Below are 230,686 nucleotides of genomic sequence, written 5' to 3'. Positions count from 1 at the left end.
TTGGTTAAGGATGTTTGCTCCGCCCTCGATAATCACGGATTGAATGTCCATCAGGTACAGTTGGAAGGCAATCTTCTGCGGGAGGTAGAAAGTCATGTCTTCCATCTGCACGAAATGATTGTTGCCAATGACATCCGTTTTAACTTCATTAAGGAAGATTGTCTTCACCTGATCATTGTATACATGACTGGTTTCCGGTATTTCCAACTGTTTGTCGATCACAATACGTACAGGATTCGAGCCTGGCCACTCCCTTGTATTAAGTTCTGGATTGTCTGTCATCACCGTTTTCTTCCCAACCAGAAGGGCATCTTCTTCAGCGCGCCATTTATGCACCAGCTTTTTTGACAAAGCGTTGCTGATCCACTTCTTCTGATTAATCAGGGGTGTAAAGTAGCCGTTGGCGGTTTGCGCCCATTTCAGAATGATGTAAGGTCGTTGCTTTTCCACTCTGGTGAAAAAACGTTTATTTAAAGCCCGCCCTTCAGCTGCCAGCATGCCATGAGAAACTTTAATGCCTGCCGAACGCAACTTCTCTATTCCTTGACCATTTACGACTGGAAATGGATCTGTATTACCAATGATAACCTCTTTTACCTGATGCTTGACCAGGAGGTCGGCACATGGTGGCGTTTTCCCGAAGTGGGCGCAGGGTTCAAGACTCACATAGACGGTAGCCTTTTTTAGCAGTTCATGCCCGAGGTCGCCGTGTTTCTGGAAAACGTCGTTAATTGCATTCACTTCTGCGTGAGCAGTTCCATATTGTCTATGGTAGCCTTCTCCGATGATCTTTCCATCAGCAACAATCACACAGCCAACCATCGGATTTGGACTTACATTGTCAAGACCTATTTCCGCAAGCTCAAGGCAGCGGCGCATGTAAAGTTCATCAACCATCGTGGCAAAAATAGGTATATTGTTCGATTTAGTTACTTTTACGGGCAATGAAATACAAGGCCCTCAAGCAGCATTTTAGTCAATCCCTGATCTCCCTATACGAAGAACAGGAATCCTCAAGCCTATTCTTTATTGCACTTCAGAAAGTTGAAAGCTGCACCAGGATGCAGTTTCTGGAGAAACAACAAACGGAAGTGCCAGATGGCACCGCAGCTACGTTGATGCATATCCTTGAAGACCTTAAATCTGGCAAGCCGATACAATACATTCTTCAGGAGGCCTGGTTTTACAGGCTGAAGTTTAGGGTTAATCCGGCTGTGCTAATCCCGCGTGATGAAACCGAAGAACTTGTCGACCTGATCATCCGGCAGGAGAAAAGCACCGCCAATTCGAGTCGTGAGTTACTGGATATTGGTACCGGAAGTGGCTGTATCGCCATCACGCTGAAGAAAAATCTGCCTTGGATAGAGGTCTCTGCCCTGGACGTTTTTGAGGCCGCATTGGAGGTCGCAAAGCAGAACGCCCAGGATCATGACGTATCCATTCAGTTCATTCATGCTGATGCGCTAAGTTATACCAGCACTGTGTTATATGACGTCATTGTCTCCAATCCGCCCTATGTAAAAGAAGATGAACGTGCAGATATGCATGGACACGTGCTAAACCACGAACCGCATCAGGCATTGTTTGTCAGCAATGATGATCCCTTGATATTCTACCGGTCCATCGCCACTTTGGCATTAAAGAACTTAAAGCAGGGTGGACGGTTATATTTTGAGATTAATGAATTCCTGGGTGCAGAAATGCTGGAATTGATGGAGCGCCTGGGATTTAAAGAGATTCAATTGCATAAAGATCTGCAGGCCAAAGATCGAATGCTGTCCTGCACCCGTTAGCTCCGGGGGTGAAAAGAACGGATCACCTCGTGTAGGTATTCACGGTCCAGATGCGTGTAAATCTCTGTCGTGGTAATGCTCACATGCCCGAGCATGGCCTGTACGGCTCGGAGATCTGCGCCACCTTCAATAAGATGTGTCGCAAAGGAATGCCGGAAGGTATGCGGACTGATGGTTTTTTTAATGCCGGTTTGCTGCGCCAGTGCCTTGATCATGGTAAATACCGAAACACGGGAGAGACTTGCTCCAAATTTATTTAGGAATACAAAGTCTTCCATATGTGGCTTAATCTTTTGTTTGTTCCGGATTTCCGACAGGTAGATGTCCAGGTGTTTCAATGCAACCTGCCCGATGGGTACAATCCGCTGTTTGCTGCCCTTCCCATCAATAAGGACATATGCTGCATCAGCATGGATGTTGGAGATCTTTAAACCAATCAACTCTGATACGCGAAGGCCGCAGCCATACAGCACTTCAATGATGGCCCTGCTTCTAACACCTTCAGGTTTGGATAGATCGATGCCAGCCATCAGCTGATCAATTTCAACCACGCTCAAGACGTCCGGTAGTTTTCGGCTGAGTTTAGGCAATTCTAGTAATGCTGTGGGATCATCTGCAATGAGCTCTTCCAGGGCGAGAAAGCTGAAGTAGGACTTCAAGCCAGAAATCACCCGTGCCTGAGAATTGGGCAACATCCCGAGTTCATTCAACCAGGTGATAAAGCGAACCAAATCTTCATGACCAACCTCGGCAAGGGCCTGACCGCTTCCTGTTATAAATTGCAAGAGCTTTTGAACATCATTCAGGTATGCCTTTATGGAATTCGAAGATAGTCCCCGTTCCAGGCGCAGGTACGTGCTGTATTCTTTGAGATAAGTAGTCGTAATCACTTAAATATTTTCTACTGTTGGTTTTAACTTTTAAGTTTGGTTGATGAAGATACAAATAATTAATGGGCCGAACTTAAACCTACTTGGGTTACGGGAACCCTCCATCTACGGCAATCAGGGGTTTGAAAGCTATTTGGAGCAACTGCGCCAAACATTTGGCGACATTTCGATCGACTACTATCAGAGTAACGTAGAAGGCGAACTGATTAATAAGATTCATGAAGTTGGCTTCAGCTATGATGGCATCATTCTAAATGCTGGTGGTTACACACATACATCTGTGGCACTTTCCGATGCCATTGCAGCAGTAAAGACCCCAGTAGTTGAAGTACACATCTCCAACATTTATGCAAGAGAGGAGTATAGGCATACTTCCCTTACAGGAAAGAATTGCAAGGGGGTGCTAACCGGCTTTGGAATGGATGGGTACCGTATGGCCATTACTTCATTTTTACAGGATCAGTCCGGAAGTTAAGCTTCTTAAACAGCCTTATCTTTTGTGCAAAGAATGCCCAGACAATGCTGCTGTGGTAAACGCCGGTTAACGCGGCAAAGGGAATCTGCTGCTTGCTGCGTTTTCTAGCGGTCGTACGGTAATTCTGAAAGAAGTTGAAGTGGGCTTTATTGATTGCCCAGGCAAACTTGAATTCTCCGGAGAGCAGGAAATGGATCCAGGCAACAAAGTCGATCCAGATTCTGGCAAACAGCATCAGGTACATTTCCTGAGCAGGCAAGTTCTTCTGGAGTAAGTACAGGTTATTCCTGAAGTTTAAGTAGGTTTTGAAAGGATTGGTGGAGTTCAATGTGCCGCCACCTACGTGATAAACTTCCGATGCGGGACAAAACACGATCTTGTAACCGAGGTTTTTCAGCCGCCAGCATACATCAATCTCTTCCATGTGTGCAAAGAAATCAGGATCGAGGCCGCCAACTTCCACCCAGCACGAGCGCTTTACAAATAATGCTGCGCCACTGGCCCAAAAAATCTCTATGGCGTCATCATACTGCGCGGTATCCGTTTCAATCACGTCAAAGATGCGACCACGACAAAAGGGAAAGCCGAAACGGTCTAAAAACCCGCCTGCAGCACCAGCATATTCAAACTTCAAGGGCTCGGTGAAACTTTTGATTTTCGGCTGTGCCGCCGCAATCATAGGATCTTTTTCCATCATCGCTACAACCGGTCTGATCCAGTTTGCTGGCACTTGAACGTCGGAATTCAACAGCACAAAATAATCGGCCTGTACTTGAGCTAAGACTCGGTTATAGCCTTCAGCAAAGCCGTAGTTTCGCTCGTTCCGAATAATGCGAACCTGCGGAAATGTCTCTTCTATGAAATGTAATGAATCGTCAGTAGAGGCATTGTCGCCTACGATTACCTGCAAGCTTGAATAATCAGACTGTAGCACCTGGGGTAAAAACGACTTCAGAAATGAAAGGCCATTCCAGTTTAAAATGACGACGGCGACACTCGGTTCCATTTTAAAATAAGAATTGGGTTTCAATTAAAGAATACGCTTTTTTTATCATTAATTTGCGGTTTGAGAGTGCAAACATAATTTATCAGATGCAAAGTATCGCAACATTTCCCCTTTTTTATCTACCCCCGGTAAGCTACTTTTCTGCGCTAAAGGCCGTGAATTTCGAGTTCGAAATTGAAAAATGGGAGCATTTTCCGAAGCAGACATTTAGAAACCGGACAACTGTAGCATCGCCAAATGGCGCATTGAACCTGTTTATACCGGTCATAAAAGGATCCAAATACCATACGAAGATTAAAGATGTAAAGATAAGCTATGATTTCAAGTGGCAACGACTGCACTGGATGAGTCTTCAAACCTGTTACCGCAACTCTGCATACTTTGAATATTATGAAGATGAGATTGCTGCTTTCTATCATCAGGAAACAAAATACCTGTTTGATTACAATCTGGCACTCACCAGCTGGTTGTTTAAGCAGATAAAACAAGCACCGGATGTTAATTTTACAACAAGCTATATCAAAGAATTACCGGAGGCGGTTGATTATAGAAATGCAAGTCGCTTTAAAGCTGATAATAATCAAAACCTGAAGCCCTATTTTCAGGTTTTTGATGACCGGAACGGCTTCCTTCCCAACATGAGCTTCGTTGATCTGTTGTTTAGCCAGGGTCCCCAAGCTAAATTGTATTTGTAATGAGCAAACGCCATAAAAAACTAGAGGTCAATCAACGCTGTCTGCCGGATACTGGCTCAAGTCCCGGTGTAATCTATCTGGATGACAGTTCCCTGGAACCCAAGCTTACACTGCATCGTATCTCGGGTGCACAGTATACAAGCGAAAACATTGATAGTTTTGCTGGCGTTTACGAGTCCATTAAAACCACTAAGCAGACCTTCTGGCTGGAGATCAAAGGTTTTAAATCTCTGCCCATGTTCGACCTGTTGCAAAATGAGTTTGGCATCAATAAACTCACCCTTGAGGACATTACCAGAACACATGAGCGACCAAAGTTTGAAGAGTTCGAAACTTACGCTTTTGCAGTAAGCAGGATGCTGATGTTAAATGAGGAAAAGGAACTTGAGAATACGCAGGTGTCGTTTATTCTAATGGATAATGCGCTGATCACTTTCCAGGAGCATTATGTAGATTGTATACAGCCGGTCCGCGACCGGTTAACTGCTGGCAAAGGAACCATCAGGATCGGTGGAGCCAGCTACATTATGTATGCGGTAATGGATGTTATTATCGATACTTACATAGAGATCCTTGGTGGCTGGGGTGATGAACTGGAGGAAATTGAAGACCGGCTGATGGACAAGCCTGAACGATCGATCATGTACGACACCCAGCTCATTAAACGTCACCTGATTAGCATTCGGCGGGTAGCCTGGCCGGAAAAGGACAAGATCAATGACATCATGCGCTCTGATAGTCCCTTCATTCAAAAACAGACGAAGATATACCTGAAAGATGCATACGATCACTGCATTCAGGCGATTGACCTGATAGATTCGTTGAAGGAAATTTCCGTCAGCAATATAGACATGTACCTCAGCATGATCAGCATCAGAATGAACGAAATCATGAAGGTGCTCACCATCATTTCCTCTATTTTCATCCCTTTGACTTTCATTGCCGGCATCTACGGCATGAATTTCTCCAGGGAGGATCCTGTGACTGGAAAATTGATGCCCATGAACATGCCAGAGTTGTATTCACCACATGGTTACCTGTATACGGTAATTATTATGGTGATTATGGCCGTGTTACAGTTGGTGTATTTCCAGAAAAAAGGTTGGTTCAAGTAGTGGAGCTCAGGTTTCGAGCTATTTTACTACCTTAGCGCGCCATGCAGTCTTTCGAGCTCGATAAAACAGACTTTTCCAGGATTAAAAACGCGTTAAACAGTGATAATGCTTCACTGCAGGCCGTCTTGTCTGAATATCATGCCTCAGAAATCGCAATCCTGTTTGAACGACTCAGCGACGAAGATCGTCAGCGCATCATCAATTTGCTTTCTGTAGAAATTGCTTCCGAGGTTATCTCGGAAATGCATGAGGAGACGCACCCAGAGGAGCTGTTGCTCATGTTACATCCGGACAAGCGCACGGAGATTGTTGAAGAGCTTGATTATGATGATGCTGCGGATATTATTGCCCAGCTTGAAGTTGAGGAACAACAGGAGCTGCTGGACGATTTAAGTGAAGACGACGCTTCCAACATCCGTAATCTATTAAGCTACCAGGAAGATACTGCCGGTGGACTTATGAATACGGAGTTCATCCGCATCAATCTGAATCTCACCAAAAAGGACGCTATTGATGAAATCATTCGCCAGAGTGAGGAGATGGAGGAGTTTTATACCATCTACGTTATAGATGACGCCAATATCTTCCAGGGCATCGTTTCCTTAAAGGATTTACTTAAAGCTAAAGGAAACGTTAACATTTCCGAGCTTGTTAAAGCTGAAGTTGCCTGGGTAAGTCCTGACACAGATCAGGAGGAAGTGGCGCGTCTGATCTCACAGTATAACATTACCAGTATTCCAGTGTTGGCTGAGGATATGAGACTTCTTGGCCGTGTTACTTTCGATGACGTGATCGATGTCCTTGAAGATGAAAACACGGAAGACATTCTGAAAATATCAGGTGTAAGTGAGGACGAAGAGTTAAGCGGTAACTGGCGGGAAGCCGTTAAGTCGAGGCTGCCATGGCTGATTATTAACTTGGCGACAGCCTTCCTGGCCTCTGCGGTTGTACGCTTTTATGAGCCTACATTAGCCAAAATCGCGGTACTTACCGCATATATGACCATTATTGCAGGTATGGGTGGGAATGCAGCAACGCAAGCCTTGGCCGTTACCGTACGGAGAATTTCCTTATACGACCTTACAGACCATCAGGCTTACCGGACCGTGCTCAAAGAGTTTACGGTGGGGATGATCAATGGTGCTGCGACGGGTCTTATTGTACTTGTTTTCTCATTGATCTTTGACAGCAATCCTTTGATGGGGCTCGTCATCTTTCTAGCAATGACGGGGAACCTGGTTGTTGCAGGTATTGCGGGTGCTGCAATACCACTTTTACTAAAACGTGTGGGCATTGATCCTGCTATTGCTTCTTCCATCATCATTACCACATTTACCGATATTTTCGGTTTTTTCCTGCTTCTAGGTCTGGCGAGCAGGCTTCTCCTCTAAACATTCCATGGTTTGCTGAAAAACCTACATAGGAGCACTATGAATGGGGAATTTTTTCTATACTAAAAATCAGCAACTTACAAAAATCAGGGAATTTTGGCCCCAAATTCTAAACTAAATGTTGTCTGCTTTGTTGTGTTGCAAATTCAATATCATGAAAACGCTAGTTAATCAACCGGAAACATCAAGCAGTAAAAAGGCGATTCTTCAGCATGAGCATCACCTTGGCTTGAATGAAAAACAAACCAATCAAACGAAAACAACTTACATCAAAAGCACCGCACCTCTTTTTGCAAAAAGAAAAGGTAATCCGAAGTTGTATATCCTATAAGGAAATGGGGTCCATATAGAGATATGCGGACCAAAGAAAAACAGGGGTGAGGGATTAATTTAAAATCCGCTTCACCCTTGTTAAAAAGTTATCTAAATCAAAAGGCTTATTGATGAAATCATCAGCACAAGCCTCTTCTAATACGGATTGTGAGCCTGCATGGGCAGACATGATTATTACTGGGACGTTGATCGTCTTTTCATCTATTTTAAGGTTCCTGCACAGGTCAATCCCGTTTCCATCAGGAAGCATCACGTCGAGAATAATTAGATCTACATTTTCAACACGCGCTCGATTAATGAATGACGTTGCATTTTCAAATGACTCTACTACGTAGTTTGCATCTTCAAGTATATATTCAACAATAAATCTGATGTCACCATCATCTTCAACAATTTGTATATGTTTATTCATTTAAATCGATTTATAACTAACCTTTCTTTAAACCAAAAATAGCGGAAAATAGTTTTAAACTCCGCCAAATAATAAAATAAAGGCGCTTTTTACCTTTTCTTGCAAGAAGTATGTTTCCGAATATTATATATTTGAGACCTAATTAAATATAAATCATATGGAGAGGTTTACAAAAGTGAAAGAATTATTAGCTTCAGTTGAAGCAGATGCAGAAAAGTTTTACAACTCTGGCAACAATGCTGCGGGTACCAGACTTCGTAAGGCAATGCAGGATTTAAAGGTCCTTGCGCAGGATATCCGTACGGAAGTGACTGAAAAGAAGAATTCGGCAAAGTAGTTTCATAAATACTTAACGTCTTACAGCCTGTATTTACAGGCTGTTTTTGTTTACGGACATTTCATGTTCTGGTTTCAGGTCTTGTATATTTGTGCTCGGATAATTCACCTTCAAAAGTACATTATGATCGAGCCACTATTAAAGACCCATTTCCCAAATGCGAAGACTGGTGCTGAAATTACAGAAACCTACCTCAACTTCATCTCCGGAGAATATGGATCGGAAATGGACAAAATTCTATTCGCAACCTCGTTGTGCTGCGATGATATAAATGTATCCACTGACTTCAGGCGGGTTCTGACACGACCATTTACATTGGGTGGCTTGGGAGGACTTCCGTATGCTGGAATCACCGGTATGGTGGCATTTGCACACCATGTACCTGATGGTGGTGACGCTTTTATCTTTTATGGTCCACACATCGGTATTACGGATGATGGTGTGCTAGGGCAAATGCGCAGACCAGGGCAGCAACATCTTACCAATAGCTGCGGTGCGCTGGTATTGGCTTTAGAAAGACTTAACAACGGTCATAAAGCCGTTCCAGAGCAATACGACCTTGATGCGCAGGAATTAATGCTAGAGCGTTCCCTTGCACCTTTAAAGACGGAGGGAGCCGGAGAAATTGACATTAAGAACGCCGTGGAGTTTACTTACTATAACGTCCGTACCCGTTTGCTGCGCCTGATTAAGGCAAGTCGCTCTGAATTTTGCTGCAAGCGGATATTCTTACTCGGTGGGATTATCATCAATACCAGTCCGGAGTTTCATGACTATGTTGACATTCGCGACTTCGAAGTGCTAGATCCAAAACAGATCGAAGATCCGGAGCTTGTTTCCATTTTAGCATCGAAGGCTTTCAAAGACCTGTAATCTGTACGCTTTCTGTTTCTGCTATATTCTTGATTTACTTCTTAGATGCTCCTGGAGCGTTTAAGAAGTAAAGTTGGTGCGTACTATAAGGCATACTTCAGGTGATTGAACGTGTTTTGAGGATTGGGTAAAAATCATTATATTTTGATCTTAACTTCTTAAGAACCATTCCGATCCAAATGATGAAAACCTTACAGCGAAACCTCTATGCATTATTGTGCCTTCTTTTTATTTCAATAAACGTCTCTGCTCGACATGCGGCTTCAGATGAGATTAACATCAAGGCAGGGAAGGCTAGTCTAAAAGGAAAAATAGCCTCTGCTAATCAGGCTGACCCTAGTGGCATCACCATAAACCTGATGGTTCCACACCCGATCTCAGGGGAATACGCGAAATACGAAGCTACTGCCGACAAGTATGGACAATTTTCCATCGACGTTGATGTAGAAATAACCGAGACTTTAATTGCCCTAACCACCAGTATCAATCCGGAACATGCCCTTGTCGTTAAACTGGCAAGTGGTGGTACCACAAACCTCAAGCTGTCCTATGGGCTTGACAATGGTCTTAATGTACTTACGGTAGATCCGGCGATGGATGAGAATGACATGAGGTATGGCTTTGGTGCCATGAATAAGATGCTCGTTCAATCCCCGAGAGCACCTGAGCCTCTATATGATAAGACCGCGGCATATTTTCTGGATTATGCTGACAAGATCTTAGAAGAAAGACTGGCATCCTTACGGAACGACAATCGTTTGTCTCCAGGAATGAAGGGCGTGTTCGAACGTGACTTTAGAATGTTCATGTATATGACCCATGTTTTCGACTATGATGGAGAAATGTTGTTGAATTATAGAAACGTGACTCGTGATGAAAATAACACACCTGTGCTTACTAAGATCGACCGTAGCTATTTTCAGTTTCTGAAGAACTTTGATCTCGATAATTCAATGTATCTCCAGTGTTTTACATTTCTAGATTTTCAAAAAGATCTGCTTCAGAACGAAACATTAGCGCTACCCGCTATCGGAGACATGTCCGTGAGTGCCTGGATCAAGTCCGTGAAGACCATACTAGCCGACCAGTTGGGCTTTGACAAAGGCCAGTACTATGACATCCTTGCTGCGAATGCATATGCAAGACAGTTAACAGAAAAGGTCGAGCCACTTACGGCCAGGCAAAAAGAACACATTTCAGCTTATTGGAAGGGGAATGATATTGGGAAAATACTACTTCGTAAAAACGAGAAGGTGGTTGAGGTTGCGAAGGCTAAGACACCTGTAGTGGTCAATGATGTTTCTAAAGTGCCGGTAGACGAGGTCATGGAAGCCATAACGGCTAAGTATAAGGGTAAGGTCGTGTTCGTTGATCTTTGGGCCACCTGGTGTGCACCATGCATTGATGCCATGCAGCAGTTTAGGGCAACAAAGGATGAGCTGCGGGGGCAGGACGTGGCTTTTGTGTACCTAACCAATGGGTCTTCTCCCAAGAAGCAATGGGAGGATAAAATCCAGGGCATTGGTAGTGAACATTATTATCTCACGGCTGCCCAATGGGCATACGTTATGGAAAAGTTTGATTTCGAAGCGATCCCATCTTATCTCTTATTCGATAAGCAAGGCAAGCTGATTAATCAGTTTACCGGTTTTCCGGGAAGTGAGAATGTAGGGGCACAGATCAAGAATTTGCTATAGAAACAGAAAAGCCTGCATTCGGATGAATGCAGGCTTTTTACATTGGTGTGATCCCGCTGGGATTCGAACCCAGGACCACTACATTAAAAGTGTAATGCTCTACCAGCTGAGCTACGGAATCATTCTCTTTTGTGTTTCTTTTTGTTTCTGAAGAGGCTGCAAAGGTAGAATTAAAAATGATACTTGCTAAATAAATTTTAAAATAATTTACTCGGCCGCTGTCACTGCTGGTGCCCATTGTATTGCTTTACAGTTCGGACAAGCTGATCTTAAGGTAGATATCATTGTTTTGGCTACCGTGCCGCAGTGGCAACAAACAAATTGATCGGTCTTATTTAATTTTTTTTTTGCAAAATCCGGGTCAATATCCGGCAGCACGCTCAGTCCTGGTCTTGGTTCCTTTTCTTTGACGAGCGTAAACATACCGTTTGCTTCGATGTAGAGGCGATTTACCATACCCAGGTGCAGGATGCCTAAACTCCGGAGTTGAGAAGATATACGCTCCTTTGTAATCCGCGTAAGTTCCATTTTTGGTAGATTCAAAACACCATCTACAACCAACACATCCAGATCATCCTGGGTGATGGATTCAAAATGTTCGTTTCTGGAGGTCCGACGGGAGACAAAATTGGTAAAGATGATGATTACGATGGTAATCACTACCGGAGGAAGGATGCCCCGATCCGGATTCATTAAAGGGATACCAACTGCCGCAGCAAGGGACACTACGGCTGCCATTTCGTTGCGGCTGATTTGAGCAGACATCCGCTTACCCATGAGTCTCATGGAAACGATGAGCAGCGCGTAGATTAGAAATGCACGAAATATAAGTTCTATAAAAAAGAATGGAGGTATTTCGCCGATGAGTATTCTATTAAAATCGCTTAAACTTAGTTCTTCTGGTTTCATATTAACATATTATAGCTTCTTCCCAATTTTCACACCCGCAATTTTCGCAGTGCCCATTTCTTTCGTTTTCATTATCAGCAGTACGTCCGCACATCCGGCATACATAGGACGTTTCTGCAGGCTTCTCCTGTCCATTCAAAATATCGCCATCCCGAGAAGGGAAGATGGACAAACCAGGTTTAGGCTTGTCATACCGAAAGACAGAGAAGAGCCCGCTGGCCTCAATATAAACCCGTTCTACCGCTCCAAGATTGAAGATGTTTTGCGATCGGAGTACGCCATAAAGCTGTTGCCTGGAGATGTTGGAAGATTCGAGTTGTTTAACTTCAATGACGCCGTCTTTAAGCAACACGGCTTCCTTGCCCTGAATCATATTCTCCATCTTACTGCTTCGAATGCCGAGGAGTGTAAAACCCCGTTGAAAGGCCCATGCACACAGCAATACAAAGATGCCTTGTACAATTCCTTTGTCTGGTACTTGCATCGGTACACAGATAATCGCCCCGAGGGTAACCATGACGGCAAGTTCGGCAATGGTTAATTGTCCGCCCATGCGTTTACCCATAAGCCGCAATATCACCAACAATACGAGGTACATGATAACGGTCCGGATTAATACTTCCAGTAAAAAGCTCGTCGGCGCAGAGCCGATCAGAATTCGGTGCCAGTCATCCCAATGGATATCTTCTTTTTTCATGAAAAAACTTTTTACTCGTTCTGAGCAAAATTTATTCCCATGTGGTACACAGATTACTTTCTTTACTGCTTCAGGTATTTTTACTAAAGGACTGGGAATTAATTGCTAAGCAAATAGGTATATGCCATTCAAACATTTTATAGGCATTGTGGTTTTATATGCAAAACTTACAAGCCGTAATAAAAAAACCAAGCGTTGATTGCCGGTTGAGACGTGCTGGGTTAATTCAAATATTTACATCTTAACTTATTTTTTATGAAACAGTCCCTAGAAATGCCGACCAAAAATTTGATTTGCTTCTCTCACCTGAGGTGGGATTTTGTATTTCAAAGACCACAACATCTTCTAACCAGGTTTTCGGCTCATGCAAACGTGTTTTACATGGAAGAACCAATCTTTGATGTTACCGATGATGCCTATCTACATTTATCTAGACGGGATCAGGGATTAACGGTGGTTGTTCCTCACCTTAAAGCAGGCTTAAGTGCATCTGAAGTGCACAATACACTCATTGCATTATTAGATAAGTTTTTCCAGGGATCTGATCTTCAAGACTGGACGTTCTGGTACTATACGCCGATGGCATTATCGTTTTCAGATAAGTATAAACCGAAATTCATCGTTTTTGATTGCATGGATGAACTATCTGCATTCAAGTTTGCACCTGAGGAGTTGATTAGCCTTGAAAGAAGATTGTTAGCTAAAGCCGACCTTGTATTCACAGGTGGTCATTCTTTATATGAATCAAAGAAACAACAACATTCAAACATACATCCATTCCCAAGCAGTATTGACAAGTCACACTTCGCTCAGGCCAGGAAAATTAAAGAGCAACCAGCCGATCAGCAGCATATTGTCGGAAAGAAACTGGGCTTCTATGGTGTAATTGACGAGCGTTTCGATATTGAACTTATCGGTAACATGGCAACGTTAAGGCCAGATTGGCAATTTGTTCTGATTGGCCCTGTTGTGAAGATTGATGAGGCTACACTACCTCGCAACAAGAACATTCATTATCTGGGACAGAAATCATACAAAGAGCTTCCAGGGTATTTATCAGGTTGGGACATGGCGCTAATTCCATTTCAGTTAAATGAGTCCACCAGGTTTATAAGTCCGACGAAGACCCCTGAGTATCTAGCGGCTGGAATTCCAGTGGTTTCTACCCCAATCAGAGATGTTGTTAAGCCCTACGGTATTAAGAAATTGGTACATATTGCTTCCTCATGTGATGAATTCATTAATGCAATTGAATCAGAGTTCAGCAGAACAAATACATCAGAATGGTTAGTGGAAGTTGATGATTTCTTGAAAGATATCAGCTGGGATCAAACTTTTGAGACGATGGTTAAGCATATGAATACCACCCTAAGTAGTAACAAGAAAATTTCTATTGCGAGCTAGATGCAGGTTAATACTTGCCTTTAAGATCTGGGTATATTAAACGATTTATCATCTTATTTATAAACCATGGAAATTTGGGGAGGAATAGAATGTACCATTAACCGGGTAGGGGATCAGTATTTTGATCAGCTTACCTATCAGGGTCATTACGCCCGATCCGGCGATTTGAAACTACTGGCTGATCTAGGGATAAAAAAGCTTCGCTATCCGATCCTGTGGGAAAAGCATTTGCCGCAGGCGGATGTAGCGATAAAATGGGATTTCGTCTCGGAGCAGGTGAATTTCCTGCAGCATAACAACATTGATGTTATTGCCGGTCTGGTCCATCATGGCAGCGGACCGGCTTACGTTAATATTCTTGAAGAAAGCTTTGCTGAAGGATTGGCAGCGTATGCGAGTAAGGTTGCCGAGCGGTTTCCCGAAATCATGTATTACACTCCGGTAAATGAACCGCTTACTACAGCCCGTTTTTGCGGGCTTTATGGCTTATGGTACCCCCATAAGCATGATGATCAGCACTTCTTCAGGATTTTGTATAATGAGTGCAAAGCTACAGCACTGACCATGGCGGCAGTCCGGAAGATAAATCCGAAAGCGCAACTTGTGCATACGGAGGATATCGGCATGACGCACTCGACGCCATTGCTTCAATACCAGGCTGACTTTGAGAATAAACGCCGGTGGATTGGGCTAGACCTATTGTGTGGCCGGGTAAATTCATCACATGCACTATACAATTATTTGATTGAGCATGGCATTTCAGCCGATGAACTGCAGTACTTTATTGAGAACCCTTGTGAACCGAATATTTTAGGCTTCAACCATTACATTACCTCAGAACGTTACCTGGATGAACGGCTAGAGCTTTATCCGCCACACACGCATGGTCAGAATGGCTTGCACCGATATGCGGATGTGGAAGCCGTAAGATCCGCTGATGCTGTACTTGCAGGACCGAAGGCACTGCTTAAGGAAGCCTGGGAACGATATAAATTGCCGATTGCAATTACAGAGGCGCATTTGCATTGTGGTCGCGAGGATCAGCTTCGCTGGCTTAAACACATTCACCAGGCAGCAACGGACCTTTCAGCTGAGGGCGTCGACTTCAGAGGGTTAACCGTATGGTCGCTTTTCGGGGCTTATGGCTGGGACAAGCTGTTGACAACCGAGGCGCGAAATTATGAATCTGGCGCTTTTGATGTGCGAACTGGAGCAGCGCGCCCAACGCAGATTGCCAGAATGGTGGAAGCACTTGCAAAGCATGGTAAATTTACGCACCCCGTCTTAGAACAGGAAGGTTGGTGGACACGTCCTGATCGAATCCTGTATCCCTCCAAATTTAGTGGGCAAATTGCAACAAGGGCCATTACACGTCCTATGCTCATCATCGGGGGCGACACCACACTCGGAAGATCGCTTGTTAAAGGCTGTAATGAGCGGAACATCAGTTATGTTTCACTGAATCGTCGACAGCTGAACTTTGCCGTTATGCACGACGTGGAAGCTGCAATCAACAAGTATAAACCATGGGCTATTGTTAATGCCGCAGGTTATTTTCAAGTTGAGGATGCGGAGATGGATGCTGAAAATTGTTTCCTAATGAATTCGGTAGGACCGGCAAACCTCGCTGTCTGCGCCAATAAACATGGAATTCAGTTGTTGATCTTCTCCTCCGATCAGGTATTTGACGGAAAGAAAAATAGTGAGTATACAGAGGCGGATGACGTGAATCCATTGAATCTGCTGGGTGTAAGTAAAGTCCGAGCAGAAGATGAGGTGCTAAGCGCTTGTCCTGAAGCCCTGATCATCAGAAGCAGTGAGTTCTTTTCCGATCTGTCGGACGACAGCGCAATGAGCCGCCTGGTGGCTGCACTTAGTCGAAAGGAGCAGGTTGATGTGGCTGATGACGTGTTTATATCACCTACACTGGCTAGTGACCTCATCAATGGTAGTCTTGACCTGCTTATCGATGGCGAGCACCACATCTGGCATGTTGCAAATCAGGGGACTGTAAGTTGGGCAGATCTGGCGCTTGATCTGGCGAATCGCAGCGGGTATAACGCTGCATTGCTGGTTCGAAAGCCTTATGCAGAATTTAACTTCAACGCCACAAGACCAAGCTATAGCGGCTTGACAAGCAGTCGTGGTATATTCTTACCCACACTAGACGATGCACTTGATCGCTTCATCAAGCGAGCCGGTTAGGTGTAGCACGAAATACAGAAATTGTAAACCTAAATCACCAAAATATGTTCATACCTATAATTGTTGGGATAATATTCCTGGTGGGGATATTCATCGCCTATAATGCTTATAAAAACAAGAAATAAAATTGAAATGTAAGTAGATAATTATGAGTTCATCCAATCAAACACATGATCACAACACCATCAAGAAGTGGGTTGAGGCAAGAAAAGGCGTGCCGGCAAGGGTAAAAGGCACAGAGAAAAATGGAGACGAAGGCGTACTAAGAATCCATTTTCCCTCGCATAGCGATAGTACAAATCTGGAAGAGATTGAATGGGAAGATTTCTTCACTGATTTCGACAAAGACAAGCTGGATTTCCTTTATCAGGACAAGAAAGCAGATGGTGAGACCAGTACTTTCCATAAGTTTGTGTCCAGAGCAAAATAATGAAAAAGCCTCCTTTCGGAGGCTTTTTGCTTTGAAACTATTCTTCTTTGTCCACGGGTTTCTGTTGTTTATACATGGATGCTGCCGCCATACTATCTGGTTGCAGGTTCGCCATGCCAACCTGAACTTTGTTTCTGAAACCTGATATTACCTTATCATCTCCAGACATCAGTGCATCGTAGCCGTCTTTCGCGACCGCCGCAGGATCTGATAAAGGCATTTCCTGCACCATGCGAGATGAATTCATATCTGCCTTGTTAAAGAAGTCTGTGTCGGTTGCCCCAGGTAGGAGCAGGCTAACGTGGATGTTTTTATCCTTCAACTCATACCATATACTGGAGGACCAGGTATTGACGAATGCTTTCGTCCCGTGGTATACTGCCTGAAGCGGGCCGGGCGCTTCACCTGCTATGGACCCTACATTCAGGATCTTGCCTGATCCGCGCTGAAGCATATCCTGCAAGAAACAGGAGGTTAAAGTGATGTAACTTCCAATATTTAGCTGTACAATATCCAATTCCCGATCGATATCAAGATCTTTAAACTCCCCGTAAGCACCCTGCCCGGCGTTATTCACCAGAACATCAACCTGCAGGCCACGCTGCTTTACTTCATCATAGATCTCGAAGGGACTTTCCCTAAGGGAAAGGTCTTTTGCGATGGTCTCCACTATAATTCCGTGCGCCGCACTGAAGGACCGTGCAACTTCATCAAGGGCTTCCTGATGACGAGCGACAAGAATAAGGTTGTACTTGTCTTGTGCAAATAGTCTGGCCAGTTCTATACCGATGCCGTCGGTACCACCGGTTACTAATGCATACTTTTCATTGTTTTCCATAGTTGTAGATTTAGTAGGTAAGATTGTTTGCTTATAACAATCGAGGCATGCATGGGTTTACAAGAATAAATATTGGATCAACCTGGCCAAATAGCTAGTTTTGTCCAGCTAAATCGAACTCAATTTGTATTCAAAAGAACAGGCATCCAGCATTAAACAGGCATTTTGGACTGCATTTGGGCAGTACATGACACTCCAGCCAACAGCGGAAGGTGGGAAGGTAAACTGGATCAACTATAAGACTGGTATAAAGCATCTGTATTTCCGCATGAATGCTGATCAGCGCTCCGCAAGGATTGCGATAGAAATTGCCCATCCCGATACAGGCATTCAGGCGTTGATGTTTGAGCAATTTGAGGCTTACCGGCAAATATTACATGCACAGTTAGATGAAGAATGGACCTGGTCGCTGCATACGCAGGATGATTATGGGAAAACAATCAGCACCATCAGCAAGACCATCGGGGATGTAAGTATCTTCAAGCAGGAAGACTGGCCAACACTGATCACGTTTTTCAAGCCCCGCATTATGGCACTGGATGAATTCTGGTCAGATGCCAAGTATGGCTTCGAGGTATTCAGATAAAAAAAAACGTCAGCATTTGTGCTGACGTCTTACCATGGCCATTAAGGTCCATTATTTAATTTCTATCTGGCGAACGATCTGTTTTGCCTCGTCTTTTTTAGCGACATGAATGTTCAACATACCGTTGGTATATGAAGCCTCTATTTGTGCATCATCTGCGCTATCTGGCAATGCAAATGAGCGAACAAATGAACTGTAGCAAAATTCCCGCTTGTTGTACTGCCTGTCCTGGGTGTTACTTTCCTTTTTCTGTTCGACAGAAACAGTCAACAGGTTTTTATCCAACTTGATGTTGAAGTCTTCCTTGTTTAAGCCTGGCGCAGCCATTTCAATTAGGTAATGATCTTGCGTTTCACAGATATTTACTGCTGGTACTCTTGAAATCATCCGGTCCGACAAGAAAGAATCGTTAAACATCGTTTCAAAGATGTCGTTAAAGCCTGGGCTTAAGCTTTTACTGTTGTTTCCGTTGTTGAATTTAATAAGTGACATAATAAAATCCTCCTTTTAAATTTTTTAAATCATTTTATTAAAGAACTTGTGCTTAGACATATACAAGGCTTATGCCATCGCTAAATAGGCTTGGAATCGATGAAAAAGTGTCATTTTAGGCTGAAATATTTTCTTAAAGACTGAATCAATGACATCTACGATTCCTTCTCCTAACGATTCCTAAGTTTTTCAAACCCATTCCCTTCGCACTTGTTTTCAAGCAAAATCTGCAGAGCTAAACAGAGCATTCGTTGCTGCATTAAAACAAACATACGATGAGCGAAGTCAAAATAATTAGTACCAATACATTATCAGATAAGAAGTATCCACTGAAAGAAATTAATTTCCAAAAGCCAGGGCATGGTGGCCGTCCCGTAGAACACCTTCACGAAATTTACTACCGTCCGGATGCTGTGGCTGTCTTGCTGGTTGATTATGAGGAAAGCAAATTGTTGCTTACAACGCAGTTCAGAGTCGCGTCCTACATGAATGGTAATCCATCGGGCGATCTGATTGAGGCCTGCGCTGGGCTCATTGATAAAGGGGAGACGCCTGAGGAAGCAGCGAAAAGAGAAGCTTTGGAGGAAACTGGCTTCGAGGTTCATGATATGAAGAAGGTAGGTGCCGTCTATCCATCCGCAGGTGGCGTTACCGAGTACCTGCACCTGTTTATCGGCAGGTATGATAGCAAAGGTGAACATGCAGAAGGCGGGGGACTGGAGTCAGAAGGGGAGTACATTGAATTACTGGAAATGCCTTTTGAAGAAGCACGAGAGAAGGTCTTACACGGCGGTTTTAACGACGCAAAAACACTGATTCTGCTACAGCACTTTTTCCTTCAGCACAAAGATTAAGTCGAAAGTAGCGATAACGTGCTACCTACATAGCTGAAATCTTTATATTTGCCACCGATTAAATCTATAACCTTGAATATTCATCAGTTAGAACACATTATAGCCTTAGACCGCTTCAAAAACCTAAGCAAAGCCGCTGAGTACTGTTATGTAGCGGAGGCAACGCTGAATACAACCATTAAGAAATTAGAGGTTCAGCTTGGGATTGTACTGTTTACCCGCGTTCAAAAGCATGTTTACACAACGGATGCAGGTGCTGAAATCATTGTGGAAGCAAAGAAGATTGTAGAGCAAAGCGAGGTGCTAGTCGCTACAGCAAAAAAGATTAAAAGCAATTTAACAGCACAGGCAAAGGTTCTGGCGGATCAAACCTTAGTTTAGCGCTTAAAGACTTAACAACAGCATAAAAGCTACAACAGCAAAAAAAACAATAGCATAAAAAGAAAGCGGCTGATCATCATGATTAGCCGCTTTCTTTTTAATATTAAGGTGCTTAGTTATGTAATCCACCCCGGCGTGTAGCCTTATTTTGTACTGGCCATTTTACACCCTCAGCTTTTACGGTTGAAGATTTCTCAGGATCTTCACTCGCCATATAGGCCATGATGGCTGCAAGCATTGCATTGCTTTTCACATCATCAAAAACAACCTTGTCATACGTGTCGCGATTGGTGTGCCAGGTATATGATCCATAAGACCAGCTCAGTGAGCTCAAAGAGAATCCAGGGGCTCCGGCAGCAACAAATGACGCAAAGTCGGAACCACCAGCACCAGGTTTACCCGGGAAGTCTAGCTTAATTCTGTTCTTTAAGGTGTCTGGTACTGCTGCCAACCATCTGCCCAGGTAGTCTTTTGAATTCGCAAAACCTTGTCCGGCCAAGTTAACAACACGGCCAGTACCATTATCCTGATTGAATAAAGCCTGAAGGTTCTTAACGATCTCCGGATGATCTTCCACGAAAGCACGGGAGCCATTTAAGCCCTGCTCTTCACTTCCCCAATGTCCAACAAGGATCGTACGCTTCGGATTTGGATAGTATTTCTTTAACAGACGCATTGCCTCCATCATTGTTATGGTTCCAGTACCATTATCTGTAGCACCGGTTCCACCATCCCAGGAGTCAAAATGCGCAGACAACATCACGTACTCATCTGGCTTTTCTGTGCCCTTGATTTCCGCAATGGTATTAAAAGTAGGTACTGCACCAAGCTCTTTTGACTCTGTGTGCATACTGATCGAAGGCTTCTTGCCCGATTCTGCCAGTCGGTATAACAAGCCGTAATCTTCAAGCGCGATGTCAACTGTAGGCACCTTTTTCGTGTAAGCGCTAAAGATCTTGCTTACGCCGAAGCCTGCAGACCAGTTATTCGTGATTATACCCACAGCACCAGCATTTTCCAGTGCAACAGGAAGCGTACGCGCGGTAAAGCCAGTTTTAGCAATACGGTTGCGCCAAGCAGCTGTTTGTGCCGTACGTTGTGCTTTCATCTTCTCGAAAGACTCTTTTAACGCAAATTCCTGCCAGTTATAATCCGGACGGCCTGTCGGCTGTGCCATAGAGATCATTACAAACTTTCCTTTAGCACTTGGCAACCATTTCTGGAATGCAATAGAGTCTGCAAGATCCGGTAGAATAATGACTTCCGCTACGCTGGTCTTTTTACCCATTCCAGGGCTCCAGGCAAGTTGCGTGCCTTCCAGGGATCTTACCCAAGGGCTTACCATATCAATGTGTGAGATGCCGCGTTCCCAGCCACGCCATTCACCCCATTTCTCATTTCGTGCAGCAATGCCCCAACTTTTGTATTTGGCCACCGCCCAATCGTTCGCCTGCTTCATTTGCGGAGTGCCTACGAGACGTGGTCCAATGCCGTCAAGCAACTCGTGAGCGAGTTTTTCAACCTGTGAATTGTTCGTTCCTTCCGACATGATGTTGTCGATAACGGCTTTGTTGGTTTGTGCAAACGTAGTACTGCTGCACAGCAAAAGGCCCAAGACAAAGGGCTTGGTAAGCTGCCTTAAGTCAAAGTTGATGTTCTGGTAAGTTTTTTTCATGTTTCTAATCTAATAAAATTCATTGTGCTTAATACTTCCTTTATATATCAAGTTAGCATAGAATATTCATTTACTGTGGGTTACTTGTAGACTGTCGCTAAATCATTACAATCAACTCGTTCAGGCCGGTATATCCGAAATCTCGATCCATACGGGCGCATGATCACTGGTTTTCTCCCATCCACGTACATGGTGGTCTACCTGTGCTGCTTTCAAATGGTTCTTTAGTTGGGGACTTAGCAGGAAGTGATCTATCCGAAGGCCGGCATTTCGGCCATAAGCATTTCGGAAGTAGTCGAAAAAGGTGTAGATCACTTCATCAGGATGCATCGTTCTGAGCGCGTCCGTCCAGCCCTGGCCAACTAAGTTGTGAAAGGCTTCGCGTACTTCCTGCCTGAACAGCGCATCATCAACCCAGCGTTCGGGTTTGTAAACATCGAGTTCGGTAGGCATGACGTTGAAGTCACCTGCCAGGATTACGGGCAGTTCGAAACTCAGCAGCTGTTCGGCATGTTTATGCAATCGCTCAAACCAGGCCAGTTTATACTCAAGCTTCGGACCCGGTGCAGGGTTTCCATTGGGGAGATATAGACAGCCAATGACAACATTATCAACCATCGCTTCGAGGTAGCGGCTTTGCAGATCATCAGTGTCGCCAGGCAAACCACGGCGTAGTTCCTTTATCTCCATATTCCGTGCAAGAATCGCCACGCCGTTCCAGCTTTTCTGGCCGTGCCAGATTGCATTGTAGCCGGCATCTTTAATCGCCTGCTCAGGAAATTTTTCATCCGGCGCTTTCAACTCCTGCAGGCAAACAACATCTGGCTGGCTTTCCGCCAACCATCGTAGTAGTACCGGAAGGCGACCATTTACACCATTCACATTATATGTTGCAACTTTCATCTTTTTTAAATTTAGTTGAAGTTAGAAAAAAGGACCTATTGGAACAAATACGGCAGATTTAAGCCTTGCTTTAACAACATGGAGCGCCGGTCTAGATGAATTCATTTGCTACACACGTACTTAGTGGCATGAAATTTAGGCTAAGGGGGGAGGTACAACTGGTTGATAACTAAAGAACTGCGTAATTAATGTGAAAATTTTAGGGCAGGGGCTATGCTAGACGTAAGAAACCAATATATTAGTCCCAATCAGGGCTAGGTTAGATGAACCCTATTACACACAAAAATAAATGAATCAGGAGGCAAAGCGATTAGGAATTCCAAATTGGAAGAAATGGGGTCCATATGTGTCTAATAGACAATGGGGAACGGTTAGAGAAGATTATAGTGCCAACGGCGATGTCTGGCAGTCTGTAACACATGAAATGGCCAGGAGTAAGGCCTGGCGCTGGGGAGAAGAAGGAATTGGTGGCATTTCAGATGAAAAACAATACCTATGCTTCGCACCATCATTCTGGAACGGCAAAGACCGCATCGTAAAGGAGAATCTGTTTGGCTTATCCAATAACGAAGGTAATCACGGGGAAGATGTAAAAGAGCAATACTACTACCTGGATTCATCTCCCACGCATTCCTATATGAAGATGCTGTATAAGTATCCTCAAAATGCTTTCCCTTATGAGCAACTAAGAACCGAAAACCGCTTTAGAAGCAGGAAAGAACCTGAGTATGATCTGCTTGATACAGGCATATTCAATGACAACGCATACTTTGATATCTTCATAGAGTACGCGAAATCTGCTCAGGAAGACATCCTCATCAAAATTACCGCGCATAATCGGCACCACGAAACTGCGCCCTTAACAGTGCTGCCCACGGTATGGTTTCGCAACCGCTGGTCATGGGGTTACCATGAGAAAGAAGCACAGATCAGTAAAAAAAGTGGGACAACCCTGTCGATTAAAGAGAAGCATCTCGGCCAGTATTTTCTGTATGCAGATCGGCCTGCAACCTGGTTGTTTACCGAAAACGAGAGCAATCCACATAAACTTTACCATGGGGCAGACAATGGCGGGTATTATAAAGATGGTATAAATGACTACGTTGTTGATCAACAACTTGACGCCATTAATCCTGGCCAAACAGGCACTAAAGCAGCAGCCTTGTATGAACTTGAAATTGAAGGCGGTCAATCTGCTACCGTTCAGCTTCGCTTGAGTAAAGATCTACTTGAACTGCCTTTTATCGACTTCGACGAAATTTTCGAGGAACGTTTAGCAGACACAAATGCCTTCTATAATGATTTACAGGCAGATCTTGAGGATGAAGACGAACGTAACATTCAACGTCAGGCGCTTGCGGGATTGCTCTGGAACAAACAATTTTATGATTATAACGTAAGAAAGTGGCTTAAGGGGGATCCGACGAGTCCGGAACCGCCGTATGAGCATTCCAATTCCCGAAATGTGAATTGGAAACACCTGAACAGCGCAGACGTCATCTCCATGCCCGACAAATGGGAGTTTCCATGGTTTGCCGCATGGGACCTGGCTTTCCATTGTGTAAGTTTCGCATTGGTGGATGCTGAGTTTGCGAAGAGCCAGCTGTTGCTGCTGACCAAGGAATGGTATATGCACCCGAATGGGCAGCTTCCCGCATACGAATTCAATTTCGATGATACCAATCCACCTGTACATGCCTGGGCAGCATGGGAGGTCTATAAAATTGATATGCGGAATAAAGACGGAAAAGGCGATCTTCCATTTCTGGAGTCTATATTCCAGAAATTGGTGATCAACTTTACCTGGTGGGTAAACCGTAAAGATCATGCAGGCACAAACGTCTTTGGCGGTGGTTTCCTGGGGCTGGACAACATCGGTATATTCGACCGGAGTATGAAGCTACCTTCAGGCATGACCATCGAGCAAGCGGATGGAACCAGCTGGATGGCGATGTACGCGCTAAACATGATGCACATTTCCCTTGAGCTGGCGCTAAACAACCGGGTTTATGAAGACATGGCCACTAAGTTTTTCGAGCATTTCCTTTATATCGCCGGTGCCATCATGAACATCATGGGACCAGATGATACGGGTCTTTGGGACGAAGAAGACGAGTTCTTTTATGACGAGTTGCAGATGGATAATGGCACCGCCATTAAGCTTAAACTGGTGAGTATGGTTGGACTGGTACCTTTGTTTGCTGTAGAAGTGATCAAGGAAGAAACCCTGAAGCGCCTGCCACTTTTTGCGGAACGCATGCAGTGGTTCTTAGAACATCGGCCTGACCTTGCATCTTTGGTATCCAGGTGGACGGAGCCCGGCTCTGAGAATAAGCACCTGCTAAGCTTACTTCGTGGACACCGGATGAAGCGCATTTTGCATCGTATGCTGAATGAAACAGAATTCTTAAGTGACTATGGCATACGTAGTTTGTCTAAGCAGTATGAAGATACACCTTACGTGTATAATGGTCATGGTGAAGAGTTTGTGGTTAAATATCTCCCCGGAGAAAGCGACAGCAGTATGTTCGGTGGGAACAGCAACTGGCGCGGCCCGATCTGGATGCCAATGAACTACCTGCTTGTGCAGAGCTTAAAAACATTCAATGATTATTTTAGTGAAGACTTTACGGTTGAATATCCGACAGGATCGGGTAATATGTTGCCTCTTGATGAAATTGCGGACGCCATTAGTGAAAGGCTGATCAATTTGTTTAAGCTAGACAAGAATGGCCGCAGGGCGTGTTTCGGAGACGATGAGTTACTGCAATCGGATCCCAATTTCAAAGATCATTTGTTGTTCAACGAGTACTTCCATGGAGACAGCGGTCGTGGTCTTGGTGCAGCCCATCAGACCGGATGGACGGCATTGGTTGCCAATCTGATCTACGAAAAGAGCAATGCAGGAAAAGAGAAGATACTTACCGCAGAAGAGATGGTCGGATAGAACTGGCAGCGGTCACTACACCTTCAGCTTCTCAGCAAGCTTGTAGATGTCGTAAGCGACCTTCTGGATGGTAATGAATTGTTGAAATACAGATTCTTCATTCTGACTAAGGATCAGCTGATCATCTTTTTTAATTTTTATTAGCGGCACAGGGTTCTGCTCAGCCTTAGGGTTGTTCAGGTTATCCTGTGCCTGCGTTAAAAGATATGACGTGTTCTTCGACAAAGGTTTGATCAGGTTTATTCTTGTAAGTTCGAAGTCGTGCTCTTTGTAATATAATGCCAGTGTGGCAATATAAGAGGAGAGCAGGTGATTCAGTGCCGTAAATTGATGCAGCTCTTTTATAAGGAATTGTTTGCTTTTCGGCTCTGAAAACATCCGTTGGAATAAAGAAGAAAGGTTGGCTGTTGCAACGTAAACCTGCTTTCTGGCGACTTTATAATTCGTGAAGTCATTTACATTCTCAAAGAATAGTAAGCTAACTTGATTGAAATATGCACAATTCGCCTCCAGCATGCTCAACATGTCTGCCTTAAGCTTTTCATGCTCCCAAATAGGAAAGAGGAAGTAACTCGCAAGAAATGCAATTCCTGAACCGATGAGCGTGTCGTAGATACGTTCTGTCGCTACAGAAATGCCCCCCATACCTAGAAACTGGAATAAGATGATCACATAAGGCGTCATAAACACAACACTTACGACATAGTTCTTACGCTGAAAACTGTAAGAACCAATCATGCAGAATAGCAATATGAAGAACAATACATTCTTGTCTTCTACAAAGGCCAGGGCGACAATACCGATGCCAGCGCCAACTATGGTACCGATAATCCGCTGATAATTTCGCTCTTTAGTAAGTGAAAAGCCTGGCTTCGAAATCACCAATATGGTTAGCAGTATCCAGTAGCTATGTGAAAAGTCCAAGGTCCTGGAGATTAGGTATCCAACCAGCATGACGATGGAAACGCGTAGTGCATGGCGGAACGTAGAAGATTTGAAGGTAAGGTTTTCTAATATTAACGTCTGGTCAATGCTTTGGCGGGTTACAAAACGCTCAGTGTCTATTTTGCCTTCTTTTATTTTCTTCTTTTCGCCCTTGTCGAAGTAGCGGTTCACCGTTACAACACGGTTCAGGATGTTCTCTATGTTGACTTCAATGTTTTTCAGTGCAATAATGCCAAGGGTATTGAACTTGCCCGTGGTATTGGCGCTCTCCAGTTCCCCAATTTCCTGCTTCAGTGCTTTTACATCCTCCATAAGCTGCAAGGGCTTTTCGGGTGTACTTCCAGCTTTCAATGCAAATGCCTGTTCATCCAGCTCGTCCGCAATTTTCAGGATTACCGCCTCATATTTGGCAAGAATACCAGTGGAATCGAATTGATCATGAAGCTCTTTGTAGTTGTAATAGGTAGACATGACCTGCTCAAAAAGATCCACCATATCTACGAAAACAAGCATGAGAAAACGACCTTCAGGTGTAGAGTCCCGCACAATCTCTCTTGTCTTAAAAAGCACATCCCGCACGGCATCCTGCTTCTCGTGAACCTGTATTTGTAAGGTCAGTAACTCCGCATAATTATCGTCAAAGTTCGTATTCTGCTTATAGAATTTAGCTTTTGCCCTGAGGAAGGAGCTGATTTCCATGATGCAGTCACTTAAGGTCTGCTGCACAATACGGTACGGTCGAAGCCGGTAAAAAACAAAGCTCAAAGCGGAATACCATAGGCTGCCGGCAAGCACCAGGCCGGAATGAATAGCAACTTCATTCCATGGCCGCACGTCATCTATACTCAGTACAAAGATTAGTAGACAGGCGGTTCCAACGGCGCCGGCACGCATCCCGTAAACGGAGATCATCGTGAAAATGAAGCAGAAGAGGGTCAGGATTATACCGGTGAGATAATAATTCCTGTTAATGAGTCCGATGATTAGACTAATGACTGTGATCAATGCTGTGGTGATCAGCATGGCGTTTCTTCGGTGTACAATTGGTCCCGGCGTATCGACAACGCTAACACACAGCGCGCCCAGGGAAAGTGTCATGCCATACTTTAGAAGCCCGAATTGTGCCAGGATCAGCGATGGTAACAACACCCCAATTGTTATTCGAAGGCCATCTGCGAAATATGTACTTAATAAAAAATCCTGTGTGCTTCTTATTGGTTTATTAAGCATATAGCGGTATTAGATAAGAGGTCCCGTCAAATAACAAGGGCAAATTTATAAACATTTACCGGATCAGCTATTGCATCCGGTACAAATGTAACGGGCATAAAGGAACATTGTTTTTAGGTGTGCGTGATGTATGCTACCTTTACATGCATATGCCGAAAATAGGACTTGCCGAAGATGATCTGAAGATCTCTGGATTGATAAAGAATGGCCTGGAAGAGCAGGGGTATGATGTGGCCGCATTTAACAACGGTGAAGCCGCGCTCCAAGCCTTCCGGAGCGAGCCGTTTGATCTCCTGATCTTGGATGTTATGCTTCCTGGAATCTCCGGTACCCTGCTGTGCAAGTCCCTTCGCGAGCAAGGTTTGGCATTACCCATACTCATGTTAACCGCCCTCGGCACCCTGGATGATAAGTTAACGGGTTTTAATAGCGGAGCGGACGATTACCTCGTCAAACCGTTCCACTTTAAAGAGCTCCTCGCCCGTATTGAAGCATTGCTGAGACGCAGCAAAGACCAGGAACAGCCGTCTGATAAAGTGCTTAGCTTCGATGATTTGACCCTAAATACCTTGAGTAAAGAAGTGCAGCGTGCCGGCGTGCAAATTGTACTTACCGCAAAAGAATATGCATTGCTGGAAGTGTTTCTTCGTCATCCAAATCAGTTGCTGTCCCGACAGTATATTGCAGAACAAGCATGGGATGTGAACTTCGATACCGGGACCAATGTGGTTGATGTTTATGTCAACTTCCTGCGGAATAAGATAGAGAAAGGCTTTGATAAAAAGCTGATCCACACCCGTATTAACATGGGTTATATACTTAAATAAAGCAGATGAAAATCAAGGACAGACTGGCGCTGTATTTTACGCTCGCAAGTACTTTGACGCTCTTGATCGTCCTTTCCGGAACCTACTTTACGTTTTCAAAATTCCTGGAGGCTGATTTCTTTGACCGGCTAACCGACCGGACGATGGTAACTGCAAACCTCTATCTGGAAGCCGACGAGATGTCGGAAGCTGCGCTGCAAAGAAACAGAGACCAGTACCTCGAAAAACTAAACAGTGAAGTGATCCGGATTTATGACGCCAATAATGAGCCTGTATTTATCGATGCAAATTCAAGTAGCTGGAGCCACGAGGTGCTTGAAAGCATCCGCAAACAGAAAAAGCTGAAGTTTAAAGATGGAAAGAACCAAGTTGTTGGCATTTTTTACAAAGACAATCAGGGCGACTTCGTGATCATCGCTTCTGCGTCAGACCAGAGTACATACTACCGCCTGGAGAAGCTCAAAACAGTGATGTTCTTCATTTTTGTTGCAATCTTTGTTGGATTGTTACTATCCGCGCGGTGGATTGCAAATCACATCCTGAAACCGCTGAATCTGTTTATCGAAGAGGTTGAACAAATCAGTTCAAACAATATGGACTTTAGGGTACAGCAGGGAAGCAGTAAGGATGAAATCAGCCAGCTGGCTGGCCGCTTCAATAAACTGATGGAACACCTGGAACAGGCATTTGTACTGCAGAGAACCTTCATCGCCAATGCTTCTCATGAGCTGCGCACACCTATAACGAGTATGATGATCGGGGCGGAGATCGTGCTTTCCAAAGATCGGCCAGCTGAAGACTATAAGCAAGCGCTGACTTCTGTGCTGGAGGATGCAGATCGGATGGACAAGATTATTACAGCTTTGTTGGGACTGGCGCAATCTGATCTTGAATATGGCGCTGCAAAGCTCGAAGAGGTGTCTCTCAGGAGATTGCTCCATGACATTGCAGAAAGCTCAAAGATGTCTGCTGTAAATGGCTCCCTGTCTTTGCACATCATTCCTAATGACAATGCCGATCATGTGCTGCTCGCAAATCCAACGCTCCTGACGATAGCCATAAACAACATCATCTCCAATGCTTTCAAATTTTCTGACGGCGGCGATGTAAAATGCACTTTGCATATCGACAATGCAGGTGCTGTAATAGAGATTCAGGACCATGGCCCTGGCATAGCTGATGAAGATCGTCCATTTGTCTTTGATCCGTTCTACCGATCTGCTTGCGGAAGCAGTAAGGCAGGTACAGGAATGGGTTTATATATGACGCAAAAAATACTTCATCTCTTCAAGGCTACCGTAATTGTAAAATCATCCGGAGCCACAGGGACGGTGTTTGAGATTCGGTTTGCCTGATTTTAATTCCGCTTTAATTTCCCTTTAATTCGTCTTTAATGCGCCCGGAATACCTTTGGCGCAAATGAAAGTACGTATTACAATCGTCTGGCTACTGGCAATCTTGCCATTTAAAGCTGCCTTTTCGCAGCACGCAACAACACTCACCTTAAAGGATGCTGAGCAACTGTTCCTGCGGAACAATGCAAGTTTACTCGCGCAGCGCTTCATGGTAGAAAAGTCCAAAGCCGAGATCATCACTGCCCGATTGTTTGACAATCCGGAGCTGAGTTATGAAAATCTGTTGTATAATCATGAAACGCGTAGGCTTCTGGAGACCTCTAATGCCAGTGGCCAATACACGGCCGCGATCACGCAGTTGTTTAAACTTGCAGGCAAGCGAAACAAAGACATCCGCGTAGCAGAAACGGCGTCAAAGATGGAAGGGATCGTTTACGCTGATTTGATAAGGAGCCTGCGATTTGAGCTAAGAAGTACTTTTTACCAGGCCTATTATGCCGAGCAGGACCTTACTTTATATGAACAACTGATTTCGTCACTTAAACAGTTGCTCATGGCGTCTGAACAGCAGCTTCAGCTGGGTAACATTGCCGGCAAGGATGTGATCCGTATAAAATCAAGACTATACGGACTGCAGCTTGAACAAGTAAATCATCAGAATGAACTGGATGAATTGAAAGGGCAGCTCAAGCTACTTACCGGGCTTGAGGCTGCTGAAAATATCCAGCTTAATGCGCCAGAGAAAACATCGGGAGCGCTTACCGTTAAAAAGATTCCCTTTCCGGTCCTCCTTGATTCTGCTAAGCAGAACCGCGCAGATCTCTATCTGGCAAAAACAGGCTTAACTTATGCGCAGAACGTGCTGGATGTACAAAAAGCAAATGCAATACCCGATATCGCCGTTTCCCTGACTTACGACCTCAAAGGAAACTATCCCGAAAAGTACACTGGAATAGGTGTGAGTGTCCCCCTGCCGTTATTCAACAGGAACCAGGGTGAGCTAAAGAAAGCGAGGATATCCATCGACGCCGCCAGGGCCGAGATCAGTAGAAAAGAAGCTGAGGTTACATCCGAGCTATTTAACAGCTATCAAGCAGCCTTGAAAATTGAAGCACTGTTCAGCCAGGTGGACACTCAGTTTAAGGGGAGCTTCGATCAGCTCATGGACGGCGTTTTCAAGAACTATAGCACGCGGCACATCAGCCTTTTGGAATTCCTGGATATTTATGACGCCTATAAAGATAGCATCACACAGCTAAATGAACTATCAGCGCGCTTAATGACAGCTAGGGAGACGCTTAATTACCAAACCGGTACAAACATTTTCAAATAGAACTTATGCACAAACACATTACATACCTTATCGTAGTCATTGTCACTACAATGGGCTGCAGCCCGGCCGTTGAGCCATCCGAACCCGCGAAATTCAGCGTTACCGACTCCTTGATTAGAAAATTACAAATCGACACGGTACAGGAGGCAAACGCACATGCGGAGCTGAGTTTTTCAGCAAAAATCATTGCAGATGAAGAACGACAGGCACTAATCTATCCGATGGTAAGCGGCACGGTAAAGCAGGTGTCTGTAAAAATTGGTGACTATATTAGAAAAGGGCAGCTGCTTGCGAGTATCTCCAGCGCTGAGATGGTCGGCTTTGAAAAGGATGTGATCGCGGCAACGGCAGAACTGACGGTAGCCAAACGGAACGTAGCTAACGTTCGCCAATTATTTAATTCAGGGCTTGCTTCATCCAAAGAGCTGGAAGAAGCGCAGCAGGACAGACAAGTGAAAGAAGCCGAGCTGAAACGAACAGCCGCTGTGCTTAGACTCAATGGCGGGAGTCGTTCCGGTAGTTACGCCATCAACTCGCCAATTGCAGGTTACATCGTAGACAAGCAGATTAACTCAAATATGCAGCTGCGTCCCGACAATGATAACCCGATTTTTTCTGTTGCCGATCTCTCAACGGTATCCGCTTTAATAAACATCTATGAGTCTGACATACCAAAAATCCAGGCAGGTGATGAAGTTCAGGTGACCTTGCTATCATACCCGGACCGTGCATTTACCGGAAAAATTAACAAGATCTATAATCTGCTTGATGCAGACAGCAAAGTTATCCATGCCAGGGTAAGCATCGCAAATCCAGACCTGACGCTTAAGCCCGGCATGCTTGCAACTGCTAAAATTCAATCCAGGTCGAACATCAATCTGCCGGTCGTAAAATCCCGGGGAATCATCTTCGATGAGAATCACCACTATGTGATCACGGTAGATGCTGGCAGTAAAGTAAAAATCAAGCAAGTCGAAATTAGCAGGAAGACTGCAGGTCTTGCCTATATCAGCAAAGGACTTGAAGCCGGCGAGCGCATCATCGCTTCAAAGCAGGTCTTTATCTACGAAAGTTTAAAAAATTAAGAAATCCGCTCGACCTATAACAAATGAATAAAGCTATTAAGAACATTATTGGGTTCTCTTTAAAAAACAAGTACTTCATTTTCATCGCGACGTTCATCATGATTCTTGCGGGCTACCTGAGCTTCAAACAGACTACCATAGAGGCTTTCCCGGACGTTACAAACACGAACATTACAATCATCACGCAATGGCCTGGAAGAAGTGCAGAGGAGGTAGAGAAATTTGTGAGCAGGCCGCTGGAAATCGCGATGAACCCAACAGAAAAACGCACAAGCATCAGATCCTCATCTTTGTTCGGACTTTCGATCGTTAAGATCACCTTCGAAGATGATGTAGACTATGCTTTCGCAAGGGTGCAGGTGAATAATCACCTGGAAGAAGCAGATCTCCCCGACGGACTAAAGCCGGAGGTGCAGCCGCCATATGGTCCTACAGGGGAGATTTTTCGTTATACGCTAACGAGCGATACCAAGTCGGTGCGGGAACTAAAGACCCTGCAGGACTGGGTCATCCAGCGTGAACTACTCTCTGTTTCGGGCATTGCCGATGTGGTGAGCTTTGGTGGAGAAGTGAAAACCTATCAGGTCACCGTTGATCCGCAGAAAGCCATTCAATATGGTGTAAGTGCAACGGAGCTCTTCGACGCGGTATCAAAGAGTAATGTCAATGTTGGCGGGGATGTTATTGTACAGAGTGGCCAGGCCTATGTTGTACGGGGTATCGGGATCTTGAATAACATTGAAGAAATCAGAAATGTCGTAGTCGATAATTTCAATGGAACACCAATCTATGTAAAAACAATTGCAGATGTTACGGAATCTGCTTTGCCAAGGCTGGGCCAGGTTGGGCGGGATTACGACCCTGATGTGGTGGAAGGGATCGTAGTCATGCGCAAAGGTGGTAATCCGAGTGATGTCATTGCACGCCTGAAGGAAAAGATTGAAGTCATAAACAGTTCCATTTTACCGGATGATGTCAAGATCAGCACCTTTTACGACCGTGAAGATCTGGTAAACTATGCGACACATACAGTTATGGGGAACATGCTCGAGGGCATCATCTTTGTCACGTTGATCGTGTTTCTATTCATGGCCGACTGGCGAACGACGCTTATCGTTTCCATCATTATTCCCCTGGCTTTACTGTTTGCTTTTATCTGTTTGAAATTAAAGGGCATGTCAGCAAACCTGCTCTCCATGGGGGCAATTGACTTCGGGATTATCATAGATGGTGCAGTGGTTATGGTTGAAGGTATTTTCGTAGCCCTGGATCATAAAGCTAAGCTAGTCGGCATGGCAAGGTTCAACAAGATGAGCAAGGTGGGCCTGATTAAACGTGCTTGCCTGGAGAACGGCAAAGGGATCTTTTTTGCCAAGTTGATCATCATCACAGGGCTACTGCCGATTTTTACTTTTGAGAAGGTAGAAGGGAAGATGTTCTCGCCACTGGCCTGGACCTTAAGCTTTGCGCTACTTGGGGCATTGCTGCTCACCTTTACGCTTGTACCAGCGATGGCAAGCGTGCTCTTGAAGAAGGATGTAAGGGAAAAACACAACCGCTTTCTTGAATTCCTGAACAGACACACCATGCGTATTTTCGATAGATGCTTCCGGGCTAGAAAGCTGGTGTTTAGCGTCTCCCTGATTTGCCTGGTCCTGGGTATCTTCAGCTTCCAATTTCTAGGCAGCGAATTTCTCCCGAATCTGGATGAAGGATCCATATACGTCCGTGCTACAGGCCCGCTGAGCATCTCGCTTGATGAAACTAAAACACGTTCCAATGAGATGCGTAAGGTTTTCCTGAAGTTTGATGAAGTAAAGCAGGTATTGTCGCAAACCGGGCGCCCGAATGATGGGACGGATGCGACCGGCTTCTATAACATGGAATTCCATGTAGATATTTATCCTCGAAAGGAATGGAAGATCAAGCAAACCAAAGAACAGCTGATCGAACGTATGCAGGACAGCTTGAAAACTTTCCCGGGCATCAGCCTGAACTTTTCCCAACCCATCTCGGATAACGTTGAAGAAGCGGTTTCTGGTGTTAAAGGCTCCATTGTGGTCAAGATGTTTGGCGAGGACTTTCAAATCATTGAGCGGGAAGAAGAAAAGATATACAACATCTTAAATGAAGTGGAAGGGATTGAAGATCTCGGGATACTTCGAAATCTTGGTCAGCCGGAACTACAGATCAACCTTGATCAAAATAAGATGGCATTATACGGCATTACCACTGCCGACGCGAATGCCGTAATCGAAATGGCTATAGGAGGGAAGGCCGCCACAGAAATCTACGAGGGTGAACGCAAATTTGATCTGATCATCAGGTACCCGGAGGACTTCAGAGATGATGAACAGTCGATAGGCAGGCTCATGATTCCAAGTATTGCCGGTGGAAAAATCCCTTTGGCAGAAATCTCGACAATCCGCAAGATTACTGGGCCCAGCATGATATACAGGGATAAACATCAACGCTACGGGGCGATTAAATTCTCCATCAGAGGTCGTGATATGGGTAGCGTGATTGCCGAAGCACAGGAGAAGGTCAAAGCGCACATTACCCTGCCAAAAGGCTATACTATGGAGTGGGCCGGAGATTTTGAGAATCAGCAGCGTGCTGCAAAACGACTTTCCCAGGCAGTTCCAATTAGTTTGCTGCTCATATTCCTAATTCTTTTCGTGCTCTTCGGGAACATCAAGGATTCATTATTGGTGCTCAACAATGTTCCATTTGCAATGGTTGGCGGCATTCTGGCGCTACTGGCAACAGGCATTAACTTCAACATCTCGGCCGGAATCGGTTTTATAGCACTATTCGGGATCTGCGTGCAAAATGGCGTAATCCTCTTAACACGGTTCAAGACCAACTTCGCTGAGCTTAAACACAAGCCTGAATGGACGTTTGAGGAAGCTTTAAAAGACGGTCTTCATGCACGGATCAGGCCAGTCGTGATGACGGCTATGATGGCTGCTATAGGTTTATTGCCTGCAGCACTGTCTACCGGCATTGGCTCAGAGGCATCAAAGCCGCTTGCGGTTGTCGTTATCGGCGGATTAATCACCAATACCATTTTTAATCTGTTTGTATATCCCTTAGTTGTGTTCTGGGTTTACAATCGCAACGCCAACAAAACAAATCTTACAACAAATTAGCAGGTACAAAGCAATAACAATCAACATAAAACCATTAGAACATCACATATGACAACTTCAATTTTCTTAGCAGCATTGGGTACGCAGGAGATCGTAATCATACTACTGGCAATCTTACTATTGTTTGGTGGTAAGAAAATACCTGAACTGATGAAAGGCCTTGGTCAAGGCATCCGCGAGTTTAAGGATGGTAAAGATGGAAATACACCATAAGGACTAGCGCAGAAGCGCCCGGATTACTTTGTTTTTTTAGTATCTTTAAAGCTCCAGGCCAGGCGCTAAATCCCCACGCAATCTTCTCGATTATTAAAGTCCTATAATTAATATTATGTTAAGTAGCCTGTTTATGCGCAGCTCCTAGTATAGCTTTATATCAAAAAACATTACATAAAAAAACCAGTAGTAGTGCTACTGGTTTTTCACCTTGACTAGAATTCCTGAAGTCTTTCCTTCAGTTCATCTACCTTATCATACCGCTGCTTTCTTGTATTGATCTCAATAAGCAACTGAATGGTTTGCCTGTCGTTCGGTGCAATCTCGTATGCATGTGTTAAAATATTCTCAGACTTGTTGATGTGTTCTTCATACAACTGCATCCGGTTCGCTTTGTCAGACTTTAGCACATCATTTCCCATGTTGATGTAAACGGTTCCGAGTTGATACAAGGCCGGAAAGAAATTTGGATCCATTGACAATGCCGTATTATATGCCGTCTCTGCCTGCGTATGCTGCCTTTTAAGCTGCTTTAAATATCCGTAGAGATAATACAATTCTTTATTCTGTCCCTCCAGTTTAATGGCTTCTTCCAGCGTTTTTTCAGCTTTGTCAAATCTTTCGTTGTCCAGCAACAGATTAACCAGGTCATTCACGATGAAGATATTGCTTGGATTTCTTTTCTGACCAGTCTCCAACACCTTTATGGCATTTTCAATGTCGAATTTTGAAGCATAGATTTCAGCAAGATGCTGGTAGATCACCGGATTAGAAGCACCGGTTTCAATCGCGCGATTGTAATAGGTCAATGCCTGATTGTAGTTTCGCAGATTCCTGCAGGCAATTGCTGTATTTAGTGCCAGCGTACTGTCCTGCGGGAAATAGTCACTAAGCTCCTTCAGATAGCCCAAAGCTGTTGAATAATCGTAACTGCTGAAAGCACGGTTGCCCTTCTCCTGCTTGATTACAAATGTGTTTAGTACAGCGGCTTCTAATAACTTCTCATTCTCATGAAATCTGTCCAGCTGTTTTGCCGTATCGATCAAGGCTAAGGCATCCTGGTAATACTTCTCAGGATCTTTCTCGTCGATGATGGCCAGATACGAATTCAGGTACGCCGCAATGGCCCAGGTTTCAGGGTACTTCTTGGTTTTTCGATCCACCTGCGCAGATTGTGTTGCTTTAAGCCCCTCTCCTATAATGTTCATCTGCTTATTCACGTCAGCTTTGGCCACAATCGCCGCCTGAAGCTTGCCAATGGTGTTCCGTGCAATCCTCAGCTGACTTTTCTGTGCGACTGCACTGAAAGTAATTGATAACAGAATAATCGATAATAAGGCCTTTCTATTCATAATCTTCGTTATCTAACAAATTTATAAAAAAAGAGTGATATCACTACCCTTCTTTCGTTTACTCCGGTCCCACGCCCGTTAACACCTGATGTTTAAAGTACATTGTGAATCTCTACCCCTTCGTTAACGATACAAGTCATATTTAAGTTGACGCTGTCAACTTCACACAAGCAACATTCCAAACGCTATTGTCCACAGAAAAGATTGAACGAATGAACCGCGATTCTATAAATGGTTAAGCATAAAAAAAGAGGGATATCGCTATCCCTCCTCTTTTATCCGCAATCCGGTATGTTATTTTTGGATTGCATCAAGACGTGCTTTTACGTCATTGTAGTTTTTAGTGTCGTTTTTGAACGTGTAGATGGTTTTTAAGTTTTCTAGTGCACCTACGTTCTTTGGATCGATTTCAAGTGCTTTATTGAAGAAAGGTACTGACTTCTCTACCAATGCATCTCTCTTATCTTTCGCAGCATTCAGTTCCTTAACTTTCTTAGCGTCAATCTTGTTCATGTCGCCTTGAATTTTCAGTGCCTGCTGTAAGTAAACGTTTCCTAGTGCAGCCTGGAAAGTTGCGTTTCCTGGTTGTTTAGCCACTAGCGTTTGTAAAGTGCTTTCTGCTTTTACGACATCACCGGTTTGCAGATAAATCTGAGTCTCGCTGGTGATGAAGTTGATGTTCTCCGGGTATTTAGCTTTTGCTTCAGTGATTGTAGCCATTGCAGCAGCCGTATCTTTCTGTGCGGTCAATTGCGTAGATACAATCTCTTCGTACAAAGTAGCCGCTTCTGGGTGATTTAAAGAAATTACTTTCTTGTATGAATCAATCATCTTAGGATAATCTTCCAATCCACGTGCAGCGATACCAGCATTCAAATACATTGAAGTATCTGTTGGGTTCAACACAGTCGCCTGGTTGAATTTCTCGTAAGCTGTTTTATAATCCTTTTTTTGATAAGCCAATACACCAATGTTTCTTACCGCATTGTTGATGTTTAACTGTGCTTGTTCAATGTTCTCTTTCTCAGAACCTTTAGCATCCAGGCTTTTTGATTTCTCAACAGCCTCCTGAGCAACCTTCAGGTATGCATCTGCGTTTTGCAGGTTAGCTGTATCAGCCATTGCAGCTGCAGAAGATAGCAATGCACGGTAAGACCATGCCTCGGGTAAGTTTTTGGACTTTTCATGAGCAATTGCAGCGTCAGTACGCTTAATTGCAGCATTAAGTGTTTCTAGTTTCTTGGAAACATCAGTACCGGAAGCACCCGTGATCTGATATAATCCCCAGGCTTTCTTTGCTTCCGCAATTTCACTTTTCTGCGCAAACGTAGCAGTTCCTACTCCCGCCAACAATATACTTAAAAGTACTTTTTTCATTTTTGTTACAGTTTTAATTTATTTCTAGTTTATTGGTTCCTCATCTTCAGATTCTGCCTCCTCGTCATCATCAGATTCCGCTTCATCTTCATCAAGCTCTTCTACTTCTGCTTCATCAGCCTCGTCAGCCTCGTCGTCAGTTGCTGGTAAAACCTCAGTACCATCCGCTAACACGCTTTCTGTACCTTCGGCAGCATCAAGTTGCTCCAGAACCGCTTCCAGCGCTTCTTCCTCTTCGTGCTCAATCTTGGCAACAGATGCAATGGCATCATTACCCTTTAGATTGATCAGCTTCACACCCTGCGTAGCCCTACCCATAACCCTTAAGTCACGGACAGCGATACGAATCACAATACCTGATCTGTTGATGATCATTAAGTCATCCAGATCCGTAACGTTCTTGATCGAGATCAAGTCGCCCGTTTTCTCGGTAATGCTAATGGTCTTAACACCTTTACCACCACGGTTCGTTACGCGGTAATCTTCGATATCGGTACGTTTACCGTAACCTTTCTCAGATACCACAAGTACCGTTGCAGAAGAATCTTCAACAGCAATCATGCCAACCACCTCATCCTGGTCGTGAGCAAGGGTTACACCCCTTACACCTGTGGCAGTTCTCCCCATTGGGCGTACTGTCGACTCGTTAAAGCGGATCGCTCTACCCGAACGTAAGGCCATCACGATCTCACTTGATCCGGTGGTTAAAGTAGCTTCCAGCAGCTGATCACCCTCGTTAATGTTAATGGCATTGATACCGTTAACCCTTGGTCTTGAATAAGCCTCCAGCGAAGTTTTCTTGATGGTACCTTTCTTGGTACACATGATGATAAAGTTGTTTTCCAGGTAATCCTGATCTTTAAGGTTCTTCACCTTAATGTATGCCTTTATCTTCTCTTCCTTAGGAATGTTAATGATGTTTTGTATTGCACGACCCTTACTCAAACGTGAACCTTCAGGGATTTCGTATACGCGCAACCAGAAACAACGTCCGCTCTCCGTAAAGAACAGCATATAATTGTGGTTGGAAGCAACAAGTAAATGCTCTATGAAATCTTCATTTCTGGAGTCAGAACCCTTGGAACCTTTACCACCTCTGGCTTGCGTACGGTATTCTGTTGCTGGTGTACGTTTGATGTAGCCTTCATGAGAAATCGTGATCACCACGTCTTCATCTTCAATGAAGTCTTCCATGCTCATGTCATCAGCAGAGTGAACGATCGTTGTTCTACGCTCATCGCCGTATTTCTCCATCATCTCTGCAAGCTCATCTTTGATGATCTGCATTCTCAAGCCTTCATCTGCAAGAATCGACTGTAAGTATTCGATGGTTTTCATCAACTCATTGTACTCTTCTTTAATCTTATCACGCTCAAGGCCAGTTAACCTACGAAGGGTCATATCAAGAATTGCACGCGCCTGGATGTCACTCAAACCAAACTGCTCCATCAAGCCAACTCTGGCTTCTTCTGGGGTGTTTGATGAACGGATTAAACGAATAACCTCATCCAGGTGATCCAATGCAATCAGCAAACCTTCCAGGATGTGGGCACGTTTCTGTGCTTCAGCAAGCTCGAATTTGGTTCTGCGGACAACAACCTCATGTCTGTGATCAACGAAGTGTCTGATCAGGTCTTTAAGGTTCAACAACTGCGGGCGACCGTTTACCAGTGCAATGTTATTTACACTAAATGAAGTCTGTAAAGCAGTTTGTTTAAATAAGTTATTTAAAACAATGCTGGCATTCGCATCACGTTTAATTTCATAAACGATACGGATACCATCCTTGTTGGATTCATCTTTAATGTTGGAAATACCTTCGATCTTTTTCTCACCAACCAGCTCAGCGGTACGCTCAATCATGATCGCTTTGTTCACCTGGTAAGGAATCTCGGTTACAATGATGCTTTCGCGATCTTTGTTGGTTTCAATTTCCGCCTTTGCACGCATCACGATACGGCCACGGCCGGTCTCGAACGCTTCCTGCACACCTGCATAGCCATAGATGATTGCCCCTGTCGGGAAATCTGGCGCTTTAATGTGTTTCATCAGGTCCTGAACGGTAATCTCTTTATCATCAATGTACGCTACGGTCGCATTGATTACCTCCGTAATGTTGTGCGGCGGCATGTTCGTTGCCATACCTACTGCGATACCAGAAGCACCGTTGATCAGCAAGTTTGGAACTTTTGAAGGCAATACTGAAGGTTCCTGCAGGGAATCATCAAAGTTCAGCTGGAAATCAACCGTATCTTTATTGATGTCGGCAAGCATTTCCTCTGCAATCTTCGCGAATCTCGCCTCTGTATAACGCATTGCTGCCGGCGAGTCACCATCCACAGAACCAAAGTTACCCTGTCCATCAACCATCATGTAGCGTAAGCTCCATTCCTGAGCCATACGAACCATGGTATAATAAACAGAGGAGTCCCCATGCGGGTGATATTTACCCAGAACTTCACCCACAATACGGGCGGATTTCTTAAAAGGTTTATTGTTTGCAAGCCCAAGATCGAGCATGCCATATAAAACACGACGGTGCACGGGTTTTAATCCGTCGCGTACATCAGGTAAGGCACGAGATACAATTACTGACATCGAATAATCGATGTATGCAGAACGCATCTGCTCATCGATATTGATTTTAATAATCTTATCGTTTTCCTGATTTTCCAAGTCTTCAGCCATATTTTCTGTATTCGTTTAAAACGATTTTAAAAAGGTATTGTATTAACCCTGCGAATTTAACAAAATAATAACGTTTAAGGGCAGTAAAGCGAAAATTTAAACCCAATCAATACCTTTTCTCAAACGCGTTGAAGTAAAGGCCTCTGGGCTGTTTTCTGTGGGTTTAAAATTGTAGGTCCATTTCGTAACCGGCGGCAGGCTCATCAGGATCGACTCAATCCTTCCGTTTGTTTCCAGACCAAACTTTGTCCCGGAATCATAGACCAGGTTAAACTCCGCATAGCGGCTTCGTCTCAGGTACTGCCACTCCTTTTCCGCTTCTGTAAATTCCGTATTCCGGTTTCTGTCAATCACTTCCGTATACACAGGTGCAAAACTTTCTCCAACGGCTTTCGAGAACTCGAAAATATCCTCATAGCTCATCCCTGTACTTGCAGGTTGTAAGCGGTCATAGAAAATGCCTCCCACGCCGCGGGTTTCTTCCCGGTGTTTGATGTAGAAGTAATCATCTGCCTGCTGCTTGAATTTCGGATAGAAGTCCGGGTGAAAGCGATCGCAGGTTTCTTTCATCTTATGGTGGAAGAACCGCGCATCCGTGTCGATCACGTAATGTGGCGTCAGGTCTATCCCACCGCCGAACCACCTGGTCTGTTCATCAAGCTCAAAATACCGGATGTTCATGTGTATAATCGGCACGAAAGGATTCGAAGGGTGCATCACGATGGATACGCCAGTCGCAAAGAACTCATCGCTTTCCACCTTAAACGATCTTTTTACGGCCTCCGGAAGTTTTCCGTGCACCGCTGAAAAGTTTACGCCACCTTTCTCAATCACATTTCCGTTCTGCATGATCCTGGTCCGGCCGCCACCGCCACCTTCCCTTTCCCAAATCTCTTCTTCAAACTGACTCAAACCATCTGCCTGTTCGATTGCCTGGCAAATATCATCCTGTATCTTCTGATAAGCGGTTACTATGTTTTCTCTGAACATCATATTTATTGCAAAACCAAAGGTACCAATTAAACCTGTTGTAAATTTTTGTATTCCGATAAAGTACACTGTTTTGACACTGATAAATCAAGTCTTAGTAACGCCGAATCAGCTGCCCTACCGCCAAACTTTGAGGCACAAAAAAACCGGAAACAAGTTCCGGTTTTCTTTAAAAAGGTCTTCCTACATTGGAGGCAGCGTTTTTGTGCTGTCTGGCGGAGTTGTGGTTCTGGTTGTGTCCGCTGTAGTTTGTGACGTATCCATCGTGGTTGTCGATGTTGTGTTCGTCATCGTTGAATCCGTACTCGTGCTATCTGAAGATCCAGACAGGTTTTTGGTCGAATTGCATGCTGAAGTGGCTAATATCATTGAACCCGCAACAGCAAGACTTAAAATCATTTTTTTCATAGAATAGTTTTAATTGCATATAAAACATCTTTCAAATTCAAAAGGTTTTAAAATTCTCATGCTAGACCGCTAACTCGTTCATCTGTCCCCCATTATTACACGGCCTTTACCCCACAATTGCTTCCCTGAAAAACAAAAATTTCCTACAGCACGAAATCTTTTAGATATTTATTGCTCATGATTGTATCAGAAAGAACCCTTAAATGGGCCTTAAGTTTATACCCCCCGATGTTGTGCCAGCGCATATGGGTAAAGAAATTCCACAAGGGTTTCCGGGGTGTAGACGTGAAGATCGCTAAGAGTGTCATCAATACCAATTACAATGGTTCCATCTTCGGGGGCACAATTTATGCCGCTACAGATCCGTTCTATGCATTGTTGTTCGACCAGCTCCTGCGGCGTAAAGGTTTTAAAACGAGGGTATGGCTCAAAAGTGCCTCCATTCAATACCTCAAACCCGGCCGTACACATTTGTACTTCAGCCTGATCATCACAGATGAGATGCTGGAGGAAGCGACACATGCTTTAACGACGGTCGGCAAGTTCATCAAGGCCTACCCGATGGAAATCACCAATAAAGACGGTGAAGTATGTGCAACCGTAATGAACGAGGTGTACATCCGGAACCTGCACCACGGCGAAAAGCAAGTTGTTGCCTATTGATATAAACAGAAATTAAGCATGAACATCAGGGAACTCATTTTACAAGGCGAAGGCACCACACTTGATTTCAAGAAAACCATCACCAGCGCAGAAAAGATTGCCAAAAGTCTTGTCGCTTTTGCGAACAACCAGGGTGGCGTGCTGCTCATCGGCGTTGCCGATGATGGCAATATTGTCGGCGTAAAATCGGAAGATGAAGAGCGCTACATGATTAACAAAGCCGCTCACCAGTTCTGTAAACCCGCCATCGAACCGGAATTCGAAGAGATTTACATCAACCACAAAATTGTATTAGCAGTTAAGATCGCCCAGAGCGACATCAAACCGCATTATGCACTCGACGCGAACAAGGAATGGTGGGCCTACTACCGGGTGAAAGACAAAACCGTGCTGGCCAGTAAAATTGTGCTCGACATGCTGAAGGAAGAGCAAAGCGCCACCGGCAAGATGATTATCTATTCCGAGACGGAAAGAAAGCTTTTCAGTTACCTGGAAGCCCAGGAGCGCATCACCCTAAAGCAATTCACCAAGCTCACGCGGCTGTCCAACAAGAAAGCACAGAAACTGCTGGTCAGCCTGCTGACCTCCGGCATTTTGCAGCTGCACCTCTCTGAAAAAGAGGAGTACTTTACTTTTATTAACTTGAAATAGCGCTACCTTTGCAGATCAATCTGATCATGTTAAGTTCCTTTTACGCCCGCTACAAGCCATTCTATAAAGATAATCTTATTCTTGCACTGCCCATCGTGGTCTCCCAGCTCGGGCATACCATGGTTAACATGGCAGACAGCATCATCGTCGGTCATTTTGCCGGCACGGTTCAGCTTGCGGCCGTATCTCTGGTCAATAGTATTTTCATGCTTATTCTCGTGCTGGGCCTCGGCATTTCGTACGGCCTTACGCCGCTGATCGCTAAAATGAACGGTGCCAGGAATTACGACGAGTGTGGTAAGCTGTTATCCAGCAGCCTCATCATCAACGTGATCACGGGTACCCTGTTATACATCTTCATACACTACGGCACACTGTCCATCATCGATCACATGGGCCAGTCGCCAGACGTGGTTGCCTATGCCAAGCCGTACCTGGGCTACCTGGGCTTCTCCATTATCCCGCTGATGATCTTTCAAACCTTCAAGCAATTTGCCGAAGGTTTAGGATTCACCAAGCAGGCCATGTTTGTCTCCATCTGGGGAAACATCCTGAACGTTGTGCTGGGGATCATCTTCGTTAAGGGGATGTTTGGCATTGAGCCCATGGGCGTTAAAGGGGTTGGTTTAAGCACACTGATCGACCGGTCGCTGATGGCGGTTGTGATGTCTGTTTACGTCATGCGTTCTGAGAACTTTAAAAAATACCTGCACAAGTTTAAGTTGTTTTTCATTGACCTGGACCGCTTCAAACGCATAGTGAAAATCGGTGCACCCGTAGCGCTTCAGTATTCCTTTGAAATCAGCGCATTCAGTGGCGCCGCAATCCTGATTGGCACCATCGGTAGTGTTCCGCAAGCAGCCCATCAGGTGGCGATCAACCTAGCTGCTGTAACTTATATGATGGCGAGTGGTGTTGCTTCCGCGGCAACGATCAAAACTGGCAATAACCTTGGTCGTGCAGCCTTTGGCGACCTCCGCAAGTCCGCCATTGCCAGCTACCATGTCGTGATTGCCTTCATGAGCGTGACCGCCCTGTTGTTTGTGTTTGCAAATAACCTGTTGCCATACATCTACACCGAAGACACTGCAGTGATCCAGATCGCGGCACAACTGCTAATCATTGCCGGGTTTTTCCAGCTGTTCGATGGGACGCAAGTTGTGGGTCTAGGTGTGCTCAGGGGTATAGGTGATGTAAACATACCTACCCTTATTACCTTTGTCGCTTATTGGGTTATTGGAATACCGCTAGGCTACTTCCTGGGGATCACGCTCGGTATGGGCGTAAATGGCATCTGGTACGGCCTGACCTTCGGTTTGCTTACCGCTTCCATCCTCCTATTTCTCCGTTTCCAAAACAAAACCCGAGCCTTGATCCTTACCACTTAGTCTGCATTCGCAGGCTAACCCTGTTGTAAAGAATGGCGACTACCCACAAATCCATATACAGCGCGCTTGCGGCAAACTTATTAATCTCCATAACTAAATTCGTTGCAGGCGCCTTCAGCAACAGCGCCGCCATGATTTCTGAGGGTATTCACTCCCTTGTTGACACGGTGAACCAGATTCTTCTGCTCTACGGATTAAAGCAAAGTAAGAAGCCTGCAGATGCCCTACGCCCCTTTGGCTACGGCAAGGAGCTATATTTCTATTCTTTCATCGTCTCCATTCTCATCTTCGGACTGGGTGGTGGTATTTCCATTTACCAGGGCATCTCACATGTACTTCATCCGGAACCGCTGGAGGACCCCACCTGGAACTATGTGGTGCTGGGCTTATCCATCCTCTTCGAGGGTGCCTCTCTGGTCGTTGCAGCGAAAGAGTTCAACAAGGCGCGCGGAGAACTAAGCTGGTGGAATGCCATCGTAAGCAGTAAGGATCCAAGTAATTTCCTGGTCCTCTTTGAGGATGGTGCTGCCGTATGTGGCCTATTGGTGGTGATGGCTTGTATCTTCCTGGGTCATCGGTATGACCTCCCGGAACTCGACGGGGTGGGCTCCATCCTGGTCGGATTGATCCTGGTATTTGTCTCCATTATCCTCGCCCGGGAAAGTCGTAGCTTACTAATGGGCGAAGGCATCATGCCCGAAAATCAAACCAAAATCATCAGGATTGCGGAACAAGATGAGGCGGTCATCAAAGTGCAGCATTTACTATCAACTTATCAGTCGCCGGAAGTTATCGTCCTCATGCTGATCATCACCTTCAAGGATGGTCTGGAAACCGCTGACATAAATGCGGCTATTGACCGTATACGGGCATCCATAAAGCAGGTATTTCCACTCGTTCGTTTCGTTATTATTCAGCCAGAGTCCATTGAGGAGCATTCTGGAGAATACGACAATCTCACTTAGATCAGGAACTTAGGAAATATCATTTTAAATTCTATTTTTGTTATGCAAACATAATGAGGAATTTAAAAGAATTTATTAGGAAACTGTACCATACCCCAGCGCTCGACAAGCTCATCATTGAAAAAGAGGTCAGGAAAGTAAATCTCGTCAGGTCCTTAATGCTCAGCGGCATCTGTGTGCCGGTCGCGCTGGTTTTATCGGTCACCTATGCCCACGGCATAGATGCGGATACCGTTTCTTTTATCGACTGGAAAAAGCACATTCTCATTCTCAATTTCATTGTCGGTTCCACCTGCAGTATTCTTTTCGTACTAAGCCTTATCGCCTACTACCGGCCGCAATATAAAAGATCATTCCGCCATTTGCCGCACGTACTTTTACTTGTCGTTGCGCTTTGGGGTACCATTTGTACCATCTATGATCAGGCGGTCACCACCTCGATCATTGGGTTCCTGATCATCTGTGTCGTCTGTTCGCTGATCCTGCTCATCAAACCCCTCCAGCTTGTCGTTTACCTGCTCATCATCTACCTGGTATTTGGTATCGGGATGAGTCAGACGCAGCAGGATCCAGCCATCCTGCTGTCCAATCTTTCGGTAGGATTTATTACGCTCATCATCTGTTTAGCATTATCGACCATCCAATGGCGCGGCAATCTCCGGGCCTTTAAGCAAAGGCGCGTTATAAAGGCGCAGAAGCGGGAACTTGAAGAAAATTATAAAGCTTTGCTGGAATCTTCAGCGCAGCTGCAGGAAGTGAATCAAACGAAAGATAAATTCTTCTCCATATTGGCCCATGATTTACGTGGTCCCATATCTTCTACCCTTGCACTTACCGAACTACTGCAAGAAGGTATGTTTGAGGAAGATGAACTGGAACGGAAGCGGATGTACAAGCTGCTTCAAACCAGTCTTTTCACCACAGGTAAACTGCTGGAGAACGTGCTGCTTTGGTCCAGAAGTCAGACCGGCAACATCACATTCCAGCCTAAAAAGATCGACATCTACGAAACGCTGGAAGCCAACATCAGTCTGCTGAAGATTATGGCTGCCCAGAAAGACATTCAGATCATCAACCTCGCATCAACAGACCTCAGCATTTGCGGTGATGAAGACATGATCAACACGGTATTCCGGAACCTGATCTCCAATGCTATTAAGTTCACGCCCAACTTCGGTAAGATCGAGATTGTATCCGGCAAGAAAGTAGATGACATCGGACAGGAACACATCACGATCGCTGTCGTCGACTACGGCGTGGGCATGAGCGACAAGACCTTACAGGGCCTCTTTCGTACGGATAGCAGGACAGCCACCCCGGGTACAAACAATGAAACCGGTACCGGCCTCGGACTGGTGCTATGCAAGGAATTCGTGCAGAAACATGCGGGCGACATCCTCGTCGAAAGCAAGGTGGCAGAAGGTAGTACCTTCACCATTATCTTGCCTGCAAGCCGGAAATCTTAACGTTAATTGTTCCCTAGCGAACCAATCCAATCAATTTGCGCCTTCGGTTTGTTACATAATTGTATCTTAGCTAAAAATGATTTTCAATGAGAGAAGCGCTAGTCCAACAGTTTACTGAACTATACCAAAAAGCTCCAGCAGCAACCTATTTCACCCCAGGAAGGGTAAACCTGATCGGAGAACATATCGATTATAATGGCGGGCTTGTCCTGCCGGCAGCGGTCACCTTAGGCACAACGCTGTGTATGGCACCAAATGATGACCAGGTATTTCGCTTTAAAAGCTTAAACTTTCCAGACACCAAAGAAGTTGCGGTAAGCACATCTTATCAGAAAGAAGGCAATTGCTGGTTCAACTATCCGATCGGCATCATCAACCAGCTGGAGGCAGAAGGAAAAACCATCACCGGCTTCGACTTCCTCTTCCATGGCAATATTCCAGTAAGTTCAGGGCTTTCCTCCTCCGCCTCTATTGAAGTGCTGACCGCATACGCATTAAACGATTTCCTGAATCTTGGCTATAGCCGCCTGGAGCTTGCCTTAATGGGGCAAAAGGTGGAGAACGAGTTCATCGGCGTAAACTGCGGCATCATGGATCAGTTCGCGGTTGCCTTCGGTGAAAAGGACCAGGCCATATTGCTGAACTGCGATACGCTGAAGCACATTATGGTCGACTGCCAGTTGGGGGACTACAACCTGGCGATCATCAATACGAATAAATCCAGGAAGCTGGAAGAATCCAAATACAATGAGCGCGTAGCGGAATGCAATGAAGCTTTGGTCGCCTTAAACCAGGAGATTAAGCTGAACAACCTCTGCGAGCTGACTGCAGAGAAATTTGCACTACATAAACACCTGATTACCGACCCTAAGATTCTGGACCGGGCAACGCATGTGGTTACCGAAAACGATCGTGTGCACCTGGCTGCTAAAGCCCTGGGTTCACAGGATCTGGAGACCTTCGGCCGACTGATGTATGCCTCACACGAATCTTTAAAGGAATTGTATGAAGTGTCTGGTAAAGAGCTGGATACCATTGTAGAATTCTGCCAGCAGTACCCGAAAGTAATTGGTGCAAGGATGACTGGTGCTGGTTTCGGCGGCTGTGCAATTGCTTTACTGGAGAAAGGTGCTGAAGAAGATTTCGAAAAGCAGCTGAATGCCTATTATGAAGCTCAGGTAGGTTACCCTGCGGGCGTGTACATCTCCGAGATCGGCGATGGTGCAAGGAAGATTTAATTACCTTTGCCCCCATGCAAAAACTAAAATTAGATGATCTGAACCGCGTAAGCGTAGAAGCTTTCAAGGAGCAGGACAAATTGCCTGTGGTTGTGGTGCTAGATAACGTACGCAGCATGCATAACGTCGGTTCGGTATTCCGCACCGGCGATGGCTTTTCTATTGAGAAGTTATACCTATGCGGTATTACAGCTCGCCCGCCACACCGGGAGATTGAGAAAACCGCTTTGGGTGCTACCGAATCGGTAGACTGGGTGCATGCAGAAAACACCCTGGATGCTGTTGCCATCTTGAGAAGCGAAGGTTATAAGATCATCGCCATTGAACAGGCAAAAGGCAGCACGATGCTGAACACCTTTCAACCCGCACAAGCGGAAAAATATGCATTGATCTTCGGAAACGAGGTAAATGGCGTAAGTGATGAAGTGATGGCGACAATTGATGCCTGCATTGAAATCCCGCAATTCGGTACGAAACACTCTTTCAATATTGTCATTTCAGCTGGAATTGTCCTTTGGGACTTCTTCGCTAAACTGCGATTAAATAACAACACAGCACAGGGTTAACCCTGTGCTGTGTTCATTCAATCAGGCATAGGGAATGCCATCTTTGGTGGGTAATTTACTGTAGTCCATTAAATATTCATCAACCTTTCTAGCAGCTTCACGGCCTTCTGAAATCGCCCAGACCACTAAGGACTGGCCTCTTCTCATGTCGCCCGCGCTGAAGATTTTTGGAATGCTGGTCTGATATTTACCTTCAGCAGCTTTCACATTACCGCGACTATCCAGATCAACGCCTAACTTCTCAAGTAATCCTTCTTTCTGCGGGTGCATAAAGCCCATGGCAAGCAATACCAGCTGGCAAGGTAACTCACGTTCCGTACCTGGTACTTCTTTAAAGTTCAGCGCTCTTCCATTGGCGTCCATCTCCCATTCTACTTCAACGATTTTAAGGCCTTTCAAAGCCCCGGCTTCATCCATGATGAACTCCTTGCTGTTGATGCCCCATGCACGATTACAGCCTTCCTCATGAGACGAAGTCACCTTAAGCAACATCGGGAAAGTCGGCCATGGCATATTGGCTGTGCGCTGCTCAGGCGGCATCGGCATGATCTCAAACTGCATGACCGATTTCGCACCCTGGCGGTTGGAAGTACCGATACAATCTGATCCGGTATCCCCGCCACCGATCACAATCACGTCCTTGCCCATGGCAGAAATCTGCTCATCCAGAATCTGGAAGTTACGCACCTTCTTGTTGGATTGCTTCAGGAAGTCCATCGCGAAATGTACCCCTTTTGCCTCACGCCCTTTGATGGGCAGGTCGCGCGGGATGGTTGACCCACCGGCAAGCACGATCGACTGATACTCGCGAAGTAAGGTGCTGATCTCGACATTCTGACCAACATTGGCATTACACTTAAATACAACGCCTTCTTTCTCCATCAGGTTGATCCTGCGGCGCACCACATCTTTCTGCAGTTTGAAATCAGGAATGCCGTAGTTCAACAGGCCGCCTGGGGTATCATCACGTTCAAAGACCGTCACTTCGTGGCCCGCTTTATTCAGCTGTGCCGCCGCTGCCAGTCCTGCCGGACCGGAGCCAATCACAGCCACTTTTTTTCCTGTTCTGATCAATGGCGGCTCCGCTTTGATGTAGCCTTTGGCGAAAGCTATCTCAATGATGTGCTTCTCAATTTCTTCAATCGACACCGGCGATTTGTTGATACCCAACACACAGGCGGATTCACATGGTGCCGGACAAATCCTGCCGGTGAATTCAGGAAAGTTGTTGGTACTTAATAAGATGTTGGAGGCCAGCTCCCATTCTCCTTTATATACCGCGTCGTTAAATTCGGGGATGACGTTGCCCAATGGGCAGCCCGACATACAGAAGGGAACGCCGCAGTCCATGCAACGTGCCGCTTCATGATTCAGGTTTTCGGTTTCACGCTGCTGTACAAATTCATTATAGTGTTCGATACGGGATCTTGGATCCTGCTTCTCTGGAGCCGTACGCTCATATTCTAAAAATCCGGTTACTTTGCCCATATCAGGAAACTTTAACTTTAGTCTTGTTCAATAAAATAGCTTTGTATTCTTTCGGGAATACCTTGATGAAGTGCGCCGATTGTGTTGGCCAATCGTTTAAGATGAATTCAGCTAAACGGCTACCAGTTAAGCGGATATGTTTGTTCAATAGCTCCGTAATTCTCAGTTCATCTAGCTGGTCAAGCGGATCCAGATCCACCATTTCCTGGTTGCATTTACTTCTGAAATCACCTTTGGTGTCGTACACCCAGGCTACACCACCACTCATGCCTGCAGCGAAATTGCTGCCCGTTTGCCCGATGATCAGCACCTCACCACCAGTCATGTACTCACAACCGTGGTCGCCTACACCTTCTACGACCGCCGTAGCGCCGGAGTTGCGGACCGCAAAGCGTTCACCCGCTTGTCCACGTGCAAAGAGCTCACCGGAGGTGGCGCCATAAAGCGCGACGTTGCCCAGGATGATGTTCTGTTCTGGCACGTACTGCACTTCCTTGAAAGGATAGATCACCAGTTTGGCGCCGGATAAACCTTTACCCACGTAGTCGTTTGCTTCACCTTCCAGTTCCAGGGATAGTCCTCTGGTGGCAAAAGCGCCGTAACTCTGACCCGCAGAGCCGGTGAATTTGAAGTTGATTGTGTCGGCAGGCAGGCCTTGCGACTGGTACTTTTTGGAGATCTCATTGGATAACATGGTGCCCAAAGCACGATCCGTATTTTTAATTTCAAAAGAACGGAATACCGGTTCTTTATGCAGGATTGCCGGTTGTGCTGATTCAATCAGTTCATGATCCAATACATTGGTTAAGCCATGATCCTGCGTTTCTGAGTTGTATAATGTTAAACCGTTATCTGGTGCTTTAAACAAGATGCCGGACAGGTCCAGGTTTCTCAGCTTCCACTCTGTTTCCGGGATCTGACGTACACTCAGGCAGTCGGCCTGCCCAACCATTTCGTTGACTGTTCTGAACCCAAGTTCCGCCATGGTTTCCCTTAACTCTTCCGCAAGGAAGTGGAACAGGTTAACCACATGATCCGGTTCACCGGTAAAGAGCTTACGCAAATCTGGATCTTGTGTGGCAACGCCGACTGGACAAGTATTTAGATGGCACTTACGCATCATGATACAGCCCGATGTTACCAGGGCAGCGGTAGCTACACCCCATTCTTCAGCCCCAAGCAAAGTCGCAATGGCGATGTCACGACCAGTCTTTAACTGTCCATCCGTCTGAAGCACCACGCGGCTTCTCAGGCGGTTTTTAACCAGGGTCTGGTGTGCTTCTGCGAGTCCAAGTTCCCAAGGCAAGCCAGCATGTTGTATGGAGGTCAGCGGTGATGCACCGGTACCGCCATCAAAGCCGGAAACCAGGATCACATCTGCATGTGCTTTTGCAACACCTGCGGCGATTGTTCCAACGCCAGCTTTAGAAACCAGCTTCACGTTGATCCTTGCCGCACGGTTGGCATTTTTAAGGTCAAAGATCAGCTGCGCAAGATCCTCAATAGAGTAAATATCATGGTGTGGTGGCGGCGAAATTAAACCTACACCCGGTGTGGCGTGACGAACCTTCGCGATCCAGTCATCCACCTTGTGGCCCGGCAGCTGTCCGCCTTCTCCAGGTTTAGCACCTTGCGCCATTTTAATCTGCAGTTCATCTGCATTCGTCAGGTAATTGCTCGTTACCCCAAAGCGTGCGGAAGCAATCTGTTTGATGGCTGAACGCATGGAATCTCCGTTTGGAAGCAGCTCATAACGAAGCTCATCTTCCCCACCCTCGCCGGTATTGCTTTTTCCGCCGATGCGGTTCATGGCAATGGCCAGGGTTGAGTGTGCCTCATGTGAAATGGACCCGAAAGACATGGCACCCGTCGCAAAGCGCTTCATGATGCTTTCTATTGGCTCCACCTCTTCCAATGGTACAGCAGGACGTTTATAGTTAAATTCAAACAAGCCGCGGATGGTAAATGCCTGCGACATTTGCTCATTCACCAGCTTCGCATATTGCTTATACAGGCTGTAATCTTTTCTTCGGGTAGAATTCTGTAACAGGTGGATCGTTTGCGGATTGAACAAATGCTGCTCACCCTTTCTGCGCCATTTGTAGTTACCACCAGTTGGAAGAATGGTATCCGGCCTGGTCGCTTTTCCAAAGATGCGGATGTGTTTGATCAGCGATTCACGCGCGATTTCATCCATGCCTAATCCGCCAATTCTGGATACTGCGCCTGTGAAATAGCGGTCCACAACTTTATTGTTCAAGCCCAGAATCTCGAAGATCTGCGCACCGTGGTACGATTGCAGTGTGGAGATCCCCATTTTCGAGAAGATCTTCAGCAAGCCACTATTTACGGCATAGATGTAGTTTTCGATCAGCTTTTCGGCTTTTATGCTTGATTCTTTTTCGAAGCCACGGATGGTCTCAAGAGCCAGGTAAGGATTTACGGCGGTAGCACCGAAACCGATCAGGCAAGAGAAATGATGCACTTCCCAAACATCGCCAGCTTCCACAACCAGTCCCACTGCACCACGGTAACCCTTACGGATCAGGTGGTGGTGCACCGCAGAGACAGCAAGCAGCGAAGGAATGGCCGCATGTTCCGAGTCTAACGCACGGTCAGACAGCACGATTACCCGGAAGCCATCTTCAACGGCATCCACCGCGTAACGGCAAAGGCGTTCGATCGCTTTCTCCAGCGCACCAGGTTCAGCACTTGCACGGAAATAGGTCTGCAAGGTCTTAGACTGGAATACACCAGTATCTATACTTCTAAGCTTTTCAAGCTCGACATTGGTTAAAATTGGATGTTTAATGCCCACACAGTGGCATTGCATGGCACTTTCTTCCAGCAGGTTCCCGTTGTTACCCATGAAACCAGCAAGGCTCATCACTACCTTCTCGCGAATAGGGTCAATTGGTGGATTGGTTACCTGTGCAAAGAGTTGCTTGAAATAGGAAGATAGATGCTGAGGTTTTTGCGAAAGCACAGCAAGCGGGATATCGGTCCCCATGGATCCAATTGGCTCCTTCGCTTCCAACGCCATTGGTTTTAGGATCAGGTCGACATCTTCACGGCTATAGCCAAAAACCTGCTGGTAGCGGAAGATGGACTCGTCTGAAAGCCCTGTAAACACTACACGTGGTTCAGGAAGCTCTTCCAGTCGGATCTGGTATTGGTTCAGCCAGTCGGCATAAGGCCTGCGGCTGCAAACTTGTGTTTTGATTTCGGTATCGCTGATGATGCGTCCCTGCTCCATATCCACGACGAACATTTTACCTGGGGTAAGTCGCCCTTTCTCAATGACCTTGCTTTGATCTAATGCCAGTGCACCAGCTTCAGAGGCCATGATCACCATATCGTCGCTGGTAATCGCATATCTTGATGGACGAAGGCCGTTACGGTCTAATGTTGCACCGATGAGGTTGCCATCTGTGAACGCAATCGCCGCCGGACCGTCCCATGGTTCCATTAAGGTCGCGTGGAACTTGTAGAAAGCCTGTTTAAGCTCGTCCATGTCTTTGTTGCCATCCCAGGCTTCTGGAATCAGCATCATCAATACATGTGGTAGTGACCTGCCGGAATGCAAAAGCAGTTCTACGATATTATCCAGGCAGCCTGAATCGGATTGTGTTTCATCAATTACCGGCAGCAGGATGTTCAGCTCTTCTGCTGTAAAATAACTGGAAGCAAAGGATTTTACACTTGCACGAAGCCAGTTCAGGTTTCCCTGCAGCGTGTTGATTTCCCCATTATGGGCGATATAGCGGAAAGGTTGTGCCAGGCGCCATGAAGGAAAGGTGTTGGTTGCAAAACGCGAGTGGATCAAGCCGAAGGCCGATACCACACGTTTATCGCTCAGCTCGGTAAAATAAGAGCGGAGTTGCAGGGAGGTCAGCTGACCTTTATATACGATGGTTCTCGAGGAAAAGGAGGCAATGTAAAAGTCGGAGCCGATGCCCAGTACCGTATTGTTAATGGTTTTGGTGAGGTAGTTTTTAAAGACGTATAGTTTACGTTCGAAATCAGCACCCGGTTTAATGGCGTAAGGACGGGCAACGAATACCTGCTCCATTTCCGGTTCAACGGAGAGCGCCATTTCACCGATGCCGGTGGTATCTGTAAGTACTTTGCGGAAGCCAAGGACTTCAAGGTTCAGTTTTTCTGCAGCACGGTAAATGACTTCGCGGCATTCTTCACGGGCTTTAATGTCTTTAGGGAGGAACAGCATGCCGACGCCATAATCGCCGGAGGCGTTCAGGCTAAAGCCACTTTTAAGGCATTCGTCGTAAAGGAATTCATGAGGAATCTGGATCATAATTCCTGCGCCATCTCCGGTATTGATCTCTGCGCCGCATGCACCTCTGTGGTCCAGGTTTTCAAGGATGGTAATGGCATCGGATACGATCTTCTGCGACTTCCTTCCTTTCACATGCGCGACAAAGCCAATACCACAGGCATCGTGCTCAAATCGCTGGTCGTATAGGCCGGTGGTTTCTTTCTGCATTTCTATAAGGATTAGTGTATTAGGAACACTAAGTTAATAAAATGAAGGTGCAATTACCATTAATGTAGCAGTTTTGCGAAGTGCTTAATAAGAAGAAAATTTAAAGGTCTAAAATTATGAATCTGTTAATAATGTAAGTTGAATATTAACAATCTTGTATTCAGATGTTCGTTGAAGCCTTGTTTTTAACTACATTTTCCAAGGCCGGTTGGTTTTCTTTAAAAATATTTCAAATTCAAGGGGCTTACAATCAATACATTACTAAAAATATGTCGTAAATCCATGAACATTCGTAAAAATAATTTTCGGGAAATGAATTCTGTTCTTACATTTGCAGTGGGCAAGTCTTCTACGATCAGCTCCTTTTGAACTCCCCCAGGGCGGGAACGAAGCAAGGGTAGAAAGTTGTAGCGGTGCGATAGAAGTTGCTTGCCCATTTTTTACTTTTTAGAAGTAGGAATTCAGACAAGCAGATTAACATCAAAAATATAAAACCTCCTTTGATCATTCAAAGGAGGTTTTTTGCTTTTAGGCTGTTTTCGATTTAGCTGCATTGGCTAAGTTCCAGCTCAGGCTTGAAAATACTTTCCAGATGTTTCTCGTAAGCCAGCATGTCTGTTTGTAAATCCGCATTCTTCTCGACATCATGGAAGTGGAAGCCGTCGAGTTTCTCCATGGATGCGAAAGCATTCATGCGGTGAAAGCCGAAAAGCGGACCATCATCAACAGATGTTTCCTTAAAGAACTCACCAGGTAATGTAAATGCTGTTTTGGGTGCATTCCAGCTTGTGGTAACCATGTACTTTGTGCCTTGCAGCATCCCTCCTGTTCCATAATTGATTTCAGGATTTTTACTTGAACGCCCATCGCTATGATAAATGCCGTTCTTGTGCCCTTCTGTAAATACCTCGTCTATGTACTTTTTAAAGCCATTCGGTACCTGGAACCACCACATGGGCGTGTGATAGATGATGTAGTCTGCCCAGACGAACTTCGCTACTTCTTCTTTCGCGTCATACCCTTTGTCGATGTGCGTCACCTTTACAATTACATCATCCTGTTTTTCAAAAAAGGCTTTGGTGTGTGCGGTAACGGTCTCGTTATATCTGCCACCGGAATGTGCGAAGCGTTGACCGGCGTTGATGATTAATACATGTTTCATATTGCTTTGAATTTGTATTACAAAAGTCCCACTCTAGGAATGATTATAAAAATAAGTTAAGTCATAGCTTTGTATCAGAATTATGATACTTGTACATACACGTACTTAGCAAATTGGATATGGTAAATCTTGAGTGGTATCGCACATTTAAAGCGATTTATAAGACTGGCACCTTGACTGGCGCAGCAAAGGCATTGTACATTTCACAACCTGGAGTAAGCTTACACCTTAGTTCTTTGGAATCTTACGTTGGCCACAAGCTGTTCGATCGCACTGGTCGGAAGATGATTCCCACGGAACGTGCAAAGGTGCTGTTTAATGCACTGACCGAGCCTTTGGCGAAGCTGGAGGAGATTGAGCAGAACCAGCAGCGTTCTACGCAGAAACATACGCCGACAATCAGCGTGGGTATGTGCTTTGAAACTTTCCAGATCACGCTGGAACAGTATGTCTCTACCCTGCCCTTCAACCTCATCATCAGCTTTGGCGAGTACCCGGAGATGCTGGACAAGTTGGACAAGGGGATCTTGGATCTGATCATCACACCCAAGAAGGGAATTTCGGCCAACATTGAACACGAGCCCTTCTCTTCTGAAAACATCGTGCTGGTGGGCGGTAAGGATGTACCGTTGGCGGAATTTAAGCCTATCCATAAGCAGAAGGATAAGGCGGCACTTGTGGCCTGGCTGAAACAGCAGAAGTGGTACGGAACCACGGGTGACATGGAACACCTGTTCCAGTTCTGGCGTTTGAACTTTGGACAGCAGCCGGACTTCAGGCCCAATTACATTGTGCCGAACCTGAATTCCATTGTGCGTTGTCTGAGTGCAGGTCCCGGCCTAGCTGTTGTGCCGGATTTTCTGTGCGCTGATGAAATCAAATCCGGATTGATCCAGTTGATCTGGGCTGGCGACAAGAAGTTGAAGAACACGCTTTATTTTGGGACGCGCAAGAAGACGAGCCACAAGGCGGAGATTGATCACCTGAAAGGTTTGTTCAGGCAGGTTATGAAGTAGTAGGTTTTGTGGCTTTTGATTCCTGAATTTATTGTAAGATGGAAGGTTTTTCTATGTGGAAATGGTGGAGAAAACTAGATGATAAACAAAGGATGAGGTCTGCTTTTGTCCAGCTTTCGTTCGCCTATTGTTCGCCTTTCGTTCGCCTATGCTTCGGCTCAAGCCGAAGCATAGGCGAACACGAGCCGGATCAGAGCCGAAGTAGATCCGTTTCGGTCTAGGTTTTTCTTTGTCTGCAACTGCTCTTTTATTTAACGTAACACTGTACGTAGCAGAAAGGCATAAAAAAATCCGGTGCCTTTATGGAAGGACCGGATCAAGAATATGTTTGATTTGTATAAGTCTGGATTAATACTTCTGTATTTAGCTTTCCAGCATGGCTTTTACCCTATCGTAGTTGATAACTTCATCAGGTGCAATTAGGATACCTTTTACGCCAGCGCCGTGTGCAGCTTCAACGTCGCGGGGCTTGTCGCCGATCATTACGGATAACTTCGGGTCTATATCATAGGTTGCAATGGCTTCCAGCAGCATTCCGGATTTCGGTTTACGGCACTCGCATTCTCCGGATACCGATGGATGGTGTTTACAGTAATAAGCATCGGTAAATTTGGCGCCTTGTGCTTCGTAGGTTGCATATAGGATCTTGTGCATTTCTGCGAGTTCTTCTTCTGTGTATCGTTGCAGTGCTAGTCCGCCCTGGTTGGTGATGACGATGAGCATATAGCCTTCATCATAGAATTTCTTTAATGCGGGGATTTGGTATTCCAGTACTTTGAAGTCCTCCACCCTGCAGATATAATCGTTCATTTCATGGTTGAGTACACCGTCTCTGTCTAAAAAGATTGCTTTATTTTTCATATTTTCCTTTAAACAAAGATGCGGATAAGAGTTTTAAGGATGAATGTTTAAGTTAAATTATAGAATTTGGGTTTATAGGGGTAGAAAATGGCGGTTGAAAAAGCTTGCTTATAAAATAATCTCCCTTAAAATCAGGTTTATAGCGGTTATACGCAATATTTTGTTGCAGGATATGTATTACGTCCTTATATTTGCATCACTTTAAAACGGAGACGTTTAGAGTAAAGTTCGAAAGAACTTTGATTCCGTAGCTCAGCTGGTAGAGCATTACACTTTTAATGTAGTGGTCCTGGGTTCGAATCCCAGCGGGATCACAGAGAAATCTTCAAACAAGAAAAGCCGCTTTTAGCGGCTTTTTTGATTATAGGCTTCCTACTTTTATTGTTCTAATAAGCCCAGATGAGTTTCATCAATTTGGGGACATCACGTAGTTTCTTCAATACCTTGGATCACCGTAGGTAGAGGAAATCGTTAAGACTTCAAATCAGCGATGATGGAAATTAATAGCTATTTTTTGAAATGTACCAGCTGTTCTCAACAAGCGTTACAATACTATTAATTTTGACTTTCACCCGTGGGCTGTGTTATGGGCGGATTTTACCGGCGGTATTCGGACGATATATTGATTATTTGCAAAGCAGAACAGGTGGAGGCAATTAAGTATTTTGTAGAAACTGAAATTGAAGTTAGTAGCAAGGTTCGATTAGCAAAACGAAAACAGAATCCTACGAATTCGCTAGAGTTAAGGTAAGTGATAAAACAGCGCGTATTGTGTCAACCCAAATCGTTGGAGAAAATTGTCTAATGGGAAAACCGTTGAGCTACCTAAGGTTTGAATTTTATCGTGAAAAAATCTTAATCAAGTCCGCTAACCTGGCCAAATTCTACAGAAGAGTTATCTATACGGTAAAACGACGCGCGCAACGCGCCGTCAAAGTTCCATCATCTCTTTCTTCGACGCCTGTTATTTTTTAAGCCAGGCTCATCAAGCTCTATAAGAACTTAGATTAAGATGATAATAACGTGTCTATAACGGACTTACTGGGCCAGTAAAAACGGAGGATGCTGGGCCAGTGATTACCGTAATCAATGGGCCACTTTTCACTACAATTATAAGCGTTTAGTTTTAATGACTCAACTGTTTCTTTCGTCTGAAAGATTCTCCTTCCAGTTCAATGCGATGAGAGGAGAACACGACTCGATCGAGTATTGCGTCTGCCGCCGTACTTTCTCCAATTAACCCGTGCCAGCTTGCGACTGGTATCTGTGTAGCAATTATGGTTGTTGAGCTCTCATGTCTTTCTTCAATTACATCCATCAGTACGTTTCTTGCCTGCTGATCGATATTGGCCAGACCAAAGTCATCCAGGATCAGCAGCTCTGTTTTTTGTATCCGCTTGATCAGCTTATAGTAAGTACCTTGTAGTTTAGCTAGTTTGGCCAGATCAAAGAACCTGGCGGTATTATAGTACATGGTCTTGTGCAGCATCTGACAAGCTTTTACCCCAATGCTTTGGGCCAGAAAGCTCTTACCGCAACCACTGGCCCCGGTAATAATCAGATTTTCCTTTTTTCGAATAAAGTTAAGGCTTAGCAGCCTTTCAAAGCTTGTTTTATCCAAGCCTCTTTGCGTTTGGTAGTCGATATCTGATGCAGCGGCCACTTGTTTAAAGCCGGCCCTCTGTATAAGACTTTCGATATTGCGATTCTCTCGGCTTTCCCATTCGGTATCGACCAGCAGTGAGAGGAAGTCGTCCAGGGTGTAGTCCTGGTAGAGGTTTTCGCTGATACTTCGGTGATAAAGCGTTGCCATTGCATTCATACGCATACGGCGCATCTTTTCTACAGTGTTGTGTTCGTTCATGATTATTATTGCTTTTTGTTAATGATGTGTATTGGTTCAGGGGTCGGTATACTCCGGACCCTACTTACTGATAGTGGCTTGCGCCACGGATGTTGCTATGCTCAGGGATTGCAGGACCAGATTGGACTTCGTATTCCTGATCCATTGTATCCAGGTTGTTTTTCAGTATCATTTCGATAGTCCGGTAAGAAGCCTTATGATGTTCCAAAGCTCTTTTACAGGCTGCTTCCAAACGTTCCTTACTGTAAGTCTTTTCAAAAGATAAGATCCCCTGGCTCTGTTTATATGCAATTTCAGGATAGTTGTACTGGCTAAACAGGCGTTCAATATAGGCCAGTGTACATGCCCCTGTTCCACGGGCACGGTTCTGGAAGTATTCAGGGCTCCACTGCCCGTAGGCCTGGTGCGAAGAAGGCATGTGGTCGGTGATGGTGGTGTAATGTCCTGATTTATAGCTTCTTTCGTGACTTGCAATCCGGTCATGATTATAGAACACCTCTAACTTATCCTGATTATACTGAACTTCCACATGCATGCCGGTAAAGCGGTAAGGCACGCTATAGTAGTTCCGGTCTTCACTCATGTAGATGTGTGCAGTCTTTTGCACTTTGGCCCGCCGGTACTGACGGATACTGTAAGGTCCTGAAGTAATTTGCTGCAGGTACTGCTTCTCCAGGTCAATGAAATAACTTCTGCGGCTGCCTCCACCATGAGCGAACAGGTAGTCATTATATGCCTCTAGTAGTTCAGCAATTGCTTTATTAAGATCTTTAAGGCTAAAGTAGGTGTGCTTACGCAAGTGATAGTAGATCCGCTGGTAAACCAGCTCTACGCTACGCTCCACCAGGGCCTTATCTTGCGGGTGGTGTGGACGCGCCGGATCTACGACACAGCCATAATGCAACGCAAAGCCAGCAAAAGTTTTGTTGATCACCGGTGCGTATTTACTGCCTTTGCTAACAGCTGATTTCAAATTGTCTGATACAATGGCTTGCGGAACTCCACCCATCCACCTCAAACAGGCTTCCATACGGCCGATTAGATCTTCTCGTTTTTGAGAAGGAACCGCCATAACAAAGGTATACTGACTGCAGGGAAGTACAGCGATAAATACCTCCACGTCAATCTGCTCACCGGTTGAGCGGTCAATATACCAGGGCTTTTTACCGCAAAAGTCAATAAAAAGCTTTTCTCCAGCTTTATGGATCAGTTTACCACTATGGCTGCTTCTATTCTTCCAATTGCGGTAATGAAAGGCAAACTGCGTGTATTTATATCCGCCAGAGTTCTTCTCAAAGTAGTCTTTCCATAATTCCTGCAGCGTACCTCCAGGTTTTTGAAGCTCTTTCTGAAAGGTCGGGAACTGTTTGCTCAATAGCTCGTAGCGCTCTTTTTCAGTCTGGCTATTCTCGGTAAACAAATCTCTGAGCGCTACTTCGTCAAGCTCAATAAGTTCCTGAAAGGTAAGGCCTAACGCTTTAAAACGACTGGTATACCCGTCTACCGTCTTACGGTTTACTTTCAGATAGTCTGCTACTTTGCGGTTGCTTAAGCCCTTTAGTTTAAGAACGATTAAACTGCGTAATTCCATGATATCTATTCTTTGTCCTGCCATGTATCTGCTAATATTTCAGACACAAGGCTATTAAAAATCATGAAAAGTGGCCCTATGACCTCCGTTATCGGATGATATCGATGTACTCTATTAAGCAAATCACGTCTCGTTAAACAAATTGAACTTTGGCCCATTGACCTCCGGAATAACGATTCTTTTTTTGGCCCAATGATTCGCGTTATGGCTGGCCCGGTATCAGCGTAATGCCTGGCCCATTGACTACCGTTTTAGACAATAACGAACGATCATTTGTTATAACGCGACTTTAGAAGCAGTCAAATGGCACTTATAGGTATGTGAATTTTGAGGTCAAGCCAAAAGAAGGCAAACCAGCAGTCCAAAAGCAAAGAAAGGCAAACTACCTAGCATACGTTAGGCGCTCAAGCAGCCAAATGCAGCAGGATGGTATTCTTAGTCAGGTAGGAAAGCGTCGGAACATCTTTAATCAGGCGTTAGCGAAGCACTTGAAAAATCTTAAACAGATGTTGCCCTTTGATTAATTAACTACTTCTTGGCTCATCATTTTACTGAACTTGAGGTGGAAACTGACAATTAAGTAGAAAACCACAAACTATTGACCCCTCCTTCCCAAAAACAAATTTTTGATCACTTCTTGATAACCAGTTTATTTCGCGGCATTCTAAACTGGATGAATGAGGTCACTCAAATGGGTTTATTCAGTGCAGGATCATTTGATTGTTACTCTTGACCTGTTTAATTCTTTGGCGATGAGGGGCTGATATGAATAGGATTAGAATTTCTCAAGAATAAGTTTTTTCGGCTGAGAATTTACTTGTTAAACACCCTTGGATCTCTTGTCTGGCAGTCTTATTTGCACCAAAAAAGGATTATCTTAGACCAAACCATTATAAGCCAAAATTCGGAGTATGAAAATGAAATTAACGAGTGTAAAAGTCAATAAATATAAAAGTATTCAAAAAGAGCAAACTATTAATATTGAACCAGACATTACAACGATAGTTGGAATGAACGAATCAGGGAAAACTAGTTTTTTGCAGGCCATTGCTAAAACGAACTATTTCACGTCGGATCCAGATTTTGAGTTTGATATTACTCAGGACTACCCAAGGAGTGAGCTAGTAGATTTTGAAAATTCAGATGAAGACGAAGAAATCATTGTCTGCACGTATACTTTGTCTGACGAATTTATAGCTCAAATTAATAAAGATCTTGGCACAGATGTGTTTTCAAGTAGGCAATTAACATACACCAGTAGCTATAAAAAAGCCGCGACTGTTGGTGGTATGACTGGCAATCAAAAAACATATTTAGAATTTATCGTCAAAAATTATACGCTGTCAACCAAGACAAAAACTACAATTGTTTCTCTGTCAGATCTAAAAGCAGTTGCATCAATTGTTGCCGAAGATGATGACACAGATTTAACAGCATTAAAAGCACAACTTAAAAAAATTACAGACTCAACTAATTGGGATAATTCACTCTCAGGATATATTTTTACAAATTACATCAAACCCAATTTCCCTAGATATTGGTATTTTGATGATTACTATCATCTTGGAGGCAAAATCAACCTAAATGAGTTAAGCAATGGAAGTACCGATGAAAAGACTAAAACTGCTAGGGCACTTCTAGAATTAGCCCGGATTCAAACGTCGGATATACTATCCACTACTGATTATGAACGTTTTATTGCGCTACTCGAAGCTTCATCTAACAAAATCACAAATGAAATTTTCAAGTATTGGTCTACAAATAAAAATCTTGATATAGAATTTAGAATACAAGATAAAGACAGTGTTAAATATTTAGATATCCGTGTGAAAAGTCAAAGGCACAGAATAACCTTGCCGCTAGATAGACGAAGCAAAGGATTTAATTGGTTTTTCTCGTTTATCATTTGGTTTAGTAAAATACAAGCTGATAAAAGTTCAGACTTTATATTACTTCTTGATGAACCTGGATTGAACTTACACGCCTCTGCACAAGCTGACTTACTAAGGTTTTTTGAAGATTTATCTAAGAAATACCAAATCATCTATACAACTCATAGTCCTTTCATGGTTGAGTCGAATAAGCTAAATATGGTAAGAACCGTTTTGGAAACTGATGAAGGCACAATCATATCAGATAGTATTCAGGAAAAGGATGCAGACACATTGTTTCCCCTTCAAGCTGCTTTGGGTTATGATATCGCACAAAATTTATTCATTTCAAAGAACAACCTTTTGGTCGAAGGCCCTGCTGATTTACTTTACATAACAGTGATGTCCAATTTGTTAGAATCTCAAAAAAGGAAAGGATTGAGCGAAAATATTACTATTGTTCCCGTGGGAGGTTTAGATAAGGTGACCACATTTATTTCCTTGCTGAGAGGATCAAAACTTAACATAGTATGTCTCCTTGATAGTTTTATCGACCAAAAAGGTAAACAAAGAGTATCAGATCTGATCCAGCAACGGATCATTAAGGAAAAAAATATAAGGTTCTTTGACGAATTTACGGGTACTGGTAATAAAACAGCAGATATTGAAGACCTTTTTTCAAAAGAGGAATACTTAAAATTATTTAACATCGCCTTTGACAAGGAATACAAAGAGGTGAAAATCGCCGATCTTGATAGTGCGATTGAAACCGTTATAAAACAAATCAATAAAGTTATAGGTAAGGATAGGTTTAATCATTACAGGCCAGCAAATAAGCTTAACCAGTTAGGCGTTGACGTGTCTTATTTCTCTGAAGAAACGCTAGAAAGATTCGAAAAAATGTTTATTGAAATTAATAAGCTGTTTTAGCTATGGCAAATGAAATAAAATTGAATTTGAAAGAAAATCTTGAAAACAGGTTTGTGGCATTTTTAGATGTTTTAGGATTTAGTGACCTTGTAAGTAAAAACAATGTGGAAAGTCTGGAATCATATTTTTCAAAAATTACTGGAGTTCTGGAGTCTTTAAAAGAAAAGAAATCGAAGATATACTCACTCAGCATCAGTGATTCGATTATACTAATCGCAGAACCAGGTTTAGATAGTTTTAGGGAACTTGTGACTGCTATAAGAACTATCCAGAGTCAGCTATTATATAGAAAAATCATTCTAAGAGGCGCCGTTTCTTATGGGCCAGTCTTTTATGACCAAGAAAGAAATATCATTGTTGGAAAAGGGTATATTAAGGCATATTTGTTAGAAGCGCAAGCCATATATCCTAGGGTTATTATTGATCCGGCGATCATTAAACTGTTTGGCAAAGACAAAACGACATTTATTAAGCATGTAAATACTTCAATCGGCTATACCTTTGAAAAACGGTTGATTTATTGTAAGAGCGAATTTTCTAGAATACAGGACGATGCGATATTTATTGACTATGCAAATAAAATAGTTATGAAGGAAAAATTACACGGAGCAGATTCAAAGACGTATCAAACTATACTAGAAAATCTTTATACAGACCAAAAAGTATTCTCGAAATATATTTGGCTGAGAGATTATTTCTTGGAAAGCTTCAAATTGACTCATTTCATTCTAACTAATGAGTTGCAATTTAACAATGAACATACCACTAAAATAAGTAAGTGGATTGAGAAATACGAACGACTGTAATCACATCTAAATTTATCAATTCGATTTTATGTACTTATTAGATCTTTAGAAAGAACTTTTACATCATTTTTACTGCTGTTCTGCCCCGACCCGCCAAATACCACAGCAACATTGCCGGATATTGTGAGGAGACTCTAGATAATAAAAATGGCTTGATATTCTCCAAATCCAGTAAACTACTACCGCCCGGCTGGGTGAACAATTACTTAAGTGCAGGATCTTCTGTTATACCAAATCGGATAAACTGTAAATACATCATCGATTTTAGGAACTGTTTGTGGAAATTGAAGCAAAAAGGAGAGGTTAATAATATTTACCTTTATAAATAAGCAATTAGCAAGAAGGGTATAAACGCTCATGACTACACAAGAAAAAGCACTGGCAAGAACGTTATTCAAACTCAAAGTACATGAGGGCGATGGAGACAAGTATGAAAATATTTTCACCGAAATAATGAATTATGAAGAGCCCGATTTTCAACAGATAAAACCATGGGGCCCTATTGGTGACAGAAAAAATGATGGATACATCCAAAGTAAAGAGATTTATTTTCAGGTTTACGCACCAGAAGATATCAGAAACAATTACCCCGCTGTAATTACTAAACTAGAGACGGATTTTGCAGGCTTAAAGAAACAATGGCCTAATGTCAAGGAGTTCTATTTTGTTATTAACGACAAATTTCATGGCGTTAATCCAGATAGCGAGAAGACTTTGGCGAATATTGTCAAAACGCATAAATTGACAAAGGGCGGGTTTTTAACGCCAAAAGATTTGGAAAACAAACTCTTTAAATTGTCTGATGATCAAATTATTGCGGTTACTGGGTTTTTACCAGACACAAATAGTGTCTCAAATTTAGACTTTGCAATTCTTACTGAAGTTATCGCTTTCATTATGAAACTTCCCATTGTTCCAGTTGTGGGAAAAATCGAATTTCCAGATTGGGACGAAAAAATAAAGTTTAACAAACTTAGCCCCTGGACGAAATGCTATTTGGAAATAGGAGCACAAAAATTAGGGGCTCTAAATCAATTTATTTCAAATCAATCGTTTTTAGCAGATAGTTTGCAGGAAAAATTGTCCGGTATATACCAAGGTTTAAAAGCAAATCCACCAGAAGATAATGAACAGGGGTTTTCAGGCGATTTTATATTTTGGGAAATGGTAAAGCAGTGTTCACCAAAAAATGAGGCACATTTTGAATCAGCTATTATTACTATCATTGCAAAATATTTTGAATCCTGTGATGTTTTTGAGAAAAACCCTGATATAACTGTCTAAACAAATGATTTTACCAAGTAAGCATGTTAACTTTTCGGAATCTCTTTTGGGGTTTGGCAGTTACTTGTTGCAGAAATTGGATAAACCTGCCAGTGTTGACGACCTTTGGAAATTATATCAGGCTGATCTAAAACTTGGATATTACTTTGCCAAGCAAAGTTTCGATAATTTAATACTCACATTGATTTTCCTTTATAGCGTCCAAGCAATAAAAGAAGAGAAAGGATTAATTCATAAATGCAACTAATTTCAATTGAATCCAATCGCAGTAGTTTTAGGCCCGTGGTTTTTAAAAATAAATCTGGGTTAAATTTTATATTAGCAAAACAATCAAAGCTTGTTTCAAAGGTTGACGACAAAACATTTAATGGTGTTGGTAAATCGCTATTGATATCCTTAATTCATTTTTGTCTAGGGTCAAGCACAAAAGAGTCCTTTAAGAAGCACCTGCCAGGATGGGTTTTTACGTTGAAATTTGCTATTGATACTGTTGAATATACAACCATTCGAGGCACAGATAACCAGACAAAGATCAATCTCAATGGAGTTGATACAAAAGTCGCAGATTTCAATAGTAAATTCGGCAAACTTATTTTTGAAATCCCCGATGATGTTGGTCAACTATCATTTAGGAGTCTACTTCCTTTTTTTATTAGGCCTAGAAGAGGCTCTTATAACTCGTTCAAAGACCCTAATGTATTGAATAACGAATACCCAATTCTGTTTACCAACTCTTTCTTGTTAGGATTAAATGTCCATTTAGTCGAAGAAAAATTCAAATTAAGAAAGGAAAAAGAAAGAATTAAAAATCTCGTGAAGGAGCTAACGAATGATCACTTACTTAAAGAATTCTTTATTGGTAACCGTGACGTTTCATTGGCGAAGCAAGATTTAGAGGATAAGATTAAGATTCTAGGCTCCGATCTTCAAAAATTTCAAATTGCTGAAGACTATTATGACATAAAAAGAGAGGCTGATAGACTACAAAAAGACCTAGAGGCAACTCAAAATAAAATTGTTTTAATACAGAACCAGATTCTAAATATAGAGGAGAGCCGTAAAATATCTCCCGATATCAAGAAGGAAAGCATTGAAAGAATTTACAAAGAAGCTTCTATAATATTGGCAGAGGGCGCCTTGTTAAGGCTCGAAGAATTAGAAAAGTTCTACAAGCACCTTACTATTAATCGTGAAAAAAGACTTTTGGACCAAAAAAATGCTTTGTTGCGTGAATCAAAAGAATTACATTCACATTTTGATAACTTAAAAACCGATTTTGATAAAAATTTAAGCTATCTAAATTCACATCAAGCTTTGGATGTATTTGTTAAGCTCACAAATAAATTGTCAGATCTTAAAGGTGAAAAGGATAATCTAGAACGATACGACACCCTTCTAAAAGAATATCATAATTCCAAGTTAAAGATCGAAAAGGATTTTCTAGATGCAACGGTTAAGACCGACGAATACTTGAATGAAGCCGAAGGAGTAGTCAAAGGCTTAAGGGATTTTTTTAGAGAATTAACTAAACGGTTTTATCCAAATTCTGCAGCTGGTATTACTGTTTATAATAATGTTGGCGATAATCAGATTAGATATACGTTCGATGCGAAAGTAGAAGCAGATGCTTCAGATGGCATCAATAGCGTGAAAATCTTTTGCTACGACTTAACAATCCTTTTACAAGGTTACGGACATAAAATGAACATGATATTTCATGATAGCCGGCTTTTAGATGGAATTGATCCAAGGCAAATAGCTGAATTGTTTAAAACATTGAAAGCATATATTCCTAAGGCAAATAAGCAATACATTCTTTCATTTAATCAAAACCATTTGGATGAAATAAAGCAGCATTTGACACCTGAAGAGTTTAAAGAAATTGTATTAGACAATATTTGCCATGAGTTAGAAGATGACTCTCCTTCAAGTAAGCTTTTGGGGATTCAAGTGGACATGGCCTACGATTAACGATTATTAAAATTTATGTGATTTCTTAGCTCGATTTGCGCGACAACTTATAAACTTGGAACACATGCGTCGGATTCGCATTGAATTTTCTAAAGCGATAAATCAGTTAAATTCTTCACTTACCCATTGATTTTGGTAGGTGGTACCGGGAGTGTAACGCGAACTGTGTCAGTTCTAAATTAACGCCTCTCAGAAGCCTCTATTCTCCTGAAGAATTCTGTCACCAAACTTAATATAAAGTTGAGAAAATGCCAGTCCCCAATTATGGATTGGCATAGTCCAGGTACATTAGTTTCATTAGTGCCTGTTCTGAAGAAAACGCACCTTTGGTCTTGGTTATTTTACGGATTTGACGATGGACACCCTCAATCGGGTTGGTGGTGTAAATAATCTTGCGGATCCCGGCGTCGTATTCAAAGAATGCAGAAAGGTTCACCTAGTTATCCAGCCAGGATTTGCAACTCAGCGGATATTTCTTACCCCATTTTTCTTCAAACTCCAACAACCTTTCATAACCCTGCTGCTCATTATTTGCCTGGTAGATAGGCTTCATGTCGGCCATCACCGCCTTTTTATCTTTTTCAGGAACATAACGCATTGAAGAGCGGATCTGATGAACAATGCAAAGCTGCACCCTGGTCTTTGGAAAAATAGCTTCAACTGCTTCAGGAAAGCCCTTCAGGCCATCGATGCAGGCGATCAGTATATCTTCCACGCCACGCGTTTTTAGATCAGTTAACACCGAGAGCCAGAATTTGGCACCTTCACTTTCAGCTGTATACAGGCCTAAAACATCTTTTTTGCCTTCAATGTCTACGCCTAGAATATTGTAGATCGCACGGGTTTCAACCACACCATTTACCCTGACTTTGAAAAACATACAATCCAGAAATACAAAGGGATAAACTGCTTCTAGCGGACGATTGCGCCATTCCTGCACCGCTGGAATCACACTGTCGGTAATTCTTGAGATCTCAGCTGCAGAAATATCCATGGCGTACATTTCTTGGATATAATCACGCATAGCACGCGTGCTCATGCCCATGGCATACATCGAGAGAATGTTTCCTTCCAGTTCCTCTGTAATGATCAGTTGTCGTTTGGGTACAACTTTAGGGTCAAAAGTGCCAAGCCGATCACGACCAGTCTCCAGCTCAAACTCCCCGGAACTTAAGCTACGTACTGTCTTCTTACTTTTGCCATTTTTACGATTGGGCTGACCGGCTAGTTTACTTTCTGAAATGTGGTGCTCCAGTTCTCCGGTCATCATTGATTCCAGAAAGTGTTTCATCATTGGAGCTAGAACCCCATCTGTGCCTGTCATTTTCTTGCCGGCATATAAGCCAGCTATAGCTTCCTTTTTGAAGCTTTCGAAATCAAAATCTTCTTGTGTTGCCATGTTCATGTCGATAGTTTAAAGTTACACTATTGACACAGTTCATGAAACACCCTCGTGGTACCCTCTAATAACGAAATATCCGAGGATTAACATATTTGTTGGAAGTTAATCTAAGAATCTGTACAGCACTTAAATGTAATTGGCCGAATCTCCTGTAGTTCTTTTTGCTTGTATTTTATTATAATCTGACGTAGATGCAATTTCAATTTCTCGATAAAAAGCCGTAACAAAAACGTAACGAAGCAAAATTTGCAGGTCCAAAAATAGTCCGTGAATTTCTTCTGCAAGTAAAAAAAGCACATTTTTTCTCATAATACGGCGGTTAGGCTAGAGGACCCATAATCTTTTACTACAACTATCATTGGTGATAACGTGGTGGTTAGTCTTACCCAACGGATTTTTAAAAATTCAAAAGCCACTTCTTTCTAATGTAAAGATGGTTTTATTCTACCCCTTTCACCTTCATTGGCAAAGTGTAAATAGCCTTCCGCGCTGTAATAAACAGCACATCCTTATCTTTCCCGGAGAAACAAATGTTACTCGGTTCATGAGGCACCTTAATCTGCGCGATCATCTCTCCTTTTGCGTTTAAAATCAGAACGCCCTTACCTGTGGTCAAGTAAATGTTTCCCTTCTCATCTAAGGTCATGCCGTCCGAACCATACGACATCAGCAGGTGCTTCCCTCCTAGCTTTCCATCGGCTTCAATGGAATATCTGTACGTTTTACCTGCACCAATATCAGCGACATATAAGTACTTTCCATCAGGTGTTCCAACGATACCATTCGGTGTGTTTAAATCATTGACAACGCGGATGGGCTGTTTAGCTCCTTTTGGAAGATAGTAAACATCATTGCTACTCATGTCCTTACCGGTTCTGGTCCAATAATCACGTTTATAATAAGGATCTGTGAAATAGATGTCTCCATTGCTGTTGATCCAAAGATCATTGGGGCCGTTAAACTGTTTCCCCTGATAGTCTTTCAAGATCACATCTACTTTTCCGTCCGGTTTTATCGCCCACAGCTCACCATCTTGATCTGCACAAGTCACAAGATTTCCTTTGGCATCGAAATAGGTCCCGTTAGATCTACCGGATTTCTCCATGAACACAGAAAGCTTTCCATCTGTACCATACTTCCAGATTTTATCATTTGGCTGATCTGTAAAGAACACGTTTCCCTGTTTGTCGGGAGAACAGCCTTCTGTAAAGCTGAAATCGCTTGCGATCAGTTTAAGTTCGTTTTGGTCAAACAGGTTTGCTGTTCCTGGATTAGCATCCTGGGCAGATGAAGCGGAAGAATACACCATAATTAAGATTACTAATTTTAGTTTAGAAATGTTCATAGCAGAGGGTTTACGTTTAAAGATACCCATACCATCCATAAATTAAAAGGAAACCTCATTCGTCAACCGCCTTGAACCACCTGTTTCGAGGATTGACCTGATCAGCTGCTCATTCTCTGGCGTCTGCTTCGTAACCACCACAGAGTCTACAGAGAAAGCGATTAAAGCTTCATCAACCGATAATGTACCATCCGCTGAGTCCTTCCGTCCATTGAATGGAAAGGTATCCGGGCTGCGTTGGCATTGACTGTTCAAATTGATTCTTCCGATCTGGTTCGCAAGTGTATCAATCAATAGCGACACCGCATCCGTATCCTGGCTGAAGATACTCACCTGCTGCCCATAAGGGGAGTTCATGATGTATTCGACCGGTTCCGACAACGCGGTAAATGGCACAATCGGAATAACTGGACCAAACTGCTCTTCATGGTAAATCTTCATAGCACTGTTTACAGGATACAGCACTGTTGGATGTACGAAGGATTCATAGATGGCTCCACCCCCATCTGCAGCATTGAGCACGTCAGCGCCTTTTGCAAGCGCATCATCAACACAGGCTTTAAGGTATGCAGGCTTCTCCGGCTCTGCCAAAGGGGTGATCGTAATGCCTTTCTGCCAAGGTAAGCCAATGCCGATTTGCTTCAGCGCTTCTACCAGAATCTGATTGAAGGGCGCTACGATTTCATGATGTACAAAGAGCACTTTCAAGGCCGTACATCGCTGTCCATTGAAGGATAGTGCGCCAGCAATAACTTCCCTGACGGTGTGTGTTAGGTCTGCATCAGGCAGGATGATTGCAGCATTTTTAGCATCTAGTCCTAGGACGGACTTCAAGCGGTTGGATTTAGGGTGCATTTTCTTCAGCGCATCCGCTACCCTGCTGGAGCCAATCAGGGCAAGCACATCAATTTTGCCGCTTTCCATGAGCATCGGTACAATGTCCCTGCCCCTGCCATAAACCGTGTTCACCACGCCTTTAGGGAAACAGCTTGAGAATGCTTCCAATAAGGGTTCAAACAACAGGGTGCCGTGTTTAGGTGGCTTGAACAGGATCGTATTACCCATGATCAGCGCCGGGATCAAGGTCGTGAAGGTTTCGTTTAGCGGGTAGTTAAAAGGTCCCATACACAGGACCACGCCATGGGGAACTCTTTTGGTCTGCCCGATAAAGCCCTGCGTGACCTGGAAGGCATTGGTCTGGTTGGATAGCTGTTTTGCCGAGCGCACCGTCTCATTGATATAGTCGATCGTCCGGTCAAATTCCTTCTCCGCATCGGCGACTGTTTTGCTGATTTCCCAGACGATTAGCTTCACAATCTGCTGGCGCTGGGCCTTCATCTCGGAAACAAATCTGGTCAGGTGCTGAATCCGCTCGTTGATGTGCATTGCCGGCCATGCCCCACGACCGCCGTCGTAAGCACGAACTGCAGCATCAAGCGCCTCCTGCGTTTCCTTTGTCGTGGCTATGGGGTAACTTCCGATGAGCAGCTGCTCCGTTGCACCAGTTTCCTTGTTGGAGATCAGAATTGGCGAATAGACCTCGTGGAAGTCTCCCGTCCATTCCCGCAGTGCTCCATCAATCAGGATCTGCTTCTGATGCAGCGGCGATTCGATTCGGATATCTTCTGGAATGTCCGCCAGGGTTGAAAATAAGCTCTTAAGGTCTTTACTAATGGGATTCGTCTGCTCTGCCATATGGATGCTGCTTTCTACTAAGTTCCGATTCTTCTAATTATTTACAAATACGTGAATAGAATTGATATAGGCGGGTTTTACCGGCTTTTGATGAGCGAATTGTAATATTGGTCGGATTTTACCCGCCTGTCTACACAGCTTTCTAAGGTATTTACTCTCAGAATGGATGTGTTCCTGTTTTCCGATTATTCGAAATTTGTAGATAAGGTAAGATGACGCCATTTCTCGAATGCCGCAGCCTCTTCCTTTCGCTTATTAATCACGAGCTCATACGTGTCTGGACCTAATAGAAGATGCAGCGGTGGTTCCTCCATCTCGGAGAGCTTCAGCAAGATGCTTACGAGTTTGTCGGGATCGCCGGGCTGGGTGCCACTGGCTTTAGACCAGGTCTTTTCGGCTTCATCTACACCGTAAGCAGGTATTCTGTGCTGCACATACTGGATGGAGTTCATGAACTCGGTCCTGAATTGCCCTGGTGCCACAACCGTAGTTTTGATGCCAAATGGCTTAACTTCCTGTGCCAGCTCCTCGGTAATGCCCACCATGGCGAACTTTGCGGCATTGTAGCTGGAGGCATTCCCAAAGCCTAAATAGCCTGCATTGGATGAGATGTTGATGATGTGTCCGGAGCCTTGCTGGCGCAGGTGCGGCATTACGTTACGGATGATGTTGACCGTAGCTTCAGTCCCATGCCTTTTGAGGCGCCGGTAACCAGCCATACTTTTCCTTGCTTTGCTTTATCTGTCATTTTCGGTTCTGTTTAGATTACAAACTTCAGCCTTTAACAAACTGCAAAAGTATCCAGATCACTGGAAGATGTGTTTACATCCCGGATTTCAACATCAATCCCTTCTGATGATTTCCTTCCGGTGATTCAATCCCCATGCGGTAAGGTTATCAATGATGGTCTGTAAGGTCTTGCCGTGCTTGGTTAACCGGTATTGTACCGTTACCGGGTGCGTGTCTAACACCGTACGTTCTACCAGCTTGTTGGTTTCCAACTCCTTCAGTTCCTTGCTCAGCATCTTGTTGGAGATGCCGACAACATCATTCAAGATGTCTGAAAACCTTCGTTTATTGTAGTGACAGATCGACGAGATGATGTAGATCTTCCATTTTCCACTCAATACATCCATGGCGTCATGAATGGCCATCATCTCCTTCTTGCGGTCTTGTTCATAGTGCTTATCGCATTCCATATGTTACCTGGTTACTTCTTGGTTACTGTTACTTTTAGTTACAAAGTTACAAATCTATATAGATTTGCAGCTTAAATAAATAAACAAGTCATGAATAAATTAGAGAACAAAGTTGCGATTGTTACCGGCGCTTCAAAAGGCATAGGTGCATCAATCGCCAAACACTTCGCAGCAGCAGGTGCTAAAGTCGTAGTCAATTATGCGAGCAGCAAAACTTATGCAGACAAAGTGGTTGAAGAAATCACCGCCGCAGGCGGTACAGCCATCGCCATCCAGGCAGATGTTGCCCAAATAACGGATGTCGTCAGGCTCTTTGAAGAAACCGGCACTGCTTTCGGCACTTTGGATATTCTGGTGAATAATGCAGGCGTTTACCAGTATTCACCCATAGAGGAGCTTACGGAAGAGAACTTCCACCAGCAGTTCAACATTAACGTATTGGGTTCGCTGCTCACCATCCAGGCGGCTGTGAAGCAATTTGGCGATAAAGGTGGCAACATCATCAACATCAGCTCTGGTGTTAGCAATACGCCGCTTGCTTCAGGTTCCGTTTATTCGGCCACGAAAGCAGCACTGGATGCCATCACCATAGCGCTGTCGAAAGAATTTAGTGGAAGAAACATCCGAATTAACTCCATTCTGCCGGGTATTGTTGCCACAGAGGGTTCAATTAGCGCTGGCTTCGTTGGTTCTGAAATAGAGACAAAGTTCGTTGCAACAACACCGCTGGGTCGCACTGGTTTACCGGAGGACATCGCGAAGGTGGCCGTCTTCTTAGCTTCCGATGACGCAGGCTGGATCACCGGAGAGAAGATCTCGGTATCAGGCGGTATATACGGACTTTAATAGAATTCAACAGATTATTAAAAATAAAATGGAAAAGTTAAAGAATAAAGTAGCTGTAATTACCGGCGGCAATAGCGGCATTGGTTTCGGCATCGCAGAAGCATTCAAAAACGCTGGTGCTGTGGGCAGCATCACCGGAAGAAATGAGGAAACCTTGAAGCGTTCAACTGATGCACTTGGTACTGCCTTCATCGGCATCAAGGGTGAGGTGACCAGCCTTGAAGACTTGGAGAACGTTTTTAAGAAAACAGCCGAGCGGTTCAATAAGATTGATGTGCTGGTTGTAAATGCGGGTGGTGTTGTGGATGGCGTACCTATGGGTGCGATTGCAGATGTGACAGAAGCACAATACGACCAGTACATGGATCTGAATTTGAAAAGTGTGTATTTCACCGTGCAGAAAGCCTTGCCTTACCTGAATGATGGGGCATCCATCATCCTCATTGGCTCGAGTGCGGCACATCGGGCGGCGCCAAGTATGGCCATCTATGGTGCCGCAAAAGCAGCGGTCATCTTCCTGGCGAAAGGTCTCTCGCTTGATTTGTTATCCAGAAAGATCAGGGTCAATGCACTTTCTCCAGGCTCCATAGATACCCCCGTATTTGAGAAGTTCCTGCCGCAGGAGCAGCTGGAGCAGGTTAAACAAATCTGGAGGGACATCACACCGGTAGGTAAACAGGGGCTTCCTTCAGATATCGGGAATGCTGCTGTGTTCCTGGCATCGGATGAATCTGCCTTTGTGGTGGGTACAGAACTACTCTCTGATGGTGGTCTTACGAACATCAGCCTTATGCGTTAACCAATTTGTGAACCATGAATTTAGTAAATTCAGGAGATTATCAACTATTTCATTAATTTAGATTCATCTTTAGACCCACTGATTAAACAACCATGAGCCTGATGTATCTCCCCTTCGCGATTGTTGCACTGTTTTCTTTCTCAAAGAAGATTAAGGATGTGGTTCTGGCTTCCCGCCGACAAGATGTTGCGCAGGTAAAAGTGCACAGCTTGTTCCTGTTCCTCATGGTGGTTGTTGTGGCGGTTGTTTATAAGTTTTTATAAGCTGATTGGAACGCATCTCTAAATTCCTATTTTTCGCCATTATTGCAGGACTATTATCATCATCCTGTTCCAACAAAGAGCAGAGCTTACAGGGCGATATTGAAGTCCCGAAAAGAAGTTCACACCCGCTTACGCAGCAGGCTTATACCCTATTAGACTCCGGGGAGCTCGACAGCGCATTTATCATCTTTAATCAGGCAAGAGCAATATACCTGCAGAAACGGGATAGCTTTATGCTCGGGACTACGCTAACGAACATGGCACTTATTGCTACCGAAGCTGGAGATAGCTTCAATGGTCAGGAATACAGTTTGGAAGCCTTGAAGTTCTTTAATGCTGCAAAGGAAGCGCATTCACCTTATATCCTCTCCAATTTAAATAACCTTGGTATTGCATCTTACGACCTAAAAAAATACAAGGCATCTCTGGAGTTTTATAAACAGGCATCATCATTCATAATCGATTCGGCAGCTTTACATATTTCCAAAAACAACATTGCTAACGCGTACAGGGAATTGGGGCAATATGATACGGCCATAAAGATATACGGGGAAGTTTTGGCCAGGAATCCAGTTGAAGTAACCAAAGCGCGAACGCTTACCAATCTGGCAAAGACGCGATGGCTGAAACAAGCTCGCTATAATCCCATACCGGTGTACATGGAGGCATTAGAAATCCGTAAGAACGTACACGACCTATGGGGCGAGAATTCAAGCTATTCCCATTTGGTGAGCTTTTACAAGCGTTCCAATCGGGACTCGGCCTTGCACTATTCAGATTTCATGTATAAGCTTGCTTTGAAGCTTAGAAATCCTGATAATGAATTGGAGACGCTTAGTTACTTAGCCGAGCTAGCGCCATCGAATCCCTTCTATCTGAAAAGGTACTTGCAACTGCAGGATAGTTTATCAACGGTGCGCAATGCTGCTAAAAACCAGTTCGCGTTGATCAGATATGAGACGGAAAAGCACAAGTCGGAAAACTTAAAACTGGAAAGGGAGAATACGCAACAACAGGTAGATATTCTTCGGAGAACTGTCGGCCTGTGGGCAGCTGCGTTTGGTTTGATTGCTACAGTTTCGATTTTCTCCCTTCGGTATCGCCGTAGAAAGCGGCAGCTTGCGGAACAAGCCGATCGGGCCATTCGGGAAAGTAAACTAAAAACATCTAAGGAAATCCATGACGTAGTAGCCAATGGGTTATATCGGATGATGTCGGAACTGGAATATGGTGATGAAATTAACAAGGAAAAATTAATTGATCAGATTGAGAATCTTTATGAGAAATCTCGTGGGATATCCCACCTTGTCGTTGCTGAACCAGCGAAGTTGTCGGCTCAACTTTATGAATTAGGCTCGTCATTTTCAAATGAGCACCTCAGTATCTCAATGGTCGGTCTTCAGGAGGATATGGACCTCAAAATCAATGAGCGGATTGGAAATGAACTACTATTAATCGTGCAGGAGCTACTTGTAAACATGAAGAAACACAGCGCTGCGAGAAGCGTGGTCTTGCGTTTCGAAATAGATCAGGACCGCTTAAACATCAACTATCGGGATGATGGTGTTGGTCTTGAAATGGAGTCGACCGATCATAGGGGTTTATTTAACATAGAAAGCCGTATAGAGGAGCTGTCTGGCCGGTGTAAATTTGACCACCACGAACATGGTGGCTTACAGGTTGCCATATCAGTTCCTTTGAACGTATAGCTCCGTATGTTTCAAAATGTATGGCAACACTTACTTCCAGGTTCTTCTGAGAAAACGGAGCCAGTTGCCGTGCATCAGTTTTTCGACATCCGCTTGCTTGTAGCCCCTGCTGGCAAATAAAGCTGGTACTTTGTTCAGGTCTGCAATAGTTTCCAGATCGTACGGACACTGTTCGGTGCCGAAGCCACCGTCTAAATCGGACCCAATGCCGACGTGATCTGTATTACCGGCCAACTGACAGATGTGGTCGATATGATCAATCATCACTTCCAGATTGCAGTTTGTGCCCCTTGGCGTGGAAGTCCCCCGCACCCAGTCTGGCACCATCATCCAGGCATCCAGCGCAGCGCCGATCACAGCACCACGGCTAATCAGTTCTTTGATCTGCTCGTCGGAGAATTGACGGTTATGGTTTACGAGTGTCCTGCAGTTGTTGTGTGAAGCCCAGACTGCGCCATTGAAATGATCCATGGCATCCCAGAAACTTTCATCACTCAGGTGCGTGGCATCGAGAATGATATTCAGCCGCTCCATTTCCGCCAGCAACGCATAAGCATCTGGCCCCAACTTGCCTGTCGCATTAGTGCCCTGTGCATACCGCCCCGGACCGTAGTGTGCCGGTCCGACTGCTCTTAACCCGTACTGGTGGGCAATTTCAAGATGACCTACATCGACTAGCGAATCTGCGCCTTCCAGGCTGAGGATGTAGCCAATCGGCTTTGTTTCGGCTGGGAAATCACTTTGCCATAATTCAAGATGTTGTTCCAGTCCTTCCAGATCCTTCACCTGCACCAGATCTCCCGTGGCTTCCATCGCTTTGTACCAGGCCAGTTGACCCTGGGTTTGCGCCCAAGCCTGCTCGGGTGAATGCCAGCCAGGTAACGGATTATCTGGCGCCACATAGCGCGCGATTTGGGTAGCTACAACGAGGCCGATGCCCCCTTTTCGGAGTTCCGGGAAGCTGACTACCGCATTGCCGCGATCGGGTTTGTCGGTGAGGCCACGCTCCCGCTCGTTTATGGTTTCAATTGGAAGTCGCAGGTCGCGGTTCCATTCCATCGCGTTCATGCTTAAGTCTAAATGGGCATCTATGGTAAACATTGGTTCTCGGTTTAATTTTGACCTTCTATTATTAGCTTGTTCTTTTTAGAACTAAATGCTATCTCTTCAATTATCTTGTTTGAAAAGAACCAACCTATTTGTTCTATTAGCAGTCTTCTTTTTACGTACTAAATGCTATCTCTTCTATTAGCCGTGTTTTTTTTCTAACTAAATGGTATCTCTTCGTTTTCTGGATCTGATCGGCCAGAGTTGCGGCGTTCGATCTGCTGCAACACTGTAGGCATAATCATAAAGCGCTACAGTGGGGCAAATATGGATTGGTAGGCCGTAAAGCACATCACCTATTTTATAGCGGTGGTTTTCGCCAGCGTCGAGCACCAGGTGTTCTTCACTCTGACTAACGGGTACAAGCTTCGGTGCATTAAGGAAGGTTATCCGGTTTGAAAGTATGTTTTCTGCAGCCACAGCCTTATGCCCAAGGTCGGTGCAGATCAGGTTCGGCGCTGGCAAAGAAACTACCCTTGTTACAACCAGTGCAGCTGTTAGGAAATCCTGTTCTCGGAAGGCCTGCTGATAGCCATGATCCCAAAGTGCAAACGTACCAGGACTACATTCAAAATCACTCTCCTTCGCATATATCGGGAAGCCTGGCGTACCACCCGCAACGATCGTTGGTTTATGCTGCTGTTCAGTTTCCAGCTGCTGTTGAAGTGATTGAAGTAGCTGAATGATTTTCCTTACTTCCCTTTGCCTTATGCTGAAATCTGCTTCATGGATGTGCCCATCGTAGGCATGCAGGCCCAGCAGGTTTAAGTGTTCATCAGTTCTTAAAGCCTTATAGAGTTCCGGCACCGCTTCCGGCAGGATACCTGTGCGGTTCATGCCAACATTAACATCAATGTATATGGAAACACGCAGATCGTTCTCTTTTGCGGCTAATGCGATGTTCTCCGCGGCTTCCAGGTTATCTGTTATACAGGAAAATCGCGTTGCGGGAAACCTTTTCTGCAAGACCATGAAGCGTTGGATGTTTGGCCCCACAGGTTGATAGGCCAGTAATACGTCTGGCGCTTCACAGGATCCAAGCATCTCGGCTTCTGCGATGGTGGCGCATTTGAATTTTTTCAATCCCGCCTGGAGCATCAGCCTGGTCACTTCCGCAGATTTATGGGTCTTGACGTGCGGGCGCAATCTTGCTTTATGATCGATCATGCCGATCAACCTTTTGATGTTCTCCCGGATGAGGTCTTCATAAAAGACCAGCCCAGGTGATTCTACAGCGGGCAGATCATCCAGTTCATACCAGTTTGATTTTATCATGTTTTTTGGCTGCTGAGCAATTGTTTAATGAAGTTCGAACAAGGCTTCGATTTCAACAGGGATGTTGTCAGGCAATGAACCAAAGCCTACGGCACTTCTTACACCAATGCCGTTTTCTGGTCCCCAAATTTCCGCGAAGAGCTCACTGCAACCATTGATAATGAATGGATGTTTCTCGAAATCCGGCGTACAATTAACCATGCCCAATACCTTGATCACGCGTTTCACTTTGTCCAGGCTGCCAAGGTTCGCCTTGATGGTCGCCAGCATTGTTAGTCCCACTTGTCTTGCGGCAAGCTTCCCTTCTTCTTGTGTCATCTCACTCCCGATGCGGCCAATGATGAGGCTCTTATCGTTATTTACAGGTCCGTGGCCGCTGAGATAAAGCTGTTTGCCATCAATAAGGCATGGTTTATAAACGCCAAGTGGTGCTGGCGCGGGTGGAAGTGTTAATCCCAATTGCTCGAAGCGCTGGTCTGCGGTTAGATTTTCCATTTATGGTTGTTTAGGTTGGGTTTTTACTTGATTATTCTTGTCTGTTGTTTATTTACAGGCCTCCATTTAAGCTTTAGAAGCCATTAAGCTGCTGGCAATTTACAAAAGCGCGTGGAGAATTAAAACGCCGATGAGGCCCATGACGCCTACGATGGTCTCCATAAGTGCCCAGGAACGGAAGGTATCCCGCAGACTGAGGTTGAAGTATTCCTTGAAGAGCCAGAATCCGGAGTCGTTCACATGGGAGAACATCAGGCTTCCGGCACCAACTGCAAGTACCATCAGGTTGGGATCTGTATGGGCGCCGGCCATCAACGGGAAGATGATGCCTGCGGTCGTTAAGCCCGCCACCGTTGCGGAGCCCACCGCAAAGCGGATCAAAGCGGCAATGAGCCAGCCCAGGAACAGCGGTTCTATGGAGATCCCCTTCAGATAGCTGGCAATTTCCACGCTTACACCGGTTTGTACGAGTATTTCCTTCAGCGCGCCAGAGCCTGTGATGATCAGCAGGATCATTGCAACATCCTTCACGGCCTCGGTATAAAGCGCCATGATGTCGTTCATCTTCTGCCCACGGCGGATACCAAGCAAGTAAGTCGCGATCATCAGAACGGTGAGCATCACGATAGATGGGTTGCCAATGAAGCTGATAACTGGTCCCAGGGCTGAACCCGGAGGCAGGGTCAGCGGAAGAAATGAGGCAAACGCGAGTAGTAAAACCGGCAGTAGTGCGGTAAACAAGCTTACCCAACGGCCCGGCAGTGCCTCTTCAGGAAGTTCTTTGGTTCTAAACGATGCCAGTGGTTTTGCTTCTATATGTTTCAGCGACTTCGCGAATATGGGTCCACCAACAACAATCGCCGGTATGGCGACGATCATGCCATAAAACAGCGTCAGCCCCATATTGGCTTCAAACTGCACGACCAATGCTGCGGGTGATGGATGCGGCGGAAGGAACCCGTGTGTTACAGAAAGCGCCGCGAGCATGGGTAAGCCGATGTAAATGGCGTTGAGTTTGTAGCGGTAGACAACGGAGAAGATCAGCGGCACCATTAGCACGAAACCAATGCCGTAGTACAGCGGTATGCCGATGATAAAGCCGGTGATGACCATCGCCCATTGGATGTGCTTCTTGCCGAAGGTCGTCATCATTACTTCCGCAATCTTCTGCGCCGCGCCGCTTTCCGCAACAAGCTTGCCCAGCATGGCGCCTGTTGTGATGATGATGACCAGCGAACCCAGCACATCACCCATCCCCTTTTCAATGGCGCCGGCAATTTTGCTGAGCGGTAAACCCAGGCTGATTCCGGCAATGATGGACACAATCAGAAAGGACAGAAAAGCATTGATCTTGAATACCGAGATCATCACGATCAACAGCAAGATGCAGAGGAGTACGGCAAGTATGGTCATCAACTAAATATCATTGTATTTAATTAATAATCAAAGTGTAAATGCGTGTTGATTAAGTGGCCTCAGCTTTCTTGCTGTTATAACATTTAGATTTTGGCTACAACATCATCAGATTCGGCTACATCGACGCACCATGTACTTCCCACTTTTGTTATAGATAAAACCTCAATCGATAAATCATGGAACAGAAAAACAAAATTGCTTTAATTACCGGTGGAAGCCGCGGCCTGGGAAGAAACATGGCATTGGCAGTCGCTAAGAAAGGCTTAGACGTCGTGATTACCTACAACGCTAATAAAGCGGCTGCAGATGATGTAGTTGCACAGATCAAAGAACTTGGTCAATCTGCTGTAGCATTTCAGCTGGACACCAGCAACACGGCACAATTTGATGGCTTTGTAAGGGAACTTACAGCGCACCTGGAAAAGGAAAATGGTCATGCAAACATTGATTATCTCGTAAATAATGCGGGTACCGCTTTGTACTCCCCGATCACCGACACCACGGAGGAGCAAATGGAAGCGATCTTCAATATCCATTACAAGGGCGTATTCTTCTTAACGCAGAAGATGTTGCCTCATATGAATGACGGTGGCGGCATTGTCAACATCTCCTCCGGACTTACCCGTATTTCCATGCCCGGCTCATCGGTTTACGGCTCCTTGAAAGCTGCCGTGGAAACACTGACCCGGTACATGGCGAAAGAATTGGGTGGCCGCAAGATCCGGGCGAATGTCGTTGCCCCTGGTGCCATTGCGACGGACTTCGGCGGTGGCCGCGTTCGTGATAACCAGGAACTCAATGATCAGATTGCCAGCTTCACCGCACTTGGACGGGTGGGTTTACCAGATGACATCGGTGGTGTAGTCGCCTTCCTTTGCAGCGATGAAGCCTTTTGGGTGAACGCACAACGGATTGAAGTTTCCGGTGGCCAAGCCATTTAATGCTATACGCGTCGCACATAGAATTATTAAACATTGCTTAACTTTAAAGTATGACACCGCACCGGATTAAAACCATCAGCGAATTTCACAGCATATTTAACCTGCCCAAGCCCGAGCATCCGCTCATTAGCGTAGTAGATTATGCATTGCTTGTGAAAGCTAAAAGGGACACCAACATTATGGTTACCGTTTCTGATTACTACTCGATCTCTGTGAAGCGGGGTTTAACACATAAGATGCGCTACGGGCAGCAGGAGTATGATTTTGATGAGGGGATGATGTATTTTCTCGCGCCGGGGCAAGTGCTCCATGCTACGCCGGTGACCGATACGGATGTTCAAGCCTCTGGATGGATCCTACTCATTCACCCGGATTTTCTCTGGCATAGTCCGCTTGCAGACATGATGCAGCGCTACGAGTTCTTCGATTATACGGTCCACGAAGCCTTGTTTCTTTCAGACAAAGAGGAAGTTGTGCTTCAGAACATCATCGATAACATTAAACAGGAATACCATTCAAATATCGACCGCTTCAGTCAAAACATCATCATATCACATCTGGAAACGCTTCTGAATTATGCAGAGCGGTTCTACCAACGCCAGTTCATTACGCGCAAAATCACGAACAACCAACTGCTGGACCGACTGGATAAGTTGCTGCGGGGTTATTTCCAGGGGGATGATCTTCTGAATAAGGGTTTGCCGACCGTACAGTATGTTGCTGATGCACTGAATGTTTCTCCGGGATATTTAAGCAGTTTGTTGAAGGTGCTCACCGGACAAAGTACGCAGCAGCACATTCACGAGAAGCTGATTGATAAGGCGAAAGCGCAGCTTTCAACGACAGAATTGACGGTCAGTGAGATCGCATATGGCTTAGGCTTCGAACATCCGCAGTCGTTCAGCAAGCTGTTTAAGTCCAAGACAAACGTGTCGCCATTGGAATTCAGGGCTTTTTTTAACTAGCCTGCTTTGCGCTCCAAACCAGATCAGTTATATTTGAACATAGAGACGAGCGTTTTAATGGAGCATTAAATACAAGATAAATGGACGACTCACGTGTTTATAAGATGACTTTTGCTAGTGTATATCCACACTACATTGCCAAGGCGGAGCGAAAAGGACGCACTAAAGCGGAGGTTGATGAAATCATCTATTGGCTAACCGGGTATGATGAAAGGGCACTGCACCGCATTCTGGAAGATAAAACCAACTTTGAAGCATTTTTCGCAGAAGCGCCCAATATGAATCCGAAGGTTTCAGAGATCAAGGGTGTCATCTGCGGATACCGTGTAGAAGAGATTGAAGATCCGCTTATGCGAAACGTTCGTTACCTGGATAAGCTTGTCGATGAGCTTGCGAAAGGAAAAGCAATGGAGAAAATCCTTAGAAAATAGACAAGCTATATCGCTATTATCGGTGAGATTGCTAAAGGGAATCAATGGAGAAGATCCTTAGAAAATAGACAAGCTAAATTTTCTTGTTAATCAAAAAGCCGGTATGAAATCGATCATACCGGCTTTTAAAATCTAGTAAAGTTATGTTAACCGCATTTTGAAGATCCGCAATCTTTGCAGGTTAAGCAGCCTTCCTGATAATGTAAATTGGTGGAGTTACAGTTCTGACACTGTTGCTTTTTAGCCTCCGTACCATCCGGCACATAACGCTTCAATGCACGTGCAACACCGTTTTTCCAGGTATTGATGGCTTCATCCAGTTGCAGGCTGTTAATTAAATCAACAACTTTCTCAATAGCCATTCCATGTCTAAGCGTACTTGATATCAGCTTTGCATAGTTCCAGTATTCCGGATTGAACTTGTACGAAAGCCCTTCGATGGTGGTTTTATGACCACGTTTGTTCTTGTATTGGAAATCGTAACGGGAATTACCATCTGCATCGCGGTTCTTGATGATTGAACCATCATTTACCCATCTCGGGATCAGAATGCCATCTTCATCATCGGCGAAGCCGGTAAAGATCTCGTAAGGTTTTCCGTCAATTAAACCGATGAATGCAATCCATTTATCTTTGCTGTTTTGGAAACGTACAATTTCAGCATCCAGAACAGTTGGTCTGGTGGTTGGGAAAACGCTGTCGGTAGCGTCTGCAGCTGGTGATTCTTTCTTCTCAGTGTTTGCAATAAGCACACCTGAACGGGAACCATCGCGGTAAACGGTTACACCTTTACAGCCCGATTTCCAGGCTTCCATGTACAGTTCGCCAACAACTTCTTCAGTAACATCAGCTGGCATATTGATGGTCACGCTGATGGAGTGATCTATCCATTTCTGGATGTCACCCTGCATGCGCACCTTTTTCAGGTAATCTACATCGTTAGATGTTGCCTTGTAGTACGGCGATTGCGCAACCAGCTCGTCAAGTTCTTTCTGGGAGTAGTTCTTTGTAAGATCCTTACCGTTTACCTCCATCCACTGCTTGAAGCGATGGTGGAAAACCACGTACTCTTCCCAGGAATCCCCAACTTCATCAACGAAGTCTACACGTACGTCTTTATCATTGGGGTTCACCTTTCTTCTGCGCTTATAAACAGGCATGAATACAGGCTCAATTCCAGAGCTGGTCTGAGACATCAAGCTGGTTGTTCCAGTCGGCGCGATGGTAAGCAGTGCAATATTTCTACGGCCATGCTCCAGCATTTCATAGTATAGCTGTGCATCAGCTTCTTTAAGGCGTAAGATGAATGGATTGTTCTTTTCGCGCTCTGCATCAAAGATGCTGAAAGCACCTCGCTCTTTGGCCGTATTTACGGAAGCACGGTATGCTTCAAGGGCAATAAATTTATGGATTTCAATGGCGAATGCAGTTCCTTCGTCACTTCCATAGCGAAGGCCCATGGCAGCAAGCATATCGCCTTCAGCAGTGATGCCGATACCGGTTCTTCTGCCTTCATTTGCTTTAGTCTGAATGTTGATCCACAGGTTTTTCTCTGTGCGTTTTAGTTCTTCACCCTCTGGATCGTCGTCAATTTTTTGAATTATTGCATCTATCTTCTCAAGTTCAAGATCGATGATGTCATCCATAATGCGTTGCGACGCGTGAATGTGCTTCTTAAATAAGTCCCAGTTGAATGCAGCTTCCTTCGTAAAAGGCTGCTCTACATAAGAGAAAAGGTTGATGGCAAGCAATCTACAGGAGTCATATGGACACAATGGGATTTCTCCGCAAGGATTTGTAGAAACCGTTTTATAGCCAAGATCAGCGTAGCAGTCAGGCACCGATTCACGGATGATGGTGTCCCAGAACAAGATGCCGGGCTCAGCCGAACGCCATGCATTGTGAACGATCTTTTTCCAGAGCACTACCGGATCAATGTCCTTCGTGTAAACTGGATCTTTGGATAACACCGGATATTGCTGTCTGTAGCTTTCGCCGGATTGTACGGCTTTCATGAACTCGTCGTCGATGCGCACGGAAACATTGGCTCCGGTCACCTTGCCTTGTTCCAGTTTCGCGTCAATAAAGCCTTCGGAATCGGGATGTTTAATGGCCACGGAAAGCATCAGCGCACCTCTTCTTCCATCCTGGGCAACTTCCCTGGTGGAATTGGAAAAGCGCTCCATAAATGGTACGATCCCGGTTGATGTCAATGCGGAGTTTTTTACCGGAGAGCCTTTCGGACGGATATGCGATAAATCGTGACCCACACCCCCACGGCGTTTCATCAGTTGTACCTGCTCCTGATCTATTTTCATGATTCCACCATAGGAATCAGAATCACCTTCATTGCCAATGACAAAGCAATTTGAAAGCGAAGCGATTTGATAAGGGTTACCAATCCCGGTCATCGGGCTACCCTGTGGAATAATATATTTGAAATTCTTTATAAGGTCAAAAACTTCATCTTGAGTTAATGGATTTGCATAGCGCTGTTCAATACGAGCAATTTCACTTGCGATACGTCGGTGCATATCGTCCGGATTCTTTTCAAAGATGTTTCCGTAGGAATCCTTCAGTGCGTATTTGTTAACCCAAACGCGGGCGGCAAGATCATCCCCCTTGAAATACTCGAGAGAAGCTTTGTAAGCTTCATCTGCGGTGTAGGTGACTTGTTTTTCAGCTTGCTTTTCTAGTTCCATAATGAAAAGGTGATTAAAGTGATTGCTTCAAATCTAATCAAAATGAATATTTATTCACGTCATTCAAAAATAAAGTTGACAAGAAATACTTATAACCACTTGATATACAATGATTTTAATTTTTAAGAAACTGAAAAAGTTTACATATTTTAAAAACGCGCTTTCAGCTGTTGTAAATCCTTGTTTACCAGCGCGTGGCGAATTTGCTTAAAACCTCATTCACAGCTAGGAGACAGAAGTACCAGGGTTTTTCTACTCGTCGGAGGGATATTTCGTGTTCAAGAACTTTACGGTGGCCACAATAAGTCCCCTTAAAGCATCCACATCTACATCTGAAAGTCTCTTGATGTAGATACATCCTTTTCCCATTTTGAACTTGCCCAGGCGCGACAAACATGCCGCATGTTCTTCAGTATCTGCATAGGCGTATAGCGAAATGGCGGCTTTTCTTGGCGAGAATCCGACGAGTGGCCAGTCGCCCTCTTGCTTACTTCTGTCCGATTTATAATGGTAGCTGCCAAACCCAATCATCGTTGGGCCCCACATCTTTGGTTCAAAGCCCGTAACTTCTTTCATCAGTTCAAGCAGCTGGAAACCGTCCACTCTTTTTTGTTCCGTATCAGCAAAGTCCCTGATGAATGATTCAACATTTGCTTCCGTTTGTTTGGTTTTCAATTCAGCCATAATAAAAGATTAACATGATGTCCCCTGCCGCGCGAAGTTCAGTGCAATCTACGAGTGATTTTAGCCAGCAGTTCGATGTAATTTACAAGTTTGTTTCGCCACCTGCATATATGTGCAACGACGATTTGGGCAAATACCCGAACTGGATCAACTCGCGAGGATCTTTGATCACCCTGGTGTTACCCTGATCCATCAACACAATCCTCGAAGCGATGTCCAGCACATTCGGGTAATCATGATCAGTGATTACAAATCCCTTTACTGCTTCATGTTTTTGTATAATGGTCTTCACCGCCGTGATCTGCAATGGCGATAGCCCATTAAAAGGTTCATCCAGCAGGAGGTACTTCGCCTCGGAATGCACCAGGAGCAAGATTTCTATTAACCGCTTTTCACCGCCCGAGAGCTGCGCTACCTGCTTTTCGAGATGTGGTTGTATTAAGGGATCAGCCATAACTAAACCCCTGGCAGCTTTACCGCAAAAACAGCTAATTAGGTATTTGATCTTAATGTGGGCCGGCAGGAAGCTATCCTGAGGTAGGTATTTGATCAGATCTCGTCCTGAAAATAAGGAAGGCATCAATCGCTGATCAACGGATACGAACTTGTTATCTGCTGAAAGGGTACCGAAAATAATCTTTAACAATGAGGATTTCCCTGAGCCATTTCTGCCCAGTAGGCCAACAATCTCCCCTGTTTTGCAGGAAAGGAAAATATCATTTAGGACCTGGCGGTCGCCATATTGTTTGCGTATGCTGTCAGCATGCAGTCCACTCATAGGAACATAATTGAAAGTCCGACCAGGATGCTCATGATGAGCGTACTCACCCACAGTACCAGGCGGCTTAAGCCAAGGTTGTAAAAGAAATAGTATTCTCCCGGACTATTCACTTCATAACTTAGATAATGAAATACAGGTGTCAGAAAAATGAAGGCGAAGCCTGTTCCAATGAAAAAAGGTACACTCCCGGAACCCAACCCTGCCAGAAACAGGGAGAAAAGTAACGATGCTACAACCAGTTTCCAATAGAATAGACATAAACCCCTTGCGATGCGCATAATATAACTTTGAGGAAACAAGATAGAAAATAGAATCTATTCTCATACCAGACCAGTACTAAGAACAACGATGTGGTCCAGCTTTAAAATAAAAGCACGGTAACCATAAAAAATTTATTCGCCGACATACTAATCACCAAAGTTCGGCGTATTTATATGCGAGAGCGTTAATTAAATGAGGCGGTAATGGTCGGAGATCATTGCCGCTTCTATTTTCTAACAGTTCGATCTCCAAATACCTGCTTTATCCGCTTCAATGCGCCAAACCGCCCGCTGATTTTACCGATTACATTATCTTCTGCTGCCTGAATGTCGGGAATGCTTGAACCAGACTCCAGTTGTTTCGGATAGATAATCAGGAAGCTGTTCTGCTCGAAATAAGTGATCAGGTAGTGCGGTAATTTGTTTAGCTGTCTCAGGTACGAGATGTTATCCTTTCTGGAAGAGATGATTACAAACAAGTCATTCTTCTTAATCTCTCTTGAGAAAATCAGGAAGTCATCCCAGTCGGTAAACTCCTTAAATAACATAGTCAATTGCGGATATAAGCGTTGACTGGCCACCTGAATCTGTGTCAATGTATTTTCTGCGCCGTAGAAGATTGTTGCAAAGCCACTCTGTTCTGCAAGGGTGACGATATTACTTAGCCAGTGCAAAAATCCCGGCTCCAGCTCGGCCCTTGGTGGCACAACAACCAACATCCTTTTAATGGTATTAATCGGCTGATGTGGCTTGTAAATATGCACCGTTTCCCGGACACGTTTCAAGATGTTCTCTGCTTTAAGCCCCAAGAAGTCTGTCCGTGCAGCGTTCTGATGGAGTCCAATAATGACGTCGGTAATGTTGTACTCCTTTATTGTATAAACAATCCCATTACTTGCGCTTGCATCAAATCGCGTCAGCGGAATGATGGAGTTGTCCGTCGCTGAGGCATGATTTATCGCTTTGTCCAGCAACTTCTTCCCAAGTTCATGATTCGCCCCGTTGGGATCTTCTTCGTTTACCACATGCAGCGCAAAGATATCACTGTTGCTTTTCTTAGGTTTAAACATCAGTCCCAGGTCGACCATGCTGGCAATACTTTCCGGGTAAGCCAGTGAAAGCAGGATCTTGCGGTCTTCCGCTCTCGCGGCTTGCTGTGGGGTATCTGCAGCTTCCAAGGCCAGTTTACTGGAAGCACTTTCTACCACAAATGAACTCACTGCACAGCTTACCAGAATCAGGAGAATCGTTCCATTCAAAACATCTTCGTTAAGCAAGCGTATGGGCTCCCCTGTTGGAGCCTCTCCGATGATGATGTTATAACCGACCAAGATGATGGCTAAGGTCGCAGCTGCATGCGACGTGCTCAGTCCGAAAATAAGGTTACCCTCCGTTTTACTTAGCTTAAATGCTTTCTGTGTAAGTTTTGCAGCAACGTATTTCGTCACAATGGCAACCACAGTAATGGTACCTGCAACTTTCAAGGCACCCCAGCCACGTACAATGATAGAGACGTCGACCAGCATACCTACGCCCAGCAGGAAAAACGGAATAAACAGCGCATTACCAACGAAGTTAATCCTGTTCATTAATGGTGAGGAGTGCGGCACAAAGCTGTTCAGCACCAGGCCGGCAAAGAATGCCCCGATAATGGCTTCAAGCCCGGCTGCCTCTGCTAAAAACGAAGCCAGGAATACCGTTGCCAGTACAAACACATACTGGGAGACACTATCCTCATACTTCTTAAAGAACCATCGTATCACGATTGGAAACAGAAAGAATACCACGCACACAAATACAATGGAAGAGAATCCGAGTTGTATCCAAAAGGCGCCCGATACTTCATCTTTGGTAATCCCAGCAACACCGGCCAAAATCAACAAGGCCAGAATATCGGTAATCATGGTACCACCTACCGTCAGGGTTACCGCTTGTTTGCTGGATAAGCCATATTGACTCGCAATTGGGTATGAAACCAGCGTGTGCGTTGAAAACATGGACGCCAGCAGCAGCGAGGATAAAAAACCATAGCCCAGTACGTAGTAGCACGCCAGAATACCCACGATGAGTGGCAGCACAAAAGTTGTAAGTCCGAAAAAGATAATCTTATTCCTGTTCTTTCGGAATTCCGAGAGGTCAATCTCCAGGCCCGCCAGAAACATGATGTATAATAGCCCCACCGTACCAAAAAGTACAATACTGCTATCCCTGCGCAACAGGTTAAGTCCATGTGGACCGATCATAACGCCGGCCAGAATAAGGCCGATGATATGCGGTACTTTTATCTTACTGAAAACAATCGGCGCGAATAAAATTATAAACAGCACGATGGTAAAGATCATCACCGGATTGCTCAGGGGTAAGGAGAAGTCTATACTTAATAATATCATATGGTCTAATCCTAAAGTTTGTTCAAGTTCAGTCTATAGAAGATTTTACATCCCCCCGCTTGTGTTACCTCACGCCTGCCAACCATGTTGCCATTCTCTGCTGGTGTGAGCACGATGGAAATTGTTGTGCCCGCGGAAGAAGCGCCTGAATTTAACTGCATTTCCTGACCATTATACAAGCCGGTATATAGCGTATTTACCGCGCCATCAGCCAGTCCTTCTACAATAAAGAGATCATTCCGGTAAGCAATGTTCCATTGCTCATTGCGCACGTCACCGATAGCTGATCCGGAACAGTTTGTTTCCACACAGGTCATCTTTACCTGCCACTTCCCAGTTAGGTTAGGGTTCACAATGCCTTCCGGCATGTTCGTGTTTGTAGTATCCAGCATCTGCTCGCGCTTATCCAGCTCCTGCGCTTTCAGGTTCAATTCGCGTTCTTTAATCACAAGCGAGTCGCGAAGTTTATCTAAGGCAAGGTTGCGTTCTTTAAGTTTCTGCTCCTGCTCATTGCTGCAGCTGAATAAAAGTATGGTCAAAAGGAAAAGCAAGATTTTCTTCATAGCACGTGAATTTTTCTCAAATATACTGTCTTTTAAATGAACGCATTTCGGCGTCCTTTGTTGGCGGTATTATGCTGTTTCGCAGCTTAGGCCATAGTTTGGATTGAAAATTGCGAAATGTTCAATGTAATAAACCCAGAACCGATGAAAAAGATCAAGCTATTTTCCGCAGCAGACATAACCACTTTACAAGCCCAAATCAACGATTGGTTGGCCATGCATAAGGATGCGCACATCCTGGAAAGTAGCATTACAAGCCTGGCGGCCCCTGCAGGTGCTTTAACTGACGCTGCCCAGAAAGGCGAATATGCCTTCTACTTCCTGTACACGCCCGCAACAGAGCGCGAGGAAGAAAGTGTGATTGCAGCAACGAAACAGCTTCCTGAGGAACTGACCCAAGCCATCAACAACATCACCGAGGCAAATTAAAGGCCTTAGTTCCGGAACCGCTTGCTCAGGTACCTTCTCACCGGAAGGTCGTAGAACCGCATGACCAGATAGGCGAACAATACCAACACCACCACCCCACCGATGATTATCGCAGTTACGGTAGTAACGTCTGGCTTATAAGTGGTAAAGTAGTACAGGAACATCCACATCACCGGATAGTGTGTCATGTACAATGGATAGGAAATATCAGCTGAAAAGCTGCAAAGCTTTTTAAGTGCAGCTGAAGTTGTTGTTCCAGCACCCAAGGCAATCAGCAGTGGAAAATACAGCAGCACGATCACCAATTCTGCCTTCCAACCCCAGGCGAAAGGTACCAGGAAAGCCAGAAGCAGTAACGCTGTCATTCCGGCGAAGCCGAGACCAGAACGTATAATCAGGTTGAAGCGAAAAATGAGCATCCCTGCTAGAAAAGAATACGAGATTCTTGCGGCACCTTCCCAAAAGTTGTCGCCGTTCCAACCCCCTAGCAATGATCCGGAATGCTGTGCAACATACATCAACCAGGCTGCAGCAAACAAGCATAAAACCAGGATAACATTCCGCCTAAGTCTAATGAGAACTAAAGCATAAACGATGTTCGCCACATATTCCCAGAATAAGGACCAGGATGGTGCATTTAAGCCGAAGAGATTAAAGAATCGCTCCTCCATTACCGGATAAGGGATCAGGAATATAGCAGTAAAGAATAACGTCAGGATCTTGCCCGCGTGTTTTATGCCTGGTTCTACACCAAAAGGATCAAACAAGTAAGCCAGTAAGCCAAGTACCCCACCCAACACGACAAGTGGATGCAGCCTGATGATTCTGGCTTTAAAAAAGGCCATAAGCCCCATGCCTTGAAGCCGGTCATCATAGGCATATGCCATAACAAACCCAGACAAACAGAAAAAGAAATCTACTGCCAAAAAGCCGTGGGCGATAAAGTTTTTCGTGAAATCTGAATATGCAATTTCCATGAAATGGAAAACCACGATTGCGATGGCTGCAACACCCCGGAGTCCGTCGAGCGTTGAGAAATGATGCTTGGATTGAAGTTTAGTTGTAGAAATTGTTTCTGTAGTCATTTAGTCTAATAAGTGTGTTTTGCCAACTAATATAGGCATATCGATCGATTGAGGCCGTTTTCCCTGCCCCGGCACTTTGTAACGATTATAATAGAAGTGTCAAAATGGACGGAAGACTAAGGCCCTATTGGCTTTAAAGTTACTTTTGGCGCATCAATGAATGCCGCATACACACTAGTCTTATCTCTTTTTCTACTTTTCAATGGGGGACATGGTGCTTTCAAGAAAAGCACGCTGTATAAGATTCCTTTTATCGCGGTAGCGCAGCAGGGTGAACACTTGCACAAACACGCCAGCGTTCGCACCAGTAATTCCGATCTGCGCTCGGCTGCACACGACATTGTTTTCATAGATGATAGTAATGATAATCCCGACTCTTCCCTATTCGGAGCATTGGATTTCATCCTGCTGTCTACCTTCTGCATCTTTTTTGCCCTGCGGTTTGGAAGCCCGCAACGCTCGCTTCCACTTTGCCTTTCCCCAAATTATGCAGGTACCTGTAAATACCTGAAATATCGTTCCATAAGGATTTGAGATTGTAGCGCCACCACGACTATCGCGGATGTATTACACATACCGTACGATTTTCCATTACGCACAATTTTAAAACTTCATGAAAAAAGCAATCATGCTATATGGGCTGCTGGCCCTGTTGTACAATGCTGGATGTACAACAAAAAAACAAGAAAAAATAGAAGTAGGTACATACGCTGTTACCACTCCCCTGATTATGGACACGATACTTACGAAGGAGTCTGTGACGCAAATTCAATCTGCAAGAAACATTGAGCTGCGAGCACAGGAAAAAGGATTCCTGCAAAGCATTTATGTCGATGAAGGTCAGTTTGTTAAATCTGGCCAACTTCTGTTTAAGATTATGCCAAAGTTCTATGAGGCAGAACTCCTGAAAGCAGAGGCTGAAGTCCGGGCCTCGGAAATCGAACTCAAGAATACCAAGTTGCTCTCAGATAAGAACATCGTCTCTCAGAATGAGATGGCAATGGCGCAAGCAAATCTGGAGAAAGCAAAAGCGGAAAAAGCGCTGGCTAAACTACACCTCTCCTTTACCGAAATCCGTGCACCTTTTGACGGAACCATAGACCGGATTCCTAAGAAGGTTGGAAGCCTGATTGACGAGGGCGAATTATTGACAAGTTTGTCGGATAACGCGCAGATGTTCGCTTACTTCAACGTCTCTGAGCCGGAATATCTGGACTATACCCTAAATGTTAAAGGGAGAGCCAATCGTCAGGTTCGTTTGCTGCTCGCAAACAACCAGGAACTTCCGCAATCCGGAAATGTGGAGACGATAGAAAGTGAGTTTAACCGGGAAACGGGAAATATTGCATTCAGAGCGCGGTTTTCAAATCCAGAACGCGTACTCCGAAATGGACAAACGGGTAAGATTAGAATGATCGTACCCCTTCAGCAGGCAGTTGTAATCCCCCAGAAAGCAACTTACGAGATTCAGGACAAAATCTTTGTGTTTCTCGTCGATAAGCATAACGTGTTGAAATCACAGGCGATTACAGTTTCCGGAGAAATGCCCGACTTGTATGTCGTTAGTGGTGGTCTGAAGGCCACCGACCGGATTCTCCTTGAAGGTGTTCAGAAGGTCAAAGACGATGAGCACGTTAAACCTAAGTTCGAACCCGCTGCCGAAGTTTTAGCACACTTAAGACTCAAAGCAGAGTAGGCACATTTAACCACCAGACCCTTTATGTTTAACAAGTTTATACAAAGGCCAGTCCTTTCGATTGTCATATCATTGATCATCGTTTTCCTGGGTGTTTTGGCAATCGCGCATTTACCAGTGACGCAATTCCCTTCCATTTCACCCCCAAAAGTCAATATTACTGCCGAATATCCTGGCGCCAATAACGAATTGCTAATTAAATCGGTAATCATTCCTCTAGAGCGGGCGCTAAATGGCGTCCCAGGTATGAAATACATGGCATCCGATGCCGGCAATGACGGCGAATGTACGATCCAGGTGATTTTCAACCTGGGAACAGATCCCAATCAAGCTTCTGTAATCGTTCAAAACCGTGTTGCTTCAGTCGTGAACAAGCTCCCGCCGCTGGTTGTACGTGAAGGCGTGAAAGTTACACGCGAAGAGTCCAACATGCTGATGTATATCAATCTGTACAGCAAAAACCCACACCTCGATCAAAAGTTCCTTTACAACTTTGCGGACATAAATGTGCTCTCTGAACTCCGCCGTGTTGATGGCGTGGGCGTCGCTGATATTCTGGGTAACCGGGAATATGCCATGCGCATCTGGCTGAAACCCGATCGTATGCTTGCCTACAAAATTTCTGCAGACGAAGTCATGAAAGCACTCGAAGAACAAAGTCTGGAGGCATCTCCTGGCAAAACGGGTGAAAGCTCAGGGAAGCGGTCGCAAGCATTTGAATATGTGCTCAAGTATCCTGGGCGCTACACCACAAAGGATGGCTATGAGAACATCATTTTGCGATCCAACTCTGACGGAGAAATCCTCAGGTTAAAGGATGTAGCCACGATTGAGTTCGGCAGTGCGATGTACGACATCTACTCTAACCTGAATGGAAAATCTTCTGCAGCCATAACCGTCAAGCAAAGCTATGGAAGCAACGCTAACCAGGTTATCAAGGATATTAAATCCAAAATGGAAGAGCTTAAAGCAACTTCTTTCCCGAAAGATCTTGACTATGAAATTAGTTATGATGTTTCTAAATTCCTGGATGCATCCATTGATAAAGTCATTCATACGCTTGTAGAAGCGTTTATTCTGGTCGGCTTAGTCGTGTTCGTGTTCCTGGGTGACTGGCGCTCCACGCTTATCCCGGCCATAGCCGTGCCCGTGTCTTTAATTGGAACATTCGTGTTCATGCAATTCTTCGGCATTACCTTAAACCTCATCACCTTGTTTGCGCTTGTACTCGCCATCGGTGTAGTCGTCGATGATGCGATCGTTGTCATTGAGGCCGTTCATGCCAACATGGAGACAAAGCACCTCTCCTCACGAAAAGCAACAAAACTCGCCATGCATGAAATCAGTGGTGCCATCATCGCCATCACCTTTTTGATGGCTGCTGTGTTCGTGCCCGTAGCTTTTATGTCCGGGCCAGTTGGTATATTCTACCGGCAATTTTCGATAACCATGGCAACGGCGATCATCATCTCCGGACTTGTTGCACTTACACTTACTCCTGCGTTATGTGCGATGATGCTAAAAAATACGCACGGTAAAGCCACGAAAAAGTCGGCCGTTGATCGCTGCTTAGGTGCTTTCAACAAGGGGTTCAACCGTCTAAGCGGCAAGTACGAATCTGTGCTCTCCAGCATCATCACTCGCAGGGCGGTTACCTTCATTATGCTTATTGGATTCTGCGTAGGTATTTTCTTCCTGAACAACAGCCTACCCTCCGGATTTATTCCGAATGAAGACCAGGGTATGTTCTATGCCATCATTCAGACCCCTCCTGGATCATCTCTTGAAAGAACAAATCAGGTGGCGGAGGAACTGCAACACATTGCAGAGGGAATCGAAGGAGTCGCTTCGGTGTCCTCCCTAGCCGGTTATGAAGTGCTAACCGAAGGTACTGGTGCCAATTCTGGTACCTGCTTGATCAATTTGAAGAGCTGGGAAGATCGAAAGAATAGCGTGCATGATGTGATAGAAACACTGGAGAAACGTTCTGAGGAGATCAATGGCGCTACAATCGAATTTTTCCAGCCGCCCGCAGTACCAGGCTATGGTGCTGCCGGTGGATTTGAGCTTCGCGTGCTGGATAAAGCCGGTAGCGGGGATTATAAGAAGATGGAGACCGTAACGCGAGAATTTGTTGCCGAGCTCAACAAACGACCTGAATTATCTGCTGTGTTCACCTTCTACTCCGCCAGTTTTCCGCAATACATGCTCAAAATAGACAATGAACTGGCCCAACAAAAAGGCGTGACCATAGAGAATGCCATGAGCACCCTTTCTACACTAGTCGGCAGCAATTACGAAACCAACTTTATCAAGTACGATCGGCAATACAAAGTAATGGTGCAAGCTTCTCCAGAATACCGCGCTCTTCCGGAGGACATACTGAAGCTTTACGTGAAGAATGATCACGACGAAATGGTTCCTTTTTCTGCTTTCATGAAAATGGAAAAGGTTTATGGTCTTTCTGAAATTACCCGTCACAACATGTATAATGCCGCAGAAATCAGTGGTACCGCGGCGCCGGGTTACAGCAGTGGTGCTGCAATTGACGTCATTAAAGAAGTTGCTCAAAAGTCGCTGCCCCGCGGCTTTGGTATTGACTGGGCAGGTATATCTAAGGATGAAGTATCACGGGGCAACGAGGCTATTTACATCTTCATGATCTGCCTTGGTTTTGTGTACCTGATTTTGGCTGCGCAGTTTGAAAGTTTCGTCCTCCCCTTAGCCGTAATACTGTCCTTACCTGCCGGAATTTTTGGTGCATTCCTCCTGTTGAAGCTGCTTGGTCTGGAAAACAATATTTACGCACAGGTGGCGATGGTGATGCTTATTGGCCTGCTCGGAAAAAATGCAGTGCTCATCGTGGAGTTTGCGGTACAAAAACACAGTGCTGGCAACTCCGTACTTAAGGCAGCCATGGAAGGTGCTACAGTCAGGTTCCGTCCGATCCTGATGACTTCCTTCGCATTTATAGCAGGTTTAATTCCGCTTGTACTGGCTTCGGGGCCGGGTGCAATTGGTAACCGGACTATTGGTACCGCTGCTGCAGGCGGCATGTTGTTCGGGACGATATTCGGCGTAATTGTCGTTCCCGGATTGTACTACATCTTTGGCACTATAGCAGCAAAACACATCCTCATCGAGGAGGAAGAAGAGAATCCATTAACTGAGGAAATTGAACATCATGTTGAAGTATATTAATCGCAAAATATTAGCACTATCGCTTGCCTGCTTTATGCTGGCAAGTTGCAAGGTACCACAGGTCCTTGAACCTAAGATCACTAATGTTGTGCCTGGTACCTATCACAATAATCCGGATACGGCGAATCTGGCGCAGGTAAACTGGAGAACATTTTTTGGCGATCAGGATCTCTCGAATTTAATCGATACCGCACTCCTCAGAAATCAGGAACTGCAGATCACCCTGCAGGACATTGACATTTCCAGAAATGATGTGCGCCTGAGACAAGCCGCCCGTTTACCCACCGTGGCGGCAAGGCTCGGCGCCGGTCTGGAAAAAGTGGGCAGATACACCAGCCAGGGTGCAGGTGACGCAACAACGGAGATTACGCCAGGGAAAGAAATGCCTGATCCCCTGGCTGACTTCGCGGCTACGATTTCAGCAAACTGGGAAGTTGATCTCTGGAAAAAGTTGCGTAATTCAAAGAAGGCAGCTTTAACACGGTACCTCTCGAGTGTAGAAGGAAAGAACTTTGTACTTAGTAATCTGGTTGCCGAGGTCGCTAATGCCTACTTCGAGCTTGTGGCCCTAGACAATGAGCTAGATGTTGTGCAGCAGAATATTGCCATACAAAAAGATGCACTTGAAATTGTAAAGGTGCAAAAACAAGCAAGTAGGGTGACAGAACTCGCTGTCCAGAAATTCAGGGCAGAAGTTCTTAAATCACAGGATATCAAATATGATCTATTACAGCAAATTACCGAAACTGAAAACAGAATCAATTTCCTTTTAGCTCGCTATCCTACACCGATTCGCAGAAACAAGGCTAGTCTACAAAATGCGCTGTCCGGCGTAGTAGCATCCGGTATTCCAGCGCAACTACTTGTAAATCGGCCTGACATCAGGCAGTCTGAGCTTGAGCTCCAGGCCGCTAAACTGGATGTTGCAGTAGCACGAGCTGAATTCTATCCATCGCTCGCAGTTTCGGCAAACCTTGGCTTGCAGGCCTTCAAGCCATCTTACCTCTTCAAACTTCCAGAATCACTCCTGTATGGGCTGGCAGGCGATCTTGCGGCGCCTTTAATCAACCGAAGCGCTATAAAAGTGGAATTCAAAACGGCGAACGCCCGTCAGTTGCAGGCCATGTTCAATTATGAGCGTACGGTCTTAAATGCCTACATGGAAGTGAGCAATCAGCTTTCCGGGATCGAGAATTTGGGCAAGCGATGTGAACTTAAATCGACACAGGTGGAAGCACTCACCAAGTCTATCGACCTTGCTAATGATCTATTCAGGTCTGCAAGAGCCGACTATTTAGAAGTCTTGATGACGCAACGAGACGTGTTAGAGTCCAGGTTGGAATTAATTGAAACTAAAAAAGCCCAGTTGAATGCGATCGTCAATATGTATAAATACCTAGGCGGTGGTTGGAACTAAGTTACCAATAGTACACGAGGCCCTGATCTTATGTTCAGGGCCTCGTGAATGCTTTTATCAGTTCGCGTTATCCGTTCTAAAAGATACAGCCGGCAATCCGGCGCTGTTCACCAGATTTGCCTCCGGATTGTCTGCCCATGCATAGCGAACAAACTTAGGAGCATCTACCTTTTCAGATGTAACCATCACTTTATCACCCACAATCTTTGCAGTTGCCCAATGAAATACGCCATCAGCGCCAGCAAGTGCAAACCCCTTTACCGGAGCCCCATCCAGCGTCTTCAATCCGGTACCAGTTTCCTTAAAGGTAATCGTCACCACAGAACCTTGTATCTGGTGATGGTGGTACATCGGGCTATGCGCCTGGATTTGATCTTTATAAACCTGTTTCCTGGCCAGTAGTGCCAGCCTTCGGCCGACCTCCTGTTTGTTTTTAGGGTGAATGTCATCCGCTTCTCCAACATCCGTAATCACCGCCATACCGGAATTCGGTTCTGCCAGCGTCATCGTCTGTGCTTCTCGTAAGGTCGCCCAATCGCTTTCAGATGGCATTTGCTTACGTTGCATATAATTGGCAAGTTGTACATATAGAAAAGCGGTATTTCCTTGCTGCCATCTGCTACGCCAATCCTGGATGAGCATTGGAAATAAACTTCGATATTCAAGTGGCGCACTTGCATTGTCTTCTCCCTGATACCAAATGAAACCTTTTACCCCATAAGGTATAAGAGGATTGATCATCGCATTGTACAGATACGCAGGATAACGATGGTAGTTCCTGATCATGGGAATAGCCGCCTCTAAATTCTGCTGGTACTTCCATGCGCCAGTGAGGGTTATCCGCTGTTGTCCGTCACCAATGTACATACCTTCCGTCGATGGATTGAAGCCCCCACCACCCCACAAGAAAGCCATACGTAGTGCAATGGTGTTCTTCCCGGACTTAAGTAAAGCAGCAGGAATTTTATATTTGTGACTCAGGTTGGCGTTCCAAACCGTTTTGGCGATTAAGGCCCCATTTACATAAAGGGTATAGTTCATCTCCGGCTTCCCCAGTTCGAGTTCCAGTTCCTTGCTTTTTAACATGGACTCGTCCAGCGTGATCTCTTTTCTAAGCCAAACAATGCCTTCGAAACCGGCCATATTCATATCCTTCAAAGTCTTGGGCATAACCGCTGATGGCCAGTTCGCATCATCGTATTTCTCTTTCGTGACTTGATTAACTACGCTTTCTGTGGGATTGTAAACGATGTCCCAAAACTTTACAAGATCAAGGCTGTCCTTTATAAAATGTGCAGGTGTAATGGTATCATTAACACGTACACGATCTTTGGTGATGTCGGAGCTAAGGAGTTTCGTCCGGCTCGTCCATGCTTCTACGGGTGTGCCACCCCAGGTTGATTGTACTATGCCAATCGGAATGTTTAGATCTCGCTGAAGGTCACGTGCAAAAAAATAAGCTACAGCAGACGCTGTTTTCACGCCAGCAGTATCCATTGACACCCATGAACCACCAGGTAAGGTATCCTGTAGATGAACCTGTTTTGCATGCGGGACAATGAAGAACCTGATATTAGGGTAACGCGCGTTCCGAATCTCTTTCTGCGCATCCTTGCTTTGGGAAACCTGCCACTCCATGTTGGACTGCCCGGAGGCAATCCAGACATCTCCGATCATGACGTTCTTAAGCTGAATTGATTCCTGCTTTTTGCCACCCTCGTAAACGGAAATCTGGTATGGTCCACCATGACTGAATGCATCCGTCTTCAACTTCCACTTACCATGCACATCAGCCCGAGTCGTGTAGCGCTTCCCTGCAAGTTCTACCGTCACCTGCTGCCCTGCAGTAGCATTTCCCCAAAATGGAATGGGTTGTTGCCGCTGTAGCACCATGTTGTCACCGAAAACTTTCGGCAGGCGAATTTGCGCCTGTGAAAAGCTCGTAATAGCAGATAGGGCTAGCAGGAGCAAAAAATGGCGCGTTACATAATTTATTGCTGTCATAGGGGTATTTAAATCTTTAATAAGTTGTAGCCGTTCAATATACGTAAAAGTAAAAGCCACCTAAATAGTTAATCTAAAAGGAATCAAAGGAGTAAAAGCCACCAACATAGGAGACCCGAAAAGCATCACAAGCCTAAATTAGCTGGTAGAGGCTGTGAACCTTGTAACGAAGGAAGCACCCGCTCTGAAGCCGGTAGCAGTTTAAAGGCCTTGTAGCTGTTCATGATGTAAATCATGAGGTCATCCTGGTCAAGTTTATTTAGGGCTTTCAAAGTAGGGCGATATCGAACCATAAAACAGTCAAGTTCTTTGCCTGTCAAAGGTGTCATCGTCTTTACAACACGATCATTGAAGCGGATATCAATCTTACGTTCCAGCTTCTCCTGTTCAAGACGCTTCTTAAAACGTCTTGCAAAGCGATCTTTGCTGAAGAATTTGGAAGGGTAGAATGTGAATGGCTTATTCTGGTCAGCACTGATCACTTTGGCTTTTCTGTAAACGTCAGCATATTGAACCTCGGGGTTAAAGGCCTCTCCCTTGATTTCGACTGTATTCAGGAGCTTGTTTTCAATTATAAAATATCGAATCATGGGCTTCATATCTGTAATCAAAAGTGTATCTGGTTTATAACCGGGTTTGTAAAAGATCAAGATCTGATTAAGCGATGCGGCAATTTTAAATGCCCCTTCCTTGTTTGTTTGGGTACTTGCACCCGTGTTCTGGTTCGATACCGAGACATCTTCCAGTTTGATGTTTGAAGATCTATCTTTGATAATACCGGGTAACATTTGCGCATCAACACCGATCCAGAGAAACAGTAGCACCATAACAAGCGTTAAAACCTTTATCATATCTTAAAGATATTGGAAATAGAAGGCCGAGCAGGTCATTTCACATATTTTAACAACCTGGAAGGCCAACAATAAGCCTTCCTTTATCATCGGTTTAAGAACAGTGCACAACATGAAATATTTTGTAGACGAAGGTTCCATTGTAAGACAAATCTGGGGAAAGGGCGATACCATTCTCTTCATCTTCGCGGGTTCCTCCGCGGAGTTTGCACTTAACAAAGCGGTAGATTGGCTATACTATACTGGCCGGCTCCCTGCTGACCCTTTAGGGCGATTGTTTTCCACCGTCTCTTATGCCAGAGGTATTGTCTTCTCCGAAAACGAAGCTGCTTTACAAGTCATAGATAAGATTGCGCATATCCATAAAGCCGTGGAAACCAATCGTGGTGCAGAAATCCCAGACTGGTCTTACCGGGATGTGCTGTTCATGCTGATCGACTATTCCATCAGGTCATTCGAGCTACTGGAGCGAAAACTAACACGCAAAGAAAAAGAAGATGTATTTGAGGTTTTTAACCGAATGGGCTTACGGATGGGCATTAAAGATCTGCCCTTAAATTTTAAAGAATGGCAAGTCATGCGACAGGCGCATTTAGAGCAGGACCTCCTGAAAAGCACATTTACAGTAGATCTTTATCGCCAGTACAGGAAACACCTTGGCCCTTTCCGCTACATGGTCTTAAAACAAGTACAGGTCATGCTCGTGCCGGCAGCGGTTCGCAAGCTGCTTGAGCTTGGAAGCACCCCCTATCTGCTCCCCATTTTGGGCTTGTACAAGCTCACCAGAATAGTAAAACTCGATCAGATACTACGTAATACCATGCTCCCAAAAGCATACAAGGCTCAGGTGCAGGATCTTGATGCCGGAAAGTAAACCTACAACTTATCGTACAAGGTCTTTGTACACCGCGATCCGGTGTGTTCTTACCTGATAAGGTATTTTTTCTTTGCTGTTACTCTTCTGAAATCCTATGGCCGTGGAATTCTGCTGCGGCATGTGGCAATCAATACAGTTTTGCTTCAACAACGCGCCTTCTTTCCCCGGCAGCTTAGGGTGGCTATCCGCCTGGTGGCAACTCATACATTTATTGGCGTATATGGCCAGGCTTGCAGGCTGCTTCTCATGTATGTCGTGACAAGAAATGCAGTCCGCCTTCCCGATAATAAAACACGGACTTTCTTTCAGCAGTTGCATCTGGTTGCCATGCACATCAAGTTTACCACCATTATAGGTGTTGTACTGTGGGATCGATAATAGGGTATCCCCTGGTTCAAATCCGAACTTCGACCCATTTGCCTGCACCTGCGTACCGGAATGACATAACCCGCACATATCAACGCGCCTGCTTAGTGGCAGGTCTTTGTATTTGATCATGTGCGAGGGTCTTTTTTCTTCAGGATTATCCAGGTGGAAGCTTACATGGTCTGCAGCCGGCCCGTGGCATCGCTCACAATCGATACCTGAAATCATTGATCCTTTTACAAATTGCTCCTCTACATTCAACTGATCTGCAGGCTGGGGTTGTTTCTCGATGTATGAGCTATGGCATTCCAGGCATCTGGATATGACCGGCCTGCCGAAGTATATCTGATCGTCGGGAAAACCTGGACTATTTACCCACTGGTGTTCTTTGGTGAGGTAATTTAATGGCATTTGCATCATCTGATTGCCATACCAAAACCCGAAAGTATAGGCCCGATGCCCAGATCCGAAGATGATATCCGTACGTTCCGCTTTTACTTCCTTTCCATTTACATAAGCCACCTGGTATAGCGAACCATTTCTTTTTTCGATGCCCACCCGTGTACCCGGATTAAAGACAAATTCATCACCAGGCAAATTCAGGCTGTCGAGGTATCTGCCATGCGCAGTAGTACCACTATCTGCCATTAAATCTTTTGATGTTTTAAAATGCGCGTTGTGGGCATAGTTGCTGCTAATGTCCTGGTGACATTTTACGCATGTTGCGCTTCCGGCATAGGCCTCACCCCTTACGTCCTTGCTTTGAATCTGCGTGCATTGTACAATCACAATAAGCACTGCGGATAAGATGAATAGTATTAGCACGAGAGGCCGACGACGCATGAAGTATTTGGTTGTTAGATTTCTATTGGGTGAAAATACACATATTTTAAATGAAAACAAGAAGTGCAGCACACGCGAACCTACATGCGCCACTCCATCCAAACAATTCCCTTTTACACGATGTTAGCCTTTCAAGTATGGATAAAACAAGAGGTTACCTTCCCATTGAAGATTACGGAATTATCGGTAATATGAAGACCGTTGCAATTGTCTCTCTGGAGGGCGCAATTGATTTCATGTGTTTTCCGGACTTCGATTCACCAACGATATTCTCCAGATTACTGGACCAGGAAAAAGGTGGTACTTTCTCCGTCACCCCGCAGTTAAGCTTCAGCAGAACCAAGCAGTTGTACATTCCCGGTACCGCGATACTTTTAACGCGCTTCTTTTCGGATGATGGTATTTCAGAGCTGACCGACTACATGCCAATCACCGGACCCAATGACGCAAGTTATTGTGCCATCGTACGTAAGATTAAGACTATCCGCGGTAAGGTGACCTACAAGATCAAATGCGCCCCTCGGTTCGATTACGCCAGAGCGGATCATAAAACTGAACAGAAAAATGCAAATGAACTGAACTTTTCTGCTGTTAATGATGGCAACGCAATGGTGCGGCTGCTCGCTGATTTTCCCTTGCAGTATAACGAAAAGGATGGCTATGCAGAAGTTACGCTTAATCATGGTGAAGAGGCAATGCTTGTGCTCGAGTCCGTGAAACGCGATGAAACTGATCTTCTTCACGATTTGGAGTTCTATAAAAACACCTCCTATCAGGAGACTGTACGCTACTGGAAAAGGTGGATTAGTAAATCCACATACTCTGGCCGGTACACGGATCTGGTTCTGCGTTCCGCAATAACACTTAAACTACTCACGTCAAAGGAATATGGCTCCATGGTGGCCGCGCCAACTTTCAGTATCCCGGAAAGTATGGAAGGCGACCGGAACTGGGATTATCGCTTTACCTGGATCAGAGATGCCGCATTTACGATGTACGCCTTCCTACGCCTTGGATTTACCGAAGAGGCCGCAGGCTTTCTGAAATGGATTCAGCAGCGGTCCGCAGATCCCGTGCTCCATCTTATGTATGCCATAAACGGCGACAAAGCAGCAGTGGAAACCGAATTGGAACATTTTGAGGGATACATGCAGCGTGGCGCTGTAAGGATTGGCAATGCCGCTCGCGACCAGTTTCAAATGGATATTTACGGTGAACTCATCGATACGATCTATATTTATAATAAAAACCATACGAAGATCAATTATGAACTTTGGCTCACCATTCAGAAACACATAGATTGTGTGATTGAATACTGGAAAATGCCTGACCATGGTATATGGGAGTTTAGAAATGGAGAAAAGGAATTTTTACATAGCAGGCTGATGTGCTGGGTAGCTATGGATCGAGCAATCAAAATTGCGACAGACCGTTCATTCCCCTATCCTGCACCAGAATGGAAAGCTGTACGTGACGAGATTTACAAAGACATTTACGATAACTTCTGGAATGAAGCAGTTGGCGCATGGGTACAATATAAAGGTGCGAAAGTGGTTGACGCTTCTGCCTTGTTGATGCCCCTTACCCACTTCATTACTGCCGACGAACCCCGTTGGCTATCGACCATGCGGGTCATAGAAGAACAACTCAGTACAGATGTGCTGGTTTACCGCTACCACAATGAAGACGGACTGGAAGGTAAAGAAGGTACTTTCAACATGTGTTCTTTCTGGTTCATCGAAGCGCTGGCAAAGAACAAAGAAACCGACAAAGCACTGGAATACTTCGAGAAAATGACAGGCTATGCCAATCACCTCGGCTTATTTAGCGAGCAAATCGGAAAGCGTGGTGAACACCTCGGTAATTTCCCGCAAGCTTTTACGCATCTCGCTTTAATCAGTGCTGCACTTGAACTGGATAAACAACTTGACCGACTATAGCCAACCATTTTTAAGAAGAAATGTTATGCAGATATGAACGAAATGGATGAATTTGAATTTGAAGCTGAATCGCAGCCAGAAGAGGCTTTCCACATCGAAGTAGACCTCTATGATACTGGAGATCACAACAACCTGCTTGTGGTTCCTTGTAATGACACCTACATTGTTGTGTCCGGTGACGAGCACCTTTGTACGCTTGAAAAAACCTGTGATGAACCAGAATGCTGGGCCCAAACCGATGGTTTGGTAGATGAGGAACTTGTGGAACGATTAGGATTAGCAATCAGCAGCTACATCAGTTCACTATAAAACTGAACAAACTGCTGATTGCTATACCTGTGAATTGTTTTGCTAATCTAATTTTACCACTTGACCGGACTTCACGGACTCGTCGCTAGCAAAAGCGACCATTAAGCTACTGATCGCGTCTGCCGTAGGCTGACTCAGATCTAGGTCTTCCTTGATCGCTTTTAGAAAATGGCGCTGCTCCCGATTGCACAACTCCTGATGGTCCGGCTCATCGCTCAGATCAATCCAATCATCAGGACGTGCAAACTCCTCTTTATCATCCAAATCAGCATAGTGCACCTTTAGTGATTCTGTTTTTGTGTGTGCGTCAATTACATCAGAATTTCCAGCACTTCCTGCCTGCTTCGCTACGATGGACACCGCGCCTTTCGGTCCGAAAACATCTTTCACGAAAAATGCAGTCTCACTAACCATCGGTCCCCAACCGGCTTCATACCAGCCTACTGACCCATCCTCAAAGCGAATTTGCAAGTGACCATAATTGTAGTTGCCAGCTGGAATCTCCTCGGTAAGCCTTGCACCGATGGCAGATACCTCTACCGGTTTAGACTTTGTCATCTGGCACATCACATCGATGTAATGTACGCCGCAATCCACAATGGGACTTAGGCTCTTCATCAGATTACGGTGGACCGTCCACTTTGCGCCCTTGCTTTGCTGATTCAGATTCATCCGCATAACCAAAGGTTTTCCCATGTCCTGAGCCACTTCAATGAATTTCTGCCATGAAGGATGATAGCGGAGTATATAGCCCACCAGCAGCTTGCGGTTATATTTTTCTGCAGCAGCAGCTACACGCTTAGCACCTTCCAACGAGTCGGCAAGTGGTTTCTCAATAAACACATGACAACCTTGTTCCATCGCCAAAATGGCGAACGACTCATGCGTATCCGGGTAAGTGGAAATACATACGGCATCTGGCTTTGTTTCCGCAAGTGCCGCTGCATAGTCCGTAAAAAGCGGATAGCCACCCCCTAGTTTCTCGTTCAATTTATCTTTACTTGAACCTGTAGATACAAGTCCACAGATTTCAAAGCCCTCGAGCGTATGGTATGCCATGGCATGGGAAGCACCCATATTGCCGCAACCGACAACCAACACCCTCAGGTTAACATTTTCTGGTTCCATATACTGTTGTTAAGCGCCCAGGCTCCAGCCCTGGCGATATGTTCTCTTTACAAATTGATTAACATCATCGAAGTTCGTCACCCGAAGGTTTTCCTTATCCCAAAGCAGCTTGATGTCCCTGCCTGGATAGGTGAAACGTTTGCCGTCAGCCGTAGGCTTTTGTATGTCCGTACCACGAATGGCCAGGTTGGCGATGAGCAGGGTCTCCGTGAGCGGACCTGCGACTTCAAAGGGCGAGCTTAGCTTCATTTTGCCATAGCCGGCGATACAAGCCTCAACAAATGACCAGTAGTGACCATCAACGCCTCCCGGAACGCGGGTAACACTTTGTTTAACCTTAACTTCATTTGTGCGCGACAATGGCAGAAGTCTAGGATTTGCACCATAAACGTCGCACATCATCTTACCTTTTGTACCTTCAAACAACACCCCGTTTGGCCCGAAAGGCTCATTCGCAGCCAGTTCTTCCGGTCGCCCCGGTTTGATGCCACCGTCCATCCAGTGAATCTGAAGATCATCTTTGGTCTTCTTCGTTTTGTTGAAAGTCAGGATAACATGGCTCGACGGTGGTGCACTGTCCGGGAAATAGCCACGCTTAAATTCATCTACATAAATGCTGCCCACACTACACTGTACTTCCGTTGGGGTATCCAGATCCAGTATCCGGACTGGCGGTTCAATAAGGTGTGCACCCATGTCGCCCAGTGCACCCGTACCGAAGTCCCACCACCCTCTCCAGTTGAAAGGCACAAGTTTATCCACGTACGGGCGGTACGGTGCACTGCCCAGCCAAAGGTCCCAGTCCAGCTCTGCCGGCACCTGGCCGGAAGCGTTTGGCCATAAAATTCCCTGTGGCCAGGATGGACGGTCCGTCCAGCAGTAAACATCTTTCACTTTACCTATAACGCCGCCATCTACCCAATCCTGGAGCTGCCTCACGCCATCCCCGGATGCACCCTGGTTGCCCATCTGTGTAACAACCTTGTACTGTTGCGCAGCTTCAGTTAGCTTCCTGGCCTCATAGATATCGTGCGTTAAAGGCTTTTCAACATATACATGTTTTCCCAACTGCATGGCTGCCATCGCGATCATCGCATGGTTGTGGTCTGGCGTAGACACCACCACAGCATCTATGTGCTTACCATCTCTGTCCAACATCTCCCGGTAGTCCTTGTAGTACTTCGCCGATGGGAAGTTCTTCACCGTGGCGGCTGCACGGCGGTCGTCGACATCGCAAAGGAATGCGATGTCGGCCTTTCCACCCTTGTACATGTTAGCGATATTGCTCTGGCCTTTTCCGCCAACGCCAACACCAGCTACCTGCAAGCGATCACTTGGCGCCGTAAAACCGGTGCCACCAAGCACATGTCTCGGCACAATCATAAACCCAGCTGCAGCAAGTCCGGCTGTCTTAATAAAGTCTCTTCTTGAACTTGTTGCGTTGTGCGCTTTTTTGTCAGTCATTTTAACAATTCTATTTTTAGATGATTACTTCTTACTTAAATCCTTGATGCGGATGTTTCTAAATTTAACCGGTGATCCATGCCCCAGGAAGCCAATATGTCCAGTATTTCTTTTCAACCCTGGATGGGCTTGTCCGTCCACAGCACCATTCTTGCGAGCCTCTGTAATATCGGCATCCAGGATCTTCGTGCCGTTCAGGATCACTTGAATTTTTGGTCCTTTTACAATTACTTCCTCATAGTTCCATTCGCCATTTGGCTTCAGGAAACCTCTTTTAGCAGCTGCCGTCCCGTAAATTGAACCATGGTATTGATAAACCTTTAAGTCCTTATAGATCGGTGCATCATTGTCCAGAATCTGCAGTTCCATTCCTTCATATGCGGCATCTCCTTCAAGTGGTGCACGAATCCCAAGACCATTGTTGGCGCCTGGTGTCAGCTGAAACTCAAAGCGGAACACGAAGTCACTATACTGATCTTTGGTAAACAAATTACCACCGGAACCTTTTCCAGGTTTCGGACGAATGGCCATGTCGCCATCTTCAATCACGTAGTCCGTGGTGTTTCCGATCCACTCATGCATGTTCGTGCCATCAAACAGGACTTTGAAGCCCTCTTTTTTCTCTTTCGCACTAAGTTCAAAAGGTTTTACCCTCGGTAATTCGCGAATGTAGATGTTTCGGTAAGCCACCGGTGATCCATGTGCCTGAAGCTCAATTTGCTCTTCTGCAAAAATTGGCAAACTTCTATCCCAGTAATTTTCCAGAATAACATTGTCGGTCACAAGTTCCCCGTTCAGGTAAACAGTCACCCGGTCACCTTTCATTATAATACGGAAGCTGTTCCATTCATCCAGTGCATTGTCTGCTACTTTCAATGGTTTGCTTGGGTGTATCTGGTTGTTGTATAAACCACCTGAACCAACCTGGGCGCCATCTTTCACGCGAGCAGTATCCCATATCTGAACTTGAGGTGTACCTCTAAGGTAAATTCCGGCATCACCATTTTGCTTTTTATCATCAATAATCTTCCAGTCTACAAGCATCTCAATGTCACCATACTTCTTAACCGTAGCAAGGTTGTCACCATGAATCTGGAAACGCAATTCCCCGTCTTCCACTTTCCAGCCTTTCAACATTTCTGCATCCGCTTTAGCCTGCGCAGCTGCAAGGGTCTTGGCATCCATCTTAGCTCTTTTAATTGGATTTTCGACTAAGCCTTTCCAGCCGGTCAGATCTTTACCATTGAACAAAGGCACAAAACCCTCGGTTTTTGGCATTTCATTCAGGTATTTCACGATGGCTTGTTTCTGGTATTCGCTATCACCGCCAGATAAAGTGTTCATCGTTTTGGTTAATAGATCTCTGAAGATCGTGCCATGGTAAACACTATCTGCCAGAATAATCGACATTACGGTGCTTGCAGCACGTTGCTTCAAGGTTGCATCGTCGAGGAATTTCCCGGCAAGTACCGCTGCATTAAAGGTCTTAGCTTGCTCCAGGTCTGCCAATATGGCCCCACGTTGCTCGTTGGTCTTAGCTACGGCCATGGCGTCGCTAAGTTTTAGAAACTTCTGCTCTGCTGTGAAGGGTGCTTTTCGCACGAGGCGTAAGTACCCCATCAAAGCTTGATTGTGCGCCTGCGCATCTGTTGTTGTTTTGCTGATCGTTAACAAGGCTGGCAAAGAAGCAAGATCTTTCCAGGAGCCTAATGCTTCAATGGACGCCTGCTTACTCGCTGCATCTCCATTGTTGTATGCGCCATATACCGCGTCAAGCGCTTTTTTACCACCTAATGCCGCAAGTATCCGGTAGTAGGCCGGTTTGCGTTCCGGGCTTGCATTTGCAAGTTCCTGAAGCACCATCTCCAGTTGTGTTTCTGAATTTTCAGCATCTTTTAAAGCTGCAATGATCGCGTCCTGTAGTGCTGCAGATTCAAAGCTGGCTGCAGATTGCTCCTGCAATAATTTGAATAACTGCGGGACGTTCCCGGCGCTTGCCACCTGCGCAAGTGCTTTGAAACTGGCTTCCCGAACTTGAGGATTTTTATCCAACCGGTAAGTATAAATAAGATCAATCTGATCATTGGCAGCTCTTGCCGCCATGATGTTTAACAATGCAACCTGCACTTCAGGTTTTGCTTTAGCTAGGTAAGGTGCTAATGCTGCTGGTATGCCTTCTCCCTTCATTCTCAGCAATGCATGTGTCGCCGCATTGATTGTGGTGCTGTCACCTTTACGCATCACGTCATATAGATTCGGAATGATCGCTTTGCCACCAATAATGCCAGCACTTTGTATTGCACTCACCCTTACGGCTTCCTCTTTATGCTTCATCAACTTCGTTAAGGCGGGCAAAGCAGCTTTGGCATTTGCCTGGCCGAGCATCGTTGCAATCTGCGCTTTTGTTTCAGGTGCAGCTTTAGAAAGCTTCGAAAGCCACAAACCTGAATTTGAGTCATTAATATCCGGCATGGCAAACTTGATTGCTGCAGCACGATAAGCAGCATGCTGGTCACCCATGGCATCCAGTAGCAGACGCATGCCTGCAGCCTTATCCGCCTGGTACAATATGTTTAATGCGGCCGTACGGGTATGGAGTTGCTCCGCAGCTTTTGCATCTTCGTGCAGCTTCTTTACCACACTTGCGGCAAGCGTGTTATTACCATCTTTTAATAGGTTACCAGCATACACAAGCAAAGCTGATGTTACACCACGCTGCTCATATTGATAGTTTGATTGCGCCGCTGCAGCTGTTAGTAAGTCCGCAGATGCTGGATCCGCAATATGCGCCAGTGCCGAAAGCGTAACTTTCGAAAGCTGTGGATCGTTGCTGTTTGCCAGTGCGTTCAAAGCTGGAACGGCTGCCTTGTTACGACTTAAGCCTAAAGCTTCTATAACGGCTAATTTAGCAGAGCCAGGTGCTGTTGGCAGTGCGGCAAGTAAAGCTGCTTGCGCAGCGGCGGTGTTCACCTTTACCAGTGCCCTTGATGCAGGATCTGCAAGCTGTTCATCATTCAGAAAGCTTTGTAGACAAGACACTGCATCATCTTTACCAACCAGCTCCAGTTGTGAAATCAGAAAGGATTTAACTTGCTTGTCCGTAGCACTGTTTAATGCAGTGCAATAGACCAGCACGGCCTGGCTGCGCTGATCCGATTTTCCAGCTTGTGAAACATAGGCAGAATAACCGCCAATTGCATATTCCAACGTGGCGTTATTGCCTTTACCCGGAGCGGAAAGCCCTGCGATAAGCTTGGTCAGACCATCTTTTCCAAGTTGATCAATCTCGAGCATATTTCCCTGGAGTTGTTTGGCATCCCGTGCTGGCAATTGCGCTAGCAAGTCGGCAATCTTTGTGGTTACCGTTCTTTGGTCGGTACTCGCCTGTCCATGTACCCCGGCCTGGTAGCTGGCAAGGACAAGTAGTACCATTGATATTTTCTTTAACATGATATTTTATAAGGTAATATGATATGATAGAATATGGTGAGCATTAGATGATGTATGGTGCGCGCATCACCGGATTGATCATTCGGTTTGCAGCGTCATCCTCTACAAATACTTGCTTGTCCGGATCAAACTTCAACGACCTGCCAAGTCTTAATGCAGCAAGGCCGATATTAATCAGTGTACAGGAACGGTGTCCATTCTGTTCGTTCAATGCGAATTGTTTGCGTGTACGTACGGCGTAAGAGAAATCTGTAATTTGTTCTGGCGGTTCCGGGAAAGCGGCAAGCTTACGTTCCAGATTTGGTATGTCAGATTTGAAGCCTGGGTAAAGCTTTCCTTTAGGCCCTTCTATGTAAGGTACATTGGCATCTTTACCTTCACCATCCAGAATGATCTGGCAGCCGTCGGCATAAGTATAGGTTATCCGTCTCCAGACGCCCACGGCGTCTGTGTGTTGTTGCGGCGCATCAACTTCTACAGAAATCGGACTGGTATCATCTTTCCCTAAGAAATATTGTATCGGGTCCAGGTAGTGCTGCCCCATGTCGCTAAGTCCGCCACCATCATAATCCCAATAGCCACGGAAGGTCTGGTGTACGCGGTGTGCGTTATACGGCTTGTATGGTGCAGGCCCCAGCCATGCATTATAGTCGAGTTCTGCAGGCACCGGTTCAGGTGCAAGATCATCCTTACCAACCCAGTAGAACTTCCAGTCGAAACCCGTGTGTTTACTTACAGTGACTTTCAGCGGCCAGCCCAGCATACCACTGTCCACAAGTTTTTTGATCGGCTTCACGGGTGTGCCCATGCCATAAAAGTTATCCTTAAACCTAAACCAGGTATTCAGTCGGAAAATACGTCCATGCTGTTGTACAGCTTCCATCACGCGCTTACCCTCACCTATGGTATGCGTCATCGGCTTTTCACACCAGATGTCTTTCCCCGCATTTGCGGCATCAACGGCCATGATCCCGTGCCAGTGTGGCGGGGTGGCAATGTGTACGATATCCACTTCAGGAAGCTTTATCATTTCGCGGTAGTCGCCAAACGTTTTTACACCCTTGTCGAGCATTGTCAACGACTTCTCTATGTGACGCTTATCTACATCGCAGATGGCAACCACCTGCGTGCCGTCGTAAGGGAAATGGTTTCTGCCCATGCTGCCGACGCCGATAACGGCTTTGGTTAGCTTATCACTAGGGGCAATAAATCCTTGTCCGCCGAGCACATGCCGCGGTACAATGCTGAAAATGGCAAGGCCCACCGCCGTTTTTCGGATAAAGTTTCTCCTTGAATTGTCTTGGTTTTCGTTCATTAGTGTTTATATTTTGGTTAGGAATGACGCTTTTTACGCCTTTCTAAGTTAAAGGAAAATTTATTATATAATTTGAAATCAAACCTAAAATGATGCTTTCAGATGTAGAAAAGCTGTGACGATATTGATTTTAGTGTCCATACCAGGCGCTTTTTAAAGAAATTTTAAGGGAAATGAAACCGGGGATGTTCCTGTATGTTATGAGGTTAGCACAAACACAAAGCATTATGGTAAATCCGACCGAAGACTACGAACAAGATCAGGCAAGAGGATCAGCAAAACAGACGATAATCATTGATGAGCGTGAAACTGGCGAAACAGATGAACTGGATCCCAAATTTTCTGATCCGGAGGTTCCAGCAACAAACACGGAATTAGACGGTGAAGGTATAGATGAATCTACTACAGGCCTGAATCCTGCAGAACAAGAATCTTCTAAACCGGCTGAAGATGCCGGACTGAATAGGGATGCTGATGACGACCTCAGCCTGAACAAAGCACAGGATGATCTATTTTAAACCAGATTAAATGCCACTGCAAATTTGATCAATCCTGCCAGCGAGGTTACCTCCAGTTTATGGATGATGTTTTTGCGGTGCGTGTTGATGGTATGGATGGACCGGAAGAGCATCTCTGAAATTTCATAACTGCTCTTACCCGCAACGATCAATCGTATAACCTCCTTTTCCCTCGCGCTTAGCAAATTGAACCGGAAGAAGTTCTTGCGGATATATTCATCATTTTCAAGCATATTGCTGATCCGGTGTCCGGTCATAGTTAACGTGTTGACCGGAACGGCGATATGTACAAGCTGGGTGGCACCGGGATTGCTGGATGACTCGATAATTCTAGACGTGGTAAAATACCAGGAATAATCCGCCTGCACGCCCGGGCGGACCCGTTGTAGAAAGGAATGCAGATGTGTATGATCACCCTGATCAATGAACTGCGTTAAGGCTTTCCGATGTAAAATAATTTCATCTTCAGGAAAAAACCTGCTAAAGTATTCGGCCCCAAATGATGCGAGCTCCTCACTACTGTGATGGAGTATATCGCAGCCAAATTTATTCATGTAGAGGTTCTTCATGGCATTTAAATCCTGAACCATAACACTTCCAGGTATGTAGTCGCCAATTTCTAAAAGTGTGATGGACTGTTGCCGAACCTTTTCGCCAAGACAAAAAATGCTGGACTGGATATCGAATACCTGCTGTTGGAGCGCTCCCGGAAAAGACATGTTGAGGTTAATTAAATGAGTGATGCGCCTATTTAATTCTCTTCCTAACCCTGATTAAAAATACAAATAATGTTTGTTGTTTTCAGCAAAAGAATTTTAAAATAAAAAGGCTTTTCTTGGCAGCGAATTACAGTGAATTGGCAATGTAACGATCTTAATATGAACCATCTATTGGCAATGGTGTTCAGTTACTAAAGTCAATCGTATATGGTCAGGTTCCTCGTTGTTTCTATTTTCCTAAGTATGTTCTCGCTCTTCAAAATTTACGCGCAAGCAAATGCGGGGATTACCGGTAAAGTCATAGATGCACAAAGTAAAAAGCCTTTGAGTTTCGCAACTGTAGCCTTCCTGAATCAATCAGATCGAAAGGTTGTTGCAGGCACGCAGACAGATGAAAATGGGGCCTTCCTGATTAACAATGTAGCCCCTGGGCGGTATTTGCTTCGTGTCGGCTATGTCGGCTACCAGACCTATGAACGGGCTGATGTCGTAGTGAATCCGAATACACCCTTAAGCTTGCCCGATATCGGGTTAAAGATTTCTGGAAAAAATGTACTGCAGGAAGTTGTTGTGCAAGGCAGCCCACCCGACATGCAAATTGGTATTGATCGTAAAGTATTTAATGTTGATCAAAGTCTGGTCTCTCAAGGCGGTTCCGTAACAGATCTGCTTAGCGACATTCCCTCCATCTCCGTCGATGCTGATGGTGCTGTAAGTCTTCGGGGTTCTAGTGGTGTGCGAATTCTTATCGATGGCAAGCCTTCCGCTATGGCAGGGAGCGACATCACCCAGGTCCTGCAATCATTGCCTTCTAATTCCGTACAGCGTGTAGAGGTTATCACCAACCCCTCCTCGAAGTACGATGCTGAAGGACAGTCCGGTATTATCAATATCGTACTCAAAAAGAACCTCAGAACAGGCTTGAATGGTTCGGTTACGGCATCAGCAGGTTCTTACCGAAACTACAATGGTGGCCTCGCGTTAAATTACCGCGATAGCAGTTTTAACTACTATGGGAACTACGACTACCGGAAATCCAGACGCTTAAGTGAAGGGACAAGTGATACCAGATACCTCGAGAATAATGGTCTTATCGACAATCGCAATGAAGGAGATCGCGCTGGTACGGGGCATACCGCGAAGTTGGGTGTCGACTACTTTCTTAACCAAACCACAACCATTGGTCTCTCTGGTAACATCAGCATCCGTGACAACCAGCGAAATGAGGACATCTTCTATCGTTATGAAAACCTGGCAGATTTGAATGGCACCAGCAGCCGGTACTCGCGACAGACTGAAGATGACTTCGGCTACGATCTGAATCTCGATTTCAAAAAGGAGTTTGCTAAACCGGGTTCTGAATTGACATTCAATGCTGCATATGGCCGTAATAAAGAAGATGGTGTAAACACTTTTAACCAGATATTTTCTAATCCAGCAAGCGCTGAAGACCGCCAGATCAATGACACCTATGAACGTGGCGACAACATAAATCTTCAACTTGATTACATACGGCCCATAAACGATCAAAGTAAAATTGAAGCCGGTTATCGCACCACGATAGAGCAGGATGATGAATCTCAAAGCTCGTTAAGGTTTAATCCGGAATCCAGAAGTTTTCTCCCGGACTACAACGTGAGCAATAAATTCAATCTCGAGGAGATCGTACATGCCGGGTATTTTAACTATCAGAACAAGTTCAACAAGACTTTGGGCTACCAGATCGGCCTTCGTGCGGAGCAGGCGTACTTGAACACCATCACGGAAAACGTAAATCCCGCCACGCCGGAGTCAGAACGTTTTACGCCAGGAAGGCTTGATTACTTTCGTATTTATCCAAGTCTGTTTCTAACCCAAACCTTCTCAGCAGATCAGCAGCTTCAACTCAGTTACACACGTCGGGTGAGCAGACCTAATGGCTGGCAGGTGAACCCCTTCATAAACATTTCCGATCCTTTAAACATCCGCCGCGGTAATCCGAACCTAAAACCGGAAGACATCCATTCTTTCGAACTTGGCTACACCCGGAACATCGGCAAAACGACGCTCAGCTCATCCGTTTATTATCGCAGGGTAAATGATGTTATTCAAAACATCACGCAACGGATTGAAGGCAGCAATGCCGCAACCATTTCAGAATGGCGGAACATAAGTATGAACGAGTCCACCGGTTTTGAATTCATTTCTAAAAGCGACTTTGGTGAAGCGCTGGATCTAACCGGAAACCTGAACATCTATTACAACCGGTTTAAAGGTAGTCCGGAATTCGGGTTGGAAGCCAGGGATGGCATAAACTGGGACGCAAATCTTGCATCAAACATAAAAATCACCAAAAATCTTTCCGCGCAGATCCGGGGTAACTATGTCGCACCAAGGGTGCTTGCACAAGGTCGCTCCATCGGAAACTTTGTAACAGATGCCGCAGTACGTTGGAGTTTATTGAAAAACAAAGGGAGTTTGCTGTTAAATGTTAGAGATGTATTCAACCAGCGGCGCTTCGGCGGATATACCCAGACCGATCAGTTCATCCGTAACTTCCGCGACCGTCGCTCCTTGCGTATGGCCATGCTGACTTTTAGCTACCGGTTTGGCTGGCAAGATAAAGGCAAGAACGAAAAAGATGACTGGACTTCTCAGGATGATAATAATCAGGAGCCATAGGCCTATGACTCCTGCATAACTACCCCCTGATGTTCATAGATCTGCAAATCAAAATAAGTTGCCGCGGCCAGCAGGTGGTCAAAGATATCAGCCATAATGTGCTCATATTCTACCCACTTGGTCGTTCCCGTAAAAACGTATAACTCAATTGGTAGACCCATTGCTGTGGGCGCCAACTGCCGTACCATCATGGTCATTTTCTTGTTCGTGCCGGAGTGGTGCGCGAGGTAGCTGTCAATATACTTTCTGAACAATCCAGCATTGGTTAGGTTCCGGCCATTGACCAGCAGGTGCTTGTCTATGCCATTCCGCGCGTTACTTTTATCAATATCTTTCTGTCTGTGGTCAATGTAGCTGGTGAGCGATTGTATTTTCCGGAAAGACTCCAACTCCTCCGGTTTGATGAAGCGGATGCTGGTTTGACGTATGTAAATCGAGCGCTTGATTCGTCTCCCTCCCGACTCTTGCATGCCTCTCCAGTTTTGGAAAGAGTCGGAAATTAGCGCATATGTCGGAATGGTTGTGATTGTCTTATCAAAGTTCTGAATTTTTACAGTGGTCAGATTGATCTGGATCACGTCGCCATCCGCGCCATACTTCGACATGGTAATCCAGTCTCCGATGCGCACCATGTCATTTGCACTCACCTGAATGCTGGCGACGAAGCCCATGATGGTATCCTTAAACATCAGCAATAGCACTGCAGAAAGTGCACCCATCGCCGTGAAAAATGCCACGGGAGATTTGCCGGTCAGTGTAGAAAAAATAACAACCGCCCCAAGGATCATTAAAATGATCCGGATGATTTGCAGGTAGCTATCAATCGGCTTTTCCTTGAAAGCCTGCCGTTTGCGAAGGCTGTCTGCGCCGGATCTGATTACGGACATCATCATCCAGATCAGCACGAATACCAGATACACGTCAGACAAGGCACCAAACACCCGGGTGAACCGAGGGAAGTCGATGAATACGACAGGTAGTGACAGGTTGATGATGATCACGGGAATGATGAGCGCCAGATAATAAGCAAAGCGATTTTCCAGCAAATGATGGAAGAATTCTATCCTTGAATTTTTAATGATCCGGATCAGTGCGATGCGCAGGATTCTGCGAATGATCTGATGCACCAGATAAACCAATACAATTGTGATCAGTGCAAGCAGAATGGCATTCAGGTATTTGACCACCCCGGGAGCGATACCAGAATGCATCAACAAATCGTACGTCCAGCGGCCAATAAAATTGAAGGAATTGTCTTTATTCATTTGTTGCAAGCTAATGTGGGCCGCAGAATACTAATAATAAACTAAAAAACCAACCTAAGTAGCTCAGATTGGTTTCTTCATGTATGTAAAAGATAGTCCTATACCTTTGGCAGAGTATAGCCATTGTGGTATTCAGACATCAGGTATTTTTCGTTGATGGTTTTGTTCGTGAAGAGCTTACTACCTTCATCCCAGGTTAACTTCTCCCCGCTTCTGAAGGCAATATTGCCCATCTGCGCTACGGTGGCCACATGGGCTCCCGCCTGAATTGAACAGGCAAGTTCTTCTTTTTTGCGCGAGCGTAAACAGCTGAAGAAATTTACCATGTGGTTGTTCAGGCCGTTATCAGCTGCTTTTACGAATGGCACGGAGACCTTTTGTTCACTTTGCTTCTCCTCTATAACTTCCCAGCCACCTCTGTTCAAGATCAACGTTCCGTTGTTCCCAACGTAGGCAATACCATGATCGCGGTTGTACGATCCATTATCGATGCCCATGGCAGAATCCCAAACCAGGTTAAACTTATCAAATTCATATAAAGTAGTTAAGGTATCCGGTGTTTCTTCATAAAGATCCGGATAGGCAAACCTCCCACCTAGCGCGGAGATGGTTTTAGGTACCGGGGAACCCATGCCCAGCAAACCGTAATCCAGCAGATGGACACCCCAGTCGGTCATCAGGCCACCTGCATAATCCCAGAACCAGCGGAAGTTAAAGTGATACCTGCTCGCATTGAAAGGTCGTTTCTTTGCTGGACCAAGCCAAAGATCGTAATCGGCACCCTTTGGTGGAGCAGAATCCGGAACCACAGGCCCAGGTTTCATCCAACCTTGATAACACCATACTTTTACGGTCCGAATGTTACCCAGCTTGCCACTCTGAACGTAGTCTACCGCATCTTTAAAGTGCTGCTGACTGCGTTGCCATTGTCCGGCCTGTACAACCTTGTTGTATTTTTCCTGTGCGGCAACCATACTGCGGCATTCCAGAATTGAATTTCCAACTGGCTTTTCTACATAAACGTCCTTGCCCGCTTCTACAGCATGTATCATCATCAGCGCGTGCCAATGGTCTGGCGTCCCAATGATTACCGCATCTATATCTTTCCGGTCCAGAAGGGAACGGTAGTCCTTGTAGGTTTTTACTTTTGAGGGGTTCACATTGAGCTCTTTAAGCTCAGACATACGCTTGTCGAGCACGTTCTGATCGGAGTCACAAAGCGCCACCAACGTTACGCCAGGTACCAGCAAAGCTGCCTTTACGTTTGCCCAGCCCATACCGTTTATACCAATCGCACCAATATTGATGCGGTCATTGGCACCTATGGTCTTTTCATAAAGCGCATATGCAGGATTGTCAAGCGCAGAAAGCAAAACTGTGCTGCCGAGTGCAGCACCACCGGTACTTAAAAATTTTCTTCTGTTTAGCATTTGGTTAAGGTAATAGGTTCATACAGCTGGTAAAATACGAAATCCTGTGCATACAGCAAACTGAATATCCTGCGAATCAGACGGTGTTTTTTGTGAATCTCGTCCGCGTATTGTTCGCCTATCGTTCGCCTTTCGTTCGCCTATGCTTCGCCTCCAGCCGAACAATAGGCGACTGAAAGGCGGATGATTGCTGAATGACATCCATACCCTTATCGTTTTTAACGCTTTAAAATTTGGCTATTGATATTTGGGTTTACGCATCAATACCACAAAAAAAAGAGCAGCGATTATGCTGCTCTTCAAATAAAAAAACGAGTAAATTTTAGTGCCTTGCAGACATTGCTTGTTCTACATCAACACCGAGACCTTTTGCAATGGCCATGCCCAGCTGAATGTCTGCTCGGAAGAAGTGGCATAACTGCAGATTGATGATCTGCACGCGCTTTGGTCCGCTAATGCCCATCATGGATCCAACGATGTTCTGGACCAGGTTTTTGCGATCTTCATCACTCAACACCTTTCTGTAAAGGTCTCCCGGTTGTGTATAATGATCATTATCGCCAGGACCTGCATTGCGATCATACCAGTCGGCAACATTGGAATCAAGCTCCCATGCTGGTTCTTTGTAACTTGGATCTGGTGCGACATCACCAAAGCTGTTTGGATAATAGTTCGGATCGTCATTGCCATTATCATCTATGCGCATCTGGCCATCACGATGAAAGTTATTAACCATAAATGGACAGCGGTTTACCGGTATCTGCTCGAAGTTTATGCCCAGGCGATATCGTTGCGCATCTGCATAGGAAAGAATCCTGCCCTGTAACATTCTGTCCGGTGAAAAGCCAATCCCATCAACAAGGTTGGACGGTGCAAAAGCAGCCTGCTCTACATGGGCGAAGTAATTGTTTGGCACCTGGTTCAGCTCTATTTCGCCAACTTCGATCAGTGGGAATTCTGCGTGTGGCCATACTTTGGTTAAATCAAAAGGATTCCAGCGGAATGTTTTCGCCTCCTCTTCAGTCATCACCTGAATTTTCATCGTCCATTTCGGGAAATCCTTGTTGTCTATAGATTCCACCAAGTCTCTTTGTGCATGATCCATATCCACAGCCAGCATCTGACCTGCTTGTGCGGCATCCAGGTTTTTGATGCCCTGCTGTGTTTTGAAATGGAATTTCACCCACACGCGTTCATTGTCAGCATTGATCATGGAGTACGTATGACTACCGAAGCCGTCCATGTTACGGTAAGTTAATGGCGTACCACGATCCGTCATCAAGATCATTACCTGATGCAAACTTTCTGGATTAAGGGACCAGAAATCCCACATCATGGTCGGACTCTTCAGGTTTGTTCTCGGATCACGCTTTTGCGTATGGATGAAGTCGCTGAACTTTTTTGGATCTTTAACAAAGAATACCGGGGTGTTGTTGCCAACCAGATCCCAGTTTCCATCTTCCGTATAAAACTTAATGGCAAATCCTCGTGGATCGCGTTCCGCATCAGCGCTCCCTTTCTCGCCCCCAACAGTTGAAAAGCGGAGAAATATGCGACAGCTATTTCCAATTTTAGAGAAGATCTTTGCACGAGTGTACTTGGTGATGTCATGGGTTATTTTGAGGCTACCGTATGCACCGGATCCTTTTGCGTGTACCACCCTTTCCGGAATGCGTTCACGGTTGAAGTGGGCCATTTTCTCATGCAGCACAAAATCCTGTAAAAGCAAAGGTCCGCGGCTGCCAACGGACTGTGTATTTTCATGTTCTGCATAAGGGCGACCTGATGCAGTCGTGAGTTTTCTTGGGGTTATATTTTCATTTTCCATACTTATAATTTTCTCTAAAAGTATAGAGATTCACCGGTTGAAGAAAAGCATTAATATCTATAAGAGAATAGAGAAAATCTATGTACCTGAGAAATGTAAGTAGCCTGTTGTGCAACTGCTATTTCCTGTGCCATAACAAGCTCGTGTCCAGTGCTAATTACAAAGAATAATGTATAGTTTTGGCCGCACAAACCTAACCAAGACAATGAAAACTCAAACATTCAGGGCTTTTATGATGCCCTTGTTTTTACTTCCACTTCTATTTCTGCTTAATGGCTGTAGTAAAGATGAAAGCGCAAATGACCGTGCGACGACCTTATTCGGTGAAGATGTAACCGTTGGGCGGGGCACAGCACGTTCGTTCATCATTGTGAACAGTGTTGGTGATCCGGAACAGATTGGTTTCACATTCACGGCTTCAACGCTGGAAGATCTGCCGATGCACAGTGCCATGTTCGAAATTCCGGTGCCGAAAGGTAATAACACGATGGTGGATCATATCTCCTTTGACTTCAATGCGCATGGTCATGAGCCTCCAGGCGTGTATGATGTGCCACACTTTGACATTCACTTCTATAACATCAGCAAGGCAGAACGTGCGGCCATCAAGCCGAACACGAAGGAGATGGAGCTGTTGCCATCGGCAGAGTACGTTCCACAGGATTACGCACCGATCCCTGGTGGCGATCCAAATATGGGGAAACACTGGACGGACACGACAGGTACTGAATTCCATGGTAAGCCATTCGATAAAACGTTCATCTACGGCAGCTATGACGGCAGATTCATTTTCCATGAAGCCATGGTCGCCCTCAGCTATCTGCAAACCAAGCCTAATGTTACCATGGCTGTTAAACAGCAGAACAAAGTTCAGGTTGGCGGCTACTACCCTGCCAGTTTCTCCATCAAATTTGATGAAGAAAAGCAGCTTTATACCGTTTCAATGGACAACCTGCAGCGTCGTATTGCGCAGTAGTTAGTTGAAAAGTAGGTAGGCTAGTAACAGTGTTACCAGGATATTAAAAAATTGCGCCAGCAAAAATGCGTAAAGCGGCTTCTTGTTATCATGCTTAAATAGATCCTTGAAGTTGGTCTCCAGTCCTATGCTGGTAAAGGCAAGGGTAAACCAGGTATTTTGAAGATTTTTCAGGCTGTCTTTTGCAGGTGCAATAAGGTCCGCCGAGAACACAAACGAGAATAGCAGGGATGCAGCAACGAAGCCAAGCACGAATTTCGGAAAGCGGTCCCATATTACCTTCAATGTTGGTTTTTCGACGGTGCCAGAAGCCCGGCTGCTGCTATTATAGGTCCAGTAAATGCTGATGGCAAAGGCAGCAATCCCGAGCAGCACATTTTGTGAGAACTTCACGATGGTACTGATTTTAAGGGCTTCTTCGCCAACCAGGGTACCCGAAGCGACCACAGCACCAGTGGTGTCGATACTTCCGCCCAGCCATGCACCAGTGACCTGTTGGGACAAAGAAAGGTAGGATGCAATGTATGGCATGAAGATCATCATTGGGATGGCCGTGATGAGCACCATGGAGATTACATAGGAAAGTTTTTTTGGATCGCCCTTGATGGCGCCGGAAGTTGCAATTGCAGCAGATACACCGCAGATCGAAACCGCACTGGATATCATCATGGTCAGTTCTTCATCGACTTTAAGCTTCTTACAAAGCCAGAATGCAAAGTACCAAACGGATAGAACCACGACCAACGCTTGAATTAAGCCCAGCGATCCTGCTTTAAGGATATCAGAGAAGATAACGCCGGTACCGAGCAGCACGAGGCCGATTTTCACGAAAAGCTCCGTTGATAAGGTATCTTTAAACCATTGTGGTAATTTGAAGAGGTTGCCGATGGCTAAGCCAATCGCTAAACTGAAGATAACGGCTTCCAGGTTCAGCGATTTTACAACAGCATTTCCAGTGAGTATCAGTGCGATGATGGTAATAATAAATACAATGGGGAAGCCAATGGCAAACCTAGCTGGTGATTTGCCCAACAGGATGGTACCCACTAGACCGACACATAAAAAGAAAAACAGCTGAATGAACATGATGCCCATATTGGCAGGAGCCAGCACCTTACTGAATAAATCTGCTGCTCCACTCCATTTGAATGTAGGAACGGGTACAATGTATAAGAATAAGGAGAAAAGAATTACTAGAAATCCGAGGATGACAACAACCCAATCCTCATGTAAATTAAAGCATTTGGTAGATCTTTCAGGCATATATATCTGGTTTAAGGCCGCGCGCGATTCCTTAGAACCTTGGCGCAGGTCCTAAAATTAAGGGGTTTTCTTGTAAATCAAACCCTATTTGGGAATTGTAATATAAAAGGTACTGCCAACATTCACTTTACTCTCGAACCAGATCTTTCCGCCATGAAGCTCAACGATGGTCTTGATGATGGACATGCCCAGTCCTACAGGCGGCTCCCCTTTTAACCCTACGCGGCCCGCCGGTGTGAATTTCTCAAACAACACTGCGTGCAATTCTTCGGGAATACCGATCCCATTATCCCGCACGGTAATTAATACTTGTTGTGCTTCTTCCTTAATATTTAATTCTATGATGCCATTATCATGGGTGAATTTGATGGCGTTAGAAATCAGGTTGTTGAAAACCTGAATTAATTTTAGGGTGTCAATTTGTAGATATAGCTTTTCAGCAGTGCTGCTGATTCGAAATTCCTTCATCAGAATATCGGATGACCGTTTATAGTTTTCGATGATGTCTGTTATGCCAAAAACAATATCCGCACGTTCTTTACGCAGATCTACCTGTGTTGACTCCTGGAATTCCTGGCTCACAATATCACGAATGAGCTGGATGTTGCGTTTACAGAGTTCCTGGATGAGATCAACATACTTGAGGACTGTATTGTCTGTTTTAGCATTTGGCAGTTGCTGAATGGCAGCGGCCATCATGTTGATCATCCCGATCGGGCTCTTTAGATCATGTGCTAAAACTTCCAGGGTTGAATTCTTGCGCGCGTTGATTTTTTCAGCGTATAAAATATTAGATTTCGTAACAGTCACATCAGAAGCAATAGCTGCAATAATGTGCTGATTGGCCCTATCGTTGTGTGGAAACACCTTTAGCAGAATATGTCTGGTTGCCTCATTTTCATCCTGGATGCGGAATTCTATTTGTCCAGTCTTTCGAACTTCCGCCGTTTGTGCTAAGAAATCAATTACATAGCTTTTATCTTCAGAATGTACCGTTTGAATCAAGGCTTCCGCATTTTGCATATAAGCAGCAGAAGGATGCCCCCAAACTTTTTCAAAGGCCGGGCTTATGTAATCAAAGCTGTTCGCGTTTGCGTCATATATGAGGTATACATCCTCCGCGACGTTACCAACTTGTTCAAATGTTAGGGCGCTACCCGTATTTAGCTCCATAATTTTCTGTTATAAATCTTCATTCCAGGAAATGGGATTTCATTTGGCCAATCTGCGCTTTAATAGATAGATTTGGCTTTTTAAATCATAATACATAACCGCATGCTTACGCAGATCAGACCAATTGCATCCGAAGACAATCAACAAATAGCCGCGTTGATCAGGAAAGTCCTTACCGAATTTAAGCGTAACCAGGCGGGTACGGTATTCACTGATCCAACAACAGATCAATTATATAGTTTGTTTAAAACACCTGGTTCTGTGTATTGGATTGCGGCGGAAGATGATCAGATACTTGGCGGCTGTGGCATATTTCCAACTGCGTCATTACCCGAAGGCTGCGCGGAGCTGGTCAAGTTTTACCTTGCTCCTGAGGCTCGTGGCAAAGGCTTAGGTAAGCTGCTAATGGAACGCTGCTTTGAATGGTCGCGCGAGGCTGGCCTAAAGCAGCTTTACCTGGAGAGTTTTCCTGAATTTGAAACGGCGATTGCATTATATGAGCGATACGGGTTCAGGCATCTTGCTGAACCCCTGGGCAATTCTGGCCATTTTGCATGTAACGTCTGGATGCTTAAAGATCTGTAATTATACCTGAACGGTTTTCCATTTCCCCTTCTTGAACAAGATATAGCCTGCTATACAGATTGCAGTTTCTGCGACTGGAACCGCTATAAAGACACCTGTAGGCCCCATTTGAAAGACCTTGGCCAGCAAGTAGGCAAGTGGAATCTGGAAAAGCCAGAAGCCAAAGAAGTTGATCCAGGTCGGCGTGCCAGTGTCACCGGCACCATTGAAGGCATTTACGAGTACCATACCAATACCATAAAATATATAGCCTGAACTCATGATGTATGTGGCTTGAACAGCGATTTCCTGTACAAGCGGGTCGTTTGTGAAAAAGCTGATCAGCGCCCGGCCGAAGATGAAGGTCGTCAGCATTACCACGGCCATAAACACCACACTGAATATGGCGGTTTGTTTTACAGACTGCTCCGCTCTTTGCACCAGATTTGCACCGAGGTTCTGTCCCACTAGGGTAGATGCCGCATTACTCAGGCCCCATGCTGGCAGCATGAAAAACATCATCAATCTTAAGGCGGTCTGATACCCGGCGGAGCCATGGTCACCACCCGTGGTGGCCACCATCTGCGCGAGAAAGATCCAGCTGCAGGAAGCAATCATAAACTGCAACACTGCAGGCGCTGCAATCTTTATCAGTGCGATGATCTGTGTTATATCCGGCAGCATGTCGCTGAGCTTAACTTTTAACATGCCCTTTCCGGCGGCCAGGTTATAGATCTGGTAAGCCACACCGATACTGCGGCCGATGGTGGTTGCAATTGCGGCACCTGTGAGCCCGTAAGCAGGAATAGGCCCCAGACCATTGATGAAAATCGGACAAAGGATGATGTTGGAAAGGTTCGCAATCCAGAGGCTCCGCATGGCAATGGCGGCATTTCCCGCCCCTCTGAAAATTCCGTTGATTAGGAACAGCAGCACAATAATTAAGCTTCCGCCCATCATAATCTGGATGAAAGGCTCGCCAGCAGTGGCCGCAGCCTCCGAAGCGCCCATCAGTAGCAAGATTTCCTTTCCGAAAATAACGCCAAGGACACTGATGACCAGGTTCAGCATTATGGCGATGTTGATCGCTTGCATACCGGCTTTTGCCGCCAGCGCCGGCTGCTTCTCCCCGATCCTTCTGGCGACTACTGCCGTTGTGGCCATGCTTAAACCAATCGCTAGTGCATAGATGATGCTGAGTACAGACTCTGTAAGTCCAACCACCTGAATGGCTGCACTGGCATCCGGCAGATGTCCGACAAAGTACAAGTCTACCAGCGCAAAAACAGATTCCAGCACCATCTCCAGTATCATTGGAATGGCAAGCAGGACCACCGCTTTCTTGATGTCACCTTGTGTATAATCGAACGCTTCTCCTTTTATGGATTGCCGGATTAGCGAAAAAACGGAGCCTATCTTAGTTACGGTTTGCATTAGTGGAATGGCTATAAACTATAAGTGTGAGGAATATAATATTGTTTATTTAATGTTTTGTAGGATAATATTTATATTTAACAAACTAACCTGAAATATAAACCATGACCAACAGACGTTCGTTTCTGAAGACTTCAGCACTTTTTACTGCTGGAATACTCGCCGCACCAAACCTTTATGCTTACGATAAAAAATATGTAGGCCTCCAACTTTACACCATCAGGGACGCTATGGAGAAAGATCCAAAAGCAGCCCTGGCAAAGGTAGCAAGTCTGGGCTATAATGCAGTTGAAGGTGCAACTTATACCGGATCGCAGTTATTCTATAACATGTCTCCGGCGGAGTATGCAAAAACACTTAAAGATAATGGGCTGATTGCACCCAGCAGCCACTATATGCTTGGGGAAGCGATGGATGCAAAAGGCACCTTAAGCAAAGAGTGGAACAAAGCCGTTGATGATGCCGCCGCAGTAGGTACTAAATATATGGTCTGTGCATACCTGCTTGATCCGGAGCGTGGTAACCTTGATCACTATAAAGCGACAGCAGATAAATTCAACACAGCAGCCGAGGTTTGTAAAAAAGCAGGTATCCAATTCTGCTACCATAACCACGACTTCGAATTTGAAGCGCAGGATGGTAAGTATCCTTTTGACGTGCTACTGGAAAATACAGACAAGAGTCTTGTGAAGTTCGAATTGGATCTTTATTGGGCAAGCAGAGCAAATCAAGATCCACTAACTCTATTCAACAGACATCCTGGACGTTTTCCATTGTGGCACGTAAAAGACATGGATAAATCTGCTGACAAGCAAATCACCGAGGTCGGTAATGGTTCGATTGATTTCAAGCGGATATTTGCACAGTCTAAGAAAGCTGGTCTGGATTACTTCTTTGTTGAGCAGGATATCTGTCCGGGAGACCCATTTGTATCTATACAGAAGAGTATTTCTTACGTGAAGAAAAATCTGATCTAACAGGAAAATAGATAATAATAAAATTGGGGCTGCTATCATGATAGTAGCCCTTTTTGTTTAGGCGGTGATTAGTAAAATCATGGTTGAGATGCTTTAGAAAAACTCTTCAAACAACAGGATATTCAAGCTGTTATAAGAGCACATCTAAACCTTATACTATGAATATTGAAGACAAAATGACGCGTCGAAAAGTAATCGGCGGGATTGGTGCCGGACTGGCAACCGTTGCGGTCGCCCCAGTGCTTGGCGCAACGGAACCTGCATTTGCGAGTACCGGTAGCACTGGTCAGCAAATACAAGATCCAAGAAACAAGTACCCTAAGCCGCCTTTCAAGGGACAATCGCAGCCATGGCCGGGACTTGCAGCTGAAATGGACCCAAAGCCTGACCATGGTGAGACTAGTTACAAAGGCTCAGGCAGATTGAAGGGCCGTAAAGCACTAATCACGGGCGGAGATTCCGGCATGGGCCGCGCAGCGGCAATTGCTTATGCACGTGAAGGAGCTGATGTAGCCATCAACTACCTGCCCGCTGAAGAGGCGGATGCACGTGATGTGGTGAAACTGATCAATGCTGCTGGTCGGAAAGCAGTAGCAATTCCCGGTGACTTGCGTGAGGAGTCCTTTTGCACAAGACTGGTGAACGAGGCTGTACGCGCACTTGGTGGATTGGATATACTCGTAAGTAACGCTGCAAGGCAGCAAACACATGAATCCATTCTGGATATTTCCACAGAGCAGTTCGACTGGACCATGAAAACCAACATTTACGCACCCTTCTGGATCATCAAGGCCGCCTTGCCGCATTTGAAGCCTGGATCTGTAATCATCGGGACCACTTCGGAACAAGCAACGGATCCATCGGCAGAGCTCTATGATTATGCACAGACGAAGGCTGCAACGACCAGTTTTGTTCGATCGCTGGCAAAGCAGCTCGCGCCGAAAGGCATTCGGGTGAATGGCGTGGCACCAGGTCCGATCTGGACACCCCTTCAGGTTAGTGGCGGTGCGACACAAGAAAAACTTAAAAGCTTTGGTGGAGATACACCTCTGGGCAGGCCGGGCCAGCCGGTGGAACTTGCTTCCATTTACGTGCAACTGGCTGCCGAAGATGCAAGTTATGCAACAGGACAAATCTATGGATCAACAGGAGGTGCTGGTCAACCGTAGTTTATTATGTGCTTAGCACATAATAAACTACACAAAATTAGGGGAACTTCAAAGCGGAATAAGTAGGCTTAATCCTGTGCAGCGCCTATTTTTCGCCTGGGAGTGAGAAAATTAAGGAAATATGCACAGTTTTCCCGCTGCATCTTGTGTATACAAGATTTTCATAATCCCCTATTTTTGTAGTTTGAAACTTTAATCCATGAAAAAAAACTTTAAACGCTTCGCTTATTTGCTTCTCTTCGTTGCCGTATCGGCCAGCTGCAAAAAAGACAAAACTACTCCTGACCCAGTTCCAACGCCAGGCACAGAACAACCTGCACCAGTAGCGACAAACTTTGTATCTGTTGCGCCAATTAAGAACTATACCAGTGGTGAACTAAAAACCAGAGCTGCGCTTTTTGGCTTCAAAAAAAATGCAGACAATTTTAAGTATGATGTAGACTATGTTAAACTGGTTTACAAAACCATCTACAAAGGAAAAGAAGTAAATGCCAGCGGATTGTTGGGTATTCCTAAAAACACCCCTACTGCACCATCAATCATCAGTGCACAACATGGTACCATTTTCGTTGATGAAGCTGCTCCAACCAATATGAATAACAACCAGGAAGCTTTCTCAGGACATGTCCTATTAGCATCTGCTGGTTTCATTACAGTCGTTCCAGATTATATCGGTTACGGTGACACTAAAGATCTACAACACCCTTACTACGATCAGGAATATGCTGCAAGCGCAGTAGTTGATATGCTTAAAGCAACCAAAGCTTATTTAGCTAAGGAGAAAATCGCAAGCAGCAACAGGTTATTTTTAACCGGTTATTCTGAAGGTGGCTACATCACGATGGCTGCACAGAAAGAAATTGAAAACAATCCTGCGCACGGTTTAACACTTACTGCAGTATCTGCAGGTGCTGGTGCTTATGATTTAACTGAAATGCTTGCTAAAGTAGCTGCGTCTTCATCTTACGATGAGCCAGGTTTCCTTGCAACACTTCTAATTTCTTACAATACAGTTTACGAATGGAATCGTCCTTTGACTGACTTCTACAAAGAGCCATATGCAGGTAGACTTCCAGGATTATTGGATGGTACTAAAAACCGTGGTGATATCAACAAAGGTTTAGATAAGAGCACTTCTAAATTGTTCAACAGCACTTTCTTTACGAACCTTCAAAAAGGTGGCGAAGAAACGAAGCTTAAAGATGCGCTTGAGAAAAACAGCTTTAACAACTGGGTTCCAAAAACACAATTGAAGATGTTCCATGGTACTAATGATGAAGCGGTTTATATCTCTACTTCACAAAAGACTTATGATAGATTCGAAAAGGCAAATGCTAAAGTAGAGTTTACTAAAGTTCAGGGCACAACACACCAAGGTACTTTCATGCCAATGCTTGATGAAACCTTAACTTGGTTCATTGGTCTAGATAAATAATTAATTGCATTTTAAGCGGCTATTCAGCCGCTGTGTAAATAGGTAAAGTGAACCAGAACTGGCTTCCTTTACCTATTTCGCTTTTAACACCTATTTCGCCCTGGTGGCGTTCTACAATCTCGGCACTCAGGTATAAGCCGATACCGAATCCTGCCACTTCCTTTGTCTTTTCAGAACGGTAAAAGCGTTCAAATACCCGTTTCAGATCGGCTTCTTCAATTCCGGCACCCTGGTCCGTCACCATGATCGTTGCCGTTTCTTCGTTGGCACTGCATAGCACCTCAATTTTCGAGTACACTGGTGAATACTTAGCCGCATTGCTCAAGAAGTTACAGATGACGTTCCCAATCTTTTCGCGATCTGCATGGACAAGCGCTTTGTCGCAAGGCTTCATGATGATTTCATGGTTTGCAATCAGGATCTTATGTTCTTCAATAACTTCCAGCACCAGGTCATCCAGGCTAAAGGTTTGCTTTTGAAGATAGATCTTGCCAGACTCCAGCCTGGAGAGGTTTAAAAAGCCATTTACAAGCCCGTTCATCTTATCGAGCTGACGCTCTAATTTCGACAGCATGGTCATGGCGAAGGCGTCGTTCTTTGTAGCCGTATTTTTATGGAGGATTTGAATATAGCCTTTGAAGGAGGTTAATGGTGTTTTAAGCTCATGGCTCACCATTCCGATAAAATCATTTTTCCTGATTTCATCTTTCTTCTGTTCTGTAATGTCAAAGCTCACCACACCCATCCTTATGGGTTCTGCCAGGAAATTGTAGCGCGCTTTTCCTGCCGACCTTAACCAATGAACGGAACCGTCGGGCCAGGCAACTGGGTATTCAGCATGGTACACTTCATGATTCTCTATGGCTTCTGTAAGTTGTTTTTGTACATAGCTTCGATATTCCGGGTGTATGGTGTTCAAAAGGTCCTTGAAAGCAAAGGGTTGATCGATTTGGACGCCATAGTTAAGCTTGCATTGATCAGAGCTGGTCATTTCCATGGTTTTCAGATCCAGATCGTACGATCCGAGTTTTGCGGCATGTAGCGCAATTTCAAAACCTTCCTGGGCTTCAGCCAGTGCGATTTCATTTTTGAACTCGGTGGTCACATCTTCCATAATCCCACTGAAACGGTATGGCTCGTGGTTTTCATCAAAGATGCATTTGCCCTTCGCCCTGACGATCCTTGGCTGCGTTTGATGCAGGCCCAATATGGAGAATTGTAGATCAAATGTACCGTCGGACGTAGAATCAAGTGCAAGTTTGAAGGCCCGGAGTACCCTTGCACGGTCCTTCTCCACAATCAGGTCCAGTCCGGATGTGAAATCCACTTCATCTTCTGATGTGATTCCAAACCACGAGCGTAAACGGTCGTTACCGCTGAATTTCGTTGCACGGAGATTTAAATCCCATGCGGCCAGCTGTGCGGCGTCAATTGCGAATTTGAGCTGGTCGCGGCTTTCTGATAAACTTGCATTCAGGCTGATGACATGCTCCGTAGATTGAAGCAGTTCTTCATTGGCGCAGGTTAGTTCTTCAATAGTGGCTTCTAGTTCTTCGTTTGCTGCGGCAAGCTCTTCGTTTAGGGCCTGCTCCCGTGCTTCAGACGCTCGAATGTTGATCTCTGTATTGTAACGCTCGGTTACATCTGTAGCCGTATTCAACACGCAGTAAGTTTCCCCGTTCTGGTTCTTAACCGCCTTGTACATGAAGTCAAAGTAAAATTCTTGTGGTTTTCCGTCAACAACGAGAATAGTGTGAAAGTTTTCCGTTTTAAAGGTCTCTCCGGTATGTAGTACGTTTCGGTATATTTCCAGGAAAGGTTGTTCTTTGAGCTCCGGAATGGCGGTGTCTATGTCTTTTCCGATAACGCTTTTGTCTTTACCCCAAAGGCGGATCATCGGGTCATTGGCAGCCTGGATGATCATTTCTTCGGAACTATATATTGCGGTAGCAATTTCGGACAAGGCAATTATTTGAAGCACGTGGTCGCTCGCGTAGGCATTCTGGTTACTGAACATTCTTTAGTCTTTTATCCAAAGATAAAAAAAACGACCAAAGTCGGGCTATTCAGCAGCCCGGTGCACATGGCTACTGGCTTATTGACAACAGCTGCAAAGTTTTAGGGTCTGCATCACCATCGAAGTACTTGTCAAGGACCTGCTGGAAAACGGCTGGACTGTCTGGTATACTGGAAAAGAGGGTCATTGAAGATTTTAGTTTTAGATCATCCGGATAACCAAAGATGCTTGTTGCATCCCTACCTTCAAGGGAAAGCAATGCTTCGGATATTTCCAGGAGGTTTTTGCCAAGCATGGGATGCTTTAAGTACGCGCTGGCCTCTTCGATATCTTTAATTCCGTAGTATACTGAAGTTGAGCTAAATCCTAACCCATTGATTTGTGGGAAGATGTACCACATCCAATGGCTGCTCTTGCGCCCAGCTTTGATTTCCTGAAGTGCTGTTGCATAATCTTCTTGTTGTGCATTCAAGAACCGTTGTAAGTCTGCTGTAGCTGTCATATTGAAAATTGCTTTCAATATCATGCCAGCTTGCAGCGCATTTACTTACCGTCTTAGAATCCAGGCTTCCGGGTTTAAAGGTGTGATTACGCGCCAGATTTGAAAGTCCAGTTCGGTTACGCCGTTCTTTGTTGCGACAGATCCGATCTGTTGTCTGGTACTTACCGCTTCGCCTTCTTTAACTGTGGGGTTCCGTACGTTTTGGTAAATGGTGCGGTACTCTCCATGGCTGATTAAAAGCGTGTAAGTACCCATGGATGGGATAATCTTGGAAACTTTACCATTGAAAATGGCCTGAACGGCTGCTCCCTCCTGTGTCGCGATCTTTATGCCCGTCTGGTCGTATTTAGCCTGACCTACCGTGTGGATGCCAAAGTGTTCAGTTACCGCACCCGCATCCAGCGGCCAAGGGAGTGAGCCTCGGTTGCTCTCAAAGTCGGCAGACAGCTTCGCTGCTCTCGGTGTTGCATTTAGATATTCCGCGTTTGTTTTAGATGCCGTGACTGGTGCATCTTTGTTTTCAGCCTTCGCTTTCGCAGCTGCTGCGAGTTCCTCAGCTTCAGCTTTTCTTCTGGCATCTTCGATATCTTTTAGAATTGCGGTACGAATTGCGCGATCAAGCGCAGCCTGCTGACGTTTCCTTGCGGCAATGTCCCCTGCAAATCGGCGTTCTTCTTTCTTGTATTGGTTAAGTACAGCGGCCTGCTTCGACTTGTTTTTTCCAAGCTTTTCACGTTCAGTTTCCTGCTCCTTAAGCAATTCACTCTTTTGTTTAAGGCTTTTGTCCAGATCAGCAAGTCGCACATTGAGGTTCTGTTCAGTACCCATGATGTAATTGGCTTGTTTCATGCGGTATTTGCTGAATTGCTGGAGGTATTTAGTTCGCTTATAAGCCTGATTGAAGCCATCAGAAGCAAAGATGAACATCATCTTGTCGTAGGCATTGCGGTTACGCTGCGCAAAGCGGATCATGCTTGCATATTCCTTTTTAAGTTGTACCAACTGATCACGTAGGGACATCACGATGTTGGTGTTCTCGTGAATTTCACCGTCAATATTCCGGATCTCCGCATTAATGACACCAATCTTGTTCTGCATCAATGAGATTTTAGCATTGATACCCCTGATTTCTGCGAGTGTAAGCTTTTTGCTTGTTGCAGCCTTGTTAAGATTACGTTGTAATAACTCGATCTCCCGTTCAAGTGCTTCTTTTTTGGTTCGGAGCTGATTACTGCTTTGTCCGAAGACGCAAGTTGAAACTGTTAGTAATATTAGGAGCGAGAATAGTCTATTGAACTTCATTTATAAGCGAGGAATGGATCTTTTTTCTTTAAAGATTGGAATTCAAAACGATTTTTCAAGTTTTATTGGAAGAATTCTACGCTGAGATGGGTTATGTCGCATCATTATTGAGCCTGCTGCGCGCTGATTTAGATGTTTTGTGCAATGACAAACCCGCTTGCCCAGGCCCACTGGAAATTATAGCCGCCAAGCCATCCTGTTACATCTACGCATTCGCCGCCAAAATATAAACCTGGAATCTTCTTGCACTCCAGGCTCTTGGAAGAGAGCTCAGCAGTGTCTATTCCGCCGCGCATCACCTCCGCTTTATCATATCCCTTGTCACCGGCTGGTTTAACCACAAAGTGATGAATGGTCTTGTGCACTTCCGCAATTTCTGCTTTCGTAAGTGCGGCAACGGTTTTTTGTAGCGGCAGGTATTTTCCTAATGCTTCGGTTAGCTTTTTCGCATAATAGCGGTTCAAAAGCGAGGAAAGCAGCGTCTTGCCACTGTGGCTCCGCTCCTGCTCGATTAATGCACTGATGTCCTCTTGTGGTAGCAGATTGATGTTAATGGTTTGTCCCGGTCTCCAGAAAGAAGAGATCTGCAGGATGGATGGTCCGCTTAATCCCCAGTGGGTGAATAAGATGTTCTCTTCAAAGCTGATCTGGTCATTGCTGACTTCACAAAAAACGGAGTTCCCAGAAAGCTGGGCATACCATTCTTCATCCTTACCGGTGATGGTAAGTGGCACCAGTGCTGGAGCGGTTTCAACGACATGGAGCTGATGTTTTCTGGCCAGGCGAAACGCAAAGTCCGTAGCGCCCATTTTAGGGATGGGCAATCCACCCGTAGCAATGACCACTTTACTTGCTTTCAGCGTTTTTGCAGCTCCATTTTGAAGGTAGCTGACTTCGAATCCCTCCGCTACTGTGCGTACATCCTGAACATCTGCATTGCAGTAGAGTTCCTGTCCGAGGTCTTCACAGAGGCCTGTGAACATCGCGACAACATCCTTGGCGTTCTTGCCATCCGGGAACAGTTGCCCCAACGTTTTCTCTTTTCCGGCGATGCCGTTCACTTCAAAAAAGTTAATGGTATCTTCTACGGTCCATTGATTAAATGCGGATTTGGCAAAATGTTTATTGGCAGAAATAAACTGTTCGGTTGAACTTTGAAGATTCGTGTAGTTACACCTTCCGCCGCCGGAGATCAGGATTTTGGCGCCTGGCTTACTGCCTTTTTCGAGGATAATGACCTTTTTTCCAAGGTAACCAGCCTGCACCGCACACATCAATCCACAGGCACCAGCCCCAATAATTATAGCATCTACATCCATCAATCCGTTTTATATTGTATTTTTGTGGCAAAATTAAGCATTACTTTCTTCGATATGGCAAAACAGATTAGTGATTTAAAATTAGGCATATTGGGCGGTGGACAGTTGGGCAGGATGATCATCCAGGAGGCTATCAACTATAATGTCACCACCCTTGTACTTGATCCTGATGCGGATGCACCTTGTAAACACATCTGTAACCACTTTACAACGGGCTCTATTTCTGACTACGATTCCGTTTACAATTTCGGTAAGAAGGCAGATATCATTACCATAGAGATCGAGAAGGTAAATATCGAAGCTTTAGAGCAGCTTGAGAAAGAAGGCAAGCTTGTTTTTCCGCAGGCACGTGTGATCCGTTTGATTCAGGATAAAGGTATTCAAAAGCAGTTCTTCAAGGAGAATGATATTCCTACCGCGCCTTTTCAATTGGTGAGCAATAAAAGAGAGCTGGTTAACCCGAACTTCCCATTTCCATACATGCTGAAGCAACGTAAGGATGGTTATGACGGTAAGGGGGTGATGAAGATCAATAACATCGCTGATATAGACAATGCATTTGACAGCCCGTCGCTGATTGAAGAACTTGTAGACTTTGAGAAAGAAGTCGCCATTATCGTTGCCCGGAACAGCAATGGGGAAATGAAAACATTCCCTATGGTAGAAATGGAGTTTAACGCCGAGGCGAACCTTGTGGAGTTTCTGATCAGTCCTTCCACCTACCCGGATGATCTGCAGCATAAAGCGGAAGAGATCGCCAAGAATGTAGCGCTGGCACTAAACATCACCGGCATTCTCGCCGTTGAAATGTTCATCACGAAGAACGGTGATATTCTTGTAAACGAGCTTGCGCCACGTCCACATAACAGCGGTCACCAGACCATAGAGGGAAATTTTGTTTCCCAGTTTGAACAACACCTTCGCGCCATCTATAATCTGCCACTTGGCGATACGCGATCACGTAGCAATGCCGTGATGATCAACCTTCTTGGTGAAAAGGGTCATGAAGGCGTAGCGGTATACGAAGGTCTGGAGAAGATTATGGCTATAGAAGGTGTTTACGTACATCTTTACGGAAAAAAATATACAAAGCCTTTCAGAAAAATGGGGCACGTTACCATAGTAGATCAGAACCGGGAACAAGCAATTGAAAAAGCGAACCTGGTTAAAGACACCTTAAAAGTTATATCCTAATGAGCGCAGTAGTTGGCATTATCATGGGCAGCAAGTCGGATTTAAACATCATGAACGACGCTGCTGAAATCATGAAAGCATTTGATGTTGAATTTGAAATGACGGTCGTATCCGCACACCGCACTCCGGAACGCATGTTCGAGTATGCAAAACAAGCGGCCGATCGTGGTATTAAGGTGATCATTGCCGGTGCTGGCGGCGCAGCACACTTACCTGGCATGGTTGCTTCGATCACCACGCTTCCGGTTATCGGAGTGCCGGTGAAGTCTTCAAATTCCATTGATGGCTGGGATTCTATCCTTTCCATCCTGCAGATGCCTAACGGCATTCCAGTGGCTACTGTGGCGCTGAACGCTGCGAAAAACGCAGGATTGCTGGCTGTACAGATCCTTGCAACCGCAAACCATGAGCTTACTAAAAAGATGCAGGCTTATAAGGACGATTTGCGATTGAAAGTTGAGGAATCTGCGGCAACAATGGATCAGGTGATTTAGTTAAGGTTTGGATTCTGGGGGAAGTTCACAACATGTGCGTACTTTGGTCCCAGATTCACAATGACATCCCGCCAAACCTCTTCTTCATTCCCGGTAAACAGGACATCTGTGTCGTAGCGATCTGATACGAGCCAGGTGTTCTGACTAATTTCTTCCATCAGCTGCGCTTCCGCCCAGCCAGAATAGCCAATGAAGAACTTCACTTCCGAGGGGCTAAGTAGGTTGCCTTCAATTAGTACCTTCAGGGTTTCGAAGTTCCCACCCCAATAGATCCCCGGAGCAATCTCTTCACCATCATTCATCTTGTCATATGCCCGGTGAATAAAGTGAATGGTATCATTCGCAACGGGACCGCCGACATAGATGGGAAAATCCGCATTTTCAAGTTCAGGAATCAAGTCATTCAGCTGTAAGTTGCTGCGTTGGTTAAGTACAAATCCAATGCTGGCTTCGGTGGTATGTTCTGCAAGCAGGATGACGGAGCGTTTAAAGTTTGGATCGTTCAGGAACGGTTCTGAGATCAGAAGACGACCAGTTGCTGGTAATATGGGACTTAACATTTCAGAGATTTAGTGGTAAAATTCAATAAACTATGCGTTAGATTTGTGTACTATGGAATTGACAAAGGAATCCCTTCAGAACTTACGCCAGGAATATCGATCGGCAGAATTATCAGAGCAAGATATAGACCAAAACCCCATTGAACAGTTCAAAACTTGGTTCCAGCAGGCACTTGATGCACAGTTGTACGAACCTAACGTTATGACACTGGCTACGGCTACTTCGGATGGGGTACCTTCAGCAAGGATCGTCCTGCTTAAAGGCTTTGATGAAAACGGATTTGTATTCTACACCAACTATGATAGTCACAAAGGGCGCGAGCTGGCAGAAAACCCTCGTGCTGCCCTGGTGTTCTTCTGGGCTGACCTGGAGCGTCAGGTAAGGATTGAAGGCACTGTTTCGAAAGTTGATCCATCAGTTTCTACCGCTTACTTTCACTCCCGCCCGCATGGAAGCCAGATCGGCGCAATGGTTTCACCACAAAGCCAGGTGATTAAGAGTCGTGCTGAACTTGAAAATCACATTGTAATCCTCAAAGAGAAATACGCTGAACAGGAAATCCCGCGGCCAGATCATTGGGGCGGTTATGTCGTTAAACCGACTACCATCGAGTTCTGGCAAGGTCGTCCAAGCCGTCTGCATGATAGAATCCGATACAAGTTTGTGGATGGCAACTGGATAATTGATAGATTAGCACCCTAATTTAAGCACGATGAACCAAATAGCAGTGATCGGTTCCGGGACCATGGGTAACGGGATTGCACATACCTTCGCCCAATTCGGGTACAATGTTAATCTAATTGATGTCAATGAATCAGCCTTAGTAAAAGCTTTAGACACTATCGATAAAAACCTTAATCGTCAGGTTACTAAAGGCACCTTAACTACAGATGAGAAAGCAAGTACACTTGCACGTATCACCACTTACAGCAGTCTCAAGGCAGGTGTAGAAAACGCCGACCTCGTTGTTGAAGCCGCAACAGAAAACCTCGATCTTAAGCTTAATATCTTCAGGGAACTGGATGCAAATGCACCACAACATGCCATTCTTGCGAGTAACACCTCCTCCATTTCAATTACCCACATCGCCTCCGTGACCAAACGTGGTGCACAGGTGATCGGTATGCACTTCATGAACCCAGTGCCGGTGATGAAGCTTGTTGAGGTAATCAGAGGATATGCAACGAGCGATGAAACCACGGCCAAGGTAATGGAACTATCAACCAAGCTGGCAAAAACGCCCGTGGAAGTGAATGACTATCCTGGCTTTGTTGCCAACAGAATCCTTATGCCGATGATCAATGAGTCTATTTATACGCTTTTTGAAGGCGTAGCAGGTGTTCAGGAAATTGATACCGTGATGAAGCTTGGAATGGCACATCCGATGGGCCCACTTCAACTCGCAGATTTTATTGGATTAGATGTTTGTCTGGCAATCTTAAACGTGTTACATGAAGGTTTTGGAAATCCGAAATATGCGCCATGCCCATTGCTTGTGAATATGGTTCGTGCTGGGAAGTTAGGCGTGAAAAGCGGCGAAGGGTTCTACAACTATGCTGGAGGCACTAAAGATGCGCCGGTTTCCGCTAAATTCACAAACTAACCTTTTTAGCATTCCTGCTAATTTATCCTAACTTTGCGCCATGAATGAAAATCTTGACCCATCCTCCGATAGCCTAAGCCCTAATGAGCGTGACATAGAGAAAGTACTGCGCCCGCAGGCTTTTGATGATTTCACCGGCCAGGAGAAGATCATGGAGAATTTAAAGATTTTCGTGGCAGCAGCAAAGCTTCGCGGAGAACCGCTGGATCACGTGCTTCTCCATGGCCCTCCCGGCCTTGGGAAAACCACGCTTTCACACATCATCGCTAACGAGATGAATGTAGGCATTAAGATCACTTCAGGGCCGGTGCTCGATAAACCAGGAGATCTTGCCGGCTTGCTGACCAACCTGGAAACGGGTGATGTACTCTTTATAGATGAGATCCACCGTCTCAGCCCGCTGGTTGAGGAATATCTTTATGCTGCGATGGAAGATTTCAAGATTGATATCATGCTGGAGAGTGGCCCTAATGCCCGGTCCGTGCAGATTAGCTTGAATCCTTTCACCCTGGTGGGTGCAACAACCAGATCCGGACTACTTACGGCACCGTTACGTGCCCGCTTCGGCATCAACTCCCGCCTGGCATATTACGACGCCAAACTACTGACCACAATCGTTCAGCGCTCATCAGAGATCCTGAAGACGCCAATTACGGACGAAGGAGCATATGAAATCGCCAGAAGAAGTCGTGGAACCCCCAGGATTGCCAATGCTTTGTTAAGAAGAACCAGGGATTTTGCGCAGATTAAAGGCAATGGAGAGATCGACACCGACATTGCCCGTTACGCACTTACTGCGCTTAATGTTGATGAACATGGTCTGGATGAAATGGACAACAAGATTTTGCTTACCATCATTGATAAGTTCAAAGGAGGACCGGTTGGTCTGAAGACAATAGCCACCGCGGTTGGGGAAGACGAAGGTACCATTGAAGAAGTCTATGAACCGTTCCTAATTCAGGAAGGTTACATTATGCGCACCTCTCGAGGTCGCGAGGTTACTGAAGCGGCCTATAAACATCTAAACCGGAACTACCATAGCCAATCCGGAAGGCTGTTCTAAGCGGATTATAAATCGCTTTTCACGAAAGTTAATTACAAATTCAATTCACAAAGTCCCTGCATATTAATAGCAGGGACCTGTATATCTATCTTCCGAAAACGAACCAAAGGATGAATAGGATAACCAGAATGATTGGGATAATCCACTTCATAGTAGGTCCTGCACCCTTATCGTTTTGTTCAAATACGGCTTCCTTAGAAGGTCCTGGGTCAGCTTTATGTTTATCGTAATCGTGTTCTATCGGCTTTGGCTCTGGATTAACATCCTTGCTGTTTTGCGGTTCAATATTTTCCATTTTTAGTGTTTTTATGTTTAATAGCACAACAACTTTTACATTGAAAGGTTTGTGGGCAATACGCTATCTTTGCAGTAATGAACGCAAATACCGCAGTATACAGCAAGCTGATCAAGGCTGAAGCCCTGCGACTGGGCTTCGCGCAATGCGGTATTTCCAAAGCAGCATTCCTTGAAGAAGAGGCGCCTAGACTTGAAAACTGGCTCAAACAAAGCATGCATGGCACCATGCAATACATGGAAAATCACTTTGACAAACGACTTGATCCCCGATTATTGGTAGATGGTGCACGTTCAGTGATCAGCCTAACGCTCAATTACTATCCCGAAGAAACCCAGCATGACCCGGAAGCACCTAAGATTTCTAAATACGCTTATGGGGCAGATTATCATGTTGTTATAAAAGACAAGCTGGCGAAGCTATTAGCCTACATACAGGAAAATATAGGTGAAGTTAGTGGTAGAGCCTTTACCGACTCTGCGCCGGTGCTCGACCGTGCCTGGGCCAAAAAGTCCGGTTTAGGCTGGATTGGGAAGAACAGCAACCTGATTGCTAAGAAGACCGGATCCTTCTTTTTTATCGCAGAGCTCATCATAGACCTGGATCTTGAATATGACGAAAACATCCAAACAGATCATTGCGGCAGCTGCACAAGATGTCTGGATGCTTGCCCAACCGATGCCATCATTGCACCGGCTGTTGTAGATGCCAATAAGTGCATCTCCTATTTAACAATAGAATTAAAAGATCAAATTGCACCGCAATTTAGTGGCAAGATGGAAAACTGGATGTTTGGCTGTGACATTTGTCAGGATGTATGCCCTTGGAACCGATTTTCAGTACCACATGCTGTTGAAGAATTTATACCAAAACCTGGCTTGTTGGAGATGAAAAAGGAAGATTGGCAGGACATCACGCAGGAGGTATTCAGTACCATCTTCAAAAACTCCGCGGTAAAGCGTACCCAGTTTCAAGGGCTAACCCGTAACATCAACTTCATCAAAAAGGCATAGTTAGCTTCATCAAACAGACGTCGTAAGCATCATCAAAAAGGCCAAATAAGCATCAAAAAAGGCTCCTTACAACCTTAAAGATTCATGATGTTGTCGCTTTTATTCTTGTCAGGTGTATGCGGCCCGCCTAGTAATATGCGCTTCAAGGCCTTCTTTGTAGGCACTTCAATCTTTACCGAGCTTGCACCACTTTCCCAGACACCAATGGTCCGGTGCATAGATTCCTGTGTACCATCAGCGTAAGTTAACAGCAGATCAATTGGAAGCGGTTTATTGCTTTTATTGTCAATGCGAATCTCATAGCCTGATGCTACTTTTGTAGCACCTGCAATACCCAAATCCGTTACACCTTCCTCATAAAACCACCGCTTCCAGAACCAATCCATGTTTTTCCCTGAGCCTTCATTCATGCTGTAGAAGAAATCATGCGGCATTGGATGTTTGCCATTCCAATTCTTGATGTAGTGGTGTAATGCTTTAGTAAACAAGGCCTCGCCTAAGTAGTCTTTCACAAACAGATAACCCATTGCTGGCTTCGGATAGGAGTTTGTAAAAGTACCCGCACCTTTAAGTTCAGTCGTTAAGGTTGTGATTGGCGTATCATCTTTGCGGCCGGAGGTACTGGCTGTGGGTTCAACGCCATAAGTATCTACCATCTTTGGTTCAATCATAGGACCAATTTCCCACTCCCCTATAGTGGCCCAACCTTCGTCCATCCAGGCATGTTTGGTCTCATTCGTACCCATATAGAATGGGAACATCGTATGGAAAATCTCATGTACAGTCAGTGTGATGGCATCATCACGTTCTTTTACCGGATTGTCATTTACCATCATCGGGTATTCCATCTGGTCCAGCCCATCGAAGATGGTCTCATGTGGATATGGATACGGCCATTTTGGAAACACATGGCTCATCGCATGTACCGTGTGTCTGGCAAAGTCAATCACCTCATAGTAGTCTTTGTGATTTTCGTTAAACACCGCATCTACCCTTGTACGTCTTAGACTTGCGGAATCCACAACTACACTGGTGGATTTCCATAGGTAGTGGTTGCTTACGGCAAATGCAAAATCAGGCACATACCGCGCATCAAACTTAAAGGTATTAACGCCTTTGTTCGTCACGGTTTGTTTTTCAAGATCTGCTTTTGAGATGATGTTCACGACAGAATCAACACCCTCTGCAAGTTCTAAACGCTCTGCGACCTTCTTATTAAGGACCTTGTCTGCATTTTTCAGATCACCTGTTGCCCATACAACGTAGTTTTCCGGAACGGTGATTTCTGCCTTGTAATCGCCAAAGTCATTGTAAAACTCTTCTTCTCCGGTGTATGGAAATTTGTTCCAGCCATCCAGATCATCGTAGACCGCTACTCTCGGAAAGAAGTATGCAACAAAGTATGCACCCTCGTCTACCTGACCCGTACGTACGTGTGAACCTTTGTTTAAGGTATAGCTATAAGATAGCTTGATGGTCACGCTCTTACCGGGACTTAGCCCTGCAATGTTAGCATGCATATTCGTGCCATCAATTACGTAAGCATCCGTATTCAGCACACGGTCTCCAATCTTAAGATCCTTGATTGCAACACCGGAATGTTTATCTGCTTCCGAGATTCTGGACTTCCCTGCTACACCTTTTTTGTACAAGTTTGGGTACAACTTAAACCAGAGTTGTTTAAGCGTATCCGGACTATTGTTCTGGTATTTGATTTCAACCTGACCACTGATCAACCGGGTACCGGGATTGAAGTCGACCTTCAAGGCATAAACAGCATGGTTTTGCCAGTAGTGCTTTCCTGGCTTTCCGGAAATGTCTCTGGTACCTTTATTATAGGCCCGCTGAACTTCAGCTGGCACTGGCAAGCCCTGCTGGGCAGAGGCCACATCTACGCAAAGACCTAAAAGGAAGGCCAGGAAAATCTTCTTCATTAAAGCAGCTTATTTACCGAATTTCATTTTTAACTGCTCCAGCATATCATTGGTGATATCCTTCGCTGGTTTAGGGTTGGCCTGCTTAAAGCTCGGGCGGTTTACAGGAACAGGGTTCTTCTGCACCTGCGGTGATTGTGCAGCCTGTGGTGCAGCAGTTTGTGCAGCTTCCGGCATACCAGCTTCAGCCGCTTGTTCTTTTAGTGCCGCCTGCTGTGCAAGCTTAGCTGCTTTGGCTTCATCCTTCTTCTTATTCCACCTTGCCCAGATCTCATCCAGCTTCTTTTTGGTGTATAAAGGGAAATCACCCTGTTTCATCCAGGCATAATAGCTGGGCTCGATGTCAAACACCTGCTCGCAACACTTACCCTTATGTTTACCGAAGTTGAATGTCTCCTGGTTATCTTCATTATACACCATGCGACCAGCGAAATCTACCGGTTTGTTCATGTTCGTAAACACATGAAGTGCATCTACATCATTCTGAACAGGCTTGGAAATGTTACCCTGTTTATCTTCAAAATCCATGTCCTTGTAACGTTCAAGTTGTGCAAGTAACACATGATATGTCGCCGTGATATCAGCTTCCGCAGAGTGTGCATTTACGATATCTTTATCGCAGTAAAACTTATATGCTGCTCTCAAGGTACGTTGTTCCATCTGGTGGAAGATATTCTGTACGTCCACAAACTTGCGGTCAGACATGTCGAAGTCCACACCCACGCGAAGGAATTCCTCCAGCAGAACAGGAATGTCGAAGCGGTTAGAATTGTAACCCGCAAGATCTGCATCACCGATAAAATCGGCAAGCTCCTGAGCAACCATGGCGAAAGTCGGCGCATCTTTGATGTGCTCTTCATAAATACCGTGAATCAATGATGAAGCAAGCGGAATCGGAATCTCAGGATTGATACGCATTGATTTTACAACCTCGGTACCATCTGGCATAGCCTTTAAAATAGCAATTTCAACAATTCTGTCGGAGGCTACATTTACACCAGTTGTCTCCAGGTCAAAAAAAGCAAGTGGGCGTTTTAAGTTTAATTTCATTAGAGTCTATTCTTTCTGTTTAGCGCGGTTCCCGCTGCTGTTTCATTCAAAAGTCGTAAAAATGATCCGCTTATTTCAATTTATTTGATAACCACGGGATTTCAATTATCTTCGGGCTTCTAATGCTCATTTATGATTAAACGCTTTTCAATAGTAGCACTTCTACTATTAACCTTTGGCGCAACCCACGCGCAGGATTTTCCATATGGAAAACACAACCCTTCAGATTTCTTGTCTAACAAAGCAAAAGTCGACAGCACCGCTGATGCAGAAGTCATCCGTGAATTCGGAACCGGACAAATCCAAAAGGATGACCAGACCGGCAGGCTGTACATCGACTACCACTACCATGTTAAGATTAAGATCATTAACGCAGAGGGTTTTAAGAGTGGAGACATCGAAATTCCACTCCGCATTTACAACAATGCCGCGGATGAAATGTATGATTTCAAAGCGACCAGCTACTATCACGACAACGGGAGCATTCAACAAAATGATGTCGACCCAAAGCGCGTATTCACCGAAAACAAGAACCGCTACCTAAAGCTTGTCAAATTCACCATGCCCAACCTTAAACCCGGCAGCGTAATTGAATACAGCTACAGACTTAAGCGACAAAGCATCTTCAATTTTACCAGTTGGGAGTTCCAAGGTGACATTCCGAAACAACATAGCGAGTTCATCGCGCTGATTCCTGCAAACTACAACTTCAATGTTTCCCTAAGGGGATCACGAGGACTCACCTCCCAAAACGGGGTTGTACAACGTGAATGCCTACGGATTGGTGCCAATGGCATGGATTGCTCCAAAATGACGTACATCATGAAAGATGTCGCGGCCTTTAAGGAAGAGGCCTACATGACGACTGCATCAAACTTTAAGTCAGTAATTAACTTCGAATTATCGGATGTGCACCACGCCGATGGCGGTCGTTCAAACATCACCAGAAGCTGGAAAGATGTTGATTATGAGCTTACCTCCGATCGCAGCTTCGGTGGTCAGATGAAACAAAAGGATCTTTTTGCAGCCAAGATGCCGGAGATCCTCAAAGATGCAACCGATTCCCTGAGCAAAGCAAAAGCCGTTTTCGCTTACATCAAAGACCGTATCAAATGGAACAATTACCTGGGGAAATACAGCGAAAAAGATGTCAAGAAGGCACTGGAAGCCCGCTCTGGCAATATTGGCGACATTAACCTCGCCCTAATTTCAGCGCTCAATGCTGCCGGATTTAATCCGGATGCTGTAATTCTTTCTACCCGCCAAAATGGTGTGGTGGGCGACCTTTACCCCGTAATCACCGAGTTCGACTATGTCATTGCGAAGCTAAACATCGGCGGTACGGATTACCTGCTTGATGCTTCAGAACCCCTGCTGCCTTTTGGTTTGCTTCCAATGCGATGCCTGAATGGCAAGGGACGCGTAGTCAACTTCAAGAAAGCTTCCTACTGGTTCGACATCAAAGCCAGCCAGAAAGATGCCGTTAAGTACAACCTGGTTGCAAAATTAGATACAGACGGAAAGATCAAAGGAACGCTATACACCTTTTCAAGCGGATACAACGCCTACCACAAACGGGAAAGAATTGCTGAAGCCGGCTCCATTGATGCCTACGTTCAGCAGTTTGATGAACAGAACCCATCTTTTGAGATCACCAAACACGAAGTGATCAATGTAGACAGCCTGGACAAAATACTTGAGGAGCGTTACGAAATTACCATCGACCAGTTTGAAGGTACCGATTACAGCAAGCTCTTTTATAATCCAAACTTCTTAAACCGCATCGCAAGTAACCCCTTCAAATTAAACGAACGCAGCTATCCTGTTGACATGGGTGCCGCCACGGAAACAAGGGTAAGTATGATACTCACCCTGCCGGAGAAGTTCGAGTTTGCAGAAGCCCCAAAAGACATTGCCATCGGACTTTCACAAAATGGTGGGCGGTATCAAACGGTTACTAAACTGGATGATACAATGCTGAGCTTTAGTGGCTTGCTCCAGTTGAACAAACCTGTTTATACACCTGAAGAATATCTGTCTTTAAAGGAATTCTACAGCAAAATAATCCAGCAACAAAAGATTGATTTAATTCTTCAGAAAACAAAGTAATGCGTAAAGTAGCCGCACTGGTGATGTTCTTCACCATACCCGCAATCACCACCTTGGGACAAATCGCCTACCGCGCCGCTGACATACCACCATCCCTACGTTTTGGCGCCAGCGCTGTGGTCCGGGAAAAAGAAACAACCCTGAACATGCTTAGCGCAGACAACGTCGTTTATACTGTAAGGGAAGTTGTAACTGTGTTGAATAAAGGTGGCGATGAACATGCCCTCCTCATCCTGCCCTACAACAAGAATACGGTAATCAAAAGTGCCAAGGGTCAGATCCTGGACGCACAAGGCATGTCGGTATCGAAGTTTAACCTGAGCAACTTTAACGACCAAAGCGCCGTTAGCGATTTTTCCCTATACGAGGATGACCGGTTAAAATATTACAACCCGACAATCACTTCGTATCCATTTACTATGGTCTATGAATATGAACTGCGCTTAAAACAGAACCTCATTATACCCGACTGGTACGCGAATCCGCAACCAGACCTTTCTGTAGAAAAGAGCGTGTACACCTTCAATGCTGCTCCACAGGAGAAAATCCGCATTAAAGCTTACAACTATAAAGGCGAAGCAAAGGAATCTCAGGTGGATAAGCAGAAACGCCTCACCTGGACCGTGGAGAACCTTCCCGCCTTTAAACAGGAGCCCTATGCACCCTCGCCAGACGATTATAGAACCTACGTTAAGATTGCCCCTGAGCAATTCTCTTATTACCGGACCAAAGGAAAATACAGCAATTGGGATGAGCTAGGCAAGTGGATTTATACCGACCTGATTAAAACCAGGCAGAACCTGAGTCCTGCTGTCGTAGCAGAAATGAAGTCCCTGGTTCAAGGGGTTGATTCAGATAAAGAAAAAGCGAAGCGCATTTACGAGTATATGCAGCGTAAGACGCGGTACATCAGCGTGCAAATTGGCATTGGTGGCTTTCAGCCAATGTTCTCCAGCGATGTGGACCGGCTAGGCTACGGTGATTGCAAGGCCCTGGTGAGCTACATGCAAAGCCTGCTTGCCGCAGTAGACATCCCATCCTACTACTGTGTGGTGTATGCCGGGAGCAGAAAGCAAAGCATGGATCCTGAATTTGCGAGTATGGATCAGGGCAACCACGTGATCCTGGCACTTCCGCTTGGTAATGACACCACCTGGCTTGAATGTACCAACCAGAACGTGCCTTTTGGCTTTTTAGGCGACTTTACAGACGACCGACTGGTACTTGCCTGCACAGAAAACGGCGGTAAATTGTTGCGCACGCCAGTGCTAAGTACGCAAATGAATGAAACGCACCGCAAGGCTACCCTGTTGGTTGATAAAACCGGCAGCATTACCGGAACCACCAACACCACCTATAAAGGTGCGCAATACGATACACATGAGGCGCTGATTAGAAAACCACTCTCCGAGCAAACCAAAATCCTCAGCAACTACTACGATGTAGACAATATCAATTTCAGCCAGGTAAGCGTAACCCAGGAAAAGACAGAAAAACCGGTAACTACGGAAAAATTGAACATCCGCATTGGAGCGTACGTACCGCATAGTCAACAATCTGCTTACCTGATACCAAATGCCTTCAACAGACATCCTGTTACAAAAGCGGTGTCTAACCGGAAGCTGCCCTTGCACATCAACCGGGGTTATACAGATGAAGATGAAATTAGTTATCAGTTGCCAACGGGTTACAGCATCGAGTATCAGCCAAAGGACTTTGATCTAAAGACCCCTTTTGGGCACTATGTTGCTAAAATCACAAAGAAAGGTGATGAACTGCTGTACTATCGCAAGTTCACTTTGAATGACGGCACGCACCCTGCTAAAGATTACGCTGCATTTGCAGAATTCATGAATCAGGTTGCCACGGCAGACAAGGCAAAAGTTATTCTTAAGGTAAATTAACTCAAGAAGATAATGCCCGCGGCTATGGCCAGAATCATCAATACATACATGAGGATCTCTGTTACCGCAAATTGCTTCTTCTTGGTCCAGAAAGATGTTTCGTCTTCAGGTTGTGGTTTCATAGTTAATTGTTAACTGGTCCGGCTTTTACGATCGCCCGCTGGAAGGCAGGAAGCGATAAGTCTTCTACAATAATGCCTCTGCTTGGCGATGCGTGTACAAAAGAATCGCCGTTGAGGTAAATACCGACATGGTCAATCTCGCCGCCGCCAAATGAAAAGAAAATCAGGTCACCTTCTTTAAGCTGACTCATATTTTTATCCTTAATTACAGCTGCCTGGTCCTTAGAACGTCTGGGCAGCTGTTTTCCGTAGATATCACGCTGCACCAGGTAAGTGAAGCCTGAACAATCTATCCCACGTTTATCCAAACCGCCCAGCCTGTATTTCGTGCCGGCCCATTCGTTTATGTACCTGTAAAGCTGTTTATTCTTCAAACTGGCCATGGCTTCTGCGGCTTTTGCCGCTTTGGTATTCGATGGCGCATAACGCTTTGCGCTACATGCGGTAAAGAAGACCGCTACAAGTAGCATAAAGGCAACTTTATGTAAGTTTGTTATCTTCATAATTTTAGTTCTTAATCAATCGCTGGATCTCGTCCAGCTTCAACAGTGCCTCTACCGGCGTAAGTACATTTACGTCAAGGTTATTCAGCATATCCCTGATTTTCACCAGCACCGGATCATCAATGGCGAACATGTGTAACTGATAGGCCTGATTCTGCACCTTCTTGATGCTGTCCTTGATGCTTTGCCCTTCCGTGCGGTCAATCTCCAGCTTCTTCAGAATTTCATTGGCGCGGTTAATCAACTTGGGTGGCATGCCCGCCATCTTTGCAACATGGATACCGAAACTATGCTCACTGCCACCTGGCACGAGTTTACGAAGAAAGATAATCTTATTCCCTGCCTCCTTAATGGAAACGTTGTAGTTCTTAATCCGGCTCATCGTACTGGCGAGCTCATTCAGTTCGTGGTAGTGTGTGGCAAATAATGTCTTCGGTTTTGCGGTTGGATGTGTATGCAGGAATTCCGCGATGGCCCATGCAATGGATATTCCATCATAGGTGCTTGTACCCCGACCAATCTCATCCAGCAGAATCAAAGATCTGTCAGAGATGTTGTTCAGAATGCTTGCGGTCTCGTTCATCTCCACCATGAAAGTACTCTCACCGGAGGATAAGTTATCGGACGCACCTACCCTCGTGAAAATTTTATCCACCAGCCCGATCTCAGCGGCCTTCGCTGGGACAAAACAGCCCATCTGCGCCATAAGCACAATCAAACCCGTTTGCCGTAAAATCGCGGACTTACCCGACATGTTTGGTCCGGTAATGATGATGATCTGTTGTGTGTCGTTATCCAGGAATACATCATTGGTAATGTATTCTTCACCTACAGGGAGCTGTTTTTCAATTACCGGATGACGGCCACCCTTAATATCCAGCAGCTTACGCGTGTTCAGCTCAGGCTTTACATAATGGTTTTTGATGGCCAGCTGCGCAAAGCAGAGCAGCACGTCTAGTTGAGCCACAAGAAAAGCATTCAACTGAATGGGTTTGATGCTTGTACTCACCTGATAAACCAGCTCCTGGTATAAGCGAATTTCTATCTGCTGGATTTTATCTTCAGCGCCTAGAATCTGCTCCTCGTACGACTTCAATTCCGGCGTGATGTAGCGTTCTGCATTTACAAGCGTCTGTTTGCGAATCCAGTCTGCTGGTACCTTGTCCTTATGGGTATGCGTTACTTCCAGGTAGTACCCGAAAACATTATTGAAGGCGATCTTTAAAGATGGAATGCCAGTGGCCGCGGCCTCTCTTTTTTGAATTTCCACCAAGAAGCCTTTTCCGCCGAATGCAATGTTCCGCAAGCGATCCAGCTCTTCATCTACTCCTTCGGCAATTACATTACCTTTCAGCAGTACTGCAGGTGGATCTTCCTGAAGTTCACGTTCCAATCGGGCTCTGATGCTTAAACATGGATTAAGCTGCTCGGCAAGCTGTTCCAGAAATGGATTTTTACTTTCTGCTGCAATCTGCTTAACCGCCTCAATATGCTGCAAGGACCGTTTTAACTCGGACAGCTCACGCGGACCGACCTTCTGAAGGCCAACTTTAGAGATTAGGCGTTCAAGATCTCCGATCTGCTTAATGTGACTCAGCAGCTCCTCGATCAGGTCCGCATGCGACACCAGGTACTCTACCATACCTAAGCGCTCCTCAATGGGCTTCAGCTCCTTTAGTGGCATGATGATCCACTTGTGTAGCAAGCGAGCACCCATTGGCGTACTGGTTTGATCCAGCACATCAAATAAGGTCACCGCATTATCGTTCGCTGAGCTTACCAGTTCAAGATTGCGGATCGTAAAGCGGTCCAACCACATGTACTGATCCTCTTCCAGCCGGGAAATTGATGTGATGTGTTTAAGGTTGCGGTGTTCCGTTTCATTCAGATAATGAAGAATCACTCCCGCGGCTATAATGCCTGTTGTTAGTTTGTCTACACCGAAACCTTTGAGTGAGCTGACCTCGAAATGTTTGGTCAGCGTTTCTGTTGCATAATCTGCCGTAAAGGCCCAGTCATCCAGGTGAAAAGTGTAAAACTTATCACCAAAGTACTCCAGAAACTCCTTACGCTTACTTTTCTGAAATACCACTTCCGTTGGCTTGAAGCCCTGAAGCAGCTTGTCTATGTATTCTATACTGCCCTGAGCAACATGGAATTCTCCCGTAGAGATATCCAGAAAGGATACGCCGCAAAGCTGTTTTTCAAAGTAAACCGACGCAAGGTAGTTGTTGGATTTTTGATTGAGAATGTTGTCGTTGTAAGCCACGCCAGGTGTTACCAGTTCTGTAACCCCACGCTTAACAATTGTCTTGGTTGTCTTAGGATCTTCGAGCTGATCACAGATTGCTACACGCTGCCCTGCACGGACCAGTTTGGAAAGATAATTTTCCAGCGAATGATGGGGAAATCCGGCAAGCTCAATAGCGCCGTTAGGCCCCTGCCCCCTACGGGTAAGCACGATTCCAAGGATCTGCGCTGTTTTTACCGCATCCTCTCCAAAGGTCTCGTAGAAATCGCCTACTCTAAACAATAGTAATGCACCCGGGTACTTTGCCTTGATGACATTGTACTGCTGCATTAAGGGGGTGTCCTTCGTTTTATCCTTAGCCAAAATAATTCTGTTTACAAAAACTGTAAATATAATACCTTCAGCTTAGTCTTTGAACCCTGAATTAAATTAAAGTTTTGCCTGCTTTGATAAATAAGGTATTACAGCAGGGTAATGTAGTCCAGAAAGCGCGATAATGCTTCACGCTTGGATTTCGTAAGGTTGAAGTCTAACTTACTGGTTAAATAATCATGCATATCAAAGTTCGGTACCGCTGGCAATGCAGCTGCGACAAGTCCGCTGTTCTGCACCCCGATCTTTAATGCGGCATCAAAGGCCAGTTTAAAGCTTTCAGGAAGGGCTTTATTCGCCACCCATGCGGCATATACGAAAGGTAAGCCAGTGAAGTTCATCCATTCTGCGCCCATGTCATACGAGTACGGAAAGTCAAGCGTCTTCCCAAAAGTCCTATCGCCAATGAGCACCAGCGCATCTGTTTCTGCATCCTGATCTGTCGTCAGTTCAACCTCCTGCTTCCAATAGAATTTAAGAAGCACCCTGGCGAGGTTATTTGAGGTGCGCGACTGCTGATCAAGCTTCAGCGTACGGATTTCTGCAACCGGAACTTTGGAAAAAATGAATACAGAGTTCACCGCACCCACGGAACCAATACAGTAGTTTGCAATGATGTTTGCATTCGGCACTAAGGGTATTGTAGCTACCGGTATCAGTCCTACATCTACTTGTCCATCAATTAATTTGGCAGCGCAATCTGAAGGAATATCTAAGCTAAGATCTATCTGGTTGATGACATCTGAATGTTCAATGCCATAGATGAATGGTTTTGTATTTGTATAAGATACAGCAGATACTTTTATTTTATTCAAGGCTATTATTTAAGATGATCGGTATTGTTAAACTCTACGACTTCGAACTTACCATACTTGTATTTAAAACGATATAAAGTCGTGTTCAAGTGCGGGAAATCGACCATGTCCGATAAGGGCTTACCGGTAAGCATGCAAAACAACAAACGCATTGCACGGCCATGCATGCAAATCAACACACGAAGTTCATCAGGCTTACTACAGATGTAATCCATAGCTTCCTGCAAACGTACTTGCACCTCTGCAGGACTCTCTCCACCATTGAACTTCGCATCATAATTGCCGGATTGCCACTGCTCCACCATATCTCTGAACGCGGCGCGGGATTCATCCGTTGCAGATTTGCCTTCCCACTCTCCCCAAGCTAATTCATCCAGGCCAGCCAATTGTTCCCAGGCTAAACCTGCGTCAATAAAGCCCTTAGTCGTTTGGTGCGTACGCTTGAGTGTAGAAGTATATAGTTTGTTGAAAGCAACATGCTTATAATGCTGATAAAAAGCTTCCGCTTGCGCCCGTCCAACGTCATTAAGATCGCTGTTTATACCGCGACCCTGAACAATGCCAGCTGCATTTAATGCCGTTTCACCATGTCTGATGATGTAGATTTCCTTCTCCATTAATTGATAACGGGAAGTTTGTAGTATTGAGGCTTAGATGCATCTTCAAACATGTGGTCGGTATAATCCGTAACAACGTTGTAAAGCGTGTCGCGCTCAATCGGTTTCCTGTTTACCTGCTTAATAAGTTCAACAAGTTCGCGGGTGCTCATACCAGGTGTTTGCTCTTCAGCCCCTGCCATGGAGTAGATCTTCGTGGTATCATCAAGTGTGCCATCGATATCATCTACACCGAAGTTCAGCGAAAGCTGCGCAGTTTGTCTGCTGATCATTGCCCAGTAGGCTTTTATATGGTCGAAGTTGTCGAGGTAAATTCTTGCGATTGCATAGTTCCTTAGGTCTTCGATAACAGAAACCTCAGGAACGTTGCTCATCTGATTATTCTGGTTGCGGAACTTCAAAGGGATAAATGCTTGAAAGCCACCAGTTTTATCCTGCTGCTGACGAAGTCTTTCCATATGATCCACACGGTGCCAGAACTGCTCGATATGGCCGTATAACATGGTGGCATTTGTACGCATGCCAAGCTTGTGCGCCTCTTCATGAATGTCCAGCCACTGCTCTGCGTTACACTTATCATTGGCAATCTTAGTCCGCACTTCGGGATGGAAAATTTCCGCTCCCCCGCCCGGCATGGAGTCAAGCCCAGCTTCCTGAAGGTATTTCATACCTTCATAGTGACTAAGCTTTGCTTTCTTGAAAATATAGTAGTACTCCACTGGAGTTAAAGCCTTGATATGTAATTCCGGGCGATGCGCCTTTGCTCTGCGGAAGAACTCCGCGTAAAAGTCCAGGTTCTGCTTAGGTACCACACCACCGGTGATGTGCACTTCGGTAACAGGCTCCTGATCATACTTCTTAAGCGCTTCAATCATCGCATCGACGCTCATTTCCCAGCCATCTTCACGCTGTTTGATCAATCTGGAATAAGAACAGAAATTACAGGTATAAACACAAAGGTTGGTTGGCTCAATATGAAAGTTCCGGTTGAAGTAGGTGTTGTCACCATGTTTACGTTCCCGGATGAAGTTTGCGAGTACGCCAAGGTAGCTCAGTTCAGCGTGTTCATATAAATGTACACCTTCATCGAAGCTAATACGTTCAGCATTAAGCACTTTAACGGCTATCGCTCTTAATGGCTCAGAAAGCCCGGCGTCATTTATAAGAAAGTTCAGTTTTGTAATGGTATCCATTTCCATGTCGTATAAACAAAAGTACGAAAAAATGGCCGCAAGGGCTTTTCCGGCGACTGCAATGCTGTCAGCTATTTGTAAAACGAAGGGTTATACCATTGTTACTGTTTGCTTCTCATCGCTTCTTTGAAGTATTTAAGCGGCACAAATAACATCCCAAAACACTCACCTTCCTGTTTGCCCATGTGTTTGTGGTGCACTTTGTGGGCTTTCCTCAAAGCCCTGAAGTAGATGTTGTTTGTACGGGTAAACCACTTGAATCGTTGGTGGATAAACACATCATGAACCAGAAAATAGGCGATGCCATAGAGCGTGATGCCTATGCCGATGTAAAACATAAACCGGAAGCCCTCAACGAAGTTACCTACGCCAAAGAAAAACATGGATACACACGCAAACATCACGAAGAAGTAGTCGTTTTTCTCAAAGAAATGTGGTGTTTTATTGTGGTGATCTTCATGCAGATTCCAGAATAGGCCATGCATAATGTACTTGTGTGTAAGCCAGGTTACGCACTCCATGAAGCAAAAAGTAAGTATTACGATTCCAATATTTAATAGAACAGTCATTGTTATAATTTCTTTAACATTTCAACCTCAGTTGCAGATCCAGGTTTATCTGAAACCAGATATTTCTTGATTCTCCGATGAAGGTCGGCATCTTTAGGTGCCTTTGCATCCGCTTTCAGGAAGTTTACGAGTAGTTGACGATCTGCTTTAAGGTTTGAACTGTAGTTTAACATGCCCGGTACGTTCACCTGTGTGGTGTATCTGAAGAAGATCAGTTCTGCATTGTTTGGGTCTTTAGATATTGCAAGTTCCAGCAGACGTTTGCCTTTTTTAAAATGAGATACTTTGCTGATCGGACTGAAAGCATGTTTGGCCTGGATCATCTCTGATATGGCTTTGAAGCCTAAAAGCACAGGCGCTGCAGTTTTCTCATTGAGATCTTTAAACCGGTCGTTAAACTGATCGGCAACCTTGCTGTCGTTTGCAGCCTTATCAAGTTGCTTCCGCATTTCCGTAAGGTCTGTTCCATTGGCCAACATCTGTAAACCGATAAGTAGAAATAATATTTTAATCATTAAATTAATCTTAAGCTATGTTTTACATAAGAACCGGCAAGCAGACTAATTTTCTGTGCGTTAGGTACTCTGATTCTGCTTTCCATAATGCGATCACAGGAAACAGATTTGATCTTGTTGAATAAGGTTTTGTAATAAATGTAAGCAACATATACGCCAAATCTGGACGACCTCGGCAACTGCTTGATGCCAACCAGTGCATCATCGAAATCCTTTTGGATTTCACATTCTATCTGCTCCTTCTCCTTCTGTGTGAAAACCGTCAGATCTATCCCCGGGAAGTATACCCTACCAAGTCCTTCGTAATCGTTCTTTAGGTCCCGAAGGAAATTCACCTTTTGAAAGGCCGCACCAAGTTTCATGGCTGATGGTTTCAGGTGATCATACATCTCCCTGTTGTTCTCCGTAAATACCCGAAGACACATGAGCCCCACAACCTCGGCAGAACCCAAGATGTAAGTTTCATAGGAAAATAAAGAATGGTTTTTATCCTGAAGGTCCATTTCCATACTCGCAAGAAACTGCTCAATGAGTTCCCGCTCAATGCCGTAGTTGTTTACCACATGCTGGAAGCTGTTCAGTATTGGATTGAGGCTGATCTTCTGATCAATGGCCCGGTATGTACTTTCTTGAAATTCAGCGAGCAAAGTGCGCTTATCATAATCATGAAAGGAATCCACAACCTCGTCACCCAAACGCACAAAACCATAGATGCTGTAAATTGCTTCATGAAATTTACGGTGCAGACAGCTGATCCCTAGTGAAAAGCTGGTACTGTACGTCTTCGTGACGATTTTGCTCGAAGCAATTGATATATCATCAAATAGTTGTTTCATGTGTTTTGTGCTAACGTAATACTTTTAATAGCTCCTGCGCGGCAACTTGTCCGGAGATTAATGCCGGCGGAACCCCAGGACCAGGAACAGTAAGCTGTCCGGTGTAAAAGAGATTCGCAAGCTTTTTGTTTTTTAATGAAGGTTTTAAGACCGCAGTCTGACTTAATGTATTCGCCAAACCGTAAGCATTCCCTCCGTAGGCATTATAATCATCTACGAAATCGTTGATACAATAGGATTTCTTATAGACGATGTTTTCACGAAAGGTCGTGCCGCTGAACTTTTCAATCCTGCTGATGATCCCGTCGAAATATGCTTCACGTCTTGCCTCCGTATCTTCGAGTGCCGTTGCTATTGGAACCAGGATGAAGATGTTCTCCATCCCCTCCGGGGCAACACTCGCATCCGTTTTAGACGGACAGCAAACATAGAACAAAGGCCTATTTGGCCATTGTGGGGTTTTATAAATGTCTTCCGCATGCTTTTCAAAGTCGGCGTCAAAGAACAAACTGTGGTGCAATAATTTATCAACCTTCTTATCGACCCCAAGATAATAAATGAGGCATGACGGTGCAAAGGTTTTTTCTGCCCAGTAGCTTTCCGAATAATTCCGGTAAGGTGCTTCAAGTAGTTGTTGCTCTACATGGTTATAGTCGGCAGATGCAATTACCCCATCGGCTGCGAACGTTCCTTTGTCGGTTCGTATACCGGTTACTGCATTATTTTGTACCAGTATCTGTTTTACAGTTGTCTCTGTATGAAACTTTACGCCGAGCTCCTCAGCTAGTTGGTGCATGCCTGCAATGATCTGATGCATGCCCCCATCCGGATACCAGGTACCCTGAACTAAGGCTGAATAGTTCATCATCGTGTACAATGCGGGAATCTTGTTCGCCATTGCGCCCAGGAACAGCACCGGAAATTCCATTAGTGCCACCAGCCTTGGATCTTTAAAATATTTCTTGACGTAGCTGCTTACGGAGCTGAATAAGTTAGACTGCAGCATGCCTTTAGCGACACGTAAGTTGGCGTACTCCATCCAGGAGAATGCAGGTTTATAAACCAGATCCTTCATGCCTACTTCGTACTTGAACTGCGCTTCTTTTAGGAACTTCTTCAGTGCTTCAGCACTACCCGGCTCAATGGCTTCAAACTGCGCATATAATGCTTCCGCATCTGCTGGGATCTGAAGCGTCGCCTGCGCATCAAAGATCATCTGAAATCCAGGATCCAATTGCTTAAGGCTGTAGTAATCCGATGTTTTCTTTCCAAACTGTGCAAAGAAGTTATCAAAGATGTCAGGCATCCAGTACCAACTCGGCCCCATATCAAACGTGAAACCTTCTGCGGTATAGGTTCTGGCGCGACCGCCGATTACTTTATTTTTCTCGAACACGGTAACGTCGTGGCCGGCCTTTGCTGCAAAACATGCCGCTGAAAGTCCGGAAAATCCACTTCCTATGATTGAAATGTTGGCCATTAAGTTTTTCTATGGATGGAAAAGTTTGCAAGATAAGGTTCGGCACCTATTGTTTATAGGCGTTTACGAACTTTTTAATGCCGAATTGAACAGCCAGCATGAAGAACTAGGGAGCAGCAGCTGGATTGGAGGCTCATGGGTCGATGAACCGTATCCTCTTTGGCACAAAAAAGGCCCGGACACCTGTTGGTGCCGGGCCTGATATTTTTGCAGTGCTTATTATTTTGTAGCTTTTGTGAAGTTTAAAACAACATAAGCTGTAGCGTTACCATATTCAATTGGCGATTTCAAGACCATCGTGTCTCCTGTTGCAGAAGACAGAACTAAGCGATAACCTTCATCTACATTTTTCGCCTTATCACCTTCTTCAAGTTTCTTGAATTGGAAAGTTTGATCGGCAGGACTTGCAGACCAAAAAATACTTTGGGTTTTTGCTACACAACCTTCGCCGCCACCCGAAAGGATGAAGCTTCCGTTTCCGCTATTGGTTAAGCTCCAGGTACTGCCGTTGAAGCAGCTTGCAGAAGCTTCACCAAGAAAAGATCTAACGGCTATAGCAGGTACACCCTCGTAACTCACATTGCTCAACACCCATGTTCCTGTAACATTACCGCGCTTAATCGTGCTTGCAGATCTTGTAGAGGAACAGCTTTGTAACACCATTATGGCACTGCATAAAATGGCTGCGATTACTAATATTCTTTTCATAAAATTGTTTTTTCATCATAACTTACACAAATCCTGCCAAATCTTGTTAGGCTTAATGCACAACCTTAATATTGTTCATTAAAAGAACGTTTTTTAAAATAGACTAAAATGAAAACAGAGACCCTTGCCATACATGCCGGAAACTTAGTAAAAAGTAATACTGGAGATGTCACTCAGCCACTTAGCCTGTCAACGACCTTTTTTAGAGATGAAAATGGTGGATATCCCGGAGGACATATGTATAGCAGGGTGAGTAATCCAAACCGTTCCACCTTAGAACATCTGCTCGCTACGCTGGACAAAGGTGCGGATTGCTGCGCATTTTCTTCCGGTAATGCAGCCGGTATGGCAGTCTTTCAGGCCCTAAAACCTGGCAGCCACATTATTGCACCAGATGATATGTACTGGGGCTTTAAAAAGCAACTTCAAACCATCTTCAAGGAGAGTTTAGACATCGACTTCGTGGATCTTACGAACGTTGAACAGATCTCATCTTTTATAAAGCCAAACACCGTGATGATCTGGGTGGAGACACCTTCCAATCCACTATTAAAGATCACAGACCTCAAGGCCTTAGGTACCCTGGCAAAACAGCATAAGCTGATTCTGGCTTGCGATAGCACCTTTGCTTCGCCAATGTTACAGCATCCAATAACCTTGGGGGCAGACATCGTCATGCATTCGACTACGAAATACATTGGTGGCCACAGTGACGTGTTGGGTGGCGCTTTAATTACGGCGAAGCAGGACGAGCTTTGGGCGCGCATTCGTAACATACAGCAGATTGGAGGGGCTGTGCCCTCACCGTTCGACTGCTTTTTACTGGTAAGAAGCATCAAAACGCTACCGTATAGAATGCGTGGGCATTGCAGCAATGGCATGGCACTGGCACAATACCTGGATCAACATCCACAGATTGAAGCGGTTTATTATCCTGGGCTCCCTTCCCACCCACAGCATGAGATTGCAAAAGAACAGATGTCGGATTTCGGCGGCATGATGTCGGTTTTGATTAAAGGCGGATTCGAAGAAGCTAAGCAAGTCGTCAATAAAGTAAAACTGTTTGCTCAGGCCACCAGCTTGGGCGGCATAGAGAGTTTAATTGAACATCGAGCTTCTGTAGAAGGTCCGGATACGAAAACACCTGGAAATCTGCTGCGCATCTCTGTAGGGTTAGAGCATGTTGATGATCTGATTGCAGACTTCAATCAGGCACTTAGCGAATTATAATATTTGGAATCATGCCGATTTCATCCGTGAAATCGGCTCATATGATTTTATTTGACATTTTTTCAGAATAAAGTTTTGAAGTTGTGGATGTAAAATATACATTTGTGACATCAGCTAGGCTGATCTAATCAACCGGTTACATGGTTTGATTTATTAAGAAGTGGCGAGAGACAGGCTCATTAACCCACTGGCAACCCTCCTAACCCGAGAAGGTGCCAATTCCTGACCCTGAGCATGGTGCTCATGGAAAAATAATATTGAACTAAAATGAAAACGAACCAACAAGCGCTGCCCACCTGCAGACCTTACCTTTTCCCACAATCCAACCTACTTACAACGGCTAACACGATCGACTACAGTATTGAACCTGTACCGGTTTGTATGTGCTGTTGCATAGCCTGAATCTAAAAATCTTCCATTCTTGTTACGCCATTCAAATTGGAAGGCCTCGTATCGAGGTACGCTTTTCTCTATCCATTCATTTCAACTTATCAAAAATTTATGTCAACTTCATATAAATTCGAAACCCTACAACTGCATGCTGGTCAGGAAATTGACCCAACAACCGGTTCCCGTGCCGTTCCAATTTATCAAACCACTTCTTACGGGTTTAAAAACTCGGAACATGGTGCAAATCTTTTTGCGCTAAAGGAGTTCGGGAACATTTACACCCGTCTAATGAACCCAACAACGGATGTATTTGAAAAGAGAATTGCCGCGCTGGAAGGTGGCGTCGCTGCCGTTGCGGTAAGCTCTGGCCAGGCTGCGCAGTTTCTTGCACTAACAAATATTCTGCAGGCCGGAGACAACTTTGTTGCTTCTTCGCACTTGTACGGCGGAAGTTACAACCAGTTTAAAGTATCCTTTAAAAAGATCGGTATCGAAGTAAAATTCGCGAAAGGTGATGACCCGCAAGATTTTGAAGCTAAAATCGACGAGAAAACAAAAGCGATTTATGTGGAAACGATCGGGAATCCTTCATTCAGCATTCCAGACTTCGAAAGACTATCTTCCATCGCACAAAAGCATGACCTGCCGTTAATCGTAGATAATACCTTCGGTGCTGGCGGCTACCTGTTTCGTCCGCTGGAGCATGGCGCACATGTTGTTGTGGAGTCTGCGACAAAATGGATCGGTGGTCATGGTACCAGCATTGGTGGTGTAATCGTGGATGGTGGTAGTTACAACTGGGGCAACGGAAAGTACCCACAGTTTACCGAACCAAGTGAAGGATACCACGGCCTGGTCTTCAATGATGTATTTGGTATTGGCGGACCTTTTGGGAACATCCAATTTGCGATTCGTACCCGCCTCGAAGGCCTTCGCGACTTCGGTCCGTCGATTTCCCCTTTTAACTCCTTCCTGTTAATCCAAGGTTTGGAAACCCTATCACTTCGTGTACAGCGCCACGTTGAAAATGCACTTGCCTTGGCCACGTGGTTGGAAAACCACCCTGCGGTGAACAAAGTAAGCTACCCAGGCTTGGAGAGCAGTCCATATCATGCACTTGCTAAGAAATACCTTCAGAATGGATTTGGCGCCGTTTTGTCCTTTGAGCTCCATGGCGAGAAGGAACAAGCCATCGCTTTGGTCGACAACTTGAAATTAGTGAGTCACCTTGCCAATGTGGGTGATGCAAAAACTTTAATCATACAACCATCTGCTACGACACACCAACAGTTGGGTCCGGAAGCGCAACTTGCAGCAGGTGTAACGCCTACGCAGCTCCGCGTTTCGGTAGGTATAGAACACATCGATGATATTAAGGCTGATTTTGAACAAGCCTTTCAAAAGATTTTAGGTACAGCGGCAACAAGCTGATTAGCGGATGAGTGAGGTACAATATTTTAGGGCCGCAAATGGTCTAACCTTAGAAAGTGGTAAGCAACTTAGAAATTTTAATGTTGCTTACCATACCTATGGCAAATTGAATGCAAAGCAGGATAATGTGATTTGGGTATGCCATGCGCTTACCGCAAATGCTGATGTGTTCAGCTGGTGGACTGGGCTCTTCGGAAAAAAGGAGCTCTTCAATCCAGAGGAACATTACATCGTTTGCGCCAATGTGATCGGCTCCCATTATGGCACAACAAATCCGCTATCGATCAATCCAGCTACGGGTAATCCATACTACCTATCCTTTCCTGAATATACCATTCGTGATATGGTGAAGGCGCATCAACTGCTTGCTTCGCATCTGGGGGTCACCTCCATCAAAGTATTGATCGGTGGCTCACTTGGTGGCCAGCAAGCCTTAGAGTGGTCCATCATGGCAAACAAAACGATCGAGAACCTGATCCTGCTGGCATGTAATGCTGCGCATTCGCCATGGGGCATTGCCTTTAATGAGAGTCAGCGGCTAGCCATAAGCACCGACAGGAGCTTTTATGCACAGCAGAAAGATGGCGGCAGTAAAGGATTGAAGGTTGCGAGAAGCATCGCGCTTTTATCTTACCGGACGTACGAAGCTTATGGTGCAACGCAACTGGAGAGCTCTGATGAGAAGACGACGGATTTCCGGGCCTCCTCCTACCAGAACTACCAGGGCGAAAAGCTGCTCAAAAGATTTAATGCTTACAGCTATTGGTATCTGACAAAGGCGATGGACAGTCACAACATCGGACGTGGCAGACAAAGTATCACGAAGGTCCTGTCTGAAATTCAGGCAAACACCCTTGTTATCGGGATTGAGAATGATGTATTATTTCCGACAACAGAACAAGAGTTCATCGCGAAGCATATTCCTGGTGCTCAGTATAAGCTGGTAAACTCCGCCTATGGTCATGATGGTTTCCTGATTGAAACACAAGCACTGACCGGGCTTATCAGCAATTTTCTTAAAGAAAGTGCAAGTAAAAAGATTATAAAATTAATACAGACTGCGTAATGAGTGAAAAAATAAAGATTGGACTTTTTGGTTTTGGTGTTGTTGGACAAGGGTTATATGATGTAATCCTGGGACAAGATCTCAACTTGGAGCTGATTAAGATTGCCATTAAGAATCCAGAAAAAAAGAGAAGCCTGAATCCATCGTTGTTTACGACGAATCATCAGGAGATTTTTGATCATCCGGAGATTAATACGATAGTAGAGTTAATTGATGATGCAGATGTTGCTTTTGAAATCGCCAAAAAGGCTTTAAGCAGCGGTAAACATGTTGTGTCTGCCAACAAAAAGATGATCGCCAATCATCTAGCCGAGCTGGTTGCTTTACAGCTGGAACATGGCACCTCGCTGCTGTATGAAGGTTCTGTTTGCGGCAGTATTCCAATCATCCGTAATCTTGAAGAATACTATGATAACGAACTGCTGCACGGCATCAGCGGTATTTTTAATGGCTCTTCGAATTACATTCTGTCCAAGATTTTCAATGAGCAGCTAAACTACCATGTTGCTTTGAAACAGGCGCAGGATCTTGGATTCGCCGAAAGTAACCCAATCCTTGATGTGGGGGGCTACGATCCAAAATTTAAGCTTACGATTGTGGCGGCACATGCTTATGGCTTGTTCCTTGATCCAGAACAAATCTTGAATGTGGGGATACAGCATATTTCTGAGCACGATATCCGCTACGCGAAAGAGAAAGGTTTTAAGATTAAGCTTGTACCTACAGCAAAGAAGGTCGGTAGCGCAGAACTGATTACCTATGTGTTGCCAAAATTTGTAAAATCTGACGATTTCCTTTTCAACGTAGAAAATGAATATAACGGCGTAACCGTACAGGCTGCTTTTGCAGACAAGCAGTTTTTCTTCGGTAAAGGAGCAGGAGGACATCCTACCGGCTCTGCAGTATTGTCGGATATAACGGCGCTACGATATGGCTACCGTTATGAATATAAGAAGTACCACAGGCAAAAAGGCTTGAGCCATTCTAACGAGGTTGATATAGAAGTTTACATCCGCTATGCTGAAGAAAGTACGCTGGAAAGCCTGGAGGTAAGGAACGTTGTAGAGCGCTTCAGCAGGAATGATTACAAGTATGTCATTGGCATGGTGAGACTCGAAAGTTTATTGAAGAACAAAAGTCTTCTGGAGCAAGGAGATGTGTTCATTGCACATACAGGAGACTACTCCTTTTCAGAAGCTGCGCTGTCGATTAGCGCAGAAGAAGAAGCCGTAATACTAAATTAGTTTGTGTTTGTTTTAATGAAAAAGGCCGGTATTACCGGCCCTTTTTGTTTTATGTTGTTAAATCTCGCGATTGACATCCCAGTTCTCCAGGTAGTCAGCGACACGTTTCACGAATGCACCACCCAATCCACCATCAACAACCCTGTGGTCGTAAGAAAGTGACAGGTACATCATGTGTCTAATAGCGATAACGTCACCGAATTCTGTTTCTAAAACTGCAGGTTTCTTTTTGATCACCCCCACGGCAAGAATTGCCACTTGTGGCTGATTGATGATCGGTGTACCCATGATGTTACCGAATGAACCAACGTTGGTAATGGTGAAAGTTCCGCCTTGTGTTTCGTCTGGCTTAAGCTTTGAATTTCTGGCACGTATTGCAAGATCATTTACGGACTTGGTTAAACCAACCAGGTTAAGCTGATCTGCTTTTCTAATGACCGGCACGATCAGGTTTCCGCTTGGTAAGGCGGCCGCCATACCGATGTTGATGTCTTTCTTTTTGATGATTTGTGTTCCATTTACAGAAACGTTGATCATTGGGAAATCCTTGATGGCCTTGGTAACGGCCTCTACGAAGATCGGTGTGAAAGTAATTTTCTCATTCTCGCGCTTTTCGAAGCTCTTCTTTACGCGGTCGCGCCAAAGCACCATATTGGTAACGTCGGCTTCTACGAATGATGTTACGTGTGGCGAAGTTTGAACGCTCATCACCATGTGATCGGCGATCAGCTTGCGCATACGGTCCATTTCAATTACTGCATCTCCACCGCCAAGGCTTACGGCAACCGGTGCTGATTTCGCCACCGGTGCAGGTATTGAACTTGCCTGTGGAGTTTGTGTTTGAGGTGCTGGTGCAGCCTGCGTTGTGGTGCTCAAGTGAGCTGCTGCATTGCCACGTTCCGAAATGTACTTTAAAAGGTCGTCTTTAGTTAATCGGCCCTCGGCACCTGAACCTTGGATTTTATCTAATTCTGATGCGGATATATTTTCCTGCGCTGCAATGTTTCTTACTAGCGGAGAGTAAAAGCGATCTGATGATTCTGATGCTTCGGTTTGTGCTGGCTGACTTGCTGCTTCTGTGGTTAAGGCTGCTGGCAGGGGTACTTCCGGAAGATCATTTGGAACTTCAGCAGGCATGGAAGCTTCGGATGTGCTTTCAGCACCTTCTGTTTCGATAATCGCGATCACGGCGCCTACCTGTACAATATCATCTTCTTTATATAACTGTTTTACAAGCGTTCCAACAACAGGCGCCGGAACTTCTGAGTCGACCTTATCGGTTGCAATTTCCAGTATGGTATCGTCCAGTTCAATGCGCTCACCAGGTTGTTTGGTCCATTTGATAATGGTTGCTTCTGCAACGCTCTCCCCCATTTTGGGTAACAGTAATTCGTATTGAGCCATATTAAATTGGTAAATTATTATTTGGTTTTCCCGACAAAAGTAAGTGTTTTCAGGAACTTATTGATGATCTAGTTTAAGGCGGCTTAGCAGGAGGATGAGTGCAGAGGCAGCGGCACGTTCTATGTTCTGCGTACGTTTATTGCCAAAGGTGGATTTTCGTGCTTCCACCCCATGGGCACTCGCTACAGCAATCCACACTGTACCAACGGGTTTATCCGGAGTACCGCCGTCTGGCCCGGCAATACCACTAACGGATATTGCGTAGTCTGTTTTGAACGCCTGTAAGGCGCCTGTTGCCATTTCTTTAACGGTCTGTTCACTTACGGCACCATATTCCAGCAGCGTACTCGCTTGCACGCCAAGCACGGCCATCTTCAGGTCGTTGGAGTAGGTTACCGCACCGCCGCTAAATACGGCAGAACTCCCCGGGTGACGGGTAAGCAGATGTGAAAGGTAGCCGCCGGTGCAACTTTCCGCGGTTGACAGGGTTAAGTTGTTAGACTTCATGATGTTCATCACGGCCGTCTCCAATGGAATATCATCTTCAACAACCACAAACTCCCGAACCTCATCGGCAAGTTGTTTTGAATAATGGTTGATGTCTGCATGAAGTTGCTGCTCATCTCTGGAGCTACCACTTAAACGTAAGCGCACCTGCCCCATTTTCGGCAAATAAGCAAGCTTGATGTATTCGGGGAGAGATGCTTCAATTTCAGCAATCCGCACAGCCAGGAAAGATTCTCCGATGCCTGCTGTAAGGATGGTTTTGTGGTAAATGAAAGGCACGTTCAGCGTGGTCTTCAATCGTGGCAATACCTCTTCTTCCATCATGTACATCATTTCGTAGGGTACACCTGGCATGGAAACGAAAATCTTACCGTTTTCATTGAACCACATTCCGGGGGCAGTGCCATTCCGGTTGGGCACAACGACGCAACCATCGGGTACATCCGCTTGCATGCGATTCAATTCAATCATCGGCCGGTTTGCTTTGGCGAAGATGGCAGATACTTGCTGCAGCGTTTCTTCATCACGGCGAAAGCCCATGTTAAAGTATTTGGCAAGCGTCTTTTTGGTAATATCGTCTTTTGTGGGACCAAGGCCGCCGGTGATGAGGATAATTTCAGCACGGCTTTCTGCCAGCTTCAGGGCATCGAGAATGTGTTGTTCATCATCAGAAACAGAGCTGACTTGTTTAACACGGATGCCAATGTTATTTAAGGTTTGTGCCATCCAGGCAGAGTTCGTGTCTACGATTTGCCCAATGAGAATTTCATCTCCGATGGTAATAATTTCTGCTAGCATATGTTAGTCATAACGCGAGTAGTAACCTTGTTGTTTGCTCAACTTAAGGTCTTGTAAAATGGATGCTTTCACTTTGATGGTTACTGAGTAACTTTTGTAATAGCCAAATGGTACCCAGTTGATGCTCATGTCCCAGCAATGCAGATCACGGTAGATTGCAATATTGGTAAGCGCGATACCCTTTTGCTCAAAATCATATCCTGAGTTGAACTGTACTTTTAACTTCTCCGTAAGGTTGAAGTCACCATTAAACGTTAAAGCATTCGTGATCCTGGCCTGGGTTCCAGCTTCTGTAGTTGAATACTGGAAGCTATATGCAAAGGCGAAATTCCATGGAATGTTGAAGTCGACAAACGCATTTGGATCCCTGCTGATGGCTCTTAATTGTGCGTCCTGCTCTGGCGTACGTCCTGTTTTCACCGTCTCTTCGTTAATGCGATCGATGTTCTCGTTACGGCGCTTAAAAGATTCCGCGTTTAGACTGTAATCGAAAGAGAAGCCGAAACTGGTTAGACGAGGAATGGTGTACTTATCAATTATCCTCTTCGTCACGACGCTGCCCGTGGTATCTAATCCAACCTGGTACGGGTTCAACGTACCGTTATAGTTAATGCCCAGTTTATCGGTAAACTGCGAACGTCCGCTAAAGGAAATGGTGGAGAGTTTAAAGGCTGGTGCAAGGAAATTGTAGGATCCGGAGAAGTTTAAACCCTGGATAATGGGAATCTTGCGGTAGCCTGTTCCGGTGGTATCCTTATCTGATCTGACTTTCGCCTCCACGGTGTTATCCAATCCAAAGCTTAGGAGTGCCTGTTCACCCTGAGATGGGCCGGTATATAAGGTTCGGTCGAAAATGGAATACCGTCTGTTGCGTCCCGGGTACGACGGATCTACAACTTTCTGGCCGTCCTGATATTCTAATTCTCTATAATATCCTTTGCTTGGGTTCGAGAAGTCAGGCTTGTAGCTCAGGTTAAAGTTCGGCGTCATCACGTGTCTGATGGCATTGATTTTACTTTTGCTACCAAACTGCGCCTGGTTATAAATCTTGGTGGACATACCAATACCGATGTTGTATTCAGCGGACCTTTTAAAGCCTTGAACGGTGTCGTAGGTTAAAGAATCCGGGCGATTAACAAGCCTCAATAACTTCTGGTCTGTTGACTGGAAATGCCATTGCTCATTGTATGTTGCATTTACGTTGAAGTTGAAATAGTTTGCAACGTTAAATGGTAAACTGATTGGAATGTTGTGGTTGAAACCGTTTTGGAAGCGCTTAAATCCGTCTTTATCGAAGAGCTTATCTTCCGTGGTACTCACAGTATTGTTCGCTTGCATGGAATAACCCAGCGTTAGTTTCTGATACCATTTCTGTTCACCTACCCTGTTCTTGGAATCAAAAGGATTGATGGTGTTCATACTTAAGTTTACCTGTGGCAGGGTTAAGCTGATGGTCTTGCTCTGGATTTCCTGGCTGTGCCCAAGTGCCGCCGTAAGGTTGAAGATGCCCATGGTCTTACCGTAACTTACGCTGGAAGCTAAAGTGTTCTGTGATATCGCACGTACGTCATAGGTGTTGCCAGCTGCTGTGGTGCGGTTATAAGAAGAGGTTCCGGCATTCACGTAGGCACTGAAAACAGTTCCGGGATTTGCATTTGCATTCTGGCTATGCGTCCAGTTGATGTGGAAGTTTTTTTGCGGTTCGTACTCCGGGGTACCCTCAAGGCCATTCCTGGTGCTTGCGTAGGCAACGTTGATGTTACCATTGTACTTATACCGCTTCATGTAATTGGAGGTCACGTTGGTCTCGTAGGAACCACGGGTGAAGATGGTACCCATGATCCTTGCATCAAGATAATCGTTGAAGCCAATGTAATAGCCGGCATCCCGCAGGAAAAAACCCCTTGTTGCATCCTCACCAACACTAGGCAAGATGATCCCTGAAGCCTTTTTGTTTGGCTTGGGGAAGAACGCAAATGGAAGCCCTAAGGGAATCGGAATGTCTTCTATTTTAAGGTATGCAGGGCCAGTGATAATCTGATGCTCTGCGACAATGCCTTTGGTGATGTAGATACCGAAATGCGGGTGCGGGAGGTTACAGGTACTGTAAGTCATTCCCTTAACGTGGATCTCGTCGTCAGGTTGTTTTTTACTTTGTCCACCGGAGAAGAAGCCCCCCTCCTGTTCGGTAAAGGTGTTGTAAACGGTACCTTTTCCTGTTTTCGTATTGTAGAGTAAGGAGTCTGCCACGGATGAACCTTCCTGCTCCATCTTAAAGATGGGCTTGCCGAAGTACCTTCCTTTTTCATCTTTAAGGCCACTCGCGAAGATGGTATTGTTCTTGGAATCGTAACGAATGTACTCAGCATCAAGCTCAAAGCTTTGATAAACTACACGTGCATTTCCATACAGGTACATAATGCTTCGGTCTTTGCTGTACTTTGTCGAATCCCGCGCATAGGTCTCCACTTTGTCACTCAGGCCACCTGCAGCAGGGGTTTGACGTTTCGAAGTATCTTGCGGAATGGTATCTTGTTGTTGTACGACCTGAACCATTGCCAAACCGGCAAAGCCGTAGGATTTACTACCTGTTAGGGCTAATAAAATGAAGGAGGTAACTAAAATGATTGACCTTAAAAGTTTCAAATTCGTGTGTGAATGTTATTTTTGCATTAATGTATAATCCAAAACGTCCAAAAATAATCAAAAATATACCATTGATAAGTCCAAAAGCGCTAATGCTGATATTTATTTCTTTTATCACCATTATTTGCATTGATAACCAGGCATTTAGCCAGGGATACAAAATAAAAACAATCGTTATTGATGCCGGTCACGGCGGCAAAGATGGCGCCACCAGAGGTGCTTTTTCAACCGAAAAAGAAGTTGCCCTAAAAACGGCGTTAAACCTCGGAAAACTCATTGAAACAGAAATGCCTGATGTTCGTGTGGTTTACACCCGTACATCTGATGTGTTCGTTCCCTTGTACGACCGTATTGGTGTAGCCAATGAGGCGAAAGCGGATCTGTTTATCTCCATTCACTGTAACGATATGCCCCTGAGAAGAAGCACGGTAACCACTGGCTACCGGAAGCTGAAGAGCGGAAAACGGGTACCGATTACGAAGACCGTTTACCGCAAGAGCACTTCTACGCGCGGTACGGAAACTTTCGTTTCAGGTATGGGCCGCATGAATGAGCAGGATGAGGTAATTAAAAGGGAGAATGCGGCAATTCTACTTGAAGAAAACTATCAGGAAAATTATCAAGGCTTCGATCCCAATAACCCCGAAAATTATATCATCTTGTCGCTGATGAAAAACAACTTTAGGGAAGCGAGCTTAAACTTCGCCAAGATGGTGCAAAATGAATATGTTAAGGTTGGCCGGATAGACCGCGGGGTACAAGAAAAAAGCCTTGCCGTACTTGCCCGTGCAGGTATGCCGGCGATACTAACGGAGATTGGCTTCATTTCAAATCCTGAAGAAGAAGAATACATGAACTCGGAATTTGGGCAAACGGAGATCACCCGTGGGCTTTTCAATGCGATTTCAACATATAAGAAAACTGTAGAACATAATTAATGAGCGGAACTTTTCAGCGCGGAATGCGGAAATACTTAGGATTTTTTATTGGTACTTTAATAGTTGGAAGTAGTTTAGTTGTTAATGCGCAGGATGAAGGCTATCGGGTTAAAACGATCGTTATTGATCCCGGGCACGGGGGAAACAAGCCTGGTGCTAGGGGTTCATTCTCTACAGAGAAGAATGTTTCGCTGGAGGTGGCCCTCAAGCTGGCAAAGAAGTTTGAGGAGGATATGCCAGATATGAAGGTACTGCTGACGCGAAAAACAGATGTGGATGTCGACTTCCTAAAACGCGCCGCCATCGCCAATAACGCCAAGGCCGACCTCTTTATCTCCATCCACTGCAACTCCGTAGCAAGTGCAAGCGCAAGGTCAACCTTTGGTACGGAAACCTTTGTAGCAGGTTTACACCGCCTAAATGAACAAAATGTTGCGATCCGTGAGAATGCGGATATCAAACTTGAGAAAAACTACAAGGAGAAATACGACGGCTACGACCCGAATGATCCTGAAACTTTTATCATACTTTCTTTGTTTAAATATAACTTCAGGGCGAAAAGTACTGAGTTTGCAAAGCTGATTCAGTCCAACTACGCTAAGAATGATAGAGTTAACCGGGGTGTTAAGGAACAGGGTTTATTGATACTTCAACGTGTGGGCATGCCAGCCGTACTAACGGAAATTGGTTTCATCAGCAATCCGGCAGAAGAAAAGTATATAAACTCTGATACTGGGCAGAACGAGATTGTTAATGCTATCTTTAACGCAGTTAAGCAGTACAAGAAACAAAACGAGTAATATAAACCAGGATCGAGTGAAAATAGCAAATGAAACCAAAGTAGGCATACTAGCTGCCTTTTCAATAGCCTTATTAATTATCGGATACAACTTTTTAAAAGGCAATTCCATTTTTTCAAACGAAACTATACTGTATGCGAAATATCCGCGGGTTGATGGACTAGGTGTCTCCAAACCTGTTCTGATTAATGGCTTCCAGATTGGCCGTGTAGATAAATTGCAACTGCAGCCGGATGGTTCTATTGTGGCAACACTGAAGATTAATGGCAAGTACGATATTCCCAAAAACAGTATCGCAAGGCTGGAAAGCACCGACCTCTTGGGAAGTAAGGCGATTGTAATGGGCCTTGGTACCGGAACACAGTTTGCGCAGGAAGGTGATACGCTAAATGCGAACGTCGAGAAGAACCTGATGGAATCTGTTGAACCTGTTCAAAAGAAAGCGGAAGTTATGGTTGGCAAACTGGATTCTATCCTGACCTCCATCAACTCTATCATGAATCCAAACTTCCAGAAGAATGTTGACAAGAGCTTTAACAGCATTGCTTCTACCCTAGCATCTTTGGAAGCAACGTCGAAAAAGGTTGACCGTATGGTGGGCACAGAAAGCTCCAAAGTGGCAACGATTATGGACAATGCGGTTTCGATATCAAACAACCTTAAGAACAACAATCAAAAGATCAATGCCATCCTTACTAACCTGAATACGGTTTCAGATCAGGTTGCTGCTGCGAACTTCAAGCAAACCATTGACAACGCTAACCAAGCGGTTGCTGAACTACAAAGTGTGGTGAATAAAGTAAATCAGGGACAAGGCAGTCTTGGTCTGTTGGTGAATGATCGTCAGATGTACGACAACTTAAATAACGCTTCTAAAAACCTGGATAACCTGTTGATCGACTTAAGAGAAAATCCTAAGCGTTACGTTCACTTCTCCGTGTTTGGAGGTGGTAATAAAGACAAGTAAGAATAGTTAAATTAAATACGTTACCCCTTCGAGTGCCAGTTCGGTATTCGGGAATACTGCAGCAGCTTCCTCAAGGAGCGGCTGCAGTGTTTTATAGCGTGACGAGAAGTGCCCGATCAACAACTTTCCAGCACCAGTATTCAAGGCGATCTCTGCAGCTTGCAGCGCAGTGGTGTGATGCGTAAATATCGCACGTTCTAGCAAGTCGTGCAGGAATGTCGCCTCATGGTAAAGCACTGTACAATCCTGGATACTGTTTAAGTAACTACCGTCGGCAATCGTATCAGAGCAGTAACAGTAAGTTTTGGGTTCGGCTGAATCGGTGGTATAATCCGTGTTCAGGATGGTGGAGCCGTTAGGGAGATCCAAATCAACACCACGCTTCAGTAATGGATAGTATTCCAGCGGAACCTGATCAGCTTCCAGTTTTTCAACCAGTAACTTTCTCAGGCGTTTCTTTTCTTTGAACTTGAACCCGGTACATGGAATCCTATGGTTTAGAATGATCGTTTCAACTGTAACATCATTGTTCTCAAAGATCAATGACGGTTGTTCCGCCTGAATGGCTGTGAATTCAATGGGGAACTTAAGAATGGTATCTGAGTGTTTGAATTGTAAGTTTAAGATATCTAAAAGTGGTTCTGGACCAAACAGCTTCATCGGCTTGGTACGACCATTCAGGTGCATGCTGGATAGTAGGCCAATTAAGCCAAAGTAATGATCACCATGTAAGTGACTGATGAATACATGATCGATCTTACTAGCTTTAATGCCAAACTTAATTAGTTGCTGCTGGGTGCCTTCGCCACAATCAATTAAATAAAATTTTTCATTGCAGTTCAATAGCTGCGCTGTCGGATTTCTATTATATACAGGCGTTGCAGAGCTGCTACCCAGAATGGTTACCTCAAATTTCATTATCCACGCACCTCTTCGTCCAAATCATCCTCGTCATCTTCATCCTCATCGGTAGATCCACCACCAAGCAAATCTTTCTCAACCTCTTCCATGAAGATCAAGTCTTCAGCTTCGCGTAGCTTAGCCACAAAATTCAGGGACTCGTCCAGGCCAGCAATCTCGATGATCTTCTCCAGGCTTTCATTTACACCGGTAATCAGGAAGTGGCCGTTTGCCTTTCTGCAAAGGCGATCACCTACAAGTAGGCAGCTCAGGTCCTGGCTATCTTCGCAGTTGGTAACCATAGAAAGGTCCATGATGATGTTGCGGTACCCTTGAGAGTTTAGCAGGATGAATTCAGATTTTAGTAAAGGTGCATTGTCGTTGGTAAAAGTTTCCTCATTCAGCTTCACAACAACGTACTTTTCGTGTTTATCAACAATTAATGCCATTATATTTTAGTGTTTTTTAGATGATGGTTGGTTTAAAAAAGTGATTTTAAACATTCGTGAATGTTCGATTCTATTCTACTGCTCACATCCTGGGATTCATTCTTGATGAACTTATCACCAGTGATTTGCTCATATAGTTCAATGTATCTTTCGGAGATGGATTGGATGATCTCAGGGGTCATTTCAGGAACGACTTGCCCCTCTTTTCCCTGGAAGCCATTTTCAATTAGCCATTTGCGTACAAACTCTTTAGAAAGCTGCTTTTGTGCAGTACCGCTGTCTTGTCTTTCCTGGTAACCTTCTGCATAGAAGTACCTGGAAGAATCTGGTGTGTGGATCTCGTCGATCAGGTAAATTTGATCAGCTACCTTACCAAATTCATATTTAGTGTCAACAAGGATGAGTCCGCTTGCAGCGGCTATCTCGGTGCCGCGTTGGAATAAGGCATGCGTGTACTGTTCTAGTTGTTCATAGTCCTCCGCAGAAACGATGCCTTTCGCCAGGATATCCGCTTTAGAAATATCCTCATCGTGGCCTACGGCAGCTTTCGTGGTCGGGGTGATGATTGGTTGAGGAAGCTTGTCGTTCTCCTTTAAGCCTTCCGGAAGTTCAACACCACATACATGGCGTCTTCCAGCGCTGTATTCACGCCAGGCGTGTCCGGCTAGGTACCCTCTTATAACCATCTCCACTTTGAAGGGCTTACAAATTCTACCGATGGTCACCATTTCATCTGGTACAGCCAGCACCCAGTTTGGAACAATGTCCTTCGTAGCGTCAAGAAACTTTGCAGCAATTTGGTTCAGCACCTGCCCCTTGAATGGGATCGCTTCAGGAAGTACGACATCAAATGCCGAAATCCGGTCTGTGACCACCATGGCCATAAATTGGTTCGAAATCGTATATACGTCCCGTACCTTACCTTTGTAAAAATTCGTTTGTCCTGGAAACTGGAAATTGGTTTCTTTAATTGCCTTCATTCTTTTGCTATTCGCGTGTATTAGTATCAGGATCTCGGGGAGATCGGTTATGCTGGGATACCCTTATTGGATATCGCCGTATGCTTTTAGTATTCGTTTTACAAGTTTGTGTCGGACCACATCCTCTCCCGTCAGGTAGATGATATCAATGCCTGGTATGTCGCCAAGAATACGCAAGGCATTGTGGAGACCAGACATTTGCTTTTTGGGTAAATCAATCTGGGTAACGTCACCCGTTACGATGAATTTCGCTGTAGGGCCCATACGGGTCAGGAACATCTTCAATTGAAGGTCCGTAGAGTTCTGCGCTTCATCAAGAATCACAAAGCAATTGTCTAAGGTCCTGCCGCGCATGAATGCCAGTGGTGCGATTTCAATGGTGCGGTTTTCAAGGTACAGGCGAAGCTTGTCCGGTGGGATCATGTCATCTAGCGCATCATACAGCGGACGAAGGTAAGGATCCACCTTTTCCTTCAGGTCACCTGGAAGAAAGCCCAGGCTCTCTCCTGCCTCTACAGCCGGACGTGTAAGAATGATCCGCTTGACCTCCTTGTTCTTCAGTGCACGGACGGCAAGCGCAACAGCGGTGTAGGTTTTACCCGTTCCTGCAGGGCCAATGGCAAACAGCACATCATTCTTCACGATGCTATCTACCATGCGCCGCTGATTAGCGGTTCTGGCTTTGATCATCAACCCACTATTGCCAAAAACAATAACTTCGCCGGTGCCAACAGCAGGTTTGTCGGATGCCGGAGAATTGTCATTTTCCACGGGTCGGCTGATCAGCAAAATGGACTCCACATCGCCCGGAGTTAAGGAACGATATCGATCAAGATGTGCAACAAGCTGGTTGAATTTGTTTTCGAAATTCTGGAGTTCTTTCTCATCGCCAAGCACCTTTATATCAGTACCTCTGGCAACAATTTTAAGCTTGGGAAATGCAAGCTTTATAAGTTCATAATGTTCATTATTGGTACCCCAGAATTGTGCGGGATCTACAGATTCTAATGTCAGTTTTTTTTCGTTCAAAATATTGTTTTTTAAGATAGACGTCTATACTTTGATTTAAAAATTGAATATTTGTAGGCCTTTTACCACATAGGCAAGATTAAGCATAAATATTCAAATTTTAATGGCCATTATCACTTTAACAACGGATCTAGGTTCCAAAGATTTCTACCAGGCCGCCCTTAAAGGCAGTATCCTGAGCATCATGCCTACCGCGAATATTGTTGATGTGACCCATGAAGTACCTTCCTTCAACATCTCTTATGCAGCCTTTGTTTTAAAGAATGTTTATCCATATTTCCCCAAAGGAACGGTACATTTAATAGGTATAGATTCCGTGTTTAATGAGGGTTCAAAATACGTTGCATTGAAGCACCAGGACCACTATTTTGTGGGTGCAGATAATGGCATATTTTCCCTTCTATTTGATCAGGAACCGGATGAAGTTGTTGAGTTAAACATCATGCAGGATTTAAAATACCTGCACTTCCCGCTCGTGGACATATTTGTAAAAGCGGCCATACATCTTGCCAAAGGCGGCCGGTTGCGCGACATCGGCGTGCCTGCAGATAGCATCGAAGAACGCATGCTTTTACATCCGGTGATTGAAAAAGACATTATCCGAGGAAGCGTAATCTACATAGACACTTTCTGTAATGTGATCACGAACATTACAAAGGAGCTTTTTACCAGAATCCAGCGTAACCGCGACTTCACCCTGTACTTCAGAAAGAGCGAAACCATCAGTCAATTGAGCTGGCATTATAATGAAGTACCCGAAGGCGAAAAACTATGTCTTTTTGGCATCAGTAATCATCTGGAGATTGCCATTAACAAAGGGAAAGCCAGTGGATTGCTTGGATTGCACCTTAATGACATCGTCCGCGTCGAATTTCACTAACAAAATGCATAAGGCATAGTGTTTGATATTATGCCTAACATGATTAAAAACTTTCTTTTTGTATGCTTGATGTGCCTTTCTTTCGCAGTGAAAGCACAAGTGGACACGAATTCTTACCAAACACAACGATTCAAGATTAACGCCTTATTACAGGAAAGAAGCGCAAGGTTTGGTCAGTACGATCAAAGCCTCAATCAACGCACTGGGATTTTTGGATTTCAGACCAAAAAAGACATTAAAAACTCCAATGAGATCCTTCGTCAGATTGTGCTTAATGACAACAACATCTTCAAGGAACTTAAAGTCTTATTAGAATATAAAGACCTGCAAGTGCAGCAGGTTCAGAGTAACGCAAAAGCGAGTAGTGAGCGTATCAGCGCGTATATGGCGGCGATCAAAAAGCTGCAGGATCAAAACGAGCTTCTTAGGAAGCAGCTTAATGCGCAGGAAAAGGAATCTGGGAATACCTCCTTTTACGTCATCCTGTTACTCGCGGGATTGCTCGTTGCAGCAGGATACATTATATATACCAAGATGGCATTACTCAAAAAAATAAGGAACGCTTAGGCGTTCCTTATTTTTTACCGGATCTATTTGCTGAAATGTTCGATGATCAAGTTGGCAAGTTCGGTACCAATCCGCTCTTGTGCTTCGTTTGTAGAGGCGCCAATATGCGGGGTTAGTGATATCTTTGGATGTTGCAGAATAGCAGCTTGTGGTGTAGGTTCATTGTCAAAGACATCTAATCCTGCGAAACCAACCTGACCAGCCTCTAAAGCCTCAATTAAAGCGGCTTCATCGATCGTTCCACCTCTGGAACAATTCACAATACCAACACCGTGTTTCATCTTCGCAAATTCAGCCGCGCCTAATATCGGTTGCGCTGCAAAAGGTGTGTGCAAGGTGATGAAATCACTATGTTGAATCACATCATCGAAAGTCACCGTCTCAACAGGAATGTCAACAGATATATCCCCCTGGAAGTCCAGCTTTATGTTCACAGCAAATGGGTGTAAGTCGTACGCAAGTACTTTCATGCCCAGACGAAGTGCAATTGTTGCAGCCTCACGGCCGATTCTGCCGAAGCCGATTACCCCTAAGGTTTTCCCTTTAAGTTCAATGCCAGGTGCGTAAGCTTTCTTAAGCTTATTGAAGGCAGTTGCACCTTCTGCAGGCATTTTGCGGTTTGCGTCCTGCAAGAAACGTACACCTGTAAATAGGTGTGCGAAGACCAGTTCTGCAACAGATAGCGAAGAAGCAGCTGGCGTGTTCACTACCGCTACGCCCTTACTGCGCGCATATTCAACATCAATGTTATCCATTCCAACACCCCCGCGGCCAATAAGCCTCAGGTTTGGACAAGCATCAATCACATCCTGTCTAACTTTAGTCGCACTTCTTACGGTAATCGCATCGTACTGCTGAAGTGCTTCAATCAATTTATCCTGAGGAACAGTCTCTGTATCTACAACGTATCCGGCTTGTTCCAGTAAAGCTTTACCGGTTGGGTCAATCCCATCATTCGCAAGTATTCTAATCATTATTATTGGTTTGGATGTTTTTCTGCAAAGGTTTGCATTAAATCTATTAGGTGGTGTACACTGGTAATTGGCAGCGCGTTATAAATTGAAGCACGGAAACCGCCGACACTTCTATGTCCTTTCAGACCTTCTACCCCATTCTCCTCTACGAATTTCAGGAAGGGTTTTTCCAGCTCCGGATTATTCATCACGAAGCAAATATTCATTCTGGAACGGTCCTCTACGCTACAAGTGCCTTTGAACAAGTGATTACGATCAATCTCTGTATACAATGCCTGTGCTTTAGCAATGTTCTCTTTCTCAATTTCCGCAACGCCGCCTTTAGACTTCAACCATCTCAGGTTCAGCATGGCAACGTAGATTGAAAATACCGGAGGCGTATTGTACAAGGAACCAGCGTCAATATGAACTTTATAATCCAACATAGATGGTATCTTACGGCCGCTTTTACCCAGTATATCGTCTTTAACCACGACTACAGTTACGCCTGCCGGGCCAATGTTCTTTTGCGCACCAGCGTAGATCAATCCGAACTTGGAAACATCAATCTGGCGGCTTAGAATGTCTGAAGACATATCACATACAATCGGAACATTCGTTTCCGGCATAGCAAACATTTCTGTTCCATAAATCGTGTTGTTTGAGGTGCAGTGGAAATATGCACTATCTTCAGGAATCTGGAAGTCTTTCGGTACGAAAGTATAGTTCTCCGATTTAGATGAAGCGACGATATTCGACTTACCAAATGTAGCAACTTCTTTAATGGCTTTTGATGCCCAGACACCAGTATCCAGATAGCTTGCTGATTGTCCTTCAGGTAACAAGTTCATTGGTACCATGGCAAACTGCAGACTTGCCCCACCTTGTAAGAAAAGCACAGAATATCCTTCAGGAACATTTAACAGTTCTTTTACCAAACGTGTGGCCTCCTCGATGACAGCCTCAAACTCCGTCGTTCTATGCGATATCTCCAGAATTGATAAGCCATCTTTAAAATCAAGTACTGCCTGTGAAGCCTGTTTAAAGACTTCCTGTGGTAAGATGCAGGGTCCTGCGCCAAAATTATGTCTCATTATGTATATCAGTTTGTAAGGATGTAAATATAGTATTTAGTAAACTAGCATGCCGGATATTAGATATTTACCGAACCAGTAGACACGCTCTTCAGGTCGGAAATCATCTTAGAAGGTGACTCAGCGGCAAACACGGCACTACCAGCGACAAAGGCGTTTGCTCCGGCTTCAGCGAGCAGCCCGATGTTCTGTAGGCCCACCCCGCCATCAACCTCAATAATCAGGTCCGGGTGGATGGTCATGGCCAATGCTCTCAATGCACTCACTTTCTTATAGGTATTCTGGATAAAGCGCTGTCCTCCAAAACCTGGATTTACAGACATGATCAGCACCATATCCAGATCCACAAGGATATCCGTAAGCACTGAGATAGGCGTGTGCGGGTTAAGCGCTACGCCTGCCTTACAGCCCGTAGCCTTGATGGCCTGCACCGTACGATGCAGGTGCACGCAAGCCTCGTAATGCACCGTGATAATGTCTGCCCCAGCCTTCGCGAACTGTTCTATGTACTGATCCGGGTTCACAATCATCAGGTGAACGTCTAGCGGCTTGGTGGCATGTCGTTTAACCGCTTCCAGCACCGGAAAGCCGTAAGATATATTTGGCACGAAAACGCCATCCATCACATCTACGTGAAACCAGTCTGCTTCGCTGGCGTTGATCATTTCCGTATCTCGTTGTAAGTTGGCAAAATCTGCAGACAGAATAGATGGTGCAATGACGTGTTTCATGCTGGTAAATATAAATAAATAAACTTTTTGGATAATAAAAAACCCCGCAATTGCGGGGTTTCATATGTCAGTTCAAAAACATGTTACTCGAACTTATTTTTTCTCTGCTGTTTCTGGTTTCGGTGGACGAGGCATTAACGCTTTCTTAGAAAGCTTCATTTTGCCTTGTTTATCAACGTCAAGCAACTTCACAGTTACTTTATCACCTTCTTTAAGCACACCGTCCATAGTTTCTAGACGCTCCCAGGCAATCTCAGAAATATGTAGTAAACCATCTTTACCTGGCATGATCTCAACGAAAGCACCAAATGGCATGATAGATTTCACTTTACCTTCGTAAGTAGCACCAATTTCTGGTTTAGCAGCGATCGCATTGATGCGACCTACAGCAGCATCAATTGCAGCTTTATTATCCGCGAAGATCTCAACGATACCTTTGTTACCAACCTCTTCGATAGAGATCGAAGCGCCAGTTTCACGTTGCATCTCCTGAATGATTTTACCACCTGGCCCGATTACCGCGCCGATGAATTCTTTATCAATGGTCAGTGAAACGATACGAGGCGCATGCGCTTTGTAATCTTCACGTGGTGCAGAAATCGTTTTCTTCATCTCATCTAAGATGTGTAAACGAGCTTCTTTAGCCTGGTTTAAAGCATTTGTTAATACTTCCCATCTCAAGCCATTGATCTTTAAGTCCATCTGACAAGCAACAATACCTTTTTCAGTACCAGTTACTTTAAAGTCCATGTCTCCCAAGTGATCTTCATCACCAAGAATATCTGAAAGGATCGCGTATTTACCAGTTTTCTCATCGGTAATTAAGCCCATCGCAATACCAGATACTGGTGCTTTGATTTTAATACCAGCATCCATAAGTGCCAATGTACCAGCACAAACAGTAGCCATAGATGAAGAACCATTTGATTCAAGAATATCAGAAACGATACGGATGGTATACGGGTTTTCTTCTAATCCAGGTAATACCTTTTTCAAAGAACGCATAGCCAGGTTACCGTGACCAATTTCACGACGACCAGCACCTCTGTTCGGGCGAACCTCACCAGTAGAGAAACCAGGGAAGTTGTAGTGCAATAAGAATTTATTGTAGCCATTCACAAAAGCACCATCAATCATCTGCTCGTCGTCTTTAGAACCTAAAGTAACAGTAGTTAATGATTGGGTTTCACCGCGGGTAAATACGGCAGAACCGTGCGCTGCTGGTAAGTAACCAACTTCGCTCCAAATCGGGCGAACGGTACGTACATCACGACCATCTAAACGGATTCCTTCGTCAAGAACCAGGTTACGGATGGCATCATATTGTACATCATGGAAATATTTCTTAGAAAGGAAGCCAGTAACATCATCAATGTCTTCGCCTAAAGTAGCGATGAAGTCCATCAAGATCTCACCAAACTTGTTACCACGTTCGTGTTTCGAAGTTCCGCTTTTTGCAATTGCATATACTTTGTCATAAGTAGCAGCATAAACTTTTTCCTTAAGTTCAGGGTTGCTATCTTCATGAGAGTAAGTACGCTTAACAGTTTTGCCAACCGCTTCAGCAAGTTCTTTCTGAACTCTAACCTGAATAACGATCGCTTTGTGCGCGAACTCAATAGCTTCCACCATTTCGGCTTCAGAAATCTCATCTGCTTCACCTTCCACCATTACGATGTCGTTCTCGGTACCTGCAACAAGGAATTCCATCGTTGCACGCTCAAGATCGCTTAGGTAAGGATTGATCACCAGTTGTCCGTCGATTTTAGCAACGCGAACTTCTGAAATCGGACCGTTAAAAGGAATGTCAGATACGGCAATCGCAGCAGAAGCTGCTAAACCAGCAAGACAGTCCGGCGTTATATTTTTATCTGCAGAGATCAACGAGATCATCACTTGAGTATCAGAGTGATAATCTTCAGGGAACATCGGGCGCAATGCACGGTCAACCAGACGTGAGATTAAAACCTCGTAGTCAGACAACCTGGCCTCACGGCGTAAAAAGCCTCCTGGAATACGTCCAGCTGCAGCATATTTTTCTTGGTAATCAACAGATAATGGTAAGAAGTCGACGCCGTGTTTAGCACCTACAGTAGAAACTACAGTAGCAAGCAACATTGTGTCGCCCATTTTAACAACAACAGCTCCGTCAGCTTGTTTAGCTAACTTTCCTGTTTCAATTTCGATTGTTCTTCCATCGCCCAGATCGAACGATTTTGTTATTACATTCATTTAAAAAGTGTTATGGTGTGTTTCCTCTTTAATGTCACACCGGATTTATGTATGGTATTATAATTTCAAATTAAAAAAGCCATTCCTGAAGAATGGCTTTTCTTGATATGATTACTCTTACTTAATGATATCTCTCAGCCCTAAAGCTTTGATAATAGCACGATAGCGAGCAATATCTTTCTTAAACAGATAAGCCAAAATTCCGCGGCGTTTACCTACTAATTTCTGCAATGATAACTGCGTAGAAAAATCCTTACGGTTTTTCTTTAAGTGTTCTGTCAAATGCGCAATACGGTAAGTGAATAATGCTACTTGACCTTCAGCAGAACCAGTGTTGGTTGCTACTTCGCCGTGTTGTTTAAAGATGTCGGCTTTTACTTCTTTACTTAAATACATTCTTGAATGTTACTAAAGTGTTTATTTTTTAATTAATTAGCGACAAAGATACGTATGTTTTATTTATTAACAAGTACAACATCGGGTATAAATCTACATAATTGGCATAATATTAATATGTATTCTACTTTTGCAGCCTTACATACCTACAATGGAAAAAACGGAATACAGCATCTTCGAAACACAGCTTACAGTTAGACCAGATGATATCGACATGTTTCAGCATGTTCACAACAGCAAATACTTCGACTATGTACTTGCAGCAAGGTACGAACAAATGGAGAAGTTCTACAAAATGCCTATGGAAGATTTCCTGAAAAGCGGCTATGGTTGGGTCGTGCGTACAGCAATGGTTGACTTCAAACGGCCCCTGCTGCTGGGCGATGTACTTAAAATCAGAACAGGAATCCTCACCATCAACGAAAAAGGCTGCAGGGTACAATTCGAGATTGAGGCCGTCCGGACAGGCAAGATTGCTTCTGATGGCTATTTCGATTACGTATTAATCGATACCAACACGGGCAGAGGATGTAAAGTAAGCGCCGATATGATTAAAGCCTACAGCATCTAAAAGCCACCATCCCATGATTTGTTAAATCCCTCAATTATGAAATATTTAATTAAATCTCTTGTAGCAGCGGCAGTGGTCTCGGCTATCTTAACAGGCACAAAGAGCCTTGCTCAAACCTCAGGGCAAATCTTAAACTATGAAAATGAGCCGAAGAACATCGTTAAGCTTAACGCCGCTGCACTGCTGCTGAAGACCTTCTCCGTCCAGTATGAGCGTTCAATAAGCAAGAAAACTTCAATTGCACTTGGTTTTAGGGCAACGCCGAAGTCAGGGTTACCTTTCAAATCAACAGTCGAGTCTCTTATCAATGACGATGACACCTGGCGCAACGTTCGCAATCTCGAAAGCGGCAGCTTTGCCATCACGCCAGAGTTCCGGTATTACCTGGGTAAACAACCACTCAGCGGCTTCTATCTCGCACCTTTTGTACGGTACAGCCACTATACTGCTGAGATGCCTTTTATATACGACATCACTGACCCAACAACCAACAGCGTAGTTGCTCAGGACGTCATACCACTTACAGGAAGCATGAATACCTATACCGCCGGTATCATGATCGGCTCGCAATGGCAGCTCTCGAAAAAGTTCTATTTTGACTGGTGGATCCTTGGTCCAAACTTCGGGGCTTCCAAAGGGAAGATCGATGGTACTAAAAACCTCAGTACGTTTGAACAGGAGGATCTACGTGAACAGCTGGCCGATTTAGATATTCCGCTTACCGACTACAAATATGAAGTAACGGACACCGGCGCTAAGCTAGATTTTGATGGCGGCTGGGCTGGCGTACGTGCCGGTTTATGTATTGGGTTCAGGCTTTAACTGAACCCAAATTTCCTATCCTATGGTTTCGCGAACCAGCTTTGTATAAAAATCATTCAGTTTCATACCCATGGCAGCCACCTGCTGTGGGATGAAGCTTGTCGCAGTTTGCCCTGGGATGGTGTTCACCTCAATAAAGTAGAAGTCCTCTTCAGCACCAGACAAGATGAAGTCTATCCTAACTACGCCTCGGCAGTTCAGCACCAGATAGACATGCTTCACGATTTCCGCTACGCGATCGCGGGTGACAGTACTCAGATTTGCTGGCGTCGTTTCCTTTGCCATGCCTGGGGTGTACTTGGCTTCGAAGTCGAAGAACTCCTTCCCTGTTTCCACTTCCGTGATCGGCAGCACCGTAATCTTACCGTCCAGCTTCACCACACCAACAGAAAACTCGCGACCAGAAATAAACTCTTCAATAAGCACCTGACTGTCCTCTTTAAAAGCCTTATCAATAGCATCCTTAAGATCGAACGGGTGTGTAACCTTGCTCATCCCGATGCTACTGCCGCCATTATTCGGCTTGATAAACAAAGGTAGCTTCAAGGTAGATTTTATCGTATCTAAACTATAAGGTGTATGATTAAACAACTGGACAGATTTCGCAACGTTTAGTTGATCAATGTTCTGAACGATGGCTTTGGTGTAGCCCTTGTTCATGGAAATTGCCGAAGTCAGCGCGTCACAAGTGGTATATGGAATACCCAACATATCGAAATAGCCCTGCAGCTTACCATCCTCGCCCGGAGATCCATGGATCGCGATATAGACGCCGTCAAACATCACCCTGCGACCTTTAACCATGATTGAAAAATCATTACGATCCACTTCAATCTTTACAGAATCGGCAGGCTCATAAAACCATCCTTGCTGGGTAAGCATGATCTTGTAGACATCAAATTTGTCTGCATCCAGGTGATGCGCAATCGTTGCTGCACTCTTTACGGACACTACCCATTCACCGGTCGTACCTCCGGTAAGCAATGCTATGGTTTTTTTCATGGCCAAATATAAATAAGTACCCCTAAATGATTTTAATTCCTATAAAATATTTTTTTAGTCTATTTTTGACCAGTTTCCATGTACATCTACAAACAGAAATGAGCAAATTCATAGCCTATCTTAAAACCAAATCTTTCCGAAATAACCTTCTTGCAGCAGTCGTAACCGTAGCGGTGCTGCTGTCCATTGCTTTCTTCAGTTTGCGGTATTACACTAAACATGGTCAGGGCTTAAGCGTACCCGCACTTAAAGGATTGTCTTTTACACAGGCGGTAACCAAGCTCGAAGCTGCTGGTTTAAGGTATGAAGTAGACTCTGTTTACATCATGGACAAGCCACCGGGGATTGTTATTGACCAGGATCCGGATGCAGAGACTTTCGTGAAAGACAACAGAACCATTTACCTTACGATTAACAAAGGCTCTGCTCCTGACGTGAAGTTTCCAGATATCGAGTTCAAGTCCATCCGTGAGGTTCAGCCACTACTAGAAGGTTATGGTCTGAAAATTGGTGACACCACGTATAAGGCAGACGTTAGTCGCGATGTTGTATTAAGTGCCTCATTTGGCGGACAGGAGATTAAGGCCGGGCAAACCCTTCCTAAGGGATCCAGAATTGACCTTGTATTGGGTGATGGCCGCGGAAACGAAGATGTGGAGATTCCAACACTGCTTGGCCTAACGATAGACGAGGCACGTTTTGCACTTAGAGGGTCTATGCTCGCATTGGGTACGGTAACGTATGAAGGCGCAGTAACGGATACCGCAAATGCAGTAATCATCATGCAAACGCCAGTCGTGACAGATTCGGTAAGTAAAGTAAAAATCGGAACGCCGGTAAACATTGTTTTATCTAACCAATCGTTCTAGAGACCATTTTTCAAGTATGCAAAACGAAAAGAAAACCCTTTCTACCAGGAAAATCATCATAGCAGTCGTGCTCCTCATTGCCATTGTAGGCGCTGTAGTGGGTCTGCAATTTTACAAGACCTACTTCGCAGGAAACGTTACGGACAACGAGAAGTTCTTGTATGTGCGTACCGGTGCTGGAATGGAAGAACTGCTAAAGGAAGTTGAGCAAAAGAAGATCTTAAATGACGTAGGTGCTTTCCAGAAAGCGGCATTAAAGATGGAACTCTATACCAAGTTGAAGCCAGGAAAGTATAGCCTGAAAAAGGGCATGAACAACCGAAGCCTGATCAACATGATTAAGGCCGGCAATCAGGAACCGGTTAAGCTGAAGTTCCAGGGCTTACGCAAAAAAGAGAACTTCGCAGGATACCTTTCCAGACAACTGGAGCCGGACTCGCTTACTTTCATTACCTATCTGGATTCTACAAGTGTGTTCGAAAAATATGGCTTCAATAAAGAGAACTTCTACACCATGTTTATTCCAAACACCTATGAGATGTACTGGAATACCGCTGCACCAGATTTCCTGGAAAGAATGCACCAGGAGTACAGCAAGTTCTGGTCGCAGGCACGCAAAGACAAGGCCGCGGCATTGAAACTTACGCCTATTCAGGTGACCATTTTGGCGTCCATCGTTGATGGTGAAGCTTTATACGATAAAGAAATGCCAACCATTGCCGGCTTATATTTAAATCGTCTTTCAAAGGGCATCAGATTGCAAGCAGATCCAACAGTGATTTATGCCAATGGCGATTTTACAGTAAAACGTGTAACAGGACCATTATTGCGTGTAGAGTCACCATACAACACCTATAAATATAGCGGCCTGCCTCCGGGTCCAATCATGATGCCGAGCATCGCTGCAATTGATGCAGTATTAAACAAGGAGAACCATGATTACATTTTCATGTGCGCCAAGGAGGATTTCTCCGGTTACCACAACTTTGCAAAGACCCGTGCAGAACATGAGGTAAATGCGGACAAATACAGGGCAGCACTAAACGCAAGAAAGATTTTCAGATAAGCAATGTACACACACAGCACAAAAATAAGAGTCAGATACAGTGAAACCGATCAAATGGGCTATGTCTACAATGGTAACTACGCACAATATTATGAAATTGGACGTGTGGAGATGCTTAGAAGTCTGGGCATGACTTACCAGGAAATGGAAAATGATGGCGTTATGATGCCCTTATTGGAGCTTAACAGCAAGTTTATCAAGCCAGCGTTCTACGATCAGGAGCTCACCATCAAAACGACTGTTGATGAGAAGCCGGGCATCAGAATCAAGTTTATCTATGAGATTTTCAATGAAGCTGAGGAGCTCATCAATATCGGAAAAACCACACTTGTGTTTTTTGATATGGAGAAGAAAAAGCCATGTCTACCTCCACCCGCTTTCGTAGAACGAATGATCAAGTTTTTTTAGCAATTTGTATAGATGGAATGGGTACATAAGCAACTCTTACGAATACGTATCTATCATCTGTTTATAGAATGGACGAAGGTATACGTATTACCAGGTTTCAGCCCGCTTCCGGTATACACCATTGCTGCTTTTTTCATCAAAGAGATCTCTAAAGATTCGCTGATTGATCGCGCATCTTCCCTCGCCTATAATTTCATGCTGGCGATATTCCCGGCAATCATTTTCCTGTTCACCCTGATTCCCTTTTTGCCTGATGGCTTTCAAAATCAGCTGATGTCGCTCATTGCGCTGATCTTACCAACTAAAGCTTTCGAAGCGTTCCAGAGTACAATAGAAGAGATCGTAAAGATTCAGAATGGTAAATTATTGTCCCTGGGTTTCGTACTATCACTCATCTTCGCCACAAACGGTGTGCATTACCTGATGGTTGCATTTAACAAGTCTTCCCTGATCATAGAAACCCGTTCCTGGCTCAAGCAGCGCATCATCGCAATTGTGCTTACGCTGATCATTGCCTTCTCCGTAATCATCTGCATAGGGGCGATGACGGTCGGTGAAATTGCGTTGACCTACATCAAAACAGAACTTCATATCAAAGGTAACCTCACCTATTATGCCATACAACTCACCCGATGGGCACTATTGGGTATTCTGTATTTCGTGACAATATCCATCTTATACCGCTATGGTCCCGCAAATGCGAAAAAGTGGAAGTTCTTCAGCCCCGGTTCATTCCTTGCAACCATTCTTGCTTTCCTCACAATATGGGGATTCTCCTTTTACATCAATCAATTTGGTTCATACAATAAAATCTACGGTTCTATCGGAACCTTACTGGTGATTATGATCTGGTTATACCTGAATTCTTTGATCCTCTTGCTGGGTTTTGAGCTAAACGCGAGTATAGATCTTACAAAAAGAAGCGTAAAAATCATCAAACCAAACTTCAACACGTTTAAAAAACACGTTGAAATCGAGAATAAACTGCATAAATAAAATTTATTCCTCCTCATTCTAAGTGCCTTAGCGGCATTTCAGAAAAAAAAGCATGCCCCTATTTGCAGTTCCGGCCGGAGTTTGTACTTTTGTCGCGGAGAGTTGGCAGAGTGGTCGATTGCGGCAGTCTTGAAAACTGTTGACTGTTACAGGTCCGCGGGTTCGAATCCCCCACTCTCCGCATAAGAACTAAAGCCCCGATTTGGGGCTTTTTTCGTTTAAGGGCTATCTCGAACAATGTTTGGGTCAAGTCAAAAAGTTGTGGACTAGGTCTTATATTTTTAGCTTTGGTGGTTTAGATTTCTAACTTCATGCAGGACGGATACCACACCTTAGTAAGCTTACTACTTCCAGAAACCAAAGTTTATGAAGCACACCGCTGGCTAAACGAAGCGGATGAAATAGTTACCGCCGAAACTATCCGCAACAAGTTCCAGGGAAAGACTGAGAAACCTCGAAATCTGATCAAGATATTTAAAGAACATAACAAGAAAGTGGAAGCCTTATTGGGTAAAGAGTTTAGCAAGGGTACTCTATGCCGGTATCAAACTTCACTAAAGCACACGCAAGATTATTTAAAGTGGAAGTATAATCTTACGGATATAATACTCCCCTAAATCAGGACCATTTGTTTAGTTAGAAAATCCTTAACTTAACTAAAGAGATGAGCAAGCAAACCCGGCGTAAATTCACGTCTGGATTTAAAGCCAAAGTGGCTTTGGAAACCATTAAGAATCAGGAAACTTTAGCCGAATTAGGCAAGAAGTTCGATGTCAGTCCAATCGTTATTTCCAAGTGGAAGTCGGAGCTTTTAGATAAGCTGCCTGGTATTTTTGATCGTCCAGGATCTGCCTCTGATGAGAGTGAAACAGTCGATACGGAGAAGCTTTACGCGCAGATCGGGCAGCTGAAAGTGGAGAATGACTTTTTAAAAAAAGTCTCAGCCAAAATGGGGAAATGAGGCAGCGTGCGGAATATATCCGTCCAGGCTGGCGGCATTTATCTGTCCGCAGGCAATGTGATCTACTCACAGTCAGCAGAAGTAATTTGTATTACCGCCCCGTAGAAGAAAAGCCAGAAAATGTAAAAATGATGACCCTGATGGACAAGCACCTGATCAGGCACCCTACCGAGGGTGTAGTCTCTATGGTTTATTATTTGAAAGAACGTGGGTATCCCATTGGCCCCAAACGGATCCGGAGGTTGTTTAAGCTCATGGGCAGGGAGACCATCTATCGCCGAAAAAACCTGACCAAAGCAGGATTACGTGAGTTCATCAAGCCGTATCTGCTTCGAGGACTGCAGATCACACATGCCAATCAGGTATGGTGTACCGATATCACCTACATTCCTATGGCAAGAGGCTTTATGTATCTGACGGCCATTATAGATGTGTATAGCCGAAAAATCATGGGTTGGGGAATAAGCTGGTAGTCTTGAAGCGAGATGGTGCAAACAGGTACTGGAAGATGCGATTAAAAGGCATGGAAAACCCGGCATTGTAAACTCCGACCAAGGCTCGCAGTACAGGACCCAGTTCTTGGATAAACAGCAGATCCTAATATCTATGGACGGCAAAGGAAGAGCAACAGATAACATCTGGATCGAACGGTTCTGGAAGTCCATCAAGTACGATTACATCTACCTAAACCCTTGCGATAATGGTACCGATCTGCTGGAAGGGGTAGCCGAGTACATCAATTACTATCACACCAAAACCCACCATACCACCAAACAAACACCCAACAACCGGTACAAAGAATCTGTAGCCCAAAAAGCCGCATAAAACATGAAAATTAACACTCAAATATTAACTTAGATAACCAGACTTTTGGTCTCGAAAATGGGGAGTATTATATTAGCATGCATAAGATAAGACAGATACTTTTATTCCTTGAACGCGGTGTTTCCCAGCGCGCCATAGAAAAGGAAGTCAAGATTACCAGAAAGACAATTGCCATATACCTTGGCAAGTTCCTGCAAACAGGGATTAGTTTCAGTGAGCTGCTTAAGCAGTCTGATCAGCAGCTCGAGCAGTTGTTAGGCCTGCTTAAGACAATCGTACCGGGGGCAGCCAGAAATGGTTGCCCTTTTCTATTTACAGACATGTGGTTCATTAACGATCTACTTTTCCCATCCTTTTCACGATTACTTTCCCGCTAATCACCACATGTAACATTCGATGTAACAATAGTTTACGCGCCATTATCAATCAAGCGATTATCTCATACTTTCGCTCAATTAAAAAACCATTTATAAACATGAAAAAACACTTCATTAACGCTTTTGTCGCATTAGGTATGCTTGCGACATTAAGCTCCTGCGCAAAAGAAGAACAGACGGATCTTAAGCCAGTAAAGACGATGGCACACCCACTAGACCCAGGAAACTACGGTTACTACCAAGTCGTTACAGATGAGAACTACTTCTACAATGATTCCGTAAGTACTTTCGCCCGTCCGACCGCAAATTATCTGAAGATGAAGCCCCTATCCCTGGAGAAATATAAAAATGGATCTCTACTGGATTCAGTGTGTAATCAGGATCTCGCCTTACACTTCGAAGGCAAAGCACTAAAAACACATCCCAAATCAGCATTATGGGGGGCAAAGCCGTATGTAGAAAACGAACATCCACCTTTGCTGACTTTAAATAGTACCAACCCAATTATCACAATTAAAATGTCAAAAATGCTAACTGGATTTGGACTCGAATTGAATTCGTATTATCAAGAATTAAACAAAAGGGTTGGGATTAATATAAGTCTTTGGAATTCCAAGTTAAACAAGATGGTGGAACATAGCGGTGGTACCCGATATCTACAGTCTCTAAGCTTTGAAGTGATTCCTTATGGTCTACCTGGCGGTGCCAGATTGGACGGCCTCAACGGTAAAGAAGAATTCGATGAAGTGAGGATAAGATTTGAATACAATCCAAACCAACCTCCCCCACCTATCGGTCCTTTCGAGGTATATGTTACCGGATTTAGGTATGTATTAGCAAAGTAAGACGTAAACAATTATCAAAAGCCCCTCCGAAACGAGGGACTTTTGTATTTAGAACGCTTTATAATAATCCGTATTGAAAGTACGGACACGACAATCAATTTTAATCCCCCTTTAATCTGCGTCTCTTACCTTGCTCGAGATTTATGACTCACCGTTGAGTACTGGTGTTACCTTAGCGGGTGCCTGGATGGGCCACCCGCTATTTTTACAATCAATTCACCTCATAGTCGTAAACTGCTCTCCCGATCTGCCCATCGCCATTAATGCCCTCAACAACCAGCCTGAACTTACCCGCATACCCCGGATTCACGTACTCGAAAACAGCTTCACCTTCCGCCGAACTCACGATATTCGGATTCCAGTACAAGACTGTTCGCTTATCCTGAATTGAACCTCGAAGCTGTTCAGCCTGCTTAACCTGGCACTGCTGTGGGGGCTGAAAGCCAGTCCTTGAAAAAGACAAGATACCATCTGACATCCCGTTTGGTGAAGACGAAGAATGGTCCCGGCCGCGCTTCATCGTGATCACTAGCACACCACCCATTCCATTTATCCCGTATAATGCTGCAGAAGCACCTTTTAGTACTTCAATACTTTGAACATCATTCGGATTAATATCATCTATATTATAGCTTTCCTGGTTCAACATCGTACCATCTACAACAAGCAACATGGGCGGCGGTGGCGATAACATCTGCCCTTCTTCCGGGATTTCCCTGGAGTATACTTTCCCTTGATATATCTTCAAACCATTTACACGATTAATCAAATACGTGGAAATGTCATGCGTCGCCTGGAGATCTTTTGCAAGTATTACCACGTCTGCTTTGCCCGGCCCGTTAAGATTGGCGGAGCTGGTAACAGCATTGGTCTTGTTTCCTTTAACCTGAACTTGTTGTAATTCTATTGCCTTGCCATCATTAGACTTCAAGCCCGCTTGCTCCCCAATTGCACCTTCAGAAACCTTTGAGCGCGGAAAAGAAGCTTGTCCTTGTGCATCTAAAAAGCTATTTTTTAATGTACCAAGAAAAACCTTTGCACCGTTCACAGGTGAGGAGACAAGAAAGTTTACCGTACCGTAGAATTCAGGTTCTCCAAAAGCAAAGCGCCCTACGCTGTCTGTTTTTGTGGTATAAACGCGTTTTTCCTGGCCATCCTGAACCAGAACCACCTCCCCTGCAATCATTGGCTTACCGTTGCCTAACAGCACGCGACCACTGATCCAAGGTTCATCGAGAACCGGCTGAGGCAATCCACGGGAAAGCTTATCCATCCATGAAAATCGCTTCAGTCGTTTCCCTTTCAACAGCTCCTGCAGCTTATCCTCCGACAGTTTACCCGGCAAATCCAGGAAATATTCATTTGGCTGTTCTGGAACATCGCTCAGATCACTTGTCAACAACAATTCAGAGAAGATGGTACTTTCATCACCTTCATCAGTTGGGAATGCATCCACATTGTAAACCGAAACGGCCAGACTGCTTACATCTGCCAGCCCGGCTGCATTCCGCACATTCAGCTTAACATTCAAAGGCTCCTGCGTTTTATATCGATCTTTCACATCGGCCGTTATGTTTAAGAATGCCTGATGATTACAAAATGTGAGTTGCTCAGCAACTGCGATATCATGTTCATCAAAGACGGTAAACTGAACCACCCCGGTATAGAATGACGACTTTGGAACATGGAGTTGAATGTTGGTCGCCACGCGAGGGAGCCGCTTGATATACCGGGTAACACCATCCTGTGCAGCAAGGATCGTTATCGTACCGGCCGACGCCGTACCCGTATAACGGATTTTTAGCTGAATGCTATCTTCCAAGGATACTGTCTCAAGTTCATAACCCTTAGCAGATCGCTCTGCGCCATTGTTACCAAACCTGACGGTTGAACCAGAACTCGCTACCTTATGCTTTATGGCTTTATCCGTAGCACCTTTAACAAGTATTGTTCTTCGAAAATGATGCGCTGCTCCATATTCGTTCATCCCACCTGTAAAGGCCTGGAGCGTATACGCACCAGCATCAAGGATAGTTGGTAAAGGGAGGTATCCACTCGAAAGTCCTACCTGCACTTTCGTTTTAACTTGTTGCACTAAAGCTCCGGACGGTCCGACTAACATTACGTTTAAAGTCTTAGATGCAGGGGAAGGTAAGTTACTGCTGGACTCAATAACGTAGGATTTGAACCACAAAGTGTCGCCTGCGCTGTAAAAAGGTTGATTGGTTTGCATGTGAATCTTTTCTAAGGGATGTGCCGCAATCATTGCTTTTAAGTCCTTCAGTTTAGAAACCAGATTTCCTTGCCCAAAGGCAACGGTCCCGCTCATCATCAACAGGGAGAAAAACAAGGGTAAAGTCAGCATCAGCTGATTGTATTTGAGCGCTAATCGTAATTTCATCATACAGAAAATAAACTTACTTGAATTATTTGACTGGTTTGTTTATCATATTGATTGTCATTAGCTTTAAAGAAAAAAATTATGATAAAGTCGCTCTTAATACTTTTCGTTTCCTTTATATCCCTTAGCGCTGCACCAGTAAAGGAAGTCACTAAAATACTTCACACCCCTTCTTCCCGGGTTGCCACCTGTAAAGGCGCAAGCGCATGCAAAGCCTGTAAAAACTGCAAGTACTGTAAACATTGCAAAAAAGATGGTGGCACTTGCGGCGTTTGTAAATAAACCGGCATTGCAGCTTAGGACAACGCTATAAAAACTGGCTTTTCGCTAACTTCTACATCAATCTTTCCACCTGTTACAACTAATTGGCTTGCAGTTGGGGTTTCGCCATCTTCATTAAGCGTGTACCTTGTCACCTTAGTGGAAGGTATCTTCAATGCATAGGTTACCTTTTGATTGCGCTCTGTACCGTAATACAAGCTGTATACGACCGCATCCTTGTGCTGCCATTTATCTACCAGCGGATTTACACTCAGCTGCGCGATCCAGACATAGTCCTTCAAAAAGGAATTCGTCTGTATCAGATACATCGCCGATGGTCTCAGCACCAGCTGTCGATCCGGCCCCTCGCTGGTGATCCCAGAAGAACTGAACTGCCAGCCATCAATGGCACCATCATCTGTCCAGGTAAAAAAGAAATTTCTAAACAGCCCATGCTTGGCATAGAATAAAGCGGTTCGTAAAATGAGCACCCCTTGCCAAACATACGGCGTCAGTTCACTCTCTTTTGGCGGTTCAGCCCTTAAAGGACTATTCTTGCTGATGTCGTAACCACTTTCTCCAACCACCAACTTTTTATTTCCCAGATGAAGGGCATTTACTTCATGAAACTTCTTCAACTGCGCAGGCACTTCACTTTGTTCAATGCACATCCCCCGGCTCTCCTTTTCGGAATGTTGGCCGGCACCATTACTTGCGTAACAATGGAAAGAATAATAACCATCTAAAGGAATGTCAACTGTACCATCCGCGTGGTGCCCCCTGATCCTGGCACATTCCTCAACAAACGACATGAGGAAATCAGGCGAGGTGGAAGCAAGTCCCGCATTGGTTACCTGCATTGTCGGATCTGCGGTTTTGATGCCCACGTTCTTACCCAGCTTTCCTTTGTGACCGTCGTAGACGGCCGACTGCAAGTAAGCGAACTGACGCCCCAATAGATTGGCGTCTTCACCTTCCCACCACTTGTCCAGTTCATTACCAATCTCCATCAGCTGAATCAGATCCAGGCCCACAAGCTTTTCAGATTTGCTTTCATACCAAGGCTGCGAATCATCTGCTTCAATTAGCGCCAGATCAATATGCTTATTCCGACCATACCTGGCTGCGAATTGAAAGGCAATTTTGCCCAGCTCCAGATAACTCGAAACATCATCCTTATCCGTACTATATGGTCTCGTGTAACTGTCTTTCCTTTTATCTTCAGGCCATGTGTTAACCACATACGGCGGCGATCCCTGCAGGCAAATGTTTGCGAATATGCCATCAGCTTTGAACCGGGAAAATAAGCCGTCCAGATCAAAGCCTCTCCAGTTGTGTTTAAACCTGTATTTACCCCGCTCCTGCACCAGTTCCTTCGCATCAAGATATATCCTGCAGGAACCCAGCCCTTTCAGCACCTGATAAGACCTTTCCGAAAATGCATCCGCTTTATGCAAACTCTTGTTGAAGCTCCAGCTCCAGGAGAATCCATTTACTCCAGTTTGATTGCCGAACGGATACCGTACCAGTTTTGGAAATTTGGTTTTTACCGGCTGATGATCCCCAAACAATTTGATATAGGTTGGCTTACATTGTTCTGATGCTGTAAAGCTAATCTTCTTGAGTGCAAGCGGAACTGGCAGATCAAAAACGATTTCCGTGTTGTACCCTTGACCTTTGAATTGGTAGATGAGCAACTCCGATCCATCATGTTTTGTTCCAACGATGAAGAAGGGCATGCCTTCAAACGATCCTTTGCCGTCTCCCAGCCTGATCTGCTTTAGCAACACTTGCTGGTCCTTTGGAAACAGGTAATGATTGGTGTAGCGTTTATACAGCTGTCCCCAGACCTCCACCGGGTTGTATTCGGACTTGGTAAACAAAGAGAAGTCGGCACCAGAAACCGCTGAATTCTCCTGATAGAAGTTGTTCGGGTCCATCGGAATCTGATTTTCGAGCCATTTACCATCAAAGGGTGGTTCCGGAAAAAACGGACCTAATCGGCGGCTGATCAGCTCAAAAGTCCTTGTAGCTAAAGCAGTACTCGCGGCACCTAAGACAGCCATTGCCAATCCTGTTGGCGAAATACCTTTACGTATTATCATGGGTGATTTAAGTTGATTTCATCGTCTTAATCGTGAATTTAGTATTTATATGCGCATGCTGTATAGTGATCAGTGAAATAAATGAGATGCAACTGCCTCGGGTCAAACGCAGACCAAACGCACAGCACACGCACACGAGACGCACACCAGACCCAGACAAAATGTGCGTTTCCTGTGCGTTTGACCTGTATCTGCAATGCGTGATGATCTACATCGATCCGCTGAAAGTCAGGAACTTAGCCTGAACACTCTTTCTCCGTTTTTCTCAATCAATTGTGTAGCAGTTTGTGATGCTAAAGCTGTGATACTCTTCGCATTTTCGTGTTCATAATTAAACGATAAAAAACAAAAAATTATTTAACAAGCGTATCTCATTTAAACCTTATGAAAAAAATCCTAAACGCCTCGAAAATCGCGTTAGTTCTACTAACAGTAACCTTTATGGGCTGTAAAGAAGAACTGTATGACAGCCAAATGGAAACCAAGCCAACAGCGGAAGTGGTAGAGCCTGAGAAGGCAACCAACAATGCTCCTGCCGTTAAATGGTATGATGATGTGTCACCTGTGACATTACCTGAAGCCCTGAACACACCGCTTGATCCTGCATTAAAACGTGGAAACAAAGTACCTACAATTGTTATTCTTGGATCAGCAACTGCAGAAGGTGTTGGTGCAAGCGTGAAAAGCAACCGTTGGGTTGAGCTGATGAAAGCTAAACTTAAAGCGGATAAAAAAGATGTTTCGATCATCAACCTTGGCGTGCGTACGTACACTTCTTACCACATCATGCCTAATGGTAACAAAGTGACCAACAGACCGTATGCGCATCAGGATAATAACATCACCAAAGCGCTTTCAAAAAAGCCTTTTCTAGTGATTATACAACTTACAACCAACGACATCAGCAATGGTTACATGGATGAAGAAACTTTCAAAAACTATGAAGTGATCAGAAAGAAATTGGTTGACGCAAATGTTGCCTACATCTTCGCTGGTCCTCAGCCAAGAAACTTTGACACCAAATCTCAAAGAAACAGACTGTACGAGTTTAACAAAAAACTTAATGCATGGGATCAGACGCACGTTGTAGACATCCTAAGAAAATTAAGTCAGCAAGACTACAGGATCAAAAAGGCTTTTGCTTACAAAGATGGCAGAAACATCAATGATAAAGGTCATGCAGTAGTTAACGGATACATGTTCAACGCACCAGTATTCAAACAGCTATTAGGCTACAAATAAGAAAAGCCTTAAACATAAAACGCCCTTGCATTCATGTGATGCAAGGGCGTTTTTGTTTTATACATTATTCGTCTAGTGGGAATCTTTATCTTCTGTGCATAAACCAACAATTTCGTGGAAGGTATCATGAACGGATACGAGTGCCGTATTGATCTTTTCGTTCTTCGCTTTCTTAAGTACAATCTTGTTTAACGCAGCCGTTTTCGTCTTAAGCTGTTTTAAGGCTGTGCGGATTGCAGGTTTATCAAATTGCGCAGGTACAACAGATTTTCCCAGGGAAGCGGCTTTATCAACGAGTTCACCGCTGCGTTGTTTAACCGGGTCAAAGTCACCTTCTTCTGCAGGATGGAATGTCGCAGACATTACGGTATGGAACTCAGCGAGTGCCGGCCATGCAGCGAACTTATCCTGGGCATTTGATTTAACAGCCAAAAGGCTGACGAAAAGCGTAACAAGCAAACAGATCTTTTTCATAATACTTCTTGTGGATAGCCGGAATTGGCTACCGTTCCGAAGTTAATTATTTTTTGAACTTGCTCAAATATGCTGCTGCGCTTTTAAGTTCCTGCTTAAAGGTGGTGTCTACTTTCTGTATCTTAAGCTTTTCAGCTTCGAAGTAAGCGATCGCTTCTTCGTTCGATTTCCCGGTCACATCCGGCTCAAATTCATGCATCCAGGTATTCATGGCTTCTTCAGCAACATTCAGCCGGTCACGGACAATTATGATGCTATCCTTCTCCACCAGCGTGTCTATCTTTGGATTTTGTGCCTTAACAGCAGCCATGTTCTTTAGCATTTCACTCAATCGCAGCTGCTGATCAACAACTTTGCCCTGATCGGCCATCACGACATCATGAACTTTGATCACTTCATCCCTGCTGGCCTTGTAGTCTGCCTGTTGCTTGCATGACGCGAAAGCGAGTACAAGCATAGAAATTCCTGCTATTTTCTTCATCTATCTTAAGCTTACTTTCTTAATTCAGCCCACCTCAGATACGTAGCACCCCAGGAGAATCCGGCGCCGAAAGCGGTTAAAATCATATTGTCGCCAGCTTTGAAATCATTTTTGTAGTCCCATAAACAAAGGGGAATGGTCGCAGCGGTGGTATTACCATATCGCTGTATGTTCACCTTCACCTGTTCAGCAGTCAAGCCTAGCTTTTCACCAACGGCGTTGATGATGCGTAAGTTAGCCTGGTGCGGGATTAGCCATTTGATCTCATCTACACGCAGTTCATTGCGACCCAATAAGGTGGTGCAGGTATCACTCATACCTTCAATGGCGGCCTTGAAAACGACCTTACCATTCTGGCTGATGTAGTTTAGCTTATTATTTACGGTGTCTATGGTTGAAGGGGTCTGAGAACCGCCGGCAAGAACAATAAGGTGTTCACGACCGGTTCCGTCTGTTTTGAAAACATTATCAATGATCCCGACATCTTCGGTGGTTTGCTCCAGCAACACTGCTCCAGCGCCATCGCCAAAGAGGATACAGGTATTGCGGTCTTCATAATTGATGATGCTACTGTTTTTGTCGGCACCCACTACAATCACATTTTTGTAGCGGCCACTTTCCACAAGACTCGCACCCAACGTTAGCGCATATAGAAAGCCACTGCATGCAGCATTGGAGTCTACACCCCAGGCATTAATCAACCCTGCTTTTTCACAAACGACACTTGCAGTAGACACCATGATGTAATCTGGTGTTGATGTTGAAATGATGATGCACTCAACCGCTTCCGGTTTCATGTTCGCACTGGTCAGTAAATCATTAACCGCCATGGTGGCAAGGTCTGAAGTTGCAACGCGGTCATCATTTGCGATGCGGCGTTCTTCAATCCCAGTTCTGGATACAATCCATTCACTGTTTGTATCCACCATTTCTTCTAAAGCTTTATTGGTAAGAACAGTCTCGGGTACGTATCCACCCAAAGCGGTAATAGCGGCATTATATCTAGTCCTCATTAATGTCTCAATTATGTGGCCGCAAAAGTAGGAATATTACAGCTACGTTACATTTTATTTTTATGGTAATGTACCTTTGCCCGGGTATTATAACAATCATCTAACAATACTTTAGCAAATGAGATTTCCATCTGTATGTTCCTTGCTCCTTTTCGCAGCTACAATAGGCGTTCTGAGTTCTTGTAAAGAAGAAAAGAAACTTCCAATCTTTGGAATGCGTGATACCAAAACAGTGACGCTTGCAGATGGAACCACCCAGGTGGATACCGTTTACCAGACTATCCCTGATTTCTCATTTTTAAATCAGGACAGTACCTACATCAACAACGATACTTTTAAGAATAAAGTTTACGTAGCCGATTTCTTCTTCACCTCCTGCCCTAGCATTTGCCCAATCATGCACCGCAACATGAAAAAGGTTTATGAGGAATATAAAGGAAATCCGGAGGTTGGATTTCTGTCGCACACCATCGACTTCAAGTATGATAAGCCAAGTGTATTGAAAAGATATGCAGCAAAGCTTGGTGTTGATGATCAGAAATGGCAATTCGCCTACGGCAGTAAGGAAGAAATATATACGATTGCAGAAAAGAGCTACCTGGTTTCAGTTACCATAGATTCTACCCAAAAAGGCATGTATGTTCACCAGGGTTGGTTGGTATTGGTAGATAAAGATCGTCGCATTAGAGGTGCCTATGATGGAACTGATGCTAAACAAGTAGAGCAGATGGCTAAAGATATTCCGGTTTTACTTGCAGAGTACAAGAAATAATGAAGCGTAAACACCTGTTGCTTTCTATCTTCCTACTGGTGCTCACGGGTATATTTTACTCTTGTAGTCGCGAGGGCGGTACCAGTCTGGAGCAGGACATGTACTATGCCAACGGGCGTGATCTTTATATTCAGCATTGCCAGAACTGTCATGGCGAAAAAGGCGAAGGTCTTGAGAACCTGATCCCGCCGCTTACAGACACCACCTACCTGAAGCAGAACCGGAATAAACTTGCCTGCTACATTAAGAACGGCATGGAAGGTAAAATTTCCGTAGATGGCCGTATGTTCGATGAGAAAATGCCATCGCATGAAGAATTCACGGACATTGATCTTGCGCAACTAATTGTGTTCATCACCAATGCTTACGGTAACAAGCAAGGTATGTATACCACGGCAGAGGCTGCTGCCTACCTTCAGAACTGTAAATAATTAATTTTCGTATGTTTGCAGAAATGCAAGCCGTCCTGCCGCTGCGATTTCGATCGAAGAGGAAAGTCCGGGCAACGCAGAGCATCTCGCTTCCTAACGGGAAGAGGTTCGGTTTAACCGAATTATGGAAAGTGCCGCAGAAAACATACCGCCGATGGCTTAGGCACAGGTAAGGTTGAAAACGTGAGGTAAGAGCTCACGACAGTTGCGGGCGACCGTAGTTGTGGTAAACCCCGGGAGTTGAAAGACCAAATAGGCTAACGCATGTAGGGCTGCTCGTCCGATGTTAGTGGGTAGGTCGTTTGAGATAAATGGCAACGTTTATTCTAGATTAATGGTAGGAACCGGTTCACCGGTACAGAACCCGGCTTACAGGCTTGCATTTTTTATTTTACCTCAGCTTTTTATCTTTTTATGACGCACCTATAAAGATAAAAGTAATATATTCGTGTCCTTAAATTAGAACAATCTCGACCCTCCTATGGCAAAATTATTAATTATAGATGATGAGCGTGCAATAAGAAGCACTTTACGTGAAATCTTAGAGTATGAGAACTATGAAGTTGATGATGTTGACAATGGTCCGGATGGATTGGATTTAATAAAAAAGAAAAAATACGACTTGGTACTGTGCGACATCAAAATGAATCGCATGGATGGCATGGAAGTTTTGGAACAAGCACTTGCTTATAGTCCAGACCTCCCCTTCATCATGATTTCTGGCCACGGCACCGTAGAAACTGCCGTAGAAGCAAGTAAAAAAGGTGCCTTCGACTTCATCTCCAAACCACCAGATCTAAACAGATTGCTGATCACCGTAAGGAATGCACTCGATAGAGGAAGCCTGGTTACGGAAACCAAAGTACTTAAGAGACGCGTTAGCAAAACCCGCGACATCCTTGGTAATTCGGAGAGCATCCAGAAAATCAAGGAAACGATCGAGCGTGTTGCCCCTACGGAGGCGCGTGTTTTGATCACCGGTGCAAACGGAAGTGGTAAAGAGCTTGTTGCACGTTGGTTGCATGAGAAATCTAACCGCGCAGACAGCCCACTTATTGAGGTAAACTGTGCTGCAATCCCTTCTGAGCTTATTGAAAGTGAATTGTTCGGTCACGAGAAAGGGTCATTTACATCTGCCGTGAAGCAGCGTATCGGCAAGTTCGAACTTGCCAATGGCGGTACTTTATTCCTGGATGAGATTGGTGACATGAGCCTTTCTGCTCAGGCAAAGGTGCTTCGTGCTTTACAGGAACACAAGATCAGCCGCGTAGGTGGTGAGAAAGAACTTGAAGTGAACGTAAGGGTACTTGCTGCAACAAACAAGGACCTGTTAAAAGAGATTGAGGCTGGTAATTTCCGTATGGATTTGTACCACCGCTTAAACGTGATCAACATCCACGTTCCACACCTGACAGAGCGTGTTGAGGATATCCCTGAAATTGCTTCAAGCTTCCTGGACGACATCTGTAAAGGTTACGGTATGCCCGTGAAAACCATCAGCGATGATGCAATGTCTGCCTTGCAGTCCTTACCCTGGACAGGTAACGTACGTGAGTTGCACAACATGATTGAGCGATTGATCATCCTGAGTGATAAAACCATTACCGAACAAGACGTAATCGCCTTTGCTAATCCGGGTGGTGGAACGAATATCGGTACCGGAAATGGCGGCAATGTGCAGACCAGAAAATCTACTTTAACCAACTTTGACCAGTTCAGTAACTTCCAGGAGTATAAGGATCACGCTGAAAAAGAATACATCAAGTTCAAACTGGAGAAAAACAACTGGAACGTATCAAAGACCGCCGATGATATCGACATCCAACGCAGTCACTTGTACAGTAAAATAGAGAAATTTGGATTAAAGCGCGTTACGGAGTAATCCCGCGCTTTTCCATTTTAGATCATCTTAGGATTCCATGTAATCCGCTTGCCTTCTGAGCATTGCCCTATACTTGTTGAAGATTGCCGTCTTGGAAACAAAGCCGAGAAACTGGCCCTGATCATTCAGCACTGGCAACAACCAGGCATTTTCCTGCTCCATCTTTTCTAAGACAACCTGCATGGTATCTGATAGCAACAGCACCTTTGCTGCAGGCTCCATGAGGTCATTTGCGGTAAGTGTTGCCGCTTCGGTACTATTCACTGCTTTTCTAAGCACCTCTTCTACGTAGATCAGCCCCTTAAATTGCTGCTTTTCATCAACCACCGGAAAGAGGTTTCTTTTGGACTGTAAGATGTCGTTCATTCTTGCGCTGATCAGATCATTACAATCGAGTATGAGGTAGTCTTTTTCTACCAGATAGCGCAGCTTCATCATGTTCAGCACGGTGGTGTCTTTATCTTCAAGCGATAGTAGTGCACCGCTCTCTGCAAGTGGCTTGGTGTAAATGGAGTACTTGAATTTACTGCGATTGATGAAGTAGGAAATTGCAGACGTAATCATTAAAGGTACCATCAACTGATAACCCCCGGTAATCTCTGCAATCAGGAATATCCCGGTAAGGGGCGCGTGCATAATTCCGCTTAAGGCAGCAGCCATACCAGCTACAATAAAGTTTGGTACGCTCACCTGCGCAAACCCAAGCGTATTGATCGTATAGGCTAAGGTAAAACCCATTAAACCACCCATCAATAAACTCGGCGCAAAGGTACCACCGTTGCCCCCTGCACTTAGGGTAACAAGCGTTGCAATGGATTTGGTAAAAACGGTTAGAATGGAGAACAGAATGATGAATAACGGAATATGGCTATAATCCGAAAAGATGCTGTTGCTGAGCATCGTGCTGTAATTACCACTGAGCAGATCTTTGATCGTAATGTAGCCCTCACCATATAACGCCGGAAAAAGGAAAACCATGCCGCCCAACATTAGGCCCCCGGCCACGACTTTCTTGTAGGGATGCTGGATATCCGCAAAGAAATGTTTGATGGCAAAATTGGCTCTTGCAAAGTAGATGGAAAACAAACCGATCAGAACGGCAAGAATTACATACCAGATCAGTGCATTCGTTTCCCAGCCGTCGGTAAGCAGATAGAACAACTGTTCTGTATAGAACAGTCTGGCGACTACCGCAGCTGTTGCGGAAGCAAGTAATAACGGTATAAAGGCAGGAATGGTAAACTCAGGCAGCAGAATTTCGATGGCAAAGACCATTCCGGCAATGGGACTGTTAAATGCACCTGCAATGCCCGCCGCGGCGCCACATGCAAGCAACATCGTAATCTCCCGGTAAGATAAACCGAGCACCCGCCCGAGTGTGGAGCCAATTGCAGAACCACTGCTTACAATCGGCGACTCCAGTCCTACCGAACCACCAAAGCCGACCGTAATGGCTGAGGTAATGATTTGAGAGTAGATGTTGTGTGACTCCAGGTTACTGGACTTCTTTGATATCCCGTAAAGAATGGGCGTTAACCCGGTCTCGAACTTCCCTTTCTTAATGAACTTGCGAACATAAAGCACGGACAGGAAGATCCCGATCATCGGAAATAGGAAATACAGGAAGTACTTGTATTTCCATTGGAATTCCGCCTGCAGGAAATGTTCTATATAGTGCGTGAGCCCTTTGAGCAAGGACGCTGCTAATCCGGCAATAATGCCGACAACGAGCGCACAGATGATTAAAAAGTTTCTATTGGAGACCTTTGTGCGTCGAAACTGATTGATTTGATCTATATAGTTTACAAACTTCACAAACATGTTTTTCCTATTTATCGAATTTGTCGAGGAGCTTGATTAATGTTGCAAAATCCTTAGGATAGGAGGCTTCAATGTTGATCTCCTGGTCGTCCATACCTTTGAAAATGATCTGCCGTGCATGCAGCGCAAAGCGCTTCATAATTGGCTGTTCCTCATCATCTTTCGAGATTTTATATCCCTTTTTTATTGATGAAAGAAATACCGGTTTACCACGGTACATGATGTCTCCCACAATCGCTGCACGCTGTGTGGCGAGGTGAATACGGATCTGGTGCATACGGCCGGTAATGGGCTTACATTCCACCAGCGTGTAGTGACGGTACTGTGTAATGGAGTTAAAGTAGGTTTCTGCACGCTTGCCTTCTTTGCGGTCGATGGTCACGTTTTTATTGCCATCGTTAAGGATAGGTAAATCGACGAACAGATTGTCAAATACAAACTGTCCGTCAACTATAGCATGGTAAAACTTTTGGATTCTTCTTTTCTCAAACTGAATGGCTACCGAGCGGTAAGCTTCAGGATGTTTGGCAATGATAATTGCGCCGGAAGTTTCTTTATCCAGACGGTGGCAAACCTGTGCGTCCGGACTATATTGTTTTGCAAGTCTTAATATGTTAACCTCTCCTGAACCACCACGCTCATCTAAAGAAGCAACAAAGGGTGGTTTATTGACAACAATATAGTCGTCATTTTCGAACAGGATAAGGTCTTTAAAGGAAGGATATTTCAAATTCTAATTTTCTAAAGTACAAAAGTACTAAGAAAGTTCGAATTTATACCCCACACCCTTCACCGTAGAGACATAATGTTCCCCTAACTTCTCCCGCAATTTCCGAATGTGTACATCAATCGTACGATTGGTAACCACTACGGAATCTTCCCAGATGTTCTTCAGGATCGACTCTCTTGTATATACTTTACCAGGTTTTGAGGCCAAGAGGTATAATAGTTCGAACTCTTTCTTTGCAAGTACGACCTTGTCGCCACTCTGAAACACCAGGTAGGCTTCCCGGTCAATAACTAGATCGCCGATTTCAATCTTATTTTCTGAAAGTTCTTCTGTGCTGTTGTTACGTCTTAGAATTGCGTTGATCCTGCTGATGAGCGCTCTAGGCTTTATGGGCTTCGCAATGTAATCGTCGGCACCAACATTAAAGCCGGCGATTTCAGAGTACTCTTCGCTTCTTGCGGTTAAGAACACCATGAAGGTATTTTTGAATTCGGGTATGGCTCGCATTAACCTGCAGGCTTCAATGCCATCCATTTTAGGCATCATGATATCAAGCACGATCAGATCCGGATGTACTTTCTTGGCTAGCGTTATACCTTCCTGGCCATTACTAGCCGTGTACACCGTATATCCTTCTTTTTTAAGATTGTATTCAACAAGCTCTAAGATATCCGGTTCGTCATCAACAATTAAAATCTTCTGGTTTGTAGCACTCATATCTTTAAACTATTTGTGACGAAATTAGGTAAACTAATGTTTCATCAGGTTAAATGGAGGTTAACAAATTGTTAAGCCGTAATTTTGAGCTAACATAGATTTTGTTTGTTAAAGCGTTTTCTCCAGAAATGCTGCTAACTCATCACCTCTCAGGTTCTTAGCAATGATTTTCCCGGTAGGATCAATCAGGAAAGAACTCGGAATTGCTTCAATCTGGTATAACCTAACTGTTGGGCCTTCGAAGTCACTTAGTTCACTTACGTGCGACCAGGTTAGTTTATCGGCTGAGATGGCCTGTGCCCATGCTTTTGGATCTTTGTCTAACGAGATGCCCAGTATGGTGAAGTTCTTGTCTTTATAGTTGTTGTAAGCTTTAACGATGTTCGGGTTTTCGTTGCGGCATGGCATGCACCAGGAAGCCCAGAAGTCCAAGAGCACGTATTTACCTTTATAATCAGCAAGGCTGATGGTTTTACCATCGATAGACTTCATGCTGAAGGCAGGTGCATCTTGTCCAACCTGAACGCTCTTCAGCTTAGCCATGCGCACTAAAAATTCTGTCACCGCCTGGTTGTCGTTGAACTTACTTTTAATTTTATCAGAATAAGCGATGAATTCCTGCTCGTACTCTGAAGGGTTTAGCGAGTTCATCGCGTAAAAGCTGGTTAATGCATCAGGGTTATCATTAGCGAACTTTAGGATGAAGCTCACCATTTCATCAGACACTTTGATCAGCTCCGGGCGAAGCTGCTCTGCGATCATGTCTCTTTTATCTGGATTAGCACTTACCTGCTGCTCGTAATTCGCCTGAATGGAAGCCATACGTGCATTGTACTTGTTTTTGTAAGTGTTTAGTTCCTGTAGCTTGTCCGCTTCAGCAGCACCGGATAGTTGGTATGCCATGGTCTGGTCATTCAGGTCTGCCGTAAGTTTGATGTTGTCGCCATTTTGTGCGATCACCACATATTCATTCTGGTTTGCACCAACTTTAAAAAAGTCTACAGCCTTTGTTGATCTGGTGAATTTGAATTCACCTTTGTCGTTTAGCACAGTTGAATCTACAGGCACTGCATTGTTATTGACCATTCCGAACAGGTAGATCTTACCTTGTGGCGTAGCGTTTTCAAATTTACCCTCAATGGTAAAGTTATCATTGCTTTTACATGCCGCTAAAACGATGATGCAAAGGAGGAATAACCAGCTTAGTTTTTTCATTTCTATTTTAATTTTTCGAGTATAATTGCATTTACTTTTTGGGGGTCCGCTTTCCCTTTGGCGAGTTTCATCACTTCACCTACAAACAGGCCTAACACCCCTTTTTTGCCTTTCTTGTAGGCTTCAACCTGCGGTTGTAGTTTCGCCAGCACCTGATTGACGAAGGCTTCAAGTTCATCACCATCTTCAACGATGAGCAGGTTTAATGTTGCAGCGAGGGCTTCAATGTCCTGGTCTTTGTGCTGCACTGCTGGAACAAGCTGCTGCAAGGCAATTTGCTGAGTGATCTTTTTGGCATCTACCAGGTTGATGACCTTAGCGAGTTGCGCCGGACTTACCGGGAAATCGGTGATACTAATCTGCTTTTCAAATAGCAGGGAACGTATTGGACCTGTAAGCCAGTTCACAAGACTCTTTTTGTGCGCCGTGCTTTCAGATGCGCTATTGAAATATTTTAACAAGTCAGGATCTTCTGCCAGCAACACTGCCTCCGAACGATTGATGTTGTAAGTGGAAACGAGTTGCTGCACGATCTCGGCTGGCAGTAGCGGCATGCGGGCTTTAACATCAGCAAGCCAGCTGTCGGATATAACTACAGGGGGTAGATCCGGATCTGGGAAATACCGGTAGTCGTTGGCTTCTTCCTTGCTTCGCATAGGGGAAGTCGTTCCGGCATCCGCATCGAAGTTCAGGGTGCTTTGGATGATTTCGCCTCCGGCAGACACCACCTCTACTTGCCTCCCGAACTCAAAGTCGATCGCCCTGCGTACGTTTCTGATGGAATTTAGATTCTTCACCTCACAGCGGGTACCAAAGGCAGATACCCCTTTTTCCCGGATGGAGATGTTTGCATCACAGCGTAGGCTACCTTCTTCCATATTCCCGTCACTTACATTCAGGTGGCGCACCAGCTTTCTGATTTCCGTGAGCAATACCGATGCTTCTTCCGCACTGCGGATATCTGGCTCGGTGACGATTTCAATAAGTGGAACACCCGCACGATTAAGATCAATCATGCTAAACGCCTCATGCTGGTCATGTAAACTTTTCCCTGCATCTTCCTCCAGATGGATTCTGTTAATCCCTACACGCTTTACCGTACCATCGGCTAGTGTAAGATCTATGTATCCATTAAAACAGATTGGCTTATTGTCCTGCGTGATCTGGTACCCCTTCGGAAGATCGGCATAGAAGTAGTTTTTCCGGTCGAAGTAGTTGACTTGATTTATGCTGCAGTTGAGTGCGAGACCGATGCGCATGGCTTTCTCAACCACTTCCCTGTTGAGTTTAGGAAGTGCACCAGGCAAGCCAATGGTGACTGGAGAGATGTTCGCATTGGCCGCTGCACCGAAAGATGCACTGTCGGAAGAAAAGATTTTACTTTCAGTATTAAGCTGAACATGTATTTCCAGGCCTGATACCAATTCAAATTCCGTTTGATCTGTATTCATTTCTATAGCAAAGATAACCAAATATGTTTAAGGTTCCGATGAGCGGCGTTGAGGAACATGGCACAAACTTTGAATTCACAGAATTACACAAATATGAAACATTATGAGAAAACTATTGTTGATGGCAGCATTTGGCTTAGCAGCCTTAGTTGCCAGCCCTGCGAAAGCACAAGTTAGTGTGAACGTAAACATAGGTGCACAGCCCGCGTGGGGCCCTGCAGGGTATAATCACGTAGATTATTACTACCTGCCGGAAGTAGAGACCTACTACTATGTACCGACACGTACGTTCATCTATATGAACGGGAACAGATGGGTTAAAACAAAACACTTACCTTCAAGACACCGCGGATATGATCTACATCGCGGTCGAAAAGTGGTGATAAATTCACCACGTCCATACCTGCAACACCGTAATTACAGGTCACAATATGGATACGCAAGCTATGCGCCGCAGCGGGTAAGCAGACAACGTGTGGTTTATCGTGACTACCCGGAGGCAAAGCACCACAACAAAAAGAACTATAAGCATAAGCAGAAAAGAGGCCACGAACACGGACACCGTGGAAGGCACTAAATGAAAAAGGCACCTCTAGGGGTGCCTTTTTTATTTAGATATGTTTACCGTATTCAGATGACGCATCATCTGAATACGGCTTATGTACTATGGTAGACTGTTTACGATTGCTTCTGCCTTTTTTAGCACTTCTGCCAGGCCTGCTTTGTTTTTTCCACCTGCGGTAGCATAGAACGGCTGTCCACCGCCCCCACCTTGGATCTCTTTCGCCAGCTCACGGATGATTGTCGCAGCATTCAAGCCTCTTTCCGCAATCAGGTTCTCTGAAAGCATCACGGTGATTCCTGGTTTATCATCGATTAGCGTTGTAATGACCATAAACAATTGATCCATAATCTCCTTAACAGAATACACAAGGTTCTTCACAGCATCAGCACTTTGTAAATCAACATGGGTTGCAATGAGATTTATACCCTTGATGGTTTTAACATGATGTACAATCTCGTTTTTAAGATTAGCAGCATGTTCTACAAGACCTTTTTCCGCTTCTTTTTTCAGCTTTGCATTTTCTTCAATTAATGCAGATACCGCAGCAGTAAGATCTCTGTTTCCTTTCAATAAGGCTCTCAGCTCGTTGATTTCCCGTTCCTGGTTGATGACAAAAGCCTCTGCCTTATCGGCAGTGATCGCTTCAATACGTCTCACTCCTGCTGCTACAGCACTTTCGGACGTTATTTTGAAATAGCCAATCTGACCAGTTGCTTGTACGTGCGTTCCGCCGCAAAGTTCTTTCGAGAAATGATCATCGAAGGTGATGATGCGTACTAGATCGCCGTATTTCTCTCCAAATAGAGCCGTAACACCACTTGAAATTGCCTTTTCATACGGCACATAGCGTTGCTCCTTCAAAGGTATGTTTTCGCGGATCTTGCGATTTACCAAGTGTTCAATCCTGGCAAGCTCTTCATCTGTAATTTTTGCGAAGTGCGAAAAGTCGAAACGCAGGTAGTCCGGCGTTACCAATGATCCTTTCTGGTTAACGTGTGGACCTAAGATTTTCTTCAGCGCCGCATGTAAAAGGTGCGTAGCACTATGGTTGTCTTGCGACAGCATGCGTTTATCCTCATCAATTACCGCCCAGAAGCCACCTTCCAGATCTTCCGGCAGCGTATCCGCGTAATGAACGATTACACCATTTTCCTTCTTCGTGTTGGTGATTTCTACAAAGAACATACGGCTATGATCTTCAAGACGGCCGGTATCACCTACCTGACCTCCGCTTTCTGCATAGAATGGTGTTTTGCTCAATACGATCTGGTATTGGTCCTTTCCTTTTGCGGACACCTTACGGTATTTGATGATTTCTGTCTCGGCTTCAAAATCATCGTATCCAACAAACTCCACCTCAAGGTCTGGTTTCACCAACACCCAGTCGCCAGTATCTATTGCAGTAGCTGCACGTGATCGCTCTTTTTGCTGTAACAGGGCCTTGTGGTACTCTTCCATGTCTACAGACCATCGTTTCTCGCGGGCCATTAGCTCGGTAAGATCTATTGGGAAACCGTAGGTATCATTCAGCTCAAAAGCGAAGTCACCTGATATGACCATCTGATCTTTAAGGATGCTGTAAACCCATGGATCATCAAATGATTTCTCCCGATCAATAGCGTTTTCTGACATCAGGAATTCAGCCTGCTTAACGGTATAATTTTCAAAACGTTGGATTCCGGTGGCTAAAGTCCTAAGGAATGAAACTTCTTCTTCCAGAACGACCTTCTGCACGAAATCCTGCTGCGCAGCAAGCTCATCGAACACGCCGACGAACTGTTCTGCAAGTACGGGTACGAGCTGGTTTAAGAAAGGTTCTTTGAGATCAAGGAAAGTATATGCATACCGTACCGCACGGCGTAGAATTCTTCGGATAACATAGCCCGCTTTATTGTTCGCCGGAAGCTGTCCATCTGCAATTACAAATGAGATTGCACGAACGTGGTCGGCCATAACACGCATTGCAATATCAGACTTCTCATCAGTACCATAAACTTTACCAGCCTTGGCTGCGATGAACTGAATCAAGGGTTGGAAAACGTCGGTATCGTAGTTTGATTCCTTTTCCTGCAGTACACGAACAAGACGTTCGAAGCCCATGCCAGTATCAACATGCTGCGCAGGTAGAGGCTGTAAAGATCCGTCTTTCAGTCGGTTAAATTGCATAAAGACGTTATTCCAGATTTCAATTACCTGTGGATGATCAGCGTTAACCAACGACTTGCCTGATACTGCTTCACGCTCTGCAAGCGGTCTACAATCCACGTGGATTTCTGAACATGGTCCGCAGGGACCAGTGTCGCCCATCTCCCAGAAGTTATCTTTTTTATTGCCCAGGATGATACGATCTTCAGGCACATACTGTAACCAGATGTCGTAAGCCTCCTGGTCTTTCGGCAAACCCTCTTTTTCATCTCCCTGAAATACGGAGACATAAAGTTTATCTTTTGGGATCTGGTAAACTTCTGTAAGTAGTTCCCAGCTCCATGCTATAGCTTCTTTTTTAAAATAATCTCCGAAACTCCAGTTGCCCAGCATTTCGAACATGGTATGGTGATAGGTGTCTAAACCTACTTCTTCTAAGTCGTTGTGTTTACCCGAAACCCTTAAACAACGTTGCGTATCGGCAGCACGACTAAACTTGATCGGTGCTTCGCCTAGGAACAGGTCTTTGAACTGGTTCATGCCTGCATTGGTGAACATCAAGGTCGGATCATTCTTAACGACGATCGGCGCAGAGGGAACAATCTGGTGGGCTTTCGATTTGAAAAATTCTAAGTAGGCGGTTCTAATTTCTTTTGCTGTCATCGTAATTGAGTATAAAGAACAAAATTAAAACTTTATTACGGGATTCTACTAAAATCCATTTACATTTGAACACTTTAGATAAGAGCCATAAGCCACTAATAGTCAACTACGAACTATGCCATATAAAGAACGGGAAATTAATAAGATGTACTATACTATGGGTGAAGTGACGGAAATGTTTAATGTTAATGCGTCTCAGATCCGCTTTTATGAGAAAGAGTTCGATGTGCTTCAACCGAAGAAAAACAAGAAAGGCAATCGTTTATTTACACCAGAAGACATTGAAAATCTAAAGATCATCTTTCATTTGGTAGATGATAAAGGCTTTACGCTGAAGGGTGCAAAGGAGCACCTGAAAAACAACAATTCTGAGGTTAAAGAGAACCAGAAGATCATCGCTTCGCTCGAACGCCTTAAAGACTTTCTGCTTAAGTTGAATGAGGAAATTTAACTTTCTAAATTAGATTTAGACTTTCCCGCAGTCTGGGGTACCTTCAATCCATGGTATCTCCTTCCAGATTTCATAGCTTCGAATGTATCAGCAGGTTACTGCTGGTTTCGCTACTCCTGCTTGGCTTGCCAAGCGGTATTTTTGCGCAGGAAGATCCCATCATCCGCGACATCATTGAGCAACTTGGCCCTGAGTTGGGCGAAGACTTCGACCTTTCCGAATTGGTTGAGAACCTTAGTTACTATCAACGCAAGCCGATCGACCTGAACAGGACGACAATGGAACAGTTGAAGTCGCTTTTCTTTTTGTCGCCCTTACAAATCAGTAATCTATTAGGCTATAGAAACACAAACGGTAAGTTCAGCAATGTGCTGGAACTGCAAGCGATAGATGGTTTTGATGTAGTCACCATCCAGAGGCTACTCCCATTTGTACGTATTGCTTCAACACCTGATCTGAAATCACTTTTCAGCAAGGATGTTTTTAAAGCAGCGGAGCAGGAGTTCTTTTTGCGTGTAGGGCAAACAGTGGAGAAGCAGCGGGGCTTTGAAGATCTGCCAGGCAGTAGGTATCTCGGTTCAAGGGAAAAGCTGCTTGGAAAATACAAATACCGGTATGAAGATCTTCTTGCTGCAAATCTGGTGGTGGAGAAAGATGCCGGCGAACACTTGTTTAGCGGGCCCAACAAAAGATCTATGGACTTTGTGTCCGGGAATGTCACCTTATCTAACCTGGGCAGATTCAAGAAAGTTGTCCTGGGCGACTACAATCTTCAATTTGGACAGGGGCTGGCCATGTGGTCTGGCTTTGGCTATGGTAAAGGTCCGGATGTAACCGGTGTAGCTAAGAAGGACCTCGGCCTGCGGCCTTATAGTTCAGCAAACGAAATTAGTTTCCTCAGAGGCGCAGCAGCAAGTATAAGCCTTTCACAACAGATACTCTTAACGGCATTTGGCTCGGACCGGAACATTGATGCCAGTACTAAAACCGCAGCAGACGGAACGATAACGCAGGTGAACATGAGCGCTAGCGGGCTCCATCGTACCGCAACAGAGATTAGAAACAAGAACGCACTCGGTCAGCGCGTCTTTGGCGGCGCACTTCAGTACCTATCCGATAACCTGAATGCAGGCTTTGTAGCGTATAATAGCACCTATTCAAATGGGTTTGTCACCGGTCCCCTAGGATATAATCAGTACAACTTTGTTGGAAAGGCGCTTACGAATATGGGCCTGCACTATAACTACACCTTTCAAAGCATATACTTCTATGGTGAGGTCGCGCATGATCTTAATGGTGGTATTGCAATGATTAACGGTGCAATGGCCAGCCTTTCCAGGACGATTTCTGCGGTGCTTGTTAATCGCTCGTATGATGTAAACCACCATAGTTTTTTCACTAGAAGCCTGGGTGAAACCGCAGACGCAAGCAATGAAAAAGGTTGGTATGCGGGTGTAAACGTCACCCCCAATAAGAAGATCACTTTTGCACTGTACGGAGATGTGTTCAAGTTCCCCTGGCTGAAGTACCGTATCGACCTCCCCTCGAAGGGATATGAAGTACTCGGACAGGCGATTTACACGCCCACTAAAACCATCAAGGCGGTGCTCAGATTGAAGACGGAACAGAAGCAGCAGAATTCCGGCGAAAAAGCGGATAGCACCTATATCGTGGATGTGAACAAAACCAATTTCCGTATTGCACTAAGCTGGCAGCCAAGCCGAAGTATTAGTCTGGAACACCGAACGGAGTTTGTGCAGTACCATAAGGAAGCTGTAGCCGATGGCGGCTTACTGGTTTACCAGGACATTGCCGTACATCCACAAGGGAAAAAGCTTTCTGGTAATGCCAGGGTCGCGTACTTCAAAACAGATTCGTATAACAGCAGAGTTTACGCCTATGAAGATGATGTGTTATATAGTTCCGGCTTCGGGATGTATAATGGCGAGGGCTTCAGAACTTACCTTAACCTTCGCTACAAAGTAACCAGAAACCTGGACCTATGGGCCAGACATGCCATGTTCTTTTACAAGGATGTAGAAACCGTGGGCTCAGGCCTTGACCAGATCCAGGGGAACAAGAAGAATGAAGTGAAACTTCAACTGCGTTATCAGTTTTGAGATGATCAATTCGGCTGAACTGGTATTTGTGCGCTTATTGATTCCACTCGTCGCAGGGATCATCTGCTTTTCAGGGGGACTGCCGCCAAGCGGATATCTCATGATGGGATGCATGGCCGCTGCGATGTTAATCGGACTGGGATTTACCGGGTGCTACTTTAAGCATCTGAAGAAAAAGCACAGAATTTTTGTATCCGGTGGCTTCTACCTGTTTTGCTTTCTGCTTGGTGGCTGGCTAAGTGCAGCAAATCATCAACTTCGTCAGGAAAGCCACTTTTCACACCTGGAAAGCTCATACTTGAAGGTGCAAATCAGTGATGAACCGCAGGTAAAGAACAACATCATCAGGCTACGTACCAAAGTGATTCAATCCATCACTGGAGCACAAATGAGAAAGGTCTCCGGGCAGCTACTCCTCTCCGTTCAGCTCGATACCAAACGCGCTGAAAGTATGGAACAGCAGACCATCGAAGCAAAGCAGCGGTTTAGTTATGGCGATCAGCTGTATGTTCCTGCAAACTATGTGGACATTACGGAACCACGGAATCCGTACGAATTTGATATTCAGCGGTGGTATCGCAGGCAGAACTTTTACCATCAACTCTTTGTGCAGGAGGATGAAGTGTTGGCAGATCGTGAAGGGATGGGTAATCCCATTATTGCATGGGCACTGCGGTTGCGGGAACAGCAGGTACAGCTCTTTCGACGCCTCATTCGTGATGATGAAGCAAACGCCGTCGCTTCTACACTGATACTCGGTTACCGGGCGGACTTGAGTGAAGAAACGCTGATGGCCTACAGCAAAACAGGCACCATCCATGCGTTGTCGGTCTCAGGAATGCATGTAGCGTTGATATACGTCATCATAAACTTTATGCTAAGCTTTTTGAACCGCTGGCCCGCGGGCAGGATTGCTAAGTTGATCATCGCAGTTGGTTTGATCTGGATGTACGCCATCATCGCCGGCCTTGCGCCCTCCGTGCTGAGATCTGCGATCATGCTGACCATCTTCATCCTTGGCAGCACCTTCAATCGTAGCCTCAACAACTATAACCTCCTCTGCTTTTCAGCATTTATCATGTTGCTCTTTAATCCGTATGCGTTATACGATGTTGGATTCCAGCTATCTTACCTATCGGTTTTTGGATTGATCTTCTTACAACCTTTGATCTACGCATGGTTTCACTTCGATAATTATGTTGCTGATAAGCTCTGGAGTTTCATCGCACTTTCCTCCGCTGCCCAAATCGCGACCTTCCCCCTGGCGGTTTATTATTTCCACCAGTTCCCGGTGTACTTTCTGTTGAGCAACCTCTTCATCCTTTTGCCTGTTACCGCAATCATGTATGTCGGACTGGTTATTTTGATCTGCCGACTCGAATTCCCTGGGCCAGCGTTCGAGTGGCTGATTAGCTTTACGAATCAAGGGCTGAAGTGGATTGCCGACCTACCATGGGCATCCCGCTCCGGAATATGGATTGATGAAAAAGAATTACTATTATTGAGCGTGGCACTGGTGTCTGGCTGCATGGCACTACTATACTACAATAAGAGGCTACTATATGTCAGTATAGTCACCATCTCGCTCCTATTCCTTAGTTTCAGCTATAATTATTACCAAACCAAACAGCAAACCCAGATTATCTTCTTCAGCTTACGAAATCATGCGGCAACTGCATTCATCCATCAAGATCGGGCATGGCTATGGACGACCCTGCCTGCAAATAGCAAAGCGTTCAGAAGCTTTGTAAATCCAGCATTAGAGCAATCCGGCGTTACGCAAGTAACATACCTCGACCTTCATAAACCATTTTCATCCGCTCCAATACAGCTTCGGGACCATCAGATTGTATTTGCTGGCTATAAGATGCTCCTGGCAGATACCTGCTTCAACGGGAAAACCTTAAGTCACCAGCTTAAAGTCAATACAATAAACCTGTCTCTACACACAAAGGTCAATCTTGAGCAGCTATTAACAAATTGCAAAGCGGAACAGCTCATTATAGATGGCAGCATTTCAAGTTATCGGACCAAAGGTTTCGAAAACGCGGCTCATAATTATGATTTGCCTGTTTACAATTTAAAAATAAAAAAAGCATATTTGGTAAACCTTACCCAATAGCTAACCTTCCGATAATTTTATGTCAGAATCTCTGGTTTTATATACGGTCGCAAATCGTATTGCTACAATTACCCTAAATCGTCCAGAAAAAAAGAATGCACTAAGCGCAGAACTGGTTGCGCAGCTAACGGAGGTTATGCTTGACGCCGCTGAGGATGACCTCGTAAAAGTCATCGTCTTAAAAGCAAGCGGCAATGTCTTCAGTGCTGGCGCCGATCTCGCGTATTTACAGCAACTACAAAACAACAGCCACGAAGAAAATCTTACCGATTCCAGAAATCTGGAGAAGCTTTTCAAGGCCATCTACTACCTCCCTAAGGTTGTCATTGCACAAGTGGAAGGACATGCCATTGCAGGTGGATGTGGACTGGCGACCGTTTGTGACATCATTTTCAGCGTACCGGAAGCGAAGTTTGGGTACACGGAGGTGAAATTAGGTTTTGTGCCTGCCATCGTAAGTTGCTTTCTGCTTCGGAAAACAAGTGAAACGCTTGCCAAGCGCCTTCTACTCACCGCAGAGCTCTTTTCTGCACAGCAGGCACTGGATTTTGGATTGATCACATTCCTTGCTGAAAAAGATGAAATAGATGCTAAAGTTCAGGAATTCAGCTTAAATTTATGTGAGCAGGCCTCATCAAATGCGTTGATGGTCACAAAACAACTTATTGGGCAAACAACCAATCCAACGCTGGAGAAAAGTCTGGATATCGCGGTACAAATTAATGCAAGGGTTAGAGAAAGCGCAGACTTCAAAAAAGGTGTTGCCTCATTTCTCAACAAAGAACCCATTCAATGGTAACCAATTCCAACTATCAATATGTTTAAATCAATGAAAACGGGGGTAATCGCCTTCATCCTGCTTAGTACAGCAGCACTTGCGCAAGCACAAAAGAAAATCGAACAGGGCACCGTGACATACACAGTCACCTACGATGCTAAACCAGAACAGAAGGCTATGGTAGACCAACTACCTACCGAGAGCGTAATGGAGTTTAACAACAATCTTGGACGCATTCAAATGGACCTTGGTGCAGCCTTAGTTAAAGTCATCACAGATGCAGATACAAAAACTGCACTGTTACTGGTAGACGTTCCTATGGCACAAAAACAATTTGCAACCAAGATGTCCGCTGAAGATGTTGCCAAACAACGAGGAGACATTAAGTACAGCAACTTCAAACCTACCGGACAAAAGCAAACCGTTGCAGGTTACAATGCCGAAAAATACACCTACACAGATAACAAAAACGAGAACTATGAGCTTTGGTTAACAAAGGACGTACGTCTTGCAAAGGGTGCAGAATTCGAAGACTTCGCACCATTAAATGGCACGCCTCTTAAATACACCATGACTGTTAACGGTCTTAAGAGTAACTACACCTTGAAAAGCATCAAAGAAGGCAATGTTGCTAAACTTTCTATGGAAGTTCCTGCAGGCTACGAGTTGAAAACGGCAGCAGAGATGCAGGCGATGCAAGGAGGCGGAGAATAGTCTTAGATGAAAATGTATTTAAAAAATCTACTCAGCCAGCTCCTGCTTTTTGTCTTTGTAAGCTTTACTGCCCTTGCGCAATCAAGAGGCATCAACTGGACTAAAGATGGAAACGGCTACTATGAAATCCAAAACGGCGGTATTGTTTTGATTTCACTACCCAAAATGGAGCGCAAGCAGGTATTAAGCAATACCAGCCTGCGTATCCAATCTTTCCAACTGTCTGCGGATGGTACCAAAGCATTAATTTTCACAAACAGCAAAAAAGTATGGCGCTATAATACACGTGGCGACTACTATGTTGCAGACCTAAGCACCGGCAAGACGGTTAAGCTGGGAAAAGATATGCCTGCGTCATCATTGATGTTTGCCAAGTTCTCCCCAGACGGACAAAAAGTTGCTTATGTAAGCAAACATAACCTCTATGTGGAAGACCTGAGCACCAATGCCGTTAAAGCACTTACTACTAACGGTACAGACCGGTTGATCAATGGTACATTCGACTGGGTTTATGAGGAAGAATTTAACAGTAGAGACGGCTTTCGCTGGAGTCCTGATGGGAATTCCATTGCCTACTGGCAACTGGATGCCAGCAAGATCAAGAACTTCCTCATGATCAACAATACCGATTCTATTTACGCGTACACCATTCCCGTAGAATATCCTAAAGTGGGCGAAAATCCTTCTGCGTGCCGCGTGGGCATCGTGAATGTTGCTACAGCAAAAACAAACTGGCTAAATGTTCCGGGTGATAATGTTCAGCATTACATTCCAAGGATGGATTTTATTCCGGGCTCGAACGAAGTTATCCTTCAGCAGCTGAACCGTGAACAAAATGTGTCCAAGCTTTTTGTATGTGATGCAGCAACGGGAACTGCAAAGGACATCTATACAGAAACCGACAAGGCCTGGATTGATGCAGCGGATGACTTCGAATGGATCAATGGCAATAAAGAGTTTCTTTGGGCAAGTGAAAAAGACGGTTGGAGACACTACTATAGAATTTCAAAGGATGGTAAAAAGCAAACGCTGATTACCAAAGGGAACTATGATGTGATCGATAAAAGCCTTACTGACGAAAAAAACAATACGCTTTACTTTATGGCTTCGCCAACTAATGCTACCCAGCGCTATTTGTACAAGACCAAGCTGGATGGTAAAGGGAGTTTAGAAATGGTCACATCCGCGGTTATGCCGGGTAGCCATAACTACAGCATCTCACCAAACGGTATGTTCGCCAGACACACCTACCAAAGCGCGTCTATACAACCCTTAACGGAGTGGATGCACATGGCTTCGGGTAATCCATTTAATATGGATGGCAGCATTACCAATCAGCTGGGCAGGCAAAAGCCAGTTGGCAATAAAACAACCTTCTTCAAAATCAAAACTGAAGACGGTATTGAGCTAGATGGCTGGATGAAAAAGCCTGAGAACTTCAATGAGAATAAGAAATATCCAGTGCTTTTCTACGTCTACGGAGAACCAGCATCACAAACGGTTACTGATACCTATGGCGTTGACTACAACCGCTTGTACCAAGGTGACCTTGCGAAAGATGGATACATCGCCATTTCCATAGAAAACCGCGGTGCACCGGCACCAAGAGGTCGTGAATGGCGCAAGAGCATTTACAAGAATATCGGAGTGCTGAACATCCGCGACCAGGCAATGGCTGCGAAGGAGATTTTAAAATGGCCATTTGTAGACAAAGATCGTATTGCGGTATATGGCTGGAGTGGCGGTGGATCTTCCACGCTTAACCTGATGTTCCAATATCCGGAAATCTATAAAACCGGTATCGCGATCGCTGCCGTGGCAAATCAACTGACCTACGACAACGTTTACCAGGAACGCTATATGGGTACACCTTTACAAACAAAGGAAGCCTATATCAAGGGTTCTCCAATTAGCCATGTTCAAGGACTTAAAGGAAATCTGCTTTACATCCATGGAACTGGTGACGACAATGTGCACTACCAGAATGCAGAGATGCTGATTAATGAACTGATCAAGCAGAAGAAAGCTTTTCAGATGATGGCCTACCCTAACCGTACGCACAGCATTAGCGAAGGCGAAGGTACGAGCGCTCACCTGGCACTAACTTTCACGAACTTCTTAAAAGCCAACTGCCCTCCCGGCGCGCGGTAAAAAATATTCTTTAAACAGAAAAAGCAGCTTTAGGGCTGCTTTTTCTGTTATATCAAGTAGTAACCTAGCTAAGTTTCTGTTTAAACAGATCTATTGTTCTGCTCCAGGCAAGCTTTGCGGCCGCTTCGTTGTACCTCGTTGGAGCGGTATTGTTATTAAAAGCATGATTCACGCCTTCATACACATAAAGCTTGTAATCTTTTTTGTGCTGCTTAAGCGCAGCCTCATACGCTGGAATACCAGCATTCACCCGCTCATCCAATCCGCCGTAGTGCAACATTAAACTGGCTTCAATCTTAGGCACATCTTCTGTCTTTGCCTGCATACCATAATAGGCCACCGCCGCTAAGAGCTTCGGATCATGCACGGCGAGGTTATTCGCCATGGCTCCACCCCAGCAGAAACCAACACAACCTGCCTTCCCATTTCCATCTTCACGCGCACGCAAGTATTCTAGTGCTTTGAGATAATTCTGAAGATTCTTCTCCTTATCCAATTGCCCGATCAGGTCCCGGGCTTTATCCTCATCAGCTGGCGTTCCGCCGAAGGGAGACAGGGCATCAACAGCCACCGCAATGTAACCCTCCGAGGCCACCTTACGCGCAACATCAATGATATGGGGGTTCAAACCACGATTTTCATGAATCACCAGTACGGTGCCCAGTTTCTTCGTCCCCTTTGGTCTGGCCGCAAACGCTTTAACGGCACCATCCACACCCGGGAAGGTTATCTGCGTTTCCACCAGATCTGCATATTCGGTCGTCGCAGCCTGCGCGTAATTGTTCTCTAGCAATGGCAAAATGCTCATGGCCATTGCTGTGCCGCCAGCCAGCAGCGCCAGCTTGGCTAAAAAATCTTTCCTGTTTAGCGAGGTATGGGTGTACTCATCATACAAATTAATAATCTTCTGGTCCATTGGAATATTTGGCTTAGGTGTTTATCTACAGCAATATACCAGTTTAGTGAGCACATATCAACGTCCGGCCAGCCGAAGGCGCATAAAAAACTTAAACTTTCATTTTTTGTTAATTTGAAATGAGCTTAATAAAGTTTACCAATAAGGGCATATACTGCGAACAAGGCAGATTTTACATTGACCCCTGGCAACCCGTAGATCTAGCAGTAACAACACACGGACATGCCGATCATGTGAAATGGGGAAACAAGGCCTATTTATGCCATGAGCTTACAAAGCCCATTCTGCATCAACGATTAGGGACGGATCTGGTCATCGAAACACTTCCATATAATAAACAGATCGACATCAATGGCGTAAAGTTGAGCATGTTCCCCGCAGGGCATGTCATTGGTTCCGCACAAATCCGACTGGAGTATAAAGGCGAGATCTGTGTAGTGTCTGGCGACTATAAGGTAGAGTTCGATGGCATCAGCACACCCTTCGAGCCGGTTAAGTGCCATACCTTTGTCTCGGAAAGTACCTTCGGCCTACCCATATATAAATGGCAACCGCAGGACATCATCTTCAACCAGATCAGGAACTGGGTATCCGACAATCGTGATAAAGGGAAGACCAGCGTGCTGGTTGCCTACAGTCTGGGTAAGGCGCAACGATTGATCAAGAACCTGGCAGATTATTGCGAGATCTATGTACATAACTCCATAGCAAACCTCAATGAAGGGTTTGTGAAGGCGGGTGTCGACCTGCCAGATACCATCAGGATCACACCGGAACTTAAGAAAGAAGCACTTCAGCAGGGCATCGTTATTGTGCCACCGGCGATGGCCGAAGGAAAATGGATTAAAACTTTACAGCAAGCTGCCACCGGCGTTTGCTCCGGCTGGATGCAGGTGCGCGCGGGCCGCAGGTGGAGAAGTGCTGATGCTGGTTTTGCGTTAAGTGATCATGCGGACTGGCCAGGGTTATTGAGTGCCATTGAAGCGACAGAAGCGGAAAAGGTTTTCGTGACGCACGGCTTTACCGCCACTTTTTCAAAATACCTAAATGAGATCGGCATTGCATCCGAAGAGGTGAAAACCCAGTACGGCAACGAAGAGGAAGAAGAACCAACACCTACTACAATCGAAGCAAATTGAAAAGATTTTCTGAACTGATACAGCAGCTGGAAACGAGCAATAAGACCAACGACAAGATCGCTGCGCTCGTTGATTATTTTAGCAATGCCGATGATCGGGATAAACCCTATGTCATTGCCATGTTCACGGGCAAGAAACCGAAAAGGCCGGTAAACACGGCTTTGCTGCGAAGCTGGGCAACGGAGCTCAGTGGCATCCCACCCTGGCTTTTTCAGGAAAGCTACTCCAGTGTAGGTGACCTCAGCGAGACCATTGCCCTGGTGCTCCCTCCGCCAGAAAAGATCACGGATCGTAAACTGCATGAATGGATCAAAGACCTTGCTGCCCTTACTGGAAAACCGGATGACGTGAAAAAGTCCTTTATCCTGGATGCCTGGAACAGCCTCGCCACACCGGAACGATTTATCTTCAATAAACTTATTTCTGGGAACTTCCGCATCGGGGTATCCCATAAAATGCTGGTTAATGCATTGGCTAAACAAAGTGATACCGACAGCAACAAGATCATGCACAGCATCATGGGTAAGTGGCAGCCGGAGGCAATCACTTACGAAGAACTTATTGAAGGTGCCCATGTAAATACCGATAACTCCTGGCCATATCCTTTTTGCCTGGCATATGCGCTGGAAATGCAACCTGAGGAGTTAGGCGATGTAAATGACTGGCAGGCAGAATGGAAATGGGATGGTATCCGTGGGCAAATTGTAAAACGAAACGGTGAACTGTTCATCTGGTCTCGTGGTGAAGAACTCGTCACAGACCAGTTTCCTGAACTTCACTTCCTGAAAGATGAACTGGAAGATGGTACTGTTCTCGATGGAGAAATTCTCTCCATCAAAGATGGTAATGTACAGGTATTCAGCATCCTGCAACAGCGCTTAAACAGAAAAACCATCAACAAGTCGCAGTTGAACGACGCACCCGTAGGCTTTTATATCTATGACCTGCTGGAACATGAAACACAAGATGTTCGGGGAAAGACCATGTCTGAACGGCGAACACTGCTTGAAGAGATCGTTTCGAAACTGCTAACGAAAGATGTAGCACTTTTATCCCCGGTAATCACATTCAATAGCTGGGCTGAACTTGCGGAGATCCGTCAGGGCAGCCGCGAGATGAACAGCGAAGGCATCATGTTGAAGCGCAAGGATTCCTTGTACCACAGTGGTCGGAAGCGAGGCGACTGGTGGAAGTGGAAAATCAATCCGTATACCGTTGATACCGTGATGATCTATGCGCAGAAAGGAAGCGGTCGGCGCGCTAACTTCTACACCGATTATACCTTTGCAGTTCGTGATGGCGAGAAGCTGATCACCGTTGCGAAAGCCTACTCGGGCCTTACCGATAAGGAGATCAAAGAAGTCGACTCTTTCGTAAAACGGAATTCACTAGAGAAATTTGGACCGGTAAGGACGGTCAAACCAGAACTGGTGTTTGAAATAGCATTTGAAGGTATCGCAGAAAGTAAAAGACACAAGGCCGGCCTGGCACTCCGATTTCCCCGAATCCTAAGGTGGCGCAAGGACAAGGAAGCGGAAGAAATTAATACGCTTGAGGATTTAAGACAATTGCTAAATTCAACCTTATCATGAGTACTGATTCCAACAGCCTGAGCAAAAGCTATGGCTATAAGACGGTTTTGAAATGGTTGAAGCAATCTAAAAAGAAGCCATTTGCTTTCCAGACCGAAGCCTGGCAATATTACGCGGAAGGCTACAGCGGAATGGTCAATGCCCCGACCGGTTTTGGTAAAACATTCTCCATGTTTTTAGCGGTTGTCATTGAAGAATTAAACATCATTAACGACTTAAAAACCACCACAACCACAACCTCAAAAAAACGAACCGGTTCGGGTTTAAAGCTACTCTGGATAACGCCCCTACGCTCCCTGGCTAAAGACCTTGCAAGAGCAATGCGGGAAGTGTGTGATGAGTTGGAGCTAGACTGGATCATTGGTGTGAGAAATGGCGACACCTCCCAAACGGATAAGCTGAAGCAGAAGAAACAGATGCCAGAGGTGTTAATCATTACCCCGGAAAGCATGCACCTGTTGCTTGCTCAAAAAGGGACGATCAGCAACTTCAGCAATCTACGCTGCATTGTGGCAGATGAATGGCATGAGCTTATCGGAAGTAAGCGCGGGGTGCTGGCTGAACTCGCCATATCCAGGATCCGGGGACTGCTGTTGGAAAAACATCCGGAACGGCTGCTCCGCATCTGGGGCATCTCCGCGACCATCGGCAATATGGAAGAAGCCCTGGACGTCTTGGTACCGTACGAAGAAGTACTCAAGGTCACGGTAAAAGCAGACATCGAGAAGAAGATTGATATCCGATCTGTGCTGCCAGATCACATCGACATGCTTCCATGGGCCGGCCACCTGGGTCACAAGCTTGCGCATAAATTGCTCCCGATCATTCACAAGAGTAAAACCACGCTGATCTTCACCAACACACGCGGACAAGCCGAGCTCTGGTATCAAAATCTACTCAAACTGGATGAGAACCTAGCAGGTCTGATTGCCATACACCATGGGTCCATTGACCATGAACTGCGCAACTGGATTGAAGATGCCATCCATACAGGTGCTTTAAAGGCGGTGATCAGCACTTCTTCTTTAGACCTCGGCGTAGATTTTAAGCCCGTAGATACCGTTGTACAAGTTGGTTCTCCGAAAGGTGTAGCCAGGTTTCTACAACGCGCCGGACGAAGTGGGCACTCCCCTTATGAGACCTCGACCATATACTTCCTCCCTACCCACGCACTGGAGCTCGTGGAGGCATCAGCCATTAAGGAAGCGGCGAAGACGCACGACATCGAAAGCAGACAACCCGTGGTCATGGCGTTTGATACGCTTATTCAATATCTGGTTACGCTAGCCGTCGGCGACGGTTTTGATGATAAACTCATCTACAAGGAAATCAAAGAAACCTTTGCCTATCGAGAGTTGCTGGACTCGGAATGGGCCTGGATTATGCAATTCATTACTTCTGGTGGAGACAGCCTTGCCGCCTATAATGAATTCAATAAGGTGGAACTGGTGGATGGTTTATGGAAAGTTATCAGCAGGCAGATTGCCATGCGCCACAGGTTGCATATCGGTACCATCGTCAGCGACGCCATGCTGAAGGTAAAGTACCTCACGGGCGGTTATATCGGTATGCTGGAAGAATCCTTCATCGCCAAAATCAAACCTGGAAACAGCTTCGCCCTCGCAGGGCGCGTACTTGAATTCATCATGGTGAAAGACATGACGGTGCTGGTTCGCAAAAGCAAACTTAAAACCGCCATCACCCCAAGCTGGTTGGGGGGACGCTTACCGCTTTCCGCCAATCTTGGCGTCATACTCCGTCGTAAATACAACGAAGCACTTGAAAATAACAAAGCGGATGAAGAACTTTCCTTCATCTTCCCCTTGTTCGAACGGCAGGCTAAGGTCTCCCACGTTCCTAAAGACGATGAGTTTCTGATCGAACTCATAGATACCAAAGATGGACACCATCTTTTCGCCTATCCTTTTGAAGGACGTTTGGTGCACGAAGTGCTGGCCGCATTAATTGCATACCGCATCGGCAGGTTGAAGCCCATCAGCTTCTCCATCGCCATGAATGATTACGGCTTTGAGTTGCTTAGTGAACAACCCATCCCCATAGATGAGACCAATATGAAGGAGTTGTTCAGTCCGGAAAATCTCTCGGAGGATATCGTCGCAAGTATCAACGCGACAGAAATGGCCCGACGCAAGTTCAGGGACATTGCCTGTATTTCCGGACTGGTGTTTCAAGGCTACCCCGGAAAATATGTCGCCAATAAACACCTGCAGTCATCTTCTTCGTTGTTCTTTAATGTCTTTAGTGATTACGACAAACACAATTTGCTTTTAAGGCAAGCCTATGATGAGGCATTTTATCAGCAGATTGAAGAACCAAGATTAGCGGCGGCTTTGCAGCGCATTCAACAGAGTAAAATAATTATGATAAGAACGAATCGTTATACACCTTTGTGTTTTCCAATTAAGGTGGATAGCCTGCGGGAAAACATGAGCACAGAAGAACTCAGCCAGCGCATTGAACGCATGACGGCAGAGACGGAGAAAAAGTCGAGGAGAAAGAATGACCATAGATTGTAGGGGCGAAGAATTAATATTAGATAAAGAAAGGGCTATTTACTGGCCATCAAAACGGGTACTCATCATTAGTGATATTCACATCGGAAAATCAGCACACTTCCGTAAACACGGGATCCCGGTGCCATCAACACTGGGCCAAAAAGATCTCAGCCGTATCACAAAGCTGCTGGACAGCTATCCAACGGATCTGCTGCTGATTACCGGTGACATGTTTCACAATAAAATGAATAGTGATGTGGAGGACTTTAAAGCCTGGCGGCAGGAACATCCGGAACTAAAAGTAGCCTTGATCAAAGGAAACCATGATGATCTTAAGGCCTCAGATTACGCCGGTTTAGATATTGAAATTCATGAAAAAGAAATGCTCATGTTCCCATTCAGGTTTATACACGACAAGCCTCAAACCACAGATGCATACTTCAACATCACCGGTCATATCCACCCAGGCATCACCATCTATGGTAAAGCACGTCAGCAGCTACGCCTGCCTTGTTTTTATTTCAGTGATACTTGTGCGGTGCTACCAGCTTTTAGCGCATTTACGGGCTTAAGCAACATTAAGCCAGGTAAAGGAGATGTGTTCTACGCCATCACCCCAACGCAAGTTGTTGCCGTTTAAAGCCTATAGCTGTATCGCCTGCTTCAACAAGCGAACAACCGTTTGATCGGTTTTAAATGTTACATCTGCCTCGGTAAGGGTATCCAGTTTTACCCAGCGGAAGGCTTGGGATGAACCATCAATGAAGTCGAACGGCTTAGTTTTAAATGCTAAGTTCAGGGGGCCAACTGGTTTTACAAAGTAGTAGATACTCAAAATCTGGCTGTCGTTGAAGGACGATTTTTCGAAGAAGTCGGTCGTGTAAAAGTGGTTAAGCACTTCCACTTCCGTGGCACATTCTTCCATAAACTCGCGCTTCAGCGCATCGATCAGCCCTTCTCCAAGCTCAAGTCCCCCACCTGGGAACTTACTGAACGTCCTACCCTCCTGTTGTTCATCGCTAATCAGAATTTCCTGCTGATCGTTAATTAACAGGCCATATACCCTTACATTAAAATAGCTCATTGATCAAAATGCTTTTGATTTTTTGTGGCATTCTCCAGCGTCCAGGATATCTCCCGCTTGAAGTCTTCCTGCCGAACCGGACAGTTCTCCATGTGGCAATAGTTGCAGCAGGCGGGCAGACATGGATCTGCATGAATGAAAAGTTCTGTACTATGCCCTATGGTGCGGTTGATCATGGCGTCAATTTCTGAAATTTCATGATGTACCTTGTTCAGGTCGTAATAATATGGAAAAGTAAAATGACAGTCCATGTGCACATCAGCACCGTATTGTTGCACCCTTAAGTTGTGAACATCTATCCAGGGACTTCTCCGGTTCTCCTGCAGCAGCTTCACAATGTTGTTGACCAGCTCAATATTACTTTCATCCATCAAACCACCAACAGATCTTCGCGTAAGCTTGTACCCACTGTAGATGATGTACATGCCAAGTAGAATTGAAATGACGCTATCCAGCCAGTATAATTTAGAGAGATAGATGATCAGAATGCCGACAACCAGGCCCGCACTGGTAATGGCGTCGGTAAGCAGGTGTTTACCATCCGCTTCCAGGGTGATGGAACGATGTCGTTTCCCGGTGTTGATCAGGTAATAACCTACAACCATATTTATTAAACCTGTGGCACCAATAATGATGGCACCCTCAAAAAGGTTCTGAATTGGATTAGGAAAGATGAGGTTGTAACTGGATTTAAAGATGATAATGATCCCGGCGATGCCAATCAGTGTGCCTTCCAGAAAAGCCGAAAAGAACTCCACTTTACCATGCCCATAAGGGTGGTTTTCATCCTTGGGCAGTGTTGTTAAGTAGATGCTGTAAAACGCAAAGCTACTGGCCAGTACGTTGACAATGCTCTCTGCCGCATCGGTTAAAATAGCATTGGACTGAGTGATAAAGTAGGCGCCGAATTTCGCAAGCATCAGAAAAACACTGATGCACAAAGAAATCAGGATCGCTTTTTTTTTAGGCTGCAATTGTGTTGATTTAGGTGGCAAAAGTACTTAATAACGCTTAAACCGCATTATTATTTATTTTTTTGACCTTCACTAAGCACAGGTTTTTATATTTGTTAAACTACTTAAAACAATTATGAGCATATTATCCACGAGAATCAACAACCTTTCAGAATCTCAAACGATTAAAATGGCAAAACTAGGGAGAGCGCTATCTGCTAAGGGCATTGATGTGATCAACCTAAGTTTTGGAGAACCTGATTTCTTTACGCCTGAAGCTGTTAAGGAAGCAGCTAAGAAAGCCATCGACGAGAACTATTCTTACTACACACCAGTTTCTGGATATCCGGATTTGAGAAAGGCTGTTGCTGAAAAGCTGAAGCGTGAAAATGAGCTCGATTATACCTTTGAACAGATTGTTGTATCTACAGGTGCTAAACAATCACTATCAAATGCAATTTTATGCCTGATCAACCCAGGTGATGAAGTGATTGTACCAACGCCTTACTGGGTGTCATACTCTGAGATGATCAAACTTGCAGAAGGTGAATCTGTATTCATCCATGCGACAGTGGAGAACGATTTCAAGATTACAGCCGAACAACTTGAGGCTGCAATAACGCCTAAGACGAAGATGTTCATGTTTTCTTCACCATGCAACCCAACGGGTTCCGTTTATTCGCATGAAGAACTTGCAGCATTGGTTGCGGTGTTTGAGCGTTATCCAAACATCATGATCCTTTCCGATGAAATATACGAGCACATCAATTTCGTAGATAAACACTACTCCATCGCATCATTTCCATCGGTAAAAGACCGCGTGATTCTGATCAATGGCTTCTCTAAAGCTTACGCAATGACCGGCTGGAGAGTTGGCTATATGGCTGCAAGTAAGGAAATCGCTGCTGCTTGCGATAAATTACAAGGACAGATTACCTCAGGCACCTCCTCTATTTCACAACGTGCTGCATTAGCAGCTTATGAGGAAGGATTAGCATCTGTGAACGAGATGAAAGAAGCATTCAGAAAACGCAGAACCATCGTTTATGACCTGCTGAAAGAAATTCCGGGCATCAAGGTTAACCTTCCGGATGGCGCATTCTATTTCTTCCCGGAAGTGAAAAGCTATTTCGGTAAGAGCCACAATGGTACCGTGATCAACGATGCTGAAGCCTTGTGTTTGTATCTACTGGACGAAGCGCATGTTTCTACTGTTACTGGTGAGGCCTTTGGCAATGAGAACTGCATCCGGATCTCCTATGCCGCTTCTGAAGAGCAACTGAAAGATGCGATGAACAGAATCGCAAATGCACTGGCTAACCTGAACTAGGTTTATTCATAAATGAAAAAGGGGGTGTACTTTGCAGGAGGCCACTGAAAAAGTAGCTCATTAATTAGAGACATTTCGAGCGATCAAGTAAAAAGTAACTTTT

Annotated in this window: 200 protein-coding genes, 3 tRNA genes, 2 other RNA genes, 1 pseudogene and 1 riboswitch (1 of these 207 cut by a window edge); of the genes and pseudogenes, 107 read left to right on the top strand and 99 right to left on the bottom strand. The window is 44.9% G+C overall.

All coding sequences use genetic code 11. The annotated features are described in order from the left end of the window. Positions 1 to 897 carry the 5' portion of a bifunctional diaminohydroxyphosphoribosylaminopyrimidine deaminase/5-amino-6-(5-phosphoribosylamino)uracil reductase RibD gene (ribD, locus tag IEW69_RS10645; RefSeq protein WP_188626835.1) on the bottom strand. It extends 153 nt beyond the left edge of the window, so 897 of the gene's 1,050 nt are visible here — the first part of the coding sequence; its start codon is at positions 895 to 897; its stop codon lies off the left edge, out of view. 47 nt (positions 898 to 944) lie between these two features. Between ribD and prmC the strand changes: the two genes are divergently transcribed. Further along, positions 945 to 1,793: a peptide chain release factor N(5)-glutamine methyltransferase gene (gene prmC / locus IEW69_RS10640; RefSeq protein WP_188626834.1), complete on the top strand. Its 849-nt coding sequence runs from the start codon at positions 945 to 947 to the stop codon at positions 1,791 to 1,793. On the opposite strand, the gene xerD is transcribed toward prmC, so the two are convergent. After that, the gene (gene xerD, locus IEW69_RS10635; protein WP_188626833.1) at positions 1,790 to 2,683 is read right to left on the bottom strand and encodes a site-specific tyrosine recombinase XerD; all 894 of its coding nucleotides are present in this window, start codon (positions 2,681 to 2,683) and stop codon (positions 1,790 to 1,792) included. The two genes, prmC and xerD, sit on opposite strands and share 4 nt — an antisense overlap. Positions 2,684 to 2,726: 43 nt before the next feature. Between xerD and aroQ the strand changes: the two genes are divergently transcribed. Then, positions 2,727 to 3,158 (top strand): type II 3-dehydroquinate dehydratase, encoded by a 432-nt coding sequence (aroQ, locus tag IEW69_RS10630; RefSeq protein WP_188626832.1) that lies wholly within the window; start codon positions 2,727 to 2,729, stop codon positions 3,156 to 3,158. Here aroQ and IEW69_RS10625 read toward each other — a convergent pair. Further along, the gene (locus IEW69_RS10625) at positions 3,124 to 4,164 is read right to left on the bottom strand and encodes a glycosyltransferase family 2 protein (protein WP_188626831.1); all 1,041 of its coding nucleotides are present in this window, start codon (positions 4,162 to 4,164) and stop codon (positions 3,124 to 3,126) included. The two genes, aroQ and IEW69_RS10625, sit on opposite strands and share 35 nt — an antisense overlap. A gap of 86 nt (positions 4,165 to 4,250) precedes the next feature. Between IEW69_RS10625 and IEW69_RS10620 the strand changes: the two genes are divergently transcribed. The 4 genes from IEW69_RS10620 (at position 4,251) to IEW69_RS10605 (ending at position 7,696) form a co-directional block, all read left to right on the top strand. Continuing rightward, on the top strand, positions 4,251 to 4,859 hold the full coding sequence (locus IEW69_RS10620; RefSeq protein WP_188626830.1) for a WbqC family protein: 609 nt from the start codon (positions 4,251 to 4,253) through the stop codon (positions 4,857 to 4,859). Then, on the top strand, positions 4,859 to 5,974 hold the full coding sequence (gene corA / locus IEW69_RS10615; RefSeq protein ID WP_188626829.1) for a magnesium/cobalt transporter CorA: 1,116 nt from the start codon (positions 4,859 to 4,861) through the stop codon (positions 5,972 to 5,974). Before IEW69_RS10620 ends, corA begins: the two co-directional genes overlap by 1 nt. A 41-nt stretch (positions 5,975 to 6,015) precedes the next feature. Further along, complete coding sequence (gene mgtE / locus IEW69_RS10610; RefSeq protein ID WP_188626828.1) at positions 6,016 to 7,365, top strand: magnesium transporter; 1,350 nt, start codon at positions 6,016 to 6,018, stop codon at positions 7,363 to 7,365. Positions 7,366 to 7,519: 154 nt separating this feature from the next. Then, positions 7,520 to 7,696, top strand: a complete 177-nt coding sequence (locus IEW69_RS10605) for a hypothetical protein (protein WP_188626827.1) — start codon at positions 7,520 to 7,522, stop codon at positions 7,694 to 7,696. A 54-nt stretch (positions 7,697 to 7,750) separates the two neighbouring features. On the opposite strand, the gene IEW69_RS10600 is transcribed toward IEW69_RS10605, so the two are convergent. Beyond that, positions 7,751 to 8,110, bottom strand: a complete 360-nt coding sequence (locus tag IEW69_RS10600; RefSeq protein WP_188626826.1) for a response regulator transcription factor — start codon at positions 8,108 to 8,110, stop codon at positions 7,751 to 7,753. A gap of 157 nt (positions 8,111 to 8,267) precedes the next feature. Here IEW69_RS10600 and IEW69_RS10595 point away from each other — a divergent pair, with 157 nt between their 5' ends. From IEW69_RS10595 to IEW69_RS10585, 3 genes are all read left to right on the top strand, one after another. Continuing rightward, positions 8,268 to 8,447: a BF3379 family histone-like protein gene (locus IEW69_RS10595; RefSeq protein WP_188626825.1), complete on the top strand. Its 180-nt coding sequence runs from the start codon at positions 8,268 to 8,270 to the stop codon at positions 8,445 to 8,447. Positions 8,448 to 8,570: 123 nt separating this feature from the next. After that, positions 8,571 to 9,320 (top strand): LCIB family protein, encoded by a 750-nt coding sequence (locus IEW69_RS10590; protein ID WP_188626824.1) that lies wholly within the window; start codon positions 8,571 to 8,573, stop codon positions 9,318 to 9,320. A gap of 179 nt (positions 9,321 to 9,499) precedes the next feature. After that, complete coding sequence (locus IEW69_RS10585) at positions 9,500 to 11,017, top strand: TlpA family protein disulfide reductase (protein ID WP_188626823.1); 1,518 nt, start codon at positions 9,500 to 9,502, stop codon at positions 11,015 to 11,017. 48 nt (positions 11,018 to 11,065) lie between these two features. Here the strand turns inward: IEW69_RS10585 and IEW69_RS10580 are convergent. From IEW69_RS10580 to IEW69_RS10570, 3 genes are all read right to left on the bottom strand, one after another. After that, positions 11,066 to 11,138, bottom strand: a tRNA-Lys gene (locus IEW69_RS10580). A gap of 86 nt (positions 11,139 to 11,224) precedes the next feature. Next, complete coding sequence (locus IEW69_RS10575) at positions 11,225 to 11,926, bottom strand: DUF421 domain-containing protein (protein ID WP_188626822.1); 702 nt, start codon at positions 11,924 to 11,926, stop codon at positions 11,225 to 11,227. 1 nt (position 11,927) lies between these two features. Then, positions 11,928 to 12,623: a DUF421 domain-containing protein gene (locus IEW69_RS10570; RefSeq protein WP_188626821.1), complete on the bottom strand. Its 696-nt coding sequence runs from the start codon at positions 12,621 to 12,623 to the stop codon at positions 11,928 to 11,930. Positions 12,624 to 13,004: 381 nt separating this feature from the next. Between IEW69_RS10570 and IEW69_RS10565 the strand changes: the two genes are divergently transcribed. From IEW69_RS10565 to IEW69_RS10555, 3 genes are all read left to right on the top strand, one after another. Further along, on the top strand, positions 13,005 to 14,027 hold the full coding sequence (locus IEW69_RS10565) for a glycosyltransferase (protein ID WP_229663592.1): 1,023 nt from the start codon (positions 13,005 to 13,007) through the stop codon (positions 14,025 to 14,027). Between the two features lie 66 nt (positions 14,028 to 14,093). After that, the gene (locus IEW69_RS10560; RefSeq protein WP_188626819.1) at positions 14,094 to 16,232 is read left to right on the top strand and encodes a family 1 glycosylhydrolase; all 2,139 of its coding nucleotides are present in this window, start codon (positions 14,094 to 14,096) and stop codon (positions 16,230 to 16,232) included. A gap of 148 nt (positions 16,233 to 16,380) precedes the next feature. Further along, entirely contained in the window at positions 16,381 to 16,662 is a 282-nt protein-coding gene (locus IEW69_RS10555; RefSeq protein ID WP_188626818.1) for a hypothetical protein, read from the top strand. Between the two features lie 37 nt (positions 16,663 to 16,699). On the opposite strand, the gene IEW69_RS10550 is transcribed toward IEW69_RS10555, so the two are convergent. Then, positions 16,700 to 17,500: an SDR family NAD(P)-dependent oxidoreductase gene (locus tag IEW69_RS10550; RefSeq protein WP_188626817.1), complete on the bottom strand. Its 801-nt coding sequence runs from the start codon at positions 17,498 to 17,500 to the stop codon at positions 16,700 to 16,702. A 124-nt stretch (positions 17,501 to 17,624) separates the two neighbouring features. On the opposite strand from IEW69_RS10550, the gene IEW69_RS10545 reads away from it, so the two are divergent. After that, entirely contained in the window at positions 17,625 to 18,086 is a 462-nt protein-coding gene (locus IEW69_RS10545) for a DUF4268 domain-containing protein (protein WP_188626816.1), read from the top strand. A gap of 51 nt (positions 18,087 to 18,137) precedes the next feature. On the opposite strand, the gene IEW69_RS10540 is transcribed toward IEW69_RS10545, so the two are convergent. Then, complete coding sequence (locus IEW69_RS10540; RefSeq protein WP_188626815.1) at positions 18,138 to 18,578, bottom strand: Hsp20/alpha crystallin family protein; 441 nt, start codon at positions 18,576 to 18,578, stop codon at positions 18,138 to 18,140. A 275-nt stretch (positions 18,579 to 18,853) separates the two neighbouring features. Here IEW69_RS10540 and IEW69_RS10535 point away from each other — a divergent pair, with 275 nt between their 5' ends. Beyond that, positions 18,854 to 19,432 (top strand): NUDIX domain-containing protein, encoded by a 579-nt coding sequence (locus IEW69_RS10535; protein ID WP_188626814.1) that lies wholly within the window; start codon positions 18,854 to 18,856, stop codon positions 19,430 to 19,432. Between the two features lie 72 nt (positions 19,433 to 19,504). Further along, positions 19,505 to 19,813: a LysR family transcriptional regulator gene (locus IEW69_RS10530; RefSeq protein ID WP_188626813.1), complete on the top strand. Its 309-nt coding sequence runs from the start codon at positions 19,505 to 19,507 to the stop codon at positions 19,811 to 19,813. Between the two features lie 112 nt (positions 19,814 to 19,925). On the opposite strand, the gene IEW69_RS10525 is transcribed toward IEW69_RS10530, so the two are convergent. Beyond that, positions 19,926 to 21,488, bottom strand: a complete 1,563-nt coding sequence (locus IEW69_RS10525; RefSeq protein ID WP_188626812.1) for a M20/M25/M40 family metallo-hydrolase — start codon at positions 21,486 to 21,488, stop codon at positions 19,926 to 19,928. 120 nt (positions 21,489 to 21,608) lie between these two features. Further along, positions 21,609 to 22,391: an exodeoxyribonuclease III gene (gene xth, locus IEW69_RS10520; protein WP_188626811.1), complete on the bottom strand. Its 783-nt coding sequence runs from the start codon at positions 22,389 to 22,391 to the stop codon at positions 21,609 to 21,611. 289 nt (positions 22,392 to 22,680) lie between these two features. On the opposite strand from xth, the gene IEW69_RS10515 reads away from it, so the two are divergent. Beyond that, entirely contained in the window at positions 22,681 to 25,338 is a 2,658-nt protein-coding gene (locus IEW69_RS10515) for an MGH1-like glycoside hydrolase domain-containing protein (RefSeq protein ID WP_188626810.1), read from the top strand. A 15-nt stretch (positions 25,339 to 25,353) separates the two neighbouring features. Here IEW69_RS10515 and IEW69_RS10510 read toward each other — a convergent pair whose 3' ends face one another. Continuing rightward, positions 25,354 to 27,513, bottom strand: a complete 2,160-nt coding sequence (locus IEW69_RS10510; RefSeq protein WP_188626809.1) for an FUSC family protein — start codon at positions 27,511 to 27,513, stop codon at positions 25,354 to 25,356. Positions 27,514 to 27,662: 149 nt separating this feature from the next. On the opposite strand from IEW69_RS10510, the gene IEW69_RS10505 reads away from it, so the two are divergent. From IEW69_RS10505 to IEW69_RS10480, 6 genes are all read left to right on the top strand, one after another. After that, positions 27,663 to 28,340 (top strand): response regulator transcription factor, encoded by a 678-nt coding sequence (locus IEW69_RS10505; protein WP_188626808.1) that lies wholly within the window; start codon positions 27,663 to 27,665, stop codon positions 28,338 to 28,340. Positions 28,341 to 28,345: 5 nt separating this feature from the next. Beyond that, positions 28,346 to 29,695, top strand: coding sequence for a sensor histidine kinase (locus IEW69_RS10500; RefSeq protein WP_188626807.1), 1,350 nt, complete (start codon positions 28,346 to 28,348; stop codon positions 29,693 to 29,695). Between the two features lie 64 nt (positions 29,696 to 29,759). Next, a complete protein-coding gene (locus tag IEW69_RS10495) occupies positions 29,760 to 31,028 on the top strand; it encodes a TolC family protein (RefSeq protein ID WP_188626806.1) in 1,269 nt (422 codons plus the stop codon). Positions 31,029 to 31,033: 5 nt separating this feature from the next. Next, complete coding sequence (locus IEW69_RS10490; RefSeq protein ID WP_229663591.1) at positions 31,034 to 32,113, top strand: efflux RND transporter periplasmic adaptor subunit; 1,080 nt, start codon at positions 31,034 to 31,036, stop codon at positions 32,111 to 32,113. Positions 32,114 to 32,136: 23 nt separating this feature from the next. Further along, on the top strand, positions 32,137 to 35,265 hold the full coding sequence (locus IEW69_RS10485; RefSeq protein WP_188626805.1) for an efflux RND transporter permease subunit: 3,129 nt from the start codon (positions 32,137 to 32,139) through the stop codon (positions 35,263 to 35,265). 48 nt (positions 35,266 to 35,313) lie between these two features. After that, positions 35,314 to 35,478, top strand: a complete 165-nt coding sequence (locus IEW69_RS10480; protein ID WP_188626804.1) for a Sec-independent protein translocase subunit TatA/TatB — start codon at positions 35,314 to 35,316, stop codon at positions 35,476 to 35,478. Positions 35,479 to 35,693: 215 nt separating this feature from the next. Here IEW69_RS10480 and IEW69_RS10475 read toward each other — a convergent pair whose 3' ends face one another. The 4 genes from IEW69_RS10475 to hemF form a co-directional block, all read right to left on the bottom strand. Then, entirely contained in the window at positions 35,694 to 36,830 is a 1,137-nt protein-coding gene (locus IEW69_RS10475) for a tetratricopeptide repeat protein (RefSeq protein ID WP_188626803.1), read from the bottom strand. A 294-nt stretch (positions 36,831 to 37,124) separates the two neighbouring features. Then, on the bottom strand, positions 37,125 to 38,207 hold the full coding sequence (locus IEW69_RS10470; RefSeq protein ID WP_188626802.1) for a tetratricopeptide repeat protein: 1,083 nt from the start codon (positions 38,205 to 38,207) through the stop codon (positions 37,125 to 37,127). A gap of 24 nt (positions 38,208 to 38,231) precedes the next feature. Next, positions 38,232 to 40,895, bottom strand: a complete 2,664-nt coding sequence (gene gyrA / locus IEW69_RS10465; RefSeq protein WP_188626801.1) for a DNA gyrase subunit A — start codon at positions 40,893 to 40,895, stop codon at positions 38,232 to 38,234. A 96-nt stretch (positions 40,896 to 40,991) separates the two neighbouring features. Then, complete coding sequence (gene hemF, locus IEW69_RS10460; protein ID WP_188626800.1) at positions 40,992 to 41,888, bottom strand: oxygen-dependent coproporphyrinogen oxidase; 897 nt, start codon at positions 41,886 to 41,888, stop codon at positions 40,992 to 40,994. 127 nt (positions 41,889 to 42,015) lie between these two features. Here hemF and IEW69_RS10455 point away from each other — a divergent pair, with 127 nt between their 5' ends. The 8 genes from IEW69_RS10455 to IEW69_RS10420 all read left to right on the top strand — a co-directional run bounded on the left by IEW69_RS10455 (position 42,016) and on the right by IEW69_RS10420 (position 49,230). Next, complete coding sequence (locus IEW69_RS10455; protein WP_188626799.1) at positions 42,016 to 42,300, top strand: hypothetical protein; 285 nt, start codon at positions 42,016 to 42,018, stop codon at positions 42,298 to 42,300. 170 nt (positions 42,301 to 42,470) lie between these two features. Next, on the top strand, positions 42,471 to 42,956 hold the full coding sequence (locus IEW69_RS10450) for a DUF4442 domain-containing protein (protein WP_188626798.1): 486 nt from the start codon (positions 42,471 to 42,473) through the stop codon (positions 42,954 to 42,956). 18 nt (positions 42,957 to 42,974) lie between these two features. Beyond that, a complete protein-coding gene (locus IEW69_RS10445; protein WP_188626797.1) occupies positions 42,975 to 43,607 on the top strand; it encodes an AlbA family DNA-binding domain-containing protein in 633 nt (210 codons plus the stop codon). Positions 43,608 to 43,633: 26 nt separating this feature from the next. After that, a complete protein-coding gene (locus IEW69_RS10440; protein ID WP_188626796.1) occupies positions 43,634 to 44,995 on the top strand; it encodes an MATE family efflux transporter in 1,362 nt (453 codons plus the stop codon). Positions 44,996 to 45,027: 32 nt separating this feature from the next. After that, entirely contained in the window at positions 45,028 to 45,960 is a 933-nt protein-coding gene (locus IEW69_RS10435; protein ID WP_188626795.1) for a cation diffusion facilitator family transporter, read from the top strand. Positions 45,961 to 46,013: 53 nt separating this feature from the next. Beyond that, the gene (locus IEW69_RS10430; RefSeq protein WP_188626794.1) at positions 46,014 to 47,426 is read left to right on the top strand and encodes a sensor histidine kinase; all 1,413 of its coding nucleotides are present in this window, start codon (positions 46,014 to 46,016) and stop codon (positions 47,424 to 47,426) included. Positions 47,427 to 47,512: 86 nt separating this feature from the next. Further along, positions 47,513 to 48,664, top strand: a complete 1,152-nt coding sequence (locus tag IEW69_RS10425; protein ID WP_188626793.1) for a galactokinase — start codon at positions 47,513 to 47,515, stop codon at positions 48,662 to 48,664. 14 nt (positions 48,665 to 48,678) lie between these two features. Continuing rightward, positions 48,679 to 49,230, top strand: coding sequence for an RNA methyltransferase (locus IEW69_RS10420; RefSeq protein ID WP_188626792.1), 552 nt, complete (start codon positions 48,679 to 48,681; stop codon positions 49,228 to 49,230). A 21-nt stretch (positions 49,231 to 49,251) separates the two neighbouring features. On the opposite strand, the gene IEW69_RS10415 is transcribed toward IEW69_RS10420, so the two are convergent. After that, on the bottom strand, positions 49,252 to 50,718 hold the full coding sequence (locus IEW69_RS10415; RefSeq protein WP_188626791.1) for a glutamate synthase subunit beta: 1,467 nt from the start codon (positions 50,716 to 50,718) through the stop codon (positions 49,252 to 49,254). Between the two features lies 1 nt (position 50,719). Further along, complete coding sequence (gene gltB, locus IEW69_RS10410; RefSeq protein WP_188626790.1) at positions 50,720 to 55,222, bottom strand: glutamate synthase large subunit; 4,503 nt, start codon at positions 55,220 to 55,222, stop codon at positions 50,720 to 50,722. Between the two features lie 338 nt (positions 55,223 to 55,560). Between gltB and ffs the strand changes: the two genes are divergently transcribed. Continuing rightward, positions 55,561 to 55,660: signal recognition particle sRNA small type (gene ffs / locus IEW69_RS10405), an RNA gene on the top strand. Between the two features lie 106 nt (positions 55,661 to 55,766). Here ffs and IEW69_RS10400 read toward each other — a convergent pair. After that, positions 55,767 to 56,384 (bottom strand): NAD(P)H-dependent oxidoreductase, encoded by a 618-nt coding sequence (locus IEW69_RS10400; protein WP_188626789.1) that lies wholly within the window; start codon positions 56,382 to 56,384, stop codon positions 55,767 to 55,769. A 119-nt stretch (positions 56,385 to 56,503) separates the two neighbouring features. Here IEW69_RS10400 and IEW69_RS10395 point away from each other — a divergent pair, with 119 nt between their 5' ends. After that, on the top strand, positions 56,504 to 57,400 hold the full coding sequence (locus IEW69_RS10395) for a LysR family transcriptional regulator (RefSeq protein WP_188626788.1): 897 nt from the start codon (positions 56,504 to 56,506) through the stop codon (positions 57,398 to 57,400). A 363-nt stretch (positions 57,401 to 57,763) separates the two neighbouring features. Here IEW69_RS10395 and IEW69_RS10390 read toward each other — a convergent pair whose 3' ends face one another. After that, entirely contained in the window at positions 57,764 to 58,261 is a 498-nt protein-coding gene (locus tag IEW69_RS10390; protein ID WP_188626787.1) for a D-glycero-alpha-D-manno-heptose-1,7-bisphosphate 7-phosphatase, read from the bottom strand. Between the two features lie 241 nt (positions 58,262 to 58,502). On the opposite strand from IEW69_RS10390, the gene IEW69_RS10385 reads away from it, so the two are divergent. Continuing rightward, a tRNA-Lys gene (locus tag IEW69_RS10385) sits at positions 58,503 to 58,575 on the top strand. A gap of 812 nt (positions 58,576 to 59,387) precedes the next feature. Here the strand turns inward: IEW69_RS10385 and istB are convergent. Both istB and istA read right to left on the bottom strand, forming a co-directional pair. Beyond that, the gene (gene istB / locus IEW69_RS10380; RefSeq protein ID WP_188626786.1) at positions 59,388 to 60,125 is read right to left on the bottom strand and encodes an IS21-like element helper ATPase IstB; all 738 of its coding nucleotides are present in this window, start codon (positions 60,123 to 60,125) and stop codon (positions 59,388 to 59,390) included. A 64-nt stretch (positions 60,126 to 60,189) separates the two neighbouring features. Beyond that, positions 60,190 to 61,716 (bottom strand): IS21 family transposase, encoded by a 1,527-nt coding sequence (istA, locus tag IEW69_RS10375; protein WP_188626785.1) that lies wholly within the window; start codon positions 61,714 to 61,716, stop codon positions 60,190 to 60,192. Positions 61,717 to 62,627: 911 nt separating this feature from the next. Here istA and IEW69_RS10370 point away from each other — a divergent pair. From IEW69_RS10370 to IEW69_RS10355, 5 genes are all read left to right on the top strand, one after another. Next, complete coding sequence (locus tag IEW69_RS10370; RefSeq protein ID WP_229663590.1) at positions 62,628 to 64,517, top strand: ATP-dependent nuclease; 1,890 nt, start codon at positions 62,628 to 62,630, stop codon at positions 64,515 to 64,517. 2 nt (positions 64,518 to 64,519) lie between these two features. Continuing rightward, positions 64,520 to 65,323, top strand: a complete 804-nt coding sequence (locus IEW69_RS10365) for a hypothetical protein (protein ID WP_188626784.1) — start codon at positions 64,520 to 64,522, stop codon at positions 65,321 to 65,323. Between the two features lie 357 nt (positions 65,324 to 65,680). Further along, positions 65,681 to 66,607, top strand: coding sequence for an ABC-three component system protein (locus IEW69_RS10360; protein WP_188626783.1), 927 nt, complete (start codon positions 65,681 to 65,683; stop codon positions 66,605 to 66,607). 4 nt (positions 66,608 to 66,611) lie between these two features. Beyond that, the gene (locus IEW69_RS17095; protein WP_373284100.1) at positions 66,612 to 66,854 is read left to right on the top strand and encodes an ABC-three component system middle component 6; all 243 of its coding nucleotides are present in this window, start codon (positions 66,612 to 66,614) and stop codon (positions 66,852 to 66,854) included. Further along, positions 66,845 to 68,578 carry a DUF2326 domain-containing protein gene (locus IEW69_RS10355; RefSeq protein ID WP_188626782.1) on the top strand — a complete coding sequence of 578 codons (1,734 nt, stop codon included), beginning with the start codon at positions 66,845 to 66,847 and terminating at the stop codon, positions 68,576 to 68,578. Before IEW69_RS17095 ends, IEW69_RS10355 begins: the two co-directional genes overlap by 10 nt. 189 nt (positions 68,579 to 68,767) lie before the next feature. Here the strand turns inward: IEW69_RS10355 and IEW69_RS10350 are convergent. From IEW69_RS10350 to IEW69_RS10325, 6 genes and pseudogenes are all read right to left on the bottom strand, one after another. Next, positions 68,768 to 69,977 (bottom strand): annotated as a pseudogene (locus IEW69_RS10350) (IS256 family transposase). A gap of 129 nt (positions 69,978 to 70,106) precedes the next feature. After that, positions 70,107 to 70,289: a hypothetical protein gene (locus IEW69_RS10345; protein ID WP_188626781.1), complete on the bottom strand. Its 183-nt coding sequence runs from the start codon at positions 70,287 to 70,289 to the stop codon at positions 70,107 to 70,109. Positions 70,290 to 70,419: 130 nt separating this feature from the next. Then, complete coding sequence (locus IEW69_RS10340) at positions 70,420 to 71,325, bottom strand: SMP-30/gluconolactonase/LRE family protein (RefSeq protein ID WP_188626780.1); 906 nt, start codon at positions 71,323 to 71,325, stop codon at positions 70,420 to 70,422. 42 nt (positions 71,326 to 71,367) lie between these two features. Then, entirely contained in the window at positions 71,368 to 73,020 is a 1,653-nt protein-coding gene (locus IEW69_RS10335) for an NADP-dependent glyceraldehyde-3-phosphate dehydrogenase (protein ID WP_188626779.1), read from the bottom strand. 185 nt (positions 73,021 to 73,205) lie between these two features. Further along, the gene (locus IEW69_RS10330; RefSeq protein ID WP_188626778.1) at positions 73,206 to 73,739 is read right to left on the bottom strand and encodes an SDR family NAD(P)-dependent oxidoreductase; all 534 of its coding nucleotides are present in this window, start codon (positions 73,737 to 73,739) and stop codon (positions 73,206 to 73,208) included. A 123-nt stretch (positions 73,740 to 73,862) separates the two neighbouring features. Next, positions 73,863 to 74,219: a winged helix-turn-helix transcriptional regulator gene (locus IEW69_RS10325; protein ID WP_229663589.1), complete on the bottom strand. Its 357-nt coding sequence runs from the start codon at positions 74,217 to 74,219 to the stop codon at positions 73,863 to 73,865. A 90-nt stretch (positions 74,220 to 74,309) separates the two neighbouring features. Between IEW69_RS10325 and IEW69_RS10320 the strand changes: the two genes are divergently transcribed. The 4 genes from IEW69_RS10320 to IEW69_RS10305 all read left to right on the top strand — a co-directional run bounded on the left by IEW69_RS10320 (position 74,310) and on the right by IEW69_RS10305 (position 77,836). Next, positions 74,310 to 75,065 (top strand): SDR family NAD(P)-dependent oxidoreductase, encoded by a 756-nt coding sequence (locus IEW69_RS10320; RefSeq protein ID WP_188626777.1) that lies wholly within the window; start codon positions 74,310 to 74,312, stop codon positions 75,063 to 75,065. 28 nt (positions 75,066 to 75,093) lie between these two features. Then, positions 75,094 to 75,864: an SDR family oxidoreductase gene (locus tag IEW69_RS10315; RefSeq protein WP_188626776.1), complete on the top strand. Its 771-nt coding sequence runs from the start codon at positions 75,094 to 75,096 to the stop codon at positions 75,862 to 75,864. 92 nt (positions 75,865 to 75,956) lie between these two features. Further along, complete coding sequence (locus IEW69_RS10310) at positions 75,957 to 76,127, top strand: hypothetical protein (RefSeq protein ID WP_188626775.1); 171 nt, start codon at positions 75,957 to 75,959, stop codon at positions 76,125 to 76,127. A gap of 5 nt (positions 76,128 to 76,132) precedes the next feature. Further along, entirely contained in the window at positions 76,133 to 77,836 is a 1,704-nt protein-coding gene (locus IEW69_RS10305; protein WP_188626774.1) for an ATP-binding protein, read from the top strand. 30 nt (positions 77,837 to 77,866) lie between these two features. On the opposite strand, the gene IEW69_RS10300 is transcribed toward IEW69_RS10305, so the two are convergent. From IEW69_RS10300 to IEW69_RS10285, 4 genes are all read right to left on the bottom strand, one after another. Further along, entirely contained in the window at positions 77,867 to 78,937 is a 1,071-nt protein-coding gene (locus IEW69_RS10300; RefSeq protein WP_188626773.1) for a dipeptidase, read from the bottom strand. 168 nt (positions 78,938 to 79,105) lie between these two features. After that, entirely contained in the window at positions 79,106 to 80,218 is a 1,113-nt protein-coding gene (locus IEW69_RS10295) for a D-TA family PLP-dependent enzyme (protein ID WP_188626772.1), read from the bottom strand. A gap of 24 nt (positions 80,219 to 80,242) precedes the next feature. Beyond that, positions 80,243 to 80,713 (bottom strand): RidA family protein, encoded by a 471-nt coding sequence (locus tag IEW69_RS10290; RefSeq protein ID WP_188626771.1) that lies wholly within the window; start codon positions 80,711 to 80,713, stop codon positions 80,243 to 80,245. 99 nt (positions 80,714 to 80,812) lie between these two features. Then, the gene (locus IEW69_RS10285) at positions 80,813 to 82,126 is read right to left on the bottom strand and encodes a gluconate:H+ symporter (RefSeq protein WP_188626770.1); all 1,314 of its coding nucleotides are present in this window, start codon (positions 82,124 to 82,126) and stop codon (positions 80,813 to 80,815) included. 179 nt (positions 82,127 to 82,305) lie between these two features. On the opposite strand from IEW69_RS10285, the gene IEW69_RS10280 reads away from it, so the two are divergent. The 3 genes from IEW69_RS10280 (at position 82,306) to IEW69_RS10270 (ending at position 84,466) form a co-directional block, all read left to right on the top strand. Further along, positions 82,306 to 83,070, top strand: a complete 765-nt coding sequence (locus IEW69_RS10280; protein ID WP_188626769.1) for an SDR family NAD(P)-dependent oxidoreductase — start codon at positions 82,306 to 82,308, stop codon at positions 83,068 to 83,070. A gap of 50 nt (positions 83,071 to 83,120) precedes the next feature. Continuing rightward, positions 83,121 to 84,035, top strand: coding sequence for a helix-turn-helix domain-containing protein (locus IEW69_RS10275; RefSeq protein WP_188626768.1), 915 nt, complete (start codon positions 83,121 to 83,123; stop codon positions 84,033 to 84,035). An 80-nt stretch (positions 84,036 to 84,115) separates the two neighbouring features. After that, the gene (locus IEW69_RS10270) at positions 84,116 to 84,466 is read left to right on the top strand and encodes a DUF2200 domain-containing protein (RefSeq protein WP_188626767.1); all 351 of its coding nucleotides are present in this window, start codon (positions 84,116 to 84,118) and stop codon (positions 84,464 to 84,466) included. Positions 84,467 to 84,612: 146 nt separating this feature from the next. Here the strand turns inward: IEW69_RS10270 and IEW69_RS10265 are convergent, their stop codons facing one another. The 6 genes from IEW69_RS10265 to IEW69_RS10240 all read right to left on the bottom strand — a co-directional run bounded on the left by IEW69_RS10265 (position 84,613) and on the right by IEW69_RS10240 (position 91,846). Continuing rightward, positions 84,613 to 87,168: an adenosylcobalamin-dependent ribonucleoside-diphosphate reductase gene (locus IEW69_RS10265; protein ID WP_188626766.1), complete on the bottom strand. Its 2,556-nt coding sequence runs from the start codon at positions 87,166 to 87,168 to the stop codon at positions 84,613 to 84,615. 252 nt (positions 87,169 to 87,420) lie between these two features. Then, positions 87,421 to 87,852, bottom strand: a complete 432-nt coding sequence (locus IEW69_RS10260) for a DUF1801 domain-containing protein (RefSeq protein WP_188626765.1) — start codon at positions 87,850 to 87,852, stop codon at positions 87,421 to 87,423. Between the two features lie 82 nt (positions 87,853 to 87,934). Further along, positions 87,935 to 88,630, bottom strand: coding sequence for an ATP-binding cassette domain-containing protein (locus IEW69_RS10255; protein ID WP_188626764.1), 696 nt, complete (start codon positions 88,628 to 88,630; stop codon positions 87,935 to 87,937). Next, a complete protein-coding gene (locus tag IEW69_RS10250; protein ID WP_188626763.1) occupies positions 88,627 to 88,911 on the bottom strand; it encodes a hypothetical protein in 285 nt (94 codons plus the stop codon). The genes IEW69_RS10255 and IEW69_RS10250 overlap by 4 nt, the downstream gene beginning before the upstream one ends. Before the next feature lie 209 nt (positions 88,912 to 89,120). Beyond that, on the bottom strand, positions 89,121 to 91,283 hold the full coding sequence (locus IEW69_RS10245) for a cation:proton antiporter (RefSeq protein ID WP_188626762.1): 2,163 nt from the start codon (positions 91,281 to 91,283) through the stop codon (positions 89,121 to 89,123). Positions 91,284 to 91,294: 11 nt separating this feature from the next. Continuing rightward, a complete protein-coding gene (locus IEW69_RS10240; protein ID WP_188626761.1) occupies positions 91,295 to 91,846 on the bottom strand; it encodes a hypothetical protein in 552 nt (183 codons plus the stop codon). 144 nt (positions 91,847 to 91,990) lie between these two features. On the opposite strand from IEW69_RS10240, the gene IEW69_RS10235 reads away from it, so the two are divergent. After that, complete coding sequence (locus IEW69_RS10235) at positions 91,991 to 92,275, top strand: hypothetical protein (RefSeq protein ID WP_188626760.1); 285 nt, start codon at positions 91,991 to 91,993, stop codon at positions 92,273 to 92,275. 5 nt (positions 92,276 to 92,280) lie between these two features. Here the strand turns inward: IEW69_RS10235 and IEW69_RS10230 are convergent, their stop codons facing one another. Then, a complete protein-coding gene (locus tag IEW69_RS10230; RefSeq protein ID WP_188626759.1) occupies positions 92,281 to 93,360 on the bottom strand; it encodes an acyltransferase family protein in 1,080 nt (359 codons plus the stop codon). A 156-nt stretch (positions 93,361 to 93,516) separates the two neighbouring features. Here IEW69_RS10230 and IEW69_RS10225 point away from each other — a divergent pair, with 156 nt between their 5' ends. The 4 genes from IEW69_RS10225 (at position 93,517) to IEW69_RS10210 (ending at position 99,674) form a co-directional block, all read left to right on the top strand. After that, complete coding sequence (locus IEW69_RS10225; RefSeq protein WP_188626758.1) at positions 93,517 to 93,894, top strand: hypothetical protein; 378 nt, start codon at positions 93,517 to 93,519, stop codon at positions 93,892 to 93,894. 79 nt (positions 93,895 to 93,973) lie between these two features. Next, positions 93,974 to 95,056 (top strand): efflux RND transporter periplasmic adaptor subunit, encoded by a 1,083-nt coding sequence (locus tag IEW69_RS10220; protein WP_188626757.1) that lies wholly within the window; start codon positions 93,974 to 93,976, stop codon positions 95,054 to 95,056. Between the two features lie 24 nt (positions 95,057 to 95,080). After that, entirely contained in the window at positions 95,081 to 98,257 is a 3,177-nt protein-coding gene (locus IEW69_RS10215; protein WP_188626756.1) for an efflux RND transporter permease subunit, read from the top strand. After that, complete coding sequence (locus IEW69_RS10210) at positions 98,241 to 99,674, top strand: TolC family protein (protein WP_188626755.1); 1,434 nt, start codon at positions 98,241 to 98,243, stop codon at positions 99,672 to 99,674. Before IEW69_RS10215 ends, IEW69_RS10210 begins: the two co-directional genes overlap by 17 nt. A gap of 57 nt (positions 99,675 to 99,731) precedes the next feature. Here the strand turns inward: IEW69_RS10210 and IEW69_RS10205 are convergent, their stop codons facing one another. Continuing rightward, entirely contained in the window at positions 99,732 to 101,678 is a 1,947-nt protein-coding gene (locus IEW69_RS10205; protein ID WP_188626754.1) for a sialate O-acetylesterase, read from the bottom strand. A gap of 125 nt (positions 101,679 to 101,803) precedes the next feature. Beyond that, positions 101,804 to 102,529, bottom strand: coding sequence for a peptidase associated/transthyretin-like domain-containing protein (locus tag IEW69_RS10200; protein ID WP_188626753.1), 726 nt, complete (start codon positions 102,527 to 102,529; stop codon positions 101,804 to 101,806). A gap of 112 nt (positions 102,530 to 102,641) precedes the next feature. Between IEW69_RS10200 and IEW69_RS10195 the strand changes: the two genes are divergently transcribed. Beyond that, positions 102,642 to 103,403, top strand: coding sequence for an oxygenase MpaB family protein (locus tag IEW69_RS10195; RefSeq protein ID WP_188626752.1), 762 nt, complete (start codon positions 102,642 to 102,644; stop codon positions 103,401 to 103,403). A 9-nt stretch (positions 103,404 to 103,412) separates the two neighbouring features. Here the strand turns inward: IEW69_RS10195 and IEW69_RS10190 are convergent, their stop codons facing one another. Further along, positions 103,413 to 104,615, bottom strand: coding sequence for a multiheme c-type cytochrome (locus tag IEW69_RS10190; protein ID WP_188626751.1), 1,203 nt, complete (start codon positions 104,613 to 104,615; stop codon positions 103,413 to 103,415). Between the two features lie 50 nt (positions 104,616 to 104,665). Between IEW69_RS10190 and IEW69_RS10185 the strand changes: the two genes are divergently transcribed. Beyond that, on the top strand, positions 104,666 to 106,555 hold the full coding sequence (locus IEW69_RS10185) for a glycoside hydrolase family 15 protein (RefSeq protein ID WP_229663588.1): 1,890 nt from the start codon (positions 104,666 to 104,668) through the stop codon (positions 106,553 to 106,555). Positions 106,556 to 106,588: 33 nt separating this feature from the next. Continuing rightward, positions 106,589 to 106,864, top strand: coding sequence for a hypothetical protein (locus IEW69_RS10180; protein ID WP_188626750.1), 276 nt, complete (start codon positions 106,589 to 106,591; stop codon positions 106,862 to 106,864). A gap of 42 nt (positions 106,865 to 106,906) precedes the next feature. Here IEW69_RS10180 and IEW69_RS10175 read toward each other — a convergent pair whose 3' ends face one another. From IEW69_RS10175 to IEW69_RS10160, 4 genes are read right to left on the bottom strand one after another with little or no spacing between them, the layout of a single operon-like run. Then, complete coding sequence (locus IEW69_RS10175) at positions 106,907 to 107,992, bottom strand: Gfo/Idh/MocA family protein (RefSeq protein WP_188626749.1); 1,086 nt, start codon at positions 107,990 to 107,992, stop codon at positions 106,907 to 106,909. A 9-nt stretch (positions 107,993 to 108,001) separates the two neighbouring features. Next, positions 108,002 to 109,456: a Gfo/Idh/MocA family protein gene (locus IEW69_RS10170; protein ID WP_188626748.1), complete on the bottom strand. Its 1,455-nt coding sequence runs from the start codon at positions 109,454 to 109,456 to the stop codon at positions 108,002 to 108,004. A 24-nt stretch (positions 109,457 to 109,480) separates the two neighbouring features. Next, positions 109,481 to 112,906, bottom strand: a complete 3,426-nt coding sequence (locus IEW69_RS10165) for a 3-keto-alpha-glucoside-1,2-lyase-like domain-containing protein (protein WP_188626747.1) — start codon at positions 112,904 to 112,906, stop codon at positions 109,481 to 109,483. Between the two features lie 43 nt (positions 112,907 to 112,949). Beyond that, on the bottom strand, positions 112,950 to 114,221 hold the full coding sequence (locus IEW69_RS10160) for a Gfo/Idh/MocA family oxidoreductase (RefSeq protein WP_188626746.1): 1,272 nt from the start codon (positions 114,219 to 114,221) through the stop codon (positions 112,950 to 112,952). 227 nt (positions 114,222 to 114,448) lie between these two features. On the opposite strand from IEW69_RS10160, the gene IEW69_RS10155 reads away from it, so the two are divergent. Continuing rightward, complete coding sequence (locus IEW69_RS10155) at positions 114,449 to 114,739, top strand: hypothetical protein (protein WP_188626745.1); 291 nt, start codon at positions 114,449 to 114,451, stop codon at positions 114,737 to 114,739. Here IEW69_RS10155 and IEW69_RS10150 read toward each other — a convergent pair. Next, on the bottom strand, positions 114,736 to 115,458 hold the full coding sequence (locus IEW69_RS10150; RefSeq protein WP_188626744.1) for a response regulator transcription factor: 723 nt from the start codon (positions 115,456 to 115,458) through the stop codon (positions 114,736 to 114,738). The two genes, IEW69_RS10155 and IEW69_RS10150, sit on opposite strands and share 4 nt — an antisense overlap. Before the next feature lie 207 nt (positions 115,459 to 115,665). Here IEW69_RS10150 and IEW69_RS10145 point away from each other — a divergent pair, with 207 nt between their 5' ends. Further along, the gene (locus IEW69_RS10145) at positions 115,666 to 118,119 is read left to right on the top strand and encodes a TonB-dependent receptor (RefSeq protein WP_188626743.1); all 2,454 of its coding nucleotides are present in this window, start codon (positions 115,666 to 115,668) and stop codon (positions 118,117 to 118,119) included. 2 nt (positions 118,120 to 118,121) lie between these two features. On the opposite strand, the gene IEW69_RS10140 is transcribed toward IEW69_RS10145, so the two are convergent. The 3 genes from IEW69_RS10140 to IEW69_RS10130 all read right to left on the bottom strand — a co-directional run bounded on the left by IEW69_RS10140 (position 118,122) and on the right by IEW69_RS10130 (position 122,642). Then, on the bottom strand, positions 118,122 to 119,384 hold the full coding sequence (locus IEW69_RS10140) for a mechanosensitive ion channel family protein (protein WP_188626742.1): 1,263 nt from the start codon (positions 119,382 to 119,384) through the stop codon (positions 118,122 to 118,124). Positions 119,385 to 119,482: 98 nt separating this feature from the next. Further along, positions 119,483 to 120,814 (bottom strand): Gfo/Idh/MocA family protein, encoded by a 1,332-nt coding sequence (locus IEW69_RS10135; protein ID WP_188626741.1) that lies wholly within the window; start codon positions 120,812 to 120,814, stop codon positions 119,483 to 119,485. 322 nt (positions 120,815 to 121,136) lie between these two features. Next, positions 121,137 to 122,642, bottom strand: coding sequence for a catalase (locus IEW69_RS10130; RefSeq protein ID WP_188626740.1), 1,506 nt, complete (start codon positions 122,640 to 122,642; stop codon positions 121,137 to 121,139). 205 nt (positions 122,643 to 122,847) lie between these two features. On the opposite strand from IEW69_RS10130, the gene IEW69_RS10125 reads away from it, so the two are divergent. After that, complete coding sequence (locus IEW69_RS10125; RefSeq protein ID WP_188626739.1) at positions 122,848 to 123,618, top strand: DUF5602 domain-containing protein; 771 nt, start codon at positions 122,848 to 122,850, stop codon at positions 123,616 to 123,618. Here the strand turns inward: IEW69_RS10125 and IEW69_RS10120 are convergent, their stop codons facing one another. Together IEW69_RS10120 and IEW69_RS10115 are read right to left on the bottom strand one after the other, a co-directional pair. Then, on the bottom strand, positions 123,619 to 124,881 hold the full coding sequence (locus IEW69_RS10120) for a YeiH family protein (RefSeq protein WP_188626738.1): 1,263 nt from the start codon (positions 124,879 to 124,881) through the stop codon (positions 123,619 to 123,621). 84 nt (positions 124,882 to 124,965) lie between these two features. After that, positions 124,966 to 126,054, bottom strand: coding sequence for a PAS domain-containing sensor histidine kinase (locus IEW69_RS10115; protein ID WP_188626737.1), 1,089 nt, complete (start codon positions 126,052 to 126,054; stop codon positions 124,966 to 124,968). 102 nt (positions 126,055 to 126,156) lie between these two features. On the opposite strand from IEW69_RS10115, the gene IEW69_RS10110 reads away from it, so the two are divergent. Beyond that, positions 126,157 to 126,639 (top strand): GNAT family N-acetyltransferase, encoded by a 483-nt coding sequence (locus IEW69_RS10110; protein ID WP_188626736.1) that lies wholly within the window; start codon positions 126,157 to 126,159, stop codon positions 126,637 to 126,639. Here the strand turns inward: IEW69_RS10110 and IEW69_RS10105 are convergent, their stop codons facing one another. Then, on the bottom strand, positions 126,640 to 128,052 hold the full coding sequence (locus IEW69_RS10105) for an MATE family efflux transporter (RefSeq protein WP_188626735.1): 1,413 nt from the start codon (positions 128,050 to 128,052) through the stop codon (positions 126,640 to 126,642). Positions 128,053 to 128,156: 104 nt separating this feature from the next. Here IEW69_RS10105 and IEW69_RS10100 point away from each other — a divergent pair, with 104 nt between their 5' ends. From IEW69_RS10100 to IEW69_RS10090, 3 genes are all read left to right on the top strand, one after another. Continuing rightward, a complete protein-coding gene (locus IEW69_RS10100; protein ID WP_188626734.1) occupies positions 128,157 to 129,029 on the top strand; it encodes a sugar phosphate isomerase/epimerase family protein in 873 nt (290 codons plus the stop codon). A gap of 158 nt (positions 129,030 to 129,187) precedes the next feature. Continuing rightward, on the top strand, positions 129,188 to 130,198 hold the full coding sequence (locus IEW69_RS10095) for an SDR family oxidoreductase (protein WP_188626733.1): 1,011 nt from the start codon (positions 129,188 to 129,190) through the stop codon (positions 130,196 to 130,198). 199 nt (positions 130,199 to 130,397) lie between these two features. Then, positions 130,398 to 131,633, top strand: a complete 1,236-nt coding sequence (locus IEW69_RS10090) for an alpha/beta hydrolase family protein (protein WP_188626732.1) — start codon at positions 130,398 to 130,400, stop codon at positions 131,631 to 131,633. A 19-nt stretch (positions 131,634 to 131,652) separates the two neighbouring features. Here the strand turns inward: IEW69_RS10090 and IEW69_RS10085 are convergent, their stop codons facing one another. The 4 genes from IEW69_RS10085 to IEW69_RS10070 form a co-directional block, all read right to left on the bottom strand. Further along, on the bottom strand, positions 131,653 to 133,650 hold the full coding sequence (locus IEW69_RS10085; RefSeq protein WP_188626731.1) for an ATP-binding protein: 1,998 nt from the start codon (positions 133,648 to 133,650) through the stop codon (positions 131,653 to 131,655). Between the two features lie 70 nt (positions 133,651 to 133,720). Beyond that, on the bottom strand, positions 133,721 to 134,152 hold the full coding sequence (locus tag IEW69_RS10080) for a DUF1810 domain-containing protein (RefSeq protein ID WP_188626730.1): 432 nt from the start codon (positions 134,150 to 134,152) through the stop codon (positions 133,721 to 133,723). Between the two features lie 45 nt (positions 134,153 to 134,197). Further along, positions 134,198 to 135,454, bottom strand: coding sequence for a murein hydrolase activator EnvC family protein (locus IEW69_RS10075; RefSeq protein WP_188626729.1), 1,257 nt, complete (start codon positions 135,452 to 135,454; stop codon positions 134,198 to 134,200). A 128-nt stretch (positions 135,455 to 135,582) separates the two neighbouring features. Next, positions 135,583 to 136,773: a BaiN/RdsA family NAD(P)/FAD-dependent oxidoreductase gene (locus tag IEW69_RS10070; protein WP_188626728.1), complete on the bottom strand. Its 1,191-nt coding sequence runs from the start codon at positions 136,771 to 136,773 to the stop codon at positions 135,583 to 135,585. 54 nt (positions 136,774 to 136,827) lie between these two features. On the opposite strand from IEW69_RS10070, the gene IEW69_RS10065 reads away from it, so the two are divergent. Beyond that, positions 136,828 to 137,967, top strand: coding sequence for a 5-(carboxyamino)imidazole ribonucleotide synthase (locus IEW69_RS10065; protein ID WP_188626727.1), 1,140 nt, complete (start codon positions 136,828 to 136,830; stop codon positions 137,965 to 137,967). Next, positions 137,967 to 138,461: a 5-(carboxyamino)imidazole ribonucleotide mutase gene (purE, locus tag IEW69_RS10060; RefSeq protein ID WP_188626726.1), complete on the top strand. Its 495-nt coding sequence runs from the start codon at positions 137,967 to 137,969 to the stop codon at positions 138,459 to 138,461. Before IEW69_RS10065 ends, purE begins: the two co-directional genes overlap by 1 nt. Here the strand turns inward: purE and IEW69_RS10055 are convergent. Beyond that, entirely contained in the window at positions 138,458 to 139,021 is a 564-nt protein-coding gene (locus IEW69_RS10055; RefSeq protein ID WP_188626725.1) for a YqgE/AlgH family protein, read from the bottom strand. The genes purE and IEW69_RS10055 overlap by 4 nt on opposite strands. Before the next feature lie 52 nt (positions 139,022 to 139,073). Here IEW69_RS10055 and pdxH point away from each other — a divergent pair, with 52 nt between their 5' ends. From pdxH to ruvB, 3 genes are read left to right on the top strand one after another with little or no spacing between them, the layout of a single operon-like run. Beyond that, positions 139,074 to 139,724, top strand: coding sequence for a pyridoxamine 5'-phosphate oxidase (gene pdxH / locus IEW69_RS10050; RefSeq protein WP_188626724.1), 651 nt, complete (start codon positions 139,074 to 139,076; stop codon positions 139,722 to 139,724). A gap of 10 nt (positions 139,725 to 139,734) precedes the next feature. Next, positions 139,735 to 140,625, top strand: a complete 891-nt coding sequence (locus IEW69_RS10045) for a 3-hydroxyacyl-CoA dehydrogenase family protein (RefSeq protein WP_188626723.1) — start codon at positions 139,735 to 139,737, stop codon at positions 140,623 to 140,625. 40 nt (positions 140,626 to 140,665) lie between these two features. Beyond that, entirely contained in the window at positions 140,666 to 141,688 is a 1,023-nt protein-coding gene (gene ruvB / locus IEW69_RS10040; protein WP_188626722.1) for a Holliday junction branch migration DNA helicase RuvB, read from the top strand. A gap of 85 nt (positions 141,689 to 141,773) precedes the next feature. Here the strand turns inward: ruvB and IEW69_RS10035 are convergent, their stop codons facing one another. Further along, positions 141,774 to 141,983 (bottom strand): hypothetical protein, encoded by a 210-nt coding sequence (locus tag IEW69_RS10035; RefSeq protein ID WP_188626721.1) that lies wholly within the window; start codon positions 141,981 to 141,983, stop codon positions 141,774 to 141,776. A 77-nt stretch (positions 141,984 to 142,060) separates the two neighbouring features. Here IEW69_RS10035 and queG point away from each other — a divergent pair, with 77 nt between their 5' ends. Beyond that, complete coding sequence (gene queG, locus IEW69_RS10030) at positions 142,061 to 142,996, top strand: tRNA epoxyqueuosine(34) reductase QueG (RefSeq protein ID WP_188626720.1); 936 nt, start codon at positions 142,061 to 142,063, stop codon at positions 142,994 to 142,996. A gap of 74 nt (positions 142,997 to 143,070) precedes the next feature. Here the strand turns inward: queG and IEW69_RS10025 are convergent, their stop codons facing one another. Further along, the gene (locus tag IEW69_RS10025) at positions 143,071 to 144,930 is read right to left on the bottom strand and encodes a M1 family metallopeptidase (protein WP_188626719.1); all 1,860 of its coding nucleotides are present in this window, start codon (positions 144,928 to 144,930) and stop codon (positions 143,071 to 143,073) included. Between the two features lie 9 nt (positions 144,931 to 144,939). Continuing rightward, positions 144,940 to 145,980, bottom strand: coding sequence for a 3'-5' exonuclease (locus IEW69_RS10020; protein ID WP_188626718.1), 1,041 nt, complete (start codon positions 145,978 to 145,980; stop codon positions 144,940 to 144,942). Positions 145,981 to 146,112: 132 nt separating this feature from the next. Here IEW69_RS10020 and IEW69_RS10015 point away from each other — a divergent pair, with 132 nt between their 5' ends. Beyond that, a complete protein-coding gene (locus IEW69_RS10015) occupies positions 146,113 to 148,089 on the top strand; it encodes a transglutaminase family protein (RefSeq protein ID WP_188626717.1) in 1,977 nt (658 codons plus the stop codon). After that, entirely contained in the window at positions 148,089 to 149,993 is a 1,905-nt protein-coding gene (locus tag IEW69_RS10010) for a DUF3857 domain-containing transglutaminase family protein (protein ID WP_188626716.1), read from the top strand. The genes IEW69_RS10015 and IEW69_RS10010 overlap by 1 nt, the downstream gene beginning before the upstream one ends. Here IEW69_RS10010 and IEW69_RS17005 read toward each other — a convergent pair. From IEW69_RS17005 to IEW69_RS09960, 11 genes are all read right to left on the bottom strand, one after another. Beyond that, on the bottom strand, positions 149,990 to 150,115 hold the full coding sequence (locus tag IEW69_RS17005) for a hypothetical protein (protein WP_262890770.1): 126 nt from the start codon (positions 150,113 to 150,115) through the stop codon (positions 149,990 to 149,992). The genes IEW69_RS10010 and IEW69_RS17005 overlap by 4 nt on opposite strands. Positions 150,116 to 150,117: 2 nt before the next feature. Continuing rightward, positions 150,118 to 150,618, bottom strand: coding sequence for a C40 family peptidase (locus IEW69_RS10005; RefSeq protein ID WP_188626715.1), 501 nt, complete (start codon positions 150,616 to 150,618; stop codon positions 150,118 to 150,120). Positions 150,619 to 150,622: 4 nt separating this feature from the next. Next, positions 150,623 to 153,232, bottom strand: a complete 2,610-nt coding sequence (mutS, locus tag IEW69_RS10000) for a DNA mismatch repair protein MutS (protein ID WP_229663587.1) — start codon at positions 153,230 to 153,232, stop codon at positions 150,623 to 150,625. A 98-nt stretch (positions 153,233 to 153,330) separates the two neighbouring features. Next, positions 153,331 to 154,056: a menaquinone biosynthetic enzyme MqnA/MqnD family protein gene (locus tag IEW69_RS09995; RefSeq protein ID WP_188626714.1), complete on the bottom strand. Its 726-nt coding sequence runs from the start codon at positions 154,054 to 154,056 to the stop codon at positions 153,331 to 153,333. Positions 154,057 to 154,061: 5 nt separating this feature from the next. Next, positions 154,062 to 154,673 (bottom strand): histidine phosphatase family protein, encoded by a 612-nt coding sequence (locus IEW69_RS09990; protein ID WP_188626713.1) that lies wholly within the window; start codon positions 154,671 to 154,673, stop codon positions 154,062 to 154,064. Then, positions 154,673 to 155,866, bottom strand: a complete 1,194-nt coding sequence (mqnE, locus tag IEW69_RS09985; RefSeq protein ID WP_188626712.1) for an aminofutalosine synthase MqnE — start codon at positions 155,864 to 155,866, stop codon at positions 154,673 to 154,675. Before mqnE ends, IEW69_RS09990 begins: the two co-directional genes overlap by 1 nt. A 101-nt stretch (positions 155,867 to 155,967) precedes the next feature. Then, complete coding sequence (locus tag IEW69_RS09980) at positions 155,968 to 156,387, bottom strand: sterol desaturase family protein (RefSeq protein WP_229663586.1); 420 nt, start codon at positions 156,385 to 156,387, stop codon at positions 155,968 to 155,970. A 50-nt stretch (positions 156,388 to 156,437) separates the two neighbouring features. Beyond that, the gene (locus IEW69_RS09975) at positions 156,438 to 156,950 is read right to left on the bottom strand and encodes a hypothetical protein (RefSeq protein ID WP_188626710.1); all 513 of its coding nucleotides are present in this window, start codon (positions 156,948 to 156,950) and stop codon (positions 156,438 to 156,440) included. Next, on the bottom strand, positions 156,950 to 157,786 hold the full coding sequence (locus IEW69_RS09970; protein WP_188626709.1) for a phytoene/squalene synthase family protein: 837 nt from the start codon (positions 157,784 to 157,786) through the stop codon (positions 156,950 to 156,952). Before IEW69_RS09970 ends, IEW69_RS09975 begins: the two co-directional genes overlap by 1 nt. A gap of 10 nt (positions 157,787 to 157,796) precedes the next feature. Beyond that, on the bottom strand, positions 157,797 to 159,266 hold the full coding sequence (gene crtID, locus IEW69_RS09965; RefSeq protein ID WP_188626708.1) for a bifunctional phytoene desaturase/3,4-desaturase: 1,470 nt from the start codon (positions 159,264 to 159,266) through the stop codon (positions 157,797 to 157,799). 219 nt (positions 159,267 to 159,485) lie between these two features. Then, positions 159,486 to 159,974 (bottom strand): lipocalin family protein, encoded by a 489-nt coding sequence (locus tag IEW69_RS09960; RefSeq protein WP_188626707.1) that lies wholly within the window; start codon positions 159,972 to 159,974, stop codon positions 159,486 to 159,488. A 108-nt stretch (positions 159,975 to 160,082) separates the two neighbouring features. Between IEW69_RS09960 and IEW69_RS09955 the strand changes: the two genes are divergently transcribed. From IEW69_RS09955 to IEW69_RS09940, 4 genes are all read left to right on the top strand, one after another. After that, complete coding sequence (locus IEW69_RS09955) at positions 160,083 to 161,204, top strand: trans-sulfuration enzyme family protein (RefSeq protein ID WP_188626706.1); 1,122 nt, start codon at positions 160,083 to 160,085, stop codon at positions 161,202 to 161,204. Positions 161,205 to 161,351: 147 nt separating this feature from the next. Continuing rightward, a riboswitch (SAM riboswitch) is annotated at positions 161,352 to 161,462 on the top strand. A 243-nt stretch (positions 161,463 to 161,705) separates the two neighbouring features. Next, positions 161,706 to 163,025, top strand: coding sequence for an O-acetylhomoserine aminocarboxypropyltransferase/cysteine synthase family protein (locus tag IEW69_RS09950; RefSeq protein WP_188626705.1), 1,320 nt, complete (start codon positions 161,706 to 161,708; stop codon positions 163,023 to 163,025). Positions 163,026 to 163,032: 7 nt separating this feature from the next. Continuing rightward, on the top strand, positions 163,033 to 164,091 hold the full coding sequence (locus IEW69_RS09945; RefSeq protein WP_188626704.1) for a homoserine O-acetyltransferase family protein: 1,059 nt from the start codon (positions 163,033 to 163,035) through the stop codon (positions 164,089 to 164,091). Then, complete coding sequence (locus tag IEW69_RS09940) at positions 164,091 to 165,335, top strand: homoserine dehydrogenase (protein ID WP_188626703.1); 1,245 nt, start codon at positions 164,091 to 164,093, stop codon at positions 165,333 to 165,335. The genes IEW69_RS09945 and IEW69_RS09940 overlap by 1 nt, the downstream gene beginning before the upstream one ends. 57 nt (positions 165,336 to 165,392) lie before the next feature. On the opposite strand, the gene IEW69_RS09935 is transcribed toward IEW69_RS09940, so the two are convergent. Genes IEW69_RS09935 through IEW69_RS09925 form a run of 3 tightly spaced genes read right to left on the bottom strand, consistent with a single transcriptional unit; the run spans position 165,393 to position 170,690 of the window. Then, positions 165,393 to 166,739 carry a dihydrolipoamide acetyltransferase family protein gene (locus tag IEW69_RS09935; protein ID WP_188626702.1) on the bottom strand — a complete coding sequence of 449 codons (1,347 nt, stop codon included), beginning with the start codon at positions 166,737 to 166,739 and terminating at the stop codon, positions 165,393 to 165,395. A gap of 57 nt (positions 166,740 to 166,796) precedes the next feature. Continuing rightward, the gene (locus IEW69_RS09930; protein ID WP_188626701.1) at positions 166,797 to 168,044 is read right to left on the bottom strand and encodes a competence/damage-inducible protein A; all 1,248 of its coding nucleotides are present in this window, start codon (positions 168,042 to 168,044) and stop codon (positions 166,797 to 166,799) included. Positions 168,045 to 168,047: 3 nt separating this feature from the next. Continuing rightward, entirely contained in the window at positions 168,048 to 170,690 is a 2,643-nt protein-coding gene (locus IEW69_RS09925) for a putative LPS assembly protein LptD (protein ID WP_188626700.1), read from the bottom strand. 92 nt (positions 170,691 to 170,782) lie between these two features. On the opposite strand from IEW69_RS09925, the gene IEW69_RS09920 reads away from it, so the two are divergent. The 3 genes from IEW69_RS09920 to IEW69_RS09910 are packed head-to-tail and all read left to right on the top strand — an operon-like array spanning position 170,783 to position 173,395. Then, positions 170,783 to 171,628 (top strand): N-acetylmuramoyl-L-alanine amidase family protein, encoded by an 846-nt coding sequence (locus tag IEW69_RS09920; protein ID WP_229663585.1) that lies wholly within the window; start codon positions 170,783 to 170,785, stop codon positions 171,626 to 171,628. Further along, complete coding sequence (locus tag IEW69_RS09915) at positions 171,628 to 172,428, top strand: N-acetylmuramoyl-L-alanine amidase family protein (RefSeq protein ID WP_229663584.1); 801 nt, start codon at positions 171,628 to 171,630, stop codon at positions 172,426 to 172,428. Before IEW69_RS09920 ends, IEW69_RS09915 begins: the two co-directional genes overlap by 1 nt. A 16-nt stretch (positions 172,429 to 172,444) precedes the next feature. Continuing rightward, positions 172,445 to 173,395: an MlaD family protein gene (locus tag IEW69_RS09910; protein WP_188626698.1), complete on the top strand. Its 951-nt coding sequence runs from the start codon at positions 172,445 to 172,447 to the stop codon at positions 173,393 to 173,395. A gap of 6 nt (positions 173,396 to 173,401) precedes the next feature. Here IEW69_RS09910 and IEW69_RS09905 read toward each other — a convergent pair whose 3' ends face one another. From IEW69_RS09905 to IEW69_RS09890, 4 genes are all read right to left on the bottom strand, one after another. Further along, positions 173,402 to 174,313: a ribonuclease Z gene (locus IEW69_RS09905; protein WP_188626697.1), complete on the bottom strand. Its 912-nt coding sequence runs from the start codon at positions 174,311 to 174,313 to the stop codon at positions 173,402 to 173,404. Then, positions 174,313 to 174,744, bottom strand: a complete 432-nt coding sequence (locus IEW69_RS09900) for an STAS domain-containing protein (protein WP_188626696.1) — start codon at positions 174,742 to 174,744, stop codon at positions 174,313 to 174,315. The genes IEW69_RS09905 and IEW69_RS09900 overlap by 1 nt, the downstream gene beginning before the upstream one ends. A gap of 32 nt (positions 174,745 to 174,776) precedes the next feature. Continuing rightward, positions 174,777 to 175,724 (bottom strand): phosphoribosylaminoimidazolesuccinocarboxamide synthase, encoded by a 948-nt coding sequence (locus tag IEW69_RS09895; protein WP_188626695.1) that lies wholly within the window; start codon positions 175,722 to 175,724, stop codon positions 174,777 to 174,779. 63 nt (positions 175,725 to 175,787) lie between these two features. Continuing rightward, a complete protein-coding gene (locus IEW69_RS09890; RefSeq protein WP_188626694.1) occupies positions 175,788 to 176,753 on the bottom strand; it encodes a PhoH family protein in 966 nt (321 codons plus the stop codon). 103 nt (positions 176,754 to 176,856) lie between these two features. Here IEW69_RS09890 and IEW69_RS09885 point away from each other — a divergent pair, with 103 nt between their 5' ends. Together IEW69_RS09885 and IEW69_RS09880 are read left to right on the top strand one after the other, a co-directional pair. Further along, a complete protein-coding gene (locus IEW69_RS09885) occupies positions 176,857 to 177,633 on the top strand; it encodes an SAM hydrolase/SAM-dependent halogenase family protein (protein WP_188626693.1) in 777 nt (258 codons plus the stop codon). 39 nt (positions 177,634 to 177,672) lie between these two features. After that, positions 177,673 to 178,200 (top strand): hypothetical protein, encoded by a 528-nt coding sequence (locus tag IEW69_RS09880; protein WP_188626692.1) that lies wholly within the window; start codon positions 177,673 to 177,675, stop codon positions 178,198 to 178,200. 23 nt (positions 178,201 to 178,223) lie between these two features. Here IEW69_RS09880 and IEW69_RS09875 read toward each other — a convergent pair whose 3' ends face one another. The 5 genes from IEW69_RS09875 to rpsO all read right to left on the bottom strand — a co-directional run bounded on the left by IEW69_RS09875 (position 178,224) and on the right by rpsO (position 183,606). Continuing rightward, positions 178,224 to 179,174: a D-2-hydroxyacid dehydrogenase gene (locus tag IEW69_RS09875; protein ID WP_188626691.1), complete on the bottom strand. Its 951-nt coding sequence runs from the start codon at positions 179,172 to 179,174 to the stop codon at positions 178,224 to 178,226. A 2-nt stretch (positions 179,175 to 179,176) separates the two neighbouring features. Further along, on the bottom strand, positions 179,177 to 180,247 hold the full coding sequence (serC, locus tag IEW69_RS09870) for a 3-phosphoserine/phosphohydroxythreonine transaminase (protein ID WP_188626690.1): 1,071 nt from the start codon (positions 180,245 to 180,247) through the stop codon (positions 179,177 to 179,179). Between the two features lie 59 nt (positions 180,248 to 180,306). Next, complete coding sequence (gene rpe / locus IEW69_RS09865; protein WP_188626689.1) at positions 180,307 to 180,978, bottom strand: ribulose-phosphate 3-epimerase; 672 nt, start codon at positions 180,976 to 180,978, stop codon at positions 180,307 to 180,309. A gap of 93 nt (positions 180,979 to 181,071) precedes the next feature. After that, the gene (gene pnp / locus IEW69_RS09860) at positions 181,072 to 183,210 is read right to left on the bottom strand and encodes a polyribonucleotide nucleotidyltransferase (RefSeq protein WP_188626688.1); all 2,139 of its coding nucleotides are present in this window, start codon (positions 183,208 to 183,210) and stop codon (positions 181,072 to 181,074) included. A gap of 117 nt (positions 183,211 to 183,327) precedes the next feature. Next, on the bottom strand, positions 183,328 to 183,606 hold the full coding sequence (gene rpsO / locus IEW69_RS09855; RefSeq protein WP_188626687.1) for a 30S ribosomal protein S15: 279 nt from the start codon (positions 183,604 to 183,606) through the stop codon (positions 183,328 to 183,330). A gap of 151 nt (positions 183,607 to 183,757) precedes the next feature. Here rpsO and IEW69_RS09850 point away from each other — a divergent pair, with 151 nt between their 5' ends. Continuing rightward, entirely contained in the window at positions 183,758 to 184,177 is a 420-nt protein-coding gene (locus tag IEW69_RS09850) for an acyl-CoA thioesterase (protein ID WP_188626686.1), read from the top strand. A 36-nt stretch (positions 184,178 to 184,213) separates the two neighbouring features. Continuing rightward, positions 184,214 to 184,999, top strand: a complete 786-nt coding sequence (locus tag IEW69_RS09845; protein ID WP_188626685.1) for a DUF3575 domain-containing protein — start codon at positions 184,214 to 184,216, stop codon at positions 184,997 to 184,999. Positions 185,000 to 185,014: 15 nt separating this feature from the next. Here IEW69_RS09845 and IEW69_RS09840 read toward each other — a convergent pair whose 3' ends face one another. Continuing rightward, the gene (locus IEW69_RS09840) at positions 185,015 to 186,001 is read right to left on the bottom strand and encodes a D-alanine--D-alanine ligase (RefSeq protein ID WP_188626684.1); all 987 of its coding nucleotides are present in this window, start codon (positions 185,999 to 186,001) and stop codon (positions 185,015 to 185,017) included. A gap of 98 nt (positions 186,002 to 186,099) precedes the next feature. Here IEW69_RS09840 and IEW69_RS09835 point away from each other — a divergent pair, with 98 nt between their 5' ends. The 11 genes from IEW69_RS09835 (at position 186,100) to IEW69_RS09785 (ending at position 192,348) form a co-directional block, all read left to right on the top strand. Continuing rightward, complete coding sequence (locus IEW69_RS09835; protein WP_188626683.1) at positions 186,100 to 186,870, top strand: PASTA domain-containing protein; 771 nt, start codon at positions 186,100 to 186,102, stop codon at positions 186,868 to 186,870. Positions 186,871 to 186,886: 16 nt separating this feature from the next. Then, positions 186,887 to 187,936, top strand: coding sequence for an endolytic transglycosylase MltG (mltG, locus tag IEW69_RS09830; protein ID WP_188626682.1), 1,050 nt, complete (start codon positions 186,887 to 186,889; stop codon positions 187,934 to 187,936). Between the two features lie 3 nt (positions 187,937 to 187,939). Continuing rightward, positions 187,940 to 188,344 (top strand): acyl-CoA thioesterase, encoded by a 405-nt coding sequence (locus IEW69_RS09825; protein ID WP_188626681.1) that lies wholly within the window; start codon positions 187,940 to 187,942, stop codon positions 188,342 to 188,344. Positions 188,345 to 188,356: 12 nt separating this feature from the next. Further along, positions 188,357 to 189,340: a YihY/virulence factor BrkB family protein gene (locus tag IEW69_RS09820; protein WP_188626680.1), complete on the top strand. Its 984-nt coding sequence runs from the start codon at positions 188,357 to 188,359 to the stop codon at positions 189,338 to 189,340. 96 nt (positions 189,341 to 189,436) lie between these two features. After that, positions 189,437 to 189,521: transfer RNA gene (locus IEW69_RS09815), tRNA-Ser, on the top strand. Positions 189,522 to 189,651: 130 nt separating this feature from the next. Beyond that, positions 189,652 to 189,957: a hypothetical protein gene (locus tag IEW69_RS09810; protein ID WP_188626679.1), complete on the top strand. Its 306-nt coding sequence runs from the start codon at positions 189,652 to 189,654 to the stop codon at positions 189,955 to 189,957. A 47-nt stretch (positions 189,958 to 190,004) separates the two neighbouring features. Beyond that, entirely contained in the window at positions 190,005 to 190,301 is a 297-nt protein-coding gene (locus tag IEW69_RS09805; protein ID WP_188626678.1) for a transposase, read from the top strand. Next, positions 190,298 to 190,774, top strand: coding sequence for a DDE-type integrase/transposase/recombinase (locus IEW69_RS09800; RefSeq protein ID WP_188626677.1), 477 nt, complete (start codon positions 190,298 to 190,300; stop codon positions 190,772 to 190,774). Before IEW69_RS09805 ends, IEW69_RS09800 begins: the two co-directional genes overlap by 4 nt. 106 nt (positions 190,775 to 190,880) lie before the next feature. Beyond that, on the top strand, positions 190,881 to 191,126 hold the full coding sequence (locus tag IEW69_RS09795) for an integrase core domain-containing protein (protein ID WP_262890768.1): 246 nt from the start codon (positions 190,881 to 190,883) through the stop codon (positions 191,124 to 191,126). 77 nt (positions 191,127 to 191,203) lie between these two features. Further along, positions 191,204 to 191,503, top strand: coding sequence for a hypothetical protein (locus tag IEW69_RS09790; protein ID WP_188626675.1), 300 nt, complete (start codon positions 191,204 to 191,206; stop codon positions 191,501 to 191,503). Between the two features lie 98 nt (positions 191,504 to 191,601). Further along, a complete protein-coding gene (locus tag IEW69_RS09785; protein ID WP_188626674.1) occupies positions 191,602 to 192,348 on the top strand; it encodes a hypothetical protein in 747 nt (248 codons plus the stop codon). A gap of 211 nt (positions 192,349 to 192,559) precedes the next feature. On the opposite strand, the gene IEW69_RS09780 is transcribed toward IEW69_RS09785, so the two are convergent. Both IEW69_RS09780 and IEW69_RS09775 read right to left on the bottom strand, forming a co-directional pair. Then, positions 192,560 to 194,752 (bottom strand): TonB-dependent receptor plug domain-containing protein, encoded by a 2,193-nt coding sequence (locus IEW69_RS09780; RefSeq protein ID WP_188626673.1) that lies wholly within the window; start codon positions 194,750 to 194,752, stop codon positions 192,560 to 192,562. Positions 194,753 to 195,045: 293 nt separating this feature from the next. After that, positions 195,046 to 197,115 (bottom strand): hypothetical protein, encoded by a 2,070-nt coding sequence (locus IEW69_RS09775; RefSeq protein WP_188626672.1) that lies wholly within the window; start codon positions 197,113 to 197,115, stop codon positions 195,046 to 195,048. Positions 197,116 to 197,499: 384 nt separating this feature from the next. On the opposite strand from IEW69_RS09775, the gene IEW69_RS09770 reads away from it, so the two are divergent. Further along, a complete protein-coding gene (locus IEW69_RS09770) occupies positions 197,500 to 198,357 on the top strand; it encodes an SGNH/GDSL hydrolase family protein (protein WP_188626671.1) in 858 nt (285 codons plus the stop codon). A gap of 72 nt (positions 198,358 to 198,429) precedes the next feature. Here IEW69_RS09770 and IEW69_RS09765 read toward each other — a convergent pair whose 3' ends face one another. The 3 genes from IEW69_RS09765 to IEW69_RS09755 are packed head-to-tail and all read right to left on the bottom strand — an operon-like array spanning position 198,430 to position 200,325. Continuing rightward, positions 198,430 to 198,831, bottom strand: a complete 402-nt coding sequence (locus tag IEW69_RS09765; protein WP_188626670.1) for a hypothetical protein — start codon at positions 198,829 to 198,831, stop codon at positions 198,430 to 198,432. 46 nt (positions 198,832 to 198,877) lie between these two features. Further along, positions 198,878 to 199,312, bottom strand: coding sequence for a hypothetical protein (locus IEW69_RS09760; protein ID WP_188626669.1), 435 nt, complete (start codon positions 199,310 to 199,312; stop codon positions 198,878 to 198,880). Positions 199,313 to 199,323: 11 nt separating this feature from the next. After that, entirely contained in the window at positions 199,324 to 200,325 is a 1,002-nt protein-coding gene (locus tag IEW69_RS09755) for a beta-ketoacyl-ACP synthase III (RefSeq protein ID WP_188626668.1), read from the bottom strand. A gap of 118 nt (positions 200,326 to 200,443) precedes the next feature. On the opposite strand from IEW69_RS09755, the gene IEW69_RS09750 reads away from it, so the two are divergent. The 4 genes from IEW69_RS09750 (at position 200,444) to IEW69_RS09735 (ending at position 203,410) form a co-directional block, all read left to right on the top strand. Further along, complete coding sequence (locus IEW69_RS09750; protein ID WP_188626667.1) at positions 200,444 to 201,097, top strand: SCO family protein; 654 nt, start codon at positions 200,444 to 200,446, stop codon at positions 201,095 to 201,097. Continuing rightward, complete coding sequence (locus tag IEW69_RS09745) at positions 201,097 to 201,528, top strand: c-type cytochrome (RefSeq protein ID WP_188626666.1); 432 nt, start codon at positions 201,097 to 201,099, stop codon at positions 201,526 to 201,528. Before IEW69_RS09750 ends, IEW69_RS09745 begins: the two co-directional genes overlap by 1 nt. A gap of 22 nt (positions 201,529 to 201,550) precedes the next feature. Further along, an RNA gene (gene rnpB / locus IEW69_RS09740) (RNase P RNA component class A) lies at positions 201,551 to 201,916 on the top strand. A 93-nt stretch (positions 201,917 to 202,009) separates the two neighbouring features. Next, on the top strand, positions 202,010 to 203,410 hold the full coding sequence (locus tag IEW69_RS09735; RefSeq protein WP_188626665.1) for a sigma-54-dependent transcriptional regulator: 1,401 nt from the start codon (positions 202,010 to 202,012) through the stop codon (positions 203,408 to 203,410). A gap of 27 nt (positions 203,411 to 203,437) precedes the next feature. Here IEW69_RS09735 and IEW69_RS09730 read toward each other — a convergent pair whose 3' ends face one another. From IEW69_RS09730 to gatB, 5 genes are all read right to left on the bottom strand, one after another. Continuing rightward, the gene (locus IEW69_RS09730; protein WP_188626664.1) at positions 203,438 to 205,231 is read right to left on the bottom strand and encodes a chloride channel protein; all 1,794 of its coding nucleotides are present in this window, start codon (positions 205,229 to 205,231) and stop codon (positions 203,438 to 203,440) included. Between the two features lie 7 nt (positions 205,232 to 205,238). Then, positions 205,239 to 205,961 (bottom strand): RluA family pseudouridine synthase, encoded by a 723-nt coding sequence (locus IEW69_RS09725; RefSeq protein ID WP_188626663.1) that lies wholly within the window; start codon positions 205,959 to 205,961, stop codon positions 205,239 to 205,241. 27 nt (positions 205,962 to 205,988) lie between these two features. Further along, positions 205,989 to 206,678: a response regulator transcription factor gene (locus IEW69_RS09720; protein ID WP_188626662.1), complete on the bottom strand. Its 690-nt coding sequence runs from the start codon at positions 206,676 to 206,678 to the stop codon at positions 205,989 to 205,991. 108 nt (positions 206,679 to 206,786) lie between these two features. Beyond that, positions 206,787 to 207,893, bottom strand: coding sequence for a TlpA disulfide reductase family protein (locus IEW69_RS09715; RefSeq protein ID WP_188626661.1), 1,107 nt, complete (start codon positions 207,891 to 207,893; stop codon positions 206,787 to 206,789). A gap of 2 nt (positions 207,894 to 207,895) precedes the next feature. Next, positions 207,896 to 209,344, bottom strand: coding sequence for an Asp-tRNA(Asn)/Glu-tRNA(Gln) amidotransferase subunit GatB (gene gatB, locus IEW69_RS09710; protein WP_188626660.1), 1,449 nt, complete (start codon positions 209,342 to 209,344; stop codon positions 207,896 to 207,898). A gap of 103 nt (positions 209,345 to 209,447) precedes the next feature. On the opposite strand from gatB, the gene IEW69_RS09705 reads away from it, so the two are divergent. Then, complete coding sequence (locus tag IEW69_RS09705; RefSeq protein ID WP_188626659.1) at positions 209,448 to 209,921, top strand: hypothetical protein; 474 nt, start codon at positions 209,448 to 209,450, stop codon at positions 209,919 to 209,921. Between the two features lie 87 nt (positions 209,922 to 210,008). Here the strand turns inward: IEW69_RS09705 and alaS are convergent, their stop codons facing one another. Further along, positions 210,009 to 212,717, bottom strand: a complete 2,709-nt coding sequence (gene alaS, locus IEW69_RS09700) for an alanine--tRNA ligase (protein WP_188626658.1) — start codon at positions 212,715 to 212,717, stop codon at positions 210,009 to 210,011. Between the two features lie 115 nt (positions 212,718 to 212,832). On the opposite strand from alaS, the gene IEW69_RS09695 reads away from it, so the two are divergent. From IEW69_RS09695 to IEW69_RS09670, 6 genes are read left to right on the top strand one after another with little or no spacing between them, the layout of a single operon-like run. Next, on the top strand, positions 212,833 to 213,168 hold the full coding sequence (locus IEW69_RS09695; RefSeq protein WP_188626657.1) for a MerR family transcriptional regulator: 336 nt from the start codon (positions 212,833 to 212,835) through the stop codon (positions 213,166 to 213,168). Between the two features lie 50 nt (positions 213,169 to 213,218). Continuing rightward, positions 213,219 to 215,288: a ComEA family DNA-binding protein gene (locus IEW69_RS09690; RefSeq protein ID WP_188626656.1), complete on the top strand. Its 2,070-nt coding sequence runs from the start codon at positions 213,219 to 213,221 to the stop codon at positions 215,286 to 215,288. A 1-nt stretch (position 215,289) separates the two neighbouring features. Further along, positions 215,290 to 217,410 carry a ComEC/Rec2 family competence protein gene (locus tag IEW69_RS09685; RefSeq protein ID WP_188626655.1) on the top strand — a complete coding sequence of 707 codons (2,121 nt, stop codon included), beginning with the start codon at positions 215,290 to 215,292 and terminating at the stop codon, positions 217,408 to 217,410. Positions 217,411 to 217,429: 19 nt separating this feature from the next. Beyond that, the gene (locus tag IEW69_RS09680; RefSeq protein ID WP_188626654.1) at positions 217,430 to 218,209 is read left to right on the top strand and encodes an enoyl-CoA hydratase/isomerase family protein; all 780 of its coding nucleotides are present in this window, start codon (positions 217,430 to 217,432) and stop codon (positions 218,207 to 218,209) included. 18 nt (positions 218,210 to 218,227) lie between these two features. Then, entirely contained in the window at positions 218,228 to 218,902 is a 675-nt protein-coding gene (locus IEW69_RS09675; protein ID WP_188626653.1) for a DUF4412 domain-containing protein, read from the top strand. A 12-nt stretch (positions 218,903 to 218,914) separates the two neighbouring features. After that, positions 218,915 to 221,053 carry a S9 family peptidase gene (locus IEW69_RS09670; RefSeq protein ID WP_188626652.1) on the top strand — a complete coding sequence of 713 codons (2,139 nt, stop codon included), beginning with the start codon at positions 218,915 to 218,917 and terminating at the stop codon, positions 221,051 to 221,053. 64 nt (positions 221,054 to 221,117) lie between these two features. On the opposite strand, the gene IEW69_RS09665 is transcribed toward IEW69_RS09670, so the two are convergent. Further along, positions 221,118 to 221,969, bottom strand: a complete 852-nt coding sequence (locus IEW69_RS09665) for a dienelactone hydrolase family protein (RefSeq protein ID WP_188626651.1) — start codon at positions 221,967 to 221,969, stop codon at positions 221,118 to 221,120. Positions 221,970 to 222,088: 119 nt separating this feature from the next. Between IEW69_RS09665 and IEW69_RS09660 the strand changes: the two genes are divergently transcribed. Genes IEW69_RS09660 through pdeM form a run of 4 tightly spaced genes read left to right on the top strand, consistent with a single transcriptional unit; the run spans position 222,089 to position 227,856 of the window. Beyond that, positions 222,089 to 223,108, top strand: coding sequence for a ligase-associated DNA damage response exonuclease (locus IEW69_RS09660; protein WP_188626650.1), 1,020 nt, complete (start codon positions 222,089 to 222,091; stop codon positions 223,106 to 223,108). Further along, entirely contained in the window at positions 223,105 to 224,700 is a 1,596-nt protein-coding gene (locus IEW69_RS09655) for an ATP-dependent DNA ligase (protein ID WP_188626649.1), read from the top strand. The genes IEW69_RS09660 and IEW69_RS09655 overlap by 4 nt, the downstream gene beginning before the upstream one ends. Next, complete coding sequence (locus tag IEW69_RS09650) at positions 224,697 to 227,237, top strand: ligase-associated DNA damage response DEXH box helicase (RefSeq protein WP_188626648.1); 2,541 nt, start codon at positions 224,697 to 224,699, stop codon at positions 227,235 to 227,237. Before IEW69_RS09655 ends, IEW69_RS09650 begins: the two co-directional genes overlap by 4 nt. Then, on the top strand, positions 227,221 to 227,856 hold the full coding sequence (pdeM, locus tag IEW69_RS09645; RefSeq protein WP_188626647.1) for a ligase-associated DNA damage response endonuclease PdeM: 636 nt from the start codon (positions 227,221 to 227,223) through the stop codon (positions 227,854 to 227,856). The genes IEW69_RS09650 and pdeM overlap by 17 nt, the downstream gene beginning before the upstream one ends. 3 nt (positions 227,857 to 227,859) lie before the next feature. Here the strand turns inward: pdeM and IEW69_RS09640 are convergent, their stop codons facing one another. Together IEW69_RS09640 and IEW69_RS09635 are read right to left on the bottom strand one after the other, a co-directional pair. Next, positions 227,860 to 228,300 carry an NUDIX domain-containing protein gene (locus tag IEW69_RS09640; protein WP_188626646.1) on the bottom strand — a complete coding sequence of 147 codons (441 nt, stop codon included), beginning with the start codon at positions 228,298 to 228,300 and terminating at the stop codon, positions 227,860 to 227,862. Further along, a complete protein-coding gene (locus tag IEW69_RS09635; RefSeq protein WP_188626645.1) occupies positions 228,297 to 229,274 on the bottom strand; it encodes a cation diffusion facilitator family transporter in 978 nt (325 codons plus the stop codon). The genes IEW69_RS09640 and IEW69_RS09635 overlap by 4 nt, the downstream gene beginning before the upstream one ends. Positions 229,275 to 229,389: 115 nt before the next feature. On the opposite strand from IEW69_RS09635, the gene IEW69_RS09630 reads away from it, so the two are divergent. Then, positions 229,390 to 230,583, top strand: coding sequence for a pyridoxal phosphate-dependent aminotransferase (locus IEW69_RS09630; protein ID WP_188626644.1), 1,194 nt, complete (start codon positions 229,390 to 229,392; stop codon positions 230,581 to 230,583). The last annotated feature ends 103 nt before the right edge of the window (positions 230,584 to 230,686 follow it).

The organism is Pedobacter quisquiliarum (assembly GCF_014642175.1).
GTDB classification, from domain to species: Bacteria; Bacteroidota; Bacteroidia; order Sphingobacteriales; family Sphingobacteriaceae; genus Pedobacter; species Pedobacter quisquiliarum.
The sequence above is the reverse complement of the archived record's forward strand: the minus strand, read 5'-3'. Positions and strand labels throughout refer to the sequence as shown.

Bases quoted from the DNA above. Each gene is read 5' to 3' on its own strand.
- prmC (WP_188626834.1), top strand. From the start codon at position 945: ATGAAATACAAGGCCCTCAAGCAGCATTTTAGTCAATCCCTGATCTCC.
- aroQ (WP_188626832.1), top strand. From the start codon at position 2,727: ATGAAGATACAAATAATTAATGGGCCGAACTTAAACCTACTTGGGTTA.
- IEW69_RS10625 (WP_188626831.1), bottom strand. From the start codon at position 4,164: ATGGAACCGAGTGTCGCCGTCGTCATTTTAAACTGGAATGGCCTTTCA.
- IEW69_RS10620 (WP_188626830.1), top strand. From the start codon at position 4,251: ATGCAAAGTATCGCAACATTTCCCCTTTTTTATCTACCCCCGGTAAGC.
- corA (WP_188626829.1), top strand. From the start codon at position 4,859: ATGAGCAAACGCCATAAAAAACTAGAGGTCAATCAACGCTGTCTGCCG.
- mgtE (WP_188626828.1), top strand. From the start codon at position 6,016: ATGCAGTCTTTCGAGCTCGATAAAACAGACTTTTCCAGGATTAAAAAC.
- IEW69_RS10605 (WP_188626827.1), top strand. From the start codon at position 7,520: ATGAAAACGCTAGTTAATCAACCGGAAACATCAAGCAGTAAAAAGGCG.
- IEW69_RS10600 (WP_188626826.1), bottom strand. From the start codon at position 8,110: ATGAATAAACATATACAAATTGTTGAAGATGATGGTGACATCAGATTT.
- IEW69_RS10595 (WP_188626825.1), top strand. From the start codon at position 8,268: ATGGAGAGGTTTACAAAAGTGAAAGAATTATTAGCTTCAGTTGAAGCA.
- IEW69_RS10590 (WP_188626824.1), top strand. From the start codon at position 8,571: ATGATCGAGCCACTATTAAAGACCCATTTCCCAAATGCGAAGACTGGT.
- IEW69_RS10585 (WP_188626823.1), top strand. From the start codon at position 9,500: ATGATGAAAACCTTACAGCGAAACCTCTATGCATTATTGTGCCTTCTT.
- IEW69_RS10575 (WP_188626822.1), bottom strand. From the start codon at position 11,926: ATGAAACCAGAAGAACTAAGTTTAAGCGATTTTAATAGAATACTCATC.
- IEW69_RS10570 (WP_188626821.1), bottom strand. From the start codon at position 12,623: ATGAAAAAAGAAGATATCCATTGGGATGACTGGCACCGAATTCTGATC.
- IEW69_RS10565 (WP_229663592.1), top strand. From the start codon at position 13,005: ATGGAAGAACCAATCTTTGATGTTACCGATGATGCCTATCTACATTTA.
- IEW69_RS10560 (WP_188626819.1), top strand. From the start codon at position 14,094: ATGGAAATTTGGGGAGGAATAGAATGTACCATTAACCGGGTAGGGGAT.
- IEW69_RS10555 (WP_188626818.1), top strand. From the start codon at position 16,381: ATGAGTTCATCCAATCAAACACATGATCACAACACCATCAAGAAGTGG.
- IEW69_RS10550 (WP_188626817.1), bottom strand. From the start codon at position 17,500: ATGGAAAACAATGAAAAGTATGCATTAGTAACCGGTGGTACCGACGGC.
- IEW69_RS10540 (WP_188626815.1), bottom strand. From the start codon at position 18,578: ATGTCACTTATTAAATTCAACAACGGAAACAACAGTAAAAGCTTAAGC.
- IEW69_RS10535 (WP_188626814.1), top strand. From the start codon at position 18,854: ATGAGCGAAGTCAAAATAATTAGTACCAATACATTATCAGATAAGAAG.
- IEW69_RS10525 (WP_188626812.1), bottom strand. From the start codon at position 21,488: ATGAAAAAAACTTACCAGAACATCAACTTTGACTTAAGGCAGCTTACC.
- xth (WP_188626811.1), bottom strand. From the start codon at position 22,391: ATGAAAGTTGCAACATATAATGTGAATGGTGTAAATGGTCGCCTTCCG.
- IEW69_RS10515 (WP_188626810.1), top strand. From the start codon at position 22,681: ATGAATCAGGAGGCAAAGCGATTAGGAATTCCAAATTGGAAGAAATGG.
- IEW69_RS10510 (WP_188626809.1), bottom strand. From the start codon at position 27,513: ATGCTTAATAAACCAATAAGAAGCACACAGGATTTTTTATTAAGTACA.
- IEW69_RS10505 (WP_188626808.1), top strand. From the start codon at position 27,663: ATGCCGAAAATAGGACTTGCCGAAGATGATCTGAAGATCTCTGGATTG.
- IEW69_RS10500 (WP_188626807.1), top strand. From the start codon at position 28,346: ATGAAAATCAAGGACAGACTGGCGCTGTATTTTACGCTCGCAAGTACT.
- IEW69_RS10495 (WP_188626806.1), top strand. From the start codon at position 29,760: ATGAAAGTACGTATTACAATCGTCTGGCTACTGGCAATCTTGCCATTT.
- IEW69_RS10490 (WP_229663591.1), top strand. From the start codon at position 31,034: ATGCACAAACACATTACATACCTTATCGTAGTCATTGTCACTACAATG.
- IEW69_RS10485 (WP_188626805.1), top strand. From the start codon at position 32,137: ATGAATAAAGCTATTAAGAACATTATTGGGTTCTCTTTAAAAAACAAG.
- IEW69_RS10480 (WP_188626804.1), top strand. From the start codon at position 35,314: ATGACAACTTCAATTTTCTTAGCAGCATTGGGTACGCAGGAGATCGTA.
- IEW69_RS10475 (WP_188626803.1), bottom strand. From the start codon at position 36,830: ATGAATAGAAAGGCCTTATTATCGATTATTCTGTTATCAATTACTTTC.
- IEW69_RS10470 (WP_188626802.1), bottom strand. From the start codon at position 38,207: ATGAAAAAAGTACTTTTAAGTATATTGTTGGCGGGAGTAGGAACTGCT.
- gyrA (WP_188626801.1), bottom strand. From the start codon at position 40,895: ATGGCTGAAGACTTGGAAAATCAGGAAAACGATAAGATTATTAAAATC.
- hemF (WP_188626800.1), bottom strand. From the start codon at position 41,888: ATGATGTTCAGAGAAAACATAGTAACCGCTTATCAGAAGATACAGGAT.
- IEW69_RS10450 (WP_188626798.1), top strand. From the start codon at position 42,471: ATGATTGTATCAGAAAGAACCCTTAAATGGGCCTTAAGTTTATACCCC.
- IEW69_RS10445 (WP_188626797.1), top strand. From the start codon at position 42,975: ATGAACATCAGGGAACTCATTTTACAAGGCGAAGGCACCACACTTGAT.
- IEW69_RS10440 (WP_188626796.1), top strand. From the start codon at position 43,634: ATGTTAAGTTCCTTTTACGCCCGCTACAAGCCATTCTATAAAGATAAT.
- IEW69_RS10435 (WP_188626795.1), top strand. From the start codon at position 45,028: ATGGCGACTACCCACAAATCCATATACAGCGCGCTTGCGGCAAACTTA.
- IEW69_RS10430 (WP_188626794.1), top strand. From the start codon at position 46,014: ATGAGGAATTTAAAAGAATTTATTAGGAAACTGTACCATACCCCAGCG.
- IEW69_RS10425 (WP_188626793.1), top strand. From the start codon at position 47,513: ATGAGAGAAGCGCTAGTCCAACAGTTTACTGAACTATACCAAAAAGCT.
- IEW69_RS10420 (WP_188626792.1), top strand. From the start codon at position 48,679: ATGCAAAAACTAAAATTAGATGATCTGAACCGCGTAAGCGTAGAAGCT.
- IEW69_RS10415 (WP_188626791.1), bottom strand. From the start codon at position 50,718: ATGGGCAAAGTAACCGGATTTTTAGAATATGAGCGTACGGCTCCAGAG.
- gltB (WP_188626790.1), bottom strand. From the start codon at position 55,222: ATGCAGAAAGAAACCACCGGCCTATACGACCAGCGATTTGAGCACGAT.
- IEW69_RS10400 (WP_188626789.1), bottom strand. From the start codon at position 56,384: ATGAAACATGTATTAATCATCAACGCCGGTCAACGCTTCGCACATTCC.
- IEW69_RS10395 (WP_188626788.1), top strand. From the start codon at position 56,504: ATGGTAAATCTTGAGTGGTATCGCACATTTAAAGCGATTTATAAGACT.
- IEW69_RS10390 (WP_188626787.1), bottom strand. From the start codon at position 58,261: ATGAAAAATAAAGCAATCTTTTTAGACAGAGACGGTGTACTCAACCAT.
- istB (WP_188626786.1), bottom strand. From the start codon at position 60,125: ATGAACGAACACAACACTGTAGAAAAGATGCGCCGTATGCGTATGAAT.
- istA (WP_188626785.1), bottom strand. From the start codon at position 61,716: ATGGAATTACGCAGTTTAATCGTTCTTAAACTAAAGGGCTTAAGCAAC.
- IEW69_RS10370 (WP_229663590.1), top strand. From the start codon at position 62,628: ATGAAAATGAAATTAACGAGTGTAAAAGTCAATAAATATAAAAGTATT.
- IEW69_RS10365 (WP_188626784.1), top strand. From the start codon at position 64,520: ATGGCAAATGAAATAAAATTGAATTTGAAAGAAAATCTTGAAAACAGG.
- IEW69_RS10360 (WP_188626783.1), top strand. From the start codon at position 65,681: ATGACTACACAAGAAAAAGCACTGGCAAGAACGTTATTCAAACTCAAA.
- IEW69_RS17095 (WP_373284100.1), top strand. From the start codon at position 66,612: ATGATTTTACCAAGTAAGCATGTTAACTTTTCGGAATCTCTTTTGGGG.
- IEW69_RS10355 (WP_188626782.1), top strand. From the start codon at position 66,845: ATGCAACTAATTTCAATTGAATCCAATCGCAGTAGTTTTAGGCCCGTG.
- IEW69_RS10345 (WP_188626781.1), bottom strand. From the start codon at position 70,289: ATGAGAAAAAATGTGCTTTTTTTACTTGCAGAAGAAATTCACGGACTA.
- IEW69_RS10340 (WP_188626780.1), bottom strand. From the start codon at position 71,325: ATGAACATTTCTAAACTAAAATTAGTAATCTTAATTATGGTGTATTCT.
- IEW69_RS10335 (WP_188626779.1), bottom strand. From the start codon at position 73,020: ATGGCAGAGCAGACGAATCCCATTAGTAAAGACCTTAAGAGCTTATTT.
- IEW69_RS10330 (WP_188626778.1), bottom strand. From the start codon at position 73,739: ATGGCTGGTTACCGGCGCCTCAAAAGGCATGGGACTGAAGCTACGGTC.
- IEW69_RS10325 (WP_229663589.1), bottom strand. From the start codon at position 74,219: ATGGAATGCGATAAGCACTATGAACAAGACCGCAAGAAGGAGATGATG.
- IEW69_RS10320 (WP_188626777.1), top strand. From the start codon at position 74,310: ATGAATAAATTAGAGAACAAAGTTGCGATTGTTACCGGCGCTTCAAAA.
- IEW69_RS10315 (WP_188626776.1), top strand. From the start codon at position 75,094: ATGGAAAAGTTAAAGAATAAAGTAGCTGTAATTACCGGCGGCAATAGC.
- IEW69_RS10310 (WP_188626775.1), top strand. From the start codon at position 75,957: ATGAGCCTGATGTATCTCCCCTTCGCGATTGTTGCACTGTTTTCTTTC.
- IEW69_RS10300 (WP_188626773.1), bottom strand. From the start codon at position 78,937: ATGTTTACCATAGATGCCCATTTAGACTTAAGCATGAACGCGATGGAA.
- IEW69_RS10295 (WP_188626772.1), bottom strand. From the start codon at position 80,218: ATGATAAAATCAAACTGGTATGAACTGGATGATCTGCCCGCTGTAGAA.
- IEW69_RS10290 (WP_188626771.1), bottom strand. From the start codon at position 80,713: ATGGAAAATCTAACCGCAGACCAGCGCTTCGAGCAATTGGGATTAACA.
- IEW69_RS10285 (WP_188626770.1), bottom strand. From the start codon at position 82,126: ATGACCATACTTGCCGTACTCCTCTGCATCTTGCTGTTGATCGTGATG.
- IEW69_RS10280 (WP_188626769.1), top strand. From the start codon at position 82,306: ATGGAACAGAAAAACAAAATTGCTTTAATTACCGGTGGAAGCCGCGGC.
- IEW69_RS10275 (WP_188626768.1), top strand. From the start codon at position 83,121: ATGACACCGCACCGGATTAAAACCATCAGCGAATTTCACAGCATATTT.
- IEW69_RS10270 (WP_188626767.1), top strand. From the start codon at position 84,116: ATGGACGACTCACGTGTTTATAAGATGACTTTTGCTAGTGTATATCCA.
- IEW69_RS10265 (WP_188626766.1), bottom strand. From the start codon at position 87,168: ATGGAACTAGAAAAGCAAGCTGAAAAACAAGTCACCTACACCGCAGAT.
- IEW69_RS10260 (WP_188626765.1), bottom strand. From the start codon at position 87,852: ATGGCTGAATTGAAAACCAAACAAACGGAAGCAAATGTTGAATCATTC.
- IEW69_RS10255 (WP_188626764.1), bottom strand. From the start codon at position 88,630: ATGAGTGGACTGCATGCTGACAGCATACGCAAACAATATGGCGACCGC.
- IEW69_RS10250 (WP_188626763.1), bottom strand. From the start codon at position 88,911: ATGCGCATCGCAAGGGGTTTATGTCTATTCTATTGGAAACTGGTTGTA.
- IEW69_RS10245 (WP_188626762.1), bottom strand. From the start codon at position 91,283: ATGATATTATTAAGTATAGACTTCTCCTTACCCCTGAGCAATCCGGTG.
- IEW69_RS10240 (WP_188626761.1), bottom strand. From the start codon at position 91,846: ATGAAGAAAATCTTGCTTTTCCTTTTGACCATACTTTTATTCAGCTGC.
- IEW69_RS10235 (WP_188626760.1), top strand. From the start codon at position 91,991: ATGAAAAAGATCAAGCTATTTTCCGCAGCAGACATAACCACTTTACAA.
- IEW69_RS10230 (WP_188626759.1), bottom strand. From the start codon at position 93,360: ATGACTACAGAAACAATTTCTACAACTAAACTTCAATCCAAGCATCAT.
- IEW69_RS10225 (WP_188626758.1), top strand. From the start codon at position 93,517: ATGAATGCCGCATACACACTAGTCTTATCTCTTTTTCTACTTTTCAAT.
- IEW69_RS10220 (WP_188626757.1), top strand. From the start codon at position 93,974: ATGAAAAAAGCAATCATGCTATATGGGCTGCTGGCCCTGTTGTACAAT.
- IEW69_RS10215 (WP_188626756.1), top strand. From the start codon at position 95,081: ATGTTTAACAAGTTTATACAAAGGCCAGTCCTTTCGATTGTCATATCA.
- IEW69_RS10210 (WP_188626755.1), top strand. From the start codon at position 98,241: ATGTTGAAGTATATTAATCGCAAAATATTAGCACTATCGCTTGCCTGC.
- IEW69_RS10205 (WP_188626754.1), bottom strand. From the start codon at position 101,678: ATGACAGCAATAAATTATGTAACGCGCCATTTTTTGCTCCTGCTAGCC.
- IEW69_RS10200 (WP_188626753.1), bottom strand. From the start codon at position 102,529: ATGATAAAGGTTTTAACGCTTGTTATGGTGCTACTGTTTCTCTGGATC.
- IEW69_RS10195 (WP_188626752.1), top strand. From the start codon at position 102,642: ATGAAATATTTTGTAGACGAAGGTTCCATTGTAAGACAAATCTGGGGA.
- IEW69_RS10190 (WP_188626751.1), bottom strand. From the start codon at position 104,615: ATGCGTCGTCGGCCTCTCGTGCTAATACTATTCATCTTATCCGCAGTG.
- IEW69_RS10185 (WP_229663588.1), top strand. From the start codon at position 104,666: ATGAAAACAAGAAGTGCAGCACACGCGAACCTACATGCGCCACTCCAT.
- IEW69_RS10180 (WP_188626750.1), top strand. From the start codon at position 106,589: ATGAACGAAATGGATGAATTTGAATTTGAAGCTGAATCGCAGCCAGAA.
- IEW69_RS10175 (WP_188626749.1), bottom strand. From the start codon at position 107,992: ATGGAACCAGAAAATGTTAACCTGAGGGTGTTGGTTGTCGGTTGCGGC.
- IEW69_RS10170 (WP_188626748.1), bottom strand. From the start codon at position 109,456: ATGACTGACAAAAAAGCGCACAACGCAACAAGTTCAAGAAGAGACTTT.
- IEW69_RS10165 (WP_188626747.1), bottom strand. From the start codon at position 112,906: ATGTTAAAGAAAATATCAATGGTACTACTTGTCCTTGCCAGCTACCAG.
- IEW69_RS10160 (WP_188626746.1), bottom strand. From the start codon at position 114,221: ATGAACGAAAACCAAGACAATTCAAGGAGAAACTTTATCCGAAAAACG.
- IEW69_RS10155 (WP_188626745.1), top strand. From the start codon at position 114,449: ATGGTAAATCCGACCGAAGACTACGAACAAGATCAGGCAAGAGGATCA.
- IEW69_RS10150 (WP_188626744.1), bottom strand. From the start codon at position 115,458: ATGTCTTTTCCGGGAGCGCTCCAACAGCAGGTATTCGATATCCAGTCC.
- IEW69_RS10145 (WP_188626743.1), top strand. From the start codon at position 115,666: ATGGTCAGGTTCCTCGTTGTTTCTATTTTCCTAAGTATGTTCTCGCTC.
- IEW69_RS10140 (WP_188626742.1), bottom strand. From the start codon at position 119,384: ATGAATAAAGACAATTCCTTCAATTTTATTGGCCGCTGGACGTACGAT.
- IEW69_RS10135 (WP_188626741.1), bottom strand. From the start codon at position 120,814: ATGCTAAACAGAAGAAAATTTTTAAGTACCGGTGGTGCTGCACTCGGC.
- IEW69_RS10130 (WP_188626740.1), bottom strand. From the start codon at position 122,642: ATGGAAAATGAAAATATAACCCCAAGAAAACTCACGACTGCATCAGGT.
- IEW69_RS10125 (WP_188626739.1), top strand. From the start codon at position 122,848: ATGAAAACTCAAACATTCAGGGCTTTTATGATGCCCTTGTTTTTACTT.
- IEW69_RS10120 (WP_188626738.1), bottom strand. From the start codon at position 124,881: ATGCCTGAAAGATCTACCAAATGCTTTAATTTACATGAGGATTGGGTT.
- IEW69_RS10115 (WP_188626737.1), bottom strand. From the start codon at position 126,054: ATGGAGCTAAATACGGGTAGCGCCCTAACATTTGAACAAGTTGGTAAC.
- IEW69_RS10110 (WP_188626736.1), top strand. From the start codon at position 126,157: ATGCTTACGCAGATCAGACCAATTGCATCCGAAGACAATCAACAAATA.
- IEW69_RS10105 (WP_188626735.1), bottom strand. From the start codon at position 128,052: ATGCAAACCGTAACTAAGATAGGCTCCGTTTTTTCGCTAATCCGGCAA.
- IEW69_RS10100 (WP_188626734.1), top strand. From the start codon at position 128,157: ATGACCAACAGACGTTCGTTTCTGAAGACTTCAGCACTTTTTACTGCT.
- IEW69_RS10095 (WP_188626733.1), top strand. From the start codon at position 129,188: ATGAATATTGAAGACAAAATGACGCGTCGAAAAGTAATCGGCGGGATT.
- IEW69_RS10090 (WP_188626732.1), top strand. From the start codon at position 130,398: ATGAAAAAAAACTTTAAACGCTTCGCTTATTTGCTTCTCTTCGTTGCC.
- IEW69_RS10085 (WP_188626731.1), bottom strand. From the start codon at position 133,650: ATGTTCAGTAACCAGAATGCCTACGCGAGCGACCACGTGCTTCAAATA.
- IEW69_RS10080 (WP_188626730.1), bottom strand. From the start codon at position 134,152: ATGACAGCTACAGCAGACTTACAACGGTTCTTGAATGCACAACAAGAA.
- IEW69_RS10075 (WP_188626729.1), bottom strand. From the start codon at position 135,454: ATGAAGTTCAATAGACTATTCTCGCTCCTAATATTACTAACAGTTTCA.
- IEW69_RS10070 (WP_188626728.1), bottom strand. From the start codon at position 136,773: ATGGATGTAGATGCTATAATTATTGGGGCTGGTGCCTGTGGATTGATG.
- IEW69_RS10065 (WP_188626727.1), top strand. From the start codon at position 136,828: ATGGCAAAACAGATTAGTGATTTAAAATTAGGCATATTGGGCGGTGGA.
- purE (WP_188626726.1), top strand. From the start codon at position 137,967: ATGAGCGCAGTAGTTGGCATTATCATGGGCAGCAAGTCGGATTTAAAC.
- IEW69_RS10055 (WP_188626725.1), bottom strand. From the start codon at position 139,021: ATGTTAAGTCCCATATTACCAGCAACTGGTCGTCTTCTGATCTCAGAA.
- pdxH (WP_188626724.1), top strand. From the start codon at position 139,074: ATGGAATTGACAAAGGAATCCCTTCAGAACTTACGCCAGGAATATCGA.
- IEW69_RS10045 (WP_188626723.1), top strand. From the start codon at position 139,735: ATGAACCAAATAGCAGTGATCGGTTCCGGGACCATGGGTAACGGGATT.
- ruvB (WP_188626722.1), top strand. From the start codon at position 140,666: ATGAATGAAAATCTTGACCCATCCTCCGATAGCCTAAGCCCTAATGAG.
- IEW69_RS10035 (WP_188626721.1), bottom strand. From the start codon at position 141,983: ATGGAAAATATTGAACCGCAAAACAGCAAGGATGTTAATCCAGAGCCA.
- queG (WP_188626720.1), top strand. From the start codon at position 142,061: ATGAACGCAAATACCGCAGTATACAGCAAGCTGATCAAGGCTGAAGCC.
- IEW69_RS10025 (WP_188626719.1), bottom strand. From the start codon at position 144,930: ATGAAGAAGATTTTCCTGGCCTTCCTTTTAGGTCTTTGCGTAGATGTG.
- IEW69_RS10020 (WP_188626718.1), bottom strand. From the start codon at position 145,980: ATGAAATTAAACTTAAAACGCCCACTTGCTTTTTTTGACCTGGAGACA.
- IEW69_RS10015 (WP_188626717.1), top strand. From the start codon at position 146,113: ATGATTAAACGCTTTTCAATAGTAGCACTTCTACTATTAACCTTTGGC.
- IEW69_RS10010 (WP_188626716.1), top strand. From the start codon at position 148,089: ATGCGTAAAGTAGCCGCACTGGTGATGTTCTTCACCATACCCGCAATC.
- IEW69_RS17005 (WP_262890770.1), bottom strand. From the start codon at position 150,115: ATGAAACCACAACCTGAAGACGAAACATCTTTCTGGACCAAGAAGAAG.
- IEW69_RS10005 (WP_188626715.1), bottom strand. From the start codon at position 150,618: ATGAAGATAACAAACTTACATAAAGTTGCCTTTATGCTACTTGTAGCG.
- IEW69_RS09990 (WP_188626713.1), bottom strand. From the start codon at position 154,673: ATGGAGAAGGAAATCTACATCATCAGACATGGTGAAACGGCATTAAAT.
- mqnE (WP_188626712.1), bottom strand. From the start codon at position 155,866: ATGGATACCATTACAAAACTGAACTTTCTTATAAATGACGCCGGGCTT.
- IEW69_RS09980 (WP_229663586.1), bottom strand. From the start codon at position 156,387: ATGGAGTGCGTAACCTGGCTTACACACAAGTACATTATGCATGGCCTA.
- IEW69_RS09975 (WP_188626710.1), bottom strand. From the start codon at position 156,950: ATGATTAAAATATTATTTCTACTTATCGGTTTACAGATGTTGGCCAAT.
- IEW69_RS09970 (WP_188626709.1), bottom strand. From the start codon at position 157,786: ATGAAACAACTATTTGATGATATATCAATTGCTTCGAGCAAAATCGTC.
- crtID (WP_188626708.1), bottom strand. From the start codon at position 159,266: ATGGCCAACATTTCAATCATAGGAAGTGGATTTTCCGGACTTTCAGCG.
- IEW69_RS09960 (WP_188626707.1), bottom strand. From the start codon at position 159,974: ATGAAAAGAATATTAGTAATCGCAGCCATTTTATGCAGTGCCATAATG.
- IEW69_RS09955 (WP_188626706.1), top strand. From the start codon at position 160,083: ATGAAAACAGAGACCCTTGCCATACATGCCGGAAACTTAGTAAAAAGT.
- IEW69_RS09950 (WP_188626705.1), top strand. From the start codon at position 161,706: ATGTCAACTTCATATAAATTCGAAACCCTACAACTGCATGCTGGTCAG.
- IEW69_RS09945 (WP_188626704.1), top strand. From the start codon at position 163,033: ATGAGTGAGGTACAATATTTTAGGGCCGCAAATGGTCTAACCTTAGAA.
- IEW69_RS09940 (WP_188626703.1), top strand. From the start codon at position 164,091: ATGAGTGAAAAAATAAAGATTGGACTTTTTGGTTTTGGTGTTGTTGGA.
- IEW69_RS09935 (WP_188626702.1), bottom strand. From the start codon at position 166,739: ATGGCTCAATACGAATTACTGTTACCCAAAATGGGGGAGAGCGTTGCA.
- IEW69_RS09930 (WP_188626701.1), bottom strand. From the start codon at position 168,044: ATGCTAGCAGAAATTATTACCATCGGAGATGAAATTCTCATTGGGCAA.
- IEW69_RS09920 (WP_229663585.1), top strand. From the start codon at position 170,783: ATGCTGATATTTATTTCTTTTATCACCATTATTTGCATTGATAACCAG.
- IEW69_RS09915 (WP_229663584.1), top strand. From the start codon at position 171,628: ATGAGCGGAACTTTTCAGCGCGGAATGCGGAAATACTTAGGATTTTTT.
- IEW69_RS09905 (WP_188626697.1), bottom strand. From the start codon at position 174,313: ATGAAATTTGAGGTAACCATTCTGGGTAGCAGCTCTGCAACGCCTGTA.
- IEW69_RS09900 (WP_188626696.1), bottom strand. From the start codon at position 174,744: ATGGCATTAATTGTTGATAAACACGAAAAGTACGTTGTTGTGAAGCTG.
- IEW69_RS09895 (WP_188626695.1), bottom strand. From the start codon at position 175,724: ATGAAGGCAATTAAAGAAACCAATTTCCAGTTTCCAGGACAAACGAAT.
- IEW69_RS09885 (WP_188626693.1), top strand. From the start codon at position 176,857: ATGGCCATTATCACTTTAACAACGGATCTAGGTTCCAAAGATTTCTAC.
- IEW69_RS09880 (WP_188626692.1), top strand. From the start codon at position 177,673: ATGATTAAAAACTTTCTTTTTGTATGCTTGATGTGCCTTTCTTTCGCA.
- IEW69_RS09875 (WP_188626691.1), bottom strand. From the start codon at position 179,174: ATGATTAGAATACTTGCGAATGATGGGATTGACCCAACCGGTAAAGCT.
- serC (WP_188626690.1), bottom strand. From the start codon at position 180,247: ATGAGACATAATTTTGGCGCAGGACCCTGCATCTTACCACAGGAAGTC.
- rpe (WP_188626689.1), bottom strand. From the start codon at position 180,978: ATGAAACACGTCATTGCACCATCTATTCTGTCTGCAGATTTTGCCAAC.
- pnp (WP_188626688.1), bottom strand. From the start codon at position 183,210: ATGAATGTAATAACAAAATCGTTCGATCTGGGCGATGGAAGAACAATC.
- rpsO (WP_188626687.1), bottom strand. From the start codon at position 183,606: ATGTATTTAAGTAAAGAAGTAAAAGCCGACATCTTTAAACAACACGGC.
- IEW69_RS09850 (WP_188626686.1), top strand. From the start codon at position 183,758: ATGGAAAAAACGGAATACAGCATCTTCGAAACACAGCTTACAGTTAGA.
- IEW69_RS09845 (WP_188626685.1), top strand. From the start codon at position 184,214: ATGAAATATTTAATTAAATCTCTTGTAGCAGCGGCAGTGGTCTCGGCT.
- IEW69_RS09840 (WP_188626684.1), bottom strand. From the start codon at position 186,001: ATGAAAAAAACCATAGCATTGCTTACCGGAGGTACGACCGGTGAATGG.
- IEW69_RS09835 (WP_188626683.1), top strand. From the start codon at position 186,100: ATGAGCAAATTCATAGCCTATCTTAAAACCAAATCTTTCCGAAATAAC.
- mltG (WP_188626682.1), top strand. From the start codon at position 186,887: ATGCAAAACGAAAAGAAAACCCTTTCTACCAGGAAAATCATCATAGCA.
- IEW69_RS09825 (WP_188626681.1), top strand. From the start codon at position 187,940: ATGTACACACACAGCACAAAAATAAGAGTCAGATACAGTGAAACCGAT.
- IEW69_RS09820 (WP_188626680.1), top strand. From the start codon at position 188,357: ATGGAATGGGTACATAAGCAACTCTTACGAATACGTATCTATCATCTG.
- IEW69_RS09810 (WP_188626679.1), top strand. From the start codon at position 189,652: ATGCAGGACGGATACCACACCTTAGTAAGCTTACTACTTCCAGAAACC.
- IEW69_RS09805 (WP_188626678.1), top strand. From the start codon at position 190,005: ATGAGCAAGCAAACCCGGCGTAAATTCACGTCTGGATTTAAAGCCAAA.
- IEW69_RS09800 (WP_188626677.1), top strand. From the start codon at position 190,298: ATGAGGCAGCGTGCGGAATATATCCGTCCAGGCTGGCGGCATTTATCT.
- IEW69_RS09790 (WP_188626675.1), top strand. From the start codon at position 191,204: ATGCATAAGATAAGACAGATACTTTTATTCCTTGAACGCGGTGTTTCC.
- IEW69_RS09785 (WP_188626674.1), top strand. From the start codon at position 191,602: ATGAAAAAACACTTCATTAACGCTTTTGTCGCATTAGGTATGCTTGCG.
- IEW69_RS09780 (WP_188626673.1), bottom strand. From the start codon at position 194,752: ATGATGAAATTACGATTAGCGCTCAAATACAATCAGCTGATGCTGACT.
- IEW69_RS09775 (WP_188626672.1), bottom strand. From the start codon at position 197,115: ATGATAATACGTAAAGGTATTTCGCCAACAGGATTGGCAATGGCTGTC.
- IEW69_RS09770 (WP_188626671.1), top strand. From the start codon at position 197,500: ATGAAAAAAATCCTAAACGCCTCGAAAATCGCGTTAGTTCTACTAACA.
- IEW69_RS09765 (WP_188626670.1), bottom strand. From the start codon at position 198,831: ATGAAAAAGATCTGTTTGCTTGTTACGCTTTTCGTCAGCCTTTTGGCT.
- IEW69_RS09760 (WP_188626669.1), bottom strand. From the start codon at position 199,312: ATGAAGAAAATAGCAGGAATTTCTATGCTTGTACTCGCTTTCGCGTCA.
- IEW69_RS09755 (WP_188626668.1), bottom strand. From the start codon at position 200,325: ATGAGGACTAGATATAATGCCGCTATTACCGCTTTGGGTGGATACGTA.
- IEW69_RS09750 (WP_188626667.1), top strand. From the start codon at position 200,444: ATGAGATTTCCATCTGTATGTTCCTTGCTCCTTTTCGCAGCTACAATA.
- IEW69_RS09745 (WP_188626666.1), top strand. From the start codon at position 201,097: ATGAAGCGTAAACACCTGTTGCTTTCTATCTTCCTACTGGTGCTCACG.
- IEW69_RS09735 (WP_188626665.1), top strand. From the start codon at position 202,010: ATGGCAAAATTATTAATTATAGATGATGAGCGTGCAATAAGAAGCACT.
- IEW69_RS09730 (WP_188626664.1), bottom strand. From the start codon at position 205,231: ATGTTTGTGAAGTTTGTAAACTATATAGATCAAATCAATCAGTTTCGA.
- IEW69_RS09720 (WP_188626662.1), bottom strand. From the start codon at position 206,678: ATGAGTGCTACAAACCAGAAGATTTTAATTGTTGATGACGAACCGGAT.
- IEW69_RS09715 (WP_188626661.1), bottom strand. From the start codon at position 207,893: ATGAAAAAACTAAGCTGGTTATTCCTCCTTTGCATCATCGTTTTAGCG.
- gatB (WP_188626660.1), bottom strand. From the start codon at position 209,344: ATGAATACAGATCAAACGGAATTTGAATTGGTATCAGGCCTGGAAATA.
- IEW69_RS09705 (WP_188626659.1), top strand. From the start codon at position 209,448: ATGAGAAAACTATTGTTGATGGCAGCATTTGGCTTAGCAGCCTTAGTT.
- alaS (WP_188626658.1), bottom strand. From the start codon at position 212,717: ATGACAGCAAAAGAAATTAGAACCGCCTACTTAGAATTTTTCAAATCG.
- IEW69_RS09695 (WP_188626657.1), top strand. From the start codon at position 212,833: ATGCCATATAAAGAACGGGAAATTAATAAGATGTACTATACTATGGGT.
- IEW69_RS09690 (WP_188626656.1), top strand. From the start codon at position 213,219: ATGGTATCTCCTTCCAGATTTCATAGCTTCGAATGTATCAGCAGGTTA.
- IEW69_RS09685 (WP_188626655.1), top strand. From the start codon at position 215,290: ATGATCAATTCGGCTGAACTGGTATTTGTGCGCTTATTGATTCCACTC.
- IEW69_RS09680 (WP_188626654.1), top strand. From the start codon at position 217,430: ATGTCAGAATCTCTGGTTTTATATACGGTCGCAAATCGTATTGCTACA.
- IEW69_RS09675 (WP_188626653.1), top strand. From the start codon at position 218,228: ATGTTTAAATCAATGAAAACGGGGGTAATCGCCTTCATCCTGCTTAGT.
- IEW69_RS09670 (WP_188626652.1), top strand. From the start codon at position 218,915: ATGTATTTAAAAAATCTACTCAGCCAGCTCCTGCTTTTTGTCTTTGTA.
- IEW69_RS09665 (WP_188626651.1), bottom strand. From the start codon at position 221,969: ATGGACCAGAAGATTATTAATTTGTATGATGAGTACACCCATACCTCG.
- IEW69_RS09660 (WP_188626650.1), top strand. From the start codon at position 222,089: ATGAGCTTAATAAAGTTTACCAATAAGGGCATATACTGCGAACAAGGC.
- IEW69_RS09650 (WP_188626648.1), top strand. From the start codon at position 224,697: ATGAGTACTGATTCCAACAGCCTGAGCAAAAGCTATGGCTATAAGACG.
- pdeM (WP_188626647.1), top strand. From the start codon at position 227,221: ATGACCATAGATTGTAGGGGCGAAGAATTAATATTAGATAAAGAAAGG.
- IEW69_RS09640 (WP_188626646.1), bottom strand. From the start codon at position 228,300: ATGAGCTATTTTAATGTAAGGGTATATGGCCTGTTAATTAACGATCAG.
- IEW69_RS09630 (WP_188626644.1), top strand. From the start codon at position 229,390: ATGAGCATATTATCCACGAGAATCAACAACCTTTCAGAATCTCAAACG.